General features: G+C 62.3%; 204 protein-coding genes, 1 tRNA gene and 8 pseudogenes (1 of these 213 cut by a window edge). 109 read left to right on the top strand and 104 right to left on the bottom strand.

The annotated features are described in order from the left end of the window. Positions 1–218 precede the first annotated feature (218 nt). Positions 219–836, bottom strand: a complete 618-nt coding sequence (locus FB481_RS15735) for a biliverdin-producing heme oxygenase (protein ID WP_256662758.1) — start codon at positions 834–836, stop codon at positions 219–221. Continuing rightward, positions 823–3,576 carry an ATP-binding protein gene (locus FB481_RS15740; RefSeq protein WP_147176965.1) on the bottom strand — a complete coding sequence of 918 codons (2,754 nt, stop codon included), beginning with the start codon at positions 3,574–3,576 and terminating at the stop codon, positions 823–825. The genes FB481_RS15735 and FB481_RS15740 overlap by 14 nt, the downstream gene beginning before the upstream one ends. A 134-nt stretch (positions 3,577–3,710) precedes the next feature. On the opposite strand from FB481_RS15740, the gene FB481_RS15745 reads away from it, so the two are divergent. The 7 genes from FB481_RS15745 to FB481_RS15775 all read left to right on the top strand — a co-directional run bounded on the left by FB481_RS15745 (position 3,711) and on the right by FB481_RS15775 (position 12,065). Continuing rightward, positions 3,711–4,418: a response regulator transcription factor gene (locus FB481_RS15745; protein WP_147176966.1), complete on the top strand. Its 708-nt coding sequence runs from the start codon at positions 3,711–3,713 to the stop codon at positions 4,416–4,418. A gap of 1 nt (position 4,419) precedes the next feature. Further along, entirely contained in the window at positions 4,420–5,775 is a 1,356-nt protein-coding gene (locus tag FB481_RS15750) for a sensor histidine kinase (protein WP_147176967.1), read from the top strand. 200 nt (positions 5,776–5,975) lie between these two features. Then, complete coding sequence (gene cysM, locus FB481_RS15755; protein WP_147177136.1) at positions 5,976–6,881, top strand: cysteine synthase CysM; 906 nt, start codon at positions 5,976–5,978, stop codon at positions 6,879–6,881. Next, the gene (gene rlmD / locus FB481_RS15760; protein WP_147176968.1) at positions 6,881–8,233 is read left to right on the top strand and encodes a 23S rRNA (uracil(1939)-C(5))-methyltransferase RlmD; all 1,353 of its coding nucleotides are present in this window, start codon (positions 6,881–6,883) and stop codon (positions 8,231–8,233) included. Before cysM ends, rlmD begins: the two co-directional genes overlap by 1 nt. Before the next feature lie 104 nt (positions 8,234–8,337). Then, entirely contained in the window at positions 8,338–10,584 is a 2,247-nt protein-coding gene (relA, locus tag FB481_RS15765) for a GTP diphosphokinase (RefSeq protein WP_093502677.1), read from the top strand. A 49-nt stretch (positions 10,585–10,633) separates the two neighbouring features. Beyond that, a complete protein-coding gene (gene mazG, locus FB481_RS15770) occupies positions 10,634–11,461 on the top strand; it encodes a nucleoside triphosphate pyrophosphohydrolase (protein WP_147176969.1) in 828 nt (275 codons plus the stop codon). A 64-nt stretch (positions 11,462–11,525) separates the two neighbouring features. Further along, entirely contained in the window at positions 11,526–12,065 is a 540-nt protein-coding gene (locus FB481_RS15775) for a DUF2058 domain-containing protein (RefSeq protein ID WP_147176970.1), read from the top strand. Positions 12,066–12,120: 55 nt separating this feature from the next. Here FB481_RS15775 and FB481_RS15780 read toward each other — a convergent pair whose 3' ends face one another. The 4 genes from FB481_RS15780 to purM all read right to left on the bottom strand — a co-directional run bounded on the left by FB481_RS15780 (position 12,121) and on the right by purM (position 14,952). After that, positions 12,121–12,309, bottom strand: coding sequence for a hypothetical protein (locus FB481_RS15780; RefSeq protein WP_013790608.1), 189 nt, complete (start codon positions 12,307–12,309; stop codon positions 12,121–12,123). Positions 12,310–12,518: 209 nt separating this feature from the next. Further along, entirely contained in the window at positions 12,519–13,235 is a 717-nt protein-coding gene (locus FB481_RS15785; RefSeq protein WP_147176971.1) for a DUF3108 domain-containing protein, read from the bottom strand. Beyond that, on the bottom strand, positions 13,220–13,894 hold the full coding sequence (gene purN, locus FB481_RS15790; protein ID WP_147176972.1) for a phosphoribosylglycinamide formyltransferase: 675 nt from the start codon (positions 13,892–13,894) through the stop codon (positions 13,220–13,222). Before purN ends, FB481_RS15785 begins: the two co-directional genes overlap by 16 nt. Next, on the bottom strand, positions 13,894–14,952 hold the full coding sequence (gene purM, locus FB481_RS15795) for a phosphoribosylformylglycinamidine cyclo-ligase (RefSeq protein ID WP_147176973.1): 1,059 nt from the start codon (positions 14,950–14,952) through the stop codon (positions 13,894–13,896). Before purM ends, purN begins: the two co-directional genes overlap by 1 nt. 294 nt (positions 14,953–15,246) lie before the next feature. Between purM and FB481_RS15800 the strand changes: the two genes are divergently transcribed. The 3 genes from FB481_RS15800 to hda all read left to right on the top strand — a co-directional run bounded on the left by FB481_RS15800 (position 15,247) and on the right by hda (position 18,380). Next, positions 15,247–16,347 carry a DUF2066 domain-containing protein gene (locus tag FB481_RS15800; protein ID WP_147176974.1) on the top strand — a complete coding sequence of 367 codons (1,101 nt, stop codon included), beginning with the start codon at positions 15,247–15,249 and terminating at the stop codon, positions 16,345–16,347. Positions 16,348–16,448: 101 nt separating this feature from the next. Then, positions 16,449–17,543, top strand: a complete 1,095-nt coding sequence (locus tag FB481_RS15805) for an AI-2E family transporter (protein WP_147176975.1) — start codon at positions 16,449–16,451, stop codon at positions 17,541–17,543. Between the two features lie 132 nt (positions 17,544–17,675). Continuing rightward, positions 17,676–18,380, top strand: coding sequence for a DnaA regulatory inactivator Hda (hda, locus tag FB481_RS15810; RefSeq protein ID WP_027905613.1), 705 nt, complete (start codon positions 17,676–17,678; stop codon positions 18,378–18,380). Positions 18,381–18,402: 22 nt separating this feature from the next. On the opposite strand, the gene FB481_RS15815 is transcribed toward hda, so the two are convergent. Genes FB481_RS15815 through arsC form a run of 3 tightly spaced genes read right to left on the bottom strand, consistent with a single transcriptional unit; the run spans position 18,403 to position 19,773 of the window. Further along, on the bottom strand, positions 18,403–18,825 hold the full coding sequence (locus tag FB481_RS15815) for a DUF2069 domain-containing protein (RefSeq protein ID WP_147176976.1): 423 nt from the start codon (positions 18,823–18,825) through the stop codon (positions 18,403–18,405). Beyond that, entirely contained in the window at positions 18,818–19,423 is a 606-nt protein-coding gene (wrbA, locus tag FB481_RS15820; protein WP_147176977.1) for an NAD(P)H:quinone oxidoreductase, read from the bottom strand. The genes FB481_RS15815 and wrbA overlap by 8 nt, the downstream gene beginning before the upstream one ends. Further along, positions 19,420–19,773 carry an arsenate reductase (glutaredoxin) gene (gene arsC / locus FB481_RS15825; RefSeq protein WP_147176978.1) on the bottom strand — a complete coding sequence of 118 codons (354 nt, stop codon included), beginning with the start codon at positions 19,771–19,773 and terminating at the stop codon, positions 19,420–19,422. Before arsC ends, wrbA begins: the two co-directional genes overlap by 4 nt. 227 nt (positions 19,774–20,000) lie before the next feature. On the opposite strand from arsC, the gene FB481_RS15830 reads away from it, so the two are divergent. Both FB481_RS15830 and FB481_RS15835 read left to right on the top strand, forming a co-directional pair. After that, complete coding sequence (locus tag FB481_RS15830) at positions 20,001–21,230, top strand: YihY family inner membrane protein (protein ID WP_147176979.1); 1,230 nt, start codon at positions 20,001–20,003, stop codon at positions 21,228–21,230. 135 nt (positions 21,231–21,365) lie between these two features. Beyond that, positions 21,366–21,572, top strand: a complete 207-nt coding sequence (locus FB481_RS15835) for a hypothetical protein (RefSeq protein WP_093502701.1) — start codon at positions 21,366–21,368, stop codon at positions 21,570–21,572. Here FB481_RS15835 and FB481_RS15840 read toward each other — a convergent pair. Then, a complete protein-coding gene (locus tag FB481_RS15840) occupies positions 21,557–21,955 on the bottom strand; it encodes a hypothetical protein (protein WP_093502703.1) in 399 nt (132 codons plus the stop codon). The genes FB481_RS15835 and FB481_RS15840 overlap by 16 nt on opposite strands. Before the next feature lie 103 nt (positions 21,956–22,058). Further along, the gene (locus tag FB481_RS15845) at positions 22,059–23,459 is read right to left on the bottom strand and encodes a PilZ domain-containing protein (protein ID WP_093502705.1); all 1,401 of its coding nucleotides are present in this window, start codon (positions 23,457–23,459) and stop codon (positions 22,059–22,061) included. Between the two features lie 30 nt (positions 23,460–23,489). On the opposite strand from FB481_RS15845, the gene FB481_RS15850 reads away from it, so the two are divergent. Both FB481_RS15850 and FB481_RS15855 read left to right on the top strand, forming a co-directional pair. Further along, on the top strand, positions 23,490–23,969 hold the full coding sequence (locus FB481_RS15850) for a TlpA disulfide reductase family protein (RefSeq protein ID WP_093502707.1): 480 nt from the start codon (positions 23,490–23,492) through the stop codon (positions 23,967–23,969). Between the two features lie 4 nt (positions 23,970–23,973). Continuing rightward, positions 23,974–24,249: an acylphosphatase gene (locus tag FB481_RS15855; RefSeq protein WP_093502709.1), complete on the top strand. Its 276-nt coding sequence runs from the start codon at positions 23,974–23,976 to the stop codon at positions 24,247–24,249. Positions 24,250–24,253: 4 nt separating this feature from the next. Here the strand turns inward: FB481_RS15855 and FB481_RS15860 are convergent, their stop codons facing one another. From FB481_RS15860 to FB481_RS15870, 3 genes are all read right to left on the bottom strand, one after another. Further along, positions 24,254–25,207 (bottom strand): hypothetical protein, encoded by a 954-nt coding sequence (locus FB481_RS15860; RefSeq protein WP_147176980.1) that lies wholly within the window; start codon positions 25,205–25,207, stop codon positions 24,254–24,256. Positions 25,208–25,223: 16 nt separating this feature from the next. Further along, positions 25,224–26,939 carry a proline--tRNA ligase gene (locus FB481_RS15865; protein ID WP_147176981.1) on the bottom strand — a complete coding sequence of 572 codons (1,716 nt, stop codon included), beginning with the start codon at positions 26,937–26,939 and terminating at the stop codon, positions 25,224–25,226. A gap of 216 nt (positions 26,940–27,155) precedes the next feature. After that, positions 27,156–28,412 carry an OprD family porin gene (locus FB481_RS15870; protein WP_147176982.1) on the bottom strand — a complete coding sequence of 419 codons (1,257 nt, stop codon included), beginning with the start codon at positions 28,410–28,412 and terminating at the stop codon, positions 27,156–27,158. Between the two features lie 644 nt (positions 28,413–29,056). Between FB481_RS15870 and FB481_RS15875 the strand changes: the two genes are divergently transcribed. Together FB481_RS15875 and FB481_RS15880 are read left to right on the top strand one after the other, a co-directional pair. Then, positions 29,057–29,482, top strand: coding sequence for an HIT domain-containing protein (locus FB481_RS15875; RefSeq protein ID WP_147176983.1), 426 nt, complete (start codon positions 29,057–29,059; stop codon positions 29,480–29,482). Further along, complete coding sequence (locus FB481_RS15880) at positions 29,483–29,689, top strand: SlyX family protein (protein ID WP_147176984.1); 207 nt, start codon at positions 29,483–29,485, stop codon at positions 29,687–29,689. Positions 29,690–29,747: 58 nt separating this feature from the next. Here the strand turns inward: FB481_RS15880 and FB481_RS23215 are convergent, their stop codons facing one another. The 3 genes and pseudogenes from FB481_RS23215 to FB481_RS15890 form a co-directional block, all read right to left on the bottom strand. Next, positions 29,748–29,972, bottom strand: coding sequence for a cold-shock protein (locus FB481_RS23215; protein ID WP_167359775.1), 225 nt, complete (start codon positions 29,970–29,972; stop codon positions 29,748–29,750). Between the two features lie 57 nt (positions 29,973–30,029). After that, a pseudogene (locus tag FB481_RS23440) lies at positions 30,030–30,347 on the bottom strand (cold shock domain-containing protein membrane protein); the annotation flags it as partial. A 242-nt stretch (positions 30,348–30,589) separates the two neighbouring features. Further along, on the bottom strand, positions 30,590–31,060 hold the full coding sequence (locus tag FB481_RS15890; protein ID WP_093502721.1) for a Dps family protein: 471 nt from the start codon (positions 31,058–31,060) through the stop codon (positions 30,590–30,592). 284 nt (positions 31,061–31,344) lie between these two features. Between FB481_RS15890 and aspS the strand changes: the two genes are divergently transcribed. The 15 genes from aspS (at position 31,345) to FB481_RS15965 (ending at position 43,460) form a co-directional block, all read left to right on the top strand. After that, on the top strand, positions 31,345–33,120 hold the full coding sequence (gene aspS / locus FB481_RS15895) for an aspartate--tRNA ligase (protein ID WP_093502723.1): 1,776 nt from the start codon (positions 31,345–31,347) through the stop codon (positions 33,118–33,120). Positions 33,121–33,220: 100 nt separating this feature from the next. Then, positions 33,221–33,967: a YebC/PmpR family DNA-binding transcriptional regulator gene (locus tag FB481_RS15900; RefSeq protein ID WP_119693537.1), complete on the top strand. Its 747-nt coding sequence runs from the start codon at positions 33,221–33,223 to the stop codon at positions 33,965–33,967. Between the two features lie 186 nt (positions 33,968–34,153). Next, positions 34,154–34,678, top strand: coding sequence for a crossover junction endodeoxyribonuclease RuvC (gene ruvC, locus FB481_RS15905; RefSeq protein ID WP_075932110.1), 525 nt, complete (start codon positions 34,154–34,156; stop codon positions 34,676–34,678). Positions 34,679–34,762: 84 nt separating this feature from the next. Then, complete coding sequence (ruvA, locus tag FB481_RS15910; protein WP_013790635.1) at positions 34,763–35,368, top strand: Holliday junction branch migration protein RuvA; 606 nt, start codon at positions 34,763–34,765, stop codon at positions 35,366–35,368. Further along, positions 35,369–36,424: a Holliday junction branch migration DNA helicase RuvB gene (gene ruvB, locus FB481_RS15915; protein WP_147176986.1), complete on the top strand. Its 1,056-nt coding sequence runs from the start codon at positions 35,369–35,371 to the stop codon at positions 36,422–36,424. It begins immediately after the preceding gene. Positions 36,425–36,474: 50 nt separating this feature from the next. Further along, positions 36,475–36,930, top strand: coding sequence for a tol-pal system-associated acyl-CoA thioesterase (ybgC, locus tag FB481_RS15920; protein ID WP_093502729.1), 456 nt, complete (start codon positions 36,475–36,477; stop codon positions 36,928–36,930). A gap of 32 nt (positions 36,931–36,962) precedes the next feature. Next, positions 36,963–37,634 (top strand): protein TolQ, encoded by a 672-nt coding sequence (gene tolQ / locus FB481_RS15925; RefSeq protein ID WP_036986435.1) that lies wholly within the window; start codon positions 36,963–36,965, stop codon positions 37,632–37,634. Between the two features lie 33 nt (positions 37,635–37,667). Beyond that, the gene (gene tolR, locus FB481_RS15930; protein ID WP_013790639.1) at positions 37,668–38,126 is read left to right on the top strand and encodes a protein TolR; all 459 of its coding nucleotides are present in this window, start codon (positions 37,668–37,670) and stop codon (positions 38,124–38,126) included. Continuing rightward, complete coding sequence (gene tolA / locus FB481_RS15935; RefSeq protein WP_027904827.1) at positions 38,123–39,142, top strand: cell envelope integrity protein TolA; 1,020 nt, start codon at positions 38,123–38,125, stop codon at positions 39,140–39,142. Before tolR ends, tolA begins: the two co-directional genes overlap by 4 nt. Next, complete coding sequence (gene tolB, locus FB481_RS15940; protein WP_147176987.1) at positions 39,139–40,437, top strand: Tol-Pal system beta propeller repeat protein TolB; 1,299 nt, start codon at positions 39,139–39,141, stop codon at positions 40,435–40,437. The genes tolA and tolB overlap by 4 nt, the downstream gene beginning before the upstream one ends. A gap of 57 nt (positions 40,438–40,494) precedes the next feature. Then, a complete protein-coding gene (gene pal / locus FB481_RS15945; RefSeq protein WP_093502731.1) occupies positions 40,495–40,992 on the top strand; it encodes a peptidoglycan-associated lipoprotein Pal in 498 nt (165 codons plus the stop codon). 6 nt (positions 40,993–40,998) lie between these two features. After that, on the top strand, positions 40,999–41,805 hold the full coding sequence (gene ybgF / locus FB481_RS15950; RefSeq protein WP_093502733.1) for a tol-pal system protein YbgF: 807 nt from the start codon (positions 40,999–41,001) through the stop codon (positions 41,803–41,805). 175 nt (positions 41,806–41,980) lie between these two features. After that, positions 41,981–42,628: a 7-carboxy-7-deazaguanine synthase QueE gene (gene queE / locus FB481_RS15955; protein WP_093502735.1), complete on the top strand. Its 648-nt coding sequence runs from the start codon at positions 41,981–41,983 to the stop codon at positions 42,626–42,628. A 1-nt stretch (position 42,629) separates the two neighbouring features. Further along, positions 42,630–43,304, top strand: a complete 675-nt coding sequence (gene queC / locus FB481_RS15960) for a 7-cyano-7-deazaguanine synthase QueC (RefSeq protein WP_093502737.1) — start codon at positions 42,630–42,632, stop codon at positions 43,302–43,304. Positions 43,305–43,384: 80 nt separating this feature from the next. After that, a tRNA-Lys gene (locus tag FB481_RS15965) sits at positions 43,385–43,460 on the top strand. Between the two features lie 120 nt (positions 43,461–43,580). Here FB481_RS15965 and FB481_RS15970 read toward each other — a convergent pair. Then, positions 43,581–44,600, bottom strand: a complete 1,020-nt coding sequence (locus FB481_RS15970; protein ID WP_093502739.1) for a branched-chain amino acid aminotransferase — start codon at positions 44,598–44,600, stop codon at positions 43,581–43,583. A 366-nt stretch (positions 44,601–44,966) separates the two neighbouring features. Between FB481_RS15970 and nadA the strand changes: the two genes are divergently transcribed. After that, positions 44,967–46,025, top strand: a complete 1,059-nt coding sequence (gene nadA, locus FB481_RS15975) for a quinolinate synthase NadA (RefSeq protein WP_093502741.1) — start codon at positions 44,967–44,969, stop codon at positions 46,023–46,025. Between the two features lie 197 nt (positions 46,026–46,222). On the opposite strand, the gene FB481_RS15980 is transcribed toward nadA, so the two are convergent. Further along, positions 46,223–47,659 (bottom strand): M48 family metalloprotease, encoded by a 1,437-nt coding sequence (locus FB481_RS15980; RefSeq protein ID WP_147176988.1) that lies wholly within the window; start codon positions 47,657–47,659, stop codon positions 46,223–46,225. A 108-nt stretch (positions 47,660–47,767) separates the two neighbouring features. Here FB481_RS15980 and FB481_RS15985 point away from each other — a divergent pair, with 108 nt between their 5' ends. Continuing rightward, positions 47,768–48,019 (top strand): sulfurtransferase TusA family protein, encoded by a 252-nt coding sequence (locus FB481_RS15985; RefSeq protein ID WP_093502745.1) that lies wholly within the window; start codon positions 47,768–47,770, stop codon positions 48,017–48,019. 57 nt (positions 48,020–48,076) lie between these two features. Here the strand turns inward: FB481_RS15985 and FB481_RS15990 are convergent, their stop codons facing one another. Both FB481_RS15990 and FB481_RS15995 read right to left on the bottom strand, forming a co-directional pair. Continuing rightward, on the bottom strand, positions 48,077–48,547 hold the full coding sequence (locus tag FB481_RS15990) for a peroxiredoxin (RefSeq protein ID WP_093502747.1): 471 nt from the start codon (positions 48,545–48,547) through the stop codon (positions 48,077–48,079). Between the two features lie 13 nt (positions 48,548–48,560). Beyond that, positions 48,561–49,118 (bottom strand): glycine cleavage system protein R, encoded by a 558-nt coding sequence (locus FB481_RS15995; RefSeq protein ID WP_093502749.1) that lies wholly within the window; start codon positions 49,116–49,118, stop codon positions 48,561–48,563. Positions 49,119–49,330: 212 nt separating this feature from the next. Here FB481_RS15995 and dapA point away from each other — a divergent pair, with 212 nt between their 5' ends. The 4 genes from dapA (at position 49,331) to FB481_RS16015 (ending at position 53,317) form a co-directional block, all read left to right on the top strand. Continuing rightward, positions 49,331–50,209: a 4-hydroxy-tetrahydrodipicolinate synthase gene (gene dapA, locus FB481_RS16000; protein ID WP_093502751.1), complete on the top strand. Its 879-nt coding sequence runs from the start codon at positions 49,331–49,333 to the stop codon at positions 50,207–50,209. Between the two features lie 17 nt (positions 50,210–50,226). Beyond that, entirely contained in the window at positions 50,227–51,345 is a 1,119-nt protein-coding gene (gene bamC, locus FB481_RS16005; protein ID WP_147176989.1) for an outer membrane protein assembly factor BamC, read from the top strand. Positions 51,346–51,499: 154 nt separating this feature from the next. After that, complete coding sequence (locus FB481_RS16010; protein ID WP_147176990.1) at positions 51,500–52,366, top strand: phosphoribosylaminoimidazolesuccinocarboxamide synthase; 867 nt, start codon at positions 51,500–51,502, stop codon at positions 52,364–52,366. Positions 52,367–52,714: 348 nt separating this feature from the next. Continuing rightward, on the top strand, positions 52,715–53,317 hold the full coding sequence (locus FB481_RS16015; protein ID WP_147176991.1) for a recombinase family protein: 603 nt from the start codon (positions 52,715–52,717) through the stop codon (positions 53,315–53,317). A gap of 48 nt (positions 53,318–53,365) precedes the next feature. On the opposite strand, the gene FB481_RS16020 is transcribed toward FB481_RS16015, so the two are convergent. Then, positions 53,366–54,277 carry a pyridoxal-phosphate dependent enzyme gene (locus FB481_RS16020; protein ID WP_147176992.1) on the bottom strand — a complete coding sequence of 304 codons (912 nt, stop codon included), beginning with the start codon at positions 54,275–54,277 and terminating at the stop codon, positions 53,366–53,368. A 455-nt stretch (positions 54,278–54,732) separates the two neighbouring features. Here FB481_RS16020 and putA point away from each other — a divergent pair, with 455 nt between their 5' ends. The 3 genes from putA to FB481_RS16035 all read left to right on the top strand — a co-directional run bounded on the left by putA (position 54,733) and on the right by FB481_RS16035 (position 59,896). Next, positions 54,733–57,909, top strand: a complete 3,177-nt coding sequence (putA, locus tag FB481_RS16025) for a bifunctional proline dehydrogenase/L-glutamate gamma-semialdehyde dehydrogenase PutA (RefSeq protein WP_147176993.1) — start codon at positions 54,733–54,735, stop codon at positions 57,907–57,909. Between the two features lie 183 nt (positions 57,910–58,092). Beyond that, entirely contained in the window at positions 58,093–59,583 is a 1,491-nt protein-coding gene (putP, locus tag FB481_RS16030) for a sodium/proline symporter PutP (RefSeq protein WP_093502763.1), read from the top strand. Between the two features lie 100 nt (positions 59,584–59,683). Next, complete coding sequence (locus tag FB481_RS16035) at positions 59,684–59,896, top strand: VF530 family DNA-binding protein (protein ID WP_093502765.1); 213 nt, start codon at positions 59,684–59,686, stop codon at positions 59,894–59,896. Positions 59,897–60,200: 304 nt separating this feature from the next. Here the strand turns inward: FB481_RS16035 and FB481_RS16040 are convergent, their stop codons facing one another. Then, on the bottom strand, positions 60,201–63,311 hold the full coding sequence (locus FB481_RS16040; protein WP_147176994.1) for a transglycosylase domain-containing protein: 3,111 nt from the start codon (positions 63,309–63,311) through the stop codon (positions 60,201–60,203). A gap of 168 nt (positions 63,312–63,479) precedes the next feature. Between FB481_RS16040 and FB481_RS16045 the strand changes: the two genes are divergently transcribed. Beyond that, positions 63,480–64,301: an aldo/keto reductase gene (locus FB481_RS16045; RefSeq protein ID WP_147177137.1), complete on the top strand. Its 822-nt coding sequence runs from the start codon at positions 63,480–63,482 to the stop codon at positions 64,299–64,301. Between the two features lie 100 nt (positions 64,302–64,401). Here the strand turns inward: FB481_RS16045 and rapA are convergent, their stop codons facing one another. Continuing rightward, positions 64,402–67,245 carry an RNA polymerase-associated protein RapA gene (gene rapA, locus FB481_RS16050; RefSeq protein ID WP_147176995.1) on the bottom strand — a complete coding sequence of 948 codons (2,844 nt, stop codon included), beginning with the start codon at positions 67,243–67,245 and terminating at the stop codon, positions 64,402–64,404. A gap of 176 nt (positions 67,246–67,421) precedes the next feature. Between rapA and FB481_RS16055 the strand changes: the two genes are divergently transcribed. The 7 genes from FB481_RS16055 (at position 67,422) to FB481_RS16075 (ending at position 72,204) form a co-directional block, all read left to right on the top strand. Then, a complete protein-coding gene (locus tag FB481_RS16055) occupies positions 67,422–67,718 on the top strand; it encodes an aspartate-semialdehyde dehydrogenase (protein WP_093502771.1) in 297 nt (98 codons plus the stop codon). A gap of 5 nt (positions 67,719–67,723) precedes the next feature. After that, entirely contained in the window at positions 67,724–68,347 is a 624-nt protein-coding gene (locus tag FB481_RS16060) for an alpha-ketoglutarate-dependent dioxygenase AlkB (RefSeq protein WP_093503513.1), read from the top strand. Next, a complete protein-coding gene (locus tag FB481_RS23220) occupies positions 68,344–68,505 on the top strand; it encodes a hypothetical protein (RefSeq protein WP_093502773.1) in 162 nt (53 codons plus the stop codon). Before FB481_RS16060 ends, FB481_RS23220 begins: the two co-directional genes overlap by 4 nt. A 350-nt stretch (positions 68,506–68,855) precedes the next feature. Continuing rightward, on the top strand, positions 68,856–68,972 hold the full coding sequence (ccoM, locus tag FB481_RS23445) for a cytochrome c oxidase subunit CcoM (protein WP_306109843.1): 117 nt from the start codon (positions 68,856–68,858) through the stop codon (positions 68,970–68,972). A 194-nt stretch (positions 68,973–69,166) separates the two neighbouring features. Beyond that, entirely contained in the window at positions 69,167–71,152 is a 1,986-nt protein-coding gene (locus FB481_RS16065; protein WP_093502775.1) for an FUSC family protein, read from the top strand. Further along, on the top strand, positions 71,139–71,342 hold the full coding sequence (locus FB481_RS16070; protein WP_075932084.1) for a DUF1656 domain-containing protein: 204 nt from the start codon (positions 71,139–71,141) through the stop codon (positions 71,340–71,342). Before FB481_RS16065 ends, FB481_RS16070 begins: the two co-directional genes overlap by 14 nt. A 10-nt stretch (positions 71,343–71,352) precedes the next feature. Further along, a complete protein-coding gene (locus FB481_RS16075; protein WP_093502777.1) occupies positions 71,353–72,204 on the top strand; it encodes an HlyD family secretion protein in 852 nt (283 codons plus the stop codon). Between the two features lie 164 nt (positions 72,205–72,368). On the opposite strand, the gene codA is transcribed toward FB481_RS16075, so the two are convergent. Genes codA through codB form a run of 3 tightly spaced genes read right to left on the bottom strand, consistent with a single transcriptional unit; the run spans position 72,369 to position 76,110 of the window. After that, a complete protein-coding gene (gene codA / locus FB481_RS16080) occupies positions 72,369–73,604 on the bottom strand; it encodes a cytosine deaminase (protein ID WP_147176996.1) in 1,236 nt (411 codons plus the stop codon). Then, complete coding sequence (locus tag FB481_RS16085; RefSeq protein WP_147176997.1) at positions 73,601–74,842, bottom strand: PucR family transcriptional regulator; 1,242 nt, start codon at positions 74,840–74,842, stop codon at positions 73,601–73,603. Before FB481_RS16085 ends, codA begins: the two co-directional genes overlap by 4 nt. After that, positions 74,839–76,110: a cytosine permease gene (codB, locus tag FB481_RS16090; protein WP_147176998.1), complete on the bottom strand. Its 1,272-nt coding sequence runs from the start codon at positions 76,108–76,110 to the stop codon at positions 74,839–74,841. The genes FB481_RS16085 and codB overlap by 4 nt, the downstream gene beginning before the upstream one ends. A gap of 491 nt (positions 76,111–76,601) precedes the next feature. On the opposite strand from codB, the gene FB481_RS16095 reads away from it, so the two are divergent. From FB481_RS16095 to FB481_RS16105, 3 genes are all read left to right on the top strand, one after another. Beyond that, complete coding sequence (locus FB481_RS16095) at positions 76,602–77,084, top strand: VOC family protein (protein WP_147176999.1); 483 nt, start codon at positions 76,602–76,604, stop codon at positions 77,082–77,084. Positions 77,085–77,127: 43 nt separating this feature from the next. Next, complete coding sequence (locus FB481_RS16100) at positions 77,128–77,493, top strand: hypothetical protein (RefSeq protein WP_093502787.1); 366 nt, start codon at positions 77,128–77,130, stop codon at positions 77,491–77,493. 160 nt (positions 77,494–77,653) lie between these two features. Further along, a complete protein-coding gene (locus FB481_RS16105) occupies positions 77,654–78,370 on the top strand; it encodes a GntR family transcriptional regulator (protein WP_093502789.1) in 717 nt (238 codons plus the stop codon). A 147-nt stretch (positions 78,371–78,517) separates the two neighbouring features. Here FB481_RS16105 and FB481_RS16110 read toward each other — a convergent pair whose 3' ends face one another. The 3 genes from FB481_RS16110 to FB481_RS16120 are packed head-to-tail and all read right to left on the bottom strand — an operon-like array spanning position 78,518 to position 80,512. Then, the gene (locus FB481_RS16110) at positions 78,518–79,024 is read right to left on the bottom strand and encodes a DUF1993 family protein (protein WP_093502791.1); all 507 of its coding nucleotides are present in this window, start codon (positions 79,022–79,024) and stop codon (positions 78,518–78,520) included. 58 nt (positions 79,025–79,082) lie between these two features. After that, the gene (locus FB481_RS16115) at positions 79,083–79,553 is read right to left on the bottom strand and encodes a MaoC family dehydratase (RefSeq protein ID WP_013790676.1); all 471 of its coding nucleotides are present in this window, start codon (positions 79,551–79,553) and stop codon (positions 79,083–79,085) included. Continuing rightward, entirely contained in the window at positions 79,550–80,512 is a 963-nt protein-coding gene (locus FB481_RS16120) for an alpha/beta hydrolase (protein ID WP_093502793.1), read from the bottom strand. Before FB481_RS16120 ends, FB481_RS16115 begins: the two co-directional genes overlap by 4 nt. 144 nt (positions 80,513–80,656) lie before the next feature. Between FB481_RS16120 and fadD2 the strand changes: the two genes are divergently transcribed. Further along, positions 80,657–82,366, top strand: a complete 1,710-nt coding sequence (gene fadD2 / locus FB481_RS16125) for a long-chain-fatty-acid--CoA ligase FadD2 (RefSeq protein ID WP_147177000.1) — start codon at positions 80,657–80,659, stop codon at positions 82,364–82,366. A gap of 460 nt (positions 82,367–82,826) precedes the next feature. Further along, positions 82,827–84,515, top strand: coding sequence for a long-chain-fatty-acid--CoA ligase FadD1 (fadD1, locus tag FB481_RS16130; RefSeq protein ID WP_147177001.1), 1,689 nt, complete (start codon positions 82,827–82,829; stop codon positions 84,513–84,515). A gap of 67 nt (positions 84,516–84,582) precedes the next feature. Here fadD1 and uvsE read toward each other — a convergent pair whose 3' ends face one another. From uvsE to FB481_RS16155, 5 genes are all read right to left on the bottom strand, one after another. Continuing rightward, positions 84,583–85,608: a UV DNA damage repair endonuclease UvsE gene (gene uvsE / locus FB481_RS16135; protein ID WP_093502799.1), complete on the bottom strand. Its 1,026-nt coding sequence runs from the start codon at positions 85,606–85,608 to the stop codon at positions 84,583–84,585. A gap of 66 nt (positions 85,609–85,674) precedes the next feature. Beyond that, the gene (phnE, locus tag FB481_RS16140) at positions 85,675–86,442 is read right to left on the bottom strand and encodes a phosphonate ABC transporter, permease protein PhnE (RefSeq protein ID WP_147177002.1); all 768 of its coding nucleotides are present in this window, start codon (positions 86,440–86,442) and stop codon (positions 85,675–85,677) included. Then, complete coding sequence (locus tag FB481_RS16145) at positions 86,439–87,266, bottom strand: ABC transporter permease (protein ID WP_147177003.1); 828 nt, start codon at positions 87,264–87,266, stop codon at positions 86,439–86,441. The genes phnE and FB481_RS16145 overlap by 4 nt, the downstream gene beginning before the upstream one ends. Continuing rightward, on the bottom strand, positions 87,260–88,057 hold the full coding sequence (locus FB481_RS16150) for a phosphonate ABC transporter ATP-binding protein (RefSeq protein ID WP_147177004.1): 798 nt from the start codon (positions 88,055–88,057) through the stop codon (positions 87,260–87,262). Before FB481_RS16150 ends, FB481_RS16145 begins: the two co-directional genes overlap by 7 nt. After that, complete coding sequence (locus FB481_RS16155) at positions 88,054–88,905, bottom strand: putative selenate ABC transporter substrate-binding protein (RefSeq protein ID WP_093502807.1); 852 nt, start codon at positions 88,903–88,905, stop codon at positions 88,054–88,056. Before FB481_RS16155 ends, FB481_RS16150 begins: the two co-directional genes overlap by 4 nt. A 159-nt stretch (positions 88,906–89,064) precedes the next feature. Here FB481_RS16155 and selD point away from each other — a divergent pair, with 159 nt between their 5' ends. Then, complete coding sequence (gene selD, locus FB481_RS16160; RefSeq protein ID WP_147177005.1) at positions 89,065–90,099, top strand: selenide, water dikinase SelD; 1,035 nt, start codon at positions 89,065–89,067, stop codon at positions 90,097–90,099. Beyond that, the gene (gene mnmH, locus FB481_RS16165; RefSeq protein ID WP_147177006.1) at positions 90,099–91,190 is read left to right on the top strand and encodes a tRNA 2-selenouridine(34) synthase MnmH; all 1,092 of its coding nucleotides are present in this window, start codon (positions 90,099–90,101) and stop codon (positions 91,188–91,190) included. The genes selD and mnmH overlap by 1 nt, the downstream gene beginning before the upstream one ends. Before the next feature lie 4 nt (positions 91,191–91,194). On the opposite strand, the gene FB481_RS16170 is transcribed toward mnmH, so the two are convergent. Together FB481_RS16170 and FB481_RS16175 are read right to left on the bottom strand one after the other, a co-directional pair. Further along, positions 91,195–92,355, bottom strand: a complete 1,161-nt coding sequence (locus FB481_RS16170; RefSeq protein ID WP_147177007.1) for a cyanate transporter — start codon at positions 92,353–92,355, stop codon at positions 91,195–91,197. After that, the gene (locus FB481_RS16175) at positions 92,352–93,254 is read right to left on the bottom strand and encodes a DMT family transporter (RefSeq protein WP_147177008.1); all 903 of its coding nucleotides are present in this window, start codon (positions 93,252–93,254) and stop codon (positions 92,352–92,354) included. Before FB481_RS16175 ends, FB481_RS16170 begins: the two co-directional genes overlap by 4 nt. An 85-nt stretch (positions 93,255–93,339) precedes the next feature. Between FB481_RS16175 and FB481_RS16180 the strand changes: the two genes are divergently transcribed. Together FB481_RS16180 and FB481_RS16185 are read left to right on the top strand one after the other, a co-directional pair. After that, complete coding sequence (locus FB481_RS16180; RefSeq protein ID WP_093502817.1) at positions 93,340–93,837, top strand: MarR family winged helix-turn-helix transcriptional regulator; 498 nt, start codon at positions 93,340–93,342, stop codon at positions 93,835–93,837. 14 nt (positions 93,838–93,851) lie between these two features. Beyond that, positions 93,852–94,148: a hypothetical protein gene (locus tag FB481_RS16185; protein ID WP_147177009.1), complete on the top strand. Its 297-nt coding sequence runs from the start codon at positions 93,852–93,854 to the stop codon at positions 94,146–94,148. 316 nt (positions 94,149–94,464) lie between these two features. Here the strand turns inward: FB481_RS16185 and FB481_RS16190 are convergent, their stop codons facing one another. Then, positions 94,465–94,866, bottom strand: a complete 402-nt coding sequence (locus tag FB481_RS16190; RefSeq protein WP_147177010.1) for a type II toxin-antitoxin system death-on-curing family toxin — start codon at positions 94,864–94,866, stop codon at positions 94,465–94,467. Positions 94,867–95,162: 296 nt separating this feature from the next. Then, positions 95,163–96,056: a LysR family transcriptional regulator gene (locus tag FB481_RS16200; protein ID WP_147177011.1), complete on the bottom strand. Its 894-nt coding sequence runs from the start codon at positions 96,054–96,056 to the stop codon at positions 95,163–95,165. 94 nt (positions 96,057–96,150) lie between these two features. Here FB481_RS16200 and FB481_RS16205 point away from each other — a divergent pair, with 94 nt between their 5' ends. From FB481_RS16205 to FB481_RS16220, 5 genes and pseudogenes are all read left to right on the top strand, one after another. Further along, positions 96,151–97,320, top strand: coding sequence for an MFS transporter (locus tag FB481_RS16205; RefSeq protein WP_147177012.1), 1,170 nt, complete (start codon positions 96,151–96,153; stop codon positions 97,318–97,320). A 185-nt stretch (positions 97,321–97,505) separates the two neighbouring features. After that, entirely contained in the window at positions 97,506–97,805 is a 300-nt protein-coding gene (locus tag FB481_RS16210) for a chorismate mutase (protein WP_147177013.1), read from the top strand. 679 nt (positions 97,806–98,484) lie between these two features. Then, positions 98,485–99,216: pseudogene (locus FB481_RS23640) on the top strand (PAS domain-containing protein); the annotation flags it as partial. Between the two features lie 54 nt (positions 99,217–99,270). Then, positions 99,271–99,489, top strand: a pseudogene (locus FB481_RS23645) (methyl-accepting chemotaxis protein); the annotation flags it as partial. A 119-nt stretch (positions 99,490–99,608) separates the two neighbouring features. Then, the gene (locus tag FB481_RS16220; RefSeq protein ID WP_147177015.1) at positions 99,609–100,280 is read left to right on the top strand and encodes a response regulator transcription factor; all 672 of its coding nucleotides are present in this window, start codon (positions 99,609–99,611) and stop codon (positions 100,278–100,280) included. Here the strand turns inward: FB481_RS16220 and FB481_RS16225 are convergent. Next, on the bottom strand, positions 100,261–101,892 hold the full coding sequence (locus FB481_RS16225; protein WP_147177016.1) for a hybrid sensor histidine kinase/response regulator: 1,632 nt from the start codon (positions 101,890–101,892) through the stop codon (positions 100,261–100,263). The two genes, FB481_RS16220 and FB481_RS16225, sit on opposite strands and share 20 nt — an antisense overlap. A 168-nt stretch (positions 101,893–102,060) precedes the next feature. Between FB481_RS16225 and FB481_RS16230 the strand changes: the two genes are divergently transcribed. After that, on the top strand, positions 102,061–102,549 hold the full coding sequence (locus FB481_RS16230; RefSeq protein WP_093502833.1) for a ProQ/FinO family protein: 489 nt from the start codon (positions 102,061–102,063) through the stop codon (positions 102,547–102,549). Between the two features lie 111 nt (positions 102,550–102,660). Next, positions 102,661–103,110: a hypothetical protein gene (locus FB481_RS16235; RefSeq protein WP_093502835.1), complete on the top strand. Its 450-nt coding sequence runs from the start codon at positions 102,661–102,663 to the stop codon at positions 103,108–103,110. Positions 103,111–103,258: 148 nt separating this feature from the next. On the opposite strand, the gene FB481_RS16240 is transcribed toward FB481_RS16235, so the two are convergent. Next, positions 103,259–104,299, bottom strand: coding sequence for a zinc-dependent alcohol dehydrogenase family protein (locus FB481_RS16240; protein ID WP_147177017.1), 1,041 nt, complete (start codon positions 104,297–104,299; stop codon positions 103,259–103,261). Between the two features lie 240 nt (positions 104,300–104,539). Between FB481_RS16240 and FB481_RS16245 the strand changes: the two genes are divergently transcribed. Beyond that, positions 104,540–105,022 carry an Lrp/AsnC family transcriptional regulator gene (locus FB481_RS16245; protein WP_147177018.1) on the top strand — a complete coding sequence of 161 codons (483 nt, stop codon included), beginning with the start codon at positions 104,540–104,542 and terminating at the stop codon, positions 105,020–105,022. A 191-nt stretch (positions 105,023–105,213) separates the two neighbouring features. Here the strand turns inward: FB481_RS16245 and FB481_RS16250 are convergent, their stop codons facing one another. Further along, positions 105,214–105,435, bottom strand: coding sequence for a hypothetical protein (locus tag FB481_RS16250; protein WP_147177019.1), 222 nt, complete (start codon positions 105,433–105,435; stop codon positions 105,214–105,216). Between the two features lie 197 nt (positions 105,436–105,632). On the opposite strand from FB481_RS16250, the gene FB481_RS16255 reads away from it, so the two are divergent. After that, entirely contained in the window at positions 105,633–105,851 is a 219-nt protein-coding gene (locus FB481_RS16255) for a hypothetical protein (protein WP_147177020.1), read from the top strand. Positions 105,852–105,866: 15 nt separating this feature from the next. On the opposite strand, the gene FB481_RS16260 is transcribed toward FB481_RS16255, so the two are convergent. Continuing rightward, positions 105,867–106,649 (bottom strand): LuxR C-terminal-related transcriptional regulator, encoded by a 783-nt coding sequence (locus FB481_RS16260; protein WP_147177021.1) that lies wholly within the window; start codon positions 106,647–106,649, stop codon positions 105,867–105,869. Between the two features lie 139 nt (positions 106,650–106,788). Between FB481_RS16260 and FB481_RS16265 the strand changes: the two genes are divergently transcribed. The 3 genes from FB481_RS16265 (at position 106,789) to FB481_RS16275 (ending at position 109,697) form a co-directional block, all read left to right on the top strand. Next, positions 106,789–107,604: a carbon-nitrogen hydrolase family protein gene (locus tag FB481_RS16265; RefSeq protein WP_147177022.1), complete on the top strand. Its 816-nt coding sequence runs from the start codon at positions 106,789–106,791 to the stop codon at positions 107,602–107,604. Positions 107,605–107,706: 102 nt separating this feature from the next. Further along, the gene (locus FB481_RS16270) at positions 107,707–109,029 is read left to right on the top strand and encodes an APC family permease (RefSeq protein ID WP_147177023.1); all 1,323 of its coding nucleotides are present in this window, start codon (positions 107,707–107,709) and stop codon (positions 109,027–109,029) included. Positions 109,030–109,349: 320 nt separating this feature from the next. Then, entirely contained in the window at positions 109,350–109,697 is a 348-nt protein-coding gene (locus tag FB481_RS16275) for a hypothetical protein (RefSeq protein WP_147177024.1), read from the top strand. A 120-nt stretch (positions 109,698–109,817) separates the two neighbouring features. On the opposite strand, the gene FB481_RS16280 is transcribed toward FB481_RS16275, so the two are convergent. Then, positions 109,818–111,551 carry a restriction endonuclease gene (locus FB481_RS16280; RefSeq protein ID WP_256662759.1) on the bottom strand — a complete coding sequence of 578 codons (1,734 nt, stop codon included), beginning with the start codon at positions 111,549–111,551 and terminating at the stop codon, positions 109,818–109,820. A 315-nt stretch (positions 111,552–111,866) separates the two neighbouring features. Here FB481_RS16280 and hrpA point away from each other — a divergent pair, with 315 nt between their 5' ends. Beyond that, positions 111,867–115,910: an ATP-dependent RNA helicase HrpA gene (hrpA, locus tag FB481_RS16285; RefSeq protein WP_147177026.1), complete on the top strand. Its 4,044-nt coding sequence runs from the start codon at positions 111,867–111,869 to the stop codon at positions 115,908–115,910. 335 nt (positions 115,911–116,245) lie between these two features. Here the strand turns inward: hrpA and FB481_RS16290 are convergent, their stop codons facing one another. Continuing rightward, positions 116,246–118,036, bottom strand: a complete 1,791-nt coding sequence (locus tag FB481_RS16290; RefSeq protein ID WP_147177027.1) for an ABC transporter ATP-binding protein/permease — start codon at positions 118,034–118,036, stop codon at positions 116,246–116,248. A gap of 261 nt (positions 118,037–118,297) precedes the next feature. After that, positions 118,298–118,852 (bottom strand): nucleotidyltransferase family protein, encoded by a 555-nt coding sequence (locus tag FB481_RS16295; protein ID WP_147177028.1) that lies wholly within the window; start codon positions 118,850–118,852, stop codon positions 118,298–118,300. Between the two features lie 185 nt (positions 118,853–119,037). On the opposite strand from FB481_RS16295, the gene FB481_RS16300 reads away from it, so the two are divergent. The 4 genes from FB481_RS16300 (at position 119,038) to FB481_RS16315 (ending at position 123,494) form a co-directional block, all read left to right on the top strand. Beyond that, positions 119,038–119,511 carry a hypothetical protein gene (locus tag FB481_RS16300; protein ID WP_093502855.1) on the top strand — a complete coding sequence of 158 codons (474 nt, stop codon included), beginning with the start codon at positions 119,038–119,040 and terminating at the stop codon, positions 119,509–119,511. Beyond that, positions 119,498–119,857 carry a hypothetical protein gene (locus tag FB481_RS16305; RefSeq protein ID WP_256662760.1) on the top strand — a complete coding sequence of 120 codons (360 nt, stop codon included), beginning with the start codon at positions 119,498–119,500 and terminating at the stop codon, positions 119,855–119,857. Before FB481_RS16300 ends, FB481_RS16305 begins: the two co-directional genes overlap by 14 nt. 195 nt (positions 119,858–120,052) lie before the next feature. Next, the gene (locus FB481_RS16310) at positions 120,053–122,401 is read left to right on the top strand and encodes an FdhF/YdeP family oxidoreductase (protein ID WP_147177029.1); all 2,349 of its coding nucleotides are present in this window, start codon (positions 120,053–120,055) and stop codon (positions 122,399–122,401) included. Between the two features lie 187 nt (positions 122,402–122,588). Next, the gene (locus FB481_RS16315) at positions 122,589–123,494 is read left to right on the top strand and encodes an SDR family oxidoreductase (RefSeq protein WP_147177030.1); all 906 of its coding nucleotides are present in this window, start codon (positions 122,589–122,591) and stop codon (positions 123,492–123,494) included. Between the two features lie 116 nt (positions 123,495–123,610). Here FB481_RS16315 and FB481_RS16320 read toward each other — a convergent pair whose 3' ends face one another. Then, complete coding sequence (locus FB481_RS16320) at positions 123,611–123,829, bottom strand: hypothetical protein (RefSeq protein WP_147177031.1); 219 nt, start codon at positions 123,827–123,829, stop codon at positions 123,611–123,613. A 206-nt stretch (positions 123,830–124,035) separates the two neighbouring features. On the opposite strand from FB481_RS16320, the gene FB481_RS16325 reads away from it, so the two are divergent. Next, positions 124,036–124,473, top strand: a complete 438-nt coding sequence (locus FB481_RS16325) for a hypothetical protein (RefSeq protein ID WP_147177032.1) — start codon at positions 124,036–124,038, stop codon at positions 124,471–124,473. Between the two features lie 9 nt (positions 124,474–124,482). On the opposite strand, the gene FB481_RS16330 is transcribed toward FB481_RS16325, so the two are convergent. Continuing rightward, positions 124,483–124,758 (bottom strand): DUF1652 domain-containing protein, encoded by a 276-nt coding sequence (locus FB481_RS16330; RefSeq protein WP_167363123.1) that lies wholly within the window; start codon positions 124,756–124,758, stop codon positions 124,483–124,485. 79 nt (positions 124,759–124,837) lie between these two features. Beyond that, entirely contained in the window at positions 124,838–125,062 is a 225-nt protein-coding gene (locus tag FB481_RS16335; protein ID WP_147177034.1) for a PLD nuclease N-terminal domain-containing protein, read from the bottom strand. 414 nt (positions 125,063–125,476) lie between these two features. Here FB481_RS16335 and FB481_RS16340 point away from each other — a divergent pair, with 414 nt between their 5' ends. Continuing rightward, positions 125,477–125,818, top strand: a complete 342-nt coding sequence (locus FB481_RS16340) for a hypothetical protein (RefSeq protein WP_147177035.1) — start codon at positions 125,477–125,479, stop codon at positions 125,816–125,818. A gap of 80 nt (positions 125,819–125,898) precedes the next feature. On the opposite strand, the gene FB481_RS16345 is transcribed toward FB481_RS16340, so the two are convergent. From FB481_RS16345 to FB481_RS16355, 3 genes are all read right to left on the bottom strand, one after another. After that, the gene (locus FB481_RS16345; protein ID WP_093502871.1) at positions 125,899–127,698 is read right to left on the bottom strand and encodes a methyl-accepting chemotaxis protein; all 1,800 of its coding nucleotides are present in this window, start codon (positions 127,696–127,698) and stop codon (positions 125,899–125,901) included. Between the two features lie 254 nt (positions 127,699–127,952). Then, positions 127,953–129,113: a mandelate racemase/muconate lactonizing enzyme family protein gene (locus FB481_RS16350; protein ID WP_147177036.1), complete on the bottom strand. Its 1,161-nt coding sequence runs from the start codon at positions 129,111–129,113 to the stop codon at positions 127,953–127,955. A 280-nt stretch (positions 129,114–129,393) separates the two neighbouring features. Next, positions 129,394–130,431, bottom strand: a complete 1,038-nt coding sequence (locus tag FB481_RS16355; RefSeq protein WP_147177037.1) for a LacI family DNA-binding transcriptional regulator — start codon at positions 130,429–130,431, stop codon at positions 129,394–129,396. Positions 130,432–130,599: 168 nt separating this feature from the next. Here FB481_RS16355 and pnuC point away from each other — a divergent pair, with 168 nt between their 5' ends. From pnuC to FB481_RS16395, 8 genes are all read left to right on the top strand, one after another. Beyond that, the gene (pnuC, locus tag FB481_RS16360; RefSeq protein WP_093502877.1) at positions 130,600–131,172 is read left to right on the top strand and encodes a nicotinamide riboside transporter PnuC; all 573 of its coding nucleotides are present in this window, start codon (positions 130,600–130,602) and stop codon (positions 131,170–131,172) included. A 1-nt stretch (position 131,173) separates the two neighbouring features. Next, positions 131,174–132,217 carry an AAA family ATPase gene (locus tag FB481_RS16365; protein ID WP_147177038.1) on the top strand — a complete coding sequence of 348 codons (1,044 nt, stop codon included), beginning with the start codon at positions 131,174–131,176 and terminating at the stop codon, positions 132,215–132,217. Positions 132,218–132,307: 90 nt separating this feature from the next. Then, a complete protein-coding gene (locus tag FB481_RS16370; RefSeq protein WP_147177039.1) occupies positions 132,308–133,474 on the top strand; it encodes a zinc-dependent alcohol dehydrogenase in 1,167 nt (388 codons plus the stop codon). A gap of 313 nt (positions 133,475–133,787) precedes the next feature. Then, complete coding sequence (locus FB481_RS16375; protein ID WP_013790729.1) at positions 133,788–134,141, top strand: DUF3509 domain-containing protein; 354 nt, start codon at positions 133,788–133,790, stop codon at positions 134,139–134,141. Positions 134,142–134,421: 280 nt separating this feature from the next. Continuing rightward, on the top strand, positions 134,422–134,931 hold the full coding sequence (locus FB481_RS16380; protein WP_093503517.1) for a ferritin-like domain-containing protein: 510 nt from the start codon (positions 134,422–134,424) through the stop codon (positions 134,929–134,931). Between the two features lie 77 nt (positions 134,932–135,008). Next, entirely contained in the window at positions 135,009–135,557 is a 549-nt protein-coding gene (locus tag FB481_RS16385; protein ID WP_093502883.1) for a hypothetical protein, read from the top strand. A 119-nt stretch (positions 135,558–135,676) separates the two neighbouring features. Next, positions 135,677–136,285 (top strand): SCO family protein, encoded by a 609-nt coding sequence (locus FB481_RS16390; protein WP_093502885.1) that lies wholly within the window; start codon positions 135,677–135,679, stop codon positions 136,283–136,285. After that, positions 136,278–136,922, top strand: coding sequence for a cytochrome c oxidase assembly protein (locus FB481_RS16395; protein WP_147177040.1), 645 nt, complete (start codon positions 136,278–136,280; stop codon positions 136,920–136,922). The genes FB481_RS16390 and FB481_RS16395 overlap by 8 nt, the downstream gene beginning before the upstream one ends. A 38-nt stretch (positions 136,923–136,960) precedes the next feature. Here the strand turns inward: FB481_RS16395 and FB481_RS23650 are convergent, their stop codons facing one another. Both FB481_RS23650 and FB481_RS23655 read right to left on the bottom strand, forming a co-directional pair. Then, positions 136,961–137,800, bottom strand: a complete 840-nt coding sequence (locus tag FB481_RS23650) for a methyl-accepting chemotaxis protein (RefSeq protein WP_371318671.1) — start codon at positions 137,798–137,800, stop codon at positions 136,961–136,963. 246 nt (positions 137,801–138,046) lie between these two features. After that, positions 138,047–138,607 (bottom strand): annotated as a pseudogene (locus FB481_RS23655) (MCP four helix bundle domain-containing protein); the annotation flags it as partial. 726 nt (positions 138,608–139,333) lie between these two features. Here FB481_RS23655 and FB481_RS23660 point away from each other — a divergent pair. From FB481_RS23660 to FB481_RS16410, 3 genes and pseudogenes are all read left to right on the top strand, one after another. Then, positions 139,334–140,407, top strand: a pseudogene (locus FB481_RS23660) (HAMP domain-containing protein); the annotation flags it as partial. 141 nt (positions 140,408–140,548) lie between these two features. Beyond that, positions 140,549–141,265, top strand: a complete 717-nt coding sequence (locus FB481_RS23665) for a methyl-accepting chemotaxis protein (protein ID WP_372239574.1) — start codon at positions 140,549–140,551, stop codon at positions 141,263–141,265. A gap of 154 nt (positions 141,266–141,419) precedes the next feature. After that, positions 141,420–143,879, top strand: a complete 2,460-nt coding sequence (locus tag FB481_RS16410; protein WP_147177043.1) for a PAS domain-containing protein — start codon at positions 141,420–141,422, stop codon at positions 143,877–143,879. Between the two features lie 18 nt (positions 143,880–143,897). On the opposite strand, the gene FB481_RS16415 is transcribed toward FB481_RS16410, so the two are convergent. From FB481_RS16415 to FB481_RS16425, 3 genes and pseudogenes are all read right to left on the bottom strand, one after another. Next, entirely contained in the window at positions 143,898–144,284 is a 387-nt protein-coding gene (locus tag FB481_RS16415) for an NUDIX hydrolase (protein ID WP_093502893.1), read from the bottom strand. Positions 144,285–144,501: 217 nt separating this feature from the next. After that, the gene (locus FB481_RS16420) at positions 144,502–144,906 is read right to left on the bottom strand and encodes a DoxX family protein (protein ID WP_147177044.1); all 405 of its coding nucleotides are present in this window, start codon (positions 144,904–144,906) and stop codon (positions 144,502–144,504) included. Positions 144,907–145,228: 322 nt separating this feature from the next. Next, positions 145,229–145,393, bottom strand: a pseudogene (locus tag FB481_RS16425) (general stress protein); the annotation flags it as partial. 380 nt (positions 145,394–145,773) lie between these two features. On the opposite strand from FB481_RS16425, the gene FB481_RS16430 reads away from it, so the two are divergent. After that, positions 145,774–146,043, top strand: coding sequence for a DUF1652 domain-containing protein (locus FB481_RS16430; protein ID WP_147177045.1), 270 nt, complete (start codon positions 145,774–145,776; stop codon positions 146,041–146,043). A gap of 150 nt (positions 146,044–146,193) precedes the next feature. Here FB481_RS16430 and FB481_RS16435 read toward each other — a convergent pair whose 3' ends face one another. Then, positions 146,194–148,734: a PAS domain-containing protein gene (locus tag FB481_RS16435; RefSeq protein WP_147177046.1), complete on the bottom strand. Its 2,541-nt coding sequence runs from the start codon at positions 148,732–148,734 to the stop codon at positions 146,194–146,196. 278 nt (positions 148,735–149,012) lie between these two features. Between FB481_RS16435 and FB481_RS16440 the strand changes: the two genes are divergently transcribed. Together FB481_RS16440 and FB481_RS16445 are read left to right on the top strand one after the other, a co-directional pair. Then, positions 149,013–150,809 (top strand): GGDEF domain-containing phosphodiesterase, encoded by a 1,797-nt coding sequence (locus tag FB481_RS16440; RefSeq protein WP_147177047.1) that lies wholly within the window; start codon positions 149,013–149,015, stop codon positions 150,807–150,809. A gap of 81 nt (positions 150,810–150,890) precedes the next feature. Further along, positions 150,891–151,526, top strand: coding sequence for a LysE family translocator (locus FB481_RS16445; RefSeq protein ID WP_147177048.1), 636 nt, complete (start codon positions 150,891–150,893; stop codon positions 151,524–151,526). Positions 151,527–151,600: 74 nt separating this feature from the next. Here the strand turns inward: FB481_RS16445 and FB481_RS16450 are convergent, their stop codons facing one another. The 3 genes from FB481_RS16450 to FB481_RS16460 form a co-directional block, all read right to left on the bottom strand. Beyond that, complete coding sequence (locus FB481_RS16450) at positions 151,601–153,067, bottom strand: sodium:alanine symporter family protein (RefSeq protein WP_147177049.1); 1,467 nt, start codon at positions 153,065–153,067, stop codon at positions 151,601–151,603. Between the two features lie 240 nt (positions 153,068–153,307). Then, a complete protein-coding gene (locus tag FB481_RS16455) occupies positions 153,308–154,444 on the bottom strand; it encodes a PIN-like domain-containing protein (protein WP_147177050.1) in 1,137 nt (378 codons plus the stop codon). Positions 154,445–155,187: 743 nt separating this feature from the next. After that, positions 155,188–156,249: an SDR family oxidoreductase gene (locus FB481_RS16460; protein WP_147177051.1), complete on the bottom strand. Its 1,062-nt coding sequence runs from the start codon at positions 156,247–156,249 to the stop codon at positions 155,188–155,190. An 87-nt stretch (positions 156,250–156,336) separates the two neighbouring features. Between FB481_RS16460 and FB481_RS16465 the strand changes: the two genes are divergently transcribed. Then, entirely contained in the window at positions 156,337–156,717 is a 381-nt protein-coding gene (locus tag FB481_RS16465; RefSeq protein ID WP_147177052.1) for a helix-turn-helix domain-containing protein, read from the top strand. 70 nt (positions 156,718–156,787) lie between these two features. Here FB481_RS16465 and FB481_RS16470 read toward each other — a convergent pair whose 3' ends face one another. From FB481_RS16470 to FB481_RS16480, 3 genes are all read right to left on the bottom strand, one after another. Beyond that, positions 156,788–157,369 carry a hypothetical protein gene (locus FB481_RS16470; RefSeq protein WP_147177053.1) on the bottom strand — a complete coding sequence of 194 codons (582 nt, stop codon included), beginning with the start codon at positions 157,367–157,369 and terminating at the stop codon, positions 156,788–156,790. A 170-nt stretch (positions 157,370–157,539) separates the two neighbouring features. After that, entirely contained in the window at positions 157,540–157,794 is a 255-nt protein-coding gene (locus FB481_RS16475; protein WP_147177054.1) for a hypothetical protein, read from the bottom strand. A gap of 59 nt (positions 157,795–157,853) precedes the next feature. Further along, positions 157,854–159,299, bottom strand: coding sequence for a SulP family inorganic anion transporter (locus FB481_RS16480; RefSeq protein ID WP_147177055.1), 1,446 nt, complete (start codon positions 159,297–159,299; stop codon positions 157,854–157,856). Between the two features lie 398 nt (positions 159,300–159,697). Between FB481_RS16480 and fabV the strand changes: the two genes are divergently transcribed. Continuing rightward, on the top strand, positions 159,698–160,906 hold the full coding sequence (gene fabV / locus FB481_RS16485) for an enoyl-ACP reductase FabV (RefSeq protein WP_147177056.1): 1,209 nt from the start codon (positions 159,698–159,700) through the stop codon (positions 160,904–160,906). Positions 160,907–160,976: 70 nt separating this feature from the next. Here the strand turns inward: fabV and FB481_RS16490 are convergent, their stop codons facing one another. After that, the gene (locus FB481_RS16490) at positions 160,977–162,083 is read right to left on the bottom strand and encodes a Gfo/Idh/MocA family protein (protein WP_147177057.1); all 1,107 of its coding nucleotides are present in this window, start codon (positions 162,081–162,083) and stop codon (positions 160,977–160,979) included. Between the two features lie 205 nt (positions 162,084–162,288). Here FB481_RS16490 and FB481_RS16495 point away from each other — a divergent pair, with 205 nt between their 5' ends. The 3 genes from FB481_RS16495 to FB481_RS16505 all read left to right on the top strand — a co-directional run bounded on the left by FB481_RS16495 (position 162,289) and on the right by FB481_RS16505 (position 165,750). Next, positions 162,289–162,666, top strand: a complete 378-nt coding sequence (locus tag FB481_RS16495; RefSeq protein ID WP_147177058.1) for a DUF1090 domain-containing protein — start codon at positions 162,289–162,291, stop codon at positions 162,664–162,666. A 629-nt stretch (positions 162,667–163,295) separates the two neighbouring features. Further along, entirely contained in the window at positions 163,296–164,243 is a 948-nt protein-coding gene (locus FB481_RS16500; protein ID WP_093502927.1) for a helix-turn-helix domain-containing protein, read from the top strand. Between the two features lie 397 nt (positions 164,244–164,640). Further along, positions 164,641–165,750 carry an MFS transporter gene (locus FB481_RS16505; RefSeq protein WP_093503521.1) on the top strand — a complete coding sequence of 370 codons (1,110 nt, stop codon included), beginning with the start codon at positions 164,641–164,643 and terminating at the stop codon, positions 165,748–165,750. A 514-nt stretch (positions 165,751–166,264) separates the two neighbouring features. On the opposite strand, the gene FB481_RS16510 is transcribed toward FB481_RS16505, so the two are convergent. From FB481_RS16510 to FB481_RS16550, 11 genes and pseudogenes are all read right to left on the bottom strand, one after another. Continuing rightward, positions 166,265–167,560: an FAD-binding oxidoreductase gene (locus FB481_RS16510; protein ID WP_147177059.1), complete on the bottom strand. Its 1,296-nt coding sequence runs from the start codon at positions 167,558–167,560 to the stop codon at positions 166,265–166,267. A gap of 46 nt (positions 167,561–167,606) precedes the next feature. Further along, a complete protein-coding gene (locus FB481_RS16515; protein WP_027909544.1) occupies positions 167,607–168,029 on the bottom strand; it encodes a RidA family protein in 423 nt (140 codons plus the stop codon). Between the two features lie 29 nt (positions 168,030–168,058). Beyond that, entirely contained in the window at positions 168,059–169,198 is a 1,140-nt protein-coding gene (locus FB481_RS16520; protein ID WP_147177060.1) for a tyramine oxidase subunit B, read from the bottom strand. Between the two features lie 491 nt (positions 169,199–169,689). Further along, positions 169,690–170,457 carry a methyl-accepting chemotaxis protein gene (locus FB481_RS23670; RefSeq protein WP_371257905.1) on the bottom strand — a complete coding sequence of 256 codons (768 nt, stop codon included), beginning with the start codon at positions 170,455–170,457 and terminating at the stop codon, positions 169,690–169,692. Between the two features lie 90 nt (positions 170,458–170,547). Continuing rightward, positions 170,548–171,633, bottom strand: a pseudogene (locus tag FB481_RS23675) (cache domain-containing protein); the annotation flags it as partial. 187 nt (positions 171,634–171,820) lie between these two features. Continuing rightward, positions 171,821–172,588, bottom strand: a complete 768-nt coding sequence (locus tag FB481_RS23680; RefSeq protein WP_371318675.1) for a methyl-accepting chemotaxis protein — start codon at positions 172,586–172,588, stop codon at positions 171,821–171,823. Positions 172,589–172,678: 90 nt separating this feature from the next. Continuing rightward, positions 172,679–173,764: pseudogene (locus tag FB481_RS23685) on the bottom strand (cache domain-containing protein); the annotation flags it as partial. Positions 173,765–174,233: 469 nt separating this feature from the next. After that, positions 174,234–175,334, bottom strand: coding sequence for a polyamine ABC transporter substrate-binding protein (locus FB481_RS16535; protein WP_147177062.1), 1,101 nt, complete (start codon positions 175,332–175,334; stop codon positions 174,234–174,236). A gap of 44 nt (positions 175,335–175,378) precedes the next feature. Beyond that, the gene (locus tag FB481_RS16540; protein WP_093502941.1) at positions 175,379–176,407 is read right to left on the bottom strand and encodes a histone deacetylase family protein; all 1,029 of its coding nucleotides are present in this window, start codon (positions 176,405–176,407) and stop codon (positions 175,379–175,381) included. A 186-nt stretch (positions 176,408–176,593) separates the two neighbouring features. After that, positions 176,594–177,598: an AraC family transcriptional regulator gene (locus FB481_RS16545; RefSeq protein ID WP_147177063.1), complete on the bottom strand. Its 1,005-nt coding sequence runs from the start codon at positions 177,596–177,598 to the stop codon at positions 176,594–176,596. Positions 177,599–177,781: 183 nt separating this feature from the next. Beyond that, positions 177,782–178,579: an undecaprenyl-diphosphate phosphatase gene (locus FB481_RS16550; RefSeq protein WP_147177064.1), complete on the bottom strand. Its 798-nt coding sequence runs from the start codon at positions 178,577–178,579 to the stop codon at positions 177,782–177,784. A gap of 230 nt (positions 178,580–178,809) precedes the next feature. Here FB481_RS16550 and FB481_RS16555 point away from each other — a divergent pair, with 230 nt between their 5' ends. Together FB481_RS16555 and FB481_RS16560 are read left to right on the top strand one after the other, a co-directional pair. After that, positions 178,810–180,093, top strand: a complete 1,284-nt coding sequence (locus FB481_RS16555; RefSeq protein ID WP_093502947.1) for an MFS transporter — start codon at positions 178,810–178,812, stop codon at positions 180,091–180,093. A gap of 73 nt (positions 180,094–180,166) precedes the next feature. Beyond that, the gene (locus FB481_RS16560) at positions 180,167–180,607 is read left to right on the top strand and encodes an HIT family protein (RefSeq protein ID WP_093502949.1); all 441 of its coding nucleotides are present in this window, start codon (positions 180,167–180,169) and stop codon (positions 180,605–180,607) included. Between the two features lie 283 nt (positions 180,608–180,890). Here FB481_RS16560 and FB481_RS16565 read toward each other — a convergent pair whose 3' ends face one another. Then, positions 180,891–181,820 (bottom strand): DMT family transporter, encoded by a 930-nt coding sequence (locus tag FB481_RS16565; protein ID WP_147177065.1) that lies wholly within the window; start codon positions 181,818–181,820, stop codon positions 180,891–180,893. Between the two features lie 148 nt (positions 181,821–181,968). On the opposite strand from FB481_RS16565, the gene FB481_RS16570 reads away from it, so the two are divergent. Together FB481_RS16570 and FB481_RS16575 are read left to right on the top strand one after the other, a co-directional pair. Next, positions 181,969–182,397, top strand: coding sequence for a 3-isopropylmalate dehydratase (locus FB481_RS16570; RefSeq protein WP_093502954.1), 429 nt, complete (start codon positions 181,969–181,971; stop codon positions 182,395–182,397). Between the two features lie 36 nt (positions 182,398–182,433). Further along, positions 182,434–183,735, top strand: a complete 1,302-nt coding sequence (locus FB481_RS16575; RefSeq protein ID WP_147177066.1) for an NAD(P)/FAD-dependent oxidoreductase — start codon at positions 182,434–182,436, stop codon at positions 183,733–183,735. Here FB481_RS16575 and FB481_RS16580 read toward each other — a convergent pair. Next, the gene (locus FB481_RS16580) at positions 183,732–184,928 is read right to left on the bottom strand and encodes an MFS transporter (protein WP_147177067.1); all 1,197 of its coding nucleotides are present in this window, start codon (positions 184,926–184,928) and stop codon (positions 183,732–183,734) included. The genes FB481_RS16575 and FB481_RS16580 overlap by 4 nt on opposite strands. A gap of 83 nt (positions 184,929–185,011) precedes the next feature. Next, entirely contained in the window at positions 185,012–185,737 is a 726-nt protein-coding gene (locus FB481_RS16585; protein ID WP_256662761.1) for an ABC transporter substrate-binding protein, read from the bottom strand. 255 nt (positions 185,738–185,992) lie between these two features. Here FB481_RS16585 and ahpC point away from each other — a divergent pair, with 255 nt between their 5' ends. Next, entirely contained in the window at positions 185,993–186,556 is a 564-nt protein-coding gene (gene ahpC, locus FB481_RS16590) for an alkyl hydroperoxide reductase subunit C (protein ID WP_013790773.1), read from the top strand. 128 nt (positions 186,557–186,684) lie between these two features. Further along, positions 186,685–188,238, top strand: coding sequence for an alkyl hydroperoxide reductase subunit F (ahpF, locus tag FB481_RS16595; RefSeq protein WP_147177069.1), 1,554 nt, complete (start codon positions 186,685–186,687; stop codon positions 188,236–188,238). 63 nt (positions 188,239–188,301) lie between these two features. On the opposite strand, the gene FB481_RS16600 is transcribed toward ahpF, so the two are convergent. Together FB481_RS16600 and FB481_RS23380 are read right to left on the bottom strand one after the other, a co-directional pair. Further along, entirely contained in the window at positions 188,302–188,697 is a 396-nt protein-coding gene (locus tag FB481_RS16600) for a hypothetical protein (protein WP_147177070.1), read from the bottom strand. 15 nt (positions 188,698–188,712) lie between these two features. Continuing rightward, on the bottom strand, positions 188,713–188,838 hold the full coding sequence (locus FB481_RS23380; RefSeq protein WP_256662762.1) for a hypothetical protein: 126 nt from the start codon (positions 188,836–188,838) through the stop codon (positions 188,713–188,715). Here FB481_RS23380 and FB481_RS16605 point away from each other — a divergent pair. Beyond that, positions 188,837–189,967: a carboxypeptidase family protein gene (locus FB481_RS16605; protein ID WP_147177071.1), complete on the top strand. Its 1,131-nt coding sequence runs from the start codon at positions 188,837–188,839 to the stop codon at positions 189,965–189,967. The genes FB481_RS23380 and FB481_RS16605 overlap by 2 nt on opposite strands. On the opposite strand, the gene FB481_RS16610 is transcribed toward FB481_RS16605, so the two are convergent. From FB481_RS16610 to FB481_RS16620, 3 genes are all read right to left on the bottom strand, one after another. Continuing rightward, positions 189,968–190,462 (bottom strand): hypothetical protein, encoded by a 495-nt coding sequence (locus FB481_RS16610; RefSeq protein WP_147177072.1) that lies wholly within the window; start codon positions 190,460–190,462, stop codon positions 189,968–189,970. It lies immediately after the preceding gene. A gap of 187 nt (positions 190,463–190,649) precedes the next feature. Then, positions 190,650–193,025 carry an ATP-dependent DNA helicase gene (locus tag FB481_RS16615; RefSeq protein WP_147177073.1) on the bottom strand — a complete coding sequence of 792 codons (2,376 nt, stop codon included), beginning with the start codon at positions 193,023–193,025 and terminating at the stop codon, positions 190,650–190,652. Then, positions 193,022–194,662, bottom strand: coding sequence for a VRR-NUC domain-containing protein (locus tag FB481_RS16620; protein WP_147177074.1), 1,641 nt, complete (start codon positions 194,660–194,662; stop codon positions 193,022–193,024). The genes FB481_RS16615 and FB481_RS16620 overlap by 4 nt, the downstream gene beginning before the upstream one ends. Positions 194,663–194,812: 150 nt before the next feature. On the opposite strand from FB481_RS16620, the gene FB481_RS16625 reads away from it, so the two are divergent. From FB481_RS16625 to FB481_RS16655, 7 genes are all read left to right on the top strand, one after another. Continuing rightward, on the top strand, positions 194,813–195,973 hold the full coding sequence (locus tag FB481_RS16625; RefSeq protein ID WP_147177075.1) for a nitrogen regulation protein NR(II): 1,161 nt from the start codon (positions 194,813–194,815) through the stop codon (positions 195,971–195,973). Positions 195,974–196,080: 107 nt separating this feature from the next. Continuing rightward, positions 196,081–197,523, top strand: a complete 1,443-nt coding sequence (locus FB481_RS16630) for an ATPase domain-containing protein (RefSeq protein WP_093502972.1) — start codon at positions 196,081–196,083, stop codon at positions 197,521–197,523. Between the two features lie 30 nt (positions 197,524–197,553). Then, positions 197,554–197,916 (top strand): PleD family two-component system response regulator, encoded by a 363-nt coding sequence (locus tag FB481_RS16635; protein WP_093502974.1) that lies wholly within the window; start codon positions 197,554–197,556, stop codon positions 197,914–197,916. A gap of 390 nt (positions 197,917–198,306) precedes the next feature. Further along, the gene (locus FB481_RS16640; RefSeq protein WP_178109891.1) at positions 198,307–199,698 is read left to right on the top strand and encodes an ATP-binding protein; all 1,392 of its coding nucleotides are present in this window, start codon (positions 198,307–198,309) and stop codon (positions 199,696–199,698) included. Between the two features lie 451 nt (positions 199,699–200,149). Continuing rightward, positions 200,150–201,259, top strand: coding sequence for a nitroreductase family protein (locus tag FB481_RS16645; protein WP_051415016.1), 1,110 nt, complete (start codon positions 200,150–200,152; stop codon positions 201,257–201,259). Continuing rightward, complete coding sequence (locus FB481_RS16650) at positions 201,256–202,572, top strand: flippase (RefSeq protein ID WP_093502978.1); 1,317 nt, start codon at positions 201,256–201,258, stop codon at positions 202,570–202,572. Before FB481_RS16645 ends, FB481_RS16650 begins: the two co-directional genes overlap by 4 nt. A gap of 1 nt (position 202,573) precedes the next feature. Beyond that, positions 202,574–203,767 (top strand): polysaccharide pyruvyl transferase family protein, encoded by a 1,194-nt coding sequence (locus FB481_RS16655; protein ID WP_093502980.1) that lies wholly within the window; start codon positions 202,574–202,576, stop codon positions 203,765–203,767. A 956-nt stretch (positions 203,768–204,723) separates the two neighbouring features. On the opposite strand, the gene FB481_RS16660 is transcribed toward FB481_RS16655, so the two are convergent. The 20 genes from FB481_RS16660 to FB481_RS16750 all read right to left on the bottom strand — a co-directional run. Further along, positions 204,724–205,518: a WecB/TagA/CpsF family glycosyltransferase gene (locus tag FB481_RS16660; RefSeq protein WP_147177077.1), complete on the bottom strand. Its 795-nt coding sequence runs from the start codon at positions 205,516–205,518 to the stop codon at positions 204,724–204,726. 228 nt (positions 205,519–205,746) lie between these two features. Further along, the gene (locus tag FB481_RS16665; protein ID WP_093502984.1) at positions 205,747–207,177 is read right to left on the bottom strand and encodes a mannose-1-phosphate guanylyltransferase/mannose-6-phosphate isomerase; all 1,431 of its coding nucleotides are present in this window, start codon (positions 207,175–207,177) and stop codon (positions 205,747–205,749) included. Then, a complete protein-coding gene (locus tag FB481_RS16670; RefSeq protein WP_256662763.1) occupies positions 207,174–207,926 on the bottom strand; it encodes a WecB/TagA/CpsF family glycosyltransferase in 753 nt (250 codons plus the stop codon). The genes FB481_RS16665 and FB481_RS16670 overlap by 4 nt, the downstream gene beginning before the upstream one ends. Positions 207,927–207,988: 62 nt before the next feature. Continuing rightward, on the bottom strand, positions 207,989–208,753 hold the full coding sequence (locus tag FB481_RS16675; protein ID WP_093502988.1) for a glycosyltransferase: 765 nt from the start codon (positions 208,751–208,753) through the stop codon (positions 207,989–207,991). Next, complete coding sequence (locus FB481_RS16680; RefSeq protein WP_093502990.1) at positions 208,716–209,999, bottom strand: hypothetical protein; 1,284 nt, start codon at positions 209,997–209,999, stop codon at positions 208,716–208,718. The genes FB481_RS16675 and FB481_RS16680 overlap by 38 nt, the downstream gene beginning before the upstream one ends. Positions 210,000–210,068: 69 nt before the next feature. Beyond that, the gene (locus tag FB481_RS16685) at positions 210,069–210,530 is read right to left on the bottom strand and encodes a GDP-mannose mannosyl hydrolase (protein WP_093502992.1); all 462 of its coding nucleotides are present in this window, start codon (positions 210,528–210,530) and stop codon (positions 210,069–210,071) included. A 1-nt stretch (position 210,531) separates the two neighbouring features. After that, positions 210,532–211,506, bottom strand: coding sequence for a GDP-L-fucose synthase (locus FB481_RS16690; protein WP_147177079.1), 975 nt, complete (start codon positions 211,504–211,506; stop codon positions 210,532–210,534). Positions 211,507–211,508: 2 nt separating this feature from the next. Beyond that, positions 211,509–212,633 carry a GDP-mannose 4,6-dehydratase gene (gmd, locus tag FB481_RS16695; protein WP_093502996.1) on the bottom strand — a complete coding sequence of 375 codons (1,125 nt, stop codon included), beginning with the start codon at positions 212,631–212,633 and terminating at the stop codon, positions 211,509–211,511. 66 nt (positions 212,634–212,699) lie between these two features. Then, positions 212,700–213,848, bottom strand: a complete 1,149-nt coding sequence (locus FB481_RS16700; protein ID WP_093503525.1) for a glycosyl transferase family 2 — start codon at positions 213,846–213,848, stop codon at positions 212,700–212,702. A 202-nt stretch (positions 213,849–214,050) separates the two neighbouring features. Next, entirely contained in the window at positions 214,051–215,397 is a 1,347-nt protein-coding gene (locus FB481_RS16705; RefSeq protein WP_093502998.1) for a UDP-glucose/GDP-mannose dehydrogenase family protein, read from the bottom strand. A gap of 52 nt (positions 215,398–215,449) precedes the next feature. After that, complete coding sequence (locus FB481_RS16710; RefSeq protein WP_093503000.1) at positions 215,450–216,841, bottom strand: undecaprenyl-phosphate glucose phosphotransferase; 1,392 nt, start codon at positions 216,839–216,841, stop codon at positions 215,450–215,452. Next, complete coding sequence (locus FB481_RS23225; protein ID WP_155953376.1) at positions 216,838–217,005, bottom strand: hypothetical protein; 168 nt, start codon at positions 217,003–217,005, stop codon at positions 216,838–216,840. The genes FB481_RS16710 and FB481_RS23225 overlap by 4 nt, the downstream gene beginning before the upstream one ends. 71 nt (positions 217,006–217,076) lie before the next feature. Next, a complete protein-coding gene (locus FB481_RS16715; protein ID WP_147177080.1) occupies positions 217,077–217,802 on the bottom strand; it encodes a tyrosine-protein phosphatase in 726 nt (241 codons plus the stop codon). Between the two features lie 42 nt (positions 217,803–217,844). After that, positions 217,845–220,076, bottom strand: coding sequence for a polysaccharide biosynthesis tyrosine autokinase (locus tag FB481_RS16720; protein ID WP_093503004.1), 2,232 nt, complete (start codon positions 220,074–220,076; stop codon positions 217,845–217,847). 2 nt (positions 220,077–220,078) lie between these two features. Next, a complete protein-coding gene (locus tag FB481_RS16725) occupies positions 220,079–220,618 on the bottom strand; it encodes a polysaccharide biosynthesis/export family protein (protein ID WP_027909509.1) in 540 nt (179 codons plus the stop codon). A gap of 133 nt (positions 220,619–220,751) precedes the next feature. Beyond that, positions 220,752–221,909: an outer membrane beta-barrel protein gene (locus tag FB481_RS16730; RefSeq protein WP_093503006.1), complete on the bottom strand. Its 1,158-nt coding sequence runs from the start codon at positions 221,907–221,909 to the stop codon at positions 220,752–220,754. 898 nt (positions 221,910–222,807) lie between these two features. Then, on the bottom strand, positions 222,808–223,779 hold the full coding sequence (locus FB481_RS16735; RefSeq protein WP_093503008.1) for a D-2-hydroxyacid dehydrogenase family protein: 972 nt from the start codon (positions 223,777–223,779) through the stop codon (positions 222,808–222,810). A gap of 52 nt (positions 223,780–223,831) precedes the next feature. Continuing rightward, the gene (locus tag FB481_RS16740; protein WP_093503010.1) at positions 223,832–225,346 is read right to left on the bottom strand and encodes a tripartite tricarboxylate transporter permease; all 1,515 of its coding nucleotides are present in this window, start codon (positions 225,344–225,346) and stop codon (positions 223,832–223,834) included. 4 nt (positions 225,347–225,350) lie between these two features. Continuing rightward, on the bottom strand, positions 225,351–225,806 hold the full coding sequence (locus FB481_RS16745; protein WP_093503012.1) for a tripartite tricarboxylate transporter TctB family protein: 456 nt from the start codon (positions 225,804–225,806) through the stop codon (positions 225,351–225,353). Between the two features lie 102 nt (positions 225,807–225,908). Next, a protein-coding gene (locus tag FB481_RS16750) for a tripartite tricarboxylate transporter substrate binding protein (protein WP_147177081.1) crosses the window boundary here: on the bottom strand, positions 225,909–226,789 show its 3' portion. Its footprint extends 100 nt past the window's final position; 881 of the gene's 981 nt are visible here — the last part of the coding sequence; the start codon falls outside the window, past its right edge; the stop codon is at positions 225,909–225,911.

Below are 226,789 nucleotides of genomic sequence, written 5' to 3' on the forward strand. Positions count from 1 at the left end.
GCGAGGTCTCCTACCGTCTGTACTGCTGCGAACAGTCAGAATTGGCTTTGTCGTCCCACCACCCCTTCGAGTATCACCATACAAGGGGCTTTAGCCCCGAGCTCTTTGTTTGCCTTGATAAAAACTCGGGGCTAAAGCCCCTCCTACGGGTTACGCGAACGGCCGCTTCTGCCTTGCAGCAGCCTTTTTGATGTCGCCAAAAAATCGTGAACAGGTTCTTAGGTGTCGGGAAACAGTTCGCGCAGGGCCGCGCGGTAGAAATCGAAGGCACCGACCGCGCCGCTGACGGCTTCTTCGCGCTGGCTTTCGCTCAGTTCCAGGCCGTCGAGCAGGGCCACGAACTGGCGCCAATGCAGGCCGCGACCTTCAGGGTGGGCCGTCAGGTGGCGGGCGCCCTTATCGGCGCTCAGGCAGAGCTGCTGGGTTTGCTTGAACAGAAAGGCGGCGCCCAGGTTGGAGCCCTCGCTGCAATACAACCAGCCCAGGGCGACATGGACGCTGGCGGGTGCCGCGGCTGTTGGCGGTGGCGGAAGGGGCAGGCCCAGATCGCTGATGTCGGCGCACACGGTGTCGAAGCGCGGCAGTTCGCTCAACCCCGGCAGCAGGCGATTGAGCGTGATGTCGTCGTACAGTGCGCTGATCGCCCCGTGAAAGCGATGCTGCACACGCAGGAAGTAGCCGTAGCGCACCAGACTTTCGAACGGACGCGCCTGCATGACCAGGGTGTCGACCGTGTCGTGGTTGCGGCGAGTACCGGCCTTCAGCTGTTTGCTCAGCGGCAGCTGCTCGGCGGTGTGCGCAACGGCGATCAGGGTTGCAGACTCAGCTGGCGTCATCTTTCGCCTCCTGTTGCAGGCGCTCGATGGCCTGTTCCAGTTCGTCCAGGCCGCTGCCGCGGATCGGTTGATCCTGCTTGAGCTGGGTTTCGCTGTACTGGCAGGCGGCGCGCAATTGCGGCACGCCGCAGTAGCGTGTAGCGCCATGGAGGCGGTGGATGCGTTCGATCAGCGCATTGCGGTCGCCATCGGCGCGCGCCTGGCGGATAGCTGCCAGGTCGCCCGGCAGCCCGTCCAGCAGCATCTTGAGCATGTCGGCGGCCAGGTCCGCCTTGCCGGCGGCCAGACGCAGCCCTTCTTCCTTGTCGAGTACGGCCGTGGCCGGTGCGCTGAGGGCCTCGGTTTGCGGCTCCTGTGCCTCGCCGGCCAGCGTCAGGCCGGTCCACTTGAGCACTACCTGGGCCAGCTGGCGCTCGCTGATCGGTTTGGTGAGGTAGTCGTCCATGCCGCTTTGCAGCAGGGTGCGCTTCTCATTGGCCAGGGCGTGAGCGGTGAGGGCGACGATGGGCATCGGCGTGCGGCCGTTGTCGTGCTCCCACTGGCGAATCGCCTCTGTAGTCTGGCGGCCGTCCATGCCGGGCATCTGCACGTCCATGAACACCAGATCGAAGTCCTGCTCCTGCGTGATCACCAGGGCATCGAAGCCACTGCTGGCGACCGTCACCTTGGCGCCCATGTCGTCGAGCAGGGTCTGCACCAGCAACAGGTTGGCGGCGTTGTCATCGACACAGAGGATCGCCGGCGAGCGGCCCAGGTTGTGGCGTGTGGCCTGGCGTGGCTGACGTGGCGCCACCAGGTCGATCAGGGCGCGCTGTAGACGGCGGGTGCAGGCCGGCTTGGCCTGCAACTGACTATGCCAGTCCGGCACATTGTCCTGATAAAGCGCCTGCTCGGTGGTGGGGCAGAGGACCACACATTTGCAGCCCAACTCCTCCAGATCCCAGACGCGTTTACCCAGCACGGCTGGTGCCAGGTCATCGCTGGTGATGCCGAGCACGGCGCAACTGAATGCCTGAGCTGAGCCGGCCGCCTGCGCGACGGCTGTACAGAGGCTATCTATGTCGGTGAATTCGCTGACCTGCAGGCCGCAATCTTCCAACTGGTGCTGCAGCGCCTGACGGGCCAGCTCGCGCCCTTCTAGCATCGCCACGCGGCGCCCAGCCAGGGCGCGGGGCTGCTCGTCGGCCTCGCTGCGCGCCTTGGGCAGGTTGAGGCTGATCCAGAACTCCGAACCTTCGCCCGGCGTGCTGTCGACGCCGATTTCGCCGCCCATCTGCTCGATCAGGCGCTTGGAAATCACCAGGCCCAGGCCGGTGCCGCCGGCCTGGCGGGTCATCGAATTGTCGGCCTGGCTGAACGCCTGGAATAACGCACGCAGGTCTTCATCGGCCAAGCCGATGCCGGTGTCGCGCACGCTGATGCGCAGCTGCGCGCTGTCAGCGGTTTCCTCTTCGAGCATGGCGCGGATGACGATGCTGCCTTCGCGGGTGAACTTGATGGCGTTGCTGACCAGGTTGGTCAGTACCTGCTTGAGGCGCAGCGGGTCGCCCGACAGCCACAGCGGCGTATCACGATAGACCAGCGAGAGCAGTTCGAGCTTCTTCTCGTGTGCGGTCGGCGCGAGGATGGTCAGGGTGTCCTGCAGCAGGTCGCGCAGGTTGAAGGGGATGTTTTCCAGCACCAGCTTGCCAGCCTCGATCTTCGAGAAGTCGAGGACCTCGTTGATGATGCTCAGCAGGCTGCCGGCCGATTGTTCGATGGTGCTCAGGTAATCCTGCTGACGCGGGCTGAGTTCGCTTTTCTGCAGCAGGTTGGTGAAACCGAGGATGCCGTTGAGCGGCGTGCGGATCTCGTGGCTCATGTTGGCCAGGAACTCGGACTTGATGCGGCTCGCTTCCAGGGCTTCCTTGCGGGCGAAGTCCAGCTCGATGTTCTGCACCTCCATGTTTTCCATGTTCTGGCGCAGGTCCTCGGTGACCTGGTCGATGCTGTGCTGCATTTCCTCCTGGGCAGCCTGCAGGGACTCGGCCATGCGGTTGATGCCCGAGGCCAGTTCGTCCAGTTCGTGGCTACCCAGCGGCGGTAGACGGGTTTCCAGTTGACCGTCTTTTAGCAGAGCGACGCCCTGTTTGATGCGCAGCAGCGGGTCGTTGATGCTGCGACTCATGCGCAGCGCCAGCAGGCCGGTGATGATCAGCCCGGTGACCACCAGCAGCAGGCTGGTGAGCAGGCTGCGGTAGCCGCTGATCAGGGTATTGTGGTGGGACAGCTCCAGTTCCACCCAGCCGATGGGTTCGGCTTCGGCCTGGCTGCGCTCCTCACTACTGAGCGTCAGGTGCTGAGCCATCACCGGCATCAGAAAACGCGTCGCGTCCTGGCTGCTGTGCTCGGCGATATCCACGGTGTCGCTGTCGATCACCGGGCGCGCATTGACCATGCTCGGGCCGGCGTGGGCCAGGCGCTCGCTTTGTGTGGTCAGGAAGGTCACGGCGCGCACGTCCTGCTGTTCCAGAGCCTGGTTGGCGATGCGCTGCAGCAGCGCCTGGTCGCCATGTAGCAGTGCCGGGGCAGCCAGGGGGGCCAGTTGTTCGGCGATCATGTGGCCGCGTTGCAGCAGTTGTGCCTGCAGCCCGGAAAGCTGCATCCAGATGAAATAGCCGCCCAGGACCAGTGCCAGCAGGCTGGTGGGCAGCAGGGTAAGCATCAGTACCCGGCCCTTGATGCCGATATCCTTGAACACGCAATGCCCCCTTTTGACGATGCCAGGCAGTGTAGCGATTCCGGCGGGGTGACGCTTGCCCGTCGTAAGGCGGGTTACGGGTGCTGGGGCAATCGGTAGAATCGCGCGCATTCGCTTTGCAGAGCCACTTCGCCATGATGCCTTCATCCAGCAGCGTCACCCGTATTCTCGCCGTCGAAGATGACCCGGCCTTGGCCTCGCATCTGCAGGCGCACCTGCATGGCCATGGCTTCGAGGTGACCCTCAGCCATGACGGTGACGAGGGCTTACGCCTCGCTCAGGAAGAGGATTTCGATCTGATCCTCATGGACATCCTGCTGCCCGGCAGCAATGGCCTGGACGTGCTGCAGCGTCTGCGCAAGCAGCGCCACGTACCGGTCATCCTGATGTCCGCCCTGGGCGCCGAGCAGGATCGCATCGCCGGTTTCAGCCGCGGTGCCGACGATTATCTGCCCAAGCCGTTCAGCCTCGGCGAGTTGAGCGTGCGGATCGAAGCCATCCTGCGTCGGGTCGCCTATGAGCGCCGTGGCCAGCCGCCGCTGCAAGGTGGTGCGCTGCGCTTCGACGAGCAGCGCTGCGACGTGTGTCACGACGGCAAATGGGCGGGGCTCACCTCGACTGAGTACCGCCTGTTGGAAACCTTTTCCCGCCACGCCGATGAGGTGCTCAGCAAGGCCTTCCTTTATCAGCACGTGCTGCACCGTGGCTATTCCCAGCATGACCGTAGCCTCGACATGCACGTCAGCAACGTGCGGCGCAAGCTCAAGGGCATCGGCTACGCCGCTACGCATCTGGAGTCGGTGTGGGGCAAGGGCTACGTGCTGACGGCTCGGGACGCCTGAGGTGCCGGGCCGGCATTCGCTGTTCTGGAAACTGATCGTCGGCCTGGCGCTGTTCTGTCTGATCACCGTCAGCATGCACCTGGATCTGGAGGAGCGTGCCTACGATGCCCTGTCCACCCTGTCGCCGAGCACCCGCAGCGAGCTCACCCGGGTTGCCCAGAACGCTGAAAAGGCCTGGCGTAGCCGCGGGCGCATCGGCCTGGACGAGTTTCTCAATGACTTCTACCAGCGCGAAGACGTCTGGGTGGTGGCGGTGGATGCTCAGCATCGCTCGCTGTCGTCCTGCCCGCTCAGCGAGGAGGAAGCGCAGCGCCTGAATTTCATGCGTCGGCTCGACCAGAAGGTCGGTCGCCCTGGAGGCCAGCCGGTTTTCTACATACCGTTCAGCAGTGACGATGGCTATCTGGTGATGGAGTTGCCACCGCGCCTGGACCCACGCAACGACCAGCCGCTATGGGACTTCTTCCTGCACAAGGTGCTGCCGTCGTGCCTGGCCGCATTGTTGGCCACGCTGCTGTATCGCTGGCTGATCGGGCCCCTGGTGATCCTGCGGCGCCAGGCCAACAATCTCAGTGCCGGTGACCTGAGTGCCCGAGTTGGGCCGGCGGTGACCAGCCGCAGGGACGAGTTGGGTGAACTGGGCAGCGCTTTCGACCATATGGCCGAGCGCCTGCGGGGCGCCGTGGTTTACCAGCGCCGCCTGCTGCGCGACCTGTCCCACGAGTTGCGTACGCCGCTGAGCCGCCTGCGCGTGGCGAGTGAGGGCGAGCGCGACCCGCTGGTGCTACGCCAGCGTCTCGACCGGGAAATCACCATCATGCAGAACCTGGTGGAGAATACGCTGGAACTAGCGTGGTTGGATTCCGAGCGCCCGCAGTTCGCCCGCGAGGCGATCCGCCTGCAGCAGCTGTGGGACATGCTGGTCGAGGATGCCTGCTTCGAAGCCGGCTGGGCGAGCGAGCGCCTGCTGTTCGAGGTCGACGAAGACTGCACGGTGTACGCCAACCTGACCAGCCTGGCCCAAGCCCTGGAAAATCTGTTGCGCAACGCCATCCGCCATTCCCCGGCGAACGGGCGCGTACGCCTGAGCGGAGTGCTGGAAGGCGATTGCTGGCACCTGTGCCTGAGCGACGAGGGCTCGGGCATCGACGAGCGCCACCTGGAAACCATCTTCGAGCCCTTTGCGCGGCTCGACAGTGCGCGTCCCGGTGACGGCGGTTTTGGCTTGGGGCTGAGCATCGCGCGCAGCGCTATTGCTTTGCAGGGAGGCCGCTTGTGGGCCGAGAGCCCGCCTGGCAGCGGGCTGCAGATGCACCTATTGCTGCCCTGTGCCGATGGGCAAGCGGGCGGTACCTAGTCAGATCTTGCGTTAGATGAATCGGTTATCAGCTTAGATCGGCTGGTTCGTACATGTTGCCTCATGGGCTGAAAGCGCCGTCCGTTGCGCGTTCGCGCCGCTAAGAGGCTTGTGTGGAGATTCACTGCCGGGAGTAGGGGTTGCGCCGATTTGCCGGTATCATGGCCGCCCTCTGCAGCCGTCTGGACCCGATCGACGCCATGACCCAGCAATACCCCACGATCGCCGAATGCGTCGGCAACACCCCCCTGGTTCGCCTGCAACGCCTGCCCGGCGAGACCAGCAACACCCTGCTGGTCAAGCTCGAAGGCAACAACCCGGCCGGCTCGGTGAAGGATCGCCCGGCACTGTCGATGATCACTCGCGCCGAGCTGCGCGGTGATATCCAGCCCGGCGACACGCTGATCGAGGCCACCTCGGGCAACACCGGCATCGCCCTGGCCATGGCGGCGGCGATCAAGGGTTACCAGATGATCCTGATCATGCCGGACAACTCCAGCGCCGAGCGCAAGGCGGCGATGACCGCCTATGGCGCCGAGCTGATTCTGGTTAGCAAGGAGGAGGGCATGGAAGGCGCCCGCGACCTGGCGCTGGCCATGCAGGCTGAAGGCCGCGGCAAGGTACTCGACCAGTTCGCCAACGGCGACAATCCGGTCGCTCACTACACCGGCACCGGCCCGGAAATCTGGCGCCAGACCGGCGGGCAGATCACCCATTTCATCAGCTCCATGGGCACCACCGGCACCATCATGGGTGTGTCGCGCTACCTCAAGGAGCAGAACCCGGCCGTGCAGATCGTCGGTCTGCAGCCGATGGAAGGCTCGGCGATTCCGGGTATCCGTCGCTGGCCCCAGGAATACCTGCCGAAGATCTTCGAATCCGAGCGCGTCGATCGCATCGTCGACATGGCCCAGGCCGAAGCGGAAGACGTGATGCGCCGCATGGCCCGTGAAGAAGGCATCTTCTGCGGCGTGTCGTCCGGTGGCTCGGTGGCGGCCATGCTGCGCTTGTCCCGTGAGTTGGAAAATTCCGTACTGGTGGCCATCATCTGCGATCGCGGTGATCGCTACCTGTCCACCGGCGTTTACGACGCCGCGGCGCGCTGATGGCCCGCAAGAACGGCGGCCTGCGCTTCCAGCCCAGCGGTGGCACCCGTGCCGCCCAGGTACCGGTCGGCAAGAAGCAGCGCCTGAGCGTCGAGCGCCTGGCCAATGATGGCCGTGGCATTGCCTTTATCGACGGGCGCACCTGGTTCGTCAGTGGCGCGCTGCCGGGCGAAGAGGTCGAGGCCCGGGTGCTGGATGCGCGCAGCAAGGTGATCGACGCACGCACCGAACGGGTGTTCCAGGCCAGCCCGGAGCGGCGCGCCGAGCCCTGCGTGCATGCGCGCATTTGTGGCGGCTGCAGCATTCAACATATCCCCCATCGCGATCAGCTGGCGCTCAAGCAGCGCCAGCTCGGCGAACAACTCGAGCGCCTTGGCGGCCAGCAGCCCGAGGTCTGGGCCGAGCCGCTGACTGGCCCGGAGTTCGCTTACCGCCGCCGCGCCCGCATCGCGGTGCGCTGGGATGCGCGCAACAAGCGCCTGGATGTGGGCTTCCGCGCCGCGGCCAGCCAGGACATCGTCGCCATCAGCGAGTGCCCTGTGCTGGTCGAGCCGCTGCAACCGATCCTGCGCGCACTGCCGGCGCTGCTCGGTGGCTTGCAGGCGCCGCGCGCCATTGGTCATGTGGAACTGTTTCAGGGCACCGCCAGTGCCATGCTGGTGCGCCACACCCAGCCCTTGAGCGAAGTGGACACGGCCCGCCTGCAGGCATTCTGTTCGGTGCACGAGGCGCAATTGTGGCTGCAGGGCGAGGGTGAACCGGAGCCGGCAGGCGCCAGCCAGTCGCTGGGCTATCGGCTGGACGCGTGGAACCTGGAGCTGGCCTACCGACCGGGCGATTTCGTGCAGGTCAACGCGGCCGTCAACGCCGCCATGGTGGCCCAGGCCTTGCAATGGCTGGCGCCGCAACAAGACGAGCGAGTGCTGGATCTGTTCTGCGGCCTGGGCAACTTCGCCCTGCCGCTGGCCCTGCAGGCGCGTGAAGTGGTGGCCGTGGAAGGCGTGCAGGCAATGGTCGAGCGAGCGGTGCAAAACGCCCGCAGCAATGGCCTTGGCAATGCGCACTTTTACCAGACCGACCTGTCCAACTCGCTGGCCGACGCCAGCTGGGCGGCAGGTGGTTTCGATGCCATCGTGCTCGATCCGCCACGTGACGGCGCGCTGCAGGTAGTACGGCAGATAGCAAGCCTGGGCGCCAAGCGGCTGGTCTATGTTTCTTGTAACCCGACGACGCTGGCGCGTGACAGTGGCGAATTGTTGCAGCAAGGCTACCGGTTGAAAAAAGCCGGTATTCTGGACATGTTTCCGCAGACGGCCCATGTGGAAGCGATGGCGCTGTTCGAGCGCTCATAACAAGTGTGGTGGCGCACAGGATTTGCGCCGATTGGTCAACCGACCGGCTCGCAGAAGCCCGGCGACATTCAGCGGGGCGTGCCCCGTGATAGGGAAGGTAATAGATGGTTCAGGTTAGAGCGCACCAGCCCATCAACGATGATGGCAGTATCAATCTCGAGGCCTGGTTGGAGCATGTCACGAGTGTCGACCCGGCCCTCGACCGTGACGCGTTGCGCGCCGCCTGTGAATTTGCCCGGGCGGCCGAGCAACAGGCCAATGCGGCGCAAAACCTGTGGACCGAAGGCTACTCCAGCTTCGGTGCCGGGTTGGAAATCGCCGAAATTCTCGCCGACCTCAAGCTCGATCAGGATTCTCTGGTCGCCGCCGTCATCTACCGCGGCGTGCGCGAAGGCAAGATTCCCCTGGCTGAAGTGCGTCAGCGCTTCGGCCCGGTGGTGGCCAAGTTGATCGAAGGCGTGCTGCGTATGGCGGCCATCAGCGCCAGCCTCAACCCACGCGGCGAATCCACGGTGCTGGGTTCCCAGGCCCAGGTCGACAACCTGCGCAAGATGCTGGTGGCGATGGTCGACGACGTGCGCGTCGCACTTATCAAGCTGGCCGAACGCACCTGCGCGATCCGCGCCGTCAAGGACACCGATGAGGAGCGCCGTCAGCGCGTGGCCCGCGAGGTCTTCGATATCTATGCGCCACTGGCCCACCGCCTGGGCATCGGCCATATCAAGTGGGAGCTGGAGGATCTGTCCTTCCGTTACTTGGAGCCCGAGCAGTACAAGCAGATCGCCAACCTGTTGCACGAGCGCCGTCTGGACCGCGAGCACTACATCAACGAAGTGATGGAGCAGCTGCGCGAGGAACTCGAAGCCACCGGCATCAAGGCCGATATCAGCGGCCGGGCGAAACATATCTATTCGATCTGGCGCAAGATGCAGCGCAAGGGCCTGCAGTTCAGCCAGATCTACGACGTGCGCGCGGTGCGCGTGCTGGTGCCGGCGGTGCGCGACTGCTACACCGCCCTGGGTATCGTGCACACCCTGTGGCGGCACATTCCCAAGGAATTCGACGACTACATCGCCAACCCGAAGGAGAACGGCTACCGCTCCCTGCACACGGCGGTACTCGGCCCTGAGGGCAAGGTACTGGAAGTGCAGATCCGCACCTCCAACATGCACGAGGAAGCGGAGCTGGGCGTTTGCGCCCACTGGCGCTACAAGGGCACTGACGTCAAATCCGGCTCCAACCATTACGAAGAGAAGATTTCCTGGCTGCGCCAGGTGCTCGAATGGCACGAGGAGCTGGGCGATATCGGTGGTCTGGCCGAGCAGCTGCGCGTCGATATCGAGCCCGACCGGGTCTACGTGTTCACCCCGGATGGTCACGCCATCGACCTGCCCAAGGGCGCCACGCCTTTGGACTTCGCCTACCGCGTACACACCGAGATCGGCCATAACTGCCGCGGCGCCAAGATCAACGGGCGTATCGTGCCGCTCAACTACAGCCTGCAAACCGGCGAGCAGGTGGAGATCATCACCAGCAAGCAGGGTACGCCGAGCCGTGACTGGCTGAATTCCAACCTGGGCTACGTGACCACCTCGCGGGCGCGGGCGAAGATCGTCCACTGGTTCAAGCTGCAGGACCGCGACCAGAACGTCGCTGCCGGCAAGGCCATGCTCGAGCGCGAGCTGGCCCGTGTCGCGCTGCCGCCGGTGGACTTCGAGAAGCTCGCTGAAAAAGCCAACCTGCGCACCGCCGAGGATCTGTTCGCGTCCCTGGGCGCGGGGGATCTGCGCCTGGCGCAGTTGGTCAACCTGGCGCAGCAACTGGTTGAGCCGGAGCGCGGCAACGAGCAGCTCGAGCTGATTCCGCGCAAGGCCCAGGGATTCAAGCCGGGCAAGCGTGGCGATATCCAGATTCAGGGCGTCGGCAACCTGATGACCCAGATGGCCGGCTGCTGCCAGCCGCTGCCGGGCGACCCCATCGTCGGTTACATCACCCTGGGCCGCGGCGTCAGTATTCACCGCCAGGATTGTGCGGCTGTGCTGCAGCTCGGCGCCCGCGAGCCGGAGCGGATCATTCAGGTCAGCTGGGGCCCGGTGCCGGTGCAGACCTACCCGGTGGACATCATCATCCGCGCCTACGACCGTTCCGGCCTGCTGCGTGACGTCACTCAGACGCTGCTCAACGAGAAGCTCAACGTGCTGGCGGTCAATACCCGCTCGAACAAGGAAGACAACACGGCGTCGATGTCGCTGACCGTGGAAATTCCGGGGCTGGACGCGTTGGGCAGGCTGCTGGGCCGCCTGTCGCAATTGCCCAATATCATCGAGGCGCGTCGTCACCGTGCGCCCTGAGTCGTAAACGGGCACGAGGCGTCTCGTGCCCGCATTCACTGGACCCTTTATGTACCAACTCCCTGACCTGCTCAACCTGATGGCGCGCCTGCGCGACCCGCAGCATGGCTGCCCATGGGATCTGAAACAGTCCTACGCCAGCATCGTGCCCCACACCCTCGAGGAAGCGTACGAAGTGGCCGATGCCATCGAGCGCAGCGCCTTCGACGAATTGCCGGGCGAGCTCGGCGACCTGCTCTTTCAGGTCGTCTACTACAGCCAGTTGGCAGAGGAGGAGGGGCGCTTCGATTTTGCCGCGGTGGTCGATGGCATCACCCGCAAGCTGGTGCGCCGCCACCCCCACGTGTTTCCCGATGGTGATCTGTATGGGCCGGTGGATCAGCCACGCCTCGGCGAAGCCGAGGTCAAGCAGCGTTGGGAAGCGATCAAGGCCGAGGAGCGTGCAGAGCGTGCTGCGGCGCCGCAGCAGCTTTCATTGCTCGATGACGTGCCGAACGTGTTGCCGGCCCTGAGCCGGGCCAAGAAGCTGCAGGGCCGTGCGGCCCGCGTCGGCTTCGACTGGCCGGATGCCTTGCCGGTGCTCGACAAGGTGCGCGAAGAGCTCGATGAGGTGCTCGAAGCGATAAGCGAGAACGACCCTGAAGCCATCGCCGAGGAGATCGGTGATCTGCTGTTCAGCGCCACCAATCTGGCGCGCCACCTGAAAGTCGATCCCGAAGCCGCATTACGGGCGGCCAATGGCAAATTCGAGCGGCGCTTCCGCTTCATCGAACAGGCATTGCGCGAAGCCGGGCGGCGCATCGAGAATTGCACTCTGGATGAGCTCGACGCCCTGTGGGGCGAGGCCAAGAAAAGCGAGCGGCAGTCAGGCTGTTGAGCTGACAGCCCCAAGTCAGATGGGCGCGCCCCATCCCGTTAAATTGTCTGGGTATAGGTAGGTTATGGCGATTTCACTACGTGACCAGTTGCTCAAAGCCGGGTTGGTCAACGAGAAGCAGGTCAAGCAGGCCACCAAGCAACAACACAAGCAGCAGCGCATGGTAAAAAAAGGCCAGGCTGAGGAAGACAACAGCAGCCAGCTCGCGGCTCAGCAGGCCAAGGCCGAGAAGGCCGCGCGCGATCAGGAGCTCAACCGGCAGCAGCAGGAGAAGGCCGAGCAGAAAGCCCGCGCTGCGCAGATCAAACAACTGATCGAGGCCTCGCGCCTGCCCAAGCTGACTACCGAGGATTACTACAACTTCGTCGACGACAAGAAGGTCAAGCGCCTGCCGGTCAACGCGATGATGCGCGACAAGCTTAGCCGCGGTTCCCTGGCCATCGTGCGCCACGGCGGCGGTTACGAAGTGATTCCGCGCGACGCTGCATTGCGAATTCAGGAACGCGACCCACAGCGTGTGCTGCTGCTCAATACGCCGACCGAGGCTCCGGATGAAGATGATCCGTACGCGGCGTATCAGGTGCCTGACGACCTGATGTGGTAAACGCCAGCCATGAAAAAGCCCGCACAATGCGGGCTTTTTCATGGGGATTCCGATTTTATTCCGAATGGGCTGCCTCATGGTCGTGGGCTTGTAGCTCCGCCTGATACGCGACCGCTTCCTCTTCGGAGGGGAAGATGCCGACCAACTGATCGTTCTGATACACGTCCCAGACCCGCAGGCCCTCGGCCTGGGCTTCGTGGGACATATGGTGTTCGTCACGTTCGGTTACTACTAGTACGCTCATTTTATTTCTCCAGTATTTCCGGACAAATGCTGCGCAAGGCGGTTGCGCTCGTGCTTAGCCTGCTAAGCAACGACATGATTTGTGACTGTAGCAATTGGTTACAAGTTCCGTGGCCGCTTCGCTTGTGAGCATTTTTATTGGTTGCCGAAAAAACGCAGGCATAAAAAAACCGGGGCAGGCCCCGGTTTCTCTGGTGTGCGACGTTCAGGTCAGTCGCGGCGACCTTCCACGGTCTTGCCGTCGACGGTACCCGACTTGAGCATGATCTGGTATTCCTTGCCATCCTTCTCGACCTGATGCAGGCGCACCAGCAGGTAGTCCCAGTCCTTGGCGAACCACAGGATGGTCTTGCGGCTGCTTTGCGTCGGGTCACGCACGCGCTCGACCTTGATGGCGTCGATCAGGCCGGCGGCGGTGCGTACTACTTCTTCACCGAGTACGCGGAAGTCGTAGGTTTCGATCTCGTCGCCATCGACCACCTGGTAGCTCATGCTTTTCTCGCCGGCTGCCACGTCATGTTGCAGGGCCAACTGGTAGGTCGACTTGTCCTGCATGCCGCGGTTGAGCGGGAAGCGCACCGGGTTACCGCGGTCACTGCCGATCACCTGCTTCTGGGTCCAGTCGAAATCGAACTCGACGTCCTTGCTCTTGCCCAGGCCGCTGCGCTCGAACTTGTAGGTGTGCGGCAGGAAGGTATCGCCGTCGACCGAGAAGGTGCTTTGCTCGGTCAGGCCGGCGACCAGCATGGAGGCCTTGAACACCAGCTGCCAGCGCCCGTCATCGAGCTTCTGCAGACTGCGCTCGGCGGAGCCACTGACCGGAACCTGTTTCCAGTCGGCGGTGTAGCTGGCGGAGAAGGGCTTCGGCTCTGCGGCTAGGGCAGGCAGGCTGAACAACGCCAGGGCAAGCATTAAGGCGCGGCGCATGGAGTCTCCTTGCTGTTGATGGGATAGCCAGAGGCCGGCAGTGCCACACCGTCGAGTTGTGGGCCGGCGTCCGTGAGCTGCAAACGTCCTTCGGCGAACCAGCGCACTGCCAGCGGATAGATCCGATGTTCCTGGGCGTGAACCCGTTGCGCCAGGCTGGCGGCCGTGTCCTGCGAATGTACCGGGATTACTGCCTGTACGACCAGAGGGCCACCATCGAGTTCCTCGGTCACGAAGTGCACGCTGCAGCCATGCTCGGTATCGCCGGCCTCCAGCGCGCGCTGGTGGGTATGCAGACCCTTGTGGCGCGGCAGCAGCGAGGGATGGATGTTCAGCAGGCGGCCATGGTAGTGGCGGACGAAGGCAGGGGTGAGGATGCGCATGAAACCGGCGAGCACGACCAGCTGCGGCTCGAAGCCATCGATGGCCTGCATCAGCGCAGCGTCGAAGGCATCACGGCCCTGGTAGTCACCGTGCTCCAGCACGCGGGTGGCGATACCTACGGCCTGCGCACGTTGCAGGCCATAGGCGTCGCTGCGGTTGGCGATCACCGCGGCGATGCGCACCGGGTTGTCGCCATCAGCGGTGCTGTCGATCAGCGCCTGAAGGTTGCTGCCGGTGCCCGACAGCAGCACCACCACGTTACAGGGTCGCGGCATCAGTGGCTTTTCAGGTTGTTCAGCACAACGCGCTCGGCGCCTTCGGCTGCGGCGGCGATCTGGCCGATGACCCACGGTTGCTCACCGGCGCTGCGCAGGGTGGCAAGGGCTGTGTCGACCTGATCCTGAGCGACGCAGATGACCATGCCCACGCCGCAGTTCAGCACGCGGTGCATTTCGTGCTCGTCGACGTTGCCTTTGTCCTGCAGGAAGTCGAACACCGCCGGGCGCTGCCAGCTGGCCACGTCGATCACTGCCTGGGCATTGTCCGGCAGCACACGCGGGATGTTGTCCAGCAGGCCGCCACCGGTGATGTGGGCCATGGCCTTGACCGCGCCGGTCTTCTTGATCAGCTCCAGCAGCGGTTTGACGTAGATGCGTGTCGGCGCCATCAGCAGGTCGGCCAGTGGCTTGCCGTCGAGCTGGGTGTTTTCGATATCGGTGGCGGAGACTTCAAGGATCTTGCGGATCAGCGAGTAGCCGTTGGAGTGCGGGCCGGAGGAGGGCAGCGCGATCAGCGCATCGCCGGTAGCGACCTTGGAGCCGTCGATGATCTCGGCCTTTTCGACCACGCCCACGCAGAAACCGGCCAGGTCGTAATCTTCGCCTTCGTACATGCCCGGCATCTCGGCGGTTTCACCACCGACCAGGGAGCAGCCGGCCAGCTCGCAGCCGGCGCCGATGCCGGTAACCACGGTGGCGGCCACGTCGACGTTGAGTTTGCCGGTGGCGTAGTAGTCGAGGAAGAACAGCGGCTCGGCGCCACAGACCACCAGGTCGTTCACGCACATGGCGACCAGATCCTGGCCGATGCTGTCGTGCTTGTTCAGGTTCAGGGCCAGGCGCAGCTTGGTGCCTACGCCGTCGGTGCCGCTGACCAGCACCGGTTGCTTGTAGCCGGCCGGGATCTCGCACAGGGCGCCGAAGCCGCCCAGGCCACCCATGACTTCAGGACGGGCGGTGCGCTTGGCTACGCCCTTGATGCGTTCGACCAGGGCTTCGCCCGCGTCGATGTCCACACCTGCGTCCTTGTAGCTGATGGAGGGTTGCTTGCTCATAGATCCAGGCCTTTGGAAGGGGAATGTCGGAATAGCGTCGGCCCCACGGGGCCGGTCTGCGAAGGCGCGCGATTTTATCAGGCTTGCCCGGCAGCGGCCAGCCACCGTGCCGAGTGCGGGTCTTGGCGCCTGCCCGGCTGGCGATGAAACCCCGCCTGATCTGGTCGGTCACAGCCAGGCCCGTTAAGCCCGGTAACTGCCGCGTGGCTTGCGATGCCATGGCAACAGCCCCTAAGGTATAGCGCTACGGCCCGTTGTTGCGCGCCGCCTTCTTCAGCCGAGAGTTCTCCGTTCATGCGCCCGACCTTCCGCCCCCTGTTTCTCTGCCTGTCACTGCTGAGCCTGCCGACCCTGGCGGCGACCGTCAGTGACCTCTATCAGGTGCGCGAGACGGTTGCCAGCCAGCAGCCCGAGGAGCGCGATGCGGCCCTGCAGCGCGCGGTCGAGACGCTGGTGCTGCGCCTGACCGGCAAGCCGGATGCGGCCAAGGGCGCGGCGCTGGCGGAGTTGCGCAAGGATCCGCAGCAGATCATCAGCCAGTACGGGTACGAGGGCGATCACCTGGTGGTCGATTTCGACGCGGTGTCCACCGACCGTTCCCTGCGCCAGGCCGGTTTGCCGCTGTGGGGCGTCAACCGTCCGGCGATTCTTGCCTGGTGGCTGAACGAGACGGTTGATGGCGGCAACATCGTCGGTGACGGCCAGGCTGCTGCCGAGCCGCTGAACGAAGCGGCCCAGCACCGAGGGTTGCCGTTGCGCCTGCCACTGGCCGATCTCAGTGAGCAGTTGGTTGCGACCAAGGAAGCCCTAGGCGCCAAGGATCCGGGTGAGCTGCGTTCGGCTTCCGAGCGTTACGGCGCCGATGCCCTGCTGGCGGTGCGCGCCAGCGAAGCGGACGGCAAGTGGCAGGCCAGCTGGCAGCTTTGGCTGGGCGATGATCATGAGCAGGGCAAGGCCGAAGCAGCCGACCAGGCGGCGTTGGCCGATGCAGTATTGCTGGCGGTGAGCGAGCGCCTGGCGCCGCGTTTCGTCGTCGCGCCGGGCGCCAGCTCGACGCAGACCGTGGAAGTCATCGGCGCCGATCTGTCGCGTTACGCCGAGCTGCAGCGGGTGCTCGAGCCGTTCGGCGCGCAGCTGCAATCTGTGGAAGCGGATCGTTTGATCTACAAGGTCAGCGCCAGCCCCGAGCAACTGCGTACCCAGCTGGGCCTGCTGCAATTGCATGAGGTGTCGGCCGCCGAACTGGCCGCCGAGACGCCGGCACCCGCTGAGCCTCAGGCATCTGCCGATCCCCAGGCGCCGGTCGACGCCAGCCAGCCGCCTGCGCCGCCCCAGCCTACGCCACCGGCCGCCGATGCCAAGCCCCATAGCGATGTTCTGTACTTTCGCTGGTAGACTGCGCCTCACCTGAACCGCTTCGCTTTGGACGACCTCGGCCTTGCCCCGAGGTCGTTTTGCGAGTGGGCACTGACCTGACATTTCTTCGAGGATCGAGCATGGCCGTTTCGTCTCGCTGGCTATGGATTGCCGTCGTGCTGGTACTGGGCGGCCTGTTGTATCTGCTGCACCCGATTCTCTCGCCGTTTCTGATCGGCATCCTCATCGCCTACCTGGGTGATCCGCTGGTCGATCGCCTGGAGCGCCTGAAACTATCGCGCACCTGGGGCGTGATCGTGGTGTTCGGACTGTTCACCCTGTTGATGGCCCTCGGCTTGCTGGTGCTGATCCCGATGCTCGGCAAGCAGTTGGTGCGTCTCTACGAGCTGCTGCCGCAGATGCTCGATTGGGCGCAGAACCAGGCGCTGCCCTGGGTTCAGGTCAAGCTCGGTCTGAACGAGGGCTTCTGGCGATTCGATGAGTTGAAGAAAGCCTTGCCCGGACATCTGGGCCAGACCACCGATATTGCCGGCCTGATCCTCTCTCAGGTCACTGCGTCGAGCCTGGCGCTGATGGCCTGGGTAGCCAACCTGCTGCTGATTCCGGTGGTCAGCTTCTACCTGATGCGTGACTGGGATCTGCTGGTCAGCAAGCTGCGCAGCCTGGTGCCGCGCGATAACGAAGGCGTGGTGGTGAAGCTGGTCGGCGAATGCCACGAAGTGCTCGGCGCTTTCCTTCGCGGCCAGCTGCTGGTGATGCTGGCGCTGGGCGGCATGTATGCGGTTGGCCTGATGGCCATCGGCCTGGAACTGGGTTTGTTGATCGGCCTGCTGGCGGGCTTGGCGAGCATCGTGCCGTACCTCGGTGTGGTGGTGGGTATCGGCAGTGCGCTGCTGGCCGGGCTGTTTCAGTTCGGTGGCGATCCCTATCCGCTGCTGATGATTGCCGGCGTCTTCGTGGTCGGTCAGTTGCTCGAAGGCATGCTGCTGACCCCACTGCTGGTCGGCGACCGCATCGGCCTGCATCCGGTGGCGGTGATTTTCGCGATCATGGCTGGCGGCCAGCTGTTTGGTTTCACCGGCATTCTGGTGGCGCTGCCGGTGGCGGCAGTGATTATGGTGCTGCTGCGCCATGTGCACGAGCTGTACAAGCAGTCCGACGCTTACGCAGGGCAGGCTCCGCTGCAGCCAAAGCCTGGGCGCAAGGCGCGCTGAGGCCGTCCTCTGGTGGCTAAATCCTTGTATTGCCTTGGAAAGTGGGTCAATGACAGGCAGCCGCCAAGGGTATAAACTGCGCCACCTTTATTCAGAGCGCCAAGCGGGCTCCGACGAGCCAATCTCTCCAGCATGAAGCCGATTCAACTGCCCTTGGGTGTGCGTCTGCGCGACGACGCCACCTTCGCCAATTACTACCCGGGCGCCAATGCCGCTGCCCTCGGGTACGTGGAGCGTCTGTGCGAAGCCGAGGCAGGCTGGACGGAGAGCCTGATCTACCTGTGGGGCGGCGAAGGCGTCGGGCGCAGCCACCTGCTGCAGGCGGCGTGCCTGCGTTTCGAGCAGCTCGGTGAGCGGGCCGTCTATTTGCCACTGGCCGACGTGGTGCAATACGGCCCGGCGATTCTCGACAACCTGGAGCAGTTCGAACTGGTCTGCCTGGACGATCTGGAGGCCGCAGCCGGTCAGCGCGCCTGGGAAGAAGCGCTGTTTCACCTGTTCAATCGCCTGCGCGACAGCGGCCGCCGTCTGCTGCTGTCAGCCAATGCATCGCCCCGCGAATTGTCGATCAAGCTGCCCGACCTCAAGTCGCGCCTGACCCTGGCCCTGGTGTTTCAGCTGCAGGCGCTGTCCGATGAGGACAAGCTGCGTGCCCTGCAGCTGCGAGCGTCGCGACGCGGCCTGCACATGAGCGAAGAGGTGGGGCGCTTCATCCTCACCCGTGGCGAGCGCAGCATGAGCGCGTTGTTCGAACTGCTCGAGCGCCTCGATCAGGCCTCGCTGCAGGAAAAGCGCAAGCTGACCATTCCCTTCCTCAAGGAAACCCTGGACTGGTAGCTAGCTCTGGCCCGGTCGCTTCCTACATCTCGCTGCTTTCTTCCACGCTGCCGATGCGCTGGTACTGCGCGCACCAGCGCGTGTACAGCAGCGCGCTGGTGAACAGTGTCAGACTGAGCAGAATTTCCAGCCAGCCGAACAGCTGCTTGGATGGGTCGAACACCGCCAGCACGCCCTGGATGAAATACAGGTTGACCACGAAGCAGGCCCACGAATGGGTTCGCGGGTGGCCGCCGATGATGCCCGGCGCGAGCAGCAGCAAGGGCAGCAGCTGAAAGGCCAGCACCGCCCACAGCAGCGCATTGGGCACGGCGGCGTAGCCCAGGTTCCAGATCAGCAGCAGCGCCGCCAGGGCTAGGAAGCTGGCTAGGCTCAGATAGCGGCAGGCGCGCAGGCGCGGCAGCAGCCAGTCCACGCTCGGCAGCGCCTTGGCCGCTTTAGTCACGTCCGTTGTCCAGCTTGAGGGTGATGCTTGCCAGGCGCTGGCCCAGAGCGCGGCACAGGCTGATTTCATGCTCGTCGAGGGCTCGCTTGCCGTCCGCGCCGGCATGATGGCTGGCGCCATAGGGCGTGCCGCCGCCGCGGGTCTCGACCAGTGCGGATTCGCTGTAAGGCAATCCGGTGATCAGCATGCCGTGGTGCAGCAGCGGCAGCAGCATCGATAGCAGCGTGCTTTCCTGGCCGCCATGCAGGCTGGCGGTGGAGGTGAATACGCCGGCCGGTTTGCCGACCAGGCTGCCGGTCAGCCACAGGTTGCTGGTGCCGTCGAGGAAGTACTTCAGCGGTGCGGCCATGTTGCCGAAGCGCGTCGGGCTGCCAAGCGCCAGGCCGGCGCAGTTCTTCAGGTCGTCGAGGCTGGCGTAGGGCGCGCCCTCGGCAGGAATGCTGTCGGCGACCGCCTCGCACTCGGCGGAAACTGCCGGCACGGTGCGCAGGCGCGCTTCCATGCCCTGCAGTTCGATGCCGCGGGCAATGTGGCGGGCCATCTCGGCGGTTGCGCCGTGGCGGCTGTAGTACAGCACCAGAATGTAGGGTGTGGTCATGGCAGCAGCTCCAGGATGTTTTCCGGCGGGCGGCCGATTACGGCGCGATCACCGGCGATCAGGATCGGTCGTTCGATCAGGCGCGGGTGGGCGACCATGGTCTCGATCAGCGCGTCTTCATCGAGCGTGCTGTCGGCTAGGTTCAGCTCGCGGTATTCGTCTTCGCCGCTGCGCAGCAGTTGGCGCGCGGGCATACCGAGCTTGTTCAGCACCTCGCGCAATTGTGCGGCGCTGGGCGGAGTATCGAGGTAAAGCACCACGGTCGGCTGCAGGTCGCGCTCTTCGAGCAGTTGCAGGGCCGCGCGGGATTTCGAGCAGCGCGGGTTGTGATAAAGGGTCAGATCGGTCATGGCAGTCGTCGCTTCTGGCGGCAGATGGCGGCTATTCTAACCGCGTCGGCGTCTTGCGCTGAACGGGGTGCGGCAATCAGGGCGAACCTAAGTGCCGGCCCGGCGTCTGTAGTGCGTCGGTCACAATGGCTTGTGGCCAGCTTTTCCGCTCGTTCGTATTGCCTGTGCCCCAGGTGGCGCCGGGTTGACGATGATGCACAGATTTCGACTGCCCTTAAGAGGTGGGTATGCAGCAGCGTCTGCGAGACTGGCTTGAGTTTTGGGGATTCCTCTGGCAGCGCTTCTTCGATAATCGCGGTGCCGACAATGCCGCAGCGCTGACCTATACCACGCTGTTTGCGGTGGTGCCGATGATGACCGTCACCTTTGCGGTGCTCTCGGCCGTGCCGGCCTTCCAGGGTACTGGTGAGCAGATCCAGGCGTTCATCTTTCATAATTTCGTGCCGTCTGCCGGCGAGACGCTGCAGGAGTACCTGCGTGATTTCACCACCCAGGCCCGGCAGCTGACCTGGATCGGCGTCGCCGTGCTGGCGGTCACAGCGTTCTGGATGCTGGTCACCGTCGAGCGCACCTTCAACACCATTTGGCGGGTACGACAGCCGCGGCGCGGTATCGCCACCTTCCTGCTGTACTGGGCGATCCTCAGCCTGGGTCCGATGCTATTGGGCGCCGGTTTCGCCATCAGCACCTATGTCGCTTCGCTGTCGCTGCTCAGCGGGCCGGACGCGGTAGTCGGCGCCAAGACGTTGCTGCGTTTCACGCCGCTGCTGTTCAGCGTGGCGGCTTTCACTCTGCTCTACGCGGCGGTGCCCAACGCCCGGGTGCCGCTGCGCCATGCGTTGTGGGGTGGGCTGTTCACGGCGGTGCTGCTGGAGTTGGCCAAGGCGATTTTCGGCTTTTACGTGCGTTTCTTCCCCGGCTACCAGTTGATCTATGGCGCCTTTGCCACGGTGCCGCTGTTCCTTTTCTGGGTGTTCCTGTCCTGGCTGATCGTGTTGCTGGGGGCGGAGCTGGTCTGCAACCTGGGTGTTTTCCATCAATGGCGCAAGCGCGCGATGCCCAGGGCGCTGGTGTTGCTAGGGATTCTGCGGGTATTCCACGCGCGTCAGCGTACCGGCCTCAAGGTGCGTCATCGCGATATTCAGCGTCAGGGCTGGTTGCTGCCCGAGCATGAATGGGAGGAGGTGCTGAGCTTTCTGGAGGAACAGCGTCTGGTCGCCAGCACCGGCGGTGATAGCTGGATGCTCAGCCGCGACCTGAATCATTACTCACTGCAGCAACTGATCGAGCGCAGTCCCTGGCCGTTGCCCCACCTGAGTCAACTGCCCGATGAATTGGACGAGCCCTGGTATCCCGCGCTGCGTGAGGCGCTGAAGCGGCTGCATGACGAGCAGACGGTGTTGTTCGGAGACAGTCTGGCGCATTGGCTGGAGGGGCAGGGCGGTGACACAAAGTGACGTTCCACGTCGCTTGTTAATGTTCAGCCTGATAGCTCGGTGCTACCCTGTGGTGCCGGCTGATTGGCGTCAGCAAGCTGGCATGCTTCTGGCTATGCACTTTCAGCCGATGTTGCACCATCCAGAGAAAGAACAATGCTCAAACCATCCCCCAAGGTCGTGATGCTCCATGCTCGTGATAGCGAGCGTGCGCTGGAGAATCTGAATCGCATCACCGGGCTGCGTTTCAGTCGCTGGCCCGAGTCCTTGGTGACCACCACCGCTACTGCGGCGGTAGCAGATGATCAGCCTCGGCAGGGCGCCTGCGATGCGTCTGCCGAGGTCAATCAGGCGTTGGCCTGACCAACCAGCGTTTGCGCAATCGTCGCTTCGACGGCCTGTACAAAAAGCTCTTCGACTTTTACCTCGACCTGCAGATGAGCCGAGCGCAGACGTATCTGCATGTCCTCAATCCGCTGCGCCACTGGTAGGCGTGCGATACCGGAAAGTAGGATCCTGTCCTGGGCGCCGACCTTGGCGTGATCCAGGTTGACTGAGCGGATCTGCTCGCCGTCGCGATAGCGCACCTGCAGGGATACCAGGCTGCCGGCCTGGCCGGGCAGATGCAGCCAGGCGGCCACGTTGAACTCGGCCACCCGCCCGTCATAGTCAGTCAATTGCAGGTGGGCGCTCTGGATCAGATGGGCGGGGACCTGGCCGATCAGTGTGTCATGGGCGTTAGGCATGCGGATTCCCTGGCTGGCGAAGGACGTCAACGGGTAAGTATAAGGACGGTGCCCTTGCTCAAACTGTGCGCCAGGCCGCCCTTACGAGTGACCGGCTTCTCATTCAGGGCAGTTCCAGCGGGTGACGGCTTACCGTGGCACTGGCCAGGTTGCAGGCTGGCAACTGCAGGCGGTTCTGGTTGACCGCGCTGGGCAGTTGCAGCCACAGGTTTTCGCCGTCGCTGAACTGGTTGTGCGGCACCCACAGGCCGTGGTGCCAGCCCTCCCGGGGTTTCGGCGTGCTCTGCAGAATACCGAGATGTGCCTGGCTGCTGGGCGCACGCCTGAGCCAGGTCGGTTGTGCCAGCCCCTTGAGGTAGCGAAGGCCCAAGTGAAATCCGTCGTCGTTGAGATGTCGCCAGCACACCAGGGCCAGCACGTCGCTGTCGGCAATCAGCAGCACCAACTGACCAACCGGCAGGCTGTGGGCGACATGTGCTGGGCAGAGTAAGCGTGCGCCGCCCGGGCCGATATCGAGAATCTGGCCTGGTGTGCATTGCGGCCGCTGCTGCAGAAGCTGGGCATGGATGGCCGGGATACCGATGGCCAGCCGGCAATCGCTTTGTTGCGGGGTGCGCGAATGGCGACGCTGATCGGTGCCCAGCCAGTGATGATGCACCCGCTCGAGCAGCTCGCGTTCACCTGCGCTGCGCAGTGGCGCAGGCTCACCAAGTGCCACCAGCAGGGCGCCCAGCTCCAGGCGCCGCAGGCTTTCATCGCCAGCCTGCGGGCGTTGCTGATAGGTCAGGCACGGCTGCGGACGCTGCAGATCGATCAGCGGGCCTTCGGATTTGTCCTCCGCATCCCAAGGCATCAGGCGGGCAAGCGCTGCCAGCGGGGCCAGGGCGGCGAACAGTCGCTGACATTCTTCCGGCTGCAGGTGCGGCGGGTTGCTCAGGGCCAGCAGTAATATCTGCTGATAGAGCCCGCGCAGGGTGTCGGCCGGTATAGGCGTAAATGCCGCGGCTACCGGCTCGTCGAGACAGCCATGCTGCTCGCCCAGCCAGTAGAGCAGGTGGCTGTCCTGCCATAGGCTGGCATCTGCTTCACGGTACTGCTGGAAATGGCGCAGCAAGGTTTGGGCGATAAAGTGCTGAGCCATGTACAGGCACCAGGCCAGGTGCGGCTGAGATGGCTTGTGACCCTGCAGTATCTGCAGCAGCAGACGCTTGTAGCCAATGGCGAGCTCATTGCACAGTTGCAGCTGGTGTTCGGCGTTGGCGGGAAGGCTGCCCGAAGCGCCGTAGTAGCGATACTCGTCACTGAAGTTTTGCAGCGCCCGCTGTCTTTCGAGTAAGGTCATTGCGCTGCGATTCAGGTGCGCGAGTCGGGTGATCAACTCTTGCAGGCCGGCTTCCGGCGGCAACTGGCGAGAGGCGCTCAGGCTTGTGCCGAGGGTGGCCTGGTCGATCGAATCGGTCTGAAGCGCGTCGGGTACAGCGAGCTGCAGGGCATCCAGTGTCATAGCAACCTTATCGATATGAGGACCGTTTCCATGGTAGAGCGATTCCCGCGAGTCATCGGGCTGATGATGCTGCTCATAGCCGCTGCGGTGCTGGCAGGTTGCAAGGCAGACGTGGGTGTCGACCAGCATGGGCAGAAGGTAGCGGTTGAGCGCCTCGAAGGCCAGTGGCTGGTTATCAATTATTGGGCCGAATGGTGCGGGCCTTGTCGTTCGGAGATACCCGAACTGAACGGCCTGGCGCCCGAACTGGAGAAACAGTCCATCGGCCTCTTCGGCGTGAACTTCGACGGTTTGCAGGGCGAAGAGCTCAGCAAGGCGGCCGAAGCGCTGGGTATCGAGTTCACCGTGTTGGCCAAGGATCCTGCCGAACGTTTCGGTTTACCGCCCAGTGACGCCCTGCCGGTTACCTATATCGTCGACGATCAGGGCAAAGTCCGCGAGCGTCTGCTCGGTGAACAGACCGCCGAAGGTCTCAAGGCGCGGCTGGCGGCGCTGCGTCAGGAGGGCTGAGACCATGAACATCATCTGCCGTCACGCTTATGCCGAAGGACGTGTACAGGGCGTGGGTTTTCGCCAGAGCACGGCTAGCGAAGCCCGGCGCTTGCAGCTGTCAGGCTGGGTGCGCAATCTGGCCGATGGCCGTGTTGAGGTCTTGTTCGAGGGTGAGGAGGGCGCTGTACATTCACTGGCCCAGTGGCTCGAACGCGGACCTTCAGGTGCTCGCGTAGTATCGCTAACGCTGAGTGAGCATCCGATACAGGATGCACAGCACTTCGAGATTCGCCGTTAACGAACTAGTCTTCGCCCGGGTCGGCAGCCAGCCGGCCGGCTTTTTGTGTGAGCGAATTGAGAAATTCGGCCTGCAGTTCCGGATCGTTGCGGGTCAGCTCGATCAGGCTCTGCTCCAGCTCGCTGGCCTCTTCCTCCAACCCCAGGTCGGACAGGCGCTTGACGCGGTGCACCCATTGCTCGACGTCCGCGCCTTCGAGGTCGTCGTAGATCAGGTCATGAGCCTCACGCAGCTTGCCGCGCAGCGTGCGACTGACCAGTAGCGTTGCCTCGGCGCTGGTGGCGTCCTGCTCGTCGGTCACGCTCAGTACCAGGGTGCCGACGCGGGCGATGTCCTGATCAGCGAACGGGCCGTCGAGCAGGTTGAGTCGCAGCACACCATTGCGGTCGGTGAGCAGCTCGTGGGTGTGTGTGCCGGCCTTGATGGTCACAGGGCGTTCGGCCCAGGGCAGGCTGGAATAGTCCGTGCGGGTCTCCTGACGCTTTTCGTCGATACCGGCCAGGTTTTGCTGCGAGCGGCCATTGGATTCCACGTTCATGAACGGGTTGATACCCGCCACGCCATAGCTGATCCAGTCCTTGGTGGCGGTATCCGGAATGCGCCCCAGGGCCACCACATTGAGCACGTTGGCGCCAATGCCGCCGACGATTGCCACTGCGCCCAGCGGGATTTCATAGATCTCGCGCCACGGCTGGTAAGGCGTGTAGCGGTCGTAGTGGCGGGTCACCTCGAACGGCGTCACCTCGAAGACCTTCTGTTCGTTCACGCGCACCCGCCGCTGCGGCAGCTCCAGCACCTCGGGCTGCCCCACATCGATCTGCAGGCTGTGGCTCAGCAGTTTGCGTTCGACACGTTCCTCATGCTCGCTGCGCTGCGGCAGGTGATTGGCGCAGCCAGCGAGAAAGAAGGCGCCACAGGTGGTGGCGCCGAGAAGGCGTAGGGTGCTTCGCTTGAACATGACGGCTCTTTGCGGGTCAGCGGCGGATACGGTTCTGGATGAACGACAGGATCTCGCCGACGGCGACTGGCTGAGCCTCGGTTTCCAGGCGGCTCTTGTACTCCAGGTTACCTTCGGCCAGGCCGCGGTCGCTGACCACGATGCGATGCGGAATGCCGATCAGTTCCATGTCTGCGAATTTGATGCCCGGACTGGTCTTTTTGTCACGGTCGTCGAGCAAAACTTCGAAGCCGGCTGTGGTCAGTTCGCCGTACAGCTTATCGGTCGCCTCGCGTACCGCGTCGGTTTCGTAGCGCAGCGGAACCAGGGCGATCTGGAAGGGCGCCAGGGCGTCGTTCCAGATGATGCCGCGCTCGTCGCTGTTCTGCTCGATGGCGGCGGCCACCACGCGAGATACGCCGATGCCGTAGCAACCCATGCTCAGTACGACTGGCTTGCCGTTCTCACCCAGTACCTGGCAGTTCATTGCCTCGCTGTACTTGGTGCCTAGCTGGAAGATGTGCCCGACTTCGATGCCGCGCTTGATCTCCAGGGTGCCTTTGCCATCCGGGCTCGGGTCGCCAGCCACCACGTTGCGCAGGTCGGCAACGGTCGGTACCGGCAGATCGCGTTCCCAGTTGACGCCGAAGTAGTGCTTGTCGTCGATGTTGGCGCCAATGGCAAAATCGCTCATCAGTTCCACCGAGCGATCGATGATGATCGGCAGCGGCAGGTTCAGTGGGCCCAGGGAGCCTGCGCCGGCACCGATGGCATTGCGCAGCTCGGCATCCGAAGCCATTACCAGCGGGCTGGCGACGCCAGGCTGGTTGGCGGCCTTGATCTCGTTCAGTTCGTGATCGCCACGAACGATCAGCGCGATCAGTTTGCCTTCTTCTTCGGCATGCACAATCAGCGTCTTGATGGTGCGCTCGATGGGCAGGTCGTAGCCATCGACCAGTTGCTGGATGGTCTTGGCGTTCGGGGTATCGACCAGGCGCAGCTCTTCGCTCGGCGCCGGGCGGGCGGACTCGCGAGGAATGGCTTCGGCCTTCTCGATGTTGGCGGCGTAATCGGAAGCGTTGCTGAAGACGATATCGTCTTCACCGGATTCGGCCAGTACGTGGAATTCGTGGGAGCCTGCGCCGCCGATGGAGCCGTTGTCCGCCACTACCGGGCGGAAGTTCAGGCCCAGGCGGGTAAAGATATTGCAGTAGGCCTGGTGCATGCGGTCGTAGGTCTGCTGCAGGGACGCCTGGTCGGCATGGAAGGAGTAGGCGTCCTTCATGATGAACTCGCGACCACGCATCAGGCCGAAGCGCGGACGGATCTCGTCGCGGAACTTGGTCTGGATCTGGTACAGGTTGAGCGGCAGCTGCTTGTAGCTGTTCAGCTCGTTGCGGGCCAGGTCGGTGATCACTTCCTCGTGAGTCGGGCCTACGCAGAATTCGCGGTCATGGCGATCCTTGATGCGCAGCAGCTCAGGGCCGTACTGCACCCAGCGGCCGGACTCCTGCCACAGCTCCGCTGGCTGTATTGCCGGCATCAACACTTCCAGCGCGCCGGCAGCGTCCATCTCTTCACGCACGATTCTTTCCACCTTGCGCAGGGTGCGCAGGCCCATCGGCAGCCAGGTATACAGGCCGGAAGCGAGCTTGCGGATCATGCCGGCGCGCAGCAGGAGCTGGTGGCTGATCACGACAGCATCGGAGGGCGTTTCTTTTAGGGTCGAAAGCAGGAACTGACTGGTACGCATGATGGGCCGTTCTGTCGGTTGCGAAGGGGGATTTTATGGCTCGGCATTGTACGGCGCGAGGCAGGTGGCGTACAGGATGGGAGGGGATTGCTGGTGATTTGGCTTTTTTAGAGTGGCTGCTTGTTTGTGGGTCGTTGCCTGCATTGTTTTTTGAGCGGTAATAAAAAAACCCGGCCGGAGCCGGGTTTTCTGAACTGCGATCAGGCTTGCGCGAGATTACAGAACGCTCAGCGGGTAGTTCACGTAGAAGCGAACTTCGTTGGTGTCGCTGATGTATTGGTCGTTGACATCCGAGTTGGCACGCAGAACCGAGCCGCGCAGGCGGAAGGAGAGATCTTTAGCAGGGCCACTCTGAACGGTGTATTTAACCTGGTTGAAGAACTCGTGCTCTTTACCATTACCACTTTCAGCGGTCTTGATGTTGTCAGCCCAGATGTAAGCGGTTTTGAAGCTCAGACCTGGAATGCCGTAGGTGGCAAAATCCAGCTCGTAGCTTGCTTGCCAGCTGCGCTCGCCTTCTTGGTTGAAGTCAGAGAGGAAGCTGTTAGCAACGAATATCGAGCCACCACCATCACCTACGCCGTAGTCGAAGCCGCGGTCACCAGTGTTACGCTGATGAGCCAGGATGAAAGCGTGTGCGCCAACGCTATACTTGGCCTGCAGGCTCCAAATGGTGTTGTCACCACCGCCGAACTTGCTGTCGTAATCGCTCTTGTAGATGTTGAAGTCGAAGCCCAGAGCTTGTTCTTCGGTGAGCGGTAGGTTGTAGTTCAGGTTTGCGTACTTGCGCTTGTAGTGATCTTCCAAGTCGCTGTAGTACAGGGCGGCGCTGAGGTCCTTGGTAAAGGCGTAAGAGCCACCTGCCACATTGATGGACTTCAGGACGCCGTCGTCGTAGCTGTCGCGACCGGACTGGTTCATCGCGTTTTGTGCAGTGAAGCGGCCCACATTCAGCTCGAGACCTTCGATCTCTTTGCTGGTGATCATGGTGCCTTCAAAGGTTTCTGGCAGCAGACGGCCGTCATCGTAAGCGAGGACCGGCAGGGCTGGCATTTGCGAGCCATAGGTCAGTGTGGTGCTGGAAAAACGCGCTTTGACTGCAGCGTTGGCGATGCTCAGATCCTTGCCTTCGTTTTCCGGGAACATGCCGAGGCCGCGGCGGCCACCACCAGTGTCCAGCTGCCAAAGTGCGCCGGCATAAGCGTTGACGCCGAAGCCAACAGTGCCTTGGGTAAAGCCGGATTCGAACAGTGCGCGGGCGCTGGCGCCCCACTCCTCGGAGTAGCCGTTTTCTTTGGCGCCGCGAGAAGCACCATTACGGGCATCACGGTTGTAGTACATGCTGCGCGCCAGGAGCGACAGGGTGCTGTCTTCAACGAAACCCTTTGACTCGGACTGCTCCGACGCCACTGCCATCTGAGAGGTACCCGCGGCCACAGCCAGGGCGATTACGCTCCACTTCATCACTCGCATCGTGATTTGCTCCTTTGGTTTAGAAGAGTACTTCCGCTGCTCAATAAGGTTGTTATGGCGAGCAGCTCTATTTCTTTTTGTGTCGGATGGAACTTATAGCACGGCGCTTTGTATTGGCGATAGTTTCGATCTATCCATTTCGTTGCAACCTACGCGTCCGTCACTAAGCACAAGCCGCAGGTCGCAATCAGGTAAATCCTACCTGCTAAGTACCATCCAACGGTTTACAGCTCTATTACAGGGCCTCCAAGCGTTACCGCGGAGCCCCATCAGGGAGCGCTGCGAGCTTATAAGCAAAAGGCGTGCTCAAAATCCTGAAGAGCCTGTAAATAATGGCGCCAAACTACTTTTTATCGCTGGAAAGTACAGATTGTCGACGTAATCATTCGATTTTTAGCGAGCTGGTTAGTGTGCTTTTTAGTAGCTAGCTATTTATGTGCGTATTTTGTTGATAATGAGTTTTACTTGGCGACTTCGGTCAAGGCCGAATGTTTACTTTGGGAAACAATATGGTGCGCGCAGTAGTGAAGGTGTGCATGGTTTTGGTGCGCTTGTTCGGGGTTAATTTTCAATACCTTGACGGGTATGCTGCCGCCTCTATTGGCGGCCTCTTAGTGGGCGGTTTGTCGAGATGAGGTGAGCAAATGTTCGTACTGGATTCGCGTCTGCAGCAGGACACCTTCGTGCTGGGGGATCTGCCGCTGAGTCGCGTGCTGCTCAGTAACGATGCCCGTTACCCATGGTTCATTCTGGTGCCGCGCCGTGAGGATGTCACTGAAGTATTTCAGCTCAGTGCCGAGGACCAGCAGGCGTTGTGGGCAGAAACCGCGCTGCTGGGCGAGGTGCTCAAGGATGCGTTCAAGGCCGATAAGATCAATATCGCCACCCTGGGCAATGTGGTCAGTCAGCTGCATATGCATGTGATCGTGCGCTACCGCACCGATGATGCCTGGCCGGCTCCGGTGTGGGGGCGACATCCGGCCAAGCCCTATGATGAGGTGCAGGTAGCTGTTCTGCGTGACAAGCTGCGCTCTGCCATGCCGCGTCAGTATCGTGTCGGGGAGGTTTGAATGACGACGCTCGAAGAACGCATCGTCGAGCTGGAAAGCCGTCAGGCTTTTCAGGATGACACCATCCAGGCCCTGAATGACGCGTTGGTGGAGCAGCAAAAGCTGATCGAGCGCTTGCAGGTGCAAATCCAGGCGCTGGCCAAGCGTCAGGAGGAAGTCAGCCCCTTCAGTGCCTCGCAAGATGAGGCGCCGCCGCCCCATTATTGAGAGCGGGCGCCATAAATGAAAAAGCCCCGCATCGCGGGGCTTTTCGTTGGCTGGCGGATCAGCGCCGTGTCGGCAGGGCGGCGATCACGTCTTCTGCCTGCAGGCCCTTGTCGCGCTGCATCACGGAAAACTCTACGCGTTGGCCTTCCACTAGAACGCGGTGACCTTCGCCGCGGATCGCACGGAAGTGCACGAAGATGTCTTCGCCAGCATCGCGGGAAATGAAGCCGAACCCCTTCGAGGTGTTGAACCACTTCACGGTGCCGGTTTCTCGGTCGCCCAGGTCTTGCTGCGGTACGGACTTCTTTCTGTCGAAGCGCAGGTTGGTGCCCAGGTGCAGAGCAACGGCCAGAGAGATGATCAGTAGGCTGAACAGCAGGGCAGGTTGCTCGGCGATCAGCGGCAGAGGTGCGAGCAGGATCAGTGCTTGCAGCAGGGTGCCGAGGATCAGCAGGGCGCATGCCAGGTTTTGCAGATGCTGACGGGCGTTGCTGTGCCACAGCGGAAATTGCGTAGCCAGAACCAGGTTGAGAAAGCCAAACAGCGCCAGGCACAGCGCATCGGGGTGTTGCAGGAACGACTGGCCGTCATTTAGGCCGGGGGCGATGGATAACAGCAGGGCCGACAGCCCCACCAGCAGGTGGACGATTTTAAACATGTTCAACGCACTCACTCGATAAAAGGATCACCAGGAACAGCTGGCTCCACGCGATTTGCCGTGACGTAAGGGCGATGAAGGTTCGGGAGGGCCAGCCTATGCGCCGGCCCATGAGTCGGGATGGCGGCACGGGGCGTATTTAACAGCAAAGAGAAGGGCTACTCAAATGGGCGGCGCTATGCAGTGGCTGTGTCTGGCTGAAACGAAACAGGGCTGCCGTGGCAGCCCTGTTGGCGGAGCGATCAGGCAGCCAGCAGGCTGCGCAGCATCCACGCGGTTTTTTCGTGGACCTGCATGCGCTGGGTCAGCAGATCGGCGGTCGGCTCGTCGCTGACCTTGTCGAGCAGCGGGAAGATACCGCGCGCAGTGCGTACCACCGCTTCCTGGCCCTGCACCAGCAGCTTGATCATCTCGTCAGCGTTCGGCACGCCTTCTTCTTCCTTGATGGAGGAGAGGCGGGCATAGGCGGCGTAGGTGCCCGGCGCCGGGAAGCCCAGCGCGCGAATGCGCTCGGCGATGGCGTCGACCGCCAGTGCCAGCTCGGTGTACTGCGCCTCGAACATCAGGTGCAGGGTGTTGAACATCGGGCCGGTGACGTTCCAGTGGAAGTTATGGGTTTTCAGGTACAGCGTGTAGGTGTCTGCGAGCAGGCGCGACAGGCCTTCGGCGATGGCTTCGCGATCCTGTTCGGCGATGCCGATATTGATTTCCATGGGGGCTCTCCTGATTGGGCCAATGGTTAAAAGGTCGATGGCAAAAATCCTATCATGACCGTTCGTCACATGCGTCGGCTTCGTCTCAATGACGATCATGCTTTGAATCAATCGCGGCTAACGGGTTCAGCTCATTTGCCTGGGCGGTGGCGCGCATCACGTGCTGCGCCTTGTCAATAAAGCCTATATAATTCCGCCCTTTTCACGCGTGCGGCTCAGGCGCCTTGCCCTTTTGGTAGGCGATGTCGACGAATCCAGAACCGATCAGAGAAGCGAACCCGATCATGATGCGCAGCCACTATTGCGGCCAGTTGAACGAAAGCCTGGATGGCCAGGAAATCACCCTGTGTGGATGGGTTCACCGTCGTCGTGACCACGGTGGCGTTATCTTCCTCGATATTCGTGACCGCGAAGGCCTGGCTCAGGTGGTGTTCGATCCGGATCGTGCCGACACCTTCGCCAAGGCCGACCGCGTGCGCAGCGAGTACGTGGTGAAGATCACCGGCAAGGTGCGTCTGCGTCCCGAAGGTGCGCGCAATGCCAACATGGCGTCCGGCGCCATCGAAGTGCTGGGTTACGAGCTGGAAGTGCTGAACGAAGCGGAAACCCCGCCGTTCCCGCTCAACGAATACACCGATGTGGGTGAGGAGACGCGCCTGCGTTATCGCTTCATCGACCTGCGTCGCCCGGAAATGGCCGAGAAGCTCAAGCTGCGCTCGCGCATCACCTCAAGCATCCGTCGTTACCTGGACGACAATGGCTTCCTGGACGTCGAAACGCCGATCCTCACTCGAGCCACCCCCGAAGGCGCCCGTGATTACCTGGTGCCGAGCCGTACCCACGCGGGTAGCTTCTTCGCCCTGCCGCAGTCGCCGCAGCTGTTCAAGCAGCTGTTGATGGTGGCCGGCTTCGACCGCTACTACCAGATCGCCAAGTGCTTCCGCGACGAAGACCTGCGTGCCGACCGTCAGCCGGAATTCACCCAGATCGACATCGAGACCAGCTTCCTGGGCGAAGCCGAGATCATGCACCTCACCGAGACCATGATCCGCAATCTGTTCAAGGAAGTGCTGGACGTCGAGTTCGGCGAACTGCCGCACATGACCCTGGCCGACGCCATGCGTCGTTTCGGTTCCGACAAGCCGGACCTGCGTATCCCGATGGAGCTGGTCGACGTTGCCGATCAGCTCAAGGACGTCGACTTCAAGGTCTTCTCCGGCCCGGCCAACGACCCGAAAGGTCGCGTTGCCGCGCTGCGCGTACCGGGCGGGGCGAGCATGCCGCGCAAGCAGATCGACGACTACACCAAGTTCGTCGGCAACTACGGCGCCAAGGGCCTGGCCTACATCAAGGTCAACGAGCGCGCCAAGGGCGTGGAAGGTCTGCAGTCGCCGATCGTCAAGAACATCGCCGAACCGAACCTCAATACCATTCTTGATCGCGTTGGTGCCGTGGACGGTGACATCGTGTTCTTCGGTGCCGACCGCGCCAAGGTGGTCTGTGATGCCCTGGGTGCACTGCGCATCAAGCTCGGCCACGATCTGAATCTGCTGACTGCTGAGTGGGCGCCGCTGTGGGTCGTCGACTTCCCAATGTTCGAAGAGAACGACGACGGCAGCCTGACCGCCATGCACCACCCGTTCACCTCGCCCAAGTGCTCGCCACAAGAGCTGGAGGCCAACCCGGCCGCCGCCCTGTCGCGCGCTTATGACCTGGTACTGAACGGTACCGAGTTGGGCGGCGGTTCGATCCGTATCCATGACAAGGCCATGCAGCAGACCGTGTTCCGCGTGTTGGGCATCAGTGAAGAAGAGCAGCAGGAGAAGTTCGGCTTCCTGCTCGACGCCCTCAAGTACGGTGCGCCGCCCCATGGTGGCCTGGCCTTTGGCCTTGACCGCCTGGTGATGCTGATGACCGGTGCCAGCTCGATTCGCGAAGTCATCGCCTTCCCGAAAACCCAGAGCGCGGCCTGCGTCATGACTCAGGCGCCGGGTGTGGTGGATGGCAAGTCGCTGCGTGAATTGCATATTCGCCTGCGCGAGCAACCCAAGGCCGAATAAGCCGACACAAGAAGCCTGGTTATCCAGGCTTCTCTGTGTAATGGGGGGAGAGACTCGAACTCTCACACCTTCGCAACCAAGCAAAAAGTTGGAGTTGAATATGGCCGGTCATTCCAAATGGGCCAACATCAAGCACCGCAAGGGGCGTCAGGACGCCAAGCGCGGCAAGATCTTCACCAAGCTGATTCGTGAGCTGACGGTCGCTGCCAAGCACGGCGGGCCGATCCCGGCGGACAACCCGCGCCTGCGTCTGGCCGTCGACAAGGCGCTGACCAACAACATGTCGCGTGACGTGATCGATCGTGCCATCGCACGAGGCGCTGGCAATAACGAAGCCGACAACGTCGTCGAATTCAGCTACGAGGGTTATGCACCGAGCGGAGTGGCGATCATTGTCGAAGTGATGACCGACAACCGTAACCGTACCGCTGCCGAGGTACGTCACGCTTTCACCAAGTGCGGTGGCAACCTGGGTACCGACGGTTCGGTCGCCTACATGTTCGAGCGCAAGGGGCAGATCAGCTTTGCCTCGGTGGACGAAGACGCCCTGATGGAAGCGGCGCTCGAGGCCGGAGCCGACGATGTGGAGATGGGCGAGGAGGGCGCAGCCCTGGTGTCGACCAGCTTCACCGAGTTTCACGCCGTCAACGAAGCCCTGGCAGCTGCCGGCTTCAAGGCCGAGGAGGCGGAGATCGCCATGATCCCGTCGATCAGTGCGCCGATCACCGATCTGGAAACGGCGCAGAAAGTCTTCAAGCTGATCGACATGCTCGAGGACTTGGACGACGTGCAGAACGTCTACCACAACGCCGAAGTCTCCGACGAAATCATGGAGCAGCTCGGCTGATCCGTCGCTGTATCCGAGCCGGAAGTTTGCCGTTGCGCGCTTCCGGCTTTTTTATGGGCGCGTTCGGTGGCCGGCAGTTCGGATGGCTGGGCGAATCCTTTGAGTGACGGCTGCTGCCTGAGGCCCCTATACTCGCGCCTGGATAAATAGACAGTGTGGCTGCCAGGCCACAGGTGGATGACGGGCATGACGCTGATTCTGGGAATCGACCCCGGTTCCCGCATTACCGGCTACGGGGTGATACGCGATACCGGGCGTACCTGCGAGTACGTGGCCTCAGGGTGCATTCGTACCGGCGCCGGGCCGTTGGCCGAGCGCTTGCAGATCGTGTTTCGTGGCGTGAGCGAGGTGATCCGCACCTTCGGCCCAGTGACCATGGGCATCGAGCAGGTATTCATGGCGCGCAACGCCGATTCCGCGCTCAAGCTAGGCCAGGCGCGCGGCGCGGCCATCGTCGCTGCGGTCGAGGCGGGCCTGGAGGTCAGCGAGTACACCGCCACCCAGGTCAAGCAGGCGGTGGTCGGCACTGGCGGCGCCGACAAGGAACAGGTGCAGATGATGGTCATGCACTTACTCAAGCTGGTGAAGAAGCCGCAGATCGATGCCTCCGATGCCCTGGGGATCGCTCTGTGCCACGCCCACCACCGGCAAAGCCTGATTCCCCATGGCCTGGCTAGCGCCAAACGGCGCGGCGGCCGGCTTCGTTTATAAGTATTCGTTCTGGTCGGTAGCGGCTTGTTGCGAGCTGCGCGTGACCTTGAACGGTATTGAATCTTCTATGTGAGGAATGCGTCGGTGATCGGACGTTTACGCGGCACCCTGGCGGAAAAGCAGCCGCCGCATTTGATTCTGGATGTGAATGGTCTGGGCTATGAGCTGGAAGTCCCCATGACCACGTTGTACCGTTTGCCCCCCGTAGGCGAGCCGCTGACCCTGCACACCCATCTGGTGGTGCGCGAGGATGCTCACCTGCTGTACGGCTTTTTCGAGAAGCGCGAGCGCGAGCTGTTTCGTGAGCTGATCCGCCTCAACGGCGTCGGCCCGAAGCTCGCACTGGCGTTGATGTCCGGGTTGGAAATCGACGAGCTGGTGCGCTGTGTGCAAGCTCAGGATACCGCCGCGCTGGTGAAGATTCCCGGCGTCGGCAAGAAGACCGCCGAGCGTCTGCTGGTCGAGCTCAAGGATCGCTTCAAGGCCTGGGAAGCGGTGCCTGGCATGGCGCCACTGGTGGTTGAACCTCGTGCTGGAGGCGCAGTCTCAAGCGCGGAGAATGATGCGGTGAGTGCGCTTATCTCGCTGGGCTACAAGCCTCAGGAAGCCAGTCGCGCCGTTTCGGCAGTCAAAGAAGATGGATTGAGTAGTGAAGACATGATCCGCCGCGCGCTGAAAGGAATGCTCTAGATGCTCGATGCCGACAGGTTGGTGACGGCGGGCAGTCGCGACCGCGACGAGCAGGTCGACCGCGCCATTCGTCCGCTCAAGTTGGCCGAGTACATCGGTCAACCGGTGGTGCGCGAGCAGATGGAGTTGTTCATCCAGGCGGCGCGTGGGCGCAAGGAATCACTCGATCACACCCTGATCTTCGGCCCGCCTGGCCTTGGCAAGACCACCCTGGCCAACATCATCGCCCAGGAAATGCAGGTCTCCATCAAAAGCACATCGGGTCCGGTGCTCGAGCGCCCGGGTGACCTTGCGGCCTTGTTGACCAATCTCGAACCGGGCGACGTGCTGTTCATCGATGAAATCCATCGTCTCTCGCCCATCGTCGAGGAAGTCCTATACCCGGCGATGGAAGATTTCCAGCTCGATATCATGATTGGCGAAGGCCCGGCGGCCCGCTCGATCAAGCTGGATCTGCCGCCGTTCACCCTGGTCGGCGCCACCACTCGCGCCGGCATGCTCACCAATCCGCTGCGCGACCGTTTCGGGATCGTCCAGCGCCTGGAGTTCTACAGCACCGAGGACCTGGCCACCATCGTCAGCCGTGCCGCTGGCATCCTTGGTCTGCCCATCGAAGCGCGCGGCGCCGTGGAGATTGCTCGTCGAGCGCGTGGTACGCCGCGTATTGCCAACCGCCTATTGCGCCGGGTACGCGACTTCGCTGAAGTGCGCGGCCAGGGCGCCATTACCCAGCAGATCGCCGACCTGGCGTTGAACCTGCTGGATGTCGATGAGCGCGGCTTCGATCATCAGGATCGTCGCCTGCTGTTGACCATGATCGAGAAGTTCGATGGCGGCCCGGTGGGTGTCGACAGTCTGGCAGCGGCGATCAGCGAAGAGCGCCACACCATCGAGGACGTGCTCGAGCCGTACCTGATTCAGCAGGGTTACATCATGCGCACGCCCAGAGGACGTGTTGTGACCCGTCATGCCTATTTGCACTTTGGCCTAAATGCTCCCAAGCGAATGGACGAGCGCCCGACGCTCGACCTATTCAACGATGGACACGCGCCATGAAAAAAATACTTGCGCGCCCGATTGGCAAGACACGGGGCTGGCACTAGAGTATGCGCGCCCAAGATGCCGGTCAGCCGTTTGCACATCGCTGTCGTGTCTATTACGAGGACACCGATGCGGGCGGAGTGGTCTATTACGTCAACTACCTCAAATTCATGGAGCGGGCCCGTACCGAGCGATTGCGTGAACTGGGTTTTTCCCAATCGACGCTGGCTGGTGAGGGGCTGCTGTTCGTCGTGCATTCCAGCGAAGCGCGTTACCACGCGCCGGCGCGGCTGGACGACGAGCTGGTAGTCAGCGCCGAGGTATATGAGTTGAACCGTGCCAGCCTGCGCTTTCGTCAACAGGTGAGGCGGGTTGCAGATAACGTGCTGCTCTGCGAAGGGCAGTTTCTGGTGGCCTGTGTGCGCGCCGATAATTTCAAACCCCGGGCCATGTCCCCGTCTCTGCGAACGGCGTTTGCAGGGCAGGGTGACGTTGCCGGTACATCTACTGCAGGAGAGTAAGCGTGCAAGCCAACGCAAATGCCGTTGACCACATGTCGATGTGGAGTCTGATCAGCAACGCCAGTCTGGTGGTGCAGTTGGTGATGCTCACCCTGGTGGCCGCCTCGGTCATCTCGTGGGTGATGATTTTCCAGCGCAGCAATTTCCTGCGCTCGGCCAAGCGTTCGCTGGATAGCTTCGAGGAGCGTTTCTGGTCGGGTATCGACCTGTCCAAGCTGTATCGCCAGGCCGGCAGCAACCCGGATCCGGACTCGGGCCTGGAGCAGATCTTCCGCGCCGGGTTTAAGGAGTTCTCGCGCCTGCGCCAGCAGCCGGGCATGGATCCTGACGCCGTGATGGACGGCGTCGCCCGTTCCATGCGCGTGGCTATTTCCCGTGAGGAAGAAAAGCTGGAAACCAGCCTGCCGTTCCTCGCCACCGTCGGTTCCACCAGCCCGTACATCGGTCTGTTCGGCACCGTATGGGGGATCATGAACTCCTTCCGCGGCCTGGCGCAGGTTCAGCAGGCCACCCTGGCGACCGTCGCTCCAGGTATTGCCGAGGCACTGATCGCTACGGCCATCGGTCTGTTCGCGGCCATCCCGGCGGTCATCGCCTACAACCGTTTCTCCGCTCGCGGTGAAATGCTGATCGGCCGCTACTACACCTTCGCCGACGAATTCCAGGCGATCCTGCACCGCAAAGTACACAGCAGCGAAGAATAAGCTTCCGGCGCACTCAACACAGGTTTCAATACCATGGCCAGAGCCAGAATTCGCAACAGACGCAAGCCCGTCGCCGAGATGAACGTGGTGCCCTACATCGACGTGATGTTGGTGCTGCTGGTCATCTTCATGGTCACGGCGCCGATGCTCAACCAGGGCGTCAAGGTCGACCTGCCGCAGGTCAGCAGCGATGTGCTGCCCCAGGATAACGATTCCCAGGTGCTGACCATTTCCATCAAGTCCGACAAGTCGTACTACTGGAACATGGGCACCGAGGTGGACACCGATACGGTTCAGGATCGCGCCCTGACGCTGGATGAAATGACCCGCGCAGTGACCGCCATCATCAACCAGAGCCGTAGTCAGGGTAAGCAGGTGCAGGTGTTCGTGCGCGGCGACAAGGCCGTCGATTACGGCACCGTGATGTCCGCCATGGGCGGCCTGCAGCAGTCGGGCGTGGGTAACGTCGGCCTGATCACCGAGGCGCCCTGATGCAGCAGCGTGAACGCTCACCTTCGGAAAGCCTGTTCTGGCCGGTGGTTTGGGCCGTAGGGCTGCACGTGCTGATGTTCGGCATGTTGTTCGTCAGTTTCGCCTTCGCACCCGAGCTGCCGCCGGCAAAACCGATCGTGCAGGCTACCCTGTACCAATTGAAGTCGCAGAGCCAGGCCACTACTCAGACCAACCAGAAGATTGCCGGCGAAGCGAAGAAGACTGCCGCGCCGCAATACGAAACCGAGCAGCTGGAACAGAAAAAGGCCGAGGCCGAAAAACAGGCTCAGGCCAAGGCTGAGGCTCAGAAGCAGGCAGAGGCCAAAGCGGCGGAACAAAAGAAAGCCGACGAGGCTCGAAAAGCCGATGCAGCCAAGAAGGCTGAGGCCGATGCCGCAGCGAAAGCTGCCGAGCAGAAGAAGCTCGCTGATGTAGCGGCGAAGAAGAAAGCAGCGGAAGAGGCCGAGAAGAAAAAGGCCGCTGACGAAGCAGCGAAGAAAAAAGCCGCCGAGGATGCCAAGAAAAAGGCAGCCGAAGAGGCGAAGAAGAAAGCGGCAGCTGAAGCAGCCAAGAAAAAGGCTGCCGAGGATGCCAAGAAGAAAGCGGCGCAGGCGGCAGAGCGCAAGGCGGTCGAGGACAAGAAGGCAGCGGCACTGGCCGAGCTGCTGTCCGACGATACTGAGCGTCAGCAGGCGCTGGCAGAGACCCAGGGTGACCAGGTCGCCGGCAGTCTTGATGATCTGATCGTCAAACTGGTGAGTGAGCAGTGGCGACGTCCGCCGTCCGCTCGCAATGGCATGAGCGTTGAAGTGCTTATCGAGATGTTGCCCGATGGCACCATCACCAATGCCAGTGTGAGTCGCTCCAGCGGTGATGCGCCTTTCGACAGTTCAGCGGTACAGGCAGTACGCAACGTGGGGCGTATTGCAGAAATGCAGCAACTTGATCGTGCCACGTTCGATCGGCTTTACCGGCAGCGTCGTGCCGTCTTCAAACCGGAGGATTTAGGTCTGTGAATACCCTGATGCGAATCGTTGTACTGGGCCTGGCCATGCTGGTCGGTACCGTGCAAGCGGCTGATCCCTTGGTCATCAGTACCGGTACTGATCGAGCCACTCCCATTGCTGTAGTACCTTTCGGCTGGCAGGGCGGCAATGTGCTGCCCGAAGACATCTCTACCATCGTCGGTAACGATCTGCGCAACACTGGCGTGTTCGAACCGATTCCGCGCCAGAATATGATCAGCCTGCCGACTCAGGCCAGCGAATTGATCTTCCGCGACTGGAAGGCGCTCGGTGCTCAGTACGTACTGGTCGGCAACATCGTGCCCAATGGCGCGCGCCTGCAGGTGCAATACGCGCTGTTCAACGTGGCGACCGAGCAGCAGGTGATGACCGGCACCGTAGGTGGCGGCACCGATCAGCTGCGCGACATGGCGCACTACATTGCTGACCAGTCGTTCGAGAAGCTCACCGGCGTCAAGGGTGCCTTCTCCACACGCATGCTCTACGTGACGGCCGAGCGCTTCGGTGTGAACAACACTCGCTACACCCTGCAACGCTCGGACTATGACGGCGCCCGCGCCGTGACCCTGCTGCAGTCGCGCGAGCCAATTCTGTCGCCGTCCTTCGCTTCCGATGGCAAACGCATCGCCTATGTGTCGTTCGAGCAGAAGCGCCCGCGCATCTTCGTTCAAAACGTCGATACCGGTCGCCGCGAGCAGATCACCAACTTCGAAGGCCTAAATGGCGCGCCGGCCTGGTCGCCGGACGGCAGCAAGCTGGCGTTCACCCTGTCGCGTGACGGCAACCCGGAAATCTACGTAATGGACATGGGTTCGCGTAACCTGCGTCGCATCACCAACAATTCGGCTATCGATACCGAGCCGTTCTGGGGCAAGGATGGCCAGACCATCTATTTCACCTCCGACCGTTCCGGCAAGCCGCAAATCTATAAGACCAACATCAATTCTGGTGCGGTCGACCGAGTGACCTTCGTCGGTAATTACAATGCCAACCCTAAATTGTCCGCTGACGAAAAAACCCTGGTAATGATTCATCGCCAGGATGGTTACACCGTGTTCAAGGTAGCGGCTCAGGACCTGGAACGCGGCAATCTGCGCATTCTTTCAGATACAAGTTTGGATGAGTCGCCTACTGTTGCGCCCAATGGCACCATGATAATCTACGCTACCCGCCAGCAGGGGCGGGGAGTCCTGATGTTAGCGTCCACCAATGGTCGCGTTAGGCTCCCTCTACCTACCGCTCAAGGCGAAGTTCGAGAGCCATCCTGGTCCCCCTTCCTGAACTGATGCGCGGTGCTTTACCTGTTTGATGCTTAACACACTGGGGTTCATTAGGAGTTACACATGGAAATGCTGAAATTTGGCAAGTTTGCTGCACTGAGCCTGGCTCTCGCCGTGGCTGTTGGCTGTTCCTCCAAAGGCGGCGACGCTGCTGGCGAAGGCGCTGTAGATCCGAACGCTGGCTACGGTGCTAACACCGGCGCCGTTGATGGCAGCCTGAGTGAAGAAGCCGCTCTGCGCGCTATCACCACTTTCTACTTCGAATACGACAGCTCTGACCTGAAGCCGGAAGCCATGCGCGCTCTGGACGTTCATGCCAAGGACCTGAAAGCCAACGGCGCTCGCGTCGTTCTGGAAGGCCACGCTGACGAGCGCGGTACCCGCGAATACAACATGGCTCTGGGCGAGCGTCGCGCCAAGGCCGTTCAGCGTTACCTGGTTCTGCAGGGCGTTTCCCCTGCTCAGCTGGAGCTGGTTTCCTACGGCGAAGAGCGTCCGGTTGCTACTGGCAATGACGAGCAGTCCTGGGCCCAGAACCGTCGCGTCGAGCTGCGTAAGTAATTCGATATGCGAATTTGCCAGCGTGTAGTAACCGCTATGGTCCTGAGTCTGCCGCTTGCGGCTTTTGCTCAGGTGCCCGTACAAGATGGCAGCACCGGTAACGGTGGTGGCAACTCGAATGCCGGTTACGGCACGTCTGGCGCCTACGCTGGAGGTGGGGTGCAAACTCCATCTACAGCGCAGGGCATGCTGTTCAGTCAGCTCCAGCAGATGCAGCAGGATATTGCGCAACTGCGTGGCATGCTCGAAGAGCAGCAGAACGATATTCAGCGTTTGAAGAAGGAAAGCCTGGAGCGTTATCAGGACCTCGACAAACGACTGAGTAGTGGCCCCGCCACACAGAATTCTCAAACCGCGGGTGCCAGCAATGGTGCCGGTGGTACGTCCGCAGGTGCGGGCGAGGCAGGGCAGCAAGCCTCTGCCGAGCCGGCCGATCCTGCGAAGGAAAAGCTGTTCTACGATGCAGCTTTCGACTTGATCAAAGCCAAGGATTTCGACAAGGCAAGCCAGGCATTCGCCGCTTTCCTGCGTCGTTATCCCAACAGTCAGTACGCCGGCAACGCGCAATACTGGCTGGGTGAGGTTAACCTCGCCAAGGGCGATCTGCAGGGCGCGAGCCAGGCATTCGCCAAGGTCAGCCAAGCCTATCCGCAGCACAGCAAGGTGCCGGATTCACTGTATAAGCTGGCCGATGTGGAAATCCGCATGGGCAACAACGACAAGGCCAAGAGCACCTTGCAGCAGGTCATCGCCCAGTATCCGGGCACCTCTGCCGCTCAGTTGGCGCAGCGTGATCTGCAGCGTATTCGCTGATCGGAACGCTTATTCAAGAAACCCGCGCCAGTCGCGGGTTTTTTATGCCTGGAAAATGGGTGGCCACCGTGCGACTTCTGAGCGATGGCCTGCCACCGCGTGTTTCGTTTAGAATTGCCGCCCTTTTTCGCAACGGAGGCGGATGGCCTGTTTAGCTGTCACGCCCGGTGCCCCTATGAAAGATACCCTGCGCATCACCGAGATTTTCTTCTCGCTGCAGGGGGAAGCGCGTACCGCCGGCTTGCCGACAGTATTCGTGCGCCTGACCGGCTGCCCCCTGCGCTGTCAATACTGCGACACCGCCTATGCCTTCAGCGGCGGCGAGTTACTTACCCTGGATGCCATTCTCGAACAGGTGGCGAGCTACCGGCCGCGATACGTCTGCGTGACTGGTGGTGAGCCGTTGGCGCAGCCCAACTGCATCCCCCTGCTCGAAAAACTGTGCGATGCCGGCTACGACGTTTCTCTGGAAACCAGCGGAGCGCTGGACGTTGCCGCCGTCGATCCTCGGGTCAGCAAGGTTGTGGACCTGAAAACCCCGGGCTCGGCCGAAATGGGCCGCAACCGCTACGAGAATATCGTGCACCTGCAGCCGCGCGATCAGGTCAAGTTCGTGATCTGTTCGCGCGAGGACTACGACTGGTCGGTGAGCAAGGTCATTCAGTACGACCTTCCCGCACGTGTCGGTGAAGTGCTGTTCTCGCCCAGCCATGGGCAGGTCAGCGGTCGCCAGTTGGCCGAGTGGGTGATTGCGGACAACCTGCCGGTACGCATGCAGCTGCAGTTGCACAAGATTCTTTGGAACGATGAGCCGGGGCATTGACATGAGCGATAAGAAAGCGGTCATCCTGCTGTCGGGCGGCCTCGATTCCGCCACTGTGGTGGCAATGGCCAGGGAGCAGGGTTACAGCTGCTACAGCATGAGTTTCGATTACGGGCAGCGGCATCGCTCCGAGCTGCAGGCGGCCGAGCGGGTGGCGCGCCAGCTCGGCGTGGTCGAGCACAAGGTCATCGGCATCAATCTCGATGGTATCGGTGGTTCGGCGCTGACCGATGCCAGCATCGAGGTACCGCAGAGCCCGACCACGGGCATTCCGGTCACCTATGTACCGGCTCGCAATACCGTGTTCCTGTCCCTGGCGCTGGGTTGGGCCGAGGTGCTGGAGGCCCAGGACATCTTTATCGGTGTCAATGCGGTGGACTATTCGGGCTACCCGGATTGTCGACCGGAGTTCGTCAGCGCGTTCGAGCACATGGCCAACCTGGCGACCAAGATGGGTGTGGAAGGGCGGCGCGTTCGTATCCAGGCGCCGCTGCAGATGCTCAGCAAAGCCGAGATCGTGCAGGCAGGCTCGCGTCTGGGGGTCGATTACGGCCTCACCGTTTCCTGCTACCTGGCCGATGTCGATGGTCGTGCCTGCGGCAAGTGCGACAGCTGTAGGCTGCGCGCAGCGGGTTTTGTGGCGGCCGGTATGCCTGACCCAACGCGCTATCAGTGAAAAGAATGCAGGGGCAGTAAAAAAGTTTTCGGCGGGTGTTGAATTCCTGAGTTAAATCAGTATCATAGCGCTCGCACCACGGGTCGTTAGCTCAGTTGGTAGAGCAGTTGGCTTTTAACCAATTGGTCGTAGGTTCGAATCCTACACGACCCACCATCTCAAGCCTTCTAAGTGAAGGCGCACTAAAAAGCCCGAATCTCTACAGAGGTTCGGGCTTTTTAGTTTCTGTCTCAAGGAACCGGGCTGGCAGCTCCAGGGAGCCGCCAGCTGCGCGGTTTACACCTTGACGATCCAGCCTTCTGGGGCTTCGACGTCACCGGACTGCACGCCGGTCAGTTCAGCGTACAGGCGGCTGACCACCGGGCCGACTTCCTTCTCGCTGTGGAACACGTGCAGCTTGCCGTTGTACTCGATGCCGCCGATCGGTGTGATCACCGCCGCGGTGCCGCAAGCGCCGGCTTCCTTGAATTCGCTCAGCTTGTCGATGAACACGTCGCCTTCGATGACCTTCAGGCCCAGGCGGCTCTGCGCCAGTTCGATCAGCGACAGGCGGGTGATGCCTGGCAGTACCGACGGTGATTTCGGGGTGACGAATTCGTCGTTGTGGGTGATGGCGAAGAAGTTGGCCGAGCCGACTTCCTCGATCTTGGTGTGGGTCTGCGGATCGAGGTAGATACAGTCGGCGAAGTTGTTCTTTTTGGCTTGCGAGCCCGGCATCAGGCTGGCGGCGTAGTTGCCGCCGACCTTGGCGGCGCCGGTGCCCTGAGGCGCGGCACGGTCATAGCTGGAGATCACGAAGTTGTTCGGCTTCATGCCGCCTTTGAAGTACGGGCCGACCGGGATGCAGAAGACCGAGAAGATGAACTCGGGTGCGGTACGCACGCCGATGTTGTCGCCCACGCCGATCACGAACGGGCGCAGATACAGCGCGCCGCCCGAGCCATACGGCGGAATGAAGCGCTCATTGGCTTTGGCCACCTGCTTGCAGGCTTCGATGAACTGCTCGGTCGACGGCGCCGGCATCAGCAGGCGGGCGCAGCTGCGCTGCATGCGCAGGGCGTTCTGGTCGGGGCGGAACAGATTGATCGAGCCGTCCTTGCAGCGGTAGGCCTTGAGGCCCTCGAAGCACTGCTGGCCGTAGTGCAGGGCGGTCGAGCCCTCGCTGATGTGCAGCACGTTGTCTTCGGTCAGCGTGCCCTGATCCCAGTCGCCGTTGCGCCAGTGCGACAGGTAGCGCTGGTCGGTCTTGATGTAGTCGAAACCCAGCTTGTCCCATTCGATGTTTTCGTAAGCCATGACATCCTCAATCGCTGAACGGCCACTGCGGCGTGCGTATGTCCGTTGAATTTTCAGGGTGACCGCACAGGCGCTTGCTTGTGCAGTCGGTAAAAGGGTGGGCTGTTCTTCAGGCCCAAGGCGTGCCTGATCGCTAACGATGGCCGTAGCGGTGATGATGCGGCGGATTATCGTGGCGATCAACCGGTGTCGCGCTGGCAGGCGCGGCGAGATTGAAAAAACTTGGTCAATGCACCACCATGCGCGCCCGCGCCACCCGACATTGCTGCTTTTGCAGGCGAGGCGGCGGCGCGCTCCGGCAGGCGCAGTGCGTCTGGCGGTATACTCCACGTCCCGTGCAGATAGACCTCGATAGGGCCTGATGACATGACGCAGATTGCCGAGCGACTTCTAGTCCAGGCTCACCTCGACGCCAAGCAGCCAGAGACGCTGACCGCGGAGCAGGAAGCGTTCTACCGTGATGAAATTGCCAAGGAGCTGAAGCGCCAGAACGCCGTGCTGGTCGCTCACTATTATTGCGACCCGGTGCTGCAGGCGTTGGCCGAAGAGACTGGCGGCTGCGTGTCCGACTCCCTGGAAATGGCGCGCTTCGGCAACCAGCATTCGGCGCAGACCGTGCTGGTGGCTGGCGTCAAGTTCATGGGCGAGACCGCCAAGATCCTCAACCCGGAAAAGCGCGTGCTGATGCCGACGCTGGAGGCCACCTGCTCGCTGGACCTGGGTTGCCCAGTCGATGAGTTCGCCGCGTTCTGCGATCAGCACCCGCAGCGCACCGTGGTGGTGTATGCCAACACCTCGGCGGCCGTGAAGGCGCGCGCCGACTGGGTGGTGACTTCTGGCTGCGCGGTGGAGATCGTCGAGCACCTGATGGACAACGGCGAGAGCATCATCTGGGCGCCGGACCAACACCTGGGCCGCTACATCCAGAACAAGACCGGCGCCGACATGCTGCTCTGGGATGGTGCCTGCATCGTTCACGAGGAGTTCAAGGCGCGTCAGCTGCAGGACATGAAGGCGCTGTACCCGGAAGCTGCGGTGCTGGTGCACCCGGAGTCGCCGACGGCGGTGATCGAGCTGGCCGATGCGGTCGGCTCGACCAGCCAACTGATCGCCGCGGCCCAGCTCATGTCCAACAGGACCTTTATCGTCGCCACCGACCGCGGCATCTTCTACAAGATGCAGCAGCTTTGCCCAGACAAGGAATTCGTGGCAGCGCCGACTGCCGGTAACGGCGCGGCGTGCCGCAGTTGTGCGAACTGCCCTTGGATGGCGATGAACACCTTGCAGCGCACGCTGCAGTGCCTGCGCGAGGGTAGCAATGAAGTGTTCGTGGACCCGGCGCTGATTCCGCGGGCCATCAAGCCGCTCAAGCGCATGCTGGACTTCACCCAGGCCGCCCGCCTGAAGCAGGCCGGCAACGCCTGACTCCCCAGCCCGATACGCCATCGGCCGATAGCGTATCGGGCTCGTGCTGCGCCCTTAGAGCCTGTTCACGATCTCGCGAGCTAGAGCCATACAAGGCAAAAACAGGCGAGGAAGCGGAGTTTACGAGCTGTAAATGAGCATTCCGAGCCTGTTTTTAACACAGTAGGGCCGACGCGCAGCAGATCGTGAACAGGCTCTTAGCCGCGCAGCATTTCCTCGGTCATACGTTTCTCTTCGATCAACTCCTTCTGCCTAGCGTCGATACGCGAGGCCAGCTGGAAGTTGTTGGAGGCGCGGCGCTTGGCGAAGTCGAGCTGTTCGATGGCCTGGTTGTAATCGCCGACCAGTGCGAAGTACTCCGCACGGGCCTGATGCAGGCCGATGGTGTTGCCGCTCAATCCGCGCACTTCCGCCACCTGATACCAGACATCCGGATCCTTCATGCGCCGCTTGAGCAGATCGTTGAGCGCCTGCTCGGCGGCGGGAATCTTGCGCTGCTTGAGCAAGAGGTCGATGCGCGCCTGGTTCAGCGGGTAATTGTTTGGGTACAGGTCGAGCATGCGGCTGACGCGCTGCTCGGTCGCTGGCAGGTGGTTGGCGGCAGAGTCCAGGCTGATCTGCGCCAGGTTATAGGTGATGTCGTTGGGTGCCTTCTGCAGCAGCGGTGCCAGCACGTCACGGGCTTCGTCGAACTGACTACCCTTGATCAGCGCGATGGCCAGGCCATAGCGGGCGGCATCCATGTTCGGGTTTTCGTCGAGCTGAGCGCGGAAGCGTTTGGCGGCAATGCCCGGGGTTTCCTCATAGGTCAGTTGCACGCGCGCGCGCATCAGTTGGTAGCGCAGGCTGTCTTCGGTGCCGCCAGCGGGGAACTGCTCGGCGCGGTTGCGGGTGTCGGCGATCCGCGACTCTGAAACCGGGTGGGTGAGCAGGAATTCCGGCGGCATGCGGTCGTAGCGGTACTGGCGCATCAGGCGTTCGAACATGCTTGGCATCGAGCGCGGGTCGTAACCGGCCTTTTCCAGGTTGACCAGGCCGATACGGTCAGCCTCCTGCTCGTTCTGCCGCGAGAAACGCCGCTGTTCCTGAATGGCCGCCGCCTGGGTCGAGGCGATGGCGGCGATACCGGCATCACCGGCGCCGGCTGCGGCAGCGACGATGCCGGCGAGCATGGCGGCCATGACCGGCAACTGCATGCGCTTCTGGGCTTCCAGGCCGCGGGCGAAGTGGCGCTGTGACAAGTGCGCCAGTTCGTGGGCCAGTACCGAGGCGTATTCGCCTTCGGTCTGGGCATAGAGGAACAGGCCGCCGTTGACGCCGATGATCCCGCCGGGCGCGGCGAAGGCGTTGATCTGCGGGCTGTTGAGCAGCACGAACTCGAGGCGCCGGTCCTGTACCTGGCTGGTTTCGGCCAGGCGGTAGACGCTGCTCTCGACGTAGTCCTTGAGCTGCGGGTCCGATAGCTGGCTGACCTGGCCACGCACGATGCTCAGCCAGGCGCGGCCCAGCTGGTATTCCTGTTGCGGCGAGACCATCGCCGAGCTGGCGTCACCGAGGGAGGGCAGGTCGCTGGCCATGGCCGGTTGTGCCAGCAGGCAGGCGAGCGTCAGCAGAGTGGGGCGCAGAACATTCATGCACAGGGCTCTTGTTTGATCAGTGCCGTACTGTAGCGGCCAGGCAGTTGCCTGACCAGCGCCGGCAGGGCTTGGGTTATGCTGTCAGCCTGCAAACGGGAGGGTGTCATGAGTGAAGTGTCGGATTGGCAGGGCGAGCATCAGGCCGAGCTGGATGCCTGCGGGCTGAATTGCCCGCTGCCGCTGCTCAAGGCCAAGGTGGCGCTCAATGGCCTGGCCAGTGGCGAGGTGCTGAAGGTGTCGGCCACGGATGCCGGGTCGCAGCGCGATTTTCGTGCCTTCGCGCGCCTGGCTGGTCACATGCTACTGCGTGAGGAAAGCGAGGGCGGGGTGTTTCGCTACTGGTTGCGCAAGGCGTGATGCGAGTGCCGTGCACTGAATGAAAAATGCCGCTCGAGAGCGGCATTTTTATCTGTATCAGGCTTTGTTCAAGGCCTGGGCGGCGGCCAGTACTTCGTCGACATGGCCGGGCACTTTCACCCCGCGCCATTCCTGGCGCAGCACGCCGTTCTTGTCGAGTAGAAAGGTGCTGCGGTCGATGCCCAGATATTCCTTGCCGTAGAGCTTCTTGAGCTTGATCACGTCGAACAGGTTGCAGACGCTTTCGTCCTTGTCCGAGATCAGTTCGAAGGGAAAGCCCTGCTTGGCCTTGAAGTTCTCGTGAGTCTTCAGGCTGTCGCGTGAAACCCCGACGATCACCGTGTTGGCGGCGGCGAAGGCCTCATTAGCATCGCGAAAACCCTGGCCCTGGGTGGTGCAGCCTGGGGTGTTGTCCTTCGGGTAGAAGTAGATCACCAGCTGCGTGCCCTTGTGGGCGGCCAGGTTGAAATCACCGCCGGTGGCCGGCGCGCTGAAGTCGGGAACGGGGGAATCGATAGCGATGGCCATGGGGCAGGGCTCCTTATGGATTCTGTGGGCGCCAGGGTTCGATCAGGGCATCCAGGTTCAGTGCGTCCGCGAAATCCAGGAACTGGTCGCGCAGCCAGCTGATCTGGGTGCCCGCGGGCAGGGTGACGGTCAGGGTGGCGTTGAGCATGGTGCCGCCTGTTTGCGGCGCCTGATAGGTATCGCAAGTCAGCGCTTCAAGCTCGACGCGGTGGTCGATGAAGAACTGGCACAGTTCATTGAGGATGTCCGGGCGGTACACGGAGCTGACGTAGGCCACGTAGGGCAGCGCCTGGGGGCGTACCTCCTGGGCGGCGCTGCGGATCACGTTGGCGGTGAACTCGTGTTTCTTGGCCAGGGCCGGCAGGCCGGCTTCGAGGCGAGCCAGGGCATCCCAGTTGCCGGAGATCTGCAGCACCAGTGCGCTGAGTTCGCCGTGGCGGCTCAGGCGCGTGCTGATCACCGCACAGCGGTTTTCATGGCTGGCTCGGCACAGCACGTTGGTCAGCTCCATGGCGTTGCTGCCAAGTGCGCTGATGACGAGGAATTGTTCGCGAACTGGGGGGGTGGACATGCAGCCTTCCTAAACGTTGAACGCCCGACGCTATAGACAGCGCCAAACAAACTCGCAGGGTAGCGAAAAGCGCTCGTCAGGGGAATGACCATCTATGTCCTGGCCGTGCTGTCGAGCATGTGCAATGCCCGCCATCACAGCCACTTGGTCGCTTGTGCAAGGCTGGTGGCGCCAGTACCATTACGGCTCTCTTTTTCGGCAGGAGCGGTTGCATGATTGCGGGCAGTATGGTGGCACTGGTCACGCCCATGGATGCGCAGGGTAATCTCGACTGGGAGGCCCTGAGCAAACTGGTGGACTTCCACCTGCAAGAGGGCACCCATGCCATCGTCGCGGTCGGCACCACAGGCGAATCGGCGACGCTCGATGTCAACGAGCACATCGAAGTGATTCGTCGCGTGGTGGATCAGGTCGCCGGGCGCATCCCGGTCATCGCCGGCACCGGCGCCAACTCCACCCGGGAAGCGGTCGAGCTGACCCAGAATGCCAAGAGCGCCGGCGCCGACGCCTGCCTGCTGGTCACCCCTTACTACAACCGGCCGACCCAGGAAGGCCTGTATCTGCACTTCCGCCATATCGCCGAAGCCGTGGCCATCCCGCAGATTCTCTACAACGTGCCAGGTCGTACCGCCTGCGACATGCTGCCGGAAACCGTCGAGCGCCTGTCCAAGGTCGACAACATCATCGGCATCAAGGAAGCCACCGGCGACCTGCAGCGTGCCCGTGACATCCTCGACCGCGTCGGCTCGAGCTTCAGCCTCTACTCCGGTGACGATCCGACCGCGGTCGAGCTGATCCTGCTCGGCGGCAAAGGCAATATCTCGGTGACCGCCAACGTCGCACCGCGCGCCATGAGCGACATGTGCACCGCTGCCATGCGCGGTGAAGCCGCAATCGCCCGGGCCATCAACGACCGTATGATGCCCCTGCACAAGAACCTGTTCATCGAAGCCAATCCGATTCCGGTGAAGTGGGCCCTGAATGAAATGGGCATGATGGCCGACGGCATTCGCCTGCCGCTGACCTGGTTGAGCCCCCGTTGTCACGAACCGCTGCGTCAGGCCCTGCGCCAGTCCGGTGTATTGGTCTAATCGAGGAACTACGACGCATGAAGCGACTGGCCGGACTTTCCGCACTTGCCCTGATCATCACCAGCACCAGTGGCTGTGGCTGGATCTGGGGCGAAAATGGCTACTTCCGCGACCGCGGCAGTGATTACCTGGGCGCACGTCAAACCGCGCCGATGAAGCTGCCAGCCGACGTCGAAGCCAAGCGCCTCGACCCACTGCTGCCGGTTCCCCAGCAGATTCGCGACAGCGACGTGAAGGGCGAATATGAAGTGCCGCGCCCACAGGCGCTCAACGTCGCCGCAAACGTCAGCGACTTCAGCCTGCAGAACAGCGGCGACTCCAGCTGGCTGGTCGCCCAGCGCGTACCGGCCGAAGTGTGGCCAGGCGCGCGGCAGTTCTTCGAAGACGGCGGTTTCCGCATTGTCGACGAGCGCCCGCAGACCGGTGAATTCAGCACCGACTGGCAGCGTTTCGACGCCCTGTCCAGCAGCATGCAGAGCCGCCTGACCGGCCGCGTCGGTGGTCTGGACAGCAACACAGAAACCCGTGTGCACGTGCGTCTCGAGCCAGGCGTGCAGCGCAATACCAGCGAAATTTTCGTGGTCAGCGCCCAGCGTCCGGCCGGCAGCAATGCTGACGTGCCGTTCACCGAGCGCAGCGTTAACAAGACCCTCGACGCCGCACTGCTCGACGAGCTGCAGGCCAGCCTGACTCGCAGCGTGGAGCAGGGCGGCTCGGTTTCGCTGCTCGCCGGCCGCGACTTCGATGCGCCGAATCGCGTAGCGCTGTCGCAGGATGGCAACGGCAACCCGATCCTCAACCTGAGCACCGACTTCGACCGCGCCTGGTCCGGCGTGGGCCGCTCGCTGCGCATGGCTGACCTGCGCGTCGACGATATCAACCGTACTCTGGGCGTGTACTACGTCAACCTGGCCGAAGGCCCGCAGCGCAACAACGAGAAGCCGGGCTTCTTCAAGCGCATGTTCGGCGGCTCGGAAGACAAGGCTGCCATCGAAGCGCGCGCCGAGCGTTACCAGGTGCGCCTGACCGCCGTGGGCGACACCGTGCAGGTAACCGTCGAGAAGGACATCAACACCGTGGCGCCGGCCGATGTGGCCCGCAAGGTGCTGGACATGATCCAGGAGAACCTCGGCTAGGGACTCCTGGCACGAGTTTGGCGACAGGCGAAACCCCTTGGGTTTCGCCTTTTGTTTTCACAGGCAGGGCGTTTTCCTGCCGCCCCTTACAGCCGTGGTGCGTCCGTTTGACGCCGTGCGGCGCGACTATCCCGCGACGAGGCGCAATCCCGACATGAGCACACCTTCTCTGAGCCTGAAAAAGATCTATTCGGGCAAAGTCCGCGACCTCTACGAGATCGACGACAAGCGCATGCTGATGGTCGCCACCGATCGCCTCTCGGCCTTCGACGTGATCCTCGAGCAGCCGATTCCGGACAAGGGCAAGATCCTCACCGCGATCTCCAACTTCTGGTTCGATAAGCTGGCCCACGTGGTGCCCAACCACTTCACCGGTGATCGCGTCGAAGACGTGGTGCCGGCCGGCGAGCTGCCGTTGGTCGAGGGCCGTGCCGTGGTCGCCAAGCGCCTCAAGCCGGTGGCCGTGGAGGCCATCGTGCGCGGCTACATCGTCGGTTCCGGCTGGAAGGAATACCAGAAGAGCGGCACCGTGTGCGGCATCGCGCTGCCTGCCGGCCTGAAGGAAGCGGCCAAGCTGCCCGAGCCGATCTTCACTCCGTCGACCAAGGCCGCCGTGGGCGACCATGACGAGAACATCAGCTTCGCCCAGTGCGAGGCGATCATCGGCGCCGAACTGGCCGCCAAGGTGCGCGACACCTCCATCGCCCTGTACAAGGCAGCGGTGGAATACGCGGCCACCCGCGGCATCATCATCGCCGACACCAAGTTCGAGTTCGGCCTCGACGAAGACGGCACCCTGACCCTGATGGACGAGGTGCTGACCCCGGATTCCAGCCGCTTCTGGCCGGCCGACAGCTACGCCGAGGGCAGCAACCCGCCGAGCTTCGACAAGCAGTTCGTGCGCAACTGGCTGGAGTCCACCGGCTGGAACAAGGAGCCGCCGGCCCCGGCCGTACCGGCTGATGTCGCCCAGAAGACCGCCGACAAATATCGCGAAGCGCTGACCCGGCTGACCGCCTGATCACGCGTTGCCAACGCAGACGCCGCCGTTGCCGAAAGGGAGTGGCGGCGTTTTCGTTGGGTTCGTCTGTAAACTCAATCCAGTTGGCGCCTCAGGCAGCTTGCGGTTTTGGCATTGGCGAGGGCCACGTCGCAACCTTTTCCCGCCGTGGCGCTTGGTGTAGGTTAGCGGCTGGGTGCCACCGCAGTTGCGGCAAGGCAGGTTCATTTCCGCGCCGGTCGGGCCGCCAGCGCAGAGCACACGCCGCATGATTCCAGCCTTGTCTCGCCAATCCTTCCCCTCGCATCCGGAAACGCTTTCCACTGTTCCCGTGGCTCGCCATGACGCCTCGATGGGAGCTGCTCAGCGATGAGCCAATTGTCGGAGTTGGAACAAGAGGAAAGCGGTCCCCGTTATCTGGGTTACGCGCGTGCCAGTGAAACTGCCAATCTGATCAGCCAGCTGTTCGACCTGGAGCTGGCGGGCTGTACCCGGCTAGTGTCCGAGCAGACCAAGAACAACTGGCGCAACCGTCCCGAACTGACCCGCCTGCTCAGTGAGCTGGGCCCCGGCGACGTACTCACCGTCACCAAGCTCGATCGCCTGGCGCGCAGCACCCGGGAGCTGCTGGAAATCGCCGAGCGCATTCATATCAGTGGCGCGGGGCTGCGCAGCCTGTCCGAACCCTGGGCGGACACCACCACGGAAAATGGCCTGGCCGTGCTGGCGGTCTTCGCCGGCATCGTCGAATTCGAGCGCTCGCTGATCCTGGAGCGAACCAAGGACGGCCGCGAGGCCGCCAAGGCGCGCGGCGTGAAATTCGGCGCCAAACCGACGCTGACCAGCGAGCAGATCGACGAGGCGAAACGGCTGATCGATCAGCAAGGCCAGTCGGTCGATCAAGCGGCCAAGGCGCTCAACGTACATCGTTCTACGCTTTATCGCGCGCTGCGGCGAGTCGAAAAGCAGTAACCCTCCAAGACCGCTATCTACTCGCGCCATGTGCCTATAAGTCAGGCATCAGCCACGTAAGGTGAGCAGCGACTCGATGGGCGCCGTGGAGCCACCGCATACGATGACCAGCACGTTGTTCAACTCAGCGAGGGAAACCTTGCCTCCATACAGCACAGCCAGGGCTGCGCCACAGGCTGGCTCGACCAGGGTGCGATGATCATTCAGGTAGGTCAGGCAAGCCTCTACAGCCTCTCGATCCGAGACCTGAACAGGTATCACGGGCCGCTCTTCTGACACGTCGAAGGCTCTGCGGCAAACCTGACGCGCTGCAAGGGAGGTCGCGACCCCGGAAACCGCTGTAATCTCCACGAGCTGTCGTGCGCTGATGGAGGCCTGCAGCGATGCGGTTCCGTGTGTCTCGACCGCATAGATCGGCACATTGACGAGGCCATTGCGACGCAAGCCCTCATCGACGCCAGCCAGGAGGCCGCCACCGCCAACAGAGAGCACAACGGCATCCGGACGTAGGCCATCGGCGACGACCTCATCGATCATCGACGCATGACCGGTCCACAGAAGCGGATCGTCGAACGGATGAATGAAGGCGTCAGCTGCTGTCTGCAAGGAACGGGCAAGCTCGTTGGCCTCGAACCAGGACTCGCCGTGAACGATCACTTCAGCCCCTTCCATCTTGAGCAGGCTTCGCGCGCGCTCCGAACTCGTCTGCGGAACGACCACGATCACCGGTACACCCAGGCGGCGCCCAGCGTAGGCGACGGCGAGTCCGGCATTGCCGCCCGAGGACGAAATGAAGCGCTCGGCGCCCCTTTCGTGGTGCTGCTCACAGGCGAAGCCAACGCCACGAATCTTGAAGGATCCGCCTGGTTGCATGGCCTCCATCTTCATCCACACCTTGGTACCGACACGGTTACTCAGAGGCAGCGATTCCAGAAGAGGGGTCTTGATGCTCAGCGACATGCTTTCAACTCCGTGTAATGGGGTAACTCGATTCATGGCTTGCAGGGAAGGAGGTTACAGCTGGATTCTCGCCTCGTTCGCCGAACGCACGCCTGCGCTTTTCCAGGATTGCTTCAAGGTCGACACGATAGCGCGTCGACGGGAAGTGGCGGCAAGAATACTTGCTCATCGGCAGCGGAATACGCCGGGCAACGTCACTTCGGCAGCTGACCTGAGGGAGCTGGCGTCACTCATCTCATCCGCATATAGCCCCGCTACTCCGTCAGTCTTCAGGGCTGTTGGGCTATTCGGAGTTTTCTGCAAAAACTCCAGAGCTTTCCGCAAGAAGCCGTCACCGATCTGCCACTAAATTCCGCCATCCGCTTCTGCAAGCCTGTGATCGCCATATCCTCGTATCTGGGCTAGAACCAAAGCAGGGGTACCCCACAGATAATCCCTACAAGAGGATGGGCGTGATGTTCAAAGCCAGCCAGGTCTTGCAGCCGGAGTTTCTCGCGCAGGTCTCCGCCTCCAAAGCCGCCGATTTCTTTCCCGCCATCAGTGCCAACTACAACGTCGACGAAACCGCGTACCTCGAGGAGCTGCTCAAGCTCGCCGATCCCGGTGCCGCCGGTATCGAGAGCATTCGTCAGCAGGCGCGCAGCCTGATTCAGGACGTGCGCGGTCGCGACAATGCGGTCGACACCCTCGATGCACTGCTGCGCCAGTACAGCCTGGATACCCAGGAAGGCCTGATGCTGATGTGCCTGGCCGAAGCGCTGTTGCGCGTGCCGGATGCCAGCACCGCCGATGCGCTGATTCGCGACAAGCTCAGCGCTGCCGAGTGGGAGCGGCACCTGGGCAAGAGCGACAACGTGCTGGTCAACTTCGCGGCCTGGGGCCTGGTGATGACCGGCAAGGTTGTCGACCCGCAAGCTGCCGACGGGCGCCCGAAGAAAGTGCTCGGTCGCCTCATCCAGCGTTCCGGCGAGCCGGTGATTCGCGCGGCGATGAACCAGGCCATGAAGCTGATGGGCAAGCAGTTCGTGCTCGGTCGCACCATCAGCGAGGCGCTGAAGAACGGTCGCCCGGAGCGCGAGAAGGGCTACACCTATTCCTTCGACATGCTTGGCGAAGCGGCGCTGACCGCCGAGGACGCCGAGAAGTACATGGCCGACTACCGCAAGGCCATCGACACCGTCGGCGCCGAGCCGCAGGTCGGTCCAGGCCCGAAGCCGTCGATCTCCATCAAGCTGTCCGCGCTGCACCCGCGTTATGAAACGGCCCAGCGCGAGCGCGTGCTCAGCGAGCTGTTCGCCAATGTGCGCGAGCTGGCCATCCGTGCGCGCAAGCTCAATGTCGGCATCTCGGTGGACGCCGAAGAGGCGGACCGCCTCGAGCTGTCCCTGGAGCTGTACGAAAAATTGCTGCGTGACCCGGCCATCGCCGGCTGGGGCGAGTTCGGCCTGGTCATCCAGGCGTATTCCAAGCGCTGCCTGCCGGTGCTGGTGTGGCTGACCCTGCTGGGCAAGGAGCTCGGCGAGAAGATGCCGCTGCGCCTGGTCAAGGGCGCCTACTGGGACAGCGAGATCAAGCAGTGCCAGGTGTGGGGCCTGGACGGCTACCCGGTATTCACCCGCAAGGAAGGTACCGATACCTCGTATCTGGCCTGCGCGCGCTACCTGCTCAGCGATTTCACCCGCGGCGTGATCTACCCGCAGTTCGCCAGCCATAACGCCCATACCGTCAGCTGCATCCTGGCGATGGCTGCCGAGCAGGCGTCGCCGCGCGAGTTCGAGTTCCAGCGCCTGCACGGCATGGGCGACGCGCTGTACGACACGGTGCTGGAGAGGCACCGCAAGACCGTGCGCATCTACGCCCCCGTCGGCGCCCACAAGGACCTGCTGCCGTACCTGGTGCGGCGCCTGCTGGAGAACGGCGCCAACTCGTCGTTCGTGCACCAGCTGGTTGACCCAAGCGTGCCGGTCGAGTCGCTGATCGATCACCCGGTCACCCAGCTGCGCAAGTTCGCCAGCCTCGCCAATAACAAAATCCCGCTGCCGCCTGCGCTGTACGGGGCCACACGGAAAAACTCCCAGGGCATCAACATGAACATCCAGACATCGCTGACCGAACTCGAAAAAGCTTACCGGCCGCAACTGGATCGCCAGTGGCAGGCCGCGCCGGTGATCAACGGCCAGACCCTGAGCGGCACCGCCCAGGAGGTTAGCTGCCCGTATGATCTGAACAAGGTGGTTGGCACCGCGCAGTTCGCCACCGCCGCCCAGGCCGCCCAGGCGCTGGATGGCCTGAGCGCTGCCTGGCCGAACTGGAACGCCACCACCATCGACGCCCGTGCCAGTGTGCTCGAGCGCCTGGCCGACCTGCTGGAAAACCACCGTGCCGAGCTGATGGCGCTGTGCACCGTGGAGGCCGGCAAGTCCATGCAGGACGGCATCGACGAGGTACGCGAGGCGGTGGACTTCTGCCGTTACTACGCCCAGCAGGCGCGCCTGAAACTGGGCCGCGAAGAACTCAAGGGCCCGACCGGTGAGCGCAACGAGCTGTTCCATGAAGGCCGCGGCATTTTCGTTTGCGTCAGCCCGTGGAACTTCCCGCTGGCCATCTACCTCGGTCAGATCACCGCTGCCCTGGTGTCTGGCAACGTGGTGCTGGCCAAGCCGGCCGAGCAGACCAGCCTGATCGCTGCCCGTGCCCTGGAGCTGATGTTCGAAGCCGGCCTGCCGAAAGACGTGATCGCCTTCCTGCCGGGCGACGGTGTTACCCTGGGCGGTGTGTTCTGCCGCGACCCGCGTGTGGCCGGCGTGTGCTTCACCGGCTCCACCGACACGGCGCGGATCATCAACCGCCAGTTGGCCGAGAAGGACGGCATGATCGCCACCCTGATCGCCGAGACCGGCGGCCAGAACGCGATGATCGTCGACTCCACCGCGCTGCCCGAGCAGGTGGTCAAGGATGCCGTCGGCTCTGCCTTCACCAGCGCCGGCCAGCGTTGCTCGGCCCTGCGCGTGCTGTACGTGCAGCGTGACATCGCCGACCGAGTGATCGACCTGCTCAAGGGCGCCATGGCCGAGCTGAAGATCGGTCCGACCCACCTGCGTGAGAACGATATCGGCCCGGTGATCGATGCCGAGGCCCGCGAAGGCCTGCTGGCGCATATCGACCAGCTGAAAGGCGAGGGCAAGCTGATCGCCGAGGCTGCGGTGGCAGGCGACCTGAACGGTCATTTCGTCGCGCCGGTGGCCTTCGAGATCGGCGGCATTCACGAACTGAAGAAAGAACAGTTCGGCCCGGTGCTGCACGTGGTGCGCTACGACGCCGGCGATCTGGAGAAGGTCGTGGCAGCCATCAACGCCACCGGTTACGGATTGACCCTTGGCATTCACAGCCGAAACGAGGAAACTGCCGCCCGCATCGAAGCCCTGGCGCGTGTCGGCAATCTGTATGTGAACCGCAACCAGATCGGTGCGGTGGTCGGCGTGCAGCCGTTCGGCGGTTGCGGCCTGTCCGGCACCGGCCCTAAGGCCGGCGGCCCGAGCTACCTGTTGCGCTTCGTCAACGAGCGCACCACCTCAGTGAACACCACGGCGGTGGGCGGCAACGCTTCATTGCTGTCGCTGGGCGACGAGTAACAGACAACGGGTAGGAATCGATGAGATTTCTGCCCGTTTTGCTATTGGGGGCTGATGCCCCGAATCGGTAACGCCACCACAAGAGTGGCGTACCTGGAGCACGGCCGTGATTGATGGTCGTGATGTGCCAACTGGACCGGGTCACCCGGTTTTAATAAAAACAAACGAGAGGGGCTTTCCCCAATGACTGCAAGTACTCCCATGCTGGTCACCTTCGTGGTCTATATCCTGGCCATGGTGCTGATCGGTTTCATTGCCTACCGCGCGACCAAGAACTTCTCCGACTACATCCTCGGTGGTCGCAGCCTTGGCAGTTTCGTGACGGCGCTGTCCGCTGGTGCCTCGGACATGAGCGGATGGCTGCTGATGGGCCTGCCGGGCGCCATCTTCATCGCCGGTATCTCGGAAAGCTGGATCGCCATCGGCCTGATCCTCGGCGCCTGGCTGAACTGGCTGTTCGTTGCCGGTCGCCTGCGTGTGCACACCGAGCACAATAACAACGCGCTGACCCTGCCGGACTTCTTCACCCACCGCTTCGAAGACAACAGCAAGCTGCTGCGCATCTTCTCGGCGCTGGTGATCCTGGTGTTCTTCACCATTTACTGCGCCTCGGGCGTGGTGGCCGGTGCGCGCCTGTTCGAATCCACCTTCGGCCTGAGCTACGACGTGGCTCTATGGGTCGGTGCTGCAGCGACCATCGCCTATGTGTTCGTCGGCGGCTTCCTGGCGGTGAGCTGGACCGACACCGTGCAGGCCACCATGATGATCTTCGCGCTCTTGATCACCCCGGTGTTCGTGATCCTTGCCCTTGGCGATTTCGATACCGCGATGACCACCATCGAGCAGGCCAACCCAGCCAACTTCGACATGTTCCGCGGTCTGTCCTTCGTCGCCATCGTGTCGCTGCTGGCCTGGGGCCTGGGCTATTTCGGCCAGCCGCACATTCTGGTGCGCTTCATGGCGGCCGACTCGGTCAAGTCGATCCCGGCGGCACGCCGCATCGGCATGATCTGGATGATCCTGTGCCTGGGCGGCGCCGTGGCCGTGGGCTTCTTCGGTATCGCCTACTTCGCCAACAACCCGGCCCTGGCCGGCCCGGTGAGTGATAACAGCGAGCGCGTGTTCATCGAACTGACCAAGATCCTCTTCAACCCGTGGGTTGCCGGTATCGTGCTGTCGGCCATTCTGGCCGCGGTGATGAGCACCCTGAGCTGCCAGCTGCTGGTGTGCTCCAGCGCCCTGACCGAAGACTTCTACAAGGCCTTCCTGCGCAAGGGCGCCAGCGAGAAGGAACTGGTGTGGGTCGGCCGCCTGATGGTGCTGCTGATCGCCATCGTCGCCATCGCCATCGCCTCAAACCCGGACAGCAAGGTGCTGGGCCTGGTGTCCTACGCCTGGGCTGGTTTCGGCGCGGCCTTCGGCCCGGTGGTGATCCTGTCGCTGGTCTGGAAAGGCATGACCCGCAACGGCGCGTTGGCCGGCATGGTGGTCGGTGCGGCCACCGTGGTGCTGTGGAAGAACTTCATCGGTCTGGGCCTGTACGAGATCATTCCGGGCTTCATCCTCGCCACCCTGGCTATCGTGGTATTCAGCAAGATCGGTAGTCCGGCCTCGCCAGCGATGGTCAAGCGCTTCGACGAAGCCGAGAAGGAATACCAGGACGCGCATCTCTGATCGTACCTGCGTAGCCTGTTGATCGAAGGCCCGGACATTGTCCGGGCCTTTTCATTGGTGCCTGCTGGTAAGCTTGCCGCCCAGCCATCAGGAGCCCGCCATGACCACGTCCAAAGACCCGCTGCACGGCATTACTTTGCAGGCCATTCTTACCGAGCTGGTGGAGCAACTGGGCTGGGACGGCCTGGCCCAGCGCATCGACATCCGCTGCTTCAAGAGCGACCCAAGCATCAAGTCGAGCCTGACCTTTCTGCGCAAAACGCCCTGGGCGCGGGAGAAGGTTGAGGCACTTTATCTGAAGCGCAAGCGCTAAGCGCCATTACCCTGATCGTTCCTCACGCTCCGCGTGGGGATGCCTCTCTGGATGCTCTGCGTCCGCTTCCAAATGTCACGTTCCTGCACAAGCGGACGCAGAGCACCCTGGCTGGGCTAGTACGCAGGAGCGTGGGAGCGATCTTAAATAAGGTACAAGTGGGCAGAGTTGCTGCCGCTTTCGTAGGAGGGGCTTCAGCCCCGAGCTTTATTAGGGCTTGAAGAGCTCGCGGCTAAAGCCGCTCCTATGGATCATGCGAATGGCCGATTTCGCCACGTAGCGTCAGCTTAAATCGCAGCAGCCTCTAGCGAAGCAATTGCGTCGTCTGTTGCTGCGGTGGCGGCGCACATTGCGTCCGTGCCCCGGTTTGCAGATAGGGCGCCAGAATCGGCTGCATGCCCTTGAGCACCTGCACCGGCAGCGCCGAGGTGAAGCGAAAGTTCTCTGCGGCGCGGCCCGGTACGAAGGCGGTGAGGGTGCCGAAGTGATCGGGGCCGAGAAAGAACACGAAGGTAGCGGTGCGGTTCTGCACCCGCGAGCTGATCACCTGGCCGCCGCGGCCGACGCTGGTCATGCGGTTGTCGCCGGTGCCGGTCTTGCCGCCGAGGATCAGCGGGCTGCCGTCGGCCAGGGTGAAGGCGCCCTGCAAGCGTCGCGCGGTGCCGCCATCCACTACTTGTGACAGGGCTTCGCGCAGCGCTGCGGCGACCTCCGGGGCCATCACTCGCTTGCCCGCTTCGAGCACGTGCCCCAGGCGCGTGTCGTAGGGCGTGCTGCCGGCGAAATGCAGGCTGTCGATGCGCACGGTGGGCAGGCGGATGCCGTCATTTTGGATAATGCCAATCAGCTCGGCCAGGGCTGCAGGGCGATCACCCGAGCTGCCCAGGGCGGTGGCCAGCGACGGCACCAGGTACTCGAACGGGTAACCCAGGTTTTGCCAGCGCTGATGGATATCCAGAAACGCCTCGACCTCCAGCATGATACGAATGCGGCTGTCGCGGGCGCTCTTGTGGCGGCTCTTGAACAGCCAGCCATAGACCTCCTGGCGCTGCTCGGCGCTGGCGCTCACCGCGTCGTTGAACGACGCTTGCGGATGGTCGATCAGGTATTTCAGCAGCCACAGCTCCAGCGGATGCACGCGGGCGATATAGCCCTGATCAGGCAGGCTGAAGGCGCCGGGGCCGTAGCGCCGGTAAAGCTCGTCGATGCGCTTGTCGCTGATCCGCACGCCGGGCAGATGGGCGCGGATGAAGTTGGCAAAGGTCGCCTGATCCACTTCCGGCATCAGGTAGCGGTGCACCGCGGCCAGCCGTGTATCGGTCAGGCGCAGGCCGCCGATAAAGGTGTCCAGACGCTCCTGAGCGGACTGGCCCTGGTACTTGCGCCAGAAGCGCAGCATGAAGGTGGTGCCCTCGCGGTCGGCGAAGCGGCTCAGGTATTCCTGGCGCCGTGGGTCCTTGTCGTCCCTGAGCAGGGCGGCGCTGTTGCCCGGCGCCTGATAGGTGCTGTAGCGCACCAGGTCGCGCATCAGACGCACGAAAGGCAGGTTGATCGATTCGCGCAGCGACTCGCGCAGGGTGGGCAGTCGGCCGTCGTCCTCGCGGCGGAAGTTGCCGAAGGTGTGCAGGCCGCCGCCGGTGAAGAAGCGCTCCGTCGGGCTGGCCGAGTAGCGGCGCTCCAGGGCTGCGTCGAGCATGCTGGTCAGGTCGGCGCCCGGGTTGCGCAGCAGGTAATCGACGGCCCAGCGGCTGAGCAGATCCTGATCGGCGATATCCTGCCCGCGCAATTGCGCCGGGCTCAGGCCGGCCAGGCGTCCATGCAGTTCGGCGATCACCTCCAGATAAGTGGCCATTACCCGCAGTTTGGCGGTGGAGCCCAGCTCCAACTTGCTGCTCTCGTTGATGTCGAACGGCTGATGGGTGTTGTCGGTCTGTACACGCACCTGGTTGCCGTTGGGGGTGCGCTCGAACAGGGTGAAGCTGTAGCTGACGTCGCCGGTCTTACTGGGCGACAGCAGTCGGTCGCCGAACAGGCCGACGCTTTCGGCGAACGCCGGGTCGGCGAGTTGCTCCAGATACAGGCTGACCTGTTGCTGCAGGTCGGAGTTGAGGCTGGCGCGGGCGTCCAGGTCGAGGCGGTCGAGTTCGTAATAGGACAGGTTGAGTAGCCCGGCCAGTCGCGCCCGCGCCATGCTCACGCCCTTGTCGCTGTCGATACGTTGCAGGTTCGGATCGGTCTGCCAGTCGCGGTAAGTCACCTGCTGGGCGAGGGCCGCGTCGCGTAGCTTGGCGTCCAGCACGCCACCATCGGTCAGCAGGCGCAGGTGGCTGTCCACCAGGGCGGCCAGCTCTGCCCGGCCCTGGGCGAGGTAGTAGGAGGGGCGGCGCTGGGCGATCATCAGCGATAGCACCTGGCGCAGCGCGAGGCCGCGTTCGGCCAGGTTTGTCTCATCGCTTTGGTCCGCGGCGAGCAGGCGATTGGTGGTGACGAAATCCACGCCGAACCAGATGCGCAGGCCGTCGGCCAAACCGTGCACTTCACCATGGCCGGGGGCAGCCGAGAGCGGCACGCTGTTGAGGTAGTCGCGCAGGATGTTCTGCCGCGCAGCAAGGGTCTGCGGGCCGCTCTGGTAGGCGCGTACACTGGCCGAGACCATCTGCCGCAATTTCTCGACGGGCGCATGGGTGATGCCGTCCGGCGAGTGACGGTATTTCTCCAGCTGGGTGGCCAGGGTGCTGCCGCCGGCGGACTGATCCTGCATGCCGGCGTACTTGCCGACCTGGGAAAAAGCTGCCTTGACGAAGCGCGGCCAGTCCACAGCCGGGTTGGCTTCAGCCGGTTCTGCGGCGAGCAGCTGACGGTCCTCGACGAACAGCAGGCTGCCGACCACCAACGGTGGAATGTCGGCGAAGCTGGGGTAGCGCTGGCGCGGGTTGCGCACGGTATAGAAGGGCGTGCCGCGGCAATCCTCGATGTTCACGCCGGTCTGCGCCTTCTCGGCGTAGGGCGGGAAGAAGCCGCGCTGGGTGTAGTCGGCCAGGGCAGGGGAGAAGCGCGCTTGTTGCAGCACTTCGAAGTCACGGCTTTGCAGGCGCTCGATAAAGGTCGGCAGGCGGCTGTAGCCCTGACGCTTATCGAAGGGGCCATTGCCGGGGTAGATGATGGCGTCGCTGGCGCCATCCTTCACCTCATAGGTAAGCGTGGCGGCGTAGCGGCTCAGCTCGGTCGACTGGAAGTAGGCGGTGCGTAGCTCGAAGACTGCCAGCCCCGTGATACCCATCAGCCCGAGCAGCAGCGTCGAACCAACCACCCAGCGCACGTGATGCTTGCGGGGCTTGGGTTTACGCGGCACCGCGGTCGCAACCTTGTGTTCGCGAGCAGGCGGTGCGGAGTCGGATCGCCATAGTGCGCCCATGGTTAACTGGCCCTGGCTTGTCCTTTCCTGACAGAGTAGCCGCTCTGGCGTGCGCTGTCCGACCGATCGGTCAAAAAAATCCAGTCTTTACATATGCCTAGGGTCGGATCGTTGGTCTGAACCTGAGCTATATGGGCTGGTCAGGATGCAATCACAGGAGGAAGCATGATGCGCACACTCAAATTGGCCGGCGCTCAGGTGCCGGTGATAGGCCAGGGCACCTGGCGCATGGGCGAAAATCGCGATCGGCGCAGAGGCGAAATCGCTGCGCTACGCGAGGGCATCGAGCGCGGTTTGCGCTTGATCGACACCGCCGAAATGTATGGTGAAGGCGGCGCCGAAGAGGTCGTCGGCGAGGCGATTTCCGGCAAGCGCGACCAGGTGTTTCTGGTCAGCAAGGTCTACCCGCACAACGCCAGCCGCAGTGGCGTGGCAGCGGCTTGCGAGCGAAGCTTGAGGCGTCTGGGCACCGAGCATATCGACCTGTATCTGCTGCACTGGCGCGGCCAGTACGCGCTGGAAGAAACGGTCGAGGCTTTCGAGCGCCTGCGCGAACAGGGCAAGATCGGCCGCTGGGGCGTTTCCAACTTCGATCTGGATGATCTGCAGGAGCTCGGTGCGCCGGCCTGTGCGACCAATCAGGTGCTCTATAACCCCGAGGAGCGCGGCGTGGAGTTCGACCTGCTGCCCTGGCAGCAGAAACAGGGCATGCCGTTGATGGCCTACTGCCCGCTGGGGCAGGGCGGTGCGCTGCTGGCCGATCCGGCGCTGCAGCAGGTGGCGCAGCAGCATGGCGTGACCGCCGCCCAGGTCGCCCTGGCCTGGGCGCTACGTCAACCCAACGTGCTGGTGATTCCCAAGGCCAGCGATCCCCGACACCTGGCCGAGAACGCGGCAGCAGCCGAGCTGCAGCTCAGCGCCGCCGATCTGCAGGCGATCGACAGCGCCTACCCGGCACCGACGCGCAAGCAGCGGTTGCAGATGGTGTAGGGGCGTTTGCAGGGAGGTATTTTGATGGGTTTCACCCATCCTACGAGACTTGGTTCAGTCTGTAGGATGGGTGAAACCCATAAATGGCTGGCGGCTCGCCTTAACCCGCAACCAATACCCGAATCGCTTCCAGGCGCAGGGCGGCCTTGTCGAGCATGGCCAGGCCTTGCTCACGCTGCTCGCGCAGGGCGTCCAGTTCGCTGTCGCGCACGCTCGGGTTGACCGCTTGCAGGGCGGTCAGGCGGGCCAGTTCTTCGTCCAGCTCGGCGGCCAGGCGGCGTTTGGCTTCGGTGACTCGCTCGACATGGCGCGGCGAGACCTTGGCTTCGCCGGCGGCGATCTTCGGCGTTAGAGCATCACGCTGGGCCTGCACGAACTTGTTGGCGCTGGCGCGCGGCACGGCTTCGAGCTGGTCGTTGAGGGTGTCGAAGGACACCTTGGCGGCCAGGTCGTTGCCGTTGCCGTCGAGCAGGCAGCGCAATGCGGCCGGCGGTAGGTAGCGGCCCAGTTGCAGCTTGCGTGGCGCTACCACCTCGCTGACGTACAGCAACTCGAGCAGCACGGTGCCGGGCTTGAGCGCCTTGTTCTTGATCAGAGCCACCGAGGTGTTGCCCATCGAGCCGGAGCGCACCAGGTCCATGCCGCCCTGCACCATGGGATGCTCCCAGGTGAGGAACTGCATGTCTTCGCGCGACAGGGCCAGGTCGCGGTCGTAGGTGATGGTCACGCCTTCGTCGTTGCCGAGCGGGAAACTGGCGTCGAGCATCTTCTCGCTGGGACGCAGGATCAGGGCATTGTCGGAATGATCCTCGCTGTCGATGCCGAAGGCGTCGAACAGCTGCTCCATGTACATCGGCAGGGCGAACTGGTCGTCCTGCTCGAGGATTGCCTCGACCAGCGCCTCGCCTTCACCGGCGCCGCCGGAGTTGAGCTCCAGCAGGCGGTCGCGACCAGCGTGCAGGTCGCCTTCCAGACGCTTACGCTCGGCCGTGGCTTCGTCGATCAGCGCTTGCCACTGACCGTCGTCGGCGTTTTCCAGCATCGGCAGCAGGCGGCTGCCGAACTGGTGCTGCAGGGCGTTGCCGGTCGGGCAGGTGGCCAGGAAGGCGTTCAGCGCTTGGTGGTACCACTGGAACAGGCGCTCTTGCGGGCTGTTTTCCATGTACGGCACGTGCAGCTGGATCTTGTGCTTCTGGCCGATGCGGTCGAGGCGACCGATGCGCTGTTCGAGCAGGTCCGGGTGGGCCGGCAGATCGAACAGCACCAGGTGATGGGCGAACTGGAAGTTGCGGCCTTCGGAACCGATTTCCGAACAGATCAGCACCTGGGCGCCAAATTCTTCATCGGCGAAGTAGGCAGCGGCGCGGTCACGTTCGAGGATGCTCATGCCCTCGTGGAAGACGGTGGCCGGGATGCCGGAGCGCACGCGCAGGGCGTCTTCCAGATCCATGGCGGTTTCGGCGTGGGCGCAGATCACCAGCACCTTGAATTTCTTGAGCATCTTCAGGGTGTCGATCAGCCACTCGACGCGCGGGTCGAAGCGCCACCAGCGCTGATCTTCCTCGATGTCGGCCTGGCCCTGATAGCTGACTTCCGGGTACAGCTCGGCGTGCTCGCCCAGCGGCAGCTCCATGTATTCGTCCGGGCTCGGCAGCGGGTAGGGGTGCAGTTCGCGCTCGGGGAAACCTTGTACGGCGGCGCGGGTGTTACGGAACAGCAGGCGGCCGGTGCCGTGGCGGTCGAGCAGCTCGCGTACCAGGCGTGCGCGGGCGTCGGCATCGCCACCGTCAGCAGCGTCGAGCAGCTCGCGGCTTTCATCGCCCAGGAAGCTGCCGATGGCATCGCGGGCCTGGGCGCTGAGCTTGCCTTCGTCGAGCAGCTCCTGCACCGCCTCGGCCACCGGCTTGTAGCTGGCGCTCTCGGCGCGGAAGGCTTCTAGGTCATGGAAGCGATTCGGGTCGAGCAGGCGCAGGCGCGCGAAGTGGCTGTCCTGGCCGAGCTGTTCGGGGGTGGCGGTGAGCAGCAGCACGCCAGGAATCACTTCGGCCAGTTGTTCGACCAGGCTGTACTCGCGGCTAGCCTTTTCCGGGTGCCAGACCAGGTGGTGGGCTTCGTCGACCACCATCAGGTCCCAGCCAGCGGCGAACAGTGCGTCCTGGGCCTTTTCGTCCTCGCACAGCCACTCCAGCGCGACCAGCGCCAGTTGTGCGTCTTCGAACGGGTTGCTGGCGTCGCTCTCGATGAAGCGCTCCGCATCGAACAGCGCAACTTCCAGGTTGAAGCGGCGGCGCATCTCTACCAGCCACTGGTGCTGCAGGTTTTCCGGTACCAAGATCAGCACGCGATTGGCGCGACCCGAAAGCAGCTGGCGGTGAATCACCAGGCCGGCTTCAATGGTCTTGCCCAGGCCCACTTCGTCGGCCAGCAGCACGCGCGGGGCTATGCGGTCGGCCACTTCGCGGGCGATGTGCAGCTGGTGGGCGATGGGCTGGGCACGTACGCCGCCCAGGCCCCACAGCGAGGATTGCACCTGCTTGCTGGTGAATTCCAGAGTGCGGTAGCGCAGCCCGAACCACGGCAGCGGGTCGATCTGACCGGCGAACAGGCGGTCGCTGGCGAGGCGGAACTGGATGAAGTTGGACAGCTGGGTTTCCGGCAGGGTGACGGCCTGGTTCTTGGCGTCGAGGCCGTGATAGACCAAGAGGCCATCGACGTCGTCGACTTCGCGCACGGTCAGTTTCCAGCCTTCGAAGTGAGTGATCTCGTCGCCCGGTGAGAAGCGCACCCGGGTCAGCGGCGCATTGCGCGCCGCGTACTGACGGGTTTCGCCGGTGGCGGGGTAGAGCACGGTGAGCATGCGGCCTTCCTGCATGAGGATGGTGCCCAAGCCCAGTTCCGCTTCGCTGTCGCTGATCCAGCGTTGCCCCGGTTGATACTCCGCCATGCTGCCTGTCTCCACCTGTCAAAAAAGCCGGCTATGTTACCGCAGTGCCAGGCTTGACCAAAGGTGCATCAGGGTCGATTTGGCACTTACCGACGCGCGTCCGGTCAGACAGTCTAGTCATGCAGCCATAAAGTCGCCCGCCGTTTGGCCGATAAGGCTGCAAAGAGAGGTGTTTCATGCTGCCGCCGATTCCTCACAGCCTGAGTCCGGTTACCGCCCAGCAGGACGTGGTCAAGCCGCGCCCGGAGATCGCACCGGTGACGCCCACTGCTGAAACGGCTCAGGAAGATTCGGTCGGCCTGGACAAGCGCCACCCTGATGAGGTGGCCGAGCGGCTGCGTGAAGAGCAGCGTCGTCGGCAGCGACGCGGCTACAGCGCCGCCGAGCTGGCCGAGGGCGAAGTCGACGAGGCGGATGAGCCTGCCATCGACCAGTTGCCGCGCCAGGGCCTGTGGGTGGACGTCGAGGTTTGACGCCGGTGGATGGAATCACCGCCCAGGGCGGGCTGTTCGAGCAGGCAGCGCTGCAACTGCCCGATGCCGAACTCACTTATCAACCCGACTGGCTCGACCAGGCCACAGCCGGTGAATGGCTGCAGCGCCTGGTCGAGCAAACACCCTGGCAGCAACCCGAAGTGGTGCTGTTCGGCCGTCAGTTGCCGGTGCCGCGCCTGGTAGCCTGGTATGGTGACAGCGATGCCCGTTACCGCTATTCCGGCATGACCCATCAACCGCTGCCCTGGACGCCGCTGCTGGCCGAGATTCGTCAGCGCCTGGTCGACAACCTTGGCCAGCCGCTCAATGGCGTGCTGCTCAACTACTACCGCGATGGTCAGGACTCCATGGGCTGGCACAGCGACGACGAGCGCGAACTGGGCGCCGAGCCGCTGGTGGCGTCGTTGAGCCTGGGGGGCGAACGTCGTTTCGACTTGCGCCGCAAGGGCCACACGCGTATCGAGCACTCGCTGCAACTGGCCCATGGCTCGCTACTGGTCATGAGCGGCCAGACGCAGCATCATTGGCAGCACCAAGTGGCCAAGACGCGCAAGCCCTGTGCCCCACGACTGAACCTGACGTTTCGTCTGATCCGGACACCGCTATGAGCAATGATGTGAAACTGATCGACTTCGCCGCCGAGCGCGACAAGCGCATCCACGACCTGCGCGACAGGAAGCTCGAAGAGATGCGCAACGCCTTCGAGCAGGCGCTGCCCCTGCCCAAGGGCAAGAAGAAGTCCAAGAACAAGCCGAAGAAACGCTGAGAGCCTGCGATCCGGTCGCGATCTTGTAGAGGATCGCGCGGCGATCCGCTTTAGCCACGAGCTATTTCGAGATGCCAGGGGCTCGTGGCTAAAGCCACTCCTACATATCAAACGCTTTGCTCAACCTGCCATTTCTGCTGTTTGCGCACTCATGAAAGATCGCGAACGGATGCCAGTGCGGCTTCGCTGCGTATCCGTCCGCGCCGCCCAAGCCCGTCCAAATTGATGAAGATCAGTCGCTGTCCGGCGTTGATGCTCGTCCGTGCCTGGCCGTTGACCTGGGTCAATGGCGGGCGGCGTATGGCTGTTAACGTAGCGCCATACCCGAGCAGCAGGTGCAAGGAGGCAGCATGTTCTTAGATGTGGTGGTTCTCGCCGGTATCGGCACCGTTGGACTGATGATTCTGTTTGGCACCGGGTTCACCTATTTCGTCTGGAAGGATGCGAACAAGAAAAAGCCGCAGTGATTTCCGGATTCACGAGCACGCAAGGCATTGGGGCGACTTCGGTCGCCCTTTTTTTCGTCTGCATTTAATTCGCTTGCGGGTGGGCGCTCTCTGGACAGTACATGCTTAGCTAGCTAATAATTCGTACCCTGCACGGAGGCGGAACCCTTTGGCTACGGCTATGTTCAGAGCTGAGACCCTTTTAGGTAAGCACCGTGCGTGATTCCCTGCTGGCGTTTGTTGCGCCAAGCACCCAAGCCATCCAGTTCGCGATCAAGACCCTGCTCGGCGGCGGTCTGGCGCTCTGGCTCGCCCTGCGCCTGGGGTTGGAGCAGCCGCAATGGGCGCTGATGACCGCCTTTATCGTTGCCCAGCCGTTGTCCGGCATGGTGGTGCAGAAGGGCCTGGCGCGCCTGCTCGGCACCTTGGTCGGCACCTTCATGGCGGTGGTGATGATGGCGCTGTTCGCGCAGATGCCGCTGCTCTTCGTCCTGGCCTTCGCCCTGTGGCTGGGCCTGTGTACGGCGGCCTCGACCATGTTGCGCAGCGCCTGGTCCTACGCCTTCGTGCTGGCTGGCTACACGGTGGCGATCATCGGTTTGCCGGCCATCGGTAAGCCCCAGGTGATCTTCGACGAAGCCATCGCTCGCTCCACGGAAATCTGCCTGGGTATCGTCTGCGCCACCTTGAGCAGCGCGTTGCTGTGGCCGCAGCGGGTCGAGCGCCAGTTGGCGCAGCAGGCCCGCGATGCCTGGCAGACTGGCCTCAAGGCCGCACGCCAGGCGCTGACCGGCGAGGAGGAGGCGCGCAAGGGGCTGCTCGAAGCCCTGTCGCGGATCGTCGCCGTGGACGCCCAGCGCGAGCACGCCTGGTTCGAGGGCGAGCGTGGTCGCCAGCGGGCCATCGCCTTGCGCGTGCTCAGTCGCGACCTGCTGGGCGTACTGCGTCTGGCGCGTGGTGTGGCCCGTCAGTGGCGGCAATTGAGCAGCCGCGAGGCCGAGGCCGTGGCGCCCTGGCTGCAGGAAGTGGACGAGCGCCTGCAGGACGATGCCGAGGACAGAACCCAATTGATCGAGCGCCTGCGCCAGGCCGCCGCGGACGATGAACTCAATGGCGGCCAGCAACTGTGCCTGGAGCGCATGGCCGTGCTGCTGATGCGTATCGAGGACGCCAGCCGCGCGCTGCTGGCGGTCGAACAGGGCCGGGCGCCGGCCGATGCGCCCCGGGCGTTGTCCTGGCACTACGACTGGCAGAGCGCGTTGGTGTTCGGTTCACGCAGCGCCCTGGCGTTTCTGACCCTGGCGAGCTTCTGGCTGGCCACTGGCTGGACCCACGCCACCGGCGCCATGCTGCTCGCCTGCGTGGTGTGTAGCCTGTTCGCACGGCTGGAGGCGGCGCCGCAGATCGGCATGATGTTCTTGCGCGGCATCCTCTATGCGCTGCCGGTGGCGTTCTTTGTCGGGCAGATCCTGATGCCGCAGATCGACGGCTTCGTGATGCTCTGCATGGTGCTCGGCGTGCCATTATTCTTTGGCGTGCTGGGCATGGCCAAGCCGGCGGTGGCCGCAACCTCGACGGCCTTCTGCCTGCACTTCATCGTGCTCTGCATACCGCCGCCGAGCGTCGGCTACAACGTGGAATATTTCCTCAACGAGGCGCCGGGCATGCTCATGGGCGTGGCCGTGGCGGTCATGGCGTTTCGCGTGATCGTGCTGCGCAACCCGGTGTGGCATGGCCGGCGTCTGGTGCATGCCATGCTGGTCGACCTCGGCCGGCTGACGCGCCGTGACCTGGGCCGCGCGGAAAACTGGTTTGGTGGGCGCATGGCTGACCGCTTGCTGCAGCTGGCGCGGCACTACCCGGCGCGTCCGGATCAGGCGCGCAGCCGCTGGGACGAAGGGGTTGCCGGCCTGGACCTGGGTGACGAGCTGCTGCACCTGCGCGCCTGTCTGGCCAAGGCCGATGCCGGCCTGGCGCGCTCGCAGCGACGGTTTCTGGACCGCCTCGACGATGCGCTGGAGCGCGGCCCGGCGCCGGGCCGCGAGGATGACCTGAACGCCCCGGTGGCCGAGTTGCAGCAAGCCCTGCGCGCCTGCACGCCGAGCATCGACAAGCGCCTCGCCGAAGCGGCGCTGTTGCAGTTGCAGAACGGCTGGCGCCACTGGTGCCAGCTAAGAGGAGAAGCCAATGGGCTTACATGAGTGGTCGCTGGGCGGTGTTCTATTGAGCCCGATGGCGGCCTATGCAGTTTTGGCGCTGCTGCTCACCGGCGTGATCCGCCTGGGGCTGCAGCGCGTGGGATTGGCGCAGTGGATCTGGCACGAGGCCTTGTTCGACTGCGCCCTGTTCGTTTGCGTCCTGGCGGCGGTGATTGCCGTCCTGGCGACTTGAGGAGAAAAGCATGCGTTCGACCATTCGCGTCGGCATCACCCTGGCCATGGTGGCGGTGGCGGTTCTCGCCGGCTCGTGGATCTGGCAGCACTACATGTATTCGCCGTGGACCCGGGATGCCCGGGTGCGCGCCGATGTGGTGACCATCGCGCCGGACGTGTCCGGCTGGGTGCTCGAGCTCAAGGTACGCGACAACCAGCAGGTCAAGGCTGGCGATCTGTTGATGACCATCGACCGTGACCGTTACCAGGCCGCGGTGGAAAAGGCCCAGGCCGTGGTGGACATCCGCAAGCAGCAGCTCAGCCTGCGCGAGCACGAAGCTTCGCGCCGTGCGCAACTGGGCAGCCAGGCGATCAGCGCCGAGCTGCGTGAGAACGCGCAGATCAACGCCGAGATGGCCCGCAGCGAATTCCGCGAGGCCCAAGCAGACCTGCGTATCGCCCAGCTCAACCTGGAGCGCAGCGAAGTGCGCGCGCCGCGCGATGGCCAGGTCACCAACCTGAGGCTGGCCCAGGGCAACTACGTGACCGCTGGGCAGGCGGTGATGGCCCTGGTCGATACCGGCTCGTTCTACGTGCAGGCGTATTTCGAGGAAACCAAGTTGCCGCGCATCCAGGTCGGTGCGCCGGTGGAAATCTGGTTGATGGGCGGTGAGCAGGAGATTCGTGGCGAGGTGGAAGGCATCAGCCGCGGCATCACCGACCGCAATGCCAGCCCGGACGGTCAATTGCTGGCCAACGTCGAGCCGACCTTCAACTGGGTACGCCTGGCCCAGCGCATTCCGGTACGCATCAAGCTCGATGACGTGCCGGAGAGCGTCAAACTGAGCGCCGGCATGACTGCAAGCGTACGGGTGGAATAGAGCGCGCTTGGTCATTGTAGGAGGGGCTTTAGCCCCGAGCTCTTAAGGGCTTATCGGGTCTAAAGCCCCTCCCACGATTTCGTAGCCCAAGTCGAGCGTAGCGACACCCGTGACATTCCTTGAGTATCGCTACGCTCAACCCCTGGCTACGGGGCGGCGATTGATCAGCCGCGCTGCACGCTCGCCGGGGTGCGGCGCATCAGCACTTCACCATGGCGCACCGAAACCAGCGCATGGCCCTGGGTGCGGATCATCTCGTAATCGTCGGGCGCCGAAAGAATCAGCAGATTGGCCGGGCGGCCCGCTTGCAGGCCATAGCGCTCACCCAGGTGCAGGGTGCGGGCGCTGTTGTCGGTGATCAGGTCCAGGCTGCGCTTGAGGTCTTCGTAGCCGAGCATATGGCAGATGTGCAGGCCGGCCTCGAGAATGCGCAGGATGTTGCCGTTGCCCAGCGGGTACCAGGGGTCAACGATGGAGTCCTGGCCGAAGCAGACGTTCATGCCGGCACGGTCGATCTCCGCCACGCGGGTCAGGCCGCGGCGTTTCGGGTAGCTGTCGAAGCGCCCCTGCAGGTGGATGCTCTCGGTGGGGCAGGAAACGAAGTTGATGCCGCTCATTTTCAGCAGGCGAAACAGCTTGGAGCAGTAGGCGTTATCGTAGGAGCCCATGGCCACCGTATGGCTGGCGGTGACCCGCGCGCCCATGCCGCGCACTCGGGCCTCTTCGGCCAGCACTTCGAGAAACCGCGATTGCGGGTCGTCGGTCTCGTCGCAGTGCACGTCTACCAGGCAGCCGGTGCGTTCGGCCAGGTCCATCAAGAACTTGATCGACGACACACCCTGGTCGCGGGTGTTCTCGAAATGTGGAATGCCGCCCACCACGTCGGCGCCCAGTTCCACCGCCTGTTCCATCAGCGCACGGCCACCCGCGTAGGACTCGATGCCCTCCTGGGGAAAGGCGACGATCTGCAGGTCGATCAGATGGCGGGTTTCCTCGCGTACTTCGAGCATCGCCTTGAGGGCGGCCAGGGTCGGGTCGGTGACGTCGACATGGGTGCGCACGTGCTGGATGCCATGGTCGACCAGCATGTCGATGGTCTTCTTGGCGCGGGTCTTGGTGTCCTCATGGGTGACCAGCGCCTTGCGCTCGGCCCAGCGCTCGATACCCTCGAACAGCGTGCCGCTCATGTTCCAGTTCGGCTCGCCGGCGGTCAGCGTCGCGTCGAGGTGAATGTGTGGCTCGACGAAGGGCGCGACCACCAGGTTATTGGCGGCATCGAGATCGCCTTCGCTGGCGCTGACCTCTGCGGATTGTGCGGTGATGGCGGCAATCTGCGAGCCGTCCAGTGCGATGTGGAAAAGACCTTCGCGGCCACGCAGGCGGGCGTTGACGATGTTCATGGGGTACTCCTTGGCAGGCTATGAGACGACAGGCGACGGATCAGCAGGGCGATGCTGATGTTCAGCCGGTCGTGAGGGTCATCGAACGAGCAGCCGGTCAGCGCTTCGATACGTTGTACACGGTAGCTCAGGGTGTTGCGGTGTACGCCCAGGCGTTGCGCGGCCAGGGCGAGGTTGGCGTTCTCGAAGAACCAAGCTTCCAGGGTCGGCATCAGCACTGGCTCGTGGCGTGAGTCATCGCCGATCAGCGGCCCCAAGGTGCGCTCGACGAAACGCTCGAGCAGGCTGCGGTCGCGGATCGCGGCGAGCAGCTCGATCACCCCCAGCTCGTTGAAACTGCACAGCCCCAGGCGTTCTGGAAAGGCCTGGGCGGCGATCAGCGCCTGGCGGGCCTGGCCGAGCGCCCGGGCGAAATGCTCGGGGTGATGATTGCCGCTGCTCAGGCCGAGAAACAGGCGCTGCGGTTGCAGGCGTTCGTCCAGCTCGCCGAGCAGGTCCATCAATGCCTGGCGGTTGCGTTGCTCGTCCTGGCTACCGGTGCACGGCAGCAGGGCGATCCAGTGCTCGCCTTGGCTGATCAGCGGCAGGGCTGCGCCCAACTGTTGCAGACATTGCTCGAGGTGCTGCTGCAGGCATTGGCGGTTGTCGCGCAGCAGGCGTTCGCCGCTGGCTGCTGCCTCGCCGTCGAACAGCTGCTCGCTGTTCTGCAGACGCAACAGGGCGACCTGGCGCGGCACGCTCAGCGGCAGGTCGAGGCTGGCAGCACGTTGCAGCAGCACGTCGAGGGACTGGTAGTCGCCTTCCAGCAGTTGCTCCAACACATGCTGGCGCGAGCTGCCGAGCATCTGCTGCTGTACCAGCGCCGTGCCGATGGCCTGGGTGACCACCACCATCTTCAATCCGTAGGGCTGTTCCAGCAGTGGCAGGCCCAGGCGCTCGGCCTCGGCGATCACCGCCGGCGGAATCGCCTGGATGTATTCGGCGCCGGTGAGAATAACCAGCCCGGCGGTGGCCCGCTCGACTGCCTGGCGCACCAGAAGCAGCAGGTTGGCTTCGTCGCGCGGGTGGTTGATGCCGGTGACGAACACCAGCTCGCCGCCCATCACCCAGGCGGCGATGTCCTCGTTCTCGGCCACGTAGGGCCAGCGCACCGGATTGCCTAGCGCTGCCCGACCAGCGCGCAGGCGCAGCTCGTGCAGGCCGGGCAGGCCCAGGACATCGGCGACGCTCAGGCTCATGCGCGGGCGACCACGTCGCCGGCGGCGAAGACCTTCTTCGCTTCGAACAGCACGATGTACACCAGCGCGGCGACGGCAATGCCCACCAGTGGCGCGACCCAGGGCGAGAAGTAGGCGCACAGCGAACCGACGCCGTAAGCGCCCAGGCCGACCCAGTTGAAAGCAGGGATGCGCGCCTCGGCGAGCATCGGGTAGCGGCTCTTATGGCCATAGAAATAGTCGGCCATGATCACACCACCGATCGGCGGGATGATCGAGCCGAGCAGGATCAGGAAAGGAATCAGCAGCTCGTACATGCCGCCAATGGCCAGCAGCGTGCCGATGCCGGCGCCGACCACGGTCACCGTCTTGCGCCGGCCGGTGCGCAGCAGGTTGCAGCCGGCGGCGGCGAAGTTGTAGATGGTGTTGTCCTGAGTCGTCCACAGGTTGAGGAACAGCATCACCACCGCCGCCATGGACAGGCCCTGCAGTACCAGCACTTCGACGATGTCCGGCTGTTGATAGACGATGGCGCCGTAAGCCCCGGCGACGATCATCAGGCCGTTGCCGAGAAAGAAACCGACCATGCTGGCGATCACCGCGATGCGTCCGGTGCGGGCGAAGCGCGTCCAGTTGGTGGCTTGGGTGGCGCCGCTGACGAAGGTGCCGAAGACCATGGTGATGGCCACGCTCAGGGTCATGCTCTGGGTCGGCTCGATGGCCATCAGCGCGCTCAGGCCACCGATGTCGTCGGTGGCGATCCATAGCGAGCAGAGCAGCAGGGCGAGCATCGCCGGCACGGAAATGCGTGACAGGATGTCCAGCCCCTTGTAGCCGATGAACGCGGTGATGCAGAAGGCGAAGCCGAACAGCACCATCAGGGGAATGGTCAGCCCCTCAGGCAAGCCGAGAATCTTCACCAGCACGATGGCTACCGTGGCGGTGCCCCAGGCGTACCAGCCGATCTGGGTGAAACCGAGCAGCACGTCGGAGAGTTTGCTGCCGGCCTCGCCAAAGCAGAAGCGGCCCATCAATACCGAATTGAGGCCGCTGCGACAGGCGATCAGGCCGAGGATCGCGGCATAGGCACCGAGCAGCAGGTTGCCGATCACAGCAGCCCCGATCAGCGTAGTGAAGTCGAAGGCCATGCCGATCTTGCCGCCGGCGAACATGGTGGCGGTGAAGAAGGTAAAGGAGAACAGCATGATCGACGTGGAGAACAGCCCCTTGCGGGCGCCGGCCGGCACTTCGCTCAAAGGGTAGTCGCTGTCGGTGGTGGGATGAGTCATGGCCTGGCTCCACAGGGTGAGGGAAGCCATGGCTATAGCAGGCGACGTGCCAACCGAACCTTTGGGTGGCGCATACAGCGCGCATTGTGCGATGTGCACAAAAGGCTGCGGATTTTCAGCGAATAGCCTGCGTTTATTTGTAAGTTGTCACTATTCATGACCTGTCTTGGTGCGCTGATAGGCCGTTATGCACCAGGCCTTTGCGGTCGATAAAAGCCACCCTGGATGGTCTGGGCGAACTGACGACCGGCGCTCTTCTCTTCACTCCACGAACGTCGACAATGAAAGATAAAATGCCATATGTGATTAATTTGATATAGATATTAAATATTTTTGTGATATTTTTGCTCCGTGTCGGTGCGGCTCGTTGAGCTACCAGACCTAGATTGGCCACTCGCCGCAACGGCGCACGGGCTGGCGGTGACAGGCCCTGCAGGCTTCTTCATTCAACGTCTTGCCAGCACCTCGACGGGCTGGCTGGAGGAAACACGATGGAAGGACAGAGCACTGAAGACGATTTCGACAGCCGCATGATGCGCCTGGTGGAAAAATGTCATCGCGAGAAACGCCTGATCATGAATCACGTCTGTGTTCGCGTCGAAGATATCGACCGCACGGAAAAGCTGCTGGCCGAGTCGTTCGGCATCGGTGCCTTCAACCGGGTTACCGGGTCGCTGTTCAAAGGTGAGGCGGCGGTCAGTGGCGCCTGGGTTAGCGACGAGTTCTACCTCGAACTCATGAAGCCCCTGGAGAAGCAGCAGCTGGGCTACGACACCGGCTGCGCCACGCCCATTGGCCACCTGAGCGAGATCGGCTTCCTCACCCCGGATATGGATGCCGAAGTGGAGCGACTGTCGAAACTCGGCTGGCGCATGACCGACTCGCTTTCATCCGAACACTCGCGGGAAGTGAAAATGGACATGCAGCCTTCCATCGGCTTTCCCATCGAGTTGATGGAAATAAAGGCGCCCTGACGCCCCGCAAACCTTGCCGCGCTACCCGGAGTGAATCACCGCCATGGCCTATATCGAAATATTCCCCAAATCGGCAGCCGCGCAAGCACAGCTGACCGAGTGTTGTGCCCAGTTGATGGAGATGCTGCAGGACGCCGTCCGGTCGGTATTCAAGGTGCCCGAGCACGACATCATCATCGAGCTCGATCAGTGCAAGGTATTGGCATTCAACGCCTCTGCGGTACGTGCCGCCGCGGTGCCCGATGTGGCGATCAAGGTATCCACCAGTGACGTCGAACTTCGCCCTGAATTTCAGGCGCTTTGTGATCAGATCGTCAGTGGCTGGAATGCCCAGTTCGGCGACAGTCTGGGTGTCGAAGTGTGGGTCAGCGTCATCGAAGCCTGGGGTTGTAACCTGAGCTTCGACTAGCAATCGGCTGTATGGCCGCACCAGGTGGCGCGGCCATATGCGTCCCGACAGGCGCACCGGGCCAGGCGGCAGGCAGTTGATTGGCGCGCAGACTGGATTTGTGAAGCCGCACAGGATATATCGTCACCACTCTCAGTAATGGCGATCACAAGGAATAGCTATGCGGCCTCCCGCGGCCCCCAAAGAGACAATTGCCGAGCAGATCTACAACGCCATCCGCAAGGACCTGATGGAGTGCCGCTGGCCCACCGGGTACCGGCTGAAAATTCGTGATCTGGCGGCAGAATTCGGCGTCAGCGCCATGCCCGTGCGCCTGGCCTTGAAACGCCTCGGCGAGGAGGGCGCACTGGCGGTCGAGGAAAACCGTTCGGCACGCGTACCCGAGATCTCCCAGCAGCGCTTCTCCGAGTTCTATGAAATCACCGTGCGCCTGGAGACCCTGGCCATCGAGCGCGCGGCGCAGCGCATTACCGATGAACAGCTGCAGAACCTGATCGAGCGCGCAGAGCATATCCAGGAGGAGATAGAGGCGGGCCGCACCAGCGGCTATGCCCAGCGCTTCAACGCGCTGCTCATGGATCTGTATCGCATCGGCGGCTCAAGCGCGCTGCTGGAAGTCATCGAGTATGCCTGGGTGCATGTCGCACCTCCCTCGAACGCGGTTTTCGAGGCGCCGATCTTCGTGGTCAAGATCCACGCCCACCTTCGCGAGATTCTCGAAGCGCTGCGCCGCAAGGATGCGAAGTCCGCCGAGGCGGCCTTGGTGGCCGCGCTGAGCTACGCGGAACGCGGCATGAACCTGCTGATGGACATGGACAGCAGCTCCCGTTCGCTCAGCAGCAAGCGTCGCCGCAAGGCGGCCGGCGAGCCCGAGTGACTGCTGGCAGATAAGAGAAGACAGGGCGGCTATTGTTGCCCGCCCTGAGAAATCTGCCGGCGGCTAGCCGCGCCCTGATCCAGCCTACGCGCCGAGCCGCGTGGCAGCCCGACGTCGTTACCCGTGATGCAAGACGCGAACGCGATCTCAGCGAGTGCCGAGGAAGTCGCGCTTGCCCAGCTCCACGCCGTTGTGGCGCAGGATGGCGTAGGTGGTGGTGATGTGGAAGTACAGGTTCGGCAGCACGTGATCCTGCAGGAAGGCCAAGCCCTGAAAGTGGGTTTCCTTGTCGCGGCGCTTTAGCGTCACCGTGCGGTCTTCGCTGCCGTCGAGCTGGGCGGCGCTGATGCCCTGCACGAACTCCAGGGTCTTGGCGATACGTGCTTGCAGCTCGGCGAAGCTGGTTTCGTCATCGGCATGGCTCGGCACTTCGACGCCAGCCAGCAGGGCCACGCCGGATTTCACCGTGTCACAGGCGATCTGCACCTGGCGGCTGAGCGGGAACATGTCCGGTGCCAGGCGCGAGCCGAGCAGCACGCTCTGCTCGATCTTGCGGGCTTCGGCATTGGCTGCGGCGATGCCGAGGAGGGTCGACAGGTTGGTCAGCTGGCGGGTGAACACCGGGATGGTAATGGAATGCATGGACAGTGGCATGGAAGCTCCAGGGGAAGGCAGGGGGCGCTTAACAGTAGGATGGGTCGGGCTTGGAAAATCAGCCGATACTGATCGGCGGCAGGGTAGCCAATTCGACGGTAACGGCTTTACGTGGCGCGATGATTTCAGCTTCGCCGTCGACCACCAGTTCGTCGTGCTGGTTGAACACCCGGGTGGCGATGCGTACGCGGAATTTCGGCAGCTTCTCGAGAATTTCCAGGCGCACGGTCAGGGTGTCGCCCAGCTTCACCGGCTTCTGGAAGCTCATCTGCTGGCCCACATAGATGGTGCCCGGGCCGGGCAGGGTGCAGGCCACGGCCGCGCTGATCAGTGCACCGCTGAACATGCCGTGGGCGATGCGTTCCTTGAACATGGTGGTGGCGGCGTATTCGGCGTCCAGGTGCACCGGGTTGTGGTCACCGGAAACGGCAGCGAACAGCAGGATGTCGCGTTCTTCCACGCTCTTGCTGTAGCTGGCGGTCTGGCCCACTTCGAGGGCTTCGTAAGGCGTGTTGCTGCTTTGCGTCATGGATGGGGTTCCTGAGAGTTTGATGGTCGCTGCTGGGGCTGCGAGAGCGTCTGCTCCAGCCAGTCGATCAGGTCGCGGGTGACCTCGTCACGGTTCGTTTCGTTGAGCGTTTCGTGGCGGGCCTGTGAATAAATCTTCAACGTGGTGCGGCTGTGTCCTGCCTGCCTGAGTGCATCGGCCAGGCGTTGCAGGCCGTTGCCCCGGCTGACCGGGTCGTGGTCGCCGCCGATGATCAGGATCGGCAACTGCGGGGCGATCTGCTTCAGCGAGGCGGGCGCGGTGATGCGCTGCAGGCCTTCCAGCAGGTCGAGCCATAACTGGTTGGTGCAGCGAAAACCGCACAGGGGGTCGGCAATGTAACGGTCGACCTCGGCGTTGTCACGGCTGAGCCAGTCGAACGGCGTGCGCGCCGGGGCGAAGGCCTTGTTGAAGGCGCCGAACGACAGCCAGTCGATCAGGGAGCTGCGCCCGGTCGCGCCTTGGCGCCAGCGCTCGAAGCGCGCCACCAGCGCCGCCGCGTGATAAGTGCCCTGCTTGCCGTAATTCGAGCCACTGAGAATCGCACCCTGCACGCTGCTGCTGTGGTGCATCAGGTAGGCGGTGGAGATGAAGCTGCCCATGCTATGGCCGAGCAGAATGATCGGTGTCTGCGGGTGCTGATGGCGGATGTGATGGTTGAGCTCGCAGAGGTCGCCGACTACATGGTTCCAGCCGTTCTCGTCGGCGAAGTGGCCGAGCAGGCCATGTTGCGCCGTTTGTCCGTGTCCACGGTGGTCGAGCGCGTAGAGTTCGAGGCCGGCGGCAACCAGCGCCTCGCCGAGGCGTGCATAGCGGCCGCTGTGTTCGGCCATGCCGTGGGCGAGCATCACCACCGCCCTGGGCGCTTGCTGGGTATGCCAGTGATTGACGTACAGCGGCACGCCATCACTGCTGTCGAGCCAGAAGCTGCGCTGTTGCATGGCAAAGTCCCTTTCTGCGATGTCGGGCATTGTAGACCCTGCAGGTGCTGAAATTCACGGTATTGATTGTGGCTTTGCCAGGCTGTGGCCGGCTGCTAAGTTCGTGCCGGTGATATCACCGTCGGAAACCAAGGGATAACAACAATGCAGCCCGATTTCTGGAACGATAAACGCGCCCCTGGCGTGGCCAACGACATCGACATGGACGCCTACCAGTCGGTGGTCGAGGTGTTCGAGCGCTCCTGCAAGACTTTCGCCGACCGCCCCGCGTTCAGCAATCTGGGCAGAACGCTGACCTACGGCGAGCTGGACAAACTGTCCGCCGCCTTCGCCGCCTACCTGCAGCAGGGCACCGACCTCAAGCCCGGCGACCGCATTGCCGTGCAGATGCCCAACGTGCTGCAGTATCCGATTGCCGTGTTCGGTGCCATGCGTGCCGGGCTGATCGTGGTCAACACCAACCCGCTGTACACCGCCCGCGAAATGCGCCACCAGTTCAAGGATGCCGGGGTGCGCGCCCTGGTGTACCTGAACATGTTCGGCAAGCTGGTGCAGGAAGTGCTGCCCGACAGCCAGATCGAGTACCTGATCGAAGCGCGCATGGGCGACCTGCTGCCCACGCTCAAGGGCTGGCTGGTCAACACTGTGGTCAAGAAGGTCAAGAAGATGGTGCCTGCCTACCATCTGCCCCAGGCATTGGCGTTCAAGCAGGTGCTCGGCGATGGCGCGCGGCTCAGCCTGCGCCCGGTATCGGCCAAACAGGACGATATCGCCGTGCTGCAGTACACCGGCGGCACAACCGGCGTGGCCAAGGGCACCATGCTCACCCACGCCAACCTGATCGCCAACATGCTGCAGGCCAATGCCTGCATGCTGCAGCATGGCCCCGATGGCACACCGCTGATGAAGCCTGGCCAGGAGGTAATGATCGCGCCGCTGCCGCTGTACCACATCTATGCCTTCACCATGAATTGCATGTGCATGATGGTCAACGGCAACCACAACGTGCTGATCACCAATCCGCGGGACATTCCCGGTTTCGTCAAGGAACTGGGCAAGTGGCAGTTCTCCGCGCTGCTGGGCCTCAACACGCTGTTCGTGGCGCTGATGGATCATCCCGATTTCGACAAGCTCGACTTCAGCCATCTCAAAGTCACCAATTCGGGTGGTACGGCGCTGGTCAAGGCCACCGCCGAACGTTGGCAGCGCTTGACCGGCTGCGCGGTAGTGGAGGGCTACGGGCTCACTGAAACCTCGCCGATCGCCAGCGCCAACCCTAGTGGTGACCTGGCGCGCCTGGGCACGGTCGGCATGCCGGTGCCGGGCACGGCGTTCAAGGTCATCGATGACGACGGCAACGAGCTGCTGATTGGCGAGCGCGGCGAGCTGTGCATCAAGGGCCCGCAGGTGATGAAGGGCTATTGGAACCGCCCCGATGCCACCGCCGAGGTGCTGGACGCCGAGGGCTGGTTCAAGTCCGGCGACATCGCGGTGATCGACGAAGACGGTTTCGTGCGCATCGTCGACCGCAAGAAGGACATGATCATTGTCTCCGGTTTCAACGTGTACCCCAATGAGATCGAGGACGTGGTGATGGCCCACCGCAAGGTGGCCAGCTGCGCGGCCATCGGCGTGCCGGACGAAAAATCCGGCGAGGCGGTCAAGTTGTTCGTGGTCAAGCGTGACGACAGCCTGACCGCCGAGGAGCTCAAGGCCTACTGCAAGGAGAATTTCACGGCCTACAAGGTGCCGCGGCAGATCGTGTTCAGGGACTCGCTGCCGATGACCAACGTCGGCAAGATCCTACGCCGCGAGCTGCGCGACGAGGTGGCGAGGGCGCCTGCCAACGCCTAGCCTGCTGCATGATTAAATGACAAAGGCCCTGCATTGCGGGGCCTTTTGCTTAATGGCAGCTAGCGGCGTCTCCATTGCGTAGCCTGGCGTTGAGCGCAGCGATACCCAGGGTGATTTCCCGGGTGTCGCCGCGCATGACATGATCTGCGCGAGTGTCGGCTCTGATCCTTCTTTCCCTCGTATCCCAACCTGCAGGAAAGCGCGCAGGCGTCTATCATGGGCGTTGCCTGCCGCCAGACGAGTGCTGCCCACCGGATTGCTTCGGTAAAAATTCTGTGACCAGTATTTTCTTTATGGTCATTTTCAATACCTGGCAGCCTTTTCATGCTCTGGTCGGTCTCAGGCAACTCTGCTAATCTCGGCCCGCTTTTGCGCTCCTCAGGGGCGAACAGCCAGGCATACATACAACAAACAACCGCCGACGCGGTGACGACAAGCTGTTGCTTAGGAGTGGGTGTCCATGACCGAAAACTTCTGGACGGACAAATATCCCGAGGGGGTCGCGGCCGAGATCGATCCCGACCAGTACCCCAACGTTCAGGCGGTGCTGAAGCAGTCCTGCCAGCGTTATGCCGACAAGCCCGCTTTCACCAATCTGGGCAAGACGATCACCTACGGTCAGCTCTACGAGCAGTCCGGTCACTTCGCTGCATACCTGCAGCAGCACACCGATCTGAAGCCCGGCGACCGTATCGCCGTGCAACTGCCCAACGTTCTGCAATACCCGGTGGCCGTATTCGGCGCCATGCGTGCCGGCCTGGTGGTGGTCAACACCAACCCGCTGTACACCGCCCGGGAAATGGAACACCAGTTCAACGACTCCGGTGCCAAGGCACTGGTGTGCCTGGCCAACATGGCGCACCTGGCCGAGCAGGTGGTGCCCAAGACCGGCGTGAAGACGGTGATCGTCACCGAGGTCGGCGACATGCTGCCGCCGCTCAAGCGCCTGCTGGTCAACAGCGTGGTCAAGTACGTGAAGAAGATGGTGCCGGCCTACAGCCTGCCGGCAGCCGTGAAGTTCACCGATGCCCTGAGCCAGGGCCGTGGCAAGGCGGTCAACGAGGCCAGCCCAGACGCTCAGGACGTCGCCGTGCTGCAGTACACCGGCGGTACCACCGGCGTGGCCAAGGGCGCGATGCTCACGCACCGCAACCTGATCGCCAACATGCTGCAGTGCCGCGAGCTAATGGGCTCGAACCTGGCGGAGGGCAGCGAAATCATCGTCGCGCCGCTGCCCCTGTACCACATCTACGCCTTCACCTTTCACTGCATGGCGATGATGCACTGCGGCAACCACAACATCCTGATCACCAACCCGCGCGACCTGCCGGCGTTGGTCAAGGACCTGGCCAAGTTCCAGTTCAGCGCCTTCGTCGGCCTCAATACTCTGTTCGTGGCGCTGAGTAACCACGAGGGTTTCCAGAAGCTCGACTTCTCCAAGCTCAAGGTCACCCTTTCCGGCGGCATGGCGCTGCAGCAGGCGGCCGCCGAGCGCTGGAAGCAGGTCACCGGCTGCGCCATCTGCGAAGGTTACGGCCTGACTGAAACCAGCCCAGTGGCCTCGGTCAACCCGGTGACCCATAACCAGATGGGCACCATCGGCATTCCGGTGCCGTCGACCCTGTTCAAGGTCATCGACGACCAGGGCAACGATCTGGCCATGGGCGAAACCGGCGAGCTGTGCATCAAGGGCCCGCAGGTGATGAAGGGCTACTGGCAGCGTCAGGAAGCCACCGACGAAGTGATCGATGCCAACGGCTGGTTCAAGACCGGCGACATCGGCATCATCCAGCCCGACGGCTACATCCGCATCGTCGACCGCAAGAAGGACATGATTCTGGTGTCTGGCTTCAACGTCTACCCGAACGAGCTGGAAGAAGTGCTGGTGACCCTGCCGGGCGTGCTGCAGTGCGCTGCCATCGGCGTGCCGGACGAGCGCTCGGGTGAGGCGATCAAGGTGTTCGTGGTGGTCAAGCCGGGCATGACCCTGACCAAGGAACAGGTCATGCAGCACATGCACGACAACCTCACCGGCTACAAACGACCCAAGCAGGTCGAGTTCCGCGAGAGCCTGCCGACCACCAACGTCGGCAAGATTCTGCGCCGCGAGCTGCGTGACGAAGAGCTGAAGAAGCTCGGCAAGAAATAAGCGTCGCGCTGTAGCAAAAGGCCCTGCATTGCAGGGCCTTTTGCGTTGTGTCGGTCCGTAGTCCAGGTCAGGCGTTCCTCAGATAACGCTCGTAGAACTCCAGAGTCGCTGCGTTCTTGTCCTTGGACTCGAACATGATGTCGAAGCGATCGAGAAACTGCAGCACGTATTGGTTGGTCCAGTGGTTCCACATCCGCGCGCTGTGGCCGTACAGCTCGCGCTTGGGCGCGACCTTGAGCACCTCGGGCATCTCCAGTTTCCGTTCGGCGCTGAGGCCCAGCTCCTGCAAACGCTCCTGGGGCTGTGATAGGTGCATGGTCGGGCGAATACCGCGCCAGCTGTCGATGATCCGCGCCACGCGCTCGCTGTGTGGGTCGATGTAGTCGTCCTCGTGGATCCAGCAGTGGTGCACGTCGAGCACCACGGGGGCGAGATCGGCCAGCTCCAGGCAGGCATCGACGCCGTAGGTCTTCTCGTCGTTCTCGAAGGTGATGCACTGGCGCGCCTCATGGGACAGGCGCGGCCACACTGCGCGGATGCCGTCGCCACCGAGCTTGCCGGCGATATGCAGGTTGCACTTGAAATCCTGAAAGGTTCGCCCGTAACCCATCATGCGGATCATGTCGGCGTGGTACTCGAATTCGGCGACGCTGTTCTCTACCACGTCCGGGCGGTCCGAGCCCAGCACGCAGTACTGGCCCGGGTGCATGGACAGGCGAATGTTGGCCGTGCGCGCCACCTCGCCGATGGCGGCGAACTGCTCGATCAGGTAACCCTGCATCTGCGGCTGCTGATAGAAGGCCGCGACCTTCGGGTGGCTGTAGAACGGCAGCAGGTCGCTGCTCAAGCGCAGCATCTGCAGGGGCTTGGGCAGCGTGGCGACGTAGGCGAGCAGGCGCAGCTGAGCCTGCAGGTTGTGCTCGACGATTTCGGTCAGCTTGGCGTAGGCCACCGCTTGGCTGACGCTATCCATCCAGCGCAGGGTGGTGGTGCGCGGGTTGAACGCCGCCTCGATGGTTTTCAGCTCGCCGGCCGGCAGGCTCTGGTCGGGGTGGCGGTACTGACAGGCAAAGCCAATGCGGTGTAGCGACATGGACAGGTCTCGGATTCAGGTCTGCAGACGGAATCTGACCACAGCCTTAGCCGTGGAGCTCCCGGATTAATTGCGTACCCAGCGCTGGCGCATCCAGCCGCTGAAGGCGTCCACGGCCAGCACCAGCAGCAACATGGCGAGGATCACCGTGGCGGCCTGGGCTTCCTGAAACAGGCTCAGGCTGACGTAGAGCATCTGCCCCAGGCCGCCGGCACCGACGAAGCCCATGATCGCCGCCATGCGGATATTGTTCTCCCAGCGGTACAGGCTGTAGGCCAGCAATTGTGGCCACAATGCCGGCAGGGTGCCATAGTAGAACGCGGCCCAGGCGCCGCCGCCCTGCAGGCGAATGGCGTCCGCTGGCTGCGTTGGGGTGTTCTCCAGGGCCTCGGCGAACAGCCGGCCGAGTACGCCCGCGGTATGCAGTGCCAGTGCCAGAGTGCCGGCGTTGGGGCCAAGACCAGCCGCCAGCACCATGAGCACCGCCCATACCAGTTCGGGAATGGCGCGCAGGGCATTGAGCAGCAGCCGAGTGGCAGCTTGGGGGAGGGCACCCAGGCGCCCGGCCGCCGGTAGCGCCAGCAGCAGACCGAGCACGGCGGCGAGCAGGGTGCCGACGGCCGACATGGCCAGGGTTTCCAGGGCGCCATGGGCGGTGGCCAACAGATGGCTGGCGCTGAAGTCGGGGTGCATGAAACGCGCCGCATAGCTACCCATCTGCCCCAGGCTGTCGGCGCCGAACAGGCCGGACAGATTCAGCCCGAGGTAGACGAAGGAGCCGATCACTGCTGCGATGATGGCCAGCGCGAGCAGCAGGTTGCCCAGGCGCCTCATGTGAGCCTTCCGCGCAGCAGGTGGCTGAGCTGGTCAGCCAGCAGCACCAGCAGCAGAAAGGTCAGCAGCATGCTGGCCACTTCGGCGCCAGCGAACATGCGCATCGACAGGTCGATCTGCTGGCCCAGGCCGCCGGCGCCGACGAAGCCCATCACCACCGAGGCGCGCACCGCGCATTCCCAGCGGTACACGGTGTAGGAGGTCAGCTCCGCGGCGGCGGCTGGCAGCACGCCGTAGGCGAAGGCGGCCAGGCGCCCGCTGCCGCTCTGCAACAGGGCGTGTACGGGGCGTTGGTCCACCGACTCGAAGATTTCCGCGTAGACCTTGCCGAGCATGCCCGCGTAAGTGATGGCGATGGCCAGCACCCCGGCGGTCGGCCCCAAGCCCACAGCGCGCACGAACAACAGCGCCCAGACGATTTCCGGCACACTGCGCAGCACGATCAGCAACCCGCGCACCGGCCAGCGGAGCCATCGGCCCAGCACGCTCGGCTGACCACCACGTGAGGCCGCTGAGAGCGACAGCGCACGGCTGGCCAACAGGCTTGCCGGCACCGCCAGCAGCAACGCCAGGGCCATACCGGCGGTGGCGATGGCCAGGGTCTGCAGGGTGGCGTCCAGCAGCAGGCTGAGAAAGTCTTCGTTGTGGGCGGGCGGCCAGAAATCCTTCAGGAAGCTGCCCATGGACTGGGCGCTGTCCGGGTGCAGCAACACGCCCAGGTCCAGCTCGGCCAGGCGCATGCCCGGCCATAGCAGGGCGACGGCCAGCAGCACGAGCGCCAGGCGCGGCAGAGCAGCGGGATCGCGCTGATCGCGTTTCAGCATCGCGCCGCCCAGGCATCCGGAGCAGGCTCACCAGCGCGTGCCGGGTTCAGCTGTTCGTTGGCATACAGCGCCTGCAGGCGCTCGGAGTCGACTTCACTGGCCGGCAGGTCGAAGGCGATGCGCCCGTCACGCACCCCGACGATGCGCGGAAAGTGCGCCAGGGCCAGCTCCACCGTGTGCAGGCTGGCGACCAGGGTCACGCCGCCGGCTTCGGCATGGCTGACCAGTAGCGACAGGGTGTGATCGGCGAGGCGCGGATCCATGGCCGAGACCGGTTCGTCAGCCAGCAGCAATTGCGGGGCCTGGTAGAGGGCGCGGGCGATGCCGACGCGCTGCAGCTGGCCGCCGGAGAGCTGGCCGCAGGGGGCGAACAGCTTGTCGGCCAGGTCGAGCTTGTCCAACTGCGCTCGCGCGCCGGGAATGTCCAGCGGATACAGCAGGTTGACCAGGCTTCTGGCCAGGCTCCACTGGCCCAGGCGTCCGGCCAGCACGGCGGTGACCACTCGCTGGCGCAGGGGCAGAGGCGGCGCCTGATGGATCAGACCGATGCGCGTGCGCAGGCGTTGGCGCTGGCGGCTGGAAAGCTGCCACGGGCGTTCGCCCAGCACCTGCAGCTCGCCTGCGCTTGGCGCCAGGGCGGTGGCCAGCAGGTTGAGCAGGCTCGACTTGCCGGCCCCGGACGGGCCGATGATCGCCATCCGCTCACCCTGTTCGACCTGCAGGTCGATGCCCTGCAGCGCCTGCACGCCATTGCCGTGCCTGAGCCCGACGGCGGTCAGGCGCAGGCTCATTTGAGCAGATCGGCAGCGCGGGCAGCCTCTTCGATGCCCTTGTAGTTCTCAGGCTTGGTCTCGATGAAGCGGCTGGCCGCCTGCAGGTCGAGAATTGCCTTGTGCTCCGGGTTGGCCGGGTCGAGGGCCAGGAACGCCTGTTTGATCTTCTCGGCCAGCGCCGGGTCGAGGGTGCCGCGCACGGTCCAGTTGTAATCGAAGTAGGTTGGCGTGGTGGCGAAGACCTTGACCTTGGTGGTGTCGACCTTGCCGCTCTTGACCAGCTTGTCCCACACGCTGGAGTTCAGCACCCCAGCGTCGACCTTGCCGGCCTGCACCCAGGCGGCGGTGGCATCGTGGGCGCCGGAGTAAGCGACACGGCTGAAATAGCTTTCCGGCTTGATGCCGTCCTGCAGCATGAAGTAGCGCGGCATCAGGCTGCCGGAGGTGGAGGAAATCGAGCCGAAGGCGAAGGTCTTGCCTTTCAGGTCCTTGAGCGATTTGACCTGCGGGTCGGCGCTGATGAAGGTGCTGGTGAAGGCCGCGTCCTGCTCACGCTGCACCAGCGGAATCGCGTTGCCGGTCTTCAGGTTCACCTGCACGAAGGTGAAGCCGCCCAGCCAGGCCATGTCCAGGCGATCGGTGGCCAGCGCTTCGACCACTGCCGGATAATCGGCCACCGGTACGAACTCGACCTTCATGCCCAGTTGCTGCTCCAGGTAGGCGCCCAGTGGCTTGAACTTGCGCAAAAGCTCGGTGGGCGCTTCATCGGGAATCGCCGATACGCGCAGGGTTTCGGCGGCATGGACGGTGAGGGCGGCAGCGGACAGGGCAAGGCCGGCGACCAACGACAGGGTGCGCTTGAGCATGGAGTTCTCCGGTTCAATGGCGGAAAAAACGGATAACAAGCGCTATACAGATGCGCTTGCCAGGATTGGCTGGGAATCGCGGCGATTATAGGAGGCGGTGCGAGAAAGACCAGCTTTGCTAGAATCCGCCGCCTGTTTCCCGTTGACGAGAGCGTTGCCATGAGTGAGCCGATCCGCCTGACCCAGTACAGCCACGGAGCCGGCTGCGGCTGCAAGATTTCCCCCAAGGTGCTGGAGGTGATCCTCGCGGGCAGCGGTGCGCAGAATCTCGACCCCAAACTGTGGGTCGGCAATGCCTCGCGTGACGATGCGGCGGTGTATGCCCTGGACGAAACCCGCGGCGTAGTGTCGACCACCGATTTCTTCATGCCCATCGTCGATGATCCGTTCGACTTCGGCCGCATCGCCGCCACCAATGCGATCAGCGACATCTACGCCATGGGTGGCGACCCGCTGATGGCCATCGCCATTCTCGGCTGGCCGGTCAACCTGCTGCCGCCGGAAGTGGCCCGCGAAGTGATCCGCGGCGGCCGCGCGGTGTGCGATGCCGCCGGCATTCCGCTGGCCGGCGGGCACTCCATCGACGCACCCGAGCCGATCTTCGGCCTTGCGGTGACCGGCGTCGTCGACAAGCAGAACATGAAACGCAACGACACCGCCCAGGCCGGCGACACCCTGTACCTGACCAAACCCCTGGGCATCGGCATCCTCACCACCGCCGAGAAGAAGGCCAAGCTGCGCGCCGAGGACGTGGGCCTGGCCCGCGACTGGATGTGCACCCTGAACAAGCCCGGCAGCCGCTTCGGCAAGCTGGCCGGCGTCAACGCCATGACCGACGTCACCGGTTTCGGTCTGCTCGGCCACCTGGTGGAAATGGCCGACGGCGCCAGCCTTACCGCACGCCTGGATTACGCCGCCGTGCCGCGCCTGCCGGGTGTCGAGCACTACCTGGGCGAAGGCTGCGTGCCCGGCGGCACGCTGCGCAACTTCGACAGCTACGGTGAGCGTATCGCCGCCCTGAGCGACAGCCAGCGCGACCTGCTGTGCGACCCGCAAACCAGTGGCGGCCTGCTGATCGCCGTCAGCGAAGCGGGCCAGGACGAGTTTCTGGCCGTGGCGGCCGAGCTGGGCCTGCGCCTGGCGCCCATCGGCGTACTGGTGGAGCGACAGCGTCACGCCGTCGAGGTGTTCTGATGCGCGACGATGCCCGCGATTTTCGAACGATCTTCCTCGACGGCGTGCCGATGATGGATACCCGCGCGCCGGTGGAATTCGCCAAGGGCGCGTTCCCCGGCGTGGTCAACCTGCCGCTGATGACCGACCTGGAGCGCCAGAAGGTCGGCACCTGCTACAAGCAGCACGGTCAGGACGCCGCCATCAAGCTCGGCCATCAACTGGTCGGCGGCGACATCAAGGCCGAACGCGTCGCCGCCTGGGCGGCCTTCGCCCGCGCCCACCCGAACGGTTATCTTTACTGCTTTCGCGGCGGCCTGCGTTCGCAGATCGTCCAGCAGTGGCTGCGCGAGGCGGGCATCGACTATCCACGCATCACCGGCGGCTACAAGGCGATGCGCACCTTCCTGCTCGACACCCTCGAAGACGCTGTGGCGCAGTGCCGTTTCGTGGTGGTCGGCGGCATGACCGGCACCGGCAAGACCGACGTGCTGGCCCAGCTGCCCGACGGCCTGGACCTGGAAGGCCATGCCAACCATCGCGGCTCCAGCTTCGGCAAGCGCGCCACCGGGCAGCCGGCACAGATCGATTTCGAGAACGCCCTGGCCGTGGACATCCTGCGCAAGCGGGCGGCGGGCATCGAGCGCTTCGTGATCGAGGACGAAGGGCGCATCGTCGGCAGTTGCAACGTGCCGCTGTCGCTGCATCAGGGCATGCAGACCTATCCGCTGGTGTGGCTGGAAGATAGCTTCGAGGGGCGCGTGGAACGCATCCTGCGCGACTACGTGATCGACCTGTGCGCCGAGTTCATCGCCGTAAACGGTGAGGAGCGCGGTTTCGACCTGTTCGCCGCGCGGCTGCTGCAGAGCCTGGACAACATCCACAAGCGCCTGGGCGGCGAACGCCACCAGCGCCTGCGGGCGATCATGGTCGATGCCCTAGGCACCCAGCAGCTTAGCGGCGCCGTGGACTTCCACCGTGACTGGATCGCCGGGCTGCTGCGCGAGTACTACGACCCCATGTACGCCTACCAGCGCGACAGCAAGGCCGAGCGCATCGTGTTCGCCGGCGATGAGGCCGCCGTGGTCGCCTACCTGCGCGAGGCGCGCTGACCTGTCAGTGGGTGCGGAAGTGCCCGCTGCCGGGCTTGAAGCGCGCGGCCATAAGCATCAGCACCAGGGTGGCGGCGGCCATCATCAGCCAGCTCAGACGCAGGTCGTTGGCGTACTGGCGCAGCAGGCCGGCGAGCAGTGGCGAGGTGGCAGCGATCAGGTAGCCGCCGCCTTGCACGAAGGCCAGCAGGTCGCCGGTCTGGCGTGGGTCGTCGAGATGGTCCTGGGCGACTACCAGCGACAGCGGGAACAGCGCACCGATGCCGATGCCGATCAGCACGCAGATCGGCACCACCAGTGCCAAGGGTGCGATCACCAGGGCGATAAGCCCGAGCAGCAGGCACATCAACACGAAACCCAGCAGCACCCGGCGATCCGGACAGCGCGCCAGCAGGCTCGAGGCCAGCAGGCCTGCCGCCACTTCGCAGAGCGTCAGGGCGGCCAGCAGCAGGCCGCTGGATTCGGCGCTCCAGCCCAGCGAGGTGTAGTAGGGCGGTAGCCACGCGAGCACCAGCGTATAACCCGCGGTGCCGACCCCGAAAAACGCCATCAGCAGCCAGGCGCGCGGCGAGCGCCAGGGGTTGAGTGGTGCCCCCGAACTGTTCGCGGTTGGCTCGTCCGCCGGCGCGGCGCGCTTCCACACCACGCAGGCGACGATGGCCGGCACCGCCCAGCTGGCCAGTGCCCAGGCCCAGCCCAGCCACTGCGCCAGCCAGGGCGTGAGCGCCGCACCGAAGGCCGCGCCGCCCATGATCGCGCAGCTGTAGAAACCGATCAGCCGACCAGCGTCCTGGCTGAACCGTGCCTTGATCAAACCTGGCAGCAGTGCCTGCACGAAGGCGATGCCGGCGCCGGCCAGCAGCGCGCTGATCAGCAGCGGTGTGGCGCTCGGCAGCAGGCCGCGGGCCAGGCAGGCGAGGGCGATCAGCAGGGTACCGAGCCAGATGCCGCGGCGCTCGCCAAGCCGCCCGCGCAAAAAGGTCGCAGCCAGGGCGCCGAGGCCCATGATCACGATCGGCAGGCTGGTCAGCAGGCTGGCGCCCACATGCCCCAGGTGCGTGTCCAGCTGGATGCGGTCGAGCAGTGGGCCCACGGCCGCGAGTACCGGTCGCAGGTTCAGGCCCAGCAGAATGATCGCCAGGAGCAACAGGGGCTGCTTTTTCATTGCGCGGCCTCCTGAGCACCACGCCAGGCCACCAGCAGTACGCCGACCACAATGCACAGCGCCGCCAGCGCCAGGCTCAGGCTGCCCTGCTCGCCGAGCAGGCCGATGGCCATGGCCGCGCCCGTGATTGCCGCCACCGAGCCGATCTGGCTGAGAAATACCGTGCCCGCCAGCTTCTGCAGGATGAAGAACAGCGCATAGACCGCTGCGAACAGCAGCATCTGCAACAGCATCAGGCCGACGGCCAAGGGGCTGTTCAGATTGGGCGAGAAGTCCACGCCAAACAGCGCCGTAAGCCCCAGCAGCAGCGCGCCGCCCAGCAGCATGCCGGGTGCCAGCGACAGTGGCGTGGCGCCGCTGGGCCAGTATCGGGCGCGGTAGATATTGCCCAGCGCCAGGAATACCGGCACGCACAGCGCCGCCACCACCCACAAAGCCGGGCTGTCGCCGCCGTGCAGTTTGCCCAGGGCCAGCAGCAGGCTGCCGGACAAGCCGATGCAGATGCCCAGCAAGCGGATGCGGCTGAGCGCTTCCATGCGCAGCGCCAGGGCCAGCAGGTAGGTGAACAGGGGCGGGAAGGCCAGGCACATCGAGGCGAATCCGGCGCCGACATGGCCGATGGAGCTGAACAGCAGGCCGTTCGGCACGGCAATGCTGAGCAGACCCGAAGCCAGGTAATAGCGTTGTTGCGCCAGGCTCATGCCCGGCCGCTCGCCGCGCCACCAGGCGAACAACAACAGCAGCAGGCCGCCGCCGAGCAAGCCCCACAACAGATAGGCCATCGGCTGCCAGCCGGCGCTGCCGGCCAGCTTGACCAGAATGCTGGTGAGCCCCATCAGTGCGCCGACGGTGAACAGCAGGGCCAGGGCTAAAACGGGTCGATGCTGCGTGCCTGCCATGCAGGTGTCTCCTTGGACTGGATACGCTAGGATGCAAACATTCTTTTTGAAAAGTATCTTGATGGCAAGATAAATCGAGGTTCATATGCAGGATCGAGCACAATTGGCCGCCGAGCAGTGGCGTGAACAACGCCCGGATCTGGACGGTTTTGCCATGGCGGTGATCGGCAGGTTGGGCGAATTGAGTCAGGTGATCAGTCGTGATCATCTGCTGCCGTTCTTCGCCAGCCATGGCCTGCAGGCCGGCGAGTTCGACGTGCTGGCCACTCTGCGCCGCTCAGGCGAGCCCTATGCACTGATGCCCACGGTGTTGTACGAAAGCGCGATGATTTCCTCCGGCGGTATGACCAGCCGCATCGACCGCCTGGAAAAGGCCGGGTTTATCGAGCGGCGCAAGCATCCGTCGGACCGCCGCGGCATCCTGGTGGCGCTGACGCCGGCGGGTTTTGAACTGATCGACAGCATGCTCACCGCCCACGTTGCTAACCTGCAGCGCGTTCTGGCCGTCCTCAGTGACGAGGAAAAACAGCAGCTGCATGCGCTCACCGGCAAGCTGCTGGCCAACCTGCAATCGGGTGAATGAAAGGAAGCGAACCCATGTCCCTAGCTGCACTGATCATTGGCGTAATCGCCCAGATCTTCTTTGCCGGCCTGCAAGGCCTGATCGTGGTCTTTTCCGCTGCTGCCATCGCCAACCACAACGAACTGACGCCGTTTCAGGACCGCCTGCTGGCGACCCTGATGCTGCTGCTCCCCAGCATCTCGCTGGGCACCGCTGCCTTGCTGGTGGTTGGCTACATTAACTCGGCGCCGTGGCTGTCCCATTTCTGGCACCTGTTGCCGGTGGTGGCGTTCGGGGTGTATCTGCTGTTTGCGTTTAGTTTGAGTCGTTGAGCTGGCAGGGTGCGGAGAGAATGTGTGGTATTTAGACGACGAGTCACCGATCCTGTGGGAACGGGCCATGCCCGTGATTTTCGCGCATGAACTAGGCGTCCCCTTGCGCTCCCACCTTGGTTCCGGTGGTGGTGCGAAGAGGTTAGGTGAAGCTGCATCGTCCACGTTGAGGCAGCCGGGTGTTTGGGTAGGGTGGTTAGGGTCCCTACCGGCAGGTTGCGGTGTTTACTGAGAGGCGATCCGTTTGTGAGGCAGTAAGCCACTGGAGTTTCGATTTATGCCCTAACAGCTAGATTGGGCATGGCCGGGGAGACTTTCAGGCCGGATGATTTTGAGAGGCGATGAAGCTGGAATAGAGAATGTCGGCGAAATCGAGCTCATTGATATCGCCGGTCACCAAATCCCTGACGGCGTCCGCCAGCAGATCATTGTCCAGCGTGATTTCATAATCATTAAGTGAAAGGTATTCCAGTCCGACTGCAAGCCCAGTGCGTTTATTCGCGTCAGGCAGTGCGTGGCCCCGCGCGATGCTGGCTGTGTATTTGGCAGCGATTTCGAATACATCGTCGAGGCCGCCATAGGCAATAGCGTTGTCGATTCGAGCCAGTGCGCCCTGCAGAATTGGAATATTTATCGCCCCTTTCATGCCAGGCTCGGTAGTCAAGATCTGGGTATTGATCTCAATCACGCGTTCAAATGGAAAGAAGATCAATTCCATTACATGTCAGCCAGCTTCTGAAAAGTCCTCTTGTGGGTTCGGAGCGCAAGCTTGGTCTCTGAATAAACGATCTGTTTACCTTGCTCACCCCCCAAGTCCAGTTTCTTGGTAGCTTTGATTTTTGGCCTTTCTACAATGGAGACGCCATAGGTGTTCAGCTTGTGGTTCATGGTTTGAATGCCCCGAACAGCTTGATCAATTTCTGCTCGTAAGCTAGCACACTGATGTGCTTGGCGCACTGGACTACAGGCTTTTGGGCTTCGACACTTTGCTGTCGGTGGATCACTACACTCGCATCACAAGCGGTGATGCTCGATCAGAAAGTCCACGAACAGCCGCACTCGCGCTGGCATCGTCGGGCCGCCGACGAATACGGCGTGGATCGGCTCACGCTCACCCGGGTTGAAGGTCTCGAGCAGTGGCACCAGGTCGCCGCGCTCGATGTCCTCGTTGACCGTAAAGGCGCCGATGCGGGCGATGCCGGCGCCGACCCGGGCCAGTTGTGCCAGGGCCTCACCGCTGCTGCATTCGATGTTGCCGCACACCTTCAGGGAGAACGCGTCGCCGTCGCGCACGAAGGGCCAGTTGGGCTCAGCGCGGCGGAAATTGAAGCGTAGGCAGTTGTGTTGCAGCAGGTCTTCCGGCGCCTCGGGTGTGCCATGACGCACCAGGTAATCGGGTGAGGCCACCACCACCTGGCCGGTGTCGCCGATCTTGCGAGCGGTCAGCGGGCTGTCCGGCAGCGGGCCGAAGCGCACCGCCACGTCGGCCTGGCCGCCAAGAATGTCTACCACCTCATCGCCCAGGGTCAGGTCTACAACGATGTTTGGGTAGCGTGCGCTGAAGGCCGCCACCAGCGGCACGATGGCCAGCCGGCCATGACCGAGCGCAGCGCTGACGCGAATACGTCCTTTGGGCACGCTCTGGTCAGCGATGGCGCCCTCGACCTCCGCCAGGTCGGCCAGGATGCGCCGGGCGCCGTGCAGGTACGCCTCGCCTTCGGCCGTGAAGGTAATGGCGCGGGTAGTGCGTAGCAGCAGACGGGTGCCCAGGCGTTGCTCGGTGCGGGCGATGATGCGGCTGACCGCTGAAGGCGTCAGGCCAAGCGTGCGCGCCGCCGCCGACAGGCTACCTTCCTGCGCCACGCGCACCAGCACTTCCATCTCGCCTGATCGGCCGCCTACGTCCATTTGTGCCTCTGCAGCAAAGGTGTTTGCCAGAAAAGCGGTCTACCGCCCGTAAGGTCGGGATCGTAGCATTTGCGGCATAGATAAGGAGCCTCTCATGCGTATCAATCCACCCCTCGTCGCGCTCGCCACGGGTGCCTTCGGCATCGGCGTTACCGAGTTCGCCCCCATGGGCATGTTGCCCGGTATCGCCAGTGATCTTGGTGTGTCGATTCCCGCCGCCGGCCTGCTGGTCAGCGCCTATGCCATCGGCGTGCTGATCGGCGCGCCGCTGATGACCCTGACCACCGGCAAGATTCCCCGGCGCTACCTGCTGATCGGGCTGATGGCCATCTTCACTCTCGGCAACCTGATGTCTGCCCTGGCCACCGACTACACCAGCCTGCTGATCGCCCGCGTGGTCACCTCGCTCAACCACGGCGCCTTCTTCGGCGTCGGCTCGGTGGTGGCGGCCAGCCTGGTCGCGCCGGACAAACGGGCCGGCGCGGTCGCCGCGATGTTCATGGGCCTGACCCTGGCCACCATCGGTGGCGTGCCTCTGGCTGCCTGGTTCGGTGAAGTGCTTGGCTGGCGCACGGCGTTCTGGGGCATCTCCGGCCTGGGCCTGATCACCATGCTCGCGCTATGGTTCGCCTTGCCCAACGTCGAGCTGCCGAAGAGCGATGGCGTGCTCGCCGAAATCCGCGTGCTGGGTCGCGGCCCGGTACTCGCCGCGCTGGCCCTGACCGTGGTCGGCTCCAGTGCGATGTTCACCGTATTTACCTACATCGCGCCGATTCTCAGCACCCAGACCCATGCCTCCACCGGCTTCATCACCGCCATGCTGGTGCTCTACGGCGTGGGACTGACCCTGGGCAACATGTGGGGCGGCAAGGCGGCCGATCGCTCCATCGACCGCACCCTGATCGCCTCGCTGAGTGTGCTGATCCTGGTGCTGCTGGCCTTCACGATGCTGATGAGCTGGCCGCTGCCAGCCGCCGTGGCCATCCTCATCTGGGGCATCGCCAGCTTCGCCATCGTGCCGCCGCTGCAGATGCGCGTGATGGAGGCTGCCAAGGGCGCGCCCAACCTGGCTTCGGCGGTGAACATCGGCGCCTTCAACCTCGGCAACGCCATTGGCGCGGCGCTGGGTGGTGCGGTGATCAGTGCAGGCCTCGGCTACCCGGCGATCTCCCTGGCCGGTGCCGCGATGGCTGCGTTGGGGCTACTGATGGTGCTTGGATTTGCCTGGCGATCCAGGCCGGTTGCTCCGCGGGTATGCAATTGATGTGCATGCAAGGCTGCCAAGGTGTATGGCGTGCCAGACGGTGTGCCGTTGGTGAAGCAGTACGCGTTTTGCGTACTCCAGCGGACTGTTCGCTAGCGTTCCTGAGACCGCCCTACGTGCTAGACACATGTCGCCATGCTGACTAACGTGATGGCCCCATTTGGAGCATCACAGGAAATCGTCACATGGACGTGCAATGCAAATCCCTTGAAGAGGTACGCAAGCGCATCGATCAGATCGACCGCGCCATGGTCGACCTCATCGCTCAGCGCGGCGGCTTCGTCGCTCAGGCGGCGCACTTCAAAAAAGACAGTGCAGATGTCCGCGCCCCAGCGCGTGTCGAGCAGGTCATCGGCAGGGTGCGTGCACTGGCCGATGAGCACGGCGCTTCGGCAGCGGTCGTCGAGCAGGTTTATCGAGCGATGATCGCCGCATTCATCGAGGAAGAACTGCGTACCCATGCCGCCTTGAGCGCAGATGCCTGAGCGGCTAAGGCTGGGTGAGAGTCGCCACCGATACGCAAAGTCTAGGGTCATCCCGGCGCCCAGGTTCAAACCCTTCACCATCTCTAGGCGTGCCTGCAGATAGCGCGACAGCGAAGTATGTGGCTATCGAACAGGCCCGCGTCAGGGCGCGACCGTTTATTGGCCCACGATGAAAATAGCGCCCGCCAACATGACCTTTAGGCGTGTGTACTCTTTTGGTGCGCTGATATCATAATGATGTCAATAAGATGCAACCTTTCCAAAGTCTCGCCAGTCCTACTCTGCGCTGATAGCTGATCGGCCCGTAGGGTGGCGCTTTCAGTGTGTTGAAAAGCAACCAAGGCCATGGATTCGGCACCTCTCGAACGCCTCTGAGTACCGAACCATGCTCCATCTCTTTCGTCCGCGCGCTGAGCTCCTGGCGCTCAAGCAACTCACCGCTTCGCTTCCGAATTCTGCCCAGAGTACTGCCAGCCGTGGGTCTGCCAGCTGGGCAGAGGTGCAGCGTGAATGGACATCACGCGAACAAAAGGCTGCGCAGAGCGACAATCGCATCGCCGAGCTTGAGCGCGAACTGGAAGCGGCGCGGCTCATGCTGGCTGAGGCCGACGCCAGCGCCCGCGCTTCGGAAACGCGCTTCGATCTGGTCAACCGCGCTTCCAGCGAAGGCCTGTGGGATATGGAGGTGGTAGCCGGTGACCCGGTGAATCCGCGCAACCAATTTTGGTGGTCGCCGCAGCTGAGGGCCATGCTCGGCTTCCGCGATGAGCGGGATTTTCCCAACGTGCTGGCCAGCTGGGCTGACCGCTTGCACCCTGAAGACAAGGCGGCGACCCTGGATGCCTTCGCCCGCCACCTGAACGACAAGTCGGGCCTGACGCCTTACCGGGTCAGGAATCGCCTGGCCATGAAGGACGGCACCTACCGCTGGTTCTTTGCCCAGGGCGAAACCCTACGCGACGGCCGTGGCGTACCACTGCGGGTCGCCGGCGCGCTGCGTGATATTCACGATGAGCTGCAGCGTGAGCAGGAGCACGACGTGATCATCACCCGCTTCGAGCTGGCCCGCGAGATGCTGTCGGATGGCCTGTGGGACATGGAGGTGATCGCCGGTGATCCGGTCAACCCGAAGAACCCCTTCTGGTGGTCGCCGCAATTCCGTCGTCTGCTGGGCTTCGAGACAGTCGAGGAGTTTCCCGATGTGCTGGACAGTTGGGCATCGCGCCTGCACCCCGAAGACAAGGCCTACAGCCTCGATGCGTTCCAGGCACACCTGAACGATCGTACCGGCAAAACGCCCTTCGACATTGAATATCGCCTGAAGATGAAGAGCGGTGAGTACCGCTGGTTCCGGGCTCGCGGGCAAACCAAGCGCGACGCTTCGGGCGCGCCGCTGAGGGTGGTCGGTGCACTGGTAGACGTGGATCTGCAACATCAGCAGAACGCCATGCGTGATACCGAGGCGGCGCACCAGCGCACCCTGGAAGCCAACATCGTGAAGCTCACCCAGATCGTCGGCACTATCCAGAGCATCGCCAGCCAGACCAATCTACTGGCGCTGAACGCGGCGATCGAGGCGGCCCGAGCCGGTGAGGCGGGGCGAGGTTTCGCGGTGGTGGCCGATGAGGTGCGTAAGCTTGCGACCCGCACTACGGAGGCCACTGAGCAGGCGGCTGAGATGATGCGTACCTGAGCGGGGTAATTCAGCGAAGCGGAATTGAAGGCTGGACCATTCATTGCGCCAGCCAAGCCGCCGTCGATGGGGTATGGTATCGACCTCAGAATCCCGGACGTTCATCGCAGATGCAGCAGGAGCTTTTCATCGTCGCCGACGATCACCCGCTTTTTCGTGATGGGCTGGTGCGGTTGCTCACGCAGGCGCGACCGCAGGCCCTGATCAGGGAAGCGGCGACGCTGGATGAGGCGTTGCAACTGGCGCGAGCGCAAACGCCGGCGGGCATCTTGCTGGATCTGATGTACTCGAGCGATAACGCCTGGGCCTCCATTGCGGACTGGCGCCTGGAGTTTCCCGCCTCGTTGCTGATGGTGGTGTCGATGTGCGAAGACCCACTGGTGGTCGAGCGCGTGATGAGCCAGGGAGCCAGTGCCTTTATCGGCAAATCGCTGCCCCCGAGTGAGGTCGCCGAAGCGCTGACTGCTGCGTTGAATGGCGAGCCTGTGGTGCGTTGTGCGTCCCAGGGCAGCTTCACGGCCTACGAGCCGCCGACTGCTGCCGATTGTTTCTCGTCGCTCACGGCGCGGCAATTCGAGGTGCTGCAACTGATCACCGATGGCCTGAGCAACAAGGAGATCGCGCAGATTCTGCGCATTTCGCCCTTTACCGTGCGCATTCACGTGTCGGCGCTGCTCGGCGTTCTCAAGCTCAGTTCGCGTTCGGCAGCCGCGGCGCTGGGCGCACGGCATGGGCTGGGCGCGGCAAGTCGCAGCGCCCAGGTCAGGGAAGGGGAGCGCTGACCTGGCGCCCGGCCAATTCGGCGATGACCCGTTGCAGCTCGGCTGAGCGCACGGGCTTGGAGAGCAGCGGTATGCGTGGGTCCGGTAGCGCTGATCGAATTCTCTGCGGGTCGTGACCCGTAAGAATCACGGCCGGTAACGGACGGCCATGCCACTCTTCCAGCTGCGCCAGGCATTCGATGCCGGTTGCCTCGCGGCCCAGATCGAAGTCCGTCACCACCACATCGCAGGGCAACGCGGCATTGGGTGGGCCGTCGATGGCGGTGACCTGGCAGCCCCAGGCGCGCAGCAGCTTGGCCATCGCCTCCAGCACGCTGCGGTCATCCTCGATGAGCAGCACATGAATGCCTTGCAGGTCGGCGACAGGTTCGGTCGGCGGCAGTGCATGGGTGGCCTGGCGAGGGATGACTGCCGGCAGGCCTGCCAGGGTGATCGAGGTACCGTGGCCGACTCTAGAGGCGACGCTGATCTGCAGGTCGAGGAGGGTGGCGATGCGCCGCACGATGCTCAACCCCAGTCCGATGCCTTCCACATCCCGGTCACGCTCCTGGCGTACGCGATAGAACTCTTCGAACAGGTGCGGCAGGTGCTCCGCGGCAATCCCCGGGCCGCGATCATGCAGTTGCACGGTGAGGGTCGAGCCACGCCGGCGGCAGGCGATGAGCAGGGGGCGACCCGGCGCGTATTTGATGGCGTTGGATACCAGGTTCTGCAGCAGGGTGCCGAGCAGCGCGGGGTCGCTGTAGGTCAGCGTGGCGGCGCCACGTATACGGATATCCACGCCGGCCCAGCGCGCGGCCTCGCTGTTCTGCTTTTTCAGGTCGACCAGCAATCGATGCAGGTCCACCGTCTGTTTACGCGGCATCACCTGCTGCTGGTCGAGCGTGTAGATGTCCAGCAGCGAGCGGAAGAGCTGCTCGACGCTGAGCAGGGAACGGTCGACGCTGTCGATCAGCTGATGCTGCTCGGCATTGAGCGGAGTGCCGCGCAGGCAGGTGGTGAACAAGCCGATGGCGTGGATGGGTTGGCGCAGGTCATGGCTGGCCTGCGCCAGAAAGCGCGACTTGTCCTGGTCGGCGCGCTTGGCGGCCGCCATGGCCTCCTGCAAACGGCCCAGCAGAAAATAGCTGAAGGTGGGCAGCACCAGCATGCTCAGCACCATCATCACCAGAACCGCCGGGTGCTCTTGCAGGAAAGGCACGAAGAATGCGATGAGGGTGAGAGAGGCAAGGCCAAAGCTGGTGGCCAGAATCAGGTAGGGCCGGCCGAATCGCACGCCATTGCCGACCGTCATGCTCAGCAGGACGCAGAACGTTGGCAGCAGCGCTTCCTGGCCGAGAATCATCACCGCGCAGGCGCCCAGGTTGTCCAGCAGCATGGCGGCAACCCTGCGCCAGACCATGGGCTGCGGCAGGAACCAGAGGTGGGCGAGCAGCAACACCGACAGCAACGTGAATAACGTACCGGTAACCAGCACGGCCTTGAGCAGCTTGGCATCGAGCAGCCCCAGCGGATACATGACCACGGCATAGAGCGACACGACGAAAACCACCACAAGGCGCAGTTGCGCCTGGCTGAACTCCAGATCCTCTAGGCGAAACAGCGACTTCATGACGGACCTTCCGAAACCTGATCAAGCGGCCGACCTTAACGGAATTCCTTCCCGGCCGGCCATGCATGATTCGCCGTGCTGAAAATCAAAGTGCGCAACAGGCTGTGTTGTAACACTGCATGGGATAAGCTTGCGCCGACAATCAACCACCAAGTTGTTAACTGAACGATGGGTTTTGAGCAATTAGCTGATCTACGTGACCGCCTGCGGGCTGAAAAGCAGCAGGTGAAGGCCGAGACGACCAAACCGCGCAAGCGCCAACCTGCCTCGCCAAAGAAGGCTCAGGAGCAGGATCCTGCACTGGAAGCGATCTGGCGTTTGCAGAAGCACTTCCCGCTGGCCTTCCCGGTCAATCCTGCCCCAAAGGTTCCGCTCAAGGAAGGCATTCTCAAGGATGCCGAGCAGCATCTGGAGAAGCTGGGCATTACTCAGGAGCAGCTAAAGCTCGGCCTGGCATCCTGGTGCCGGGGCGGTCGCTACTGGGCCAGCATGGTCGAAGATGCGCCGCGCCTGGACTTGAACGGCCAGCCGGCCGGCACGGTGACGGCGGCTCAGGCGCTGCATGCCAAGCAGCAGGCCAGACGCCAGCGCAGCCAGATGCGTCGTGCTCAGCAGAAGCCGAAAGAGCCGGCCGCCACTGCTGACAGCGATGCCTGATAGCGCAGTCACTGCACACGCGGTTTTCCCGCGATAGCGAACGCTGCCAGGGCGAACGGCGCCAGCCTTACGCTCTGAACAGTGCTGCTGCCTTTACTGGAACCGACCCCCATGCTGCGTAAACTCGGCCTGTGCCTCAGCGCCATGCTTCTGCCGTTACTCACTGCCTGCACCGGCAAACCGTTGGAGCGCAAGGTGGTGTACGAGAACTCGGTTTACCACTGGCGCATCGAGCATGTGATCGTGCGTAACTTCCCGGCGGGCAGCCATCAGTACTTCGAAGTATTCCTCAAGGATCGGCCGCTGGTATTGCCAGCGTCGGCCTTCAACGATCAGCGCGATATCGGGCAATTCATCGCCGCTGGTGGCTTCGATGTCGGGCACTGGCGCAACAAGTCGATCGTGGTGGCATTCGAGAATATTCAGGAGCGAGAAGGGCAGTCGCAGCGGCTGATCCGCTCGGTGATGATCACTCCGGATTTCACCGAGGGTGACGTGGTGCTGACGGATATGTACACCCAACAGGAAGTGGTGGTGCAACGGGTCGAGCCGAGCCGCTGACTTATGCCTCGGCCTGGCCCCGCACCTGGATTCGTGTGCGCGGGCGTGCCGGTCGAGACTGGAAGGGCCGGCAGGGGCATTTAGCCGACCGGCTGACGGACGCTGCGCATCCCTACGCAGAGCGTTTGAATGCGCGGCTATGTCGGCCCTAGAACTGCGTGACGACCGTAACGCCAGTGGTTTCGAAACGATCCATATTCATCAGCGCGTCGATTGACTGCTCCAGGCTGATGGTTTTGCCGACCAGCTTCTCGGGCGCCAGTTTGCCGGAGGCGATCATTTCGATCATCGCGTCGTAGCGATGCGCTTGCATACCGTGGCTGCCGTAAATCTCCAGTTCGTGGGCGATGACCTTGCTTATCGGGATCGCCGGCTGGGCGTGATCGGCCAGCATCAGGCCAACCTGAACGTGCCGGCCGCGACGACGCAGGTTGTTGATGGAGTTGAAGCAGGTGGTCGGGTGCCCCAGCGCATCGAGCGATACATGAGCGCCCCCGCGGGTAATCTCCATGACTGCCTCGGTTACGTCCGCCACCTGGGTCGCATTAACCGTCGCCACGGCGCCCAGGGACCGAGCCAGCGCCAGCTTGTCGTCAGCGATATCGATCGCGATGACATTGGCACCGATGGCCTGGGCGATCATTACGGCCGACAGGCCCACACCGCCACAGCCGTGTACGGCTACCCATTGGCCGGCGCTGACCTTGCCCTGGTCGACGACCGCGCGAAATGAGGTGACGAAGCGGCAACCCAGGCTGGCGGCGGTTGCATAGTCCATGTGCTCAGGCAGTGCGACCAGGTTCAGGTCGGCCTGGTGGATGCCCACATATTCCGCAAACGAGCCCCAATGGGTAAAACCGGGCTGGAACTGGGTGTGGCAGACCTGTTGGTTGCCGCTGTTGCACTCGGGGCAGGCGCCGCAACCACCCACGAAAGGTACGGTTACCCGGTCGCCCACCTTCCACTTGGTTACATCACGACCTACCTCCGCCACGACGCCGGCCAACTCATGCCCCGGTATGTGCGGCAACTGGATGTCCGGGTCATGGCCTTTCCAGCCATGCCAGTCGCTGCGGCACACACCTGTGCCTTTGACCTGAATGACCACGCCGTGGCGTTCCGCGCTGGGGTCGGCGACCGTAATCAGGCGTGGCGGCTGGGAAAATGCTTCGTAGACTACGGCTTTCATGGAGCACCTCGGATTGAACGTTCAATGCGGCGCCAGTCCCGTGCCGCTGGCTATGCAATAGCGAAGTAAGTGCAGCGGTGCGCTGACCGGTACGGCCAATCTGCCGCGCTGCATCTTGAGGGCTCGGGCTTTGCAGTCATTATGAATAAACGCCTTGAAATTACCTTTCAGAATAGGATTGACAGCTCACTGCGCGTGAAATGATCCTTCATCGATAGTCTTTATATGAAGGAAACTGCCATGCATGGCGCCGTTGATAAGGTGGATATTGCAATCTGTGACCGACTACAGCGCGATGGCAGGTTGTCGAACGTGAAGCTCTCGCAGCAAGTCGCCCTTAGTGAAGCATCGTGTTGGCGCAGGCAGAAGCGCCTGGAAGAATGTGGGGTTATCGAGGGGTACCAGGCCATTCTCAACCGTAAAAAGTTGGGGCTGGGCGTCATGGCTTTCGTACAGATTTCCTGCACCGATCACAGCGAAGAGGCCACTGCCCGGTTTGAAAGCATCATCGCTTGCGCACCGCAGGTACTCAGTTGCCACAACACCACTGGCGAGGCCGACTTCCTGCTTCAGGTGGTGGCGCGTGATCTGGACAGCTACAGCCGTTTCGTCGAGAAAGTACTGAGGGCGTTGCCAGGGGTCAGTAGCATTCGCTCCAACATCTCACTGCGAGAAATGAAGACCACCAATCGGCTGCCGGCTAGCGAAATCCTGAGTATCTAGACTGGTGCGATGGAGGACGGGGCCGACCAGCCAGTTTTTGCCACGGCCATTCGTATGCTGTGCTGAAGGCACCCTCTCTATTTTCCCGCTGCCGTGTGGCGAGCAGGCTTAGGCCTGGCGGCGATATTTATCGTATTCGTCAAGGTCAAGGGGTGTAGCGGGGTGGCCGGGTCAATGACCCTCGCATTCGTTCAGGCTTCGCTATGGCCCAGTACATCGGCTTCGCGGGCGATGGCGAGCACGTTGGCCTTGGCCTGTTTGCACAGGTGCGCCTCGATGGCGCGGATGATCTCGTCGGTCAGCGTCGAGTTATGTGCGGCCACCAGGGCCTCCAGGCGCGGCACCATACCGACGGGCAGGAAGTCGAGAATGTCGGCTGAAAGGTCCCGTGCCAGGTGGTTGCTCAGGTTCATTGATGCGCCGTCCGTGAAGGTGGATGCAACTCGGTGAAAGTGTGATCGCGATCCAAATCCGAGACGGCCGCGCTGCAAATGGTTCCGGTTTATTTTGCGCTTTGCCCAAACATCGACCACGCTTTCGCCAACGCCACGAAACAGTGGCGATTCTCAGCCTTAGTGTGCCTGTCGAAAATCCACGGAAAGGGTTATCCATGAGCGCCAAACCAACCAATCGCCAACTCGCTGACTACCTGGGCCTCTCGGAAGAGGAGGTGGGCAGCTACCGGCTCGATTCCATCCGCGAGGGCAGCCACTGGCGGGTCGCCTTCGCTGTCGAAACGCCCAAGCGACTGCGCAGTAAATTGCCGGCCTGTCTGATGGTGGTGGTGCCGGGTAGCAGCCAACCGGGCTGTGCACTGCACCCCCATTGACCGCCGCCTGCAGGCTCAGCCTCGCTGAGCCTGCAGGAACAGCGCGAACAACTCCGACTGCGACTTGATACCCAGCTTGCTGTACAGGTGCTTGCGGTGCACCTTCACGGTCTCCGACGAGATGGCCAGCTTGCGGGCTACCTCCTTGCTGGAATGGCCGGCGAGCATCAGGCGAACCACTTCCAGTTCGCGGCCGGTCAGCGCCGTTTCCACCTGATGGGCCATCTGCTCCAGACGCTCCTGCCACGGCGGTGCGGCGGCGGGCTCGCTCGGTTCGGGCTCGAAGCCCAGGCGCTGGCGCATCAGCGCCGCCACCCAGGGTTGCAGCAGCGAGAGCAGAGCGATCTGCTCCGGCAGGAAGCGTTGCCGTGAGCCCAGTGACAGGCACAGGGTACGTGCGCCGGGCAGGGCGACGTTGAACTGCACCTCGTCGGCTACCACGTTGAGGCTGAAGTAACGCTGGTAGTAGTCCGTCTGCTCGAAGCATTCCGGGGCAACGTCGCTCAGGCGCACCAGGCCTTCGCGCGTGCTTTCGCGGCTGGCGATGTAGAAGGGGTCGAGCAGGTAGAGACCGTGCAGGTAATCCTGGAACAGCAGATCCGGCGCACCGTCGTCGCCGGGGCTTTCGGCCAGTACCTGGGGGCGACCTTCGCTGAAGATCAGCGCCACCCAGCTGTCGTGGTGTACGTACTGCGCCAGGGTGCGGGCCAGGGTGCGCCAGAACGGCGGGCTGGGCAGCGCCTCGATGAGCTCGGCCACGCTGCGGTGGAAGGCGATGTCGTGCAAGGTCATGGTCATCTGTCTACCCCTGTGGGGTTACCCCGCGTGCGTGATTTCGCCTGGGTGGCTCAGCCTCCATACTCGAACCCCGGCGGATGGGTGTCGGCATTCTGTGTGTGCCCCCCGCGTGATGCAACAACAAGAATGGAGTCCCGTCATGCAAGTCGAACTCGCTCAGCTCACCGGACGTGACGGTGATACGGCCCACAACCTCGCCCAAGCCCTGGAGGCCATCGCCTCATGCCAGTTGGGTACGCGCCTGCTGGTGTTCCCGGAAACCTACCTGACCGGCTTCCCAACCGCGGACAACATCGTCGCGCTGGCCGAGCCCCTCGATGGCCCGAGCCTGACCGCCATCGGGCAGGCTGCTGCGGCCCGCGGGCTGGCGGTGGCCATCGGTTTCGCCGAGAACGACGGCGGCGCCTTCTACAACACCACGGTGCTGATGGATGGGCAGAACATCCTGCTCAGCTACCGCAAGACCCATCTGTGGGCCTCGGACCGTGGCGTGTTCACGCCGGGCGATCGCTACGTCACGGCGTTGCTCGACGGCGTGCGGGTCGGCCTGCTGGTGTGCTTCGACATCGAGTTCCCGGAGAGCGCCCGCGCTCTGGGCGAGCTGGGCGCCGAGCTGCTGATCGTCACCAACGGCAACATGGACCCCTACGGGCCGACGCACCGCACCGCGATCATGGCCCGGGCCATGGAGAACCAGGCCTACGCGGTGATGAGCAACCGCGTGGGCGAGGGCGACGGCGGCCTGGTGTTCGCCGGCGGCAGCGCGGTGGTCGACCCCAACGGCAGCCTGCTGCTGGAAGCCGGCCGCGAGCCGTGCCGACAAAGCATCACCCTGGACTTCCAGCGCCTGGCCGAGGCGCGCCGCGATTACCGCTACCTGGAAGAACGGCGCATGCCGCTGCCGGGCACGCGCGTCGACCACGCCAACGGCCTGCGTGAGCTGCTGATTCCCTGATTGATCTGCCGGGCGCCATAGAAGCGCCCGCTGCGGCCCTGTCGCGTGCTTTTGCCGACTTCGGCTCTGCCATAACAACTTATAAAACTGGAGTAGCAAGTAATGGCTCGTCTGCAACGATCCCTGTCTCTGGGCGCGGTGGTGCTATTCGGCATCGCCTACATGACGCCGATCATCGTGCTCGGCACCTTCGGCATTCTCGCCGAGATTACCCGCGGCGCCGTACCGGCCGCTTATGTGGCTGCCTCAGTGGCAATGTTCTTCACCGCGCTCAGCTATGCCCGCATGGCCCGGTTGTTCCCGGTCGCCGGGTCGGCCTACAGCTACGTGCGCCGCAGCATCAGCGATTACCTGGGCTTCATCGCCGGTTGGGCGGTGCTGCTCGACTACCTGTTCCTGCCCATGGCCATCTGGCTGATCGGCGCGGCCTACCTGCATTCGGCGTTCCCGCAGCTGCCCCAGGCGCTGTGGGTGCTGACCTTCATCGTGATCACCAGCGTGATCAACGTGGTGGGCCTGCGCCTGGCCAAAGGCATCAACGGTGTGCTGATGCTGGTGCAGTTCCTGGTGCTGCTGGCCTTCGTGGCGCTGTGCGTGCACTACGTGCTGGGCGATGCCAGCAAGCCGTTATGGTCGCTGCAACCTTTCTTCGGTGAGGGCATGAACCTGAACCTGGTGATGGCCGGCGCAGCGGTGGCCTGCTACTCGTTCCTGGGTTTCGATGCGGTCAGCACCCTGACCGAGGAAACCCACGACCCCGAGCGCACCATCCCACGGGCGATCCTGCTGATCACCCTGATCGGCGGGCTGATCTTCGTGGCCACCGCGTACTTCGTGCAGCTGGCTCATCCTTCCGTGGTGTTCCAGAGCAGCGACTCGGCCGCCTACGAGATCGCCCGCAATATCGGCGGCGATGTGTTCGTGTCGGTGTTTCTGATCGGCCTGATCGTCGGCCAGTTCACCTCGGGTCTGTCGGCCCAGGCCAGCGCCTCGCGGCTGATGTTCGCCATGGGCCGCGACGGCGTGCTGCCGCGCGCACTGCTGGGCACCCTGAGCCCGCGTTTCGGTACGCCAGTGGGCGCTATCCTGGTGTGCGCCGTGGTGGCGCTGCTGGCCCTGAAGCTGGACGTGACCACCTCGACCTCGTTCATCAACTTCGGTGCCTTCCTGGCGTTTAGCCTGGTCAACCTCTCGGTGATCGTCCACTTCGCCCGCCAACCCCAGGCGCGCGGCCCGCTGCAACTATTGCTCTACCTGCTCTGCCCGCTGATCGGCCTGCTGGCGACGCTGTGGCTGATGGCCAGCCTCGACCGACTGGCGATCATGCTCGGCTGCGCCTGGCTGATGATCGGCGGCTTCTACCTGCTCTGGCTGACCGGAGGCTTGCGTCGCCAGCCACCGCAATTGCAGTTCGAGTCGGAGTAAAACGTAATTGCTGCGAGCCGCCTCAGCGGGTGGCTCGCAGAGCGCGGTTACCTGCGTCGGGCAATTCTTCGCCAATTGCCCCTTTTCCGAGCTCCCTGCGCGTCTACAAAAGTTACCTGGCGAGCCGCGCTGGGAACTGGGCATGAGCAGCAGTAGATTGGCTCGGACAGTCGGCGACAGACCACAATTAGCGTTGCATTAAATCGTGGTCTGCCCCCCTAATTAATGCAACGCTTTAACCGGTTGCAACGTAATTATCACTGTTCTGTATATTGCTGTTGTCGCTTTCGGTTCTTAATTAAAAAATAGTGAGGTGTGGCATGGATATGATTGCGCGCCAAAGTCTTATTGACGCGATAAGGCTCTTGCCTCAAAGAGAGTTAATCGATGTCATCAATTTAGCACTCGAAAACCGAGTTGTTGAACTTTGTGAGCCGGAGGCCGCAGAGGCTAGGATTTGTTTAGTAGAGCTTCATCGTTACACCGATGATCCAAAAGGACCTTCCGAGTGGGATTTAGAGTTTCTTGCTCGTTCTTTAGATGTGGATTCATACGTGACTAATGGTATTGGGCCGACACAAGGTGGGGGCTGTTGTGGTTTCGTTATCGCTAGTTATTCTAAGACTGCTGTTTGTCCAATATGCGGTAATTCTGTTGGCTGTACATAGGACGAGAAGAGTCAATGGATTAGGGGCAGGCCACGATTAGATTCGTATTAAATCGTGGTCTGTCCCCGATAGTTACAGATTTGTGGTTACAGATTTGTGCGCGGGCTAGTGCCCTTCTCATCAGCTAGTTGTCATTTGTTTTGCTTCTCTGAGGTTGATTCTTGCCTTATGTCCATGCTTCTGCAACATATGCAAAAGGTTTGCTCCACTCAGAAGGACAATTGGCTTTCCCGCTGCGAAGGCATATGAGTCTGGACCGTAATCGGATGTGGTAACCAAAATCCCTTTGTTTGCGCCTTCGTTAAGCACTGTTCCGTAAAGGTCGCGCACAGCCCCGACCCCGACCGTGTTGGTATACCGCTTGGCTTGAATTACGATTTTTCCACCACGAATAGGGTCCGGATCAAAAGCTACTGCATCAACGCCGCCATCGCGGCTTGCTTGAGTAACCTTTACTTCACCACCGTTCACCGAAAATTCTTGCTCAAATAGCTCTCGAATTAGATGTTCAAAGTCCTCCCATCCCATCGCAGCGAGATTAACGCTCTCGTCAATCGTACTTGCTACGTCATATGAGGATATAAAGCGAGTATCATCTTTACGGAGCTGCATAATTGGCGCTACGGGTGCTAGCCCGTGAAGTTTAGAACTTCCAACTCCCTTCATAGATTTGAAGCAAGCCTTGGGGTCTACTTGATCAAGATTTATTTGAGTGAATTCGGATTTGCTAGCTCTGATCGATAGAACACAAGAAGTCACTGCTTTGCCTGTTGATCTGTTTACAGCAGTTACAATTCCATTGAAATTCACCGCTTCAAGCGCGTTAATTACATCTGCTTCAAATAGCTCGTGCAAGGTGCGGAGAGCTAGTTGGTAGAGTACATCGTCATACAGTTTTGAAGCTTGGGCTTCGGTGATAGTATTTTCTTCGAAGTCGTCCCGGCTAGCTACATATTTTACTGATTTTAAACGAGGCAGAGCATCTGGTGCTGGAAGTTGGTAGTCTAAGATTAACGTCTTAGAAGTAGGGTCATAATCTAGATCAAATTCTTGAGGAAAGAATTCGGAATACTTTGATGAGGATAAAACAAGGTCACAATACTCAAGTATGGCTTCGGGTTCCAGTGCCTCGTATTTCATTCGTTTTGTATCTATTTGGGCATGCTCTGCCGCTCTTTCTCTTCTGTATTCGTCTCGCCTGACTTCCCAGGCGGCGACTTCTGCTGCATGAGATTTTTTTAATTTTTCTACTGTTTTGGCATGGCTCTCTAGGGCTGCTTGATGCGCTTTCTCTGCCACTGCGCAATGTTCATTCCACGCTATCTTGTCGGCAACAAAAACAGATTCGGCTGCCGCTATAAGGCGGGCTTTTCGAGAGGGGATAAGCCATTCCAGAAGACCTAGCTTAGGATTGTATTTTTGATCCTCTCTTTGAGGGGAGCTTGGAAAATCGGCCCTTTGGGGTTCGAGTGGAAGCTTTAAAGGGGCTGGACCTTTTTCGGGAAAGGGGGTCTTGTTCTTAAGATTTTCCCAATCAATCGCGTCATTGACTTCAAGCGTTGCTTTGAGGATGTTGCTTAATGCATCAAGCTCATCTTGAGCTGCCTGCGTTTGCTTCAATGCCAGCGCTTTACTTTCTTCTGCCATTCTTTTACAAGCAGCACGATCTGCCTTCTGCCGTTCTCGTTCTGAAGCAATCTCCCATCGTTGCTCCCATTCTTCAGCTTGCATCCTTGCTTTAGAGTCGATGATGAACTCGCAGTCACCCTTGATAACACGATGCTTTTTCAGGCCGTCATGCCAGATCTCTAGGCTGTAGCTAGGGATGCCGCGAGCACTGTATTTGGTATCCATTCGGCCGAATCGGGTCATCATCTTCCTGTCTCTCCCTGCGATCTTGATTGCTGACCAACTAGTATGTTGGTGGCATTGAGCCAGCTAGTGGGTGTCGGAAACATACTGTGTTTTACGATCTTTTCCAGCACGCTCTTTAGCTGATGTGCAAAAAGAAGAGAATATTTTGTCTACTGGGCATTAGACCGCTTTTAAGTGATAACCATCGCTAGCCAACGCCATCGTTCCCGCGCTTTCCGTCGACAGTCCATGCTGCACCCCACACCCCGGAATCTGCGACAATCGCCGCTTTTCCGCGAACTACCCCCGAGCCTGATGACCGACGCCTCCTTCGATATCGCCGCCCTGCAGAAGAACCTCGACCACGCCATGATCGCCGACCGCCATCGTCTGCGGCGGCAGTTGCACGAGCTGCAGAAAAAGCCCGATGACGCCAAGCAGGCGCAGTGGCTGGAGCGCTTCCAGGCCTCGTGTGCCAAGGTCGAGGCGCGGCGTTTGAGCGTGCCGGTGATGCGTTATGACGATGCGCTGCCGATCGCCGCCAAGCGCGACGAGATCAAGGCGGCGCTGGAGAAGCATCAGGTGCTGGTGATCGCCGGCGAGACCGGTTCGGGCAAGACCACTCAGTTGCCGAAGATCTGCCTGGAGATCGGCCGTGGCCAACACGGCCTGATCGGCCACACCCAGCCACGACGGCTGGCGGCGCGTAGCGTGGCAACCCGGGTGGCCGAGGAGATCGGTACGCCGCTCGGTGAGCTGGTCGGCTATCAGGTGCGCTTCGAGGATCAGAGCAAGGACAGTTCGCTGATCAAACTGATGACCGACGGCATTCTGCTCGCCGAGACCCAGCATGATCGCTATCTGGAAAAGTACGACACCATCATCGTCGACGAGGCCCACGAACGCAGCCTCAATATCGACTTCCTCCTGGGGTATCTGAAAACCCTGCTGCCACGCCGGCCCGATCTCAAGGTGATCATCACCTCGGCGACCATCGACCTGGAGCGCTTTTCCAAGCACTTCGGTGGGGACGGGCTGCCGGATGCACCCATCGTCGAAGTCTCCGGGCGCACCTATCCGGTGGAAACCTGGTATCGCCCGCTGGCCGCCGAGGTGGACGAGGAGGGCGAAAGCCTGCTCGACGACCTGACCGTCGACCAGGGCATTCTCGCTGCCCTGGACGAGATCGCGGCCCACGAGAAAAGCGTCGGCCAGCGCCCCGGCGATGTGCTGATCTTCCTGCCCGGCGAGCGCGAAATTCGTGAGGCTGCCGAAGTGCTGCGCAAGGCCAACCTGCGCTTTACCGAAGTGCTGCCGCTGTATGCGCGGCTCACGCCCGCCGAGCAGCAGAAGATCTTCGCGCCCATGGCCGGGCGCAAGATCGTGCTGGCCACCAACGTGGCGGAAACCTCGCTGACGGTGCCGGGCATTCGCTACGTGATCGACAGCGGCACCGCGCGCATCAGCCGCTACAGCTACCGCGCCAAGGTGCAGCGCCTGCCCATCGAGGCGATTTCCCAGGCCAGTGCCAACCAGCGCAAGGGCCGTTGCGGGCGGGTCGAACCGGGCATCTGCGTGCGCCTTTACAGTGAGGAGGATTTCCTTGGCCGGCCGACCTTCACCGACCCGGAAATCCTGCGCACCAACCTGGCGGCGGTGATCCTGCAGATGCTCCATCTGCGCCTGGGCAGCATCGAGGATTTCCCCTTCATCGAGCCGCCGGACGGCAAGGCGATTAGCGATGGTTTCAACCTCCTGCAGGAACTCTCGGCGGTCAACCGCGAGAGCCAGTTGACGCCCCTGGGCCGCCAGCTGGCACGCCTGCCCATCGACCCGCGCCTCGGCCGCATGGTGCTCGAAGCGGCCAAGCTCGGCAGCCTGCAGGAGCTGCTGATCGTCGCAAGTGCGCTGTCCGTACAGGATCCGCGTGAGCGGCCGATGGATCGCCAGCAGGCTGCCGACCAGGCCCACGCGCAGTGGAAGGACGTGGACTCGGATTTCGCCGCGCTGATCAACCTGTGGCGCGGCTTCGAGGAAAAACGCCAGGAACTGGGCAGCAATCCGCTGCGCACCTGGTGCAAGAAGAACTTCCTCAACTACATGCGCTTGCGCGAGTGGCGCGATGCTCACCGCCAACTGGTGCTGCTCGCCAAGGATCTGCAGCTGGTGCCCGCCAGGGCCGCGGCGCAAATCGCCGACGGCAACAAGCCCGTGGCGAAGCCGGTGCAGGCGACCACCGACACCAAGGTCAACGTGATCCTGCGCGAGCAGGCCGAGGCCAGCGAGGCGGTGCAGCGTGCCAAGAGCTATGCCGCGGTGCACAAGGCGATCCTCAGCGGCCTGCTCAGTCAGATCGGCCAGAAAACCGAGGAGGGTGACTATCAGGGCGCGCGGCAGCGGCGTTTCTGGGTGCATCCGTCGTCGGTGATCGGTCGCAAGAAACCCAACTGGATCATGGCCGCCGAACTGGTCGAGACCACCAAGCTGTTCGCCCGTCAGGTGGCGAAGATCGAGCCGGACTGGATCGAGCCGCTGGCCGGGCACCTGATCAAGAAGAACCACTTCGAGCCGCACTGGGAGAAGAAGCGCGGCCAGGTGGTGGCCTACGAGCAGGTCACCCTGTACGGCTTGATCGTGGTGGGGCGCCGCCCGGTGCATTACGGGCCCATCGACCCACAAGCCTCGCGTGAACTGTTCATCCGCGAAGGCCTGGTGCGGGGTGAAATCAACAGCCGCGCCAAGTGCCTGAACGCCAACCGCCAACTGCTGGAAAAACTCGACGAGCTGGAAGCCAAGGCGCGCCGCCGCGACATTCTCGCCGACGAGGAAACCCTGTTCGCCTACTACGAGGCGCGGATTCCAGAGGACATCTATCAGGCCGCCACCTTCGAGAGCTGGTACAAGCGCGAGAGCGCCAAGGACCCGCAGCTGCTGATGATGCGCGAGGAGGACGTGCTGGCCCGCGAAGCGCTGGAAGTCACCGCCGCGCAGTATCCGGACACCCTGCATATCGGCGAGCTGCAACTGCCGCTCACCTATCATTTCGAACCCAACCATCCCCGTGACGGCGTGACCCTGCGCGTGCCGGCGCCGCTGTTGCCGCAATTGCCAGGCGAGCGCCTGGAGTGGCTGGTGCCGGGGCTGATCGAAGCCAAGGCCATCGACCTGGTGCGAGGCCTGCCCAAGGCCATTCGCAAGAACTTCGTGCCGGTGCCGGACTTCGTCGGCGCGGCCCTGAGCAAGCTCACCTTCGGCCAGGGCAGCCTGCCGGAAAGCCTGGCTCGCGAGCTGCAGCGCATGACCGGTGCGCGGATCGACAGCGAGGCGTGGGTCGAGGCGACCCGCCAGCTGGAAACCCACCTGAAGATGAACATCGAGGTGGTCGATACCCACGGCAAGCTACTCGGCGAAGGCCGTGATCTGGCCGAGCTGACCGCACGCTTCGCCGAGGCCAGCCAGGCTGCATTGGCCATTCCGCAAGCCGACAAGGTGCAGAAACCGGTGGAAGCCAAGGGCTTCGCCCAGGTCGCCGAGAAGACCCAGCAGAAGGTCGCCGGGCTGTCGATGACGGTTTTCCCGGCGCTGGTGGAAGAGGGTGGTGTGGTCAAGGAAGGGCGTTTCCCGACCCAGGCCGAAGCCGAGTTCCAGCACCGTCGCGCCCTGCAGCGCCTATTGCTGCAACAGTTGGCCGAGCCGGCCAAGTTCCTGCGCGGCAAGTTGCCGGGGCTGACCGAGCTGGGTCTGCTGCACCGCGAGCTGGGCCGGGTCGATGGGCTGGTCGAAGACATTCTGCTCGCCAGCCTCGACAGCTGCATCCTCGAAGACGAGCAGCCACTGCCCCGTGACGGCGCCGCATTGGCCGCCCTGGCGGAGAAGAAGCGCGGCGCCTGGACGGAGCACGCCGAGAAGCTGGCGCGCCTGACCCTGGACATTCTCAAGCTGTGGCACGGCTTGCAGAAGCGCTTCAAGGGCAAGATCGACCTGGCCCAGGCAGTGGCGCTCAACGACATCAAGGCGCAGCTGGGTAACCTGGTGTACCCCGGTTTCGTCCGTGAAACCCCGGCCGAATGGCTCAAGGAACTGCCGCGTTACCTCAAGGCCATCGAACAACGCTTCGACAAGATCGCCGCGCAACTGCAACGCGACCGTGTGTGGAGCGGCGAGTTGGCCGGTTACTGGGAGCAGTACCAGGCGCGCCTCGGCAAGCACCTGCAGGAAGGCAAGCGCGACCCCAACCTGACCCTGTACCGCTGGATGCTCGAGGAATACCGTGTCTCTCTCTGGGCCCAGCAGTTGGGCACCAAGATGGCGGTATCGGACAAGCGCTTGAGCAAGCAGTGGAGCCAGGTGGAAGGCTGAGGGGTATCTCGTAGCCCGAGTCGAGCGTAGCGACACCCGGGAATCGCCCTGGGAATCGTTGCGCTCAACCCAGGCTACGGAGCGGTTCTGCTTTGGCATTTGTGGGAGCGCGCCATGCGCGCGAGATCACGGGTATGGCCCGTTCCCACAAGGGTAAGGTGTCCCATGATATAGGCGCGCGAGGTCTCAGCCCGTAGGGCGGATGTCGCTTTTTACATCCGCCATGGTGGATCGGTTAAGCGAGATCCACCCTACGCCTGACGGGCTTTCGGAACTTGGGTCGCGAAATGATGCTTGGCGCCATAGCCCAAAAGGCTATGGCGCTTTGCTTTCGATCAGCCTTCGCGGTCGCTCAGTTGCCAGCCGCCTTTGCCGTCCAGGTCGAGCTGCTGGTTGTGGAAGGCGGCGAGGGTGTTGCGGTGGCCGACGCTGATCAACAGGGTGTCGGGCAGCTCGCGGCGCAGCAGGGTGTAGAGCGCCTGCTCCAGGCCTTCGTCCATGGCCGAGCTGGATTCGTCGAGGAAGGCCACCGCCGGGCGGTTGTAGAGCAGGCGGGCGAAGGCCAGGCGTTGCTGTTCACCCAGGGACAGGACGCGGCTCCAGTCACCGGGCTCGTCCAGGCGAGTTGCCAGGTGCGGCAGGCACACCTGTTCCAGCACCCGTTGCATACGCTCGCGGTCGTCGCCCGGTTCGGTTGGGTAAGCCAGTGCGCTGCGCAGGTCGCCCAGCGGCAAGTAAGGGCGTTGGGCGAGGAACAGCGCCTGGTGCCCGGTGGGCCTTGCCACCTGCCCGTCTGCGTAGGGCCACAGCCCGGCGATGGCGCGCAGCAGGGTGGTTTTGCCGCAGCCTGAAGGGCCCCGTACCAGCAGGGCCTGGCCGGCGTGTAGATCAAGTTTGAGGCCCGCGACCAGCAACTGGCCGTCCGGGCGCTGCAGGTGTAGGTCATTCACTTTCAGGCCGCTGGCCTGGGAATTGGTGGTTACCTGCGGCAGCTCGCGGGCCTGCTGGTTGGCGTCGAGCAGGCCGCTCAGGCGGTCGAGGGTGGCGCGGTACTGGGCGAAGGTGTCGTAGCTACTGCGGAAAAACGACAGCGAGTCCTGTACCTGGCCGAATGCCTGCGCGGTCTGCATCACGTCGCCGAGCTTGATGGCGCCGCTGAAGAAGCGCGGCGCCTGGAGGATGAAGGGGAACACCACCGCCACCTGGCTGACGCCGAGGTTGAAGCCGTCGAACTTCAGGCTTCGGTAGACCAGCGCCCAGAGGTTTTCCACCAGTGCGCCGAAGCGGCCCAGCAGGGTACGCCGCTCCACGTCGCGGCCCTGGTAGAAGGCGACGTTTTCGGCGTATTCGCGCAGACGCACCAGAGCGTAGCGGAAGTTGGCCGAGCGCTGTTCGTTGAGGAAATTAAGGCGGATCAAGGGGCGGCCGAGGCGGAAGGCGATCAGCGTGGCGATGATCACGTAGAGGTACACGGCGAATACCATCGCCCGGGGGATCTCCACACCGGCCACGTTCAGCGGTGCGGACAGCCCCCAGAGGATGACGCTGAAGGCCACCAGCGACACCAGCGCGCTGACCGCGCCGAGCGAGAGCTTGAGCGAGCTGGAAACGAAGGCGGCGATGTCCAGCTCGATGCGCTGGTCGGGGTTGTCGACCGGCTGCGCGAGGAACTGGCCCCTGTAGTAGGCATCGCCCTTGAGCCAGTCGTCGGTCAGGCGCCCGTTGAGCCAGGTACGCCAATGGATGCTCAAGGACTGGCTCACGTAGAAGTCGAACAGCGCACGCGCGACATGGATGCTGGCGAGGATGGCGAAGACGCCCAGCAGAAACCAGAACGCCTGCTGATCCAGCCCCTGCAGGGCGCTGTAGAAGCCGTTGTACCAGAACGAAAACAGCACATCCATGCGCACCGCGAACAGCGCCAGTAGCAGGAGCAGTGCGAAGGTCAGCAGCGGCCGCCAACTGTTGCGCGGGCTGAGATAGGGCCCGGTGATCTGCCAGAATTGTCGGCCCCAGCGGGTGAAGCGGATAAGGGCGGTGGCGGTGAGGGTGAAGCCGATAAAGGTGCACAGCGAGGCGATGGCCAGCCAGATCAGGCTGTCGCTAAGAGCTTGGTGCCAATCCATAAGATCTAGGGTCCGCGATGCTTCGACAGGAAGGGAGTGCCGGAGGGCCGGCTGCCGAGACTACAAGCGTGGGTGACACGCCTACTGGAGACTTGTTTTCGCTGCGTTGGTTTCTGGCTGCCCGGATTTTTTGCAGGCCTGATAGCGGCCGTTCAGTTTGCGCTCGTGTGCGCCGTGAAAGTGGCTCTGCAGCCTGTAGGGCGGATGTCGCTGTTTACATCCGCCATGATGGATCGGTGAAGCGTGATTCACCCTGCGGGATTAGTCGAGTACTTTCAGGCCAAGCCATTTCGCTAGCCAATCTTTGTTCTGCAGCCGCTTAAGAAACAGGTGTCTTTTCTCGTCTCGAAATCTTCCGGCTGGGCGTACGACAAGATCGAAAAGGTCGTTCAGGCCAAAGGGCGCAGCAACCTCCAATTCATCATCAGCGTTTAGCCGCACCGCGACTGCCGTGGCAGTTTCGGGCCAGTAACGCATTGCATCCGTCGCCGATTCATAAGGCCGGTCGCCGTTGCGCAGGTGCATGCCTGCCTGGTTCTTCACTGACCAGTCGAGCCCTTTATCAACATTCTGCAGTTGGGCTTTCAATTCGCTATCTCGCTCCGGCGAGGCATTGCCGCGGTCGAACCAGATCACGTCGATATCGGATGGCAGAGAAGAGCTGGCTCGACCGTGCCGGTGATCCCAGACGGCGCCGCGCACTAAGCCTGCGGCCACCCAGCAGTCAGGCAGATGCAGGGCTCGGACCTGCTGCAGTATTCGCCTGCGATACTTATCGGCGTTCAGCAGGGCAACCAGGGTAGGTAAGTGGCTCATGGGCGGATCGTATCAAGCATCGAGATTAAGACCGTAGTAGGTCGTCTGACTCCTCGTGCGAATCCTCTGCAGGCACTTGGGATTTATTTCCTTTGTGCGCGGTCACTCACGGTGGATTTGTTGCTGTGACGTCATGCTTGTTCAGCGACTAAACCACCGACCCGAACACACATAAGGAGCATGTGATGGAGATGAAGATACTGGCCAGCGGTATTGGCGCAGCGTTACCCAAAACCAGCATTGGTTTCAGCCTGTTTAGCGGTGTTTACATTCAGCTAAGGCGTTCCAGCAGCGATCAGCCGCAGACCTTTGGCATTGCCTCCGGTCCTGAAATAGGTGGCAACAGCGGTACGCTGATCGCAGGCCATATCGAAACGGCCTGGATGAAGATCGATACCATCAAGCACGCTTGGCTGTGCAGCCGCTCTTCGCTGGTTGGCAAGCTAGGTGAAGTCGAGTTAAAGGGGACGCTGGCATTCAGCGGTACCGTTGATGTGAATTTCACCATTTATGATGCGAGCAATGAATCTACCTTCTCGCTCAGCCGGATCAAGGTCGAATCCAAAGGTGGGCAACTGGCAGACACTAAAATTCGCGGTGTGATCAAGGACATGATGGGCAAGACTCAGAACGGGAGCGCGCTCTGTGCACAGCCGTGAAGTGAGAGGTTTTCGCCGGCTGCAGACCTTCTGCAACCTGATATTGCTGGTGCTTCAGCTGATTACCGTGGCGGCGTATTGGGGGCTTGTTGATGCAAGGCCCCAATACATGGCCATCAGTGAGGGGCTTTATCCAGATAGTGAGCTGCTGATGAACAGCCAAATCGCTGACTGGATGGTGTCGATGCCGGCGTTCTTGGCAGTAGCGGCCCTGTTTTTAGGAGGTATCGCCAAAGAGTTCATCGGGATTAGCAAAGGACGACGTATTTTGATCAATCTGGCCCTTCTGATCTTGCTGGTGGCTATGTTCGGCATTGCCGCATTCCCATTAAGTCCGAACGTCTAAACCTGTGAGTTCGTTCGTGAATGGCGACAGAGGCTTTCGCGAATGAGCTCGCGCCAAGCAGCCAGCCTGCCATAGCGCTTCCCTGCACCCGACATACCCGCTCATCAATCGCCCGCCAGACCGCAGGGCCGTTAACCCGAACCTTTCGCGAAACGGTTTCGTCGTACCTGAACGAGCCATGCGCAGGAGAGGGACATGCTGACTGATCCGAAGACCCGTTATCGACCTTACACAGACGCGTCCGGGGGCTGGGGGTCGGCCAAGTCGGTGGCGGGTATTCTGCTGCGTGAACAGGCCGTGGTGAAGATCGGCGCGGCGCTCTTGAGGCAGAACAAGCCCGACGGTTTTGCCTGTGTGAGTTGCGCCTGGGCCAAACCGGGCGACACTCGCCCGATGGAATTCTGCGAGAACGGCGCCAAGGCTACGGCGTGGGAGTTGACGGCCAAGCGCACCAGCCCGGCGTTCTTCGCCGAGCACAGCGTTAGCGAGTTACGCAGCTGGTCGGCCCATGCGCTGGAGCAGCACGGGCGCCTGACTCACCCCATGCGCTACAACCCGGGCACCGACCGCTATGAGGAAACCAGTTGGGAAGCTGCCTACCAGGAAATCGGCGTGGGCCTGCGCGCCTTGCAGCCCGACGAGGTGGTGTTCTACGCCTCCGGCCGTGCCTCGCTGGAAGCGTCGTTCATGTACCAGCTACTGGCCCGCGCCTACGGCACCAACAACCTGCCGGACAGCTCCAACATGTGCCACGAAAGCACATCGGTGGGTCTGCAGGAGAGCATCGGCGTACCGGTCGGCACGGTGACGCTGAACGATTTTGCGCACACCGACTGCCTGCTGTTCTTCGGCCAGAACGTCGGCAGCAATGCGCCGCGTATGCTCCATCAGTTGCAGGAGGCACGGCAGCGCGATGTGCCGATCATCACCTTCAACCCGCTCAAGGAGCGTGGCCTGCAGGAATTCGTCAACCCGCAGTCGCCGGTGGAGATGCTTGGCCCGAACTCGACGCAGATCAGCACCCAGTATCACCAGGTCGCCATCGGCGGCGACACCGCGGCCATCGTCGGCGTCGCCAAGGCGCTGCTCGATCTGCATGACGCGGCCCGGCAGCGTGGCGAGCCCGGCGTGCTGGACATGGCCTTTATCGCCGAGCACACCAGCGGCGCCGATGAATTCATCGCCTATGTACGGGACCAGGAGTGGGCGCAGATCGAGGCCATCACCGGCCTCAAGCGCGCGGCCATGGAGGCCACGGCGCTGGTCTACGCGCAGTCGCAGCGAGTGATGATCGTCTACGGCATGGGCCTGACCCAGCACCGTCAGGGCGTGCAGAACGTGCAGATGCTGGTGAACCTGCTGCTTCTGCGCGGCAATATCGGCAAGCCGGGCGCCGGCATCTGCCCGGTGCGCGGCCACTCCAACGTACAGGGGCAGCGTACCGTCGGCATCACCGAAGACCCGGCCAAGGTGCCGGGCGAGCTGATCGAGCGGCACTTCAATTTCAAGGTGCCCGAGCGCATGGGCCTGAACACCGTCGATGCCTGCAATGCCATGCTCGATGGTCGGGTGCGCGGTTTCGTCAGCCTGGGCGGCAACTTCCTGCGCGCGGTGCCGGATACCGGGCAGATCGAGCCGGCCTGGCAGCGCCTGGCGCTCAACGTGCAGGTGGCCACCAAGCTCAACCACTCGCACCTGCTGCCGGGCGAGCAGGCCTGGCTGCTGCCGTGCCTGGGGCGCATCGAGATCGACCGTCAGGACGGCATCGAGCAGAGCCACAGCACCGAGGACAGCACCGGCTGCATCCATGCCTGGAGCGGCAAGAGCGAGCCGGCCAGCGAGCATTTACGCTCGGAGCCGGCCATCATCGCCGGGCTGGCCCGCGCCACGCTAGGCGCCGAGATCGGTATCGACTGGGATGCCTGGCGCCGTAATTACGGGCTGGTGCGCAAGGCTATCGCCACGATCTACCCGGAGATCTTCCACGATTTCGAGGTGCGCATGTGGGAGCCCGGCGGCTTCCATCGACCGCTGGCCGCCGCGCAGCGCAAGTGGGCGACCGAGAGCGGCAAGGCGCAGTTCGCGCTGCCGCAGCAGCTCGTTGCCGATAATGACGTGAGCGAAGCCTATGGCCGACGCGACGTGTTGCAGCTGATGACGATCCGCAGCAATGACCAGTTCAACACCACCGTCTATGGCTACGACGACCGCTTTCGTGGCGTGCATGGCACCCGATCGGTGATCTTCATGAACGCCGACGATATCGTTCGCCTTGGCCTGGCCGGCGGCGACTGGGTGGATGTGACCACTGCCGTGGAGCCGGAGGTGGAGCGCCAGGTCGGGCCGCTGCAGATTCTTGCCTATGACATCCCCCAGGGCTGCTGCGCTGCCTATTACCCGGAGTGCAATCCACTGGTGCCGCTCTGGCACCACGCCGAACGCAGCAAGGTGCCGGCGGCCAAGTCCATTCCCGTGACCCTGAGCCCAAGCACCGCGGTGGCGCCTGGCGATGCGCGGCCGAGGCTGATCGCCGCCCAGCGCTGATCGAACCAGTCGTTTCGCTGTGGGACAAGCGAAACGGCCGTGCTAGAGCGGCTCATGCCCGCTGCTCGGAAGGCTTGAACTTCAAGCGGCGGGCTTTTCTCCCAACTTGGAACGCAGGCGATTTTCGCCTGCGGCGATTGCGCTTCAGACGTGGCGGCAACCGTGAATCCAAGCACAGGAGAATCCGATGACCCGCAATACCACCAACCAATTCGCCATGCAGAATCCGCTGACCCAGTATCCGCAGCCCGAATTCCCGGCCCAGCATCAGCCCGAGCCAGGCCTGGACCTGGAAATGACCCCAGAGCCGGACCACGGCGAAGAGAGCTATATCGGTTTCGGTCGCCTGGCCGGGCGCAAGGCACTGATCACCGGCGCCGACTCCGGCATTGGCCGTGCGGCTGCCATCGCCTACGCCCGTGAAGGTGCGGACATCGTGCTCAATTACCTACCCGAGGAAGAGCCGGATGCCCAGGAAGTCATCAAGCTGATCGAAGCCGAGGGGAGCCGCGCCGTGGCGATTCCCGGCGACCTCAAGGATGAAGCTTTCTGCGTGTCGCTGGTGCGCGATGCGGTCGGCGCCCTCGGCGGCCTGGACATCCTGGTCAACGTGGCTGGCAAGCAGATTACCCAGAAGCATATTTCCGAGATCACCACCGAGCAGTTCGACCACACCTTCAAGACCAACGTCTACGCCATGTTCTGGCTGTGCAAGGCAGCGGTGGCGCATATGCCGCCAGGTGCGGCGATCATCAACACGGCCTCGATCCAGTCCTACGATCCATCCGGCACGCTGCTCGATTACGCGTCCACCAAGGCGGCTATCGTTGCCTTCACCAAGGCGCTGTCGAGCCAGGTGATCGAGCAGGGCATCCGCGTCAACGCGGTCGCGCCGGGGCCGATCTGGACCGTGCTGCAGCCCAGCGACGGCCAGCCCCAGGAGAAGATCCCCACCTTCGGCTCCCAGGTGCCGATGAAGCGCCCGGGCCAGCCGGCCGAATGCGCGCCGCTGTATGTGCTGCTGGCGTCTCAGGAGTCGAGCTACATCACTGGTGAAACCTTTGGGGTGACCGGCGGCAACCCGCTGCCGTAAGGCCCGGGGCCCGCAGTACGCCCGCTGCGGGCCCGTTTACAAAATTACATCGTTGCCTGGGCCATTCGCTGCAGCTTGCGGCTGCCGAGCGATATCTGGAGGTTGATCTTTTACGCTTATTGCTCGAGCTTGCGACGCGTTTCTTCAGAAGCCTGTGTGATCTTTTCCGCTTCCTGCTCCTTGGTCTTGATGGTTGTCGGAGTAATGGCCCGATCCACCGCCTCGGTCTTCTCACCGTGGCGCTGAGTTTGCTTTTTCACCACGTTGACGTCTTCGCCTTGCACATCCTTGGCAGGGCTGTTGGGTGGCGTCGAATCGATTGGTTTCTGGCTCATGGGTTTCCTCCTGGCTGTGGGCTGTGAGTCAGCCCCTTGTTAATTACGAGGCCCTGAGGGCTGACGAGTTCGAACAATCGCCGTCTGTATCCGGATGCTTCAAATCCACGGATTTCGGGGCTTCCGGCCGGCAGAAAAGCTGAATCCCTGGGCATCGGCCGAATCGAATCCGGAGACGCTCGACAATCACTCGATGGGAGAACGACATGGGCCAATTCCGGATTTACCTCGATGACGAACTGCTCTGTGCGACCACCTCGCCGGCACTGGCGCAGGCCGCCTGGAACCGTGCCTCGCGCGATGCTCGTGTAGCCGAAAAAGGCGGCTGGGTACGTGCCTACGAAGGCGAAGTGACCGTGGCGGAAATGCACCCCGAACCGCGCGTCGGCCACCCGTGGCCGGATGGCCGAGACCATCAGCCGGACCTGCGCGATGTGTGGGACAGCCTGATGCGGGGGCTTCAGCAGCAGGGCCTCGATGACCAGGCGATGACCAATGCGCTGAACCGTTTCGGGCTTGCGACCACGAGCGTGCAGGGTTCGGTCAAGGATGAGCTGGGTGGGCGCACCGTACCCACCGCGGCAGAGCTGGTGGTGCTGCTCGATGCCATCCAGCAGGATCGTCAGCGCGAGCCCGAGGCTTAAGTGTTGCAGTCATGGCAGGCGCGCCTTGTTCACGCAGTGGCGATTGAACAGCTCGGGTTTGTCCAAGCGAATGCGTGCTTCGATCTGCTCGATGATGGCGAATACTTCCGTCGGAGTCAGCGATGTCCTGCAGGGGATATCGCGTACTTCGAGGGAGGTTTCCGAGTCCTTTTCTGAAAGATGCACGACCATACTGGTCGGCGACTGTAATGACACTTGTACAACAAGTGGCTGGAAATAGTTGTACAGCAATGCTGCAGCGTCCAGGAATTTAAGCTTTGCCACAATTATTGCTCTCGGTATTACTCCTTTATTACCGGTATTAGTGGCAGTCCGGACTTTCTTGTCAAATCAATAGTCTGCTTTATTTGCTCTGCTCGGGTGAAGTCGGCGGTTTGGGCATGCCACGCGGGCCAATAAACCCCCAGATGATCAAACCAATGACCGGCAGCAACAGGATAATCAATGCCCACATCAGTCGGGTATTGAAGCGCTTTTCACTGCGCCACAGATTAATGATGGTGACCAGGTCGACGAAAGCGATGACGACAAAGGCGCCGAGCCAGAATAGTAGGGATGGATCGCCCATGGCAGAACTCCTGTGGTTGCGGCGAAGCCATGGATATTGGGTTCGCAAGGTTAGACGGAAGCTGGAGGGCGTCTTACCCGTGTTGAGGCCGTTACATGCACAAAGCGCCTCGACCTGTCACCGGAATAATTACCCTGTTCAATTACGAAGTATCCCGGTGCCATTAAGTTCGCGTGAAAAGATGATCGGCCATGCTGGCCTTTTAATATAAAACGCAGTGAATGCTTTTTAGGCGTGCATGATGCCCGTGCAATAAAGGCGATTCATGCAAAGTGCAATTACCTTGCACAAGCGTAAGCGGCTCGATAGGCAATAAAACCGGAGTATTCGTCACATTGAAAAGTTGGCATGTGTGATGCACCCGTTCAGGTGCATTAATCAATAGCTGTCTGCCGACCAATAAAAGGATCACCGATGAATACTGCCGCGCTCGACCAACTGAGCATCGCTTTACCGGATTACAATGTTTCCATTACCCCGCGCCCGGATGGCATGTACCTGCTGAGCATCAGTCGGGAGGGTGAGTCCATCTTTCTCAAGGCTGTCGATAAGGCGGCCATCGACACCGAGGACGGTGCTCGGGCGCTCGAGCGCGAAATCCTGCGGGACCACAAGCTGGTCAGTGGCGAAGTGAACTGGAAGGGCGTTGGCGCGCAGTGGGTATCGCGCAAACTGCCGACCTTCACTGGCGCCCCGGTCAACCCGACTGCTGCGAAGATGATGTGGTCGCGCCGCAACCTGGACTCTCTGCATTGAGTGCAGCGCACCCACAAAAAAGCCCCGCATCGTCGGGGCTTTTTTGTGGGGCATGAGGGCTTGTCAGGCGCATCGCAACATCAGGATTTGCCGAGTAAGCGCGAGGCATCGAAGCCCATGCGCATGTTGCCCCAGTGGCGCCCCTCGAAGAAGAACGGCACGTCGATCTCGGTCATGATCTCGCCGGTGTCGCGCAGGTAGGTCTGCAGCAGGAAGCGCTGAGTGTTGCCCGCCGCGCGCAGGCCCACCGGGTCGGAGAACATGCGCTTGTTGCGGCACACCGGCAGGTCGACGGCGCGGTTGCCGGTTGGCGGCTTCGACACCCAGCTGTTGTTCACCGGGCAGTAGCCCTTGTTGTCGACGATAAAGGTCACGATGCCGCCTTGCGTACCCTTGGTCAGACGGTCGATCTCTTCCTGGCAGATCTGCGCGAAGCGTTCGGTGTAGCCGGTCAAGTACTGCTTGGGATCGGTATTGGGGATCAGCTTGTAGTTCTGGTCGAACAGGTTCACGCCTTCGCGCTGCAGTGTTGCCAGGCGCGCTTGCAGGGCGTCACGGCACTGGGTCGCGCGAGTGATGGCAGCGTCGAGTTCGCCCTCGCCAAGTACGAAGCGACCGAGCAGTTCCTGCACCCGTTCGGCAACGCCTGAGAGATCACGGGTAGCGGTGGCCGAGCGCTGCATGCGCTGGTCGATGGCCTGGCTGTCGGCGTGGATCTGGGTGACGCGATCGTTGATGCCAGTATTGGCATCGGCCACCTGCTGGATGTGCTCGGCGATCTCCGCCAGCTTGCTGGTGGTGGATTCGAAGTCGCCGATCATCGTCTCGAAGTGCCCTGTGGCACGCTCGACCACCACCTGGGTTTCACGGGCGCTCTGGCTGATGCGTGCGGTCTGCTCGTGGGTGGTGCTGACTTCCTTGAGCATGGCGTCGATGTTTTGCGAGATGTCGCCGGTGGCCTGGCTGACGTTCTGCGCCAGGGTGCGCACCTCATCGGCGACCACTGCGAAACCACGGCCGCTTTCGCCGGCACGGGCCGCTTCGATGGCGGCGTTGAGGGCCAGCAGGTTGGTCTGCGAAGAAATCTGCTGGATCAGGCCGACCACCGACTTGATATTCGACGAACGCTCGTTGAGCGCCGAAACCAGGGTGCTGAATTCGTTGAGGCTGTTGGAAATGGCGCTGATGTTGCCGGTGACTTCCAGGAGTTCCGCGTAGGAGTCCTGTGCCATGCCGAGGTTATGTGCGGTGGTCGCCGAGATCGCCTGAGTCTGCTGCGACACCTCGTCGATACGGCCGACAGCGATGTTGCTCTCGCTCATCACCTCATTGGCGAAGCGCGCCTGGTGGGTGGCGCTGTCGCTGGAGTCGCTGATGTTCTTCAGCGAGCGGGCCGATTCCACGGCGATCTGCACGGTCAGTGCCTGCACGTTACTGATGATCTCGCGCTGCTTGGCCAGGAAGCGGTTGCAGGTGCTGGCCAGGGTACGGATTTCGTCGTGGGTGAGCAGGGGCAGGTCGCGGGACAGGTCGCCTTCACCGCTGGCGATTTCTTCCAAAGCGCGGGTCATGTTGTCGACCGGGCGTACGATCAGGTGGCGGAAATACCAGACCATGAAACTGACCATGCCCAACGTGAACAGCGCGCTGAGCGTCAGCGCCGTGCCCAGGGTGTCGAGCTTGCCTTCGACCTGCTTGAGCAATGCCGGGTCGAGTTGGGCACCGTGCAGCAGCTGCACGATATCGGCGCGCAGGCTCAAGGCCACCCAGACCAGCAGGCCACTGACCACCACTAACAAAAAGAGGCTGGAGAGCTTTTTGGTCAAGGTATCGAAAAAGTGCATTTCGATGGAATCGTACAGCGACTTTAACGACTGCATGCCGCAGCTCCTGACAGAGAAATAATCCTTGGATTTCCATTACTTCGACCAGAAGCGCGGAACCTTTAACAAAGGGGGCTCTGTTCGCCGACGTTCCACGCGATTTGTCGGATGTTCCACCGCGGGGCGGCGAGTGTAGTGCTTCGCTTGTGACCGTTAAAGAGTGGTTACACAAAAAATGGCGTCAATTGGCCACTCGTACAAACGACACTACCGGCACAGGGCCGGTAGCGCTTTGTTGCACAAAGAAGAGCTTAGCCGCGCTGGCCGAACTCCGCCTGCTGGGCGGTCCACCCAGCCACGTGCTCGCTTAGCGACAGGCCCAGGCCGGGGCGGTTCGGCACCAGCATGCGGCCATCGCGGGTTTCCAGGCGCTCGTTGAACAGCGGTTCGAGCCATTCGAAGTGTTCGACCCAGGGTTCGGTCGGGTAGGTGGCAGCCAGGTGCACGTGCAACTCCATGGCGAAGTGCGGGGCGAGCATCACTCCAGCATGTTCCGCCATGGCGGCGATTTTCAGGAACGGCGTGATACCGCCGACGCGCGGCCCATCAGGCATCAGGTAGTCAGCGCCGCGGGCTTTGATGAACTCGGCATGCTCGGCGACGCTGGTGAGCATCTCGCCGGTGGCGATTGGCGTGTCGAAGGCCGCGGCCAGAGCGGCGTGGCCTTCGGCGTCGTAGCAGTCCAGCGGCTCCTCAATCCATACCAGGTTGAATTCCTCGAAACGCCGGCAAATGCGCTGGGCGGTGGGCCGATCCCACTGCTGGTTGGCGTCGACCATCAGCGGGAAGTCGTCGCCCAGGTGCTGGCGAATGGTGGCGACGCGGTGCAGGTCGAGGGCCGAGTCGGGCTGGCCGACCTTCAGCTTGATGCCGCCAATGCCCTTCTCGCGCGATAGATCGGTGTTGACCTTTAGCTGGTCCAGCGGCGTGTGCAGAAAACCGCCAGAGGTGTTGTAGCAGCGCACCGAGTCGCGCTGGGCGCCGAGCAGGCGGGCCAGGGAGAGGCCCGCGCGCTTGGCTTTCATGTCCCACAGGGCCACGTCGAAGGCGCCGATGGCCTGGGTCGACAGGCCGCTGCGGCCCACCGAGGCGCCAGCCCAGCACAGTTTGGCCCACAGCTTCTGGATGTCGCTGGGGTTCTCGCCGAGCAGTGCCGGGGCGATTTCCTGGGCATGGGCGAACTGACCGGGGCCGCCGGCGCGCTTGGAGTAGCTGAAGCCCAGACCGCGGTGGCCGTCCTTGCTTTCGATCTCCACGAACAGCATGGCGATCTCGGTCATCGGCTTTTGCCGGCCGGTCAGTACCTTGGCATCGCTGATCGGGTTGGCCAGGGGCAGGAAGACCGAGGCGATGCGCACCCAGCCGATCTGGTCCTGGTCTGCACAGCTTTGGGAAAGGGTGTGCTCACTCACGCGGATTACCTCGCTTGACGTTCTTGTTGGCGCCGCCAGGTGGTGTGAATCACTGGCTTGAATTCGGACGTTAAGCTGATTAGGTAATCATTCAAGGGATTGGGTAGGGCTTTGGGACTGCTTCAAGGCAGAAGCGGACATCGAGCGCCGCGGCTCTTGTAGGAGGAGCTTTAGCCCCGAGCTTTATGAAGATGCAAAGAGCTCGGGCCTAAAGGCCCTCCTACACGTTCGCGCGACCGACCGCTTCCGCCACCAATCAGCCAAGCAGTGATGTAAGCCCTCACGCACTCTGCCGCTCGACGATGCTGAAACCGGTATCGATGCGCACCTTCATCGGCTTTTCGTCGGGATGCTCGAGGCGCTGGAGCAGGGCGCGGGCGGCCTGTTGGCCAATCTCGGCGCCGTTGATGCGTACCGTGGACAGCGACGGCTGCAGGTGCGCGGCGATATTCAGGTCGCCAAAGCCCATCACTGCCATATCGTCCGGCGCGCGGATGCCACGCTCGGTAGCTTCGACCAGCACGCCATGGGCCAGGGTGTCGGAGCTGCACACCAGCACTTGCGGGCATTCGCCAGCGCCCAGCAGGCGTTGCAGGCCCTCGCGGCCGAGGTCGGCCGTCGCCGGTGGCGGCAGCACGATGCGCGGTACATCGGTGATGCCCTGGCTGGCGATTTCGGCGACCAGGCTGTCGCAACGGCGCTGGCCGCGCGGGTCATCGAGGGTGATCACGGCAAAGCGGCGATAACCCTTGCCGGTTAGATAGCGCGCAGTGGCCACACCGACCGCTTCATGGGAAAAACCCACCAGCATGTCCAGCGGCCGCGGCGCCAGGTCCCAGGTTTCTACGATGGGAATACCCGAGCGCGACAGGCGCGTGCGGCTGGCCTCGGTGTGCAGGGTGCCGGTCAGCACGATGCCATCGGGGCGGCGGCGCAGGATGGTGTCGAGCAGTTGTTCCTCACGCTCGGCGCTGTAGTTGGTCAGGCCGATGAGGGTTTCGTGGCCGGCCTCGGTAAGGGTGTCGATCAGTGCCTGCACGGTGTCGGCGAAGATCGAGTTGGCCACGGTCGGCACTAGCAGGGAAATCAACCGGCTGCGCTGCGTGGCGGCGCCGGTGAGCATGGCCGGTACGTAGCCGGTCAGCTGTACCGCGCGGAATACCTTTTCGCGCAACTCGGCGCGTACGATCTCCGGCTGGTTGAGGGTACGCGATACGGTGATCGGCGACACCCCGGCAACCTTGGCGACATCGGCCAGGGTCGGCGCCTTGCCCGTCGGCAGGTTCGGGCGCTTGCGGGTGGGGCGGTCATCACTCATGGTCGTCCTCGCGCGGCTGGTCAGCAGGCGATAGTATCAAGCCAGGCGATGACCGCGCGCTTGCTACAAGCGTTGCGCTATGCTGCGCCTCGGCTCGCTCCCCATGTGCCACTCACTCTCTCCCGACCCGGCTGACAGGCGCCAAGGCTGCCTGACAAGGATTCGTTGATGCCCAGTAATCTGGAGCTGTTCGCCAATATCGCCAACCTGATCGCCGTTTTGCTGGCGGCGCGCAACAGTGTGCACACATGGTCGGTGGGCATCGTCGGTTGCCTGCTGTTCGGCTGGCTGTTCTTCACCGTGCAGCTGTACGCCGATGTCACCCTGCAGGGCTTTTTCATCGTCACTAGCGCCATGGGCTGGTGGGCCTGGTTGCACGGCAACGCTGGCGGTGAGTTGCCGATCAGCCGTACGCCGCCTCAGGCACTGCTCGGTTACCTGGCCCTGGCGGTCATCGTCGCGGTTGCCTACGGCCTGTTGCTGCATCGTTTCACCGACGCCTATGCGCCGTTGGTGGATTCCCTGGTGCTGACCTTCAGCGTGCTGGCGCAACTGCTGCTGATGCGCCGGCGCGTGGAAACCTGGTACGGCTGGCTGCTGGTCAACACCCTGGCGGTGCCGCTGTTCGCCTCCCGCGAGTTGTACCTCACCGCCGGGCTTTACGTGCTGTTCTGGTGCAACGCCTGGTACGGCCTGTACCGCTGGCGTCGCGAGCTGCAGGGCCAGGAGCGGTTGGCCTGAGATGCGTAAAGCCTTTCGACGCGCCCTGGTGGTCGGCAAGTTTTCACCTTTGCACCTGGGCCATGAGTTGCTGATCCGCGAGGCGCTGGCCCAGTGCGAGCAGCTCCACCTGCTCAGCTACTCGTTGCCGGAGTTGCCCGGCTGCGAGGCGCCACGCCGCGAGCGCTGGTTGCAGACGCGCTTTGCCGATGTGCCAGCTTTGGTGGTCACCCAGGCGCGTATCGACGCCTGGCGTGGCGAGGGCCGGGTGCTGCCTGATCTGCCGCACAACGAGGCGCCCGATCACCAGCAGCGCCAGTTCGTCGCCGAGCTGTGCCAGGGTGTGCTTGGCACCACGGTCGATGCGGTGTTCACCAGTGAAAGCTATGGCGATGGCTTCGCCGCGCACCTGGCGCAGTGCTTTGGCCATCCGGTGCAGCATGTCTGCATCGATCAGGCGCGGGCTGCCGTGCCGATCTCCGGTACTCGCTTGCGTGAAGATCCCCACCGGCTCAAGGCATTTCTGGCGCCGCCGGTGTATGCCGATTTCGTCGAGCGCATCGTGCTGCTGGGCGGCGAGTCTACCGGCAAGAGCAGCCTGGCCGCAGCCCTGGCCCAGGCGTTGGGCAGCGTGCATGTCGCCGAGTATGGGCGCGAGTGTTGGGAGGCGCGGGGTGGCGAGTTGCAGTACGACGATCTGCTGCATATCGGCCGTACCCAGGTCGCCCGCGAGAACGCTGCCGCCGAGCGCGCCAACCGGTACCTGGTCTGCGATACCTCGCCGTTGACCACGCTGTTCTACAGCGGCGCGATGTTCGGTGACGCCGAGCCCGAGTTGCAGCGCCTGGCCGAGCGGCTTTATACGCACACCTTCCTGTGCACTGACGACTTTCCCTTCGTGCAGGACGGCACCCGCCAGGACGAAACCTTTCGCCGTCGCCAGCAGGCCTGGTATCGCGACGAGTTACAGCGCCGCGGCTGCATCTATCACGAGTTGCGCGGCTCCCTCACCGAACGCGTCGCCCAAGCCATCAAAATGCTGCAAAGCCCCGTGCCACAAGCGTAAGCGGCCACTTATCCCTGGGGCTGAACCAAAGGAATCGGCGCCTCCTCGGACTCTAGAACAGGCACTCAAACCCTCGTTCTGGAGAGCAGCATGCGCGCATTGACCTATCACGGCAGCCACGACGTTCGCGTCGACAACGTACCCGACCCCATCATCCAGGAGCCGGACGACATCATCCTGCGGGTGACCGCCACGGCGATCTGCGGCTCGGACCTGCACCTGTACCGCGGCAAGATTCCTCAGGTGAAACACGGCGACGTGTTTGGCCATGAATTCATGGGCATCGTCGAGGAAGTCGGCAGCGCCGTGACGGCGGTCAGCAAGGGCGACCGGGTGATCGTGCCGTTCGTGATCGCCTGCGGCAGCTGCTTCTTCTGCGACATGAACCTGCACGCCGCCTGTGAAACCACCAACGATGGTCGCGGCGCCATCCTCAACAAGAAGCAGATTCCTTCCGGCGCCGCGCTGTTCGGCTACAGCCACCTGTATGGCGGAATGCCCGGCGGTCAGGCGGAACTGGTGCGGGTGCCCAAGGCCAATGCCGGGCCGTTCAAGATTCCCGATGAGCTCGATGACGAGCGCGTGCTGTTTCTCACCGACATCCTGCCGACCGGCTACCAGGCGGTGATCAATGGCGGGGTGAAGGAGGGCAGCAGCGTGGCGATCTACGGCGCCGGCCCAGTGGGGCTGATGGCGGCGGCCTGTGCACGGATGCTCGGCGCCCGGCAGATCTTCATGGTCGACAACCAGCCGTACCGCCTCGAATACGCGCGGGCGACCTATGGCGTGGTGCCGATCAATTTCGACAAGGTCGATGACCCTGCCGAGGCGATCATCGAGCAGACCGACGGCCACCGTGGCGTCGATGCGGCCATCGACGCGGTCGGCTTCGAAGCCAAGGGCAGCGCCACCGAAACTCTGCTCACCCAGCTCAAGCTCGAGGGCAGCAGTGGCAAGGCGCTGCGTCAATGCATTGCGGCGGTCCGGCGCGGCGGCACAGTCAGCGTGCCCGGCGTGTACGCAGGCTTTATCCACGGCTTCCTGTTCGGCGACGCTTTCGACAAGGGGCTGACCTTCAAGATGGGCCAGACCCATGTGCACGGCTTGCTGCCGGATTTGCTGGAACGCATCCAGGGTGGCGAGCTGCAGCCGGAGATCATCATCAGCCACCGCATGAACCTCTCCGATGCCGCCGAGGGCTATCGGTTGTTCGACAAGCAGGAGGACGATTGCCGCAAGGTGATTCTGCGCCCCTGATCGATCTTCGACTTTCACCGCCCAATGACCTCGCTGCCTATATAAAGGCAGCGAGGTCATTAATTTTGTAAGCATTGTAAATTAACTGGAAAGTGCGCCAGTTATATATGTCGAGATTATTTCTGTGGTTCTAATTTGATGGCATGCAAAATGCGGTGCTCTGCAAGTTGCATCTTGCACTTTGCAATGTAGATTGTTGGAAAAGTTGACCGAAAGGCCCAGTTTGCAGGCGTTTGCTAAGTTCATTTTTTTGGCATGCGCTGTGCAATACCGAATGACGTTAAAAACCGTCATTCACTTAGGGAGTTTTCCAATGACTGCTGTTGCCATTGAAGTGCTTGCGTCTGCGCTGCCGGATCATGAAATCACCCTCACACCGCGCCCGGACGGAAAATTTCTGCTGACAGTTGCCAAGGGTGGCGAAACCCAACTTTGCCGCGCCATCGACCGCCGCACCGTGGTCGAGCAGAACGAGCTGCGCGCCCTGGCCCACGAGCTGGAGCGCGACCAGAAGCTGGTCAGCGGCGAGATTTCCTGGAAGGGCGCTGGCGCCCGTTGGGTACGCCGCAAGCTGCCTACCTTCACCGGCGCGCCGGTAAGCCCGACCGCTGCCAAGATGATGTGGACGCGGCGCAATCTGGACCGTCGCCAGCGCCCGACGGCCTGAGCCGGACCCAATATCGAGCCCCGCACTTGGCGGGGCTTTTTATTGATAGCGAAAAAATAGCCATGATCTTGTACTAGAAGCTGTATTTAATTATTTGTGTATAAATTTATTGATTGTACGTATAGGTATTGACCGTTTTCTTGAATGGATTAGTTGTCAGAAAAACATGCTGGTTAATTGTTCGCTCATTCAAATAAACCGCTCGTCCTTAATTGCGAACGTATTGGCGCCGCGCTCGTTCCCAATAATGAATCCGCAAATATGTTAGGAGCGAATGATCATGGCGACCAAAACCGAAAATCTGTTGAGCTGGCTTCGTGATGCCCACGCGATGGAACAGCAGGCCGAGCAGATGTTGAAGGCGCAGGCCGCGCGCCTTGAACATTATCCGAAACTCAAGACCCGTATCGAACAGCATATCGAGGAGACCCAGGGCCAGCGTGAACTGCTGGAAGGCTGCCTGGAGCGTCTCGGTGAGAAACCGTCCATGCTCAAGGACATCGCCGGCAAGCTGACCGCCTTCGGTCAGGCGGTCGGTGGCTCGGTCATGAGCGATGAAGTGATCAAGGGCGCCATGAGCGGCTACGTGTTCGAGAACTTGGAAATCGCCTCTTACACCGTACTGATCGCCGCCGCCAAGGCTGCTGGTGACCGCGAAACCCAGCGTGTCTGCGAGACCATCCTGCCCCAGGAGGAGGCGATGGCCGAGTGGATCAAGGCTCACCTGCCCGAGCTGACCGATGCCTTCCTGACCCGCTCGCAAGCGCCGGATACCGAAGCCAAGCGCTAACGACCCTGCGGCGCCCTGCAGCATGTCTGCGAGGCGCCGGCGTCATTCTTTTCACCGCCGAACCGGTAGTTCTCCACGTGTCCAGAATCATCACCTCACCTGAAGCCGAACCGGTTGGAGACGACTCCGAAGTCTCCGACTCGCTGATGTTCGGTACGCCCAAGGAACGCCTGGATTTCTATCGCCGGGAGATCCAGTACGAAACCAACCTGATGGCCGACCGCACCAACGCCTACCTGGCGGCGCAGTCGTTTCTGGTCATCGCCTTCGCTTCGTCGATGGCCAACGCCAACCCTGATTGGGGCGACATGTTCACCCTGGTGGTGCCCACCATGCTGGCGCTGCTCGGCATCGTCAGTTCACTGAATGCCTGGCCGGGCATTCGCGCCTCGGCCGCGATCATCGGCCACTGGCATTTCAAGCAACAGCAGCTGTTGCACAGCGAGCCGAAGTTTGGCCACGCCTACGACGAGTCGCCGCTGTTCAGCGAGCATGAGTCCAGCAAGGAGCGCTATTTGAAGTCCCTGCGCTTCTCGTTGCGTTCGCCCTGGCTGTTCACCATTTTCTGGGCTGCTCTGGGCGCGTTTTCGGTATGGCTGCAGCTGTCGTCGTCGGCCAAGGTATGAGGCCAGTGGCGCTGGAGATCTGAGGTTACCTTTTACAGATCGCACTCTGCCTGATCGGGCGCGGTCATTAACCTCAGGCAGGCGCAGGGCACTGCCGGCGACTGATGAGGAAGCCGCACATGAAACGCACCTGGATAGCCAGCGCCGTGATCACCGGGTTGCTGCTCGCCGCGTTGCCGCTTTCCTATCAACTATGGCCGGCACGCACGCCGGTGGCGGCCGCCGTCGATGCCGGCCAGCGCATCGGCGGGCCATTCGAACTGCGTGACCCGAGTGGGCGCGCCGTTACGCACGAGAGTTTCGACGGACAATGGTTGCTGGTGTTCTTCGGCTTTACCCGTTGCGCGGATATCTGCCCGACCACCCTGATGCAGGTCGCCAAAGTGCTCGACGGTATGGGCGAGCAGGGCGATTGGTTGCAGCCGCTGTTTATCAGCCTCGACCCTGACCGCGATACACCCGAGGTGCTGGCTGCCTACACGACCTTTTTCGACGAGCGCATCCTCGGTCTGACCGGCACCTCGGAGCAGATCCAGCAGGTCGCCGATGCTTACGCTGTGTACTTTCGCAAGGTGCCAATGGGCGATACCTACATGCTCGACCACACCGGCGCGGTCTATCTGATGAACCCGCAGGGCGAGCTGGCCAGCCTGATTCCCCTGCGCACCGCGCCGACGGATGCGATACGGGAAATCTCCACCGCCCTGGCGCAATCGCGCGATGGCTGATCAGCTCGCCGCGACAAGCAGACCAACGCGCAACTGGCCGCTGCTGCTCGGTTTCGTGGTGCTCGCCGCCTGCTGGCTGGGGCCCTTGCCGGCGATGAGCCGCACGGCGTTTTCCGCCCATATGCTGCTGCACCTGGGCGTGATTGCCCTGGCGGCGCCGCTGTTGGCCATCGGCCTGGCCCGCGCAGGCTTGAGGGTAGACAGGCTGCGCCACAGCGGCGCGACGATCTCATTAATCTTCGCTGCTGAAATGGCCATTGTGTGGGGCTGGCATGCGCCGCCGCTGCATGAAGCGGCGGCGCTCAACGTCTGGGCGTTCGTCGCTCAGCAGGCCAGCTTTCTTGCCGTGGGGCTTGGCGTCTGGCTGCTCGGTTTTGCCAGCGATTCGCGTCGGGGGCTGGCAGCGGCGATGTTCGGCTTCTTCCTGACCTTCGTGCACATGACCATGCTGGGTGTGGTGCTGATCATGGCGCCGAAGCTGATCTATCCCGCCGAGCTGTGCCTGGGCGCGTTCGGTTTCGAGCAGCTGGATGACCAGCGCTTCGGTGGCATCCTGATGGCGGCGTGGAGTGCGGTGGCGTATCTGGGTGGGGCGGTGGTGCTGGGGGCGCGCCTACTGGCGCCGGATCGGGACTAGCAAAGTCGCCGCCGGCATTGCGCCGGCGGCAACTGTTTTTACAGCTTGAAGTTACCGACCAGCTCGTCAAGCTGGCGCGACAACTGTTGCAGGTTGCTGCTGGCGTCGTTGAGCTGATCGGCGATCTGCGTGGTTTCCTGGGTGAACTGGTTGATCTGTTCGACGTTGCGGTTGATCTCCTCGACCACTGCGGACTGCTCCTCGGTGGCGGTGGCGACCTGGATGTTCTGGTCGCTGATCTGGGTGATATGACCGTTGATCTGGGCCAGCGCCTGGGACGCCTTGCCGGCGGATTCGACCACCCGCTCGCTCTGCTGACGGCCCTTGGCCATGGCCTCGACCGCCGAGCGCGATTCGGCCTGCAGGCGGTCGATGACTTTCTGGATTTCCTCGGTGGAGGCGCCGGAGCGGCTGGCCAGGGTACGTACCTCATCGGCCACCACGGCAAAGCCACGGCCCTGCTCGCCGGCACGAGCCGCCTCGATGGCCGCGTTGAGGGCCAGCAGGTTGGTCTGCTCGGAAATGCTGCGGATGGTGCCCAGAGTCGCGCTGATCGCCTCGATCTGCCCGGCCAGTTCGCCGACCACCCTGGCGGTCTGCTCCAGCTCGCCGTTCAGCGAGTCGACCTGCCGGTTGGCCTGGTCCACCACTTCGCGTCCGGTGTTGGCATAGTCGGTGGCTTCGCGGGCCACCTGAGCGGCGTTCTCGGCATTTCCAGCAATTTCATTGACCGTCGAGCCGAGCTCGTGGATGGCGGTGGCCACCTGCACGGTGCGGTCGCTCTGGGCCACGCAGTTGCTCTGGGTCAGTCGTGCACGCTCGGCCACATCTCGGGCCATGGCCGCCAGCTCGCGGGAGTTACCGGCCAGCTGCTGCATGATGCCGTGCACCTTTGCCAGGAAGCGGTTGAAGCTCTGGGCGATGTCGCTGAGCTCGTCGCTGCCGTTCAGCTGGATGGGTGCATTGAGCGCCAGGTTGTCGGCGGCATGGCCCAGGCTGTTCTGCAGGGTGGATACGCGTCGGCGCAGGTTGGTGACGATCAGCCATGAGGCGACGAACGACACCAGTAGGCCCAGTGCGATGATCACCAGTTGCCGCGTGCGGCCTTCTTCATAGTTGTCGGTGCTGCTCTGATTCTGCTGTTCGGCCTGCTGCAGCAGGGTGTCGAGCAGCTCGTTGGCACCGCCGCGCATCACGCCGTAGCTCTTGGCGTACTGGTCGCGGTAGATCTGCTGGGCGCGGGCCATATCGCCTGCGTCCAGCGCCTGCAGCATGGGCGTCAGCTCATTGCTGACCATGGTCTCGAACTGGTCGAGCAGGCGCTGTGCCTGGGCGCGGCGCTCCGGATTGACCTGGGCCTCGACGGCGTGGCGCATGGCCTCGCGCATGCCGGGAATGTCTTCGTTGAGCGCTTCTTGTACCCGGGTCTTCACCCCACGCTCGTCGCGCAGGGCGGTTTCCTGCAGCAGCATCATGTCGATGCCCACGCGCATGCGCGGGATGCGCGAGGCAGCTTCGGCCATCGCGCGCATGGGTGCGGAAGTGTTGAGGTAGAGCGCGCTGGCCTCCTTCTGCATGTTGGACATGCTGTTGAGGCTGGTCACCGCGACCAGTACCAAGGCGATGCAGGGGATAGCCACTGCGATGATCAGACGGGTCTTGAGTGTCAGCGTGTCGAGGCGCATGGGTTTAGTTCCATGTCATTGGAGTGGCGCCAGTATAGAGTCACTTCACAATCGACGTGTGAACATTTCTGACCAGCTGGGTAGTTGTACGAAGATACCTGAAAGGCTGATATAGAGCGGTCTGTAGTGGTTTGCCGGTCACTCTAACGTGCTGTGGGCTGGTCATTCCGTGGCCCGCGTTGAGCTCCTTTCACTAACAGCTCTCTTACCCAGTTGAATAAGAGTTGCCGAGCAGGTGCCAATCACTGTCGGTGTGCTCCTAGTGCGTTCGTCCGTCGGCGAAGTGTCGGAGGAGTTGGCTACTGCTGCGCAAGGGCCGGTGATCTGGTAACTGGCCCTGCTTGACACAGCAAAGTGCCAATCGGAAAGGTTCGTGCCTGGCTTTTACAGCTTTTAAGTAGCTCGCCAACCGGTGAGCGAAATCTGCTCATCATGGGGGCGCCGGAGCTTAAAACGCACGATGTGTCGGCTTTATGGCGCCAGCTTTTATGTCCTCAAACGCCTTTGTGCTGGCCTCAGGCGTCATGCACTGCCCCGCGTGCTGGTCATTGAAAATTACAAAATTTACAGTTTCGTGTCTGCCTGCCGATAGTGCTGTTTATGCAGCAGAAAAGCCGTCGCCGAATCGTATCGGTTCTTTGTGCACTCCATGGCGCCCCAACGCGCCTGTGCTCTATCGAATAATCAGGGAGTCACCCTATGCCTGTCACAAACCTGCTGCTCAACATGAGCGTCAGAAAGAAGCTGCTCAGCGGTTTCGGCCTGGTTCTGATCATCACTCTGGCCATTGTCTGGGTTGGCCAGTCCGCCTTGCACACCACCTTGCAGCGTATCGACATCCTGCTGGGCGTCAGCAGCATCGACGGCAAGCTCAGCCAGGCTCGTCAGCAGGAAAAGAACTTCCTGCTTCGCGATGACGACCAGTACATGCAACAGGCCATTGCCCTGACCGATGAAACCGAGCAACAGGCCAAGGTCAGCGAAGGCAAGATGCTCTATCCCGAAACGAAGGCGATGATGCGCACCGTGCAGGATGACCTGCAGGGCTACCGCGAAAAGCTGCTAAGCCTCAAGCAAGCCACCGATGCCAACAAGAACGCCCAGGCTGCGATGGAGACGGCGGCGCGTGCAGCTCTCGAGCGCTTTGCGGATCTCGAAGAGCGCCTGCGTAAGGCCGCCGTGGAGCAGATTCGCCTGACGGGTGACCAGACCAGCATCGACGTGTTGAGTCAGGCCAACCAGGCTAACTCCATGGCGATGGAGTTGCTTGAGGCGCGTCGACGGGAGAAGGATTTTCTCCTGCGTGAAGATGAAAAATATGCCACTGCATTGCAGGAGCATTTCGCTTCGCTCGCCCAGAAGGGCAGAACCCTGAACCGTGAGTTGAGCAATGCTGCTGATCAGGCGGATGTGGAGGCCGGGTTGGCTCAATTGCAGCAGTACAACGAGCAGTTCGGAAATATGCGCAAGGCGATCGAGGGTTACAACGCTACCGAAAAGGACATGACCGAGCGCGCCCGTCAGGTTGCCGCATCGTCCGATAAGTCGCTTGAAATGCAATTGACGCTGCTCAACGGTGATGCCAGCCGCGCCAAGACCATGCTCTTCGGTGCCGCTGCCATCGCCTTTGTGTTGGGCGTGCTGTGCGCGCTGGTGATTACCCGCATGATCGTCGGCCCGCTGCAGCGTGTGGTCGGCGTGGCCAAGCAGGTGGCCAACGGCGATTTGTCCGCCGATATCGTGCCGGATCGCCACGACGAGCTGGGCCAGCTGATGCAGGCTATGCAGGACATGACTCTGAGCCTGCGCGATCTGCTGGGCCGCCTGGGCAATGGCGTGGCGCAACTGGCCACGGCGGCCGAAGAGCTGTCTGCGGTGACCGAGCAGACCAGTGCCGGTGTGTCCCAGCAGCGCATGGAAACCGAACAAGTGGCCACCGCCATGAACGAGATGACCGCCACCGTGCTGGATGTGGCGCGCAACGCCGAGTCGGCCGCCGAGTACGCCCGCAACGCCGACGAGCAGACCCAGGAAGGTCAGCAGACCGTGCAGCAGGCGGTGGCGCGTATCGAGAAGCTGGCCGTGTCCATCGAGGATTCGGCCCATGCCATCGAGTCGCTCAAGCACGACAGCGGCAATATTGGCACCGTGCTCGACGTGATCAAGGGCATCGCCGAGCAGACCAACCTACTGGCCCTCAATGCGGCTATCGAGGCGGCGCGGGCGGGGGAGTCAGGCCGCGGTTTTGCCGTGGTTGCCGATGAAGTCCGTGCCCTGGCGCGGCGCACCCATGAGTCCACCGAGCAGATCGAGGGTTTGATCGGCAACCTGCAGAACGGCGCGGAAAAGGCCGTAGCGATGATGGGCCAAAGCTGCGCCCAGGCGGAAACCACGGTGCATGCTGCCAAGCAGGCCAATAGCGCATTGAGCGCGATCAACGCCGCGGTCTCGGAAATTCAGCAGATGAACCAGCAGATCGCCACTGCCGCCGAGCAGCAGAGCTCTGTCGCCGAGGAGATCAACCGCAGCGTGTCGAGCATCCGCGACGTGGCCGAGCAGTCGTCGGCCGCCACCGAGGAAACTTCGGCGGCCAGCGTCGATCTGGCGCGCCTCGGGGCGGATCTGCAGGCTCAGGTAAACCGTTTCAAGCTGGCCTGAGTCGCTGCCCTGCGCAGCAGAAGCGGGTTCCCGGTTGCCGGTGAACCCACCAACCAGCCCAAAATATAAATCGCGGCGGCCGTGGTAAAACGCCGCGATACAGGCTTCAATGGCTGCCTTGCTGAGCCTCTTTCTCTGCCGCCTGGGTCCTATCGTGATATCTGATGACGTCGAAGCCCTTCGGCATCGGTTGCAAGCGCTCGAGGCAGAAAATGCCCAGCTCAGGGCCAGCCTGGCCGCGACAGCCGGCGACGGCGCGTCGGCGGATCAGCGCTTTCGCCAGGCCTTCGAGCAGGCGCCGGCGGCGATGGCTGTGCTGCATGGCCCTGAGCTGCGTTTCGAATACCTCAACCCCGCCTACCAGCGTCTGCTGGGCCTGGACGATGTGATCGGCCAGCCGGCCCGCGAGGTGTTGGCCACACGTATGGCACGGCGTTTCATCGACTTGCTCGAAGAGGCCTACCGGCGTGGTCGCGCCGTGCGGGCGCGTAATTTCGAGGTGCCCGGCCGGCCCGGGCATCAGGTGGATTTCAGCTACCAACCGCAGTTCGATGGGCTGGGCCGGGTCGAGGGGTTGTTCATCCAGGAAATCGACATTGCCGAGCAGCGCCGTGTCGAGCATGCCTTCGCCCAGGAGCGCGAGCGCTACGAGTTCCTGTTCAACACCATGGACGAAGGCTTCTGCGTCATCGAGTTCTTCGACGGCCCCCACGGGCCGCTCAGCGATTACGTGCACATCGAAGCCAACCCGGCCTACGCCGAGCACGCCGGTATCCGCAACGTGGTCGGTCAGAAGCTGCGCGAGATGGTCGGCGAGGAAGCCGACAGCTGGGTCGAGCGCTATGCCCATGTGTTGCATAGCGGCGAGCCGATACGTTTCGAGCAGGAGCTGATCGCAACCGGCCGCCACCTGGAGATCAGCGCGTTCCGTGTTGGGCCTGCCAGCCGCAAGCAGGTGGCGGTGCTGTTCCAGGACATCACACAGCGCAAGCAGGCCGAGGAGTCGCTGCGCCAGCTCAACGAGACCCTGGAAGCGCGAGTGCGCGATGCCAACGAGGCGCGCCGCGTGCTGGCCGGGGTGGTGGACGGCGCTGATGCGCTGATCTTCATCATGGGCTTCGACTACCGCTGGATCGCCATCAACGGCTCGGGCATGCGCGAGTACGAGCGCGTGTTTGGCGCCCGCCCGCAGATCGGCGAGGATCTCAAGCACGCGCTCAAGGAACGCCCCGAACACCTGGAAATCGTGATCGCCCCCTGGCAACGGGCGCTGGCCGGTGAGGAATTCGAACTGGTGGTGCCGCTGCCGACGGAGCAGGGCATGCGCCATTACGAGATGCATTTCAGTCGCCTCAACGACAGTAATGGCCAGCAGATCGGCGCCTACCAGTTCGTCTACGACATCACCGAGCGCCTGCAGGAACAGGAGCGCTTGCGGGTGGCAGAGGATGCCCTGCGTCAATCGCAGAAGATGGAAGCGGTGGGCCAGTTGACCGGCGGCATCGCCCACGACTTCAACAACCTGCTGACCAGCATCAGCGGTTCGCTGGAGCTCTTGCAGATGCGCCTAGGGCAGGGGCGTCTAGGGGATCTGGATCGCTACGTCAGTGCTGCGCAAAGCGCGGCGCGGCGTGCCGCGTCGCTGACCCATCGGTTGCTGGCTTTCTCGCGCCGGCAGACCCTGGACCCCAAACCGACCAACGTCAACCGGCTGGTCACCGGCATGGAAGAGCTGGTGCGTCGCAGCGTGGGGCCGCATATCACGACCGAGGTGGTGCTGGCTGCAGGGCTTTGGTCGAGCTTCATCGACGCCCCGCAGCTGGAAAACGCCTTGCTGAATCTGTGTCTGAACGCTCGCGATGCCATGCCCCACGGCGGTCGGTTGACCATCGAGACGGCTAACAAGTGGATCGATGATTACGCCGCGCGCGGGCGTAATGTACCGCCGGGTCAATACGTGTCGCTGTGCGTGACCGATACCGGTACTGGCATGAGCCCAGAGGTGATCGAACACGCCTTCGAGCCGTTCTTCACCACCAAGCCACTAGGCGAGGGCACTGGCCTGGGGCTGTCGATGGTCTATGGCTTCGTGCGTCAGTCCGGCGGCCAGGTGTGCATCTATTCCGAGGTTGGCCAGGGCACCACCATGTGTCTGTACCTGCCTCGCCTCTACGATGGCAGCGACGAGGCGGATGCCGAGGCGGTCGAAACGCCGGCCGAGGAGTCGAATGCCGGCCGCGAAACTGTGCTGGTCGTCGATGACGAACCAGCCATTCGCATGCTGGTAACCGAGGTGCTCGAAGGGCAGGGCTACAACACACTTGAAGCCGGCGACGGCCCCTCAGCGCTGAAGATCGTGCAGTCCGATGCGCGCATTGACCTGCTGGTGACCGACGTGGGCCTGCCGGCCGGCATGAACGGTCGCCAACTGGCGGACTTCGCGCGCCAGGAGCGACCGGAGCTGAAGGTGCTGTTCATTACCGGTTATGCGGAGAATTCGGTGATCGGCAATGGCCATCTGGAGCCGGGCATGCGCTTGCTGACCAAGCCCTTCACCATGCAGGCAATCGCCAGCCGTATTCACGAGATGATCGAGGGCGATCAGGTCGGCTGATCGCGTTGTGAAAGGCTGTCAGGCAGGCTTGCCGTGGCTGCTGGCGAAGTACAGTTCTAGCAGCTTGCGCGCCGATTTCTTGATCGCCTTGTCCAAGTCGACGGCTGAGAACCAGCGGCAATCGGCAATTTCGTTCTGCGGTTGCGCGGCCAGGTACTCGGGCACCGTGGCGCGAAAGACGTGATGGGGGCGGCTGTCGAATTCGTGCAGGGCCAGAAACTCCAGCGCTGTGCTATCCAGCCCGGTTTCCTCGCAGAGTTCACGCAGCGCTGCTTCGGCTGGCCGCTCGTGAGCTTCGATCTTGCCACCGGGCAGTGTCCATTTGGCATCGGCCTTGCGCACCAGCAGCACTTTGTCCCGCTGCTGGCAGATCACGGTAGCGCGAGGTTTGGTGGTCTTGATCATGGGACTTCCAACTGTCATTTGCAGTTTGCATAGGTGGCTGAAATGGCAGAAAGTTCGGACTGTTTCCGGCGTTGCACTTCTACGAGTGCATGGCCGATAAGCGCATTCTAGGCGTATTTCAGTTTTATTACAGAATGATGACGAGCCGCCCGTGGCGTGGGTCACGCTTGCCGTGCCGAAATCGGATGCTCTGATGGATCTCCCAGGCGCCGGGCGCTTATTGCCAGCGAAGGTTGTGGCCCAGCGCGAAACGACCGGCACCGCCGATAAGCAGCGCGACGAAGATGATCGTCAGCAGCCAGGCGAACTGCCCGTCGGCCAGGCTCCACTCGGGGTGTACCAGCGTCAGCGACACCGCCAGTACAGCGAGAATCGGCAAACAGGCCAGGCGGGTAAAGAGACCCAACGCGATCAGCAGCGGGCACGCTACTTCCGCGAATAGCGCCAGGCCCAGGGTGATGCCCTGACCCAAACCGATCGGGTCTTCGATTCGGCCCAGCTCCGCCTGCAGATCAAGCAACTTCGGTAGGCCGTGAACGGTCAGCAGCAACAGGCTGGCGCTGATGCGCAGAAACAGTAGAGCCCAGTCGTGGCTGCGCCGTTGAGGATCATCGTGACTCATGGTCCGTCTCCCTTCGTTATAGAGAGACGACTATGCGGCTCAGTCTGCCTTCTGGTCTTGGATGCCTGTGCGCGATCAGCGTCGAATTATTGAGCAAATGATTTATTGCCTTATGGGGGATAGACTCAGAAGTGGCAGTTTCCAGAATATCGAGGCAGGAAATTGTTCTGTATGGAGCAGCTAGAAAGCCGGTGGGGATGGCGGACGCTATGTTTCAACGTTGATTAAATAGCTTGTAGGGGAAGTTGCTGTGGCAACTCTTTATAAGCGTTTAAAAGAAACGCGAAACCCGCAGCGGCAGGTTTCGCAGTCTTTGTGCTTCTCAGGAAGAACTGCGCTTTCCACCACCGCCATGGCTGTTCTGACCACCTTTGCGACCTGCTTCCGCTGCCTTCTGGCGATCATTGGCAAAATTTCCGCCGCTTTGTTTGCCACCTTTGCGGCCCGCTTCGGCTGCTTTGTCGCGGTCGTTGGCGAAGTTACCTGGGTTGCTATGTGCCATCTTGTTATCTCCACAATCTCAATTGTCGAAATGAGGACATCCTCATCGATTACGAAGCGGGTTTTATTGTATTCGTTCGAGTTATATAAAGGCGGAGAGACGAGTGGTGGTTATTTGTAAATTATGTCGTTGTACAAGGATGTAATTTGTAGAGGCTGGGGTTCGTGCAAAATACCTGAGTAAGTAAGCGCGCCAGTGCAAGTTGCATGAGGGCGCTTGAGCGCTCAAGCTGATTTGTTTGAAGAAACTACCTGGCATTGCTGATGCAACTCTCTTGGTAATTGCTATGTGGCAATCACTCAAATCGATGCAACACGCTTCGCTTGTAGAAGGTATCAGCGAGGTGTTTTGCAATGGAGAGACGCATGATGATGTCCATTCTCGAACAGCGGCAGATTGTCGAAGCCGCTTTTTTGCCCCTGGCCTGCCGTTGCACTATCGGCACTAATGACTTGGTGACACTCGAGTTGCGCGATCCGGGTGATGATCGCCTCTTACTGAGCGTGGCCGATGCCCAGCGCGCAGAACTGGCCAGCTCGCGGAGCATTTCCCAATTTGTGCTGCGTGTGCGTCAGCAACTTGTGCTTCTGGAGCCCGGCATGGCGGCGCCAAAGCGCCAAAGTAGCATCGCCTGATGGCAAAAAGAGCGGTCGGATGAGCGGCGAATCCATGGCCGCGTGCTGGGCTGAGCGACAAGCTACGCGGTGATGGCAGAAGCGCTTGGCGGCCGTGGGGTAAGGCTGCCATTCAAGTGTGGGCTTGAAAGCGCCTGAATGCTTGCCGGTTTAATTCGATCCGGCCGGCTCACTCTTACTCAGTAGCTGTGCCAGACGATCGGCCAGGTCGCGGCGGCGGAACGGCTTGGCCAGCACTTCGAAGCTACTGATTTGGGTCGGCGTCAGGTTGGCGTAGCCGGTGATGATCAGCACCGGCAGATCGGGGAAACGCTGGCGCAGTTCCTGGGCCAGCTGGGCGCCGGTCTTGTTCTCCATGATGTGATCGGTCACCAGCGCATCAGGGCGCAGGCCCTCGTCGATCAGCTTAAGCGCCGCAGCGGCGCTATCCACTTCGGTCACCTCATAACCCAGATCGTGTAGCTGAAGGGCGGTTGTGTCGCGTACCAGCGCCTCATCGTCGACCAGCAAGATATGGGTCGGCCGCGCCGCTCGCGGTACTTCCTCATCGCGTTCGGGCTTGTCGCTCTCTACCGGTGCATCGGTGGTTGGCAGCCACAGGCTGACCCGGGTGCCTTGCCCGCGTAACGAGTCGATGGCAAAGCCGCCGCCGGACTGCACCAGCAAGCCGTGCACCATCGACAGCCCCAGTCCCGTGCCCTTGCCAACGCCCTTGGTGGAGTAGAACGGCTCGGTGCAACGGCGCAAGGTTTCATCGTCCATGCCGCAGCCGGAGTCACTGATGGTCAGGCGTGCGTACTGGCCGCCTCTGAGGCCTGTGATGGTGTTGCTCGATATCTCGCTCAGCTCGGCAGCGATACTAAGCCGGCCGCTTTCGTCCATGGCATCGCGGGCGTTGACCGCCAGGTTGAGCACTGCCAGTTCCAGCTGGTGCGGGTCGATAAACACTGTTGGCAGGCGCTCGGGGATATCGATGCGCAGCTCGATCATCGGTCCAAGGGATCTCTGGATCAGGTCGCGCATATTGCGGATCAGCGTGCTCAATGCCACCGGCTGCGGCTTGAGGGTTTGCCGGCGAGCGAAGGTCAGCAGTCTGCCGACCAGAATGCGCGCGCGGTCGGCGGCCTGCAGCGCGCCGTCGGCCAGCTTGGTGCAGCGTTCGTCCGGCAGGCGCCGTCGGATCAGCTCCAGCGAGGCCATGATGGGCGTCAGCAGGTTGTTGAAGTCGTGGGCGATGCCGCCGGTGAGCTGGCCAACCATTTCCATCTTGTGGGCTTCGTGCAGCTGCGCGACGGCCGCTTCACGTTGCGCCACCATGGTTGCCACGCGGTCTTCGAGAGAATCGTTGAGCTCGCGCAGGTCGGCCTCGGCGCGCACCCGCTCGCTGATATCGACGCACACGCAGATGGTGCCGACGATCCTCTGCTGGTCGTCGAGCAGTGGCGTCACATGGTTCTGCACCCACACCACGCTGCCATCGGCGCGACTATGACAGCGCGTGTTTTCGAATGGGCGACCATGGCGCAGGCTGTATTCGCAGGGCGAAGCGACCGAGGCGCATTCGCCGGCTTCGGCCAGCTCGTAGAGGCTCTGGCCGAGCGACTGTTCGCGGCTGCGGCCAACGATCTCGCAGTAATGATCGTTGACCCGGATCAGGGTCATGCCGGCGTCGCACACGGCGATGCCGGCGCCGGCCTGGTCGAACATTGCCGACAGCTGGGTGGAGCTCAGGCGTAGCGCCACCTCGGCGCGGGCGCGGGTGATCCAGGCCCAGGCCAGCTTGGCCGTCTCGTCAGCCAAGTGGATTTCGTAGTCGGAAAATTCGTGCAGGCCCTGTTGCTCGATCACCAGCACCGCATCCAGCACGCCGTTACGCACCACTGGAACGTGCAGGGTTGCCGGAGTGTCATCCGTCGCCGGTTGTACCAGCGTACGGCCGCTGAGTAGCACCTCGTTTTGCCCGGCGTCGTAGGGCTGCAGTGGATGCCCGGCGCAGGTGTGCGCTGCGCTCTGGCGGATGTTCAGTGCGGCCTCGGCCTGCAGGTTTTCGGCGAAGAACACCTTTTCGGCACTCAGCTCCTCGGCAAGCCGACGCAGCACCAGGGCTTCGACCTGATCGGGTTCACTGATCGACGGCAATGCCTGGCCCAGCTCGAGCAGAAACGCCTGGCGCCGCTCGAACTGCACGCGCTGGGTGGTTTCATTGACTACGCACAGCACGCCACCCACTGAGCCATCGGCCTCGGGCACTGCCGAGTAGGACACATCGAAATACACCGCTTCGCCGCGGCCGTGGCGCTCGATGTAGAAGGGGCGGTCCTTGGCGGCGAAAGTTTCGCCGCTTTCACGCACGCCACGCAGCAGTGGTTCGAGGTCTTCCCACAGCTCGGTCCAATTCTCTACTGCCGGGCGGCCCAGCGCGCGCGGGTGCTTGTTGCCGATGCTCGATGCGTACGCGTCGTTGTACAGGGCGATGTACTGCGGGCCCCAGAAAATCACGATCTGCGCCTTGACCGGCAGCACGGTGCTCATCAGCGTTTTGAGTGTCTGTGACCAATCGCGGGCGGCGCCCAGCGGTGAGTTGCCCGCATCGAGTGTATGCAGCAGTTGGCCAATTTCCCCGCCGTTGGCGAGAAAACCCAGGCGCTCGGTGGAGTAGGGGGCGGGTGCGGGCTTGGTCAATGAATCCATATCATCAAGGCGGGCGCAGTCGTGGCAGGACGATCTTGTCTGCTAGGTAAGAGACACCTAAGCCGCACCGCGTTCAGCCATATTTTCGCAGTTTCCGATGATCTGTGCGCTGCCCAAGGGCCTCGTCGGCGATGCGTCGATTTCTCAACAGCTGGACGGTCGCAATTATTTAGGCAACTCCGTATTAGGCGTGATGTCATTTGGTTATCATCGGGTGAACGGTCTACGAAAAGGACTCCGGCACCCGTCTTTTGCGTGCAACAACCGAGAGAGCAAAGATGCGGGCGCCATATCCCCCCCTGCCGTTGAACGAGCTGAGCCGCCAGCGGCTGATAGACGCGCACCCGTGTTTCGTCGAGAGCAACACTGATGCGTTTCTCGACGAAGTGGTGAAGATCGCCGCCCTGTACTTCAACACGCCCATCTGCCTGATCACTATCGTCGAGCGCAATCGCCAGTGGTTCCGTGCACGCTTCGGCGTCGACCGCCCGGAAACCCCGCGCGCCGATTCCTTCTGTGCCTACAGCGTGGCCACCGGCGAAAGCGTCGAGGTGTGCGATGCGCTGCAGGACGATCGCTTTCGCTACAACAACCTGGTCACCGGTGAGCCGGGCATCCGCTACTACGCCGGTGTGCCGCTGGTACTTGAGGGCGGTCTGGTGCTCGGCAACCTGTGTGTAATCGATACCCAGCCACGCCCGCCGATGTCCGCCGCCGATATGGCGATGCTGCAGCAGATTGCCCGCCTGGCTATCGCCCGGCTCGACGAAATGCGTACTGCTGCCTTTGTTGATGGCACTACCGGGTTGTTCAATCATGCCAAGCTGGAAGAAGACATCAGCGATACCCTTGAGCGCGGCGAAACTGCGCTGGCCGTTGCGATCGAACTGGTGTCGCCGGCGCAGCGCAACGACATGCTCAAGTCTTTGGGTTTTCAATTCCTGACCGATTTCACCCTGTCGGTGAAGAACACTCTGCGAAGTCTGCTTCCAGCCAGTTGGGAGCTCTACAAGATCAGCACGCTGCGTTTCGCCTGCGTGGTGCCAGGCGATCAGCTGGAGCAGGCCCCCGCCGTGTTCGCTACCCTGGCCGAGGCGTTCAGCAGGCCGATTCATTGTCAGGAATTGCCGGTGCTGCCGCAAATCGGTATCGGTGTGCTGCGCCTGGAGCCGGATCAAGCCCCCGATGACTGGTTACGCCTGATCGTTTGCGCAGCCGATGAGGCGCGCAAGGCGGGAAAGGGCTGGTCCTATTACGACGAGCAGATGGACGCCGCGCAGCAACGTAGCACCCGATTGCTCAACGATCTGGCCGATGCGGTACGCGCCCATGACCAACTGCGTCTGGTGTTCCAGCCGCGCGTCGATCTGCACAGCGGCGAGTGCCTCTCCGTTGAGGCGCTGCTGCGCTGGACACACCCAACCTTGGGCGAAGTCAGCCCAGCCGAATTCATTCCGCTGGCCGAGAAGACCCCGCTGATTCACGCGGTGAGCTTCTGGGTGATCAACCAGGCGATCACCCAGGTCGACGCCTGGCGCCGCGAGGGGGTCGATCTAAAGGTGGCGATCAATGTGTCCGCCGAAGACCTCAACAATGATCACCTAACCGACGAGATCGTCCGTCTGCTGGCGCGCAATGAGCTAGACGGCTCGTGCCTGGAAGTAGAGTTCACCGAAAGCGCGCTGATCGGCGACTTCTCAGTGGTGATCACTCAGATAGAACGGCTCAAGGCCATAGGCGTGGAAATCGCCATTGATGATTTCGGCAGCGGTTACAGCAATTGGTCTTATCTGCGCGACATTCCAGCCAACATCGTCAAGCTCGACCGCTCGTTCATGGATGACCTGCAGCCAGGCGGAAAGGATTGGAACATCGTGCGCGCGCTGATCAGCCTGGCCAGGGAGTTGGGCCAGCGCGTGGTTGCCGAAGGCATCGAAACCGAACAAACCCTCAAGGTGATCCGCGACTGGGGCTGCCAGGAAGCTCAGGGCTTCTACATCTCGCGGCCGCTGGAGACCGGCGACCTGATTGCCTGGCTGGAGCAGCAGGCTGGGAGCAGCTTCGGTCTGGCGTAATCCATTGGCTAAAAATTCGTACTGCCTGACATATCTGGTTACTGTTAGGATCAGGTTCGTTCGCACTCACGAGCCGCCGTCATGGCCCTGCACCTCTGGTTCACCTTCACCCTGGCTTACCTGGCTACCACGCTGACGCCGGGGCCGAATGTGCTACTGGTGGTGCGCAATGCCTTGCGCCACGGCCCAAGCGCCATGGGCGCCACGTTGCTCGGCAACCTCTCGGCGCAACTGCTGGTTACCTCCGGCGTTGCATTGGGCGTAGGCGCGCTGCTGATCGCCATGCCTACAGCCTTCCTGGCCCTGAAGATCATCGGCGCCGGCTACCTGATCTATCTGGGGCTTCGCCAGCTGTTCACCCGTCAGGCAGCCGCCGGGAACTCTTCAGTGGAGCTATCCGCTGCCGTTGCGGTAGCCGGTTGGCGTATTGCCGGCGAAGCATTTCTGGTGTCGGCCAGCAACCCCAAGACGATGATCTTTCTGTGCGCCTTCCTGCCGCAGTTTCTGCAGCCAGAGCGCGCCGTGTCGCTGCAGTTCACGGTCATGTACCTGACCATCGCCGCCATCGTGGTGGTGGTGCATTCGCTGTACTGCTTTGTCGCCTTTCGCTTCAGCGAGCGGCTCAAGGCCTTGCGCTGGGTGGCGACCATCAAGCGCCTGACCGGCGCGCTGTTTATCGGTTTGGGAGTTCGCCTGCTGAGCGCGCGAGCCGCCTAGCTTCAACACTGCAGATAGCAGAACGCCGACCTATGGAGGTCGGCGTTCTGGGTTGCTGCGTAGCCCAGATATCGTCAGTTCTTCAGCGCTTTGTTCGCCGAGTCGCCGTAGGTTTCTGCGCAAGTAACGTGGTCACTGCCATCCCAGCATTCGACGTTCTTCAGGTCTGGCATCTCATCGCGGTGGAACACCGGTTCCACGCCCTTGCGGCGCTGGGCGTTATAATGGTTGAGCAGGCGTGCGGCAATTGCCGCCAGCGGCAGGATGGCGATCAAGTTGGTGAGGGCCAGCAGCGGCATGAACACATCGGCCATGGCCCACACCACCGATACCTTGACCACCGAGCCGATCAGCACGAAAGCCATCACCAGCACGCGGAACAGGTTGAGCAGCAGCTTGCTGTCGAACATGTACTGGATGTTGGATTCACCGTAATAGTAGTTGCCGATCACCGAGGTGAAGGCGAACAGCAGGATGGCGAAGGTCAGGTAGTGGAGTGCCCAACTGCCGAGCTCTTCGGCCAGCGCCCATTGGGTCAGGCTGGCGCCCTGGGTGGCATCACCATAGGCGTGACTCGGGTCGGCGACCAGAATGATCAGCGCGGTCATTGTACAGATGACCAGCGTGTCGAAATACACGCCCAGGGTCTGTACCAGGCCCTGCTTGACCGGGTGCGACACTGATGCAGTGGCGCTGGCATTGGGCACCGAGCCCATGCCGGCCTCGTTGGAGAACAGGCCGCGACGTACGCCCATCATGATCGCCGCGCCGATACCGCCGCCAGCGATCTCGCGCAGACCGAAGGCGTGGCTGAAGATGTCGCCGAATACCCGCGGCACCTGGTCGATGTTGAGCAGGATGACCAGCAGGCCGATGCCCAGGTACATCAGGGCCATGGCCGGCACTACGGTGACCGACACCTTGGAGATGGTCTGCACGCCGCCGAAGATGATCACGCCGGTCAATACGGTGAGCGCGATGCCCACGCCCCAGGCCAGGGTGCGGCTGCCGCCTTCACCGCCGAAAGAGGTCTGCATGGCGTCAACTATGGAGTTGGCCTGTACCGAGTTGAACACCAGGCCGTAGGTGATGCTGATCATCACCGCGAACACCACCGCCAGCCAGCGCCAGCCCAGAGCGCGCTGGATGTAGTAGGCCGGGCCGCCGTGGTAGCGGTACTGCTTGTCGGACTTGTACAGCTGGCCCAGGGTCGACTCCACGAACGAGGTGGCGCCGCCAACCAGCGCCACCATCCACATCCAGAACACCGCACCGGGGCCACCCACGGCGATGGCCGTGGCTACGCCTGCGATATTGCCGGTGCCAACCCGCGACGCCGCGGAAATGGTGAACGCCTTGAAGGAGGAAATCGCTTCCTTGTCACCGTGGTTGCGCTCCAGGATTACCCGGAACATTTCCGGGATCATCCGCAGCTGCACGCCACGACACACATAGGTCAGATAGAGGCCGCTGAGCAGCAGCATGGGGATGGCAAGGTAGGTCCAGAGCAGGCCGGAGAAGGCATCGAGCAACGCAGACACGGGCGTCTTCCTTTGGTCGTCTTATTCGAAGGGGCGCGAGGATAGGGCAATACGCCCAAATTCCCAAACCCGATTGCGCTGCCAGCCGGCCACACCAGCCCGATTCCCTTTCCCTGCAGCGGTACTGCTTAGGGCGAGAATGGGCGGGTTGGTTCAGGTTAACGAAGTGAAGGATTTCGCGGTTTCACGACTAAGACGCTGGTTTGAAAGCCAGGCTGTGCTTTAGAAATATTCAAGCTATTACTCTGGTTGGCTTTCATCTCTGAGTGTTGCTGAATATTCAAATATATACTCCCCGATTGGAAGTAATTCATCTCTGTTTTCTGATTTTACATGGATGTTAAAGTCATAATTTGTACCCGTGCCGGATCCAATGCTGCATGTTGGCAAGTTGTTTGGTGCTGATATAAGTTCAACTGTCATCTCTGGTGAGTCTGCCATTACAGGCTTGAAATGGCCGCTTCCGGTAAAGTTTTTAACCTGTCTTTTCAGCTTTATTGTGATTTCTCCAGCATGATATTCAGGAGATGCAATATTGATCTTTTGTGAGATGATTTCCACTGCATGCTCTCTTTCTGTTCTCAAGCTGTCTATTGCTCTGATCTCCTCTACGGCGCTCTCATTAACCACTTGGCCTTTTCGTTGAGAGGAGAACTCCAAGAATCTGTCTGTTGGGTAGATTAATATTCTTTGGCCTGTATATTCGCTGGCTTCTCTGAGTAGTTCGATTCTAGGGCCAGTGGTCTTTCCTGAGATTTTCTCCCACCAGTCTTCTTTTCGCTCAGATGTTACAAATAATATTGGTTGAGAAGACTCTTTTGAGTGGTTTAATATTTGCTTCCAAAGGAAGTAGTCTCCATAAGGGCGTTCGCCATCTTTGTCATCATCCAAGTAACCTGGCGGGATTTTGCTGTTTTTTCTTCTTTCTGCCTCTGTTAGCTCATATGTGTGTTCTTCTGTCGAGAAATGTCTACCTATTGCACCGTCAAATAGCTTTGCAACTTCATCAAGGATGCTATCTTCTAATAAGAAGTTTGGATGGCTATTCTTTGCCTGCTCTACTCTTTCCTGTGCTTTGATAATTTGCGGTGATATCTCTTCTAGCATTTGATCGGCGATATCTGCGGGGATTATACGGTTGCCTTTGAGTTGAGTAACAGTTCCTTCAATTGATTTTCTAAGTTTCTCGATTTCTTCCTTTGCATCTTTGAAAGTTTTATTTGCAGAGATTATAACTTTGTTTCGGTTTCGAAAGAATTCTTCTGATGCTTGCCTTGATAGCCATAGTTTTCCTTCGAAGTTTTGTATGCTTTGTATTAGGCTGTTTCTAGTGCTTTCGTGATATCGATATAGATCCAATAGTACGTTGGCGTCCACTGTCAGTGTGCCATTTTTCCATATTTCCTCAATTTCTTCGGTGCTGGCTTTAAAGTACTACTTGTATTCATTTTTCATATCTGCCTCTTTTGTGTTTTAGATAACAAGTTTTGTTTTATAAGGTCAGGGTAGAGGGTTTTATGCTGTTATGGTTTGGCTTTGCTCTGGATATGGCTGCTTGTAACTCTAATGAGCTGATAACTGAGGGATGTGTCCAGAAACTGAGGCGACTCTGAATATACAATTGGTCGCGGTGATGTCCTGAAAAATTGCCGCCCAGTCGCGAAACGCTTCACCAGGCAGCTGATTGGAGTACCTGCTGGGATTGGTCAATCGTGGCGGGCTACTAGTCGAGTAGCCATGCAGCCAATACCAGCTAAGCAGCGTCAGCAGGACGCTGAGCCACCACGGCAGGAGGCTGGCGATGAGGATAAGGTCTTCGAATGCGGAGGTCTTGCGACGTCTGGCCATCTCGCTACTTCCCTGTCTGCGGCATTTGCCGGCAGAAGTCATTTCCCTGACTGCTTTGCTTTTACGCCATGAAGCACCGATTCACAGGTTGCTTCTTCAAGCGCGCGGCAAGTTTATGGCTTATCGCTATCAATGAGGCCGACGTTAGCCAATCTGCTAGATGTTAGGCAAGCCATCCAATGGTGGTAGTCGAGTATCGGGAGTTGGAGGGGAGATGGGCGTTGAAGTTGGGAGCCCATAGGCGGGCTCCCGAGGGGGGGCGGGTGTTGCGCTTAAGGAATCAGCTTGGCCTCACGCAGCTGTTCGAATACCGCAAAGAACGCATCGTCGGTGGCCTGATAATCGAGAAAGCCCAGCTTGCGGCTCTTCGACATGTCGGTGACCACTTCGATGGGACGGCCCAGATCGGCGTCGGTGTGCCAAGGGGATATCAGGCGGGTGATGTCGGCTTCGGCCAGGTCATGCTTGGCGACCAGTTCCAGCCAGGCTGCGGCGTCGCCGGCCATCTGTTCCTCCAACGGTGCGGGCTCGCCGTCGAAAGGGGCGGCCTCGATGCCGAACCATTCGGCGATGCGCTGCCACATCCATTTCCAGCGAAACACGTCACCGTTGACGATGTTGAAGGCCTGGTTGGCCGCTGCCGGGGTGGTCGCGGCCCAGTGCAGTTGCTTGGCCAGTTGGCGGGCGTCGGTCATGTCGGTGAGGCTGTTCCACTGCACGGCCGAGCCGGGGAAGCGGAACGGGCGGCCGGTTTCCCGGCAGATCGAGGCGTAGACGGCGAGGGTAGTCGCCATGTTCATCGCATTGCCGACCGCGACGCCGGTGACGGTGTGTGGGCGGTGCACGCTCCAGGTGAAGCCGTCACGCTTGGCGGCGGCGAACACCTCGTCTTCCTGGGCGTAATAGAAATTCTCCACATCCAGGCGGCCCTGCTCCTCGCGGAACGGAGTTTGCGGCAGCACGCCCTTGCCATAGGCCTCGAACGGGCCGAGGTAGTGTTTGAGACCGGTGACCAGAGCCACGTGCTTGACGCTACCCGCCGGGCGTAGGGCGTCCAGCAGGTTGCGGACCATCGCCGCGTTGACGCGGATGTTTTCCGCCTCGGTGGCCTGGCGTGCCCAGGTGGTCAGGAACACGTGGGTCGGCTTCAGGCCTTCGACGGCGCTGGCCAGCGAGGCGGGGTCGAGCAGGTCGGCCGCCAGTGGCGTGACGTTCTCGGCCGTGCCCGGCTTGCGAGCCAGGCCGGTGACCTGCCAACCCTGTTCGACCAGCAGGCGCGCGGTGGCGCTGCCGACGATACCGCTGGCGCCGACGACCAGTGCGTGATGTGCCATACAGCTATTCCTCCTTCAGAACGAGTATTGGCACCATAACGACGCTGCAGACTCAAACCAAGACGGCACCAAAAGGTAACCACCCCGATGCAACCCGGCACTCCCGATGAACAATGGCGCGAAGACTGCGCGCCGCGGCGCGTACTCGAATTGTTCGCCACCAAGTGGACGAGCATGATTCTGCACACCCTGCATGCCCGCCACGGCGGCACCGCCCGCACCGGCGTGCTGCACCGCAGCCTGCCCGGTATCTCCAAGAAGATGCTGGTGCAGACCCTGCGCGAACTGGAAGCCAGCGGCCTGATCGACCGCCAGGTACACGACAGCGTACCGCCCACGGTTGACTACACGCTCACCGAGCTTGGCCAACGGTTGGTCGAGCCCATCGAGCTGATCTACAGCTGGGCCCGCGACAATGCTCCGGCGCTCGATGCGCTGCAACCTCGGCAGACGTCGCGTAGGCGGTGATCTAGCTGATAAATCCAATTCCTGTGAATGACGCCGTCAAGCCTAATGTTGATTGTATGCAGAGATGCAATCAGTCTTTTGCCGCATGCAGCGTTAGCGAGTTAAAGAAGTCTTTCGCATCTTTTTGCATGGCTGGTGGAATATTGTGTTCTTTGCCCGAATACATAAAAGAAAGTGACAATATTTGGGAAGTGTTTGGGATTGGGCACTCGAGCATGTTGAATGTTCTGTAAGTCGGGATCGACCTTGCAATTTTTTGGCGCGGATACACAGTTGTCCAAGTGTTCGAAATGCAGTCCATCTCTAAAAAGTGTTCGCGCTTGTAAGTAAAGCTCTCCAGCAGTTCGACATCAGCCTCTCTGATGGAAAACCTGGACAGCTTTTTGCCTGCTTGATCTAAGAGGTGTTCTATAGCATTAATTTTCGAATCGATGGTGCTAATTTTTAGCTCTAGAAAAGAAGTGTAGTAAGGTGGTGAGTCTGTTTGGTGCGCAAGGGTTATTTGGTTTTCTTCATCTGATTTATCCCGCTTCCAGTTTAATTTTGTGGGCGCGGAGATGCTGACTTTGTCTTGGATGGTATAGGTTTCTGCTGCTTGGGTCACTAAGGGGAAAAGTAACGATAGAGAGAGAGGGATGTATTTAAAGAACATGCTATTCCTTTCGTCGATTTATTTTTCATGGGCGCTCGATATGGTGCGAGCAGGTGCGGAAAGTTGACGTCGAGTTTCGAAGTTTTAGAGAGCCTCCGAAAACCTACCATCTCCGTTAAAATGTTTGCAGTAAAAAGTCAAGGGGCTGCCAGCCCATGCGTTGTAGATTCTTAGTTAAGGAGTTCGGTACGCAACGATTTCCACTCTTCCCAGCAATTCTCTGCAGTGATATCCGGATAACCTCTTTTCTGCTCGCCCTCTAGCGCCACGCTGAAAGGGACTTTCATGCAAGTCGCATTGTCACGGATATCGATTACTTCCTTTTCGGTAAGCGGAACACCTTTGTGCTTCTCTGCTGCATAGAGAACCGTCACCAACGCTGGAATGAAAACCAGGCACAACGGATCATCGGATACTTCGGTCATGTTGATTCCTTTCAGGAGCTTTACGTCAAAAGTGCGTCAGCGTCTCCCGCCGGTCGCCATCAGCCCGCCTGCATCCCTGCCCGCTTGAGCAATTGCTTGCAGCGCTCGGACAGGTGCACCACGCGCAGGTGTTTGCCGGCCTTGGTGTAGCGTTCGCGTAGGGTCATGAGGGCGGCGATGGCCGAGTAGTCGACGAAGCTCAGGTGGCGGCAGTCGATGGTCACGTGCTCGGGGTCGTTGGCGGTGTCGAACTGGTTGAGGAACTGCGTGGTGGAGGCGAAGAACAGTGTGCCCCAGGGCACGTAACGCTTGCTGCCGTCGGCTTCCAGGTGGGTTTCGGCGTGCAGGTCGCGGGCATGCTGCCAGGCGAAGTTCAGGGCGGCGATGACGATGCCGCAGGACACCGCCACGGCCAGGTCGGTGAACACGGTAATGATGGTCACGGCGATGATCACCAGCACGTCGTTGAGCGGCACCTTGCCAAGCACCCGCAGCGAGGCCCAGGCAAAGGTCTGCTGGGCGACCACGAACATCACGCCGACCAGGGCCGCCAGGGGAATCAGCTCGATCAAAGGCGACAGGAACAGGATATAGAGCAGGATCATCCCCCCGGCGACGACGCCGGACAGCCGGCCACGGCCGCCGGAGCTGAGGTTGATCATGGTCTGGCCGATCATCGCGCAGCCGCCCATGCCGCCGCACATGCCCGAGGCGATGTTGGCCGCGCCGAGGGCCACGCATTCGCGGTCCGGGTGGCCGCGGCTTTCGGTGATCTCGTCGGTGAGGTTGAGGGTCAGCAGGGTTTCCAGCAGGCCGACCATGGCCATCAGCACTGCGTAGGGCAGGATGATCTTGAGGGTTTCCAGGCTCCAGGGAATCTGCGGCAGCGCCGGCACCGGCATATTGCCGGCGATCTTGGCCATGTCGCCCAGGGTGTGGGTGGGTAGGTGCAGGAAGTAGGTGAGCAGGCCGACACTGAGGATCGCCGCGAGTGCCGGCGGAATCACCTTGGTCAGGCGCGGCAGGATATAGACGATGGCCATGGTCAGCGCCACCAGGCCGAGCATCAGGTATAGCGCGTTGCCCTCGATCCAGCGGCCGTCATGCTGGAAGTGTTCCAGTTGCGCCAGGGCGATGACGATGGCCAGGCCGTTGACGAAACCGAGCATCACCGGGTGCGGCACCATGCGCACCAGCTTGCCCAGGCGCAGCAGGCCGAAGGCCGTCATGATCAGGCCGCTGAGCAGCACGGTGGCGAGCAAGTACTGGGCGCCGTGCTGCACCACCAGGGCGACGATCACTACCGCCATGGAGCCTGCCGCGCCGGAGATCATGCCAGGGCGGCCGCCGAACAGCGCGGTGATCAGGCAGATGAAGAAGGCGCCGTACAGACCCATCAGCGGGTTGACCTGGGCCACCAGGGCGAAGGCGATGCATTCGGGCACCAGCGCGAACGAGGACGTGAGACCGGCCAGGATATCGGCGCGCAGACGGGCGATTTTCATGGGTTACCTGAATCGAGCAAGACGGACGCCCGGCAGGCGCGGGGCGTGATAGGGCCACTAAGGCCTTGGAATTGGAAGGCGTGCGATGGTAAGGAATCGCCTTCACGAAGGCCAGTGCCTGGATATGACCGGCGTCGGCTGCCCGGGTTTCGCTGCGCTCTACGCCGGGCTAAGGCACGAGGCCGTGTACCGGTAGCCTGGGTTGAGCAACGCGATACCCAGGGTCTTGGCCGACGTAAATAGCAGCGCTGCCCGCGCCCTGCGACAACCAACCTACTCGGCAAAATGTGGCCTGGCTGGCTTTTGGAGCGACCAATAGGTCTAATTACCCTTTTTCTCGGGCGGGAAATCGGCAGTAAACTCTCGCCTGCCCAAAAAACGATGACGAGGTAAACACGTTGATTATTCACCCTAAAGTTCGTGGCTTCATCTGTACCACCACCCACCCGCTGGGTTGCGAGCGCAACGTGGCCGAGCAGATCGAGGCGACACGCAAACTGGGCGTGCGTAATGACGGTCCGAAAAAGGTGCTGGTGATCGGTGCTTCCAGCGGCTACGGCCTGGCGGCGCGTATCACTGCCGCGTTCGGCTTTGGCGCCGATACACTGGGCGTGTTCTTCGAGAAGCCGGGCACCGAAACCAAGGCCGGCACCGCTGGCTGGTACAACTCGGCAGCGTTCGACAAGTTCGCCAAGGCCGAAGGCCTGTACAGCAAGTCGATCAACGGCGACGCCTTCTCCGATGAAGCCCGCGCCAAGGTCATCGAGCTGATCAAGAACGAGATGGGCGGCAAGGTCGACCTGATCGTCTATTCCCTGGCCTCGCCGGTGCGCAAGCTGCCGCAGACCGGTGAAGTGGTGCGCTCGGCGCTCAAGCCGATCGGCCAGCCGTACAAGTCGACCGCCATCGACACCAACAAGGACGTGATCATCGAGGCGTCCATCGAGCCGGCTACCGAGCAGGAAATTGCCGACACCGTGACCGTCATGGGCGGCCAGGACTGGCAGCTGTGGATCGACGCCCTGGCTGGCGCTGACGTGCTGGCCGAAGGCGCGCGTACCGTGGCGTTCAGCTACATCGGCACGGAAATCACCTGGCCGATCTACTGGCACGGCGCGCTGGGCAAGGCCAAGCAGGACTTGGACGAAACCGCTCTGCGCCTGGACAAGAAACTGGCTGGCGAAGTCAAAGGCGGTGCCAACGTGGCCGTGCTCAAGTCGGTGGTCACCCAGGCAAGCTCGGCCATCCCGGTGATGCCGCTGTACCTGTCGATGGTCTTCAAGATCATGCAGGAAAAGGGCGTTCACGAAGGCACCCAGGACCAGCTCGACCGCATGTTCCGTGACCGCCTGTACCGCGCCGACGGTGCCCCGGCTGCAGTCGACGAGAAAGCCCGCCTGCGCCTGGACGACTGGGAATTGCGCGATGACGTACAGGACGCCTGCAAAGCCATGTGGCCACAGGTGACCACCGAGAACCTGTTCGAAATGACCGACTATGCCGGTTACAAGAAGCAGTTCCTCAACCTGTTCGGCTTCGAGCGCAGCGACGTGGACTATGACGCCGATGTGGCCACCGACGTGCAGTTCGACGTGGTGCAGCTGTAATCGGGTCGTTTCGACGGCATGTAAAAAGGGACGCCTCGGCGTCCCTTTTTTATTACCTGCTCGCTGCGTTTCAGCTCACCGGCTCTGTGGTGTTGACGTACTCCGGCACTTTCGCCAGCGGCAGGCGGCGCGCCTGCTCGACACTGATGCCCGGGCGTTTGGGCAGCGGGTCGAGGCGCTGCGGCTGGCCGGTTTCCAGAGCACGCTCGATCGCCTCCAGTACACGCACGTCGCGCCAGCCTTCGTCGCCGTCAGGCTCCGGCTCGCGGTTCTGCAGGATGCAGTCGGAGAAGTACTGGGTTTCCCCGGCGAACTGGTCGACCACCGGATGCTCGTGCTCGGTGGTCTTGCCGCCGATGGTGGCGCGGTAGCTGATCGCCGAGTCTTCGCCGAAGCCGAAGCAGGGGGAGGCCTCGAACTCGCCTTTGGTACCCAGTATCTGGAATCGCTCGGTGTAGGGCAGGCTGTAACTGACGGTGAATGTGGCCATGCGCTCTTCGGCAAAACGCATCGTCACTGCCACGGTATCCGGCGTATTGATTTCCCGGCCGGGGGTCTGCACGGCCACGGCGCGCACTTCCAGCGGCTCGTCATCGAACAGGTTGCGCACGGCGTTGATCGGATACGGGCCCATGTCGGTCACCGGGCCGGCCCAGTAGCCGCTCTGCATGCGGTGGTTGGCCGGGTCGACGGTCTGCGTGAAGGTCGCGCTGAACAGCCGTGGGTCGCCGATATCGCCGGCGCGAACGCGGTGAATCATCTCCACGGTGCCGGGCTCGAAGTGCAGGCGATAGGCGATCATCAGCTTGGCGCCCGAGCGCTCGGCTGCCGCGGTGATGGCCTGGCAGTCTTCCTGGCTGGTGTCCATGGGTTTTTCCAGCAGCACATGGATGCCGGCATCCAGCGCCGGCTCGGCGAATTCGCGGTGGCGGAAGTTCGGTGTGGCCAGATAGATGGCGTCGATCTCGCCGGAGGCGAGCAGGGCGGAGAATTCTTCGTAGCGGTAGCTCTTGATGTTATAGAGCTTGGCCAGCTTGTCGGCCTTGATCGGATCGCCGGTGACCAGTGCGGTGATCACCGAGTTGTCGGTCTGGCCCACGCCGGGCATGAAAGCCCCCTGGGAAATCCAGCCACCACCGACCACTGCGTAACGAACCTTGCCTTGAGCATCGGGCATTTCATCGACTCCTCTGCATCGCCGAACTGCATTGTTCGACTTCTTATTAGATCGGCAGGTGAGGCTAGACGAAGTTCCTGCAAAGTGCCTGCCGGTCGGCATTTGCGCGCTGTTTGCGGAGGCCGTGAAATCATCGCGGCAATCCGTGGTCTGTATGCGCGGCACGCCATCCGGCGCAGCTGTCTGCCGTTAATGGAGCGCGTTGATGAAAGCCCTGATCCCAAGCCTGTTGTTGGTCGCCGCCTTGCCGGCCCTGGCCGAGCAATCGGCCAACCCCTTGTGCGATGCGAAGGCCGCGAACATCGAGAAGCAGCTGCAGGCGGCCTGGGCCGAAGGCCACGCGGAAAAGGCCAAGGGCCTCAGTGCAGCATTGGACGGCGTGCGTGAGAATTGCTCGGACAAGGCGCTGATGCGCGAGCTGGAGGCCAAGGTCAACAAGGCTCGCGACGAGATACGCGAGCGCGAGGCCGACCTGCGTGAGGCCGAACTGAGCGGCGACCCGCAAAAGATCGCCAGGCGCCAGGCCAAGCTCGATGAAGCGCTACAGGACCTCAAGGAAGCAGAGGCCGAGTTCAAACACTGACCTTTCGGGGCTGCGCCGGCGGCCCCATACGTCCGGACGACCGGATGCGCCGATAATCGCCCAAAAGCCGAGCCCAACCGTCGACATGACTAAAACGGGATAGCCGCCGCCCATGCCGGGGGCTAGCATCGACCTCACTTGATTGGCCCCATAATAATTATTCGCCGTCTGCGGCTACTGCCGCGCGGTTTATTTCTCGCAAAGACTGCCCTTACAACAGGTCTAGCAGAATGATCGTCTCTCCTTGCGTCGTGCATCCTCCCCAATACCGTGATCACGTGGTTCACGCTGCTGCGTCTGTCGACGAAGCCGTGTCGGTGCGTGTTCGACGACTGTTCGTTTCCCTGCTGGCCAACGCCTGCCTCGCCACCCTGGTGGTGGTAGGAGTCATCCGGTTGGCGACCTTGCGACGTCGTTAATCACGCCAAACGTGCGATGGCCAGCCTGGCTAGTCGGTACATGCCCGAAATCGGGCCTGGAGGGGCGCTGTGTCCTACTTTCAGAATCATTACGCTGCATCGTCATGCCAGAAAGCGGTGCTCTCCACCGCTCGTCGCGATGGTGGCATTCCGCCCGGTGGCAATGCCGGTGGCGCAGAGTTTGCTGCAAATGGTCGAGCGTCTGGAAAGATGGGTACGACCACCATGCTGGTGCAATGCAACTGCTTCGACGATGTAGATGTACATGCCAATTCGGTAATCGGTTGGCAGCAAACCTATGACCAGCTCGGTGCTGGTCACGCCCACACCACGCTCAAACACCTCACCGCAGAGCGGTTCCAGATTTTCCGTGAGACCTTCGACAAGCGCATCGTGCAAATCGGCGCGGCACCGGCCGGGCGACTGTGTTTGGCGATGCCGGTATGCAGCAGCGAACCGAGTGTGTTTCAAGGCAAGCCGCTGACCGGCGAAAGTGTCACCGTTCTCCACGGCGGCCAGGAGTTTTTCGTTCAGTCACCAGGCGGCATCGATCTGCTGTGCGTCGCGGTGGACATCGCCAGCCTGGAAACCTTCGCCTCCCGGGAGTTCTCCAGCGCGGATCTGTGCCAGCTGTCGCGAATCACCCGGCTCGATCTGGAGCCGGCGATGATCCACCGCATGCGCAAGCACCTGGAGCGCTTGATCGACAACGCACTGGTTGGCGAGGCATTGTCCGAGGCTGAGCTGGAAGAGCAGGTGCTGGAGTTCATGCTGGTGCTGCTCGACAGTGCCTTGGAGTGGTCGGTAGGGCGCAGCGCCAACTCCACGGTGAGCACCTATCTGGTCAAACAGAGCCAGGAACTGGCGCTGGCCAATCAGGACGAGCCGCCCTCGGTGCTTGATCTTTGCAAGCACCTGAACGTGAGCCGCAGCACCTTGCAACGTAGCTTCCTCAGCGTGACCGGTTTGCGGCCGGTGGAATACCTGCGGGCGCTGCGCCTCAATATCGCCCGTCGCCGCCTGCGCAGCACCGAAACGGAGCAACTGACCGTCGCCCGCGTTGCCAGCGATCTGGGCTTCAGCCACCTGGGGCATTTCTCCGGCGCCTACCGAACGCTGTTTGGTGAAACGCCGTCGCAAACGCCGCGTGCGCGTTGAGTGCGCAGGGTAATGAATGCGCTAATCAAGTTTCGCAGCGATCAGGGGCTGCCAATTAGTTAGCCGCCCCGTTTAATCGATAACAGTACTTGTCCATTAAGCGTTACTGGAAAATTTTTCCGGGTAGCTCTGCTGCGCGCGCAGATCGTAGGGCGCGACATGTCCGGTGAAGTTTCAAGTGCAAGTCTCAGTGAGCTGAAAAGTTGTTCCGCAGCATCCTTGCTGCGCTGTTAAACCGAAGCGCGCGCCACTCCAACTGCAATACAGATGAAGTGTTAGAAGTCCAACCTATCAGGAATGTGTCATGAACAGCCCAAGAAAAAATCCAATCGATAATGTTCGTGTTTATATATGCGCCGGCTTGTTATCGGCCTGTGGCGCGCTGCTGCTCAATGTCATGCCTGTGCTGTTCGGCGCTATCGGCGAGACCCTGGGTTACGGCGAACAGCAACTCGGTACACTGGCTCTGGCCAGCAACCTGGCGTTCGCACTGGTTGGCGTAATCTCCCTGGCCTGGCTGGGCGTATTCAGCTGGCGCACGATTGCCGCCGTGGCGACGGTGATCGTCACCCTGGGCATTGTGGCCATTCTCAACAAGCCCTCGTATGGCGAGTTGCTGGTGATCATGGCCGTGGCAGGCGGCGCGACGGGTGCGCTCTACGCCTTGGCGATGGTGATCTTCGGTGGTAGCGACCGACCAGAGCGAGCCTTCGGCTTCAAGCTGGGCATGGAATCGATTCCCGGCGCGGCGCTGTTGATTCTGCTGCCAGTCGCGGTTGCACCGCAGTGGGGCTTCGACGGCATTCTGATCGCCCTGGCAGCATCTGCCTTGTTGATGGGCCTGGCGCTTTTTGGTGTGCCGAGCCGCGCCGTGAAGCGTGAAGACCTGATCGCCGCCAGCATCCATGCCGATGCTGGCAAGCACCAGTTCATCGTGTGGATGAGCCTGGTCGCCAGCCTGGTGTTCATGACCGGCGTCATGGCCGTGTGGCCGTTCCTGGAATTGATCGGCAAGAAGACCGGCTTGTCCTCCAACGAGATCGGCACCGTGCTTTCGGTGGGCTTTCTGATCAACGCCATCGGTGGCTTCATTGCCTCCTCGCTTGGTCTCAAGCTTGGTCGCGTGATGCCGGTGGCGGCCATCGTCGCGGTGGTGCTGGTCGGCCTGGTGATCATCGGCCAGTTCACCTCGATGACCACCTTCACCGTCGGTACGCTGCTGTTCCTGCTGTCGATCAACTTCGTGCTGGCCTACACCTTCGGCCTGATGGCCGAGTTCGATACCTCCGGCAAGCTGGTGGCGCTGGGCACCGTGTGCATCTCCCTGGGCGCCGCTTTCGGGCCGGCCATTGCCGGCAGCCTGATCGAGCGTTATGACTACTCGGCAGCACTGATCTTCTCCGGCGTCTGCGCGGTGCTGACCCTGGCGATTCATGGCGGGCTCTCCATTCGCGCTACGGCGCTGCAGCAGGGCGCCGCGCAAAGCCGCCTGGTGTCGATGCCTTGAAGGCAACTCAGTGTTAATCCTCGCGCCTGGTGATCCGCCCCATAGCAGGCTTTGATCGCCAACGCTCCGACAGAGAAGGCACGTAGCTCACGCTCGGGCCTTCTCTGCTTTTTGCAGTCGCAGTGCTGGCTATAAGGGCGCACTGTGTAAGGGCAGGCCGATCTTTCAGCCCAGGTTCGTCGATTCGGTAACTAAGCGGCGGGAGCAGCCGTTCGCCGATCCACTGTGGGAGCGCGCCATGCGCGCGAAAAATCGCGGGCATGGACTGGGCGTCCCCGCCCGTTCCCACAGGCCGTAGGATGGGGCGGGCCGCGTAGGTGAAACCCATCGCAATTTGATGGGTTTCACCCATCCTACGCTCTGCATCGATGTCCGCTTTTGCTTTGTAGCTGCCGCTTCATGCGCATAAAGATCGTGAACAGGCTATAAGGCGAGTTATTGAAACAGCTAAATCCCGGACAAAAAAATACCCCGCATTTTCATGCAGGGCACAAGCCGGAGCAGAGGTGAGCGCTTAGCTGAGGCGCTCGAAACGATACGGACTCGGATCGACAATCGGCGTGGTGCCGCACAGCAGGTCGGCGGCCAGTTGGCCTGCAGCCGGCGAGGTGCCGAAACCGTGACCGGAGAAGCCGGTTGCCAGGGTCAGGCCGGGAATCTTCGCGACCGGGCCGATGACCGGGTTGGAGTCCGGTGTGATGTCGATGACGCCGGCCCAGCTTTGCTCGATCTGGGCGTTGGCGAACATCGGCCAGGCGGCGACCAGGTTGCGCATCGCCTCGTCGTTCAGTGACGGGTTGGCCGCCGGGTCGAGGGTGCGGACTTTCTCGAACGGCGTGACGGAAGTGCCTTTCCAGCTGCGCGCCAGGGCCAGGTCCTTGAAGAACTCCTTGCCAAAGGACACGCGCAGGAAATCACGCTGCGCCTTGAGCTGCGGCAGATAGCGCATGCCGATCAGCAGGTGGTCGAGGGTCAGGTGCGCATCCAGGGCGCCGCGCTGGGTGACGATGAAACCGCCATCCTTGTGGCGACGGAACGAGAAGTCCGGTGCGCCCAGGGCGATTTCGGTCGGCCCGTCCATGGGTTTTGTGCGCATCACCGAGCAGGTCAGCGGCAGGGTCGGCAGGTTGATGCCGTGGTTGCCGAGAAAGCGCCGGGACCACATGCCACCGGCGAGCAGCACCTGTTCGCAGCGAATCTCGCCACGCTCGGTCAGCACGCCGCTGACACGCCCACCGCTGGTCACCAGGGTCCGCACTGCGCAGTTCTCGATGATCAGCGCGCCCTTGGCCATCGCCGCTTTGGCGATGGCGCTGGAGGCCAGGGTTGGCTCCGCGCGGGCATCGGAAGGCGTGTAGATACCACCCGCCCACTGGCCTTGGCCCCCGGGTGCCATCTTGGCGATTTCCGCGGTGCTGACCAGCCGCGAGTCCAGGTTTAGCGAGGCGACCGATTTCAGCCAGCCCTCGTGCATGGCCATCTGCGCGTCGTTACGGGCGACGAACATGATGCCGGCCTGACGAAAGCCCACATCCTGGCCAACGCGTTCCGGCATCTGCAGCCACAGCCGCTCGGCGGCCAGGGCCAGGGGAATATCGTGCATATGGCGGTTGGTCTTGCGTACCCAACCGAGGTTGCGCGAAGACTGCTCGGCCGCGATGCGGCCTTTCTCCAGTACCATCACCGGGATGTTGCGCTCGGCCAGCGTCAGGGCCGCGGTGAGGCCGATGATGCCCCCACCGATGATGACCACGGCGCTGTTCGAGGGAAACTCGGTGGAGGTTTGTACGGGCTCTATTCGAGGCGACATAAAGAGCACTCAACAGTAAGGGTGATGACGTGACAGAAAACCTGGCTCACTGAGCCAGGTTGATTTTCTTCACGTCGGCGCGCGAGGCACCACGGAAAGCGGTCAGCTCCAGTTCGACCTTGTAGACGGTCGAGCCCAGAGGCGGGCAGGTGACTGTCGAGGCCGGGTCGATGCCGCGGAATTTCTCGCCGACGATGGTCATCACCGCCGGTACGTCCTGCGGGTTCTGGATGAACACGCGCGAACACACCACGTCGGCCAGGCTGGAATCTACGGCTGCCAGTGCCGACTCGATGTTGGCGAACACTTGGTGGGTCTGCTCGGCCAGGTCCTCGGAGATCTCCTTGGTGTCCGGGTTGCGGCCGGCGGTGTTGGACACGAAGATCCAGTCGCCTACCGCGACCACGCGCGAGTAGCTGCCCATTTCTTCGTACTTGGAACCGGTTTTGACTTTGCTGATGGTGGTCATGGCGTAGCGTCCTTGAGGGAGTGAGAGGGTTAGCGCAGGGCTGGGGTTTCCCAGAGGTTCAGCTTCACGCCGATACCCAGTTCGAGCGCCTTGCGGTACACCACGGTGCCCCAGGCCACATCCTCGACCGGCATGCCACCGACCGACATGATGATGATTTCGTCTTCGCTGCGACGGCCCGGGGCTTCCCCGGCGATGATCTTGCCGATGTCTTCGAGATGGTCGAGGGTCAGCTTGCCTTCCTCGAGCATGTCCATGAAACGCACGCCGATCACCGGTACGTGGTTGTGGGCAGGCTTGGGCAGCTCTTCGAACCAGGCCTGGTACAGGCCAATGTTGTCGAGCACCTTGCGCACGTCGTGCTGTTCCATGCCTTCATCGATGTTGCAGCCGGCCGGCATGGCCAGGAAAGCGCCGGGTTTGACCCACTCGCGCTTGACCAGCGGGTATTCGGTCGGGTCACCGGTGCGGCCGGAAGTGCAATAGGTCACCAGGTCGGAGCCGCGCACCACGTCTTCGATGCTGTCGACCACTTCGATGGTGGTGATCTGCGGGTAGGTTTCCTTCACCCAGCCAATGAAATCGTCGAGGCTCTTCTGGCTGCGACCCTTGAGCTTGAGGGTGTCGATCAGCGGGCACACGGCGATGAAGGCTGCGAGGGTGGTCTTGCCCATCACGCCTGGGCCGAGCAGGCCGACGACGCGCGAGTCCTTGCGGGCCAGGTGGCGTGCGCCAACGCCCGGAATCGCACCGGTGCGATATGCCGACAGCAGGTTGGCCGACATGTGGGCCAGCGGAGCACCGGTGTCGACGTCAGTGAGGGTGAACATCAGGATCGAGCGCGGCAGGCCTTTCTCGCGGTTCTCGACGTTGGAGCCGTACCACTTTACGCCGGCAGTGCGGAAGCTGCCGCCCAGGTAGGCCGGCATCGCCATCATGCGGCGGTCGGCAGCGTGGCGCGGCATGCTCGGGAAGGGAGAGTCTTCCGGGAAACACACCATGGCGCCGTGGGAATCGTTGTTCGGGCCGGCCATCCGATAGTCGCCTTTGTACAACAGCTCGAATACCTCTTCCATGGTATTGACGCAGCCGAGCATGTCGGTCACGCCAGCGCGAATCATGTCTTGTTCGGAGAGGTAGATGAAGTCGATTCTTGTATTAGTAGTCATGGCATTCTCGGGGTCGGAAGTGCAGGCCTGGCACAACTTGAAAGATGACGCTGCCGCGCGTTATGCAAACAAAAGCATCGGTGAAGTTGCATAACGCTCAGTGCGCGCAGGGCAATTGGTTATTAGTGGTTTTTTTATTCACGGGTGAATAAAAAACAGAAAACCAGTTGGGCCAAGTTGATGGTAGGTAAGTCGCCCCGATGCCGGCTATCCCATATTGGTCACTGTTGCAGGCAAATAACTTCGGCTGGCGCACTCTTTTGGGGCGTCGAATAAAGCGCCGGTTTGATAAGTCTTGATGTGCTTATCGACGGGTATTCATCAATAGCGCGACGGGCTGGAAAATAAGCTGTCGGGAGGCAGTTCAATAGCCCCGAAAAGTCGATAGCGGAACGCTATCGAGCGCGGTCATTTAGCGAAATTTGCTTGAGATCAGCTACGAATCACTGCCGGAACGCAAGCATTGCGCTTGCGCTCCGGGCAATGGTCTCTTAGGTGCGGAAGCGCCCGACCAGGCCATTCAGCTCGCCCGATAGAGCCTCCAGGCGCTGCGAGTCGGTACGTGCCGAATGGGCCAACTCCTCGACCAGCTGGGCATCGGTGTGGATCTGCGCGATGTGCCGGTTGATGTCTTCGGCCACGTGGTGCTGCTCCTCGGCGGCGGTGGCGATCTGGTTGTTCTGGTCGCGGATCTCGTCTACCGAGGCGCGAATCTGCTCGAAGCTGTCGCGGGCATGCTGGATGCGCTCCACGCTCTGCAGCGACATGCTCAGGCTGCTCTGCATCTGCTTGGTGACTTCCTGGGTGCGCCGCGCCAGGCCGCCGAGCAGGCCGTCGATCTCGCCGGTGGAGTCCGCGGTGCGCTTGGCCAGGGCACGCACCTCGTCGGCGACTACCGCGAAGCCGCGGCCCTGTTCGCCGGCTCGTGCTGCTTCGATGGCTGCGTTGAGGGCCAGGAGGTTGGTCTGCTCGGCGATCGAGCGGATGGTATCGAGAATGGCGTTGATGTTCTGGCTGTCCTGCTCCAACACCTGCATGGCCTGGGCAGATTTCTGCAGGTTTTCGCTGAGCTGGGTGACGCTGCCGGTGGCTTCGTCGATTTGTTGCTGGCCATCGTGCACCTGGCGCTGGCCGGAGTCGGCGGACGAGGCGGCGTTGCTGCACGAACGGGCCACTTCATTGGCGGTGGCGACCATCTCGTTGAAGGCGGTGGACACCAGCTCCACGGCTTCACGCTGGCGGCCGGCGGCATCGTTCATGTCGCGGGCCACGCGGGTGCTGGCGTCCGAGGCGGTCTGCAGGTCCGCCGAAGCGCTGCCAATGCGTTGTACCAGCGTGCGGATGGCGCCCAGGAACTGGTTGAACCAGCGCGCCAGCAGGGCGGTTTCATCGTTTCCGCGCACATCCAGGCTGCGAGTCAGGTCGCCTTCGCCCTGGGCGATGCCTTCCAGACCGCCTGCCACGCTGCGGATCGGCTTGACGATCAGCCCGGCGAAACTGGCGCCGACGATGGCGAACAGCACCGCCAGCACCGCGGCGATCACGCCGATCTGCCAGGTCAGGCTGGTAGCCTTGGCCATCACTTCGCTGCGCTCGATCAGACCGATAAAGCGCCAGCCGAGGGTTTTAGACGACCACACGTTGGCCATATAGGACACCCCGCCCAGTTCGACTTCCACCAGGCCTTGCTCGACCTTGGCCAGCTCTGCGTAACCGTCGCCCAGCTCGCTGATCAGCTTGAAGTTGTGCTCCGGGGTGCGCGGGTCGACCAGCACGTTGCCGTTGCTTTCCAGCAGCATCAAATAACCGCTTTCGCCGAGCTTGATCTGCTTGACCAACTCGGTGAGTTGCTTGAGCGACACGTCCAGACCAACCACGCCGACGGGCTTGCCCTGGGCATCATCAACGGTGTGCACCGTGCCCATCAGCACCACATCATCAGGCGCCCAGTAGTAAGCGGCGGTGCGTACGGTTTTGCCTGGCGCGGCCACAGCGGCCTTGTACCAAGGGCGAACGCGCGGGTCATAGCTGCTCAGCTTGGCATCGTCCGGCCAGGAGGCATAACCCCCATCTGCCTTGCCAAGCGACAGGTAGGCAGTGCTCGGGTGGCTGGCAGCGAACTGGCCGAACATTTCCAGAAATGCCTTGCCTTCATCGGTCTGCGGAATCTGCGCGGCATCGGCGCCCGTGTAGTTCTTCAGCTCGCCGGCGTTGCGCACTACCGGAAGCTTGGCCAGGTACTCGACGTTCTGCGCGATGGCGTCGAAGAACTGGTTCATGGCGTTTTCGATCTGCCGGATTTCGCGGCTGCTGCTGTCCAGGAAGTCGTCCTGCGCCTGGCTGCGCAAATTGACCACCACCACGACGGCGACCAGTACGACGGGCACACAGGCAATGGCCGCGAAGGCCCAGGTGAGTTTCTGTTTGATGTTCACGATGGTTCCTGCAGTGTCGTAAAGCGTTTTTTGGGTTTTTTAAGCTTTGAAGCAGGCAGAAAGGATGGCTGGCGAATTTGTAGTCGTTGTGAACACTGAGTCGGCGTGACGGACGCAAACTTGAGCGCCCGCCCCTCACGTTTTTTTGATGGGCAGGCGTAGAGGCGGGGATGAAAGAGAGGACGTATCAGGTTCTGAAGCGGCGAACCAGGCCATTGAGCTCGCCGGAGAGAGTTTCCAGGCGCTGCGAGTCGCTGCGCGCCGAGTGGGCCAGTTCCTCGACCAGCTGGGCGTCGGTATGGATCTGCGCGATGTGCCGGTTGATGTCCTCGGCGACCTGATGCTGCTCCTCGGCGGCGGTGGCGATCTGGCTGTTCTGATCGCGGATTTCGTCTACCGAGGCGCGGATCTGTTCGAAGCTGTCGCGGGCCTGCTGGATGCGCTCGACGCTCTGCTGCGACATGCTCAGGCTGCTTTGCATCTGCTTGGTCACGTCCTGGGTGCGCTTGGCCAGGCCGCCAAGCAGACCGTCGATTTCCCCGGTGGAGTCCGCGGTGCGTTTGGCCAGGGCGCGCACTTCGTCGGCCACTACCGCGAAACCGCGGCCCTGTTCACCGGCCCGGGCGGCCTCGATGGCGGCGTTGAGGGCCAGCAGGTTGGTCTGTTCGGCGATCGAGCGGATGGTGTCGAGGATGGCGTTGATGTTCTTGCTGTCCTGCTCCAGCACCTGCATGGCCTGGGCGGACTTTTGCAGGTTCTCACTGAGCTGGGTGACGCTGCCGGTGGCTTCGTCGATCTGCAGCTGGCCGCCGTGCACCTGGCGCTGACCGGAGTCCGCGGAGCTGGCGGCCTGGCTGCAGGAGCGGGCCACTTCGTTGGCGGTGGCGACCATCTCGTTGAAGGCGGTGGACACCAGCTCCACGGCTTCGCGCTGGCGCACGGCCGCGTCGTTCATGTCCAAGGCCACGCGCGTGGTGGCGTCCGAGGCAGTCTGCAGGTCGGCCGAAGCGCTGCCGATACGCTGCACCAAGGTGCGGATGGCACCCAGGAACTGGTTGAACCAGCGCGCCAGCAGGGCGGTTTCGTCGTTGCCGCGTACATCCAGATTGCGGGTCAGGTCGCCTTCACCCTGGGCGATGCCTTCCAGACCGCCGGCCACGCTACGGATCGGTTTGACGATCAGCCCGGCAAAGCTGGCGCCGACGATGGCGAACAGCACCGCCAGCACCGCGGCGATCACGCCGATCTGCCAGGTCAGGCTGGTGGCCTTGGCCATCACTTCACCGCGCTCGATCAAGCCGATGAAACGCCAGCCCAGCTTCTCGGATGACCAGACGTTGGCCATGTAGGTCACGCCGTCCAACTCGACCTCCGCGAAGCCGCTCTTCACGCCGGCCAGTTCGCGAAAGCCGTCACCCAGCTCGTCCAGGCGCTTGAAGTTGTGCGCCGCATCGCGCGGGTCGACCAGCACGTTGCCGCTGCTTTCCAGCAGCATCAGGTAGCCGCTTTCGCCGAGCTTGATCTGCTTGACCAGGTCGGTCAGCTGCTTGAGAGACACGTCCAGGCCGATGGCGCCTACGGGCTGGCCCTGGGCGTTGTCGACGGTGTGCACGGTGCCCATCAGCACCACATCATCGGGGGCCCAGTAGTAGGCCGGGGTGCGCACGATCTTGCCTGGCGTGGCCATGGCTGCTTTGTACCAGGGGCGCTGGCGCGGGTCGTAGCTGTTGAGCTTGGGGTCGTCCGGCCAGACTAGGTAGCCGCCATCCTGGTGGCCCACCTGCAGGTAGGCAGTGGTCGGGTGGCTGGTGGCGAACTGGTTCAGGCCGTACAACAGCGCCTGGTTGCTGGCGGGTAGCGGCACCTGGGCGGCATCGGCTGCGGTGTAGTTCTTCAGGTTCTGGGTGTTTCGCAGCAGATCGCTCTTGGCCAGGTATTCGACGTTCTGGGCGATGGCGTCGAAGAACTGATTCATCGCATTGTCGATCTGGCGAATCTCCCGGCTGCTGCTGTCGAGAAAGTCGTCCTGGGCCTGCTCGCGCAGGTTGATGACGACCACGATGGCGACCAGTACCACAGGCACACAGGCGATGGCCGCAAAGCCCCAGGTAAGCTTCTGTTTGATGTTCACGATGATTCCTGCTTGAGCTAAGGCTGTTGTTTTTTTAGGTAAGGGCAGCCAAAACGGACATTGCGTGGTGATGGCTTAATGCTAGGGAAGCGTAAATCATTGGTATGTGGTATGCCAGTGATTTGGCGTCAGCGATTGATCGTTGTTGTGTCGGTACGCGGGCTTGAGCACCGGCGTGGCAAGCCTAACGAAGTGCTGTCGGCTGATTGTGAAGCAGTGGGAATCGCCGGCGCGATGCAGGCAGGTAAGCTGTCGGCGTGATGAGGTAGTGCTTGAGCATGACAGTCTTTGTCGGCGTGGGAGGGGCGGCGGATCTACAGCGGTGCTGCTTTGCTGCACGTGTGTCGGCTGCAATAAATAAGAGAGCGTTGCGGGCAAAACTATCTTCGCTACCAGGCTATAGCGCAGCAGGTCAGCCCCAAAAGTACGATCCCGCGGCAGGCGCGGGATCGTTGAGTGAAGACAGTTGTTAGCTGCCAGTCTTGATCTTCACCCAGGCGCGGGTGCGGATGCGTTCGATCTTCTGTGGCAGCGGCTCGACGCTGTACAGCGTTTTCTGCGCCTCGGGCGTCGGTGTCAGGTCGGCGTTGCCGCTGATCGCCTTGTCCACCAGTGGCATGGAATCCTTGTTCGGGTTGGGGTAACCGAGGAAATCGCTGATCGGTGCGATCACCTTGGGATCGAGCAGGTTGTTGAGGAACTCGTGGGCTTCCTCGACGTTCTGGGCGCTTTTCGGGATGGCGAAGGTATCGAACCAGATCGGGGCGCCTTCCTTGGGTAGGCGCCATTCGACCTTCACGCCGTTACCGGCTTCCTTGGCGCGGTTGGCGAACTGGTAGAAGCTGCCTGAATAGCCGATGGCCACACAGATGTCGCCGTTGGCGATGTCGGTCATGTACTTGGCCGAGTGGAAATAGGTCACGTAGGGGCGCACCTTCATGAGCAGTTCGGTGGCCTTCTCGTAATCCTGCGGGTTGGTGCTGTTAGGCGGCAGGCCCAGGTAGTGCAGGGCGATGGGCAAAATCTCGTTGGGCGCATCGAGCATGGTCACGCCGCACTGTTTGAGCTTTTCCATATTCTCGGGCTTGAACACCAGGTCCCAGCTATTCACGGGCGCGTTTTCGCCGAGTGCGGCCTTGACCTTGTCCGGGTTGTAGCCGATCAGTACGGTGCCGTACATGTAGGGCACGCCGTACTGGTTACCGGGGTCGTTGGTTTCCAAGAGCTTGATTAGCGCTGGATCGAGGTGCTTCCAATTGGGCAGCTTGCTCTTGTCGAGTTTCTGGAACACGCCAGCCTTGATCTGGGTGTCGAGGAACATGTTAGACGGCACCACCAGGTCGTAGCCCGAGTTGCCGGTCAGCAGCTTGGCTTCCAGCGCCTCGTTGGTCTCGAAGGTGTCCCAGGTCAGCTTGATGTCGGTCTTCTGCTGAAAGTCCTTGAGAGTCTGCGGCAGCATGTAGTCCGCCCAGTTGTAGACCCGCAACTCCCGTGCTTCGACCATGGTGCTACTGGCCAGCAGCGCCGCTCCACAAAGCGTGGCGCTGAACAGATGGTGGAGATTTTTCATCGTTATGTGCTCCGTTGTAGGCGTGTTGTCGGCAGTCTTTAGGGTCAAGCACCCTCGAAACCTTCCAGTACGTTCACCGCATTGATGCCGATCTCCTCCACCGCGTAACCGCCCTCCATCACGAACAGGGTGGGTTTGCCGAGGCGCGCTATGCGTTCGCCCATGCGCAGGTAGTCGGGGCTGTCGAGTTTGAATTGGGAAATCGGGTCTTCCTTGAACGTATCCACCCCCAGCGACACCACGATCACATCGGGCGCGTACTCGGTGATACGGGCGCAGGCCTGCTCCAACGCCGCACTCCAGCGATCCCAGCCACTGCCCGAAGCCAGCGGCAGGTTGAGGTTGAAGCCCTTGCCCGCGCCTTCGCCGACTTCGTCGTGGTAACCGAGAAAAAACGGGAATTCGAAGCTTGGGTCGCCATGTATCGAGGTCACCAGCACGTCGCTGCGTTCGTAGAAGATCGACTGGGTGCCGTTACCGTGGTGGTAGTCCACGTCGAGAATCGCCACGCGCTTGCAGCCCTGGTCGAGAAACGCCTGGGTGGCGATGGCGGCATTGTTCAGATAGCAGTAGCCGCCCATCAGGTCGGCGGCGGCGTGGTGACCTGGTGGGCGGCACAGGGCGAAGGCGCTAGTGGCGCCAGCGCTGATCAACTGCTGGCCAGTGAGGGCGACCTGCGCGGCGCTCCAGGCCGCTTGCCAGGTGCCGGCCGTGATTGGTGCGCCGCCATCGAAACTGTAGTAACCCAGCTGCCCGAGCAGGGTGTCCGGCAGCACGCTGCGCAGCGTGCGCGCAGGCCAGGTGAAGGGCAGGATATCGCTATCGCGGCCCATGGCAGTCCAGCGTGGCCAAGCGGTTTCGAAAAAGCTCAGGTAATCGCGGTCATGAATGCGTTCGATCGGCGCACGGCCGAAGTCGCTCGGCTCGAGCACGTCGCCGAGCCCCTGCTTGCGCACCCTGGCGAGTACATGGTCGGCCCGCGAAGGCATTTCAAAGCAGGGTTTGAGTTCCCCGTCGATGATTTCGCAGCGTCCATGGTGCAGCTGGTGGTCATCGCTGTAGATCGTCTGCATGTTCGGCTCTCCCGCTGTTGATGACAGCATTCTTGGCCGCATTCGGTTGGGGAGGAAATGAGCGCAACGGCCAAAAGGGGATAGATGTGGCCACCAAATGGCGCACGGGCGAACCGCATCGGTGCGCATGCTTGGCGTGTCGGCTGCCCAGTCGATGGGCAAGGCCGTGCCAGGTCCGCGGTGTCTTCAGGCCAGGGCAGGGCGCCGGTAGCGGCTAGGCGAGGTGCCGCTCCAGCGCTGGAAAGCGTGGCGAAAACTGGCCGTTTCGCTGTAGCCCAGTGCCTCGGCGATATGGGCAATGGGCAGACGTTCTTCGCCCAATAAGCGGCGCGCCTGCTCGAAGCGCAACTCGTCGAGCAGGCTCTGGTAGCTGGTGCCTACTTCCTGCAATTGCCGGCGTAGGGTGCGCGACGAACAGCGTAACTGACGTGCCAGGCCATCGAGTCCAGGCGAGTCCGGCAATTGGCTGGCGAGCAGTTGGCGCACGCGACTGATCAGCGCCTGGTGGGAGAGGAACTCGCGGTTCAGCTGGCGACAACGTTCCAGGGTATCGCGGTGTGTCACCGGGTCGGCCAGGGGGAGGCGGCGATCCAGCCACTGGCTGTCGAAGACGATGGCGTTATCGGCGGCGTTGAACTGTACTGGACAGCCGAAATCGCGGCTGTACTGTCGCTGATAGCGTGGCGCGCGGTGGTTGAAACGAGCTGCTTCGAGAGGCAGCTGGCGACCGAGCAGGTCATCGCAGATCAGCTTCAGGGAAGCCAGGCAGAACTCGGTATTGAAGGTGGAGAGCTCCGCAGCGTCACGGTAGTCGCTGGCTTCGATCCACGCCTGCGCGCCCTCGCGACGCAGACGCAGTTCGAACAGGGTGCCCAGCAAGGCTGGAAAGCTGAATGCTACCTGAAGCGCCTCACCCAACGTCGCCGCTGAAAGCAGGCTGAAGCCCAGCAAACCGTAGGAAGACACGTGCATGCGCCGGCCCAGCAGCAGGCCAAGATCCTGGCAGCGGTCGGTGGCGTTGCGAAACACCTGACGCTCCTGGGCGATGCTGATGCGCATCTCCGGACGCTGCAGGTCGGCCGGAGCGATACCGCTGCCGGCCAGCAATTCGTCGATGCAGGCGCCGTCCTGGCAGAGCGTATCCAGGGCCAGCACGACGGCGTGAAGCGTGGTCAGGTGGGAGTGCTGCATGGGGGCACGCCTTCTCGTAACGGGTCCGAGAATCATGCAGTAAGCATGCCCGTGCCCGGCGTCGCCCGCTTTGGGGTTTCGCTGGGCAGCGTGGCGTGCGGATGTAGGGGAAGGTAACGTCGGGCCAGCCGGTAGTGGGATATCGAGCGCAGCCTGCCTGCCGGCGCTGCGCTCGACCCGTGCTTAGAGCGCCACGAACAGCAGGACGGTGCCGAGGATCAGACGGTAGATCACGTAGGGCAGCATGCCCACGCGATCCAGCGCGGCCAAAAACAGCTTGATGCACAGGAACGCCGAAGCAAAAGACAGGCCGATGCCCCAGGCCATGTCGCCCCAGTGCGCGCCATCGCCTTGCTCGATCAGATGCACCGCCTTGAGGCTGCCGGCGGCGAGAATCAGCGGAATCGATAGCAGGAAGGAAAAGCTCGCCGCGCTCTTGCGGTCGAAGCCAAGCATCAGCGCGGCGGTCATGGTGATGCCCGAGCGCGAGGTGCCGGGAATCAGCGCGAGCATCTGCGCCAGGCCGATCAGCAGCGCATGGCGCCAGTTCATGCGGCTCATGTCGGCGTCGCGGCTGCCTTTGGCGTCGGCCCACCAGAGCACCAGGCCGAACACGATGGTAGTGGTGCCGATCACCAGCATGGAGCGGGTGTACTGCTCGATCAGCGACTCGAACACCAATCCGGCCACTGCCGCCGGGATGGTCGCCAGGAGGATCATCCAGCCCATGCGGCTTTCCGGTGTGGCGCGGCGGTACACCACATGCCCCAGCCAGCCGCTCACGATGGCGGCAATCTGCTGACGAAAGGCGAGCAGCACGGCCATCAGGGTGCCGACGTGTACGGCGACGTCGAAGGCTTGACCCTGATCCGGCCAGCCCAGCAGTTGCGAGGGCAGGATCAGGTGGGCAGAAGAGGAAACGGGGATGAATTCGGTGACGCCTTGAATCAGCGACAGAACGAGCAGGTGTAGCCAGTCCATGAGGGTCCTTAATGAGGGAGCTAACGAATGTGAACTGCGGGGTATGACCCGGTGTGTGTCCGTTTTTCTCCCTCCGAACCTGTCTGTAACCTGAAATATGTACACACAATTTCGCAGGCAGCCCGAATTCTGCCGCGCTACGGCGCTGCTCACGCGCTACGAATTTGCTATCGTGAGCGCCCCGCGGGCCAAGTACGCGGGGCTCCGTAGACCTCCCGAGAATTCCCTTCATGCAATCTGCAGCATCGTCGGCACCCGGCCGCCCCCTGACCCGTAGCGATTACAAGACCTTGTCCCTGTCCGCACTCGGCGGCGCGCTGGAATTCTACGATTTCATCATTTACGTGTTCTTTGCCACCATCGTCGGCAAGCTGTTTTTCCCGCCGGACATGCCCGATTGGCTGCGCATGCTGCAGACCTTCGGCATCTTCGCCGCCGGCTACCTGGCACGCCCGCTGGGCGGCATCATCATGGCCCACTTCGGCGACTTGATCGGCCGCAAGCGCATGTTCACCCTGAGCATCCTGATGATGGCGGTGCCCACCCTTATCATGGGCCTGCTGCCGACCTACGCGCAGATCGGCATCCTCGCGCCGCTGATGCTGCTGCTGATGCGCATCATCCAGGGTGCGGCGATTGGCGGTGAAGTGCCCGGCGCCTGGGTATTCGTTTCCGAGCACGTGCCGGCGCGCCATATCGGCTACGCCTGCGGCACCCTGACTTGCGGCCTGACCACCGGCATCCTGCTCGGCTCGCTGATGGCCACGCTGATCAACAGCGTATTCACCGCCGAGCAAGTGCTCGACTGGGCCTGGCGTGTGCCGTTCCTGATCGGCGGCGTGTTCGGCCTGTTCGCCATGTACCTGCGCCAGTGGCTGCACGAAACCCCGGTGTTCACCGAAATGCAGCAGCGCAAGGCGCTGGCCGCGGAATTGCCGTTGAAAACCGTGGTGCGCGACCACCGCGGCAGCGTGGCGATTTCCGCACTGCTGACCTGGCTGCTGTCGGCCGGCATCGTGGTGGCGATCCTGATGACGCCGACCTTCCTGCAGACCTTCTACGGCTTCAACGCGGTCACTTCGCTGAAGGCCAACAGCCTGGCCATCGTCATGCTCAGCATCGGCTGCATCATCAGCGGCGCCCTGTGCGACCGCATCGGCGCTGGCCGCGTACTGGTGGTTGGCTGCAGCGCGCTGGCGATCTGCGCCTGGTTCTTCTACAGCGGCCTGTACACCAATCCGCAGTGGCTGTTCCCGCTGTACGCACTGGTCGGCCTGTTCGTCGGCACCATCGGCGCAGTGCCCTTCGTGATGGTCCACGCCTTCCCGGCTCCGGTGCGTTTCAGCGGCCTGTCGTTCTCCTACAACATGTCCTACGCGGTATTCGGCGGCCTGACGCCGGTGGCAGTATCGCTGCTGGTCAAATGGAGCCCGCTGGGCCCGGCGTACTACCTGATTTCCCTGTGCGGCGTGGGCGTGATCATCGGCCTGACGCTACTGCGCAAAGGTCGTTGAATAGCTGACTGCTTCGCACCTGCCGGCCGAGGCGGTATGGTGCGAGCACGTTCATAACGCGATGGAGAAGCCCATGAGCCTTTACGGCGATTACGATTCGCAGAACATCTTCGCCAAGATCATTCGCGGCGAGATGCCTTGCTACAAGCTGTATGAAGACGACGACGTGCTGGTGTTTCTCGACCTGTTTCCGCAGTCGTTCGGCCATACCCTGGTGATCCCCAAGCGCGCCGAAGCCCGCAATTTGCTGGAAATCGACGCCGACAATCTGACCAAGTTGACCCTGGCCGTGCAGAAGGTCGCTCGCGTATTGGCTGACGAGCTGCAGCCCGATGGCGTGCAGATCGCCCAGTTCAATGGCGCGCCCGCTGGCCAGACGGTGTTTCATATCCATATGCACGTGATTCCGCGCTTCACCGAGCAGGGGCTGCAGAACCATGCCAGCGGCAAGGCCGACCCAGCCGAGCTGGAGAAGCTGCAGGCCCGGCTGGTGAAGCGTTTTCAGAGTGCCTGAGCGAAGGGCTGCAGATTTGCCCGAGTGAGCGGGTAGCGCGCCAGCGGCGCACTAACTCGGGCATGGATTGGGCGTGCCCGCCCACACGCCACACTCGCCTATGGGCCGGACTGCTCGCTTTTCATGAAGCGGGCCACATAGGTCGAGGAGCGCAGCGACTATACCCATCATCGCTACGCTGAGCCCTGCTGACACAAGATGCCTATTCGCTGCAGGTTGTGTGGGAGGGCGCTATTCGCGCGAAAAATCTCCGCATTACTGAGGCGTTCCCGCCTGCTCCTCGCTATCGCACCCGCCGCTTGAGCCACTGACTCACCCATTCATAACCGCTGACCAGCACGATGCCGCACAGCACCAGCAGAGAGCCCAGGACGAAATTGGCTTCCAGCGGCTCGCCCAGTAGCACCACGCCGAACAGGATGCCGAACATCGGCGTCATGAACGACAGCACGCCCAGGCGTGACGCCAGATAGTTGCGTAGCAGCCAGAACCAGGCCAGAAAGCTGGCGAACGACACCAGCAGTGCCTGGAAGATCAGCCCGCCGACGGCGATTGGCGTCGGGTTGAAGCCCAGCTGGCCGCTTACCGTGCAGGCCAGAATCAGCAGTACGAAACCGCCCAGCAGCTGATAGAACAACGTCTGGGTGACCGGCGCGTTGGACAGCCGCGAGCTGCGTACTACCACGGTGGTCGCGCCCCAGGCCATGGCGCCGAGAATGCCGAGGATGTCGCCATACAACTGGCGGCCGGCATCCGCTGTTTCCGCGCCGCCGGAGCGCCCGGCGAACGACACCACGATCCCCATGAAGGCGATGCCAATACCCAGCCACTGCAAGGGCCGCAGGCGTTCGGCCGGCAACCGCCAATGCAGGCCCAGGGCGGCGAAGATCGGCGCCGTATAAAGAAAGATCACCATGTGCGAAGCGCTGGTGTGGCGAAGCCCTTCGCCGACCAGCATGAACTCCAGGGCGAACAGCGAGCCGACCACCAGCCCGGGCCGCCAGTTGCCGGTGCGCACGCCCAGGCCATCGCGCCGCCACAGCATCAGCAGCGCCACCAGAAGAGCGGCGATGCCCGAGCGCAGGGCCAGCATGAGCATTGGCGCCACGTCTTCGGCTGCGCCCTTGAGCACTACCTGCTGCATGCCCCAGATCATGCACAGGCCAACCATCATGCCACCGGCCAGCCCGTCGATGTTCTTGCGCGTGTCCATGCCGGTCGCTCGTGAAAAGAGTGGGGCGCCATTATGGTGGTGTGAACGGGGGCAGGCTAGCGCAATGGATTTATTGCACGCTTATGGCAATGTGCTTGTCTGTGAGCAGAGCCTGTCGCTCGCCAACCAGATTCTCCGGAGAGAACCCATGCGTCTGATCTACGCCGTACTGCCTCTGCTCGTCCTGGCCGGTTGCTCGTCCTACCAGGCCGATCCCGATAAGGTTACCGACATCCCGACCGAACGCCTGCGCGCCTGGCAGGAGCCGGTGCAGGGCGGTGGCGAGGTGGTGGTCACCCGTGACCTGGGGCTGATGGGCGGTGGCTGCTACGTGGCCGTGCTGGTCGACCGCAAGGTGGCGGCGCGTATCGGCGTCGGCGAGCGGGGCCGCTTCCAGGTGCCGGCGGGCAATCGCATCGTCGGTATCGCCGCCGACAGTGAGGACGAAACCCTTTGCGGCAAGGGGCGCCTCAACCGTGAGGTGCTGGTGAAGGTCGAGGCCGGCGGCGTGGCCAATCTGCGCATCGTCAGCCAGAACCGTGGCGGTTTCGACATTCTTCCCGAGCAGGCGAGGTAGAATCGTCATTCACTCGATACCGCACAGGATGTGCCCGTGAAAGATCTACCCATCGCAATCGTCGGCGCTGGTACTGCAGGGTTGGCCAGCGCCATTCTGCTGGCCCGCCAGGGCTGGCCGGTCACCCTCTATGAGCGAGTCGCCGACCTGCAGCCAGTAGGCGCCGGCATTCTGCTGCAGCCCTCGGGCTTGGCGGCGTTGCGCCATATCGGTTTGCTCGACGAATGCACCGCTCTCGGCGCTCCGGTCAGCCGTCTGTTCGGCACCTCGGCCTGCGCCCAGCGGGTGATTCTGGACACCCGCTATGCCCACTGGCAGGCCGACTCCTTTGGCCTCGGCATCCACCGTGGCGTGCTGATGACCGCCTTGCTCGCTGCCGCCCGCGCAGCCGGGATAACAATCCGCACTGGCGTCTCCATCTCCCGCTTCGTGCAGTCGCCCACCCACGTGCGCCTGCTCACCGATGATGGCCAGGGTAACGAAGCTGTATTGGGTGAGCACGCGGCGCTGATCCTGGCCGACGGCACCCGCTCGCAACTGCGCGCGCAGATGCAGGTTCGCCAGTCGGTCAAGGCCTATCCCTGGGGCGCATTGTGGAGCATCGTGCCGACCCCTGAAGGCGCCGACTCCACCGATCTGCGTCAGTGGTACCGTGGCTGTTCGCAGATGTTCGGCATCATGCCGACCGGCTGTACTCACACTGACCGCAACACGCGCCTTAGCAGCCTGTTCTGGAGCCTGCCGGTGGCCAATCACGGCGTTTGGCAGCTGGCCGGGCTGGACGCCTGGAAAGACTCGGTGCGCAAGCTGGCAGGTGAGCCGGGCGACGCATTTCTAAGCGCCATCGACTCGCCTGAGCGACTGATGCTGGCCAGCTACGCCGACGTGCGCATGCACCAGTGGCATGACGGCCGCGTGCTGGCCATCGGCGACTGCGCTCATGCCATGAGCCCGCAGCTGGGGCAGGGCGCCAACATGGCGCTGGTCGATGCCGTGGCGTTGGCTGATGCTCTGGGCGCTTGCGATATTGGCCGGGCTGTCGACCCGGCAGCTTGCTTTGTTGCCTATGGCGCGGCGCGTCGTGCCCATCTGCGCTACTACCGCCAAGCCAGCCGTCTGCTGACGCCACTGTTCCAGTCACACAGTTCCGTACTGGCCGTGCTGCGTGACAGCGCGCTATTCGTGGCGCGGCATCTGCCCATGGGCCGCCAGCATGCGGTAACCACGCTGGTGGGGGCGCGCACCGGCTGGCTGTTCCCAGGCAGGGGTGCCGCGCCGCTGCATGCCTGGCGCAAACCTTCTCCGCCCGAACCGGTGCTGGAGGCAACTTCGGCCTAGGCTCTGGCGCGGGCCTTTTGAACCTGCCAGGCCCAGAGGAACACCAAGAGGCCGGCGACCGCGGTCGCCGCGCCGATATAGCCCGTCGAGGTCCAGCCGAAACCGGCGCTGATCGCCAGACCACCGAGCCATGGGCCCAGGGCGTTGGCGATATTGAAGGCGGCGTGGTTGGAGGCTGCCGCCAGGGTCTGGGCGCCGGTGGCCACGTCCATCAGGTGGGTCTGCAAGGCCGGCGACAGTGCGGCGATGGTGCCCAGAGCCAGGATCGCCGGCAGCACCGTCCAGATCGACTGGGTGGCCGCTGGCAGGAGCAGCAGCACCAGGGCGCTCCACAGCAGGATCCAGGCCACCGACTTGAAGCGCAGGCGGTCGAACAGCCAGCCGCCGGCTATGTTGCCGAGAATGCAGCCGACGCCGAACACTGCCATGGCCACCGGGATCATGCCCGGGCTGACCCGGGTGACTTCCAGCAGCGTCGGCGCCATGTAGCTGAACACGCAGAACATGCCGGCGAAGCCGATCGAGCCGATACCCAGGGCCAGCCAGATCGGCGCGCGGTTGAAGGCGCGCAGCTCGCTGATCGGGCTGCTGCGTACCTCGCTGCGGTCCAGCGGTAGCAGGAGGGCGATCATCGCCACCGTGGCCAGGGCGATTACGCTGACCAGCGCGAACGCGAAGCGCCAGCTGGCGCTCTGGCCCAGCCAGGTGGCCAGCGGGTTGCCGATCAGAATCGCCACGCTGAGCCCCATCAGCACGCGGCTGACGGCCTTGGCGCGCTTGTGCGGCGGCGCCATGGAGGCGGCGACCAGCATGGCCACGCCGAAGTAGGCGCCGTGGGGCAGGCCGGCGAAGAAGCGAAACACCATCAGCGTCAGGTAATCGGGCGCCAGGGCACTGGCCAGGTTGCCGACCGCGAATACGCTCATCAGCAGCAACAGCAGGTGCTTGCGCAGCAGGCGCGCGCCGAGCAGTGCGAGGATCGGCGCGCCCACCACCACGCCCAAGGCATAGGCGCTGATCACATGGCCGACCTGGGGTTCGCTGACGCCCAGATCCTGAGCCACGTTGGGCATCAGGCCCATGATGGAGAATTCGCTGGTGCCGATGGCGAAGCCGCCAAGTGCCAGGGCCAGTTCGATCAGCAGGATCGCCCCAGCGCTCAGGCGCGGTGCGGCGTGGGCAGAGCCACTCATGGTTTACCTCGGGGGCGACGAATCAGGCGGGGCATTATTCACACATTGGCAGGCCGAGAAAACCATCGCGACTTGGGCAGCTTTCAGCGATAGCGCTGCAGGATGGCGGTGAACTCGCCGTTTTCCTGCATCTGGCGCATGGCGTCGAGCAGTGCCTGGGTCGGCACATCGGGCGCATCGCGTACCAGGCAGGCCACTTCGTCTCGGGTCAGCTCATGGACTTCATGAAGCTGCTCGGCTTCGTCGCGACCACGATTGAACCACAGCAGCGCCAGTTCGTTGCTAATCGCATAATCGTAACGTCCGGCTGCCAGCTTGCGCAGAACCAGGCCCTGGGTGCGGGCATCGTCGCGATGCAACCTGCCTCTTTCGAACAAAGCATTGAGGGTCGGGTAGTTGAAGCCTAGCACTGTGCCGATGGTTTGGCCGGGTAAACGCGTGGGGTCGACCGCCTGGTTGCTGCGGCTGACCAGCAGATCGCGCTGCGTCATGAAAGACACGCTCCAGGCATAGCCGGGATAGGTCTCGTTGAGCCAGTTCGGGTTGACGTAGCAGCGCACGTCGATCTGCTGATCCTGCAACGCGCGGTGCACGCGCAAACGTGGCAGCACCAGCAGCTCGGCCTCGCGATCGACCTTTCTGGCGAGTTGCACGGCAAGGTCACGCAGGATGCCGTCAACGGCTTTGCCGTCGCGGATCATCACCATGGGCATCACGCCGCTTTCGATGATCGAGAAGCGCAGCGGCGCATCAGTGGCCAGGCAGTAGCCGCTCGTCAGACCAAGTACAAGGGCGGCTAGATAGCGCAATGCTGGGCGAACCACGAGCGAGCAAACGGTGTCGCAAACTGGGATAGTCTGGAAATGGTTCATCGGTCACCCGCGCAATGCTCAAGCGTCGCCCGTTGCAGAGCATGAAATTTTCAGATTACTGTTTTAACAGGCTTTTTATGTGGTTCGATTGACTCAGCTTATTGGTTTGATGCTTTCAATCAATGGGCTCTTTGGTCCACATGGGGCTACTATCCCTCCTGTAAATTTTCTAACCCTCGAAGGAGTTCACAGATGTCTTTGATTAACACTCAAGTCCAGCCGTTCAAGGTCAATGCCTTTCACAATGGCAAATTCATCGAAGTCACCGAGGAAAGCCTGAAAGGCAAGTGGTCCGTCCTGATCTTCATGCCGGCCGCCTTCACCTTCAACTGCCCGACCGAGATCGAAGACGCCGCCAACAACTACGAAGCCTTCCAGAAGGCTGGTGCCGAGGTCTACATCGTGACCACCGACACCCACTTCTCCCACAAGGTATGGCACGAAACCTCGCCGGCCGTTGGCAAAGCCAAGTTCCCGCTGATCGGCGACCCGACTCACCAGCTGACCAACGCTTTCGGCGTGCACATCGCTGAAGAAGGCCTGGCACTGCGCGGCACCTTCGTGATCAACCCGGAAGGCCAGATCAAGACCGTCGAAATTCACTCCAACGAGATCGCTCGTGACGTGGCCGAGACCCTGCGCAAACTGCAAGCCGCTCAGTACACCGCTGCCCACCCGGGCGAAGTGTGCCCAGCCAAGTGGAAAGAAGGCGCTCAGACTCTGGCTCCTTCCCTGGACCTGGTCGGCAAGATCTAAAAACGACCCGGAAGCCTCGCTTCCTGATGGTCAGCCCCGGGGATGCACTCATCTCCGGTGGCCCGAACGCCCGGGCGTAACCCGCCCGGGCGTTTTATTGCCCGAATTTCGTCATTGAGGACTCGTATATGTTGGACGCAACCCTTAAAACCCAGTTGAAGGCGTACCTGGAAAAGGTCAGCCAGCCGTTCGAGATCGTCGCGTCCCTCGATGACAGCGACAAGTCCCAGGAGCTCAAAGGCCTCTTGGACGATATCGTCAGCCTGACCGACAAGATCACCCTGAAAACCGATGGCAACGATGCCCGCAAGCCATCGTTCGCGCTGAATCGCCCGAATGGCAACATTAGCCTGCGTTTCGCCGGTTTGCCGATGGGCCACGAGTTCACCTCGCTGGTGCTGGCCCTGCTGCAAGTCGGTGGCCACCCGTCGAAGCTGGCGGCCGAGGTGATCGAGCAGATCCAGAATCTGGAAGGCGAATTCAACTTCGAGACCTACTTCTCGCTGTCCTGCCAGAACTGCCCGGACGTGGTCCAGGCGCTGAACCTGATGGCCGTGCTCAACCCGAACATCCGCCACGTCGCCATCGACGGCGCGCTGTTCCAGGATGAAGTCGAGTCCCGGCAGATCATGTCGGTGCCGAGCATCTACCTCAACGGCGAACTGTTCGGCCAGGGCCGTATGGACGCCGAGCAGATTCTCGCCAAGATCGACACTGGCGCTTCGGCCCGTGACGCCGAGAAGCTCAACGCCAAAGAGGCCTTCGACGTGCTGGTCATCGGTGGCGGCCCAGCCGGCGCTGCAGCGGCCATCTACGCCGCCCGTAAAGGTATCCGCACCGGCGTTGCCGCCGAGCGTTTCGGCGGCCAAGTGCTCGACACCATGGCCATCGAGAACTTCATCTCGGTGCAGGAAACCGAAGGCCCGAAACTGGCCCGCGCCCTGGAAGAGCACGTCAAGCAGTACGAAGTCGACATCATGAACCTGCAGCGTGCCAGCGCGCTGATCCCGGCCTCCAGCGAAGGCGGCCTGCATGAAGTGAAGTTCGAGAGCGGTGCGAGTCTGAAAGCCAAGACCGTGATTCTGTCCACCGGCGCGCGCTGGAGGGAGATGAACGTGCCGGGCGAGCAGGAATACCGTAACAAGGGCGTGGCCTACTGCCCGCACTGCGACGGCCCGCTGTTCAAGGGCAAGCGCGTGGCGGTGGTCGGTGGCGGTAACTCCGGCGTGGAAGCGGCCATCGACCTGGCCGGTATCGTCGCCGAGGTAACTCTGCTCGAGTACGACAGCAAGCTGCGCGCCGACGCCGTGCTGCAGAAGAAGCTCTACAGCCTGCCCAACGTCAAGGTGATCACCAGCGCCCTGACCAGTGAAGTGAAAGGCGACGGCCAGAAGGTCACCGGCCTGGTCTACAAGGATCGCAACTCCGATGCGTTCATCCCGGTAGAGCTGGAAGGCATCTTCGTGCAGATCGGCCTGCTGCCCAACTCCGAGTGGCTCAAGGGCTCGGTCGAGCTGTCGGACCGTGGCGAGATCATCGTCGACGCCCGTAGCGAAACCTCGCTGCCCGGCATCTTCGCTGCTGGCGACGTGACCACCGTGCCGTACAAGCAGATCGTCATCGCGGTGGGCGAGGGCGCCAAGGCTTCGCTCAGTGCGTTCGATCATCTGATTCGTAGCTGATCAACTGCTGCACATGAAAACGGGCCCAGCGGGCCCGTTTTTTATACCTGTAGCAAACGCAGCTTAATCGGTCTCATCGTCACGGATCAGCACGTAGCTGCTGCCGTTTTCGTCGTCGAGGCGCTCGCAAACGAAGTACATCTCGACCTTTCCCGCGTTCATGGCGGCCAGCAGGTCACCGGCCTGGGGCGTGAAAAAGGCCTTGGAGCCCGGCTTGGCTTCGCAGGCGATCAGCGCGGTGACGAACAGTGCCGGATCGGTGCCGTCGAAGTAATCCTCGCGCTCGGCGGCGTCCCATTCCTGGGGCGGCTCGAAGGGGCCGGTGAACAGCACCTTGGCATCGCCCAGATCCTCTTCCTCGGCGTCCAGGTCGTCCTCGTCCGGGCGATAGACCGTGCAATCCAGGGCGTCGGCGGCGTCCAGCACGTGCTGGCGGTTTGGGTCATCGGCTAGGGACACGGTAGCTCCGCTGATTCAGTAGATGAAGGCGTCCAGTGTGCGGCGGCGCACCGCCCGCTGCAATCGTCGTCTGTGCATTTCCTCGGCGCCGGGAACCTGCGATGCTGCGGCCACCGTGAACACAGCAACGAGCAGAGCCATGAAGATCAGTTCGGATTTCGACAGCGGCAACATCCTCGTGCAGGACGCCAGTGACCCGCACAAGGTGCTGCTGGCCATGCGCAAGGACCTCAACAGCGACCATTTCCAGTGGTTTCATTTCCATGTCGAGGGCCTGACGCCAGGCGCGCGCCACGATTTCAGCATCATCAACGCCGGGCAGTCGGCCTACAGCCATGCCTGGACCGGTTACAACGCCGCTGCCTCCTACGATCAGCAGACCTGGTTCCGTGTACCGAGCCGCTTCGAGAATGGCGCGCTGAGCTTCGGTCTGGAGCCCGAGCAGGCACAGATCTGGTTTGCCTATTTCGAGCCCTACAGCCGCGCACGACATGCCGCGCTGATCGAGCAGGCGCTGGCCCTGCCAGGTGTCGAACTTCAAGCCAGCGGGCGCAGCATCGAGGGCCGCGATATCGAATTGCTGCGCGTGCACCGCCACGCGAGCGCGACTCGCAAGGTATGGATCATCGCCCAGCAGCATCCGGGCGAGCACATGGCGGAATGGTTCATGGAGGGCGTCGTCAGGCGCCTTGGCGATTCCTGCGATGGTGAGCTGGACGCCTTGCTGCAGCAGGCCGATCTGTACTTGGTGCCGAACATGAATCCGGACGGCGCCTTCCGCGGCCATCTGCGCACCAATGCGGCGGGGCAGGACCTGAACCGCGCGTGGCAGTCGGCAAATGTGGAGCGCAGCCCGGAAGTGTTTTTCGTCCAGCAGGCGATGCGTGAGATCGGCGTGGACCTGTTTCTGGATATCCACGGCGACGAGGAAATTCCCCACGTGTTCACCGCCGGTTGCGAAGGCAACCCGGGCTTCACGCCGCGACTGGAAGCGCTGGAAAACGAGTTTCGCCAGCGCCTGGTGGATAGTGGCGCCGAGTTCCAGACCCGCTTCGGCTACCCGCGCAGCGCACCGGGCCAGGCCAATCTGAACCTGGCCTGCAATGCAGTCGGACAGGAATTCGATTGCCTGTCGTTCACCCTGGAGATGCCCTTCAAGGACCATGACGATACGCCGAACCCAGCGACCGGTTGGAACGGCGAACGCTCGATGAAGCTGGCGGCCGACATGTTCGGCGTGATCGGCCAGATGGTCGACCGCCTGCGCTGATCAGGCATGCTCGTGCAGGCTGCCGGGTTCATCCTGCGTGGCCTGCAACTCCTGAAGCATCTTCATCTTCTCGGCAATTTCGCGCTCTGCGGCGGCACGCTGCTCAGGCTGCATGTTCTCCAGGTCTTCCTCGGTGATGCCGACCTCCTTGAGGATTTTGTCGCGCATCTTCTCCGCCGGGGTCATGGCCATATAGGCCATGAACTCATCCCGGGCGCTCGGTTTGGGCGGGACCTTTTGCTCATCGCTGGCCGCCAGGGCACCGGTTTCCTGCAGGTTGTCGCTCGCGTTATGCGCTGAGCTTTTGAGGGTCACGAGCATCCGCGCGAATGCTTCGTCGTACGCCTGCTGGTGGGCGTTTGACTCATCGCTCTTGAATGCTTGCGCGACTCGTTCGTTTTCACGCGGTTTACCGGGCTCGACGAGCAGTGCCGCATCGCTGCTTTTCTTGAAATCCAGTTCGTCGGCACGGGTGCGCTGCAGCGCTGTGCTCATGCCGTAGTGGTTGAGCGAACCAATGATGCTCATGACAAGGCCTCCCTGATCTGAGCGTCTAACTCAGCAAGGGCTGTGCCAGGCCGTTTTATAGCGATAACGGACTGATATTCCTGCGTATTTTTTGTGAAGTGGCTGACCGGTCGGCAGGTTTTTGCCACTGTTGGCAAGGAGCTGCCGGCTTCTTTCAGGTGGGCGGATCGAACAGTCCGCGCTGGGTGAGGGCCGGCACGCGCGGCGCTGGTGTCGGTTGCGGTCGAGATGATTGACGAGCCAGAGGCGGCACCGGCATTGGCGTCTGCGGCACCCGGCTGCGTTGCACCTGCCACCAGCCCGGCAGCAGGGCTCGCACCTCGGGCTGGGTGAAGCGGTCGTCCATCAGGTGTACCACGCCGCTGTCCTGGGGCGTGCGGATTACCCGCCCAGCAGCCTGCACGACCTTTTGCAGGCCGGGATACAGGTAGGTGTAGTCATAGCCGCTGCCGAACATCTCGGCCATACGCGCCTTGATCTGCTCGTTGATCGGGTTGATCTGCGGCAGCCCCAGTGTGGCGATGAAGGCGCCGATCAGCCGGTCTCCCGGCAGGTCGATGCCTTCACCGAATACCCCGCCGAGCACCGCGAAGCCGATACCTTGACCGCCGGGCTCGAAGCGCTGGAGAAACTGCTGGCGTTCGCCTTCATCCATCTGCCGGGCCTGCACCCAGCGGGTGAGCTGCGGATGCTCACGGTCGAACAGCTCCAGTACCTGCTGCAAATAGGCGTAGCTGCTGAAGAACGCCAGGTAGTTACCCGGGCGCTCGGCGAACTGCCGCGCCATCAGCGCCACGATGGGCGCCAGGGAGCGCTCGCGGTGCTGGTAGCGGGTCGACAGGTTGCTCACCGCCTGTACCTCGAGTTGCGCGGCCTGGAACGGTGATTCGACATCCACCCACGGCGTCGCCTCGGGCAGGCCGAGCAGGTCAGCGTAGTAGCGGGCCGGGCTCAGGGTGGCGGAAAACAATGTAGTGCTGTGGCTGTCCTCGAAGCGCGGCGCCAGGAAGGGCGCCGGCACCACGTTGCGCAGGCACAGCACCGAGTGGCTGCGCTTGCGCAGATCCTGCTTGCGGGTGATATCGAACAGCGAGTGCGGGCCGAAGGCTTCGGCCAGCCGGCAGAAAGCCATGACGTCGAGGTAGAACTGCAACAGTTCGCCATCGTTGCCGGTGGGCTGGTCGGTGAGGTGGTCGGTGAGCGCGCTGACCGCTTTCTGCAGGGACAGGAGCAGCAGGTCCGGCGGCTGCGGATAGGTCTGGTAATCCTCGCGCTGTTCCTTGTGCAGCTGCTTCCAGTGCCGGCTGATGCGCGTCAGTACCGCGCTCAGGCCCTTAGGGGCGTTGCTGCGCATGGCCTCGAAGCGTGCCTGGTCGAGTTCGGCGCTGTACATGCGCCGGGCGCGCTCGATCAGGTTGTGGGCTTCGTCGACCAGCAGCGTCACCCGCCATTCGTTGATCAGCGTGAGGCTGTAGAGCAGGGCGCTGAGGTCGAAGTAATAGTTGTAGTCGCACACCACCACGTCGGCCCAGCGGGTCAGCTCCTGGCTCAGGTAGTAAGGGCAGACTTCATGCCGCAGGGCGATCTCGCGCACCGCAGCCTGGTCCAGCCAGACGCGCTCGACAGCCGCCTGGCGGGCAGCCGGCAAGCGGTCATAGAAACCGCGGGCCAGCGGGCAGGACTCACCGTGGCAGGCCTTGTCAGGGTGTTCGCAGGCTTTGTCCCGTGCCACGTGTTCGAGTACCCGCAGGGGCAGGGCGTCGCCGCGCAGAATTTGCAGGGCGTGCAGCGCCAACTGGCGGCCCGGCGTCTTGGCGGTCAGGAAAAACAAACGGTCGAGCTGCTTTTCCGGGAACGCCTTGAGCTGGGGGAACAGCGTGCCCAGGGTTTTGCCGATACCGGTAGTGGCCTGGGCCATCAGGCAGTGGCCGTCGCGCGCGGCGCGGTAAACAGATTCGGCCAGTTGCCGCTGGCCGAGACGAAATTCGGCGTGGGGAAAGCGCAGCTCGCTCAGCGCGGCGTCACGGCTCAGGCGGTGTGCCTGCTCCTGCTCGGCCCAGGTGATGAAGCGCTGGCACAGCGTCTCGAAGAACGCCTGCAACTCCGCTGCCGTGCGGGTTTCGCGGAACACGCTCTCCTTCTGGGTCAGCACGTTGAAGTACACCACGGCGAGGTCGATCTGCTCGAGGTCGCGGCTCTGGCAGAGTAGCCAGCCGTACACCCGTGCCTGGGCCCAGTGCAGTTGCCGGTGGTTGTCGGGAATGCGGCTGATGTCGCCTCGGTGGGTTTTTATTTCCTCAAGCAGGTTGCTCAGCGGATCGAAGCCGTCGGCCCGGCCGCGCACCTGCAGCGAAGCGAACTCGCCGGCCAATGGCACTTCGGACTCGTAGTGCTCGCTGCGCCGAGCGACCACCGTGGCGTGGCCAGCCATTCCTTCCTGTGCAGTAGGCGAGGGTGTGAAGCGCAGGTCGAGGTCGCCGCATTTGGCGGTGAACTCACACAGGGCGCGCACTGCCACGCGGTAACTCACGCGTCGGCCCACTGCACGTAGCAGACGTCCACCGGCATGTCATGCTCGGCACAGAACGCCAGCCAGCGACGCTGATTGTCCTGCAGGCGATCACCCGGGCCTTTCACCTCGATCATCCGGTAGCGCTTCTCTTCGGGCCAGAACTGGATCAGATCCGGCATGCCCGAGCGGTTGGCCTGGATATCGCCGAGCAGGCGGCGAAACCACGCCTGCAGATGCGCCGCCGGTAGGCAGTCCAGTGCCTGTTCGAGCAACGTTTCGTTGAGCACGCCCCAGTGCACGAAGGGCGACTGGATGCCGAACTTGTCGCGGTAGGTTTGGCGAATGCTGTCGCGGTAGCGCTCGTCCTCGAGCTGGGCGAGGCATTCGGCGAACAGCATGCGGCGCCGCGCATAGAACTCGGCGGTGAGCAGATCCGCCGGGCCGTGCTGAAACGGATGAAAGAACGCACCGGGAATCGCAGCGAAGATCGCCGGCCAGCAGAGCAGGCCGAACAGGCTGCAGATCAGCGTGTTCTCGACGTAGTGCACCGGCGCCTCGTTACGTTGTAGGTGCAACTGCACCATCTGCTCGACCGCCAGCAGCGGCGCACGCGGCAGTTGCAGATCCAGGCGTGCCGGCGCCTGCGCCTTGCTGCGCTTCTGTGTCGGTAGACCAAGGTGGCGGCTCAGGCGCACCAGTGCCCGCTCGGCCAGTTGCAGCTCGCCGTCGCTGAGCGGCTCGGCCACCGCCTGGCTGGCCAGCTCGAAGGCCTCGCGGTGCTGCAGGGTGCGCTCCAGCACGCGGATACGCCTTTGCCGCGCCGCGCCATAACCGCTGCTGGCGTAAACCTGCAGTGCCAGATCGAACTCTGCGCAGCGCTCCAGATGCTGGCCGATGCGAAACAGCAGCTTGGCGCGGCGCTCGGCGATGTAGGGGTTGTCGTAGCGACGCGCATCGATGCAGGCAAGCAGTTCATCGCTGACCTCACCGGCTTCGAAAACTTCGCGGCAGCGCTGCAGGTGCAGGTAGTCATCGACGTCCTTGCGGCAGCGCAGGGCCCGCGAGTCAGCCGGGAAGTCGACCCGCTCGTAACGGAAGATGCCCAGGTCGGCGAGCACGAATTCCGACCACTCCTGGCGCAGGTTGCCAAAGAACATCAGCCGCAGGCGCTCGCTCAAATCGTCGATGGTCAGGCTGTAGAGCATGTCATCGAGTGCCGGGCACCAGGCGGCGAATGCCTGGCTGGTCTCGAAGTGCTCGGCGAGCTGCAGAGCCAGGTCGTCCTTACGGGCGCGCCGGTCGCTGAGCTGGGCGGCGAAGGAGGCGACGATCTCGTCCTTGCGCAGCAGGGCCAGCAGTTCATCGAGGCTCAGCGCGGCATCATCGACTACCCAGCCAGTGGCGATCAGCGCCGCAGCAGCCTGACGGCAGCAACCAATCTCCTCGTAATTGAGCTTGCTGGCGCGAAAGTGCACACCCTTGCGCATGATCATGCGTACCAGCAGGGCCTGTGCCGACCAGTCGAGGGCATCGAAGACCTGTAGAAAAGCCTGTTCGCGGGCGTCGAGCAGGTCGGCATGGCGATCGCCGATCCAGGCCAGGGCCTTGCGAAAGTTATGCAGGTAATAAAAACGAGGATCAAGGGTTGAAGACATGGGGGCGGCGGGAGTACTGTTTTTTTATACAGATATCAGGCCGCCCGTCATCTGGCAATCGCTACGGGATGGGCGGGTGGTACAACGCATTGTCATTCGGTAGCGGTCGCGGACTACACTGCACCTCCATCGCCGTCTGGAACGGGCCCCATGAATAGCCAGTTTGCGCCTTTTTCACCGGGTACCCTGACTGAGCGCCATTACGAGATGCTCGTGCAGGCGGTCGTCGACTACGCCATCTTCATGCTCGACCCGGCAGGTGTCGTGGTGTCATGGAACGCTGGCGCGGCTCGCATCAAGGGCTATGACGCCAACGAGGCCATCGGTCAGCACCTGTCATTGTTCTACACCGATGAAGACCGCCAGGCAGGCAAGCCCGATTACTTGCTCGAACTGGCGCGCTGCGAAGGCCGCGCCCAAGACGAGGGCTGGCGAGTGCGCAAGGACGGCACGCGTTTCTGGGCGCTGGTGGTCATCGATGCGATCCGCAACGAGCTGGGCGAGGTCATCGGCCTGGCCAAGATCACCCGCAACATCACCGACCGCCGCGAAGCCGAAGGCCGTTACGAAGCGCTGCGCGCCCAGCTGTTCCAGGCTCAGAAGCTCGAAGCCCTCGGACAGCTGAGCGGCGGCATGGCCCACGACTTCAATAACCTGCTGACCATCATCCTCAGCGCCGCCAAGCTGGCCAGCCGTACCGACGATCCCGAACGCCTGGCCAGTCTGCTGGACAGCATACAGACGGCGGGTCAGCGGGGGGCGCAGATGACCCGCAATCTGCTGACCTTCGCTCGCTGCGAGCCCAAGGCCACTCGGCAGGTCGATCTCGACGAGTTACTGGATGCTGCGGCCACCTTCATCGACCAGGCACTGCCCCGAACCATGACGTTGCGCATGCAGGTCGATGAGGGACTGCATCCCGTACAGCTCGACCCCAGCGAGCTGGAAATGGCCCTGCTCAATCTGGTGCTCAATGCACGCGATGCCATGGGTGGAGTGGGCGAAGTGCAGGTTCAGGCTTGCAACCGGCAGTTGGCCGGCGAGGCGGGCGGGCTGCATGGTGAATTCGTGGAAATCATCGTGGCTGATCAAGGCTGCGGGATCGATCCGTCGATTCGTTCGCGTTTGTTCGAGCCATTTTTCACCACCAAGGATGTCGGCAAGGGAACCGGATTAGGCCTGAGTCAGGTCTATGGTTTTGCCCGTCAGGCAAAAGGCGGGGTGCAGATCGACAGCGCCGCTGGCTGGGGAACTCTGATCAGGCTTTACCTGCCGGCGATCGTCGGCGGTCTGGCAGATGAACCGTTATGACATGTTAGTATCGCCAATCATTTTTTCAGCTAGCCCTGCGGCGCTTGGGACACGTACTTGAGTACCCAGGCCAGACAGGCGCACATTCGACTGAGGCTCGCCAGATCTTGGAACAGCTACAACGCCTGCAAAGTGGGATCGAGGGTCTTGACGCTCTATTGAAGGGCGGTCTGGTGGCCGGTGCATCCTATATCGTTCAGGGGCGCCCCGGCTCTGGCAAGACGATTCTCGCCAACCAGGTCGCGTTCAACCACGTACGCGACGGGGGCCGGGTTCTGGTCGCCACCCTGCTGGCCGAGTCCCATGAAAGGCTCTTTCAGTTCCTTTCCACGATGAGCTTTTTCGACCCCAGCAAGGTTGGCGCCGAGATTCAGTTTGTCAGCGCGTTCGACACCCTGGAAAACGAAGGGCTCGATGAAGTCGTCAAGCTGCTGCGCCGCGAGATCAGTCGCCAGAAGGCCACCTTGTTGATCGTCGACGGCCTGCTCAACGCCCGTTCCAAGGCCGAGAACCAGATCGACACCAAGAAATTCATCTCCGAGCTGCAGGGCCATGCGGCCTTCGCCGGCTGCACGGTGCTGTTCCTGACCAGCTCGCGGCTGGACGATGGCAGCCCTGAACACACCATGGTCGATGGCGTGATCGAGATGGGGGAGGAGCTGTTCGGTGCTCGCTCGGTGCGGCGCATCCACCTGCGCAAGACCCGTGGCAGCGGCGCCTTGTCCGGCCTGCACGAGTGCGAGATCACCGACGACGGGTTGGTGATCCACCCGCGCCTGGAGAGTCTGTACAGCCACCCGAGTCAGCCGGACAGCGAAACCCTGGGGCTGGTATCCAGTGGCATCCCGAGCCTGGACGGGCTGATCGGCGGCGGACTGTCGGCTTCGTCGGTAACCCTGATCATGGGGCCTGCGGGCGTCGGAAAGACCACCCTGGGGCTCAACTTCCTGGCGCAATCCACCGTCGAGGAGCCAGGTCTGCATTTTGGTTTCTATGAAACCCCGCAACGCCTGCGCCTCAAGTCCAAGGCCCTTGGTATCGACCTGGAGGCGTTGGAAGCACAAGGCGCGCTGCACATCATGTGGCAGCCGACCACCGAAGGGTTGCTCGACGGTCTAGGCGCGCGGGTCATCAAGGCGGTCCGCGAGAAGGGCATCAAGCGCCTGCATATCGACAGCCTCGGCGGCATGGCCCGCGTCGCCACTGGCAGCACTCGGCTGATCGAGTTCTTCAGCGCGCTGATGAGCCAGCTGCGTGCCATGGGTGTGACGGTGTTCGCCACCTGGGAAATGCGCGACCTGTTCGCGGCCGAGATCAACGCCCCGGCGCCGGAGCTGTCGAGCATCGTCGACAATCTGATTCTCATGCGTTTCGTGGAAAAAGACGCTGAACTAAAGCGCCTTCTTTCCATACTTAAGATGAGGGACAGCCGTTACGATCCCTCGCTCCTGGAAGTGGTCATCAGTGATCATGGTATTGAACTCAGCAAGGCCTTCAGACATGCGGCTGGTGCGCTGTCAGGCAATGCCGTCCCTGCGCAGGACGCCTGAGCCATGTGTGCCTGACCGAGCCGATAAACTATGACAACCATCCTGATAGTCGACGACGAATACCTGATTGCGGATATTCTCGGCTATGCCATGGAAGACGAAGGCTACATGGTTGTGAAGGCCAGCAATGGCCGGCGCGGCCTCGAGGTGCTCGATCGTGAGCGCCCTGAGCTGGTGATCACCGACTTCATGATGCCGGTGATGGATGGTCTCGAATTTGCCCGGGCCATCCGTGCCAGGCCTGGATCGGCAGAGCTGCCGATCATCCTCATGAGTGGCGCCCAGGGCAGCGTCGGGCGCGCCAGCCCTGAATTGTTCGCCGCGGTGTTCGACAAGCCGTTTGATATCAATCTGGTCATCGCCAAGGTCAAGGAACTGATTGGCCCGAGCTGATCAGCCGCTATCTCCTCCTCATTAAGCACAAGCGGAACGCCTCGTTGGCGTGGCGGTCGAACGCTGCGCAAGCTGGGGTGAAGGTCGATGTGCCCCAGCACAGTGAAGTGTCCAGGGCGCGAGAATCATGGATGAGGATATAAGGCGGACATCGGTTGGTGCCATGCTTGGTGTGGTGATGTCGTGCGCCGAAGGCGGTTGCAGCGAATGTCTAACTGCCCACGCAGATGGCTTCACAGTGCCTGCCCGAGCACTGCGCTGTAGCGCCTGCATCGACGCGTGAGGAATTCATTCATGCGCATCCTCATCCGTAGTGATCAAGCCAAGCAACTCCTGCCGCTGCTCGCGCCGGTTGGCGCAAATTGCCTTGCTTGCGCGAACCTTTCCGAGATGTTTGATGCCCTTGATGAGGGCGTCGATGCTGTGCTGCTAGCTGAGCAACTGCTCGACAGCCATGCCGAAGCCCTGGCCAGGTTCGCGGATTCGAGAATTCCCGTGGTGCTGCTGGGCTCGGTTGATGGCACGCTCCAGGCAGCGCAGCGTATGCAGGGCGTCAGTCTGATAGTGGAGCAGCCATTCACCTCCCGCGGGCTGTGCAGCGCTTTGCAGGCCTTGAAAGAGGGTAGCCAGCAGTTGCTGTCACCTGACGAGGAACTGGCTTTGCAACAGAGCCAGCGCATGGACGCCGTCGAGTCGGTGATCGACGGTGTTGCCCATGATTTCAATAACATGCTTACCGGCATCATTGGTGCGCTGGATATCATGAAGCGCCATGTCGGCGCGGGGCGTTTCGATGACCTGTCGCGCTTTATCGAGGCTGCGAGCATCTCTGCCGATCGCGCCAGCGCGCTGACCCAGCGTCTGCTTACGCTTTCCCATCGCCAGCCGCTGGAGGCACAGCCCATTGAGGTGAGCCCCCTGATGGCCTCGCTCGAGGCGCTGATCCGGCGCTCTATCAGCGATGGTATCGCGCTGCAGGGCGACTACCAGCATGGCAGCGTGCGGGTGCTGGCCGATGCTCGGCAGCTGGAGAGCGCGATACTCAACCTCGCCGTCAATGCCCGGGACGCCATGCCGGGCGGTGGGGAGATCGGCCTGCATACGTCGCTCGTCGAGCTGCAGCAGGAGAGCCTTGCGGCTTTGCCAGACCTGCAGCCTGGTCGTTATCTGTTGATTGCACTGTCGGACACCGGCACCGGCATGAGCAACGAAACCCTGGAGCGGGTTTTCGATCCGTTCTTCACCACCAAATTGGTCGGCCAGGGCAGTGGTCTTGGTCTGTCCATGGTGCACGGCTTCGTTCGGCAGAGTGGCGGACAGGTAACCATTCACAGCGAGCCGCAGGTGGGCACCACGGTGCGTCTTTACTTGCCAGTGGTCGAAGATGCGGCCCAGGTACGGCAGCCTGCGAGCGAGGCGCCGGCTGGGCAATCGCGCATCCTGCTGGTGGAGAGTGATTCGTCGGTCTGTCTGCTGGTCGGCGAAGTGGCGGCCGATTGCGGTCATCAACTGGTCAATGCCGCCGATCCGCAGGCGGCTCTCGAGCTGCTCGGGCGCGAGTCTTTCGACCTGCTGATCAGCGATGTCAGCTTGCCCGGCATGAGCGGTGTGCAATTGGCCGAGAAGGCGCTGGCCGAACGTCCGGACTTGGCCGTACTAGTGGTCGCCGCAGCTGCCGATGTAGGGCAACTGGCGGCAGCGCCGGCGCTGCGCAGTATCGCCAAACCGTTCTCAAAACGTGAGCTGAGCGAAACCTTAGTCGCTTTGCTATCCGTGCGCTGACGCCTAAGGGAGTGCTGAAAAAGGTGGGGTTCAGGCGTTGAGAGGGCCTGCAAGCCCGCCTGTAAGCGCGGCCTTACGGACTTTCGGCATCTTTTTTCACGCAAAGCATGTGGATGTGGAATCAAAGCGTTGCCGCGTAGTCCTAAAACCTGACAACGATTAGCGGCACCCCAGAGCGCCGCCTCCAACACCCTCGAAACACCGGGTTGGATGTCGAACCGTTGCAGCACCTGATGCCGATTTTGCACTGCCCAACATGAGCAGGCAGATGCCAGGCGGGTGATTGGCAAAGGGAAGGGATGCTGCAGCCTGCATTGCCTCGACGAGCAGTGGCTGGTGTGCAGGTGCCTGTGGTTCGGCTTAGAACTGCCAGCGTCCATCAATCGAGTGTCGCCGTACCGTTACGGCGATTGTGGGGGAGATATTAACCATTGAACGGTAATCACAGCCTATGAAAATGTTGAAAGAATCCCTCAAGAAGGTTTTGCCGCGGGACAGTATCGATAACCTCAAGGCATTGCAGAAGCGGCTTGCCATGGGCTGGATCCGCGCGCTGTCGCGCTCGGCCATGTTGCGCCGTTTCCATTACTCGTTCTTCTCCTCGGCTTTCGACCGTGAAGCCTACGCGGTGGTGGTCGGCCACTTGCAGCATGAGCAGAACCTCTCCGGTGCCGAGCCAGTGAACTACTTCCTGCGCCGCGCCGTGCACCGCATCGAGAAGGGCCTGATCATGCAGCCGCGGCGCCAGGTGTTCGCCCTGGACTACATCAACGACACCGTCGACAGCTACATCGCCTCGCTCAAGGGCAATGTGGATCGCGACGAAGTCAGTTGGGCCCATGACGTACTCGCCGAATACTTTGCCGTAACGGGCGATCACCCGGTGCTCAACCGTGCCCGCGAGAAGTTCGCCCGCCTGGAGCGCCCCAGCGGCTCGCCGGAAACCCTGCGCAACCCGGATGCCGAGCGCGTGCCGTTCGCCGCCGACGTGAGCACGCCGAGCGTGGACTTCACCGCCATGCGTCAGCTGGCTATGAAGCGCCGTTCGGTGCGCTGGTATCAGCAGGACCGCCCGGTGCCGCGCGAGGTGATCGACAAGGCCGTAGAAGTCGCCGTGCAGTCGCCGAGCGCCTGTAACCGCCAGCCGTACCGTTTCGTGGTGTTCGATGATCCGGCCTCCGTGGCCCAGGCTTCGCGCCTGCCAATGGGCGTGGCCGGTTTCGATCACAACTTCCCGGCTATCGTCGCCGTGGTCGGTCGCTTGCGCGCCTATCCCCATGTGCGTGACCGTCACGTGATCTACATCGACGGCGCCCTGGCGGCGATGTCCTTCATGTTCGCGCTGGAAACCCAGGGTGTGTCGTCGTGCTCGATCAACTGGCCGGACATCCCCGAGCGTGAAGAGGCGGCGGCCAAGCTGCTCAAGCTCGACCCGGATGAGCGCATCGTGATGTTCATTTCCCTGGGCTACGCCGCCGACACTGGCCTGGTGCCGTACTCGCAGAAACTCTCGCTGGAGGAAGCCCGCAGCTACATGCGCCTGGAGTCGCCTGCTCGATGAGTGCCTCGCGTGTCCAGGAGGGCATGAAGTACCTCCTCAATTCCGGCTGGATGCTGGCCGAGAAGTTTCTGATGCTGGCCATCGGCCTGGCCACCACCGTGGTACTGGCGCGTTATCTGGGCCCTGAGGAGTTCGGTTATCTCAACTATGCGCTGGCGCTGCTGGGCTTGCTCAGCATCGTCGTGCACCTGGGGCTCACTGGCCTGGTGGTCAAGGAGCTGCGCAGCAACCCGGACAACGAAGACCAGATTCTTTCCACGGTCTTCATGATCAAGGTGGGCTGCTCGGTGATCGCCTTCGCGATCATGATGAGCACCTACTTGTTCGGCAACGACCAGAACTTCCTGGTGCTGCTGTTCACTGCCCTGGCGCTGTTCTTCACACCGTTCGAGATGCTCATCGACTGGTTCCAGGCGCGGGTACAGGCCAAATACGCAGCGGTGGCCGGGTTCGTGGGTCAGCTGGGTGGCAACGGCCTGAAGATGATCCTCGCCGTCGCTGGTGCGGGCCTGGTGTACATCGCCCTGGCACACGTGGTGGTGGTGATGATCACCTCGGCGATCCTGGTCTGCTACGCGGTGATGCTCAAGCGCGATTTCCGCTTCGACTTTTCCTGGTCGCTGGGCAAGACCCTGCTCAAGAAGAGCTTCTTGATCTTCATGGGCTCGCTGTCGGCGGTGATCTACCTGAAGGTCGACCAGATCATGCTGCAGTACATGCTCGGCGAGTATGCCGTGGGGGTGTACTCGGCAGCCTCGCGCCTGTCCGAGGCCTGGTACCTGATTCCGACCATCCTCATGGCCTCGGTCTTCCCGAAGATGATCGACCTGCACAAGACCGATACCGCCGGCTACAACCGCTTCATGCAGGTGTCGCTGGACGTGCTGTTCTTCATGGCCTTCGCTCTGGCTGTGGTGGTGTTCTTCCTTTCCGACTGGATCGTCAATCTGCTGTATGGCCAGCAGTACGCCGATGCCGGACCGGTGCTGGCCGTGCATATCTTCGCGGCCACCTTCGTGTTCATGCGCGCGCTGTTCAGCAAGTGGATCATCATCGAAGAGGCCTTCATCTTTTCCCTGGTCACCCAGGGCCTTGGGGCGCTGAGCAACATCGTCCTCAACTATTTCCTCATCAGAAGCCACGGCGTGGTCGGCTCTGCCTGGGCGACGCTGATTTCCTACGGCGTGGCCGGCTACGTGAGCCTGTTGCTGTCGCGCAAGACGCGGCCGCTGTTCGTCATGATGACCAAGAGTATGTGTCTGCACGTGTTCCTAAGCGTGCCCCAATTGATTCGTGAATTAAGGAGAACGTGATATGTACGTCGAGATTCGCAAGGCCGGTTTCGTCAACAAGGGCGCTGCGCTGATGCTGCACGCCGCCCTGCAGCAAGTACGCAAGAACATGCCGGCTGCCAAGGTAGTGATGGAGCCAGGCCGCGCCAAGAGCCCATATCCGTACTTCAATCGCGCCTCCCTGGGGCTGTACCAGAAGGCCTGGCTGTGGCGTAAGGGCATCCCTTTCGGTGACCTGGCGGCGCTGGTGCCGGCCGGCATCCGCGAGCAGTACGGCATCGTGCTGGACAAGGACATCAACGTGGTACTGGACGCCGCCGGTTTCGCCTACAGCGACCAGTGGGGCCCGGACCTGTCCGAAGAGCTGGCCCGCTCCAGCAAGCGCTGGAAGAAGCAGGGCTCCAAAGTGATTCTGCTGCCCCAGGCGTTCGGGCCGTTCCGTGACCCACGCAGCCGCGAGGCGGTGAAGGCGTTCGTCGACAACTGCGACCTGATCTTCGCCCGTGAACAGATTTCCTATGACTACCTGACCGAGATCGTTGGTGAGCGCGACAACATCAAGATCGCCCCGGACTTCACCAACCTGATCACCGGGCCGGTACCGGATTACTTCGATCCGGAAATCCACCAGATCTGCCTGGTGCCCAACTGCCGCATGCTCGACAAGACCGACGACAGTGTGGCCAAGGGCTACGCCCCGTTCCTCGAACGTGCTGCCAAGGCGCTGGTCGAGCGCGGCGCCAAGCCGTTCCTGCTGATCCACGAGGGCGAGGGCGATGCGCGCCTGGCCGAGCAGGTGTCCAAGGCCGTAGGTGGCCTGCCGATCCTGCGCGAGACCGATCCGCTGGCCATCAAGGGCATCCTCGGCGCTTGCCGTGGCACCCTGGGCAGCCGCTTCCACGGTCTGGTCAGTGCGCTGTCGCAGGGCGTGCCGTCGCTGGCTACCGGCTGGAGCCACAAGTACCAGATGCTGTTCGCCGACTACGGTTTCTCCGAAGGCGTGCTGGACATCAACCTGAGCGACGAGGAGCTGAACCGCGCCCTCGACAACCTTACCGACCCGGTGCAGATGCAGGCGCTGTCCGCGCGCCTCAATGCGCATTCGGCGGAGCTGAAGACCCGTACCCAGGCCATGTGGAACGAAGTGTTTGCGCTGATCGAGCAGGGGCGCAGTGTACGTAGCGAGAAGTCGGTCGCGGTTGCCGCAGGTCGATAACGGAGAAGGGCGATGCAGCATCCGCTGCGTCGCCTTTTCCAGCATGTCAGACCGATGTTCTTCGTTCTGTAGGGGAACACCCGGTTGATACCGGACTGGCAGGTTTGTGTGTATCACCTACTGGCTTCGCACTATCCATTACCGCGTCTACTGAACCATTGTGTTGCGCCCCTTACGGGCGCCACACCTTTCTTGCTTGCCCAAGAAAGGTGTGCCAAAGAAGGGCACCCCGACATTCGGGTTTCGCTGCGCGAAACTTCCCTCGCTCTGGCGACGCTCCGGGGGCCGGCTTACATGGGCCGTCCCTGGCCCATTAAGCCTCTCGCCGCATCCATGCGGCTCGTCCCCCTACACGACACCTCCGCTCGGCCTCCTGACGGGACCGGAGCGCGAGCTTTCAATATTCCCACGGGCTCAAGCTCGGCGGCGTCTGTTTTTGCCTTTGCTTTTGCTTTTGAGCTGCGATCGCACAGGCGACGCCCAATTCCCCTTCAGGAGGCCGAATGGAATCGCCACGTAAGGGGCCGGGCGGGTAGCCATGAGCGACATGGAGGTCGCGAGAGCTGCGATGGGCCAGGGATGGCCCTTCGTCAGTGGGCCGCATTCGGTCGTGCCCTGGAGTGGTGAAGGAATGAGGTAACCCCAGCGCAGCCGGGGCCGGATGGTGGGGTGCCCTTCTCTTTGGTTACTTTCTCTTGGGCAAGCAAGAGCTACGAAGCGCAGCGAAGTAACAGCCGTAGGCTGGCCCGAAGGGTGAGCGCAGCGAATCAAGTGACTCGCCCGTAAGGGGCGAAACCCATCAGGCAAGGCGGCATGCTAATGGAGAGTGCCAAGCCATCGGTAACGAGCGCTTTATTGCCAGTCCGTTGCCAAGACTGATTCCCTTGAAATACCGCGATGAACAAAAAACGCCCGAACGATCACTCGTCCGGGCGTTTTGGCTTCTGCAGTCGACCTCAGGATTTGCGGTCGTAGGCACCTTGCTCGCTGACGGCGACCTTGCTGTCGCGGCCATTGCGCACGATGTAGTAGAAGAACTGCGGGATGCCGATCACGTAGCGGGCGAACAGCCGACGCGGCTCCATCAGCAGGCGATAGGCCCACTCCATGCCGACCTTGCGAAACACCTCAGGTGCGCGGTTGAAGCGCTGGGCGGCGAAATCCAGAATCGCGCCACCGCAGATCATCAGGGCAGGGCAGTTGAGCTGGCGCTGCAGGATGACTGCCACCTCTTCCTGACGCGGCATGCCCATGCCCATCACGATCAGCGGAATCTTGCCCGGCTGCAGGTGCTCCTGAACGAACTCCAGGTAGCGCTCCACCGGTTGGAAACCATCGATGGCATGGTACTCACGGCCGTTGAACAGGGCATTGGCACCTTCTTCCGTCCACGGCTCACAGGTGCCCATGGCGAACAGCTGGTACTGGTCGCTGCGCTCGTCCTGCAGGGCGTGCTCGATCAACGCCGGAATGAAGTCGGTACCGTTGAGGTTGGCGCCGGGCGCCAGGCCGTTCAACTGGCACGCCAGCTTGATGCCGATGCCGTCGCGCAGCAGGTGGTTGATCTGCAGGAAATGGCGACGGGCGCGTTTGTCCTGCTGGATCAGGTTGTAGCCGTGCTGGTTGAGAAAGCCGACGATGGTCGGTTTCTTCGGCGTGCTCAGTTCTTCGAGCAAGGGCGTCACATCATGTTCTTCCAGCAACTTCAGTTTGTGAATAACTGGGTCGTACAGGAGTTTGGAAGTTTTCACGGGCGAGCCTCGTTGTCGGAAAGTAAAAAAATCATCCGGAGTCTGTTCACTAGGGCTTCGCGCTTTGCTTGTTGTTGTAGAAGTCCGTTTGATGGCGAAATTGAAGGCAATCCGTGCCTCATTGAATGTGAACTGGCAGAGCCATTACGGAGGTGGCGAACCACCCGGCGAAGGGGCCCCATAGGGCCCCGGTGAAGGGCGCCGGCGCACATGAGCGCTGGCCTGACCTCAGGCCGCGGAAACCTTGAGTTCCTTGACACGGCCATAGTTGTCGGAGAAGCGGATGATATCGTCCTCGCCCAGGTAGGTCCCGGACTGCACCTCGATCAGTTCCAGTGGAATCATGCCCGGGTTTTCCAATGCATGAATCTGGCCAATCGGGATGTAGGTCGACTGGTTTTCGGTGACCATGTAGGTTTCATCGCCGTTGGTGACCTGGGCGGTGCCGCTGACCACGATCCAGTGCTCTGCACGGTGGTGGTGCATCTGCACCGACAGCTTGGCACCAGGCTTCACGGTGATGCGCTTGACCTGGTAGCGCGCGCCCTGATCGATGGAGTCGTACATGCCCCACGGGCGATACACCTCGCGGTTGTTGAGATGCTCGCAGCGCTCTTCACGCTTGAGCTGCTCGACGATGCGCTTGACCTCCTGGGCCTTGTCCTTGTGCGCGACCATGACGGTGTCCTTGGTCTCGACGATGATCAGATCCTCGACGCCGACGGTGGTCACCAGGCGGTAGTCGGCGTGCACGTAGTTGTTCTGGCTGTCGTGGCTGAGCACGTCACCCTTGTGCACGTTGCCGTCGGCGTCTTTGTCGCTGACGTCCCACAGCGCGGACCAGGAACCGATGTCGCTCCAGCCGGCATCCAGCGGCACCATCACCGCGTCTTCGGTCTTTTCCATAACCGCGTAGTCGATGGAGTCTTCCGGGCAGGCGGCGAACGCCTCCTTGCCGATACGCACGAAGTGCATGTCTTCTTCGCTTTGCGCAGTGGCGCGGCGGCAGGCTTCGAGAATCTCAGGCTGCCAGCGCTGCAGCTCTTCCAGGTAGCGGCTGGCGCGGAACATGAACATGCCGCTGTTCCAGAAGTGCTCGCCGGAGGCCAGGTAGCGCTCGGCGGTTTGGCTGTCCGGCTTCTCGACGAACTGGGCGACGGTGAAGCCGCCTTCACCCGCCGCGGCGCCTTTCTGCAGGTAGCCGTAACCGGTTTCGGCGTGGGTCGGCACGATGCCGAAGGTCACCAGCTTGCCAGCCTGGGCGAAGGGTAGGGCGGTTTCCACGGCACGGTGGAAGGCGTCCACATCCTTGATCAGGTGGTCGGCGGCGAGAATCAGCAGCACCGGATCATTTTCCTTTTCTAGCGCCTTGATCGCGGCCAGAGCTACCGCCGGTGCGGTGTTGCGGCCTACCGGCTCGAGCAGGATGCTGGCGTTGTCGATGCCGAGGGTGCGCAGTTGTTCGGCGGCGAGGAAGCGGTGCTCCTCGTTGCAGATCAGGCACGGCTGGCTGGCGTTCAGGCCGTCCAGGCGGCGAATGGTCGCCTGCAGCATGGACAGCGAGTCATCGGCGATCGGCAGGAACTGCTTGGGGTTCAGTTGGCGCGATAGTGGCCACAGACGAGAGCCGTTACCACCGGAAAGAATGACAGGAATCATCGTGGAGCTCCTCCCATGAAGAGTGATTGCCGAAGGCGGAATTCGCGGGCCAGAATCGGCATGATCAAAAACGCGTCGCGGACGTAGCGGCCCACCAGACGGCGTGGTTCGGTATAAGCACGGTGCAGCCATTCCAGCGAGCAGCGTTGCATCCACATCGGGGCGCGTTGCAGCTTGCCGGACAGGAAGTTGATCGAAGCGCCCACGCACAGGCCGATGCCGACCGCCTGGTCGGTCTCGAAGATCTTGTGGGCAAGAATCTCCTGGCGTGGGCAGCCCACCGACAGCACCACCAGATTGGACGGGTGCTCGACCACGAACGACAGGCAGGCCTGAACCGCTTCGTCGTTGTCGATGAAGCCCATCGGCGGGTTGTGGTGGTGGAAGGTGATGCTCGGGAAGCGCTCACGCAGGCGAGCGACGTCATCGTCTTCGCAGCCGATGATGGTCACGCTCCAGGCGCGCTCTTCGGCGATATTCATCAGCTCCGCGGTCAGCGTGCTGCCCGGAATGGCGTCCTCGACCGGCACCTTGAGCATGCGCAGCAGCGGCAGCAGCACGCGGCTGTCGCAGATGCGGTGGCGGGCCACGGCGTAGGCGCGCTTGAGGTCACGGTCGGTTTCCAGTTGCACCACGTGATTAACGTTGGGCGTCACGATATAGCTGTATTTCTCGGTGCTGTGCTCAACCAAGTCCTCGATCAGGCGATCCTTGGTGCCACCGTAGAACTCGATATCAAAGGCTTTCATCAACACCTCTTTGCGCCACTGGCGCGTATCACGCACGGGCAAGGATTCCTGTTGCTCGCGATTCATTTGCCCAATGCCGCCTTCAGCAATTTGCTGTGCGTATGCAGGTAATGCAGGACATACAAAGAGATGCTATGCAGCGGGGATAGTTTCATGACCTCCCGACGAATGCGCATGTCTTCCTTCAGCGCGTCGAAGCGGCGGCTGGTGGAAACCCCGGTGGTGTCGAAGATGCACAGCGGCGACTCGATCTTCAGCACGTCGCGCTGATGATCCTGGCCCTGGAGAAATTCGACGATCATGCAGTAGTCCGCCGAGAGCTTGAAATCCTCGCGAAAGCGCACGTTGCGCAGACGCTCGTTCTCGAAGTACATGGCCTGGTGGCTGGACGGCATGCCCAGCACCAGGTGCTCGATCTTCTTCGCTTTCTGCGGGGTAAGGCGACCCTCGGCGTTCTGCAGGTAGTAGTCGCCGTACACGTAGCGAGGCTTGCCGGGTGCTTTCTCGATGGCATCGGCGACCTTCTGCAGCACGTTCTCGTCGTAGAAGAAGTCGCCGCTGTTGAGGAACAGCGTGTAGCCCTCGGTCGCCGAGCCCTTGATCAGGCCCTTGTTCATGGCGTCGTAGAGGCCCTTGTCGCGCTCGCTGGTGATCTCGGCGTAGGGCTCGTCGATGGTCGCCAGCCACTCGGCGCCGCCATCGGTGGAGGCGCCATCGACGACTATCCAGCGGAAGTTGCGGTAAGTCTGGGCCGCCACACTCTGGTAGGTCTGCTTGAGACCCTCCAGGTTATTCCAGTTGATGGTTACGATACTGAATTGGGTCATGGCGTGTGCCTCTGATCTCACGAGTCGGGGATTCTTGCGCAACGTAGGCGCGGGAGAAGTAAAGGAAGCAGGCGGCGCCGATACCCAGTACATCGCCGCCGTACATCATCGAGTTGGATAGGAACATGTTGAGCATCTGGAACCAGAAGATCAGCTGGAAGGCACTGAGCAACGGGCCTTTTTCGGGGCAGCGCTTCATGATGCGCAGATAGCCGAAGTAGAAGATCAGCGCGATCAGCGGAGTGAGGAAACCGTAGCGGTAGTAGACGCCGACGATGCCCACGTCCGAGAGGTAGAAGTGCTCGTTGTAGAGCGCCCCGAAGCCGCCTTTCCACTGCAGCGACAGCGAGCCCATGCCGATGTACATGTTGTCCGCGACCGCGCCGAGGATGATCGCCGTGGTGTTGTCGCGCACGCCGGGGCCGGTGGTGGCCTCGTCGAGCAGTGCCTGGAACTTGTCGAACTGCGCGTAATAGAACTCGGGGAAGATGGCGAACGAGGCGACCAGAATGGTGGCGGCCAGCAGCCCGAGCTTGAGCAGCGAGTCGATACGGTCGCGGAAGATCCAGATACCGGCCAGGGCCCAGATGACCATGGTCTGGCGGGTCTGCAGTACCAGCCACAGGTAGGAGGCGAAGAACAACAGGATGCAGACTCTGGCCACCGAAATGCGCTCCTTCATGCTGTACATCAACATGAAGGCGCAGATGGTCACGTAGCTTGAACCGATTCGGTAGCGATCAGGGCGCAGCAGCTGGCTGCCGGCGTCCTTGGCGTCCATGGTGAAGGACACGCCGGCGTTTTCCGGGATGATCTTGAAGAAGTAGCAGTAACCCACGAAGGCGCAAGTCAGGCCCGAGTACAGGAAGAAGGTCTCCAGGTGCTTCTGGGTCGGCGATGTCTTGATCATCAGATACAGCGCCGGGAAGAACACCAGGTAGGCGAAGCTGCGGCGCTCCTCGAGCAGGCCGTAGATGAACGGCTGGTCGAAGTTGAGCTCGGCCATGATCGCCGAGACGACCGGCAGCACCAGGCCCATGAAGATGATCCACAGGCTGGTCTTGGACTGGTAGATGCGCTTCCAGACCAGGAACAGTGCCCCGGAGGCAGCCAGAATACCGAGCAGCCAGAGCTCGCGCAGGTAGGGGATGCCAGCCTTTTTGTCGTCGGTCAGAAAGAAACAGGCCGAGTTCAGGACAAACAAGATCAGCAGCAGATTGCGGTATGCCAGGAGTTGCTTGAACAAGCTCGCCTTCCCATATCGAAATTGTCTTGGCCCACAGGCGACGCCGCGTAGGCGTGGCTTGCGAGGTATCTAGTACAGCGCCTGCAAGTAATCGCGGGTGTTGCTGTGGATGCGCGGCTCGTCGCGCATCTCGTCAATCGGCCACCAGCGGTAGCGACCGTGTTGCACGCTCGGCGGCTGCAGGTTCTGCTGCGCGCCCAGCTCGATTGCGTAGGCAATGACCACATAGTGGGTATCCGGCGAGTCGCCGAACACGCTGTCGTCATAGAAGTGCTCGTACACGCCGAGCAGCCTGCTCTGGTCGCGGCTGAACGCCTGGCCCAGTTCTTCCCGGGTCAGGCGGGCGAAGGCCGCGTCCAGCGTTTCATTCTTTTGAATCCGCCCGCCTGGGGCGAACCAGCTGCCCTGGGCTGGGCGGTTGAGCCGCTCGCCCAGCAGCAGTTCGCCCTGCGGGTTGCGTACCAGAAGATCGATGGACACCAACGGGGTGCTGGCGACCACGGTCTTGAAGGTATCGGCCGGCAGGAACATGTCAGCCCCGTACGTCGTCGATGTTGTCGACGAACCAGCGGTAGGCGTCGCGCAGACCGGTTTCCAGGTCGATGCTCGCCGTCCAGCCGAGCTTGGCCAGGCGCGAGACGTCCATCAGCTTGCGTGGCGTGCCATCGGGCTTGCTCGAATCGAAGGTCAGGCGACCTTGGAACTCGGTGACCCGCGCGATGGTTTCGGCCAGCTCGCGAATGGTGCAGTCCTGGCCGGTACCGACGTTGATGTGCGAGAGCATCGGCTGGGTGTGCGCCTGATAGCTCGCCTCATCCAGGTTCATTACGTGAACGCTGGCCGCGGCCATGTCGTCGACGTGCAGGAACTCGCGCATCGGCGTGCCGCTGCCCCAGATCACCACCTCATCGTCGCCACGCAGGGTCGCTTCATGGAAGCGGCGCAGCAGGGCAGGGATGACATGGCTGTTTTCCGGGTGGTAGTTGTCGTGCGGGCCGTACAGGTTGGTCGGCATCACGCTGCGGTAGTCACGGCCATGCTGGCGGTTGTAGCTCTCGCACAGCTTGATCCCGGCGATCTTGGCGATCGCGTAGGGCTCATTGGTCGGCTCCAGCACGCCGGTCAGCAGGGCTTCTTCACGCATCGGCTGCTCGGCATGCTTGGGGTAGATGCACGAGCTGCCCAGCGACAGCAGCTTTTGGACGCCGGCTTCGTGGGCCGCGTTGATGACGTTGGCCTCGATCATCAGGTTCTGATAGATGAAGTCGGCCGGATACTGGTTGTTGGCATGAATGCCGCCGACCTTCGCCGCAGCCAGATAGATCTGGTCGATGCGCTGCTCGGCGAAGAAACGCTTCACGCTGGCCGCATCGACCAGATCGACGCTTTCGCGCGGCGCGGTGATGATGCTCTGGTAACCCAGGCTCTGCAGGTGGCGCACGATCGCCGAACCGACCATTCCACGATGGCCGGCGACGAAGACGCGCTGGTTGAGAAGCGCGCTCATGCTCAGTTCTCCACGGAGACCGGCAGCTCGTGGCCGTGCTCACGCAGCAGCGCGTGACGCTGAGCGACCTTGAGGTCTTCGCGAACCATTTCGGCGCACATCTGCTGTACGGTGATTTCCGGCGTCCAGCCCAGTTTGGTCTTGGCCTTGGTCGGGTCGCCCAGCAGGGTGTCGACTTCGGCAGGGCGGAAGTAACGTGGGTCGATGCGTACGATCACGTCGCCGACTTTCAGCGCCGGTGCCTTGTCGCCTTCGATGCGCTCGACGATGCCTTGCTCGTCCACTCCGGTGCCTTCGAAGCGCAGGTGCACGCCCAGCTCGGCAGCCGACCAGGTGATGAACTCACGCACCGAGTACTGCACGCCGGTGGCGATCACGAAGTCGTCCGGTTGCTCCTGTTGCAGCATCATCCACTGCATGCGCACGTAGTCCTTGGCATGGCCCCAGTCGCGCAGCGAATCGATGTTACCCATGTACAGGCAAGGCTCCAGACCCTGGGCGATGTTGGCCAGGCCGCGGGTGATCTTGCGGGTCACGAAGGTTTCGCCACGGCGCGGCGACTCGTGGTTGAACAGGATGCCGTTGCACGCGTACATACCATAGGCTTCGCGGTAGTTAACGGTGATCCAGTAGGCGTACATCTTGGCGACCGCGTAAGGCGAGCGCGGGTAGAAGGGGGTAGTTTCCTTCTGCGGAATTTCCTGCACCAGGCCGTACAGCTCGGAGGTGGAGGCCTGATAGAAACGGGTTTTCTTCTCCAGACCCAGCAGGCGGATGGCTTCGAGGATGCGCAGGGTACCCATGGCATCGACGTCAGCGGTGTATTCCGGGGCTTCGAAGCTGACCGCTACGTGGGATTGTGCGCCGAGGTTGTAGACCTCGTCAGGCTGCACTTCCTGGATGATGCGGGTCAGGTTCGACGAGTCGTTCAGGTCGCCGTAATGCAGGATGAAGTTCTGGTTGTCGACATGCGGATCCTGATAGATGTGATCCACTCGCTGGGTGTTGAAGGACGACGCGCGGCGTTTGATGCCATGCACCTGGTAACCCTTTTCCAGCAGGAACTCGGCGAGGTAGGAACCGTCCTGACCTGTGATACCGGTGATGAGTGCTTTTTTCTGTTCCATTGCAATACCTGCGATGTCCAATTGATTAGAGAGCTGTAGCCAAAATCGCTGCGCGCGGTCGGTGGATCAGGCGCGTTTGAGCAGCATTTGCAGGCGTTCGATGACGCCGAGAAAAATGATCCGTACCGACGGAAACTTGTAAAAGAAACGGTAGATGTCGTACTCCGCCTTCTGCCGCGTTTTGCTGTCGCTGATGAGGTCGGCGGAGTCGATCAGGGCTAGGCCCTCACCTTCGATGTTGTGCAGGATGCTCAGTTCCATGGGCTTCATGGAAAGCGCGAAATTGTGCAGCCCGCGGGCGTTGGTACGGGTCAATTGCAGGCCTTTGCAGGTCTTGCTGCCGTACAGATTGGTGGCGAAGTCGTAGTCGGCGAGCACCGGATTGCGCCGCTTGATGCACGCAGGCAGCAGCTCGCAGTAGGCGTCGTAGATCGACAGGCTGTCCTCACGGCGAGCGAACTTGTAGTCCACCGCTTTTTGCTGGATCGGCACCTGGAAACGCGACGAGGCGATGTTGAAGTGCTGGCCCGGGTCGCCGAAGTTGGTGGTCAGCGAGCGGAACGGGTACACGAAGTACAGGTCCTTGGCGATGATGTAGGCGGTGTACAGCTTGAGCCACGAGGACTCCGGCCAGCCGCGAATATCTGCCGGGATGCCGTCGATGTGACTGATATCGGTGCCGTTGTTTTCCAGCCACTGGCGGAAGCCCTGCCAGTGCCGGCGCGACCAGGCCTGGCCCCACGAGGCGGCCATCTGGATGAAGTGCACGTGAGAATCGCCATCGTCGATCGGCATGAAGGGCAGGTCGACGGTCTGGCTGAACTGCACGCTGTAAAGACTGATGCCGGCCACGCCGGTATCGTCCGCATAGGCCTGCAGGGCCCTGTGGGTGTAGTCGTAAAAGAACGGTGAAACGAACAGATCGTCCTCGAGGATGATCACGTCACCGTACTGCTCGGTCAGGTCGCCACAGCTGAGCACGTGCTGGCGCAGGCCGAGGCGCTGCGGGTGGGCGATGATCAGCTTTTCGCCGTGGGGCCAGTCGAACGCTTCGGCGACCTGGCGCGGCGCCGGATTGCCGGAGTTGTCCAGGCTGATCACCAGGCGCACGTTGCCTTCGGGGTACTGCGCCTGGATCAGCGAGCCCAGCAGGCGGCTGAGGCTCTTGGGGCGGTTGTAGCCGATGACGACGATAGTGGGTAATTGTTCGGTCATGGGATCGAAACCGGTCTCTTCAAAAAAGGGTTGAGCCAATCACGGCTGGCACCGCGCGGCGCTCCTTAGCGCGCACCGCTTCGCACGCCTGATCGAAAACCAGGCGGCGGGCAGTGGCAGAGGGGGATTGCAGCGCTATGGCCTTGCGCATGTTGCGTCGGGCCAAGGGGGTGTGGGTGATGACGTCCATGTCAGCGTTGGCTCAGCCGTTCACTTGTTTACGGCCAATGCCGTAATAGTCGAAGCCTTCGCGGTTCACCTGGCCGAGGTCGTACTGGTTACGGCCATCGATGATCACCGGCTGCTTGAGCAGCTTCTTCAGTGCCTTGAAGTCTGGGCGGCGGAACGGCTTCCACTCGGTGACCAACACCAGGGCGTCGGCATCGATGGCGGCTTCGTACTGACCGTCGACGATCTGCAGGCGACCTTCGTTGAACCAGTGCTCCGGGAACTCGCGGGCGGCGGTTTCGCGGGCGATCGGGTCGAAGGCTTTGACCTTGGCGCCGGCGTTGATCAGGCTGTTGATCAGCACCACGCTGGGGGCTTCACGCATGTCGTCGGTACCCGGCTTGAACGCCAGGCCCCAGACGGCGAAGGTGCGGCCCTTGAGGTCGCCTTCGAAGTGGGCGGCCAGCTTGTTGAACAGCGACTGCTTCTGCTGATCGTTACGCGCTTCGACGGCCTGCAGCAGCTTGGGCTCGAAGTCGTTCTGGTGAGCGATGCTGATCAGCGCCTTGACGTCTTTCGGGAAGCACGAGCCGCCGTAGCCGCAGCCGGCGTAGATGAAGTGATAGCCGATGCGCTGGTCCGAGCCGATGCCCAGGCGCACGTTCTCGATGTCTACGTCGAGGCGGTCGCAGAGGCTGGCGATCTCGTTCATGAAGGAGATCTTGGTGGCCAGCATGGCGTTGGCGGCGTACTTGGTCATTTCCGCATCGCGCACGCCCATGAACTTGATGCGCGGGTTGTTGCGAATGAAGGGGGCGTACAGCTCGCTCATCACCTGACGAGCTCGCTCGCTGTCGGTGCCGACGATGATGCGGTCCGGGTGCATGAAGTCGTCGACCGCGGCGCCTTCCTTGAGAAATTCCGGGTTGGAGACCACGTCGAAGCTGATGGTCTTGCCGCGCAGTTCGAGCTGCTCGAGGATCTCGGCACGAACCAGATCGGCGGTGCCCACCGGTACGGTGGACTTGTTGATCACGGTGGTGTGGCGGGTCATCAGGCTGCCGACCTGACGGGCGACTTCCAGTACGTAGCGCAGGTCGGCCGAGCCGTCTTCGCCTGGCGGGGTGCCAACAGCGATGAAGATGATGTCCGACTGCTCCATCGCTTCGGTCAGCTGGGTGGTGAACAGCAGGCGACCGGCCGCAAAGTTCTCTTCCACCACAGTTTCCAGACCCGGCTCGTAAATCGGCAGGATGCCTTTCTTGAGGTTCTCGATCTTTTTCGGATCGACATCCACGCAGACAACCGTGTTGCCCATCTCGGCGATACAGGCGCCGGTGACGAGGCCGACGTAGCCGGTTCCAACGACAGTGATATTCATGGATAAACTTTCCTTGAGTTAACGTTAATCGTTACTGCGCCAAACGGGCGCGTTAGTAAATGTCGCGCGAGAACAGGGTGAAGGGCGTCTTCACCAGGATCTTGATGTCCAGCCACAGGGACCAGTTGTTGATGTAATCCAGGTCCTTCTCCACGCGTTGCTGCATCTTTTCCAGGGTTTCGGTTTCACCGCGGTGACCGGTCACCTGGGCCAGGCCGGTGATGCCGGGTTTGAGGCGATGACGGGCCATGTAGGCGAGGATCTTGTCACTGTAGTAGTTGTTGTGCGCCACGGCATGGGGGCGCGGGCCAACCAGGGACATCTCGCCACGCAGCACGTTGATCAGCTGCGGCAGCTCGTCAATCGAGGTGCGGCGCAGGAAGCGGCCGACCGGGGTGATGCGCGGGTCTTCGCGGGTCGCCTGCTTGACGGCCTTGTCGTCGTGCATGCGCATGGAGCGGAATTTCCACACCAGGATCACGCCGCCGTTCCAGCCGTGGCGCGGCTGCAGGAAGAACACCGGGCCAGGCGAGGAGAGCTTCACGGCGATGGCCGCGATGATGAACACCGGGCTCAGGGCCAGCAGCGCCAGGAGGGCCAGGGTGCGATCCATCAGCTCTTTGCTGAATACCGCAGCCGGGTGCGAGCTGATCGGGCTTTCGTTGAGGTAGATGGCCGGCAGCTGTTCGATCTGCGAGATCGACTGGTTGAGCAGTGGCATGCTGCCGAAGTCCGGTACCCAGACCACATCGACGCTCATGTCCAGCAGGTCGATGTAGAGCTTCTCGATGTGCGAGATCTCGTCCAGGGTCAGGGCGATGTACACGCGGCGCACGCCGTGCTGCTCGGTGACGTCACGCAGCTCCTTGAGCTTGCCGAGAATCGGGAAGCGGCCGTCCTGGGTGTGGGCGTCGTCGCTGGAGGCAATCAGGCCGACCAGGGGCACGCGGTTGTTGGCGGTCAGGCGCTCGGCCAGCTCATGAGCTTTCTCGCCCGAGCCGATGATCAGCGAGACGCGCTCGTTGCGAAGCTTCTGCGAGTGCAGGCGAGCGAAGTAGCGCAGCGGAATGAAAGCGATGGCTTGAGCGAGGAAGCCCAGCAGCGCCCACTCGCGCATGATCTCGAAGGAGAAGCGATCCAGGCTCTGGCTGAAGTAGGCGATGAACAACAGGCCCGCCAGTAGGGTTAGCCAGCCAGCCAACAGGTGAGCCAGGCCGGTCAGGTAGCCGAAGCGCTTGTGGTAGACGCGCAGCATGCCGTACGCCGGTACCGAGCCGAGCACGGTGAGGACGATCAGCAGGCGATATTCGGTGGGCACGTCGCCGTAGCGCTGAACGACCAGGTAGCAGAGCAGCATGCTGACCAGAGTAATGGCGCAGGTCCATTGACCCCAGAACGTGAGTCCCCTGCGGTTCTCGGCAGGATTGATCCGTTTGGAAATCATTTGCGGCGATCCTCGTGCAAATCTTCGATGAAGTAAGTGGCCTCCGGAAAACGCACGAGAGGCGACATGTCCTTGGTTGCAGCGGTGGTGGGCGTGCCTAGGGTCTCGCAGCGCATCAGCGCCTGCTGAAAGGGTTGCGCCCTGAAACTGATCTCTCGACGCATGGTTTTCCAACCTCCAACAAATACGAATCCTGCGGCCTGAACCGACAGGCACGCGTTTATCAGGCAGTCAACTAAGCGAAATGCTGGTGTGCGATGCGCCAAGGCGTGTCGATGACCAGACGTTCGGCCTCTCTCTCGCCCAGGATCCGGGCGGCTTGCAGGAGACCTTCTTGTAATAGGGGAGGGCGGTGATCCAGGTTGTGGGCATCAGTCGCCATAATGCTGACCACACGATTGCTCAGCAGTTCGTGAGCCAGGTGCATTGCACGTTCGCCAAAACGACCAGCGGCAGAGGCAGCCGTCACCTGCAACAGGCAGCCCTGCTCGATAAACGGCTTGAGCTTGCTTGGCATGTTCATAAGCGCTTTGTTGCGCTCCGGGTGGGCGATGAGCGGTACCACGCCTTTGTCCAACAGCCATTGAGTGAGGCGTTCGGCGCCGAATGGCATTTCCCCGTGAGGAAACTCCAGCAGCAGCACTTTCCTGCCTTCCCACTGACCGAGGAACGGGATGCTGCCATCCAGCACGCGGGTCATCAGCTCGCCGCAGAAACGCACTTCAGCCGCGGCGCTGACCTTGAGGTCGATGTCGGCCTTTTCCAGCGCCGCATTGAAGCGGCTGCAGGTTTCGGCGATGTTGCGGCTGTCGTTGTCGTAGCGGCCGATGTGGATGTGCGGCGTGCACACCATGTGGCTGATGCCGTTGGCGACCGCCATGCGGGCCATGTCCAGCGCGGTCGGCAGGTCTGCCGGGCCGTCGTCGATGCCCGGCAGCAGGTGATTGTGCAGATCGATCATCGGGCACCTCCTGCTGTCATGCGCTGGTTGTTCATGGCGTTATCAGGCCTTGCCTTCGCTGTAGCCGTACTGGTCGTAGTAGCCGCCGTATTCGCCGGAGCGAGCGGCTTTTTCCACGTCCACCTGGTTGAGCACCACGCCCATCACCGAGGCACCGCTCTGCAGCAGGTGACCAACGCCACGCTGAGCCATCGGGATTGGCGTACCGTCGGCCTTGACCACGTAGATCACCGCATCGGCGAAGGTGGACAGCAGCACGGCATCGCTCACGGCCTGGCTAGGCGGCGAATCGATGATGATGTGGTCGTAACGCTCCTTGATCATGTCCAGGAACTTGGCGAAGCGCGGCGAGGCCAGCAGCTCCAGCGGGTTTGGCGGCACGGCACCTGCTGGCAGCATGTCCAGGTTGGTGCCCATGTTGTGAATGCACTCTTCGACCTTGGCGCTGCCGGTAATCAGGTTGGCCAGGCCAGGAGTGCCGACCGGGAAGTCGAAGCTCTTGGCCAGGGTCGGACGGCGCAGGTCGGCGTCGATCAGCAGTACGCGTTGCAGCTGGCTGAGGGCGAACGCCATGTTGGCCACCAGGGTGCTCTTGCCTTCGCCCGGCGACGAGGAGGTGACCACCAGAACCTTCTGCGAACGGTTGCTGTCGGCCAGCATCAGGCTGGTGCGAATGGTACGGATCGACTCGCAGAAGCGTGGATCCTCGCCGTGCTCGAACAGGTGCGCGGCGGTGTACTTGGCGTTGTTGGAAATCAGCGGAACGATGCCCAGTACCGGCAGGTTCAGCTTGTTCTCCACGTCCTCGACGCCCTTGAAGGTGTTGCTCAGGATGTCGCGCACGATGGCCAAGGCCACAGCGAATACCAGGGCCAGACCTGCAGCCAGTACGATCAGCAGTTTCTGATTCGGCGCTGCCGGGGTCAGCGGGGCAACGGCCTTGTCGATGATGCGCGCATTGCTGGAGTTGACGTCCTGAGTCGCTGCGGTTTCGCGCAGACGGGTCATGAAGGTCTCATACAACGAGCGGTTGCTTTCCACGTCTCGGGTCAGCTCACGCACCTTGAATTCCTTGCGCGAGATGTCCTGAATCTGCTCCTTGTTCTTGTCGAACGAGGCATTCAGGGAGTTCTCGTTGGCCACGGCCAACTGGTAGTTGCGCTCGATGCTGGCCACTACCTGCTCAACCTGAGCACGCAGGCTGGCGGTCGCCGCGCTGAGGTCGGACTTGGCGGCGAGCATGGCCGGGTGACGGTCACCGTAGCGACGCGACAGCTCCTCGACCTTGGCGCGGGCGCGGGCTTCTTCGGACTTGAACTGTTGGATCAGCGGGTTGCCGAGTACGGCCGGCACACTGGCCAGGCGGCGCCAGTCGCCGCTGCCCATGGACTGCACCTGACGATACTGGCTCTCGGCCTCGGCACGCTGGCGACGGGCGTCGATCATGCGGTCACCGGTCAGCGACAGTTCGTTGTTGCTGATGGTCTGCACGCCGTTGACGTCGACTAGGCCTTCGGCTTCGCGGAAGGCCTGCAGACGGTTCTCGGCTTCCTGCAGCGAGGTGCGCAGCTCGTTGAGGCGGGTGTTCATCCAGGTGGTGGCCTGCAGCGACATTTCCATCTGCGCATCGAGCTGGCTGTCGATGTAGTTGCTGGCGATGGAGTTGGCGATGGCGGCGGAGGTCAGGCGATCAGGCAGGTCGACGGAAATGTTGACCAGCTGGCTCTTGCCCTCGACCCACACGTTGGTGCGGTCCATCAGGTTCTTGACCACGATGTCCATCAGCTCGGCTTCGGTCATCGGCTCGGACGGCTCGGGCGCGTCCACCAGGCCGGTGTACGACAGCACGCTCTGGATGCCATTGGTGATGGCGCTGAAGTTGATCAACGGTTGCGGCTGCTGGCGCGGATCGAAGTCCGGGTGCTCGGTGAGGTTGAGCTCACGCACCACCTTCTCGGCAACCACGCGGCTCTTGACCAGGCCCAGCTGGGTCTGCAGGTATTCGTTGACGGCACCGGTGGTGTCTGTCACCTGCTGGAAGGAAACCAGCTGGGTGCCTTTGGTTTCAATCATCACCGATGCCACTGCGCGGTAGATCGGCGTCATGCGGGACACGGCGATGGCGGTGATCAGGGTGACCACCACGACGAACAGGATGATGGCCCACTTGCGCGACCATACGGCATTCCAGATGCGTCGCAGGTCGATGTAATCGCTATCTGCTTCCGAGGGCGAAGGCTGCCACTGTCGGATCGTTCGTGCAGGACTGTTCATATTCAGAAGAACCCTTGATCGATGGTGATGGTGTCACCCGGCTTGACGAGGGTGTCGAGCGTGGCTTTTTCTTCGGCGCGGCTTTCGCCGTTACCGCGTGAGATGGTGATGCGCTTGGTCGATGCTCGTTCGGTCAGGCCGCCGGCCAGCGCGATGGCGCGGTCCAGGGTCAGGCCGGGTTGATAGGGATAGCCGCCTGGCGACTTCACTTCACCGCTGATGTAGAACTCGCGGTAGGTGGTAACGGCGACCGAGACGCGCGGATCGACCAGGTAGCCATCGGCCTTCAGGCGTTCGGTGAGGATGCGTTCGATGTCTGCCGCGGTCTTGTCCTTGGCATCGACCGTCCCCAGGAAGGGGTAGGAGAAGTTGCCGGCGTCATTGAGGCGGATTTCCTCGAACGACAGATCCGGTTCACCGAAGACGCTGATTTTGATCACGTCGCCGGAGCTCAGCCGATACTGCGGGTTTGCCTGTGCGCCTGCTGCGAATGCGAGCATCAGCAGCAGCGAGAAGGCTTTGAACAGATGGTGGACTGACATCCGCATACTCCTTGATGGTTACTTGAATACCAGGCGCTGGAAAAAGGGCGCCCGCCGCTCGCCTGCAAGGACAAACGGGAAAGGGTTGATAAGGGTGGTGACGCCAGCGTCACCCTGTTGAGGAGCCCGGGTGTTAGAGGCTCAAGCTCAACGACAGCTGATAGATGTCCCGGTCGTAGGATTTCTCCCGCACGCTCGAATCGTTGTCGGTGTGGCGGTAACCCAGCGATACATCAGCCCAGCGTAGCGGGGAGTAGGTCAACTCCAGGCCATAGCCGGTACGGTCGTCCTTGCGGTCGGTTGCCTTGTAGTCGCGTACGGAGTAGCGGTAGAACAGATCCGAGCGGATGAAGGCCGACCATTCGTGCTCCCAACCCAGGCGTGTGGTAGTGTCCTGAACGGTACTGGCACCATCTTCGCCTTCGTCGAAAGAACGACGTGTGTCGAGTTTGACGATGGAGTAGGTGCGCGGTTCCCACTTCAGACCAACTTCCCACATGGGGCTGGTGTAATCCTCGCGGCTGCTGCTGTCGAAATTCTTGCGCTGGGCGCCGAGGCGCACGGTGCCGGAGGTCTTGGCGGTGGCATCCCAGGTGGCGCCGAACAGCAGGGCGTCGTCGGTGCTGTCGCGGTCGCTCTCACTGAGCACGTATTGGTTGATGGTATGACGCACCTCGACCAGGGAGCGCGTGCTGCCACCCAGGCGGTGGTACCAGACGGAGTTCAAGGTAGTGCTGTCGCGGTCCTGATCGTCGTTCAGACCGCCGCTGTTGCGGTAGCGGATGGACTCGTAGTTGACGCCGAAGTCGATCTGGTTGAGCCCGGTCTGGGTACCGTAGGTGTATACGGCACCGGCCACGCCGCGGTCGTACTTGTCGTTTTCGTCCCGGTCGGGGTCTCGCACGTCGGTGGTTTCCTCGACGCGGTGATAGCCCAGGTTCCAGCGCAAGCGGTTGCGCGAGTTGAATTCCATGATGCTGCGAAAACGCAGGTGCTGATCGGTGTGGCTGGCCTTGTCGTCGGAATGGTAGTTCTGGTCGTCGATTTCGTACTCGAGCTGGTAGCCGGTGTTGCGCGTCTCGGCGCTGAGCAGGAATTTCGGGTTGATGCTGGTCACCCAGGAGGATCGGGCCTTGTTCAGGCCGCGGTAGTTGCTGTCGTAGCTTTCGCCGACGTTGAGGGTTGGCGTGAACTCGAACCCAGCCAGGTCGATATGTTGTGGGTCTGTTGCCCAACTGGCTGTAGACAGCGAACCTGCAAGTGAAGCCGTCAGTATCTTGGTGAGTTTCATGGTGCCAAATCCCTTCCCGGGGTCTGTTGCTGATGGGGAAGGCCGGTCGACATCGCGGTGAGGCGCTCTGAGAAGTGTGTCTCAGTCACCTATCGCATTGACTTGCGGCCATTTTTCATGAGTCATTGGTTGTCGGCTCTCGTAAGAAGTTCCCCGGCGGCCCCCAAACTCCTGGCCCTTGGCTTCACAAAAAAAACCTGAACTTTTCCGTGCGTGTTCTTGGCGCACTCGAGGCAGATGCGCTGCATCGTAGTGCGACCGGCAAGCCATAATTCAATAATTTAGCGTGAAAGTTGCTCCTTCTCAGGCACTTGGTTTTTCAGTCAACCTGCTGTTACTGACGCCCGGACATTAAAGTCATTGCATGACAGTCAGATTAAATTGTGACCTGCATATATATTCTCAGCAATGTTCGTGCCGGCGCGATATTGATTTGAAGTGTCGAGCTTATATATGAAAGGGAAGCGCCAAGAGACATGGCAATTTTGCCGCTGAGTTTTCGGTGTATACGGCATTGGCGTATCAGTGGAGGGGCGCTCTAGAGGCGCAGAAGCCTGGCCGCCAGGGCCGGCAGCCTCGTGCCCTCAAGCTGAATGATTTTGGCTGACGCTAAGCTGGCCGAGTAGTTCGAAAGCGCGGGGAGTAGCAATATCAAATCAATGTTACTTGCTGGCATTGCAATATTGCGTGTGGGTTCACTGGTGCATTACCCGACCTATATATAAAGAAGGGTATCAAGTTGCTGGCCCACTGCCATATCTGCCGCTGAGCGATGCGGCAATACGACAGCACAAGTTGTTGGTTGCCGTTTATATAAAGAGGCCATCGGCAGGCCGCCAGGTATGAATAGCCTGCCGGCGGGGGAAACAACGCGCCGCCTGGCGCGTTGTCATCAGCGTCAGCGTCGCGTACGGACTTGCGGGTTGGCCAGTACGCAGTCTTCACCCGCGAAGAAGGCGCGGACGTTGGCGAAAGCATCGCCGAAGTACAGCTCATAACCCTCACGCTCCACATAGCCCAGGTGCGGTGTGCACAGCACGCCAGGGTGTCGCAGCAGGGGATGGTCGGGGTCGTTCAGTGGTTCCTGCTCGAAGACATCCAGCGCGGCGAAACCGGGTCGGCCCTTGTTCAAGGCCTCGAGCAGCGCGCCTGGTGCGATCAGCTCGGCGCGGCTGGTATTGACCAGTAGCGCGCTGGGTTTCATCAGCGCCAAGTCGGCGGCGGTGACCAGATGGCGGGTGGCCGCAGCCAGGCGTAGGTGCAGGCTGATCACATCGGCGCTGGCGAAAAAGGCTTCGCGCGACGGGGTGGCCTGGTGGCCGTCGGCAACGGCTGCTTGCCGCGAGGTTTCGCTGCCCCATACCAATACCGGCATTTCGAAAGCCTGGGCGTAACGAGCCAGGCGCTGGCCGATCTTGCCGTAACCCCAGATGCCCAGGGTTTGCCCGGCGAGGCGCTGTCCCATATTGACCTGCCATTGGCCGGCGTACATCGCCTGCATGGCCGGGATCAGCTGGCGCCGCGCGTTGATGATCAGCGCCCAGGTCAGTTCTGCCGGCGCAATCGGCGAGCCGCGACCTTCCATCACCGCCACGCCATGGCGGGTACAGGCTTCGACATCCAGGTGGTTGGAGACCTTGCCGGTCTGGCTGATTAGCTTGAGGTTCGGCAGGCGCGCCAGCAGCGCTTCATCTATACGGGTGCGTTCGCGGGTCAGCACCAGGGCATCGGCGTCGGCGAAGCGCTCGACGAGTACCTGCACATCGTCCACGGCGTCGTGGTAAAGGCTGACCCGGTGATCGGCCAGGGTAGGGAAGCAGTCGAGGGTGCGGATGACGTTCTGGTAATCATCGGGAATGACGATATGCATGGCGGCTCCAAAAACGGTTCAGGCTCCCTGAGGAGCCTGATTCGATGAGGTATCAGCTGGCGCTCTGCAGTGTCGCCGTCTTGCGACGGGCCCGCCATATACGCCAGATGGGCAAGGCTATCATCATAGCCACCAGCGCCCATACGGCCAGGCTGATCGAGCTGCTCCACAGGATGCTCAGGTCGCCGTTGGACAGCGACAGGGCGCGGCGCAGGTTCTGCTCCATCAGACCACCGAGGATGAAGCCCAGCAAAATCGCCGACAACGGGAAGTCCATCTTGCGCAGGATGTAACCGGCGACGCCGATGCCGATCATCAGGTACAGGTCGAACGCGGTGGCGTGCACGGCATAGACGCCGATCGAGGTGATGATGGCGATGGCCGGCACCAGGGCCCAGTAAGGCACGGCGAGGATCTTGGTGAAGATCTTGATCATCGGCACGTTCATCACGATGAGCATGATGTTGGCCACGAACAGCGAGGCGATCAGGCCCCAGACGATATCCGGCTGGTTCTGGAACAGCAGCGGGCCCGGGGTGATGTTGTACAGCGTCAGGGCGCCGAGCATTACCGCGGTGGTACCGGAGCCGGGCACGCCCAAGGTCAGCATCGGCACCAGAGAGCCACAGGCCGAGGCGCTGTTGGCGGTTTCCGGGGCGGCCAGGCCGCGCAGGTCGCCGTCACCGAACCTGTTGTCCTTGTGCGCCAGGCGCTTTTCGCTCATGTAGGCCACGGCGCTGGCCAGGGTCGCACCGGCGCCCGGCAGGATGCCCAGGCCGAAGCCGACCGCTCCGCTGCGCAGGTTGGTGGCCAGCACCGACAGACCTTCCTTGAGGTTGAACAGCATGCGGCCCTTGGCTTCGATGGCCTTCTGCCCATGGTGGGTGCGTTCGAGCAGTACGAGGATCTCGCTGACCGAGAACAGACCCAGTACCAGCACCACGAACTGGATGCCGTCGGCCAGGCCCAGGCTGCCGAAGGTGAAGCGGTACACGCCACTGTTGGAGTCGATGCCCACGCACGACAGCAGCAGGCCGATGCAGCAGGCAATGGCGGTCTTCATCGGCTTGTTGCCGGCCATCCCGGCCAGGCAAGTGATGGCGAACACCATCAGCACGAAGTATTCGGCCGGCCCGAAGGCCACCGCCCATTTGGCCAGCAACGGTGCGAACAGCACCACGCCGCAGGTGGCCATCAGGCCGCCGACGAACGAGCTCCAGGCGGAGATCGACAGGGCCACACCGGCTTTGCCCTGACGGGCCAGTGGGTAGCCGTCCAGGGTAGTCATCACCGCCGAGGCTTCACCGGGGATGTTCAGCAGGATCGAGGAAATACGACCGCCGTATTCGCAGCCCAGGTACACGGCGGCGAGCAGGATCAGCGCGGTTTCTGGCGGCAGGCCGAGGGCAAAGGCGATCGGGATCAGCAGCGCCACGCCATTGATCGGACCCAGGCCCGGCAGCAGGCCGACGATGGTGCCGATCAGGGTGCCGCACAGGGCGGTGAACAGGTTGTAGGGGCTCAGGGCAACGCCGAAGCCCTGACCCAGGTAGCTGAAAGTATCCATGCGGTCAGAACTCCAGGCTGGAAAGCAGGCCGAGTGGCAGCGGTACGTCGAGGGCCTTGTCGAACAGCAGGTACAGACCCACTGTGAGCAGCACGCCGGAGGTCAGGCTGGCTTTCCAGCTGCCTTCGTACAGACGGGCCATGGCGATGGCGAAAACGGTGCTGGCGACGATGAAACCCGCCAGCTCGAACAGCGCCGCGTAGATGGTCAAGGCGACGATGCACAGCACGATCTTGCGGATCACGTGACGATCCAGCGCCGGCTCGGTGCCTTCTGCGCTGGCGTGCGACGGCTTGACCAGCAGGTAGATGGCGCCCAGGGCGATCATCACCAACAGCAGCAGCGGAAAGGCTCGCGGGCCCACTGGCTCATAGGAGAAGGGCGCGTGGTAACTCCAGGCGGCCAGCGACAGGCCAAGGCAAAGCAGCAGGCTGACGCCTGCAAAAATGCGGTCTTGCATGGGGAGGCTCCATAGGGATGTTGCTCCATGGGCAGAGCCGGGCGGCTCTGCCGCAGGCACCTTCGAGACGCTGCTAAGGCAGTACGAAGGTGCCCGGAGGGCTTACTCGACCAGCCCGAACTCGCGGCCCAGTTCGCGGTACTCGGCGACCTGCTTCTTGACCAGCGCCTGCAGCTCCGGCCCATTCACGTACATCGGCAGCACGTCGCGGTCGACCATGTAACGCTCGAACTCGGGCGAGGATTCCAGCTTGGCGAACGACTCACGCCACCACTGTACCTGCTCCTGGGGTACATCCGGGCCGAGGAAGTAGCCACGGATCAGCGGCCACTGGATCTCGTAGCCCTGCTCGCGAGCGGTCGGAATCTCGGCCAGATCGCCCGGCAGGCGCTCTTCGCTGAATACCGCCAGGGTGCGGATGTTGTTGCCTTTCTGCGAAGCGATTTCGCTGGCGCTGCCAGTGACCAGATCGACGTGCTTGCCCATCAGCGCCATGTAGTGCTCCGAGCCGCCTTCGAAGGCGGCGTAGCGCAGTTCGCTCGGGTTGATGCCGGCGGCCTTGGCGAGCAGGGCGATCTTCATCCAGCCCTGGCCACCGATGCTGCCACCGCCGCCGACGACGATGCTTTTCGGATCTTTCTTGAGCGCCTTGACCACGTCGTCAAGGTTCTTGTACGGCGAGTCGTCGCGTACCGCCAGGGTGCCGTAGTCGGTGCCGATGGTGGTCAGCCACTGCACTTCGTTCTCGTCGAAGCGGCCGTATTTGCCCAGTGCCAGGTTCAGCAGCGAAGCGCCGGAGAAGGCCACCAGCGTGCCGGGATCATTGCGCCGGTTGGCGACGATCGCGTTGTAGGCCACGGCGCCGATACCGCCCGGCATGTAGGTCACGCGCATCGGCGTTTTGAGAATCTTGTTGTCCTTCAAGCCGGCCTGGGCCAGTTTGCAGGTCAGGTCGAAGCCGCCGCCCGGTTTGCTCGGGGCGA

This window comes from Pseudomonas sp. AG1028, from assembly GCF_007993955.1.
Lineage (GTDB): Bacteria > Pseudomonadota > Gammaproteobacteria > Pseudomonadales > Pseudomonadaceae > Aquipseudomonas > Aquipseudomonas straminea.

Excerpts from the sequence above, each read along its gene's own strand:
- FB481_RS16490 (WP_147177057.1), bottom strand. The coding sequence starts at position 162,083 with ATGCCCGATGCTCAAGGCAAGGTTCGTTACGCAGTGGTCGGTGGTGGC.
- FB481_RS16635 (WP_093502974.1), top strand. The coding sequence starts at position 197,554 with ATGACAACCATCCTGATAGTCGACGACGAATACCTGATTGCGGATATT.
- FB481_RS16415 (WP_093502893.1), bottom strand. The coding sequence starts at position 144,284 with ATGATCAAGACCACCAAACCTCGCGCTACCGTGATCTGCCAGCAGCGG.
- mazG (WP_147176969.1), top strand. The coding sequence starts at position 10,634 with ATGTACCAACTCCCTGACCTGCTCAACCTGATGGCGCGCCTGCGCGAC.
- FB481_RS16315 (WP_147177030.1), top strand. The coding sequence starts at position 122,589 with ATGACCCGCAATACCACCAACCAATTCGCCATGCAGAATCCGCTGACC.
- FB481_RS16100 (WP_093502787.1), top strand. The coding sequence starts at position 77,128 with ATGGCCTATATCGAAATATTCCCCAAATCGGCAGCCGCGCAAGCACAG.
- FB481_RS16475 (WP_147177054.1), bottom strand. The coding sequence starts at position 157,794 with ATGACCGAAGTATCCGATGATCCGTTGTGCCTGGTTTTCATTCCAGCG.
- FB481_RS16290 (WP_147177027.1), bottom strand. The coding sequence starts at position 118,036 with ATGGATTGGCACCAAGCTCTTAGCGACAGCCTGATCTGGCTGGCCATC.
- FB481_RS16435 (WP_147177046.1), bottom strand. The coding sequence starts at position 148,734 with ATGGATTCATTGACCAAGCCCGCACCCGCCCCCTACTCCACCGAGCGC.
- FB481_RS16145 (WP_147177003.1), bottom strand. The coding sequence starts at position 87,266 with ATGCTGAAACGCGATCAGCGCGATCCCGCTGCTCTGCCGCGCCTGGCG.
- FB481_RS16465 (WP_147177052.1), top strand. The coding sequence starts at position 156,337 with ATGCAACCCGGCACTCCCGATGAACAATGGCGCGAAGACTGCGCGCCG.
- FB481_RS16650 (WP_093502978.1), top strand. The coding sequence starts at position 201,256 with ATGAGTGCCTCGCGTGTCCAGGAGGGCATGAAGTACCTCCTCAATTCC.
- codA (WP_147176996.1), bottom strand. The coding sequence starts at position 73,604 with ATGAACATCGTCAACGCCCGCCTGCGTGGCCGCGAAGGTCTTTTCCAC.
- aspS (WP_093502723.1), top strand. The coding sequence starts at position 31,345 with ATGATGCGCAGCCACTATTGCGGCCAGTTGAACGAAAGCCTGGATGGC.
- ahpF (WP_147177069.1), top strand. The coding sequence starts at position 186,685 with ATGTTGGACGCAACCCTTAAAACCCAGTTGAAGGCGTACCTGGAAAAG.
- FB481_RS16085 (WP_147176997.1), bottom strand. The coding sequence starts at position 74,842 with ATGAGCCTGAGCGTCGCCGATGTCCTGGGCCTGCCCGGCCTGCACGAG.
- FB481_RS16420 (WP_147177044.1), bottom strand. The coding sequence starts at position 144,906 with ATGAGTCACGATGATCCTCAACGGCGCAGCCACGACTGGGCTCTACTG.
- putA (WP_147176993.1), top strand. The coding sequence starts at position 54,733 with ATGTTCAAAGCCAGCCAGGTCTTGCAGCCGGAGTTTCTCGCGCAGGTC.
- FB481_RS23680 (WP_371318675.1), bottom strand. The coding sequence starts at position 172,588 with ATGAACGACGCGGCCGTGCGCCAGCGCGAAGCCGTGGAGCTGGTGTCC.
- FB481_RS16245 (WP_147177018.1), top strand. The coding sequence starts at position 104,540 with ATGCATGGCGCCGTTGATAAGGTGGATATTGCAATCTGTGACCGACTA.
- FB481_RS16605 (WP_147177071.1), top strand. The coding sequence starts at position 188,837 with ATGAAGATCAGTTCGGATTTCGACAGCGGCAACATCCTCGTGCAGGAC.
- FB481_RS15875 (WP_147176983.1), top strand. The coding sequence starts at position 29,057 with ATGTTCGTACTGGATTCGCGTCTGCAGCAGGACACCTTCGTGCTGGGG.
- FB481_RS16035 (WP_093502765.1), top strand. The coding sequence starts at position 59,684 with ATGACCACGTCCAAAGACCCGCTGCACGGCATTACTTTGCAGGCCATT.
- FB481_RS23665 (WP_372239574.1), top strand. The coding sequence starts at position 140,549 with ATGAACGAGATGACCGCCACCGTGCTGGATGTGGCGCGCAACGCCGAG.
- FB481_RS15835 (WP_093502701.1), top strand. The coding sequence starts at position 21,366 with ATGCTCAAACCATCCCCCAAGGTCGTGATGCTCCATGCTCGTGATAGC.
- FB481_RS16170 (WP_147177007.1), bottom strand. The coding sequence starts at position 92,355 with ATGAAAAAGCAGCCCCTGTTGCTCCTGGCGATCATTCTGCTGGGCCTG.
- FB481_RS16335 (WP_147177034.1), bottom strand. The coding sequence starts at position 125,062 with ATGGGCGATCCATCCCTACTATTCTGGCTCGGCGCCTTTGTCGTCATC.
- FB481_RS16240 (WP_147177017.1), bottom strand. The coding sequence starts at position 104,299 with ATGAAAGCCGTAGTCTACGAAGCATTTTCCCAGCCGCCACGCCTGATT.
- FB481_RS16070 (WP_075932084.1), top strand. The coding sequence starts at position 71,139 with ATGGGCTTACATGAGTGGTCGCTGGGCGGTGTTCTATTGAGCCCGATG.
- FB481_RS15985 (WP_093502745.1), top strand. The coding sequence starts at position 47,768 with ATGAGTGAAGTGTCGGATTGGCAGGGCGAGCATCAGGCCGAGCTGGAT.
- nadA (WP_093502741.1), top strand. The coding sequence starts at position 44,967 with ATGACGCAGATTGCCGAGCGACTTCTAGTCCAGGCTCACCTCGACGCC.
- FB481_RS16055 (WP_093502771.1), top strand. The coding sequence starts at position 67,422 with ATGCTGCCGCCGATTCCTCACAGCCTGAGTCCGGTTACCGCCCAGCAG.
- FB481_RS16200 (WP_147177011.1), bottom strand. The coding sequence starts at position 96,056 with ATGGACGTAGGCGGCCGATCAGGCGAGATGGAAGTGCTGGTGCGCGTG.
- FB481_RS16640 (WP_178109891.1), top strand. The coding sequence starts at position 198,307 with ATGTTTGATGCCCTTGATGAGGGCGTCGATGCTGTGCTGCTAGCTGAG.
- uvsE (WP_093502799.1), bottom strand. The coding sequence starts at position 85,608 with ATGTCGCTACACCGCATTGGCTTTGCCTGTCAGTACCGCCACCCCGAC.
- FB481_RS16340 (WP_147177035.1), top strand. The coding sequence starts at position 125,477 with ATGAATACTGCCGCGCTCGACCAACTGAGCATCGCTTTACCGGATTAC.
- ccoM (WP_306109843.1), top strand. The coding sequence starts at position 68,856 with ATGTTCTTAGATGTGGTGGTTCTCGCCGGTATCGGCACCGTTGGACTG.
- FB481_RS16255 (WP_147177020.1), top strand. The coding sequence starts at position 105,633 with ATGAGCGCCAAACCAACCAATCGCCAACTCGCTGACTACCTGGGCCTC.
- FB481_RS16365 (WP_147177038.1), top strand. The coding sequence starts at position 131,174 with ATGCGTAAAGCCTTTCGACGCGCCCTGGTGGTCGGCAAGTTTTCACCT.
- FB481_RS15830 (WP_147176979.1), top strand. The coding sequence starts at position 20,001 with ATGCAGCAGCGTCTGCGAGACTGGCTTGAGTTTTGGGGATTCCTCTGG.
- FB481_RS23670 (WP_371257905.1), bottom strand. The coding sequence starts at position 170,457 with ATGAACGATGCCGCCGGCCGCCAGCGTGAAGCCGTGGAGCTGGTGTCC.
- putP (WP_093502763.1), top strand. The coding sequence starts at position 58,093 with ATGACTGCAAGTACTCCCATGCTGGTCACCTTCGTGGTCTATATCCTG.
- FB481_RS16230 (WP_093502833.1), top strand. The coding sequence starts at position 102,061 with ATGGGTTTTGAGCAATTAGCTGATCTACGTGACCGCCTGCGGGCTGAA.
- rlmD (WP_147176968.1), top strand. The coding sequence starts at position 6,881 with ATGGCCCGCAAGAACGGCGGCCTGCGCTTCCAGCCCAGCGGTGGCACC.
- FB481_RS16155 (WP_093502807.1), bottom strand. The coding sequence starts at position 88,905 with ATGCTCAAGCGCACCCTGTCGTTGGTCGCCGGCCTTGCCCTGTCCGCT.
- FB481_RS16190 (WP_147177010.1), bottom strand. The coding sequence starts at position 94,866 with ATGGAATTGATCTTCTTTCCATTTGAACGCGTGATTGAGATCAATACC.
- rapA (WP_147176995.1), bottom strand. The coding sequence starts at position 67,245 with ATGGCGGAGTATCAACCGGGGCAACGCTGGATCAGCGACAGCGAAGCG.
- mnmH (WP_147177006.1), top strand. The coding sequence starts at position 90,099 with ATGCGCGACGATGCCCGCGATTTTCGAACGATCTTCCTCGACGGCGTG.
- FB481_RS16220 (WP_147177015.1), top strand. The coding sequence starts at position 99,609 with ATGCAGCAGGAGCTTTTCATCGTCGCCGACGATCACCCGCTTTTTCGT.
- FB481_RS16445 (WP_147177048.1), top strand. The coding sequence starts at position 150,891 with ATGGCCCTGCACCTCTGGTTCACCTTCACCCTGGCTTACCTGGCTACC.
- FB481_RS16470 (WP_147177053.1), bottom strand. The coding sequence starts at position 157,369 with ATGTTCTTTAAATACATCCCTCTCTCTCTATCGTTACTTTTCCCCTTA.
- FB481_RS15845 (WP_093502705.1), bottom strand. The coding sequence starts at position 23,459 with ATGACACTGGATGCCCTGCAGCTCGCTGTACCCGACGCGCTTCAGACC.
- FB481_RS23220 (WP_093502773.1), top strand. The coding sequence starts at position 68,344 with ATGAGCAATGATGTGAAACTGATCGACTTCGCCGCCGAGCGCGACAAG.
- FB481_RS16205 (WP_147177012.1), top strand. The coding sequence starts at position 96,151 with ATGCGTATCAATCCACCCCTCGTCGCGCTCGCCACGGGTGCCTTCGGC.
- FB481_RS16515 (WP_027909544.1), bottom strand. The coding sequence starts at position 168,029 with ATGACCACCATCAGCAAAGTCAAAACCGGTTCCAAGTACGAAGAAATG.
- FB481_RS16500 (WP_093502927.1), top strand. The coding sequence starts at position 163,296 with ATGGGTACGACCACCATGCTGGTGCAATGCAACTGCTTCGACGATGTA.
- FB481_RS16700 (WP_093503525.1), bottom strand. The coding sequence starts at position 213,848 with ATGACCGAACAATTACCCACTATCGTCGTCATCGGCTACAACCGCCCC.
- FB481_RS16370 (WP_147177039.1), top strand. The coding sequence starts at position 132,308 with ATGCGCGCATTGACCTATCACGGCAGCCACGACGTTCGCGTCGACAAC.
- FB481_RS15990 (WP_093502747.1), bottom strand. The coding sequence starts at position 48,547 with ATGGCCATCGCTATCGATTCCCCCGTTCCCGACTTCAGCGCGCCGGCC.
- FB481_RS16495 (WP_147177058.1), top strand. The coding sequence starts at position 162,289 with ATGAAAGCCCTGATCCCAAGCCTGTTGTTGGTCGCCGCCTTGCCGGCC.
- FB481_RS16610 (WP_147177072.1), bottom strand. The coding sequence starts at position 190,462 with ATGAGCACAGCGCTGCAGCGCACCCGTGCCGACGAACTGGATTTCAAG.
- FB481_RS15870 (WP_147176982.1), bottom strand. The coding sequence starts at position 28,412 with ATGCGAGTGATGAAGTGGAGCGTAATCGCCCTGGCTGTGGCCGCGGGT.
- FB481_RS16625 (WP_147177075.1), top strand. The coding sequence starts at position 194,813 with ATGAATAGCCAGTTTGCGCCTTTTTCACCGGGTACCCTGACTGAGCGC.
- FB481_RS16620 (WP_147177074.1), bottom strand. The coding sequence starts at position 194,662 with ATGTCTTCAACCCTTGATCCTCGTTTTTATTACCTGCATAACTTTCGC.
- FB481_RS15745 (WP_147176966.1), top strand. The coding sequence starts at position 3,711 with ATGATGCCTTCATCCAGCAGCGTCACCCGTATTCTCGCCGTCGAAGAT.
- FB481_RS16020 (WP_147176992.1), bottom strand. The coding sequence starts at position 54,277 with ATGTCGCTGAGCATCAAGACCCCTCTTCTGGAATCGCTGCCTCTGAGT.
- FB481_RS23650 (WP_371318671.1), bottom strand. The coding sequence starts at position 137,800 with ATGCAGCAGCTGGCCGGTAACTCCCGCGAGCTGGCGGCCATGGCCCGA.
- FB481_RS16685 (WP_093502992.1), bottom strand. The coding sequence starts at position 210,530 with ATGTTCCTGCCGGCCGATACCTTCAAGACCGTGGTCGCCAGCACCCCG.
- FB481_RS16430 (WP_147177045.1), top strand. The coding sequence starts at position 145,774 with ATGATGATGTCCATTCTCGAACAGCGGCAGATTGTCGAAGCCGCTTTT.
- FB481_RS15800 (WP_147176974.1), top strand. The coding sequence starts at position 15,247 with ATGCGCCCGACCTTCCGCCCCCTGTTTCTCTGCCTGTCACTGCTGAGC.
- FB481_RS15890 (WP_093502721.1), bottom strand. The coding sequence starts at position 31,060 with ATGGAAATCAATATCGGCATCGCCGAACAGGATCGCGAAGCCATCGCC.
- FB481_RS16270 (WP_147177023.1), top strand. The coding sequence starts at position 107,707 with ATGGCTCGTCTGCAACGATCCCTGTCTCTGGGCGCGGTGGTGCTATTC.
- FB481_RS16225 (WP_147177016.1), bottom strand. The coding sequence starts at position 101,892 with ATGAAGTCGCTGTTTCGCCTAGAGGATCTGGAGTTCAGCCAGGCGCAA.
- FB481_RS16545 (WP_147177063.1), bottom strand. The coding sequence starts at position 177,598 with ATGCAGCACTCCCACCTGACCACGCTTCACGCCGTCGTGCTGGCCCTG.
- FB481_RS16505 (WP_093503521.1), top strand. The coding sequence starts at position 164,641 with ATGCCTGTGCTGTTCGGCGCTATCGGCGAGACCCTGGGTTACGGCGAA.
- FB481_RS15980 (WP_147176988.1), bottom strand. The coding sequence starts at position 47,659 with ATGAATGTTCTGCGCCCCACTCTGCTGACGCTCGCCTGCCTGCTGGCA.
- FB481_RS16675 (WP_093502988.1), bottom strand. The coding sequence starts at position 208,753 with ATGACCCAATTCAGTATCGTAACCATCAACTGGAATAACCTGGAGGGT.
- phnE (WP_147177002.1), bottom strand. The coding sequence starts at position 86,442 with ATGAGGCGCCTGGGCAACCTGCTGCTCGCGCTGGCCATCATCGCAGCA.
- FB481_RS16120 (WP_093502793.1), bottom strand. The coding sequence starts at position 80,512 with ATGCAACAGCGCAGCTTCTGGCTCGACAGCAGTGATGGCGTGCCGCTG.
- queE (WP_093502735.1), top strand. The coding sequence starts at position 41,981 with ATGAAAGATACCCTGCGCATCACCGAGATTTTCTTCTCGCTGCAGGGG.
- FB481_RS15995 (WP_093502749.1), bottom strand. The coding sequence starts at position 49,118 with ATGTCCACCCCCCCAGTTCGCGAACAATTCCTCGTCATCAGCGCACTT.
- FB481_RS16520 (WP_147177060.1), bottom strand. The coding sequence starts at position 169,198 with ATGACTACTAATACAAGAATCGACTTCATCTACCTCTCCGAACAAGAC.
- fadD2 (WP_147177000.1), top strand. The coding sequence starts at position 80,657 with ATGCAGCCCGATTTCTGGAACGATAAACGCGCCCCTGGCGTGGCCAAC.
- FB481_RS16095 (WP_147176999.1), top strand. The coding sequence starts at position 76,602 with ATGGAAGGACAGAGCACTGAAGACGATTTCGACAGCCGCATGATGCGC.
- FB481_RS16300 (WP_093502855.1), top strand. The coding sequence starts at position 119,038 with ATGGAGATGAAGATACTGGCCAGCGGTATTGGCGCAGCGTTACCCAAA.
- FB481_RS16480 (WP_147177055.1), bottom strand. The coding sequence starts at position 159,299 with ATGAAAATCGCCCGTCTGCGCGCCGATATCCTGGCCGGTCTCACGTCC.
- fadD1 (WP_147177001.1), top strand. The coding sequence starts at position 82,827 with ATGACCGAAAACTTCTGGACGGACAAATATCCCGAGGGGGTCGCGGCC.
- FB481_RS16345 (WP_093502871.1), bottom strand. The coding sequence starts at position 127,698 with ATGCAGTCGTTAAAGTCGCTGTACGATTCCATCGAAATGCACTTTTTC.
- FB481_RS16295 (WP_147177028.1), bottom strand. The coding sequence starts at position 118,852 with ATGAGCCACTTACCTACCCTGGTTGCCCTGCTGAACGCCGATAAGTAT.
- FB481_RS16705 (WP_093502998.1), bottom strand. The coding sequence starts at position 215,397 with ATGAATATCACTGTCGTTGGAACCGGCTACGTCGGCCTCGTCACCGGC.
- FB481_RS16690 (WP_147177079.1), bottom strand. The coding sequence starts at position 211,506 with ATGAGCGCGCTTCTCAACCAGCGCGTCTTCGTCGCCGGCCATCGTGGA.
- FB481_RS16655 (WP_093502980.1), top strand. The coding sequence starts at position 202,574 with ATGTACGTCGAGATTCGCAAGGCCGGTTTCGTCAACAAGGGCGCTGCG.
- FB481_RS16735 (WP_093503008.1), bottom strand. The coding sequence starts at position 223,779 with ATGCATATCGTCATTCCCGATGATTACCAGAACGTCATCCGCACCCTC.
- FB481_RS16730 (WP_093503006.1), bottom strand. The coding sequence starts at position 221,909 with ATGAAACTCACCAAGATACTGACGGCTTCACTTGCAGGTTCGCTGTCT.
- ybgC (WP_093502729.1), top strand. The coding sequence starts at position 36,475 with ATGCGCGCCCAAGATGCCGGTCAGCCGTTTGCACATCGCTGTCGTGTC.
- FB481_RS15970 (WP_093502739.1), bottom strand. The coding sequence starts at position 44,600 with ATGGCTTACGAAAACATCGAATGGGACAAGCTGGGTTTCGACTACATC.
- FB481_RS15735 (WP_256662758.1), bottom strand. The coding sequence starts at position 836 with ATGACGCCAGCTGAGTCTGCAACCCTGATCGCCGTTGCGCACACCGCC.
- ahpC (WP_013790773.1), top strand. The coding sequence starts at position 185,993 with ATGTCTTTGATTAACACTCAAGTCCAGCCGTTCAAGGTCAATGCCTTT.
- FB481_RS16265 (WP_147177022.1), top strand. The coding sequence starts at position 106,789 with ATGCAAGTCGAACTCGCTCAGCTCACCGGACGTGACGGTGATACGGCC.
- FB481_RS16175 (WP_147177008.1), bottom strand. The coding sequence starts at position 93,254 with ATGGCAGGCACGCAGCATCGACCCGTTTTAGCCCTGGCCCTGCTGTTC.
- hda (WP_027905613.1), top strand. The coding sequence starts at position 17,676 with ATGAAGCCGATTCAACTGCCCTTGGGTGTGCGTCTGCGCGACGACGCC.
- FB481_RS16540 (WP_093502941.1), bottom strand. The coding sequence starts at position 176,407 with ATGCAGACGATCTACAGCGATGACCACCAGCTGCACCATGGACGCTGC.
- tolR (WP_013790639.1), top strand. The coding sequence starts at position 37,668 with ATGGCCAGAGCCAGAATTCGCAACAGACGCAAGCCCGTCGCCGAGATG.
- FB481_RS16665 (WP_093502984.1), bottom strand. The coding sequence starts at position 207,177 with ATGATTCCTGTCATTCTTTCCGGTGGTAACGGCTCTCGTCTGTGGCCA.
- FB481_RS16375 (WP_013790729.1), top strand. The coding sequence starts at position 133,788 with ATGACTGCTGTTGCCATTGAAGTGCTTGCGTCTGCGCTGCCGGATCAT.
- FB481_RS16275 (WP_147177024.1), top strand. The coding sequence starts at position 109,350 with ATGGATATGATTGCGCGCCAAAGTCTTATTGACGCGATAAGGCTCTTG.
- FB481_RS16380 (WP_093503517.1), top strand. The coding sequence starts at position 134,422 with ATGGCGACCAAAACCGAAAATCTGTTGAGCTGGCTTCGTGATGCCCAC.
- FB481_RS16560 (WP_093502949.1), top strand. The coding sequence starts at position 180,167 with ATGAGCCTTTACGGCGATTACGATTCGCAGAACATCTTCGCCAAGATC.
- FB481_RS16115 (WP_013790676.1), bottom strand. The coding sequence starts at position 79,553 with ATGACGCAAAGCAGCAACACGCCTTACGAAGCCCTCGAAGTGGGCCAG.
- hrpA (WP_147177026.1), top strand. The coding sequence starts at position 111,867 with ATGACCGACGCCTCCTTCGATATCGCCGCCCTGCAGAAGAACCTCGAC.
- FB481_RS16150 (WP_147177004.1), bottom strand. The coding sequence starts at position 88,057 with ATGAGCCTGCGCCTGACCGCCGTCGGGCTCAGGCACGGCAATGGCGTG.
- FB481_RS15785 (WP_147176971.1), bottom strand. The coding sequence starts at position 13,235 with ATGCGCCGCGCCTTAATGCTTGCCCTGGCGTTGTTCAGCCTGCCTGCC.
- FB481_RS16280 (WP_256662759.1), bottom strand. The coding sequence starts at position 111,551 with ATGGATACCAAATACAGTGCTCGCGGCATCCCTAGCTACAGCCTAGAG.
- relA (WP_093502677.1), top strand. The coding sequence starts at position 8,338 with ATGGTTCAGGTTAGAGCGCACCAGCCCATCAACGATGATGGCAGTATC.
- cysM (WP_147177136.1), top strand. The coding sequence starts at position 5,976 with ATGACCCAGCAATACCCCACGATCGCCGAATGCGTCGGCAACACCCCC.
- dapA (WP_093502751.1), top strand. The coding sequence starts at position 49,331 with ATGATTGCGGGCAGTATGGTGGCACTGGTCACGCCCATGGATGCGCAG.
- pnuC (WP_093502877.1), top strand. The coding sequence starts at position 130,600 with ATGCCCAGTAATCTGGAGCTGTTCGCCAATATCGCCAACCTGATCGCC.
- FB481_RS15775 (WP_147176970.1), top strand. The coding sequence starts at position 11,526 with ATGGCGATTTCACTACGTGACCAGTTGCTCAAAGCCGGGTTGGTCAAC.
- FB481_RS16440 (WP_147177047.1), top strand. The coding sequence starts at position 149,013 with ATGCGGGCGCCATATCCCCCCCTGCCGTTGAACGAGCTGAGCCGCCAG.
- FB481_RS16010 (WP_147176990.1), top strand. The coding sequence starts at position 51,500 with ATGAGCACACCTTCTCTGAGCCTGAAAAAGATCTATTCGGGCAAAGTC.
- queC (WP_093502737.1), top strand. The coding sequence starts at position 42,630 with ATGAGCGATAAGAAAGCGGTCATCCTGCTGTCGGGCGGCCTCGATTCC.
- FB481_RS16260 (WP_147177021.1), bottom strand. The coding sequence starts at position 106,649 with ATGACCATGACCTTGCACGACATCGCCTTCCACCGCAGCGTGGCCGAG.
- FB481_RS15880 (WP_147176984.1), top strand. The coding sequence starts at position 29,483 with ATGACGACGCTCGAAGAACGCATCGTCGAGCTGGAAAGCCGTCAGGCT.
- FB481_RS16510 (WP_147177059.1), bottom strand. The coding sequence starts at position 167,560 with ATGTCGCCTCGAATAGAGCCCGTACAAACCTCCACCGAGTTTCCCTCG.
- FB481_RS16715 (WP_147177080.1), bottom strand. The coding sequence starts at position 217,802 with ATGATCGATCTGCACAATCACCTGCTGCCGGGCATCGACGACGGCCCG.
- FB481_RS16710 (WP_093503000.1), bottom strand. The coding sequence starts at position 216,841 with ATGATTTCCAAACGGATCAATCCTGCCGAGAACCGCAGGGGACTCACG.
- FB481_RS15860 (WP_147176980.1), bottom strand. The coding sequence starts at position 25,207 with ATGTTCAAGCGAAGCACCCTACGCCTTCTCGGCGCCACCACCTGTGGC.
- tolQ (WP_036986435.1), top strand. The coding sequence starts at position 36,963 with ATGTCGATGTGGAGTCTGATCAGCAACGCCAGTCTGGTGGTGCAGTTG.
- codB (WP_147176998.1), bottom strand. The coding sequence starts at position 76,110 with ATGACTCATCCCACCACCGACAGCGACTACCCTTTGAGCGAAGTGCCG.
- pal (WP_093502731.1), top strand. The coding sequence starts at position 40,495 with ATGGAAATGCTGAAATTTGGCAAGTTTGCTGCACTGAGCCTGGCTCTC.
- FB481_RS16535 (WP_147177062.1), bottom strand. The coding sequence starts at position 175,334 with ATGAAAAATCTCCACCATCTGTTCAGCGCCACGCTTTGTGGAGCGGCG.
- FB481_RS15855 (WP_093502709.1), top strand. The coding sequence starts at position 23,974 with ATGAACATCATCTGCCGTCACGCTTATGCCGAAGGACGTGTACAGGGC.
- FB481_RS16040 (WP_147176994.1), bottom strand. The coding sequence starts at position 63,311 with ATGGGCGCACTATGGCGATCCGACTCCGCACCGCCTGCTCGCGAACAC.
- FB481_RS16645 (WP_051415016.1), top strand. The coding sequence starts at position 200,150 with ATGAAAATGTTGAAAGAATCCCTCAAGAAGGTTTTGCCGCGGGACAGT.
- purN (WP_147176972.1), bottom strand. The coding sequence starts at position 13,894 with ATGCCGCGACCCTGTAACGTGGTGGTGCTGCTGTCGGGCACCGGCAGC.
- FB481_RS15865 (WP_147176981.1), bottom strand. The coding sequence starts at position 26,939 with ATGCGTACCAGTCAGTTCCTGCTTTCGACCCTAAAAGAAACGCCCTCC.
- FB481_RS16355 (WP_147177037.1), bottom strand. The coding sequence starts at position 130,431 with ATGAGTGATGACCGCCCCACCCGCAAGCGCCCGAACCTGCCGACGGGC.
- FB481_RS16105 (WP_093502789.1), top strand. The coding sequence starts at position 77,654 with ATGCGGCCTCCCGCGGCCCCCAAAGAGACAATTGCCGAGCAGATCTAC.
- FB481_RS16185 (WP_147177009.1), top strand. The coding sequence starts at position 93,852 with ATGTCCCTAGCTGCACTGATCATTGGCGTAATCGCCCAGATCTTCTTT.
- FB481_RS16570 (WP_093502954.1), top strand. The coding sequence starts at position 181,969 with ATGCGTCTGATCTACGCCGTACTGCCTCTGCTCGTCCTGGCCGGTTGC.
- FB481_RS16180 (WP_093502817.1), top strand. The coding sequence starts at position 93,340 with ATGCAGGATCGAGCACAATTGGCCGCCGAGCAGTGGCGTGAACAACGC.
- FB481_RS16320 (WP_147177031.1), bottom strand. The coding sequence starts at position 123,829 with ATGAGCCAGAAACCAATCGATTCGACGCCACCCAACAGCCCTGCCAAG.
- FB481_RS16235 (WP_093502835.1), top strand. The coding sequence starts at position 102,661 with ATGCTGCGTAAACTCGGCCTGTGCCTCAGCGCCATGCTTCTGCCGTTA.
- arsC (WP_147176978.1), bottom strand. The coding sequence starts at position 19,773 with ATGACCGATCTGACCCTTTATCACAACCCGCGCTGCTCGAAATCCCGC.
- FB481_RS23380 (WP_256662762.1), bottom strand. The coding sequence starts at position 188,838 with ATGGCTCTGCTCGTTGCTGTGTTCACGGTGGCCGCAGCATCGCAGGTT.
- FB481_RS15900 (WP_119693537.1), top strand. The coding sequence starts at position 33,221 with ATGGCCGGTCATTCCAAATGGGCCAACATCAAGCACCGCAAGGGGCGT.
- FB481_RS16395 (WP_147177040.1), top strand. The coding sequence starts at position 136,278 with ATGGCTGATCAGCTCGCCGCGACAAGCAGACCAACGCGCAACTGGCCG.
- FB481_RS16565 (WP_147177065.1), bottom strand. The coding sequence starts at position 181,820 with ATGGACACGCGCAAGAACATCGACGGGCTGGCCGGTGGCATGATGGTT.
- FB481_RS15840 (WP_093502703.1), bottom strand. The coding sequence starts at position 21,955 with ATGCCTAACGCCCATGACACACTGATCGGCCAGGTCCCCGCCCATCTG.
- FB481_RS16745 (WP_093503012.1), bottom strand. The coding sequence starts at position 225,806 with ATGCAAGACCGCATTTTTGCAGGCGTCAGCCTGCTGCTTTGCCTTGGC.
- ruvC (WP_075932110.1), top strand. The coding sequence starts at position 34,154 with ATGACGCTGATTCTGGGAATCGACCCCGGTTCCCGCATTACCGGCTAC.
- FB481_RS16720 (WP_093503004.1), bottom strand. The coding sequence starts at position 220,076 with ATGAACAGTCCTGCACGAACGATCCGACAGTGGCAGCCTTCGCCCTCG.
- FB481_RS16045 (WP_147177137.1), top strand. The coding sequence starts at position 63,480 with ATGCGCACACTCAAATTGGCCGGCGCTCAGGTGCCGGTGATAGGCCAG.
- FB481_RS16555 (WP_093502947.1), top strand. The coding sequence starts at position 178,810 with ATGCAATCTGCAGCATCGTCGGCACCCGGCCGCCCCCTGACCCGTAGC.
- FB481_RS16390 (WP_093502885.1), top strand. The coding sequence starts at position 135,677 with ATGAAACGCACCTGGATAGCCAGCGCCGTGATCACCGGGTTGCTGCTC.
- selD (WP_147177005.1), top strand. The coding sequence starts at position 89,065 with ATGAGTGAGCCGATCCGCCTGACCCAGTACAGCCACGGAGCCGGCTGC.
- FB481_RS16740 (WP_093503010.1), bottom strand. The coding sequence starts at position 225,346 with ATGGATACTTTCAGCTACCTGGGTCAGGGCTTCGGCGTTGCCCTGAGC.
- FB481_RS16725 (WP_027909509.1), bottom strand. The coding sequence starts at position 220,618 with ATGTCAGTCCACCATCTGTTCAAAGCCTTCTCGCTGCTGCTGATGCTC.
- FB481_RS16110 (WP_093502791.1), bottom strand. The coding sequence starts at position 79,024 with ATGCCACTGTCCATGCATTCCATTACCATCCCGGTGTTCACCCGCCAG.
- FB481_RS16670 (WP_256662763.1), bottom strand. The coding sequence starts at position 207,926 with ATGAAAGCCTTTGATATCGAGTTCTACGGTGGCACCAAGGATCGCCTG.
- FB481_RS15850 (WP_093502707.1), top strand. The coding sequence starts at position 23,490 with ATGGTAGAGCGATTCCCGCGAGTCATCGGGCTGATGATGCTGCTCATA.
- FB481_RS16075 (WP_093502777.1), top strand. The coding sequence starts at position 71,353 with ATGCGTTCGACCATTCGCGTCGGCATCACCCTGGCCATGGTGGCGGTG.
- gmd (WP_093502996.1), bottom strand. The coding sequence starts at position 212,633 with ATGGAACAGAAAAAAGCACTCATCACCGGTATCACAGGTCAGGACGGT.
- FB481_RS15780 (WP_013790608.1), bottom strand. The coding sequence starts at position 12,309 with ATGAGCGTACTAGTAGTAACCGAACGTGACGAACACCATATGTCCCAC.
- FB481_RS16580 (WP_147177067.1), bottom strand. The coding sequence starts at position 184,928 with ATGAGTGGCTCTGCCCACGCCGCACCGCGCCTGAGCGCTGGGGCGATC.
- ybgF (WP_093502733.1), top strand. The coding sequence starts at position 40,999 with ATGCGAATTTGCCAGCGTGTAGTAACCGCTATGGTCCTGAGTCTGCCG.
- FB481_RS15805 (WP_147176975.1), top strand. The coding sequence starts at position 16,449 with ATGGCCGTTTCGTCTCGCTGGCTATGGATTGCCGTCGTGCTGGTACTG.
- ruvB (WP_147176986.1), top strand. The coding sequence starts at position 35,369 with ATGCTCGATGCCGACAGGTTGGTGACGGCGGGCAGTCGCGACCGCGAC.
- wrbA (WP_147176977.1), bottom strand. The coding sequence starts at position 19,423 with ATGACCACACCCTACATTCTGGTGCTGTACTACAGCCGCCACGGCGCA.
- bamC (WP_147176989.1), top strand. The coding sequence starts at position 50,227 with ATGAAGCGACTGGCCGGACTTTCCGCACTTGCCCTGATCATCACCAGC.
- purM (WP_147176973.1), bottom strand. The coding sequence starts at position 14,952 with ATGAGCAAGCAACCCTCCATCAGCTACAAGGACGCAGGTGTGGACATC.
- FB481_RS16550 (WP_147177064.1), bottom strand. The coding sequence starts at position 178,579 with ATGGACTGGCTACACCTGCTCGTTCTGTCGCTGATTCAAGGCGTCACC.
- FB481_RS23225 (WP_155953376.1), bottom strand. The coding sequence starts at position 217,005 with ATGCGTCGAGAGATCAGTTTCAGGGCGCAACCCTTTCAGCAGGCGCTG.
- FB481_RS16015 (WP_147176991.1), top strand. The coding sequence starts at position 52,715 with ATGAGCCAATTGTCGGAGTTGGAACAAGAGGAAAGCGGTCCCCGTTAT.
- FB481_RS16460 (WP_147177051.1), bottom strand. The coding sequence starts at position 156,249 with ATGGCACATCACGCACTGGTCGTCGGCGCCAGCGGTATCGTCGGCAGC.
- FB481_RS16325 (WP_147177032.1), top strand. The coding sequence starts at position 124,036 with ATGGGCCAATTCCGGATTTACCTCGATGACGAACTGCTCTGTGCGACC.
- FB481_RS16310 (WP_147177029.1), top strand. The coding sequence starts at position 120,053 with ATGCTGACTGATCCGAAGACCCGTTATCGACCTTACACAGACGCGTCC.
- FB481_RS16210 (WP_147177013.1), top strand. The coding sequence starts at position 97,506 with ATGGACGTGCAATGCAAATCCCTTGAAGAGGTACGCAAGCGCATCGAT.
- FB481_RS16250 (WP_147177019.1), bottom strand. The coding sequence starts at position 105,435 with ATGAACCTGAGCAACCACCTGGCACGGGACCTTTCAGCCGACATTCTC.